The following is a 176136-nucleotide window of genomic DNA, read 5'->3' as shown; positions in this document are numbered from 1 at the left end:
ACCACCGTGGACCTGGGGGCCAGCGGCCTGGCGGATGGCAAGTTCACCGTCAAGGCGGACGTGACCGACCAGGCGGGCAACCCGGCGACCGACAGCGAGAATGCGATCCTGGACAGCGTAGCTTCCTCAGCACCGACCGTGACCATCGTTGATGACACCAATAATGACCAAATGCTGACCAAGGCCGAGATTGGCAATGATCAGATCCAGGTTCGGGCAGAGGTCAATCATGCTGACTTGGTTGCGGGTGGCAAGGTGACGCTGACTATCAACAATGGCGGGGTGAACAGCACTGTCCAATTGACGCTCAAGGCCGATGGCACCCTGCTGGCAAGCAATGGCAAGAGCTACGGCTATCAGAACGGCACCATCAGCTGGACGGAAACGACCCCGGCCAACGGCAAGTCGTTGACGGTGACGGCAACCCAGACTGACAAGGCGGGCAACGTCTCACTGCCGGGCAGCGACAACGCGCAGATCCTGAATGAAGCGCCGGAGACTGTGAATAAACAGGCAAACGGTCAGGAAGATGCCGCCAGCATCGCCATTCCGACCCTCAGTGGCAGCGACATTGATGGCAACGTGGTGAGTTTCACCATCAAGAGCCTGCCTGCCAACGGCATCCTCTATCTGAACGGGGTGGCGGTGACCGTGGATCAGAGCATTGCGGTGGCGGACGCCGGCAAGCTCACCTTCACTCCGAATGCGAACTGGAATGGCAACACCAGCTTCAACTATGCGGCGGTAGACAACGACGGCGCCGTGGATGCGAGTCCCGCAACCGTGACCATCAAGGTGGATGCGGTCAACGATCTGCCGACACTGAGCATCTCCAACGGGGTTGTCGTCTCTGAAGAGGGGTTGGCAAACGGCATTGCCGACACGGTCGGCAACCCGGATACCACCAATGCCATCAAGGCGTCGGGTACCCTCTCGGTGGGCGACATCGACAGCAGCACACTCAACATTTCCCTGAATGGACCGGCCGGGCTGACGTCCGGTGGGGCCAAGGTCCAGTGGAGCTGGGATGCGGGCAGCAAGACGCTGGTTGGCTACACAGGAGTGATTGGCGGCGCCGATTACAAGGCGGTGGTCGAGGTCAAGCTGACGGCACCCAATGCCAGCGGCAAGGGAGAGTGGACCTATGACGTGACCCTCAAAGGCCCCCTCGACCACGGGGATACGACCTCGGAAGACAAGCTGTCGTTCCAGCTGGATGTGGAGGTCTCCGATGGCAGCGGTGTCACCAAGGGCAAGCTGGATGTCAGCGTCGAGGACGACTCCCCCATTGCCGGCAACAGCGATGCCGTTTCCGTGGTGAAGACCGATATTCCGAACGTGCTGACCGGGCTCTTCGACCTGACCAAGTACAGTGGCAACCAGAGCATCCTGAACATGGCGGGCTTTACCATCAGCGCCCTGGGCTTCAAGTCGGCAACCGATTCCTCACTGGTAACGGCGGATGTCAATGGCTCCAGCTCGGGGCTGGGGGTGGCCAGCGGTGCTGCGCCTTACCACAACCTCGCCAACGAGATTGACTTCCGTCACTTTGCCGACGGGTCGTCCGCCTCCGAGCAGTTGATCGTCAGGCTGGATGCAGGCAAGGTTGCCTACGGCGCCAACATCAAGTTCAGCAAGATGTTTGGCGGCGAGCTCGAGAGCGGGGTCGTGGAGTTCTATCGCGGTGGTGTACTGATCAGTACCCTGGTATTCAACTCCAACGCATCGGGTGGGGAGTTCAACCAGAACTTCCAGGTGCAGCAGGGCGGCTTTGATACCATGGTGATCAAGGCGACCAACAACGGCAACACCAATACCTCCGACAACAGCGACTTCACCGTACAGAGCATCGAGTTCCTCGGTTCCAACACGGCGCAGGCAATCGCCTATGGTTCCGGCACCGTGACCCCGCAGTGGGGGGCGGACGGCAAGGGCTCCATCGGGCTGGTAATGGACCCGGCAACCTTCGAAAATGGTCTGCGAACGGCTTCCGGTTCTGCCATCGCCATCACCGCCAGCGGCGCCAATACCCTGGTCGGGAAGGATGCGGACGGCAACCTTGTCTTCAAGCTGGAGTTTACGCCGGCCACAGGCAAGTGGGAGTTCTTCCAGTATCAGCGTATGTCCAAACCTCTGGGTGATGGTGACATCGACTTCCAGATCCGGGTGGTGGATGGTGACGGCGACGCCAGCATTGGCTCCTTTGCAACCAAGCCTCTCTTCACGCCGCTGGTTCAGGGAGTCTCCAGCGAGAGCGTAACCGAAGGGGGCAATCTGCTGCACAAAGTCACCCTGTCAGATGCGACCCAGGAAGCGACTGAATACGATTTCGCCATTCGTGGTTCGGGCAACAACCCCGCCTCCAACCAGGATTGGGGCAATGCCCAGTTCAGCAATGGTGTGACCTATAACAGCACTACCGGCAAGATCACAGTACCAGCCGGCGTGTCGGACTTCACTGTGACCATCCCGACGGTGAACGATCGCTTGGTCGAAACGAACGAGACCCTCTCGGTGACCATCGGTGGGCAGAGCGGGACCGGCACCATAGTGGACAACGATCGGGCGCCGGTGACCACGGGTGGCTACAGTGCCGGCAAGGAGGACACGCCACTGGTGCTGAAGTGGGCCCAGTTTGGTGCCAGCGATGATCAGGCCGCTTCTGACCTGAGCGTGCAGATCAACACCCTGCCGCTGAGCGGCAAGCTGGAATACCTGAACGCTGCTGGCCAGTGGATTGCGGTGAAGGTGGGGGATCTTGTCTCCTACGCCGATATCGACAGCGGCCATCTGCGCTTTGTGCCTAGCCTCAATGAATCCAGCAGCAATGCCCTCAATGGTGGCGGTACGACGACGGGCAACCAGCAAGGGGACTACGCCACTCTGGGTTACCAGATCAGCGATGGTGCCAACCTGAGTAACTCAGGCAAGCTGGTGATCGATATCACAGCGGTCGCGGACAAGCCGGTGGTCGACATCAGCCTGACGGGCAACGGCGTCCCGCTTTATACCCAGTACCCGTCGTCCGGCATCTCCACCGGGGCGTTCCAGAGCGGCAACTTCAACAAGGGCAACTTTGGCATCACCAATAGTCTGACCGACAGCACCACCAGTCAGGATCAAGTGGTGGGTGGCAACGGCAATGACTACATCGTCAGCGTTAAGGGCGGCGGCGATTACTTCGTCGGCGGTGCTGGCAATGACGTGCTGGTCGGTGGTAACTCCACCTCAGGTGACACCCTCGACGGCGGTACCGGCAACGATATCCTGGTGGCCGGACTGGGTGGCGACACCCTGTTTGGCGGTGCCGGTACCGACCTGGCCGTACTGATGGGCTCGCGTGCCAACTATGTCATCGAGCGCAGAAGTGATGGCGGCTTCAACTTCCTGGTGAAGGAGAACGGCGTCACCATCAGCAAGTCGCTCTACGACATCGAGCTGGTGCAGTTTGATGACGGTATCTACCAGTTCAACCAGACCGACGGCACCCTGACGGCGGTACAGCCGAGCGTGGTGGATTACCCGCTCGAGATCACTGCTTCCCTGACCGACCGGGATGGTAGCGAGCAGTTCGACAGCCTGGTGCTGACCGGCATGCCGACGGGGTCGACCCTCTATCAGGGCTCCACCGCGCTCGGTACCGTGGGGGCCAATGGCACGCTGACGCTGAGCGGTCTGTGGAACCAGAGTGCACTGGACATCAAACTGACCGGTCTGACCCTGCGGGTGCCGGGCAGCAGTGCCGGCCAGTTCGACCTCAAGGTTGAAGCCATCGCCAAGGAAGTGGCGACCGATCAGACCAGCAGCGCATCGGATCAGGACTCGATCCGCATGAGCTACTTCCTTTCTACCGAAGGGGAGCCGGGCGATCAGAACCGCACCTATGGCAGCGAACACAATATCGTGGTCGGGGATCTGGATGGCAGCGTGGTGCTGCCGGGCCAGAACTACAACATCGCCTTTATGGTCGACAGCTCGGGCAGTATCGGCACCAGCGCCATGAACACCATAAAGAGCCAGTTGGCACAGATCTTCGCCAGCCTCAAGGCGAGCGCAGGTAGCGAAGGGGCTGGTACAGTCAACATCATGCTGGTTGACTTTGATGCTCTGTCGAATGCCAGTATTAGTGTGAACCTGAAAGACAGCAATGCCTTGAATCAGCTGCAGGCTGTAATCGATTCCATGAGTAGCGGAGGGGGTACCAACTATGAAGATGTGTTCAAGACGGTTGCCAACTGGTTCAGTAGTTCTACGGCTCAAAGTAACAGTAATGCCAAGAATCTGACCTATTTCATTACCGATGGTCAGCCGACTTATTACCTCGGTAACGAAGGTTCCAACCCGAGGGTATTGAATTTCTCAGGTAGCAGCTATGACGTCTATCTCAACAGTCTGCTTGGTGGCACCTATATTCCGGGTCGGGTATATAGCTCCAATGGCTACACCATCATCGATAGCGCTGGCCGAGTGTATGCCGATGGTAGATACAGCAACCCGATCGGTTTTATGCGTCCGGATGGTAGAGGGGGATATACCTACTCAACACTGGATGGTGATGGCGGCACTACCTCCAGCTCAACTATCAATAACTCGGTAGCAGGTTTTGGGCTGCTTACAGGGATGGGGGTTACGGTAGAAGCGATCGGACTGGGGGCCAACATCTCCTACAACGATCTCAAGTCCTACGACTCTGACGGCGTCATCATGACCGGCGTCAACGCCAGCGATTTGGCCAACGCTATTCTGGGCACGTCGGTGAACAACCTGCCGGGCAGTGACCGGATCGACGGCGGTGCTGGCGACGATATCCTGTTCGGGGATGCCATCCACTTCGCCGGTATCAATGGTGAAGGCTACGCGGCCATCAAGCAGTATGTGGCCGGCAAGCTGGGCGCAGGCTCGGTGACCGATGCCCAGGTCCATGACTACATCACGGACCATGCCAGCGAGTTCGATCAGTCCTCCAGCAATGACAAGGCGGACGTGCTAATTGGTGGGGATGGCAACGACATCCTGTTCGGTCAGGGTGGCGATGACTTCCTGTTCGGTGGTGCCGGCAACGACATCCTGTTCGGTGGTGCCGGCAACGACACCCTGTATGGCGAGAGCGGTAACGATACCCTGTACGGTGGCAGTGGCAACGATACCCTGTTTGGTGGAATCGGCGACGATAACCTGATCGGCGGTCTGGGCAATGACATCCTGGTCGGCGGGCTTGGCAATGACATCCTCAAGGGGGATGGCGGTGCCGATACCTTCACCTGGCTGCAGGGCGACACAGCCGCAGGCAGCGTTGCCAAGGATTACGTGGTCGACTTCTCCAAGGCGGAAGGTGACAAGCTGGATCTGAGCGACCTGCTGGATCACGATGGTTCTCGTAACCAGAACGATCTGAAGAGCCTGCTGTCGGTGTTCCAGGACAATGAGGGGGTACATCTACAGGTCAAGGAGAGCAGTACTGCGCCGGTGACTCAGGAGATTGTACTGATGAACCATACCTTCGATAGTCTGACGGGGGGGGCCGGTACCACTGCCAACCAGGTGATCGATTACATGTTGACTAACAACATGCTCGATATCGACAAGTAAGCCCAACTCGGGGCAATAAAAAAGCGGCAGAGTAATCTGCCGCTTTTTTTATCTTTGCAGGTAAGTGAAATCAGTTGCCGAGGGTGGCGAACAGGCTCTGCTCCAGAGAGCCGCGGGAGACACAGACCGGCTTGATGGACGGGGCTGGTACGCGCTCGCCTGAGGATTCAACAAAGAACAGCTCGGTGTTGCCCTTGACGTTGACAGTGGCCACGCTGCTGTTGCCGCTCTGGGTGATGATCAGGTTGATCTGCAGGTTCGGGTTGCCCAGTGCAACTTTTGAACCCATGGTACCGCAGTCCAGCCACTCCAGTCCGTCGGCTGATTGGTTGACATTGGCGGTCATCAGGCCGGCACCGCGCTGACTGTTTTCGATGGTGAGGCCGTGATCGGTGAACCATTTCTCGGCGCGAGCCCATACCAGATCCACCGGGATCGCCATCTCCTGGGTATTGTTGGTCGCTTTGGCGACCGGCGGATTGTAGCGATACTCCTCACCACCGTTATTGTCACCAGCACAACCCGCCAGCAACAGCGCCAATGCGCACCCCATCATCTTTTTCATCTTGCTTCTCTCGTCCATTTATCAGGCCATTGGCCAACCGGTGCCTATTATCACCTGAGCGACAACCTCTGTCAGCATGCGTGCTGCATCGGTGTAAACTGAGGGGTTACCGTGGGTGCTTTACAAAATTGGTTTGCTATCATAGATTTGCTCGAAATTCCTCCATAAGCGCCTCTGTGACCAACATGCTTACCCCGGATCTGCTGCAGCAGATCATCGACCAGTTGCCAATGAGTATCTTTTGTCGTGATAGGCATGGTCGCTACCTGTTTGCCAATCGTGAATTTGCCATTGAGGCCAGGCTGGGTTCACCCGCCGAGGTGGTCGGCAAGAGTGATGCCGAGATGCCATGGGGTGATGTATTTCGCACTGAGGATGCGCAGTTGCTGACGGGGGGCGTTCCCTTGCTTCATCAACAGTTGCACTGCAACCGGGGCGGTGAGACCTGCTGGATGGAGGTGCACAAGATCCCGCTTTACACGGCTCAGGGTGAGCCATACGCCGTATTCGGAATGGTCAACGAGATTGCCCAGCGCAAGCACCTGGAACAGACGGTCAAAAAACAGCAGTTGTTGCAGCGTTTTCTGCTCGATGCCATCCCTGACCTGATCCGTTTCGATGATCACAACGGGGTGTTGCTGGAGTGTAACCAGGCATTTCTCGACTTTATTGGTCAGGGGGCGGATGAGGTGCTGGGTCAGCAGATACCATATCGGTTGGCGGCCCCCCAAGGGATGGGCCACGGCGAATGTTGCCTGCTGGATGCCAGCGGGCAGGGGCGGCACATGGAGATCACCCGGGTCGATGTCCCCGATGGTGATGGTCACTCCCTCGGGATCCTGACGCTGGGACGCGATATCACCGGCTTGCGGACCACCCAGGCGCAGTTGCAGCAGGAGCAGCACTACGACAGCCTCACCGGGCTGCTCAAACTCTCCCGTTTCTTGCAGACCAGCCGCCATTTGGGGGGCCGCAGCGCCACGCTGGTGCTGGTCGATCTGCACCACTTTCGTGAGGTTAACGATCGTTTCGGAATCCGGATTGCCGATCGCCTGCTGAGCCAGGTGGCCAAGCGACTACAGCAGTTGGTTCCGCCGCGAACCCTGCTTTGCCGTGTGGCTGCCGATGACTTTTGTCTGCTACTTCCCGAGTTCAACGAGCCTTTGCTGGAGTGGAACCAGCATCTGCAGCAGCAGTTGATGGAGTTCTATCAGGTGGAAGAGCATCGTATCCAGATTCCGGTGTTTCTGGGGTTGGCTCAGGGGCGGGCAAACGATGCCGAGCGATTGCTTAGCCACGCCGAAGCAGCGTTGGCGCAGGGCAAGCGGCAGCAGCAGTACTGCACCCTGTTTGATCCTTATCTGCAGGCGAGACTTAAGCGGCGCCAGCTGATCGCCGCCCAGTTGCCGCTCGCCATCAAGTCATCCCAGCTGATTGCCGTCTATCAACCCATTATCAGCAGCACAACCCATCAGCTTTGTGGCGCAGAATTACTTTGCCGCTGGCCGCATCCTGAACTTGGCATGATCTCGCCGGAAGAGTTCATTCCACTGGCGGAAGAGATGGGGATCATCGGCCAACTTGGTCAGCTGATGCTGGAGTTGGGGTGTGCTCAGTTGGCCCAGTGGCAAACCGCTCGGTCGGATATGGTGCTCTCCATCAACCTTTCGCCGTTGCAGTTTCGTGATCCGGCGCTCTGCAAGCTGGTGCAGGGCTGCATTGCCCGTCATGGTCTGAATGCAGGCCAGCTGGAGCTGGAGATCACTGAAGGAGTCTTGATGGAGAATGCCGATGAGATTGAGACCAACCTGGATAACCTGATCGCCGCCGGTTTTCAACTGGCCATCGATGATTTCGGTACCGGGTATTGCTCGCTGGCCTATCTGCCAAGGCTCAAGGTCGCCACGCTCAAGCTGGATCGCAGCTTCACCCAGGGGTTGGTCAGCAACAGTGCCACCACCGCCATCGTGCGATCGGTCATCGGACTTGGCCATGAGCTGGGGATCCGCATTACTGCAGAAGGGGTGGAAACCGTCGAGCAGCAGTTGTGGCTGACCCAGGCGGGTTGTGATCGGCTACAGGGCTATCTGTTCAGCCCCCCGTTGCCGCCCGACCAGTTTGCCGCCAGTTATTTGTGACAGTCTGCAATAACAGAGAGGCCACCCACAGGTGGCCTCTCTGTTTTGTGGCAGGGATCAATCCTGAAAGTAGGTGCCCCAGCCATCGTAGTCCACCCCGTATTTTTCCAGGATGGGCAGCATCTTTTCGATATCGGCAACGATGGCTTCGACATCCAGTTTGCACTCGATGGTGGCATCGAAGCAGAAGATGGTGGCGCCGTCATCCAGCTCCATCTCTTCGGCATCGGTCACTTCAAATCCGGCCTTGAACAGGTCAACCGCTGCTTTTTCCAAACGGTCGAAATCCTGGCAGGCGAAGTGGTGCTCGATGTCGTAATCCGCATCGGGATTGCTGCCATCGGCCAGCAGTTCGTTGACGATCTCGGTGGTCTCATCACGCCACTCTTGCATATTCAGACTCATGTTGCCTCCAGGCGGTATCATTGCGGCAAAGCATACTCGCAGAGTGGATTCGGCTCAATGTGGCTGACCTGCTGACCCTCTAATTTCTATCATATTGACGCTGCCTGTAGGCATGCAGGGGCCAGCAAGTGTGGGAAAAGGGACTGAAATGGGTGATATATGGCCATGGCGTTCAGTTGTTGAGCGAACGCGCTTTTTATCGTGCCATCATGGTTGACACTCTGCGCAGGAAAGGGTTTAATGCGCGCCGTTGCCCAGATAGCTCAGTCGGTAGAGCAGGGGATTGAAAATCCCCGTGTCGGCGGTTCGATTCCGTCTCTGGGCACCACAATTCCTCCTTAGTTCAGTCGGTAGAACGGCGGACTGTTAATCCGTATGTCACTGGTTCAAGTCCAGTAGGAGGAGCCAAATTCGAAAAGCCCGCTCAATCGAGCGGGCTTTTTCATTTCTAGTTGCTGTTGCATGCCGCCAAAAAGAGCGTCGCACCACAGGTGGCACTGAACAACAGCATTCCGGTCTGCAGCATGCTGCCAGGGCAGGGCTTCTTCTCTCTTTTTCTGGCCCTGATCCACTTCGGTTTCATCACGTTTCCTTATCCATTTTGTCGCACTCCTGTGCAGGCTCGCCATCTTTGTTGAATGGCGCCATGGCGTCAATCTCCCTCGCAAAACAATTAATTCAGCACAGTTGAACCGTGTCTTCTCTGGAGATGTTTCGACCTTTAAGCCATTGTTAACATTTTGGAAAACCTGAGTGACCCTGTGGCCTGGCGGGGATATGATGGGATCAATGATGTTCCCATCCTGACGGAGAGATCCCAGATGAGCAGCCCCTTGAGCTATGTACTGGACGGCATTCATTGCGAGCCGCACTTTTTTACCGTTCCCCTCGATCATGATGAGCCGGATGGTGACAGCATTACCCTGTTTGCCCGTACCCTCTGCCGTAAAGACAAGCTCGATGAGAAGTTGCCCTGGCTGCTGTTTTTGCAAGGGGGGCCGGGATTCGGGGCGCCGCGCCCGACGGCTAACAGTGGTTGGCTCAAGCGGGCGTTGCAGGAGTTCAGAGTGCTGCTGCTGGATCAGCGTGGCACCGGGATGTCGAGCCCCATCCATGGGCATATTCTGGCCAAAATGACACCGACCGAGCAGGCGGAGTATCTCGGCCATTTTCGCGCCGACAGCATAGTGCAAGATGCCGAGTTCATCCGGCAGGAGCTCAGCCCCAAGCATCGCTGGAGCCTGCTGGGGCAAAGTTTTGGCGGCTTCTGCTGCCTGACCTATCTCTCGCTCTTCCCCGATAGCCTGCGGGAGGTCTATATCACCGGCGGCATCGCGCCGATTGGCCGCAGCGCCGAGGAGGTTTACCGCGCCACCTACCAGAGGGTGGCTGACAAGAACCGTGCCTTCTTCGCCCGTTTCCCCCACGTTCAGGGGATTGCCAACCGGTTGGCCAACCATCTGCACCAGCATGATGTGCGGCTGCCCAACGGTCAGCGCCTGACGGTGGAGCAGTTCCAGCAGCAAGGGCTGGATCTCGGTGCTACGGGGGCCTTCGAGGAACTCTATTACCTGCTGGAAGAGGCTTTTATCGGCGACAAGCTGAGTCCGGCCTTTCTCTATCAGGTACAGAGCATGCAGCCATTCAACACCAACCCGCTGTTTGCCATCCTGCACGAGGCTATCTACGCCGAGGGGGAGGCGACTCGCTGGGCGGCGGATCGGGTCAGAGGGGAATTCCCGGCGGTGAACTGGGCACCTGGAAAGGATTTCGCCTTCACCGGCGAGATGGTTTACCCCTGGATGTTCGAGCAGTTCCGCGAGTTGCTGCCCCTGAAAGAGGCGGCTCATCTGCTGGCCAACAAGGCGGACTGGGGCACGCTCTATGACCCGGCCAAGCTTGCCCGCAACAAGGTGCCGGTAGCCTGCGCCGTCTATGCCGAGGATATGTATGTGGAGTTTGACTACAGTCGCGAGACCCTGCGTGGCCTGGGTAGCAGCCGTGCCTGGATCACCAACGAGTATGAGCACAACGGTTTGCGCGCCGATGGTGAAGCTATTCTTGATCGTCTGATCGCGTTGAATCGAGACCGTTAATTGCCGTTATCTGCAACCCGCGCGGGAGTTTGGACTCCCGCGCGGGTTGTTATGAAAGCGTGACTCCCTGAACCTTGGCCCGCGTCACCTGACGATGAGAGGATAGCGGGCTGATTAATTTCCCCCTCTTTCACTGTTTCTGCCGATCCCTCACCATATACTTGCCAAACGACTCTGAATTGAGCGGCAGTCAAATCGATTGACCAGCCCTTGCTCGTTACCATTAGAAAGTCGCTCTACCGCTCTGTATCCCGCGTATCAGATATGCCATCTCTGCATGCCCCACTATCAGGGGGATGGGATGGTTGTGCTTTTCAATCAAGATAAGGATGTATGATGAGAAAGTCTCTGTTGGCCTGCTCCCTGTTGCTGTGCCCTGTCGTGTTTGCTGCCGCCCCCCATTGGGAATATAGCGGTGAGGCGGGGCCTGCCCACTGGGCCAAGCTGACCCCTGAGTTTGGTCAGTGTGCGGGCAGCAATCAGTCGCCGGTTGACCTGAGCGGATTGGTCGAGGCCAAACTGGCCCCGCTGGTACTCCACTATCAGGCGGGTGGCAACACAGTGGTCAACAACGGTCATACCGTGCAGGTCGGTTATGCCCCGGGCAGCACCTTGCAACTCGATGGCACCACGTTTGAACTAAAGCAGTTCCACTTCCACGCCCCGAGTGAGAACCTCATCGAGGGCAAATCCTATCCGCTGGAAGGGCATTTGGTACACGTCAGTGACAAGGGAGAGATCGCCGTGGTGGCGGTGATGTTCGAGGCTGGCAAGGCCAATCCGGCACTGGCGGCAGCCTGGGGTGAACTACCGGCCAAGGTGGGGGAGATCCACACCCTCAAGGCACCGCTCTCTGCTGAGCAACTACTGCCCGAGAATCGTGACTACTATCGCTTCAGCGGCTCCCTTACGACGCCTCCCTGCTCGGAAGGAGTGCGCTGGCTGGTGATGAAGCAGCCGGTTGAGGTTAGTCAGGCCCAGATCGACGCCTTCAAGTCGGTGATGCACCACCCCAACAACCGGCCGGTGCAACCGCTCAATGGGCGCGTGGTCCTGCAATAACACAGCGTTGCAATAGCACAGTAGATAGCAAAAACAACAAGAGGGCCGTCAGGCCCTCTTTTACATGGCGAGGTATCGGTGTGCGATTACAGGCTAGCAGCGATGCGGGCGCCGAGGGCCGCGTTGTTCAGTACCAGCTGGATGTTGGCTGCCAGCGAGTTGCCGCCGGTCAGTTCGCAGACGCGGGCCAGCAGGAAGGGGGTTGACGCCTTGCCCTTGATCCCCTGCTCGTCCGCTTCATGGAGCGCTCGGGCGATGGCCGCGTCGATATCGGCTTTCGGCATGGCGTGTGCGGTCGGGATGGGGTTGGCCACTACGGCGCCGCCCGCCAGTCCCAGCTCCCACTTGAGGCGCAGCGCCTCGGCGATGGCTGCCGGGGTATCGAGGCGATAGTCAACCTTGAAGCCGCTCTCGCGGGTGTAGAAGGCGGGCAGCTCGCCCGTTTGATAGCCGATCACCGGCACGCCCTGGGTCTCCAGATACTCCAGCGTCAGGCCGATATCGAGGATCGACTTGGCACCGGCGCAGACCACAGCCACCGGCGTTTGTGCCAGCTCCTGCAGGTCGGCTGAGATATCGAAGGTCTCCTGCGCACCGCGATGTACCCCGCCAATACCGCCGGTGGCAAAGACCCGGATCCCCGCCATGGCGGCGATGATCATGGTGGATGCGACGGTAGTAGCGCCCATTCCCTTGCGTGCCAGCACGAACGGAATATCCCGGCGGCTGCACTTGGTTACGTCGTGGCCTGCCCGGCCCAGCGCTTCCAGCGCCCCCGCATCGAGACCCACCTTGAGGCGGCCGTCGAGGATGGCGATAGTGGCTGGAATAGCGCCGTTATCGCGTACCACTTGCTCTACCTGACGGGCCGTCTCCACGTTCTGCGGATAGGGCATGCCGTGGGAGATAATGGTGGATTCGAGGGCGACGACCGGTTTGCCAGCGGCCAGCGCGGCAGCAACTTCCGGTTGGATATCGAGGTAAGTATTCAGCATGGGTACTCCTCCAGTATGCGGTCAACGGCGGTTTTGCAGAGACCGGAAAAAACGGTATCGGAACAATTGACGGTGAGGGCGGCACAGCCCAGGGCAAAACGGGTGGTCTGTGTGATATCGAGATCTTGCAGCCAGGCGTGGGCGAGGCCGGCCATAAAGGCATCCCCGCCACCGGTGACGTTGAGCACCGGGCTGCCCAGTATCGGCAGGTGGCCCTGCTGCTCGCCGTCGCTATAGAAGATCCCCTGCTCACCCAGACTGAGGAACAATCGCTTGACTCCGGCGCGGTGGAACCAGGCGGCTACCATGGGCCAAGAGTCTGGCCCGGCGATGGTCATGCCACACAACTGTTCGGCTTCGCTGCGATTGGGTTTGAGGGTGTGGATCTTGCCGAGCCAGGGGCGGATCTTCTCCACCTTGGCCACCGAGACGGTATCGACAAAGATGGCGTGATCCCCCTGTCGTTCGAACAGCCAGTCGAGGGTGTGGATGGCCAGATTGGTGTCGAGCACCCAGAGCTTGGCACCCCCGAGAAAGCCGCCAAGGGGGGTCAGGCGGGCAGGGGTGAGCTGCTCTATGATAGCCATGTCGTTAATGGCGCAGCTCATTTCACCGCTCCCATCGTGAATGCTGAGGTAGCAGGAGGTCGCGTGACCATCGAGCACCAGGGTCTGGCGTACATCGACGCCGGCTCGTTGACTCACCTCTAGCAGATGGTGACCATACTGGTCGTTGCCGACGGCAGTCAGCAACCGGGTATCGCTCCCTAATCGCGCCAGATTCTCGGCGATATTGCGGCCGACACCACCGGCTGAAGTGCGCACTTTGCCCGGGTTGGAGTCACCGAGCAGCAGGTTGTCGTGGCTGGTACCGCATATATCCATATTGGCACCGCCGATCACGACTACATAGGGCCCCTCTCGTAGTACATAGCCTCTGCCCTGCACATATCCCTGCCGGATCAGGCTGGAGATATGGCTGGCCAGCGCAGAGCGGCTAATGCCGAGGTTGTCGGCCAGATCCTGCTGGGCAATCATGGGATCCTGACGCAACAGGGCGAGGATCTCTTGTTCACGCTCGGTCATAGACAAATATCCATTTAAAAACGTTTGTCTATTATTGCTGATAAACGTTTTCTAGCTATCGGGTTATACAAAATTTGTCGGTTCGCGCACAAAAAAACGTCATGTGGGTTGGTTGGTGAACGGGTAAGCCGGCCGAAGTATTTTTCACCGGGCTGACGTTCCATTGCGGCTTATAATGGCCGCAGCAAGATGAGGAGAGATAATGGAAAAGAGTGCATTCTGCTGTGTGGGGCTGGTCAATCCCAAGTCCCCGGAAAATGTCGGCTCGGTGATGCGGGCTGCGGGTTGCTACGGAGTGGATGAGGTCTACTACACCGGCAACCGATTCGAGCTGGCACGCCGCTTTGCCACTGATACCAAGCAGATGGTGGAGAAGATCCCGCTGCTCGGGGTGGATGACCTGATGGCGTTTATCCCGCAAGGTTGTGTGCCCGTGGTGGTCGATCTGATCGACGGAGCCACGCCGCTCCCGGACTACGTTCATCCGGAGCGTGCCTTCTATATCTTCGGACCGGAGGATGGCACACTCGATCCCGCACTCTACGGGGCGGTGAAAGATGTGGTTTATGTGCCGACCCGGGGTTGCATGAATCTGGCTGCCTCGGTCAATGTGATCCTCTATGATCGGTTGGCCAAGGGAATGAGGGGAGAGTAATTAGCGCAACGCTATCACTCAGTTGCAGGGCTGGTCGCCACTTTCTGCTCCAGCTCTTTGATAAAACCCTGATAGTAGTCATAGAGCTGATAGTGCTTATAGATCTCTGCCAAAGCCCCGCTGCGGATCAACTGAACCATCTCCTTATCCCAGAGCTGCAACATCCGGTTGCCTTGCTGGGTATTGGCAAAGATGGGATAGGTCGGGATCCAGCGCAGGAAGACACGATGCAGCTCGGGAGGGATAGCCTCATCCACATAGAGCACGCCGGCAGTCAGGTAATAACGATAACGCTCTTTACCGAGCAGTTGCAGAGCCAGCTCATCGCTATCAATTTCATGCCACAGCATGTTGACCGTAATGTATTTGTCGAATGCCCAGCCTCGTTGCCATATCACGGTTTGCCCTTCCAGACTTTGCTCTCCCTGCCACTGGGGCTGCCATTTTTTGAGCATGAATACGGTCAGGTCATCGGCTGATGCCGCATAGCGAGGCTGTTGTACGCCGGAGACTTCATCGCGATATACCCCCATGGCGATATCTCCTCCTTTTTTAGCAATAATCGCGAGGGCACGCTTATAGGGCACAATATGGGGGATGACCTGGTAACCGTGAGGCTGGTAGATGGCTCGCACCAGATCAAGATAAAGGCCTTTGCCATCCTTTTGACAAAAACCGGGCCAATCATCGCAATAAACGTCAATAGACTCTGCCCGGCAATTAACCGCAGTACACAGACAACAGAGCAACAGACAGATGCGTAGCATGGTCAGAGCTGGCCTCATTGGGGTAGAGGAAAAACACTCATGACCTACTTTATACCATGGCATTGATGGTGACGGCGTACAGAAAAAATCCATGATGTTCATTTTGCGACAGGGTCGAGGGTTATTTTCAATCTGATGGTTATGATGGTCTCAAGATTCAATAGCACCCCAATCAGTAGAGGAGACTGCGTTATGCCATCGATCAAAACTCTGCTTTGTCCTGTCGATTTTTCCCAAATGTCCCGGACTGTACTCGACTATGCCGTATTCATGGCGCAGAGCCATCAGGCCCAGCTCAAGCTGATCCATGTCGTTGACCAACTACACGGCTTTGACAGTTACAAAATTCTTCATATGACCGCTGTTGAGATCACTCACGAAATGGAGCGTCAGGCCAGAACCCAACTCAAGGAACTGATTGCAACCCTCCCTATCCCGGCTACGTTTGACATTCGTTTTGGCCGAGCGGCGGATGAAATCATTATTCAGGCCAAGGAAGACGAGGTTGAACTTATCGTCATGGGCAGCCACGGTCGTTCCGGTATCAGTCATCTGCTGGTAGGCAGCGTTGCCGAGTCCGTGGTGCGTCATGCTCCGTGTCCGGTACTGGTGGTGCGCCAATGATTCACTGTATAGCAACACAATAAAAAACAAGGCCAGCAAGAGCTGGCCTTGTTTTTTATTGTGTTACTGCTAGCCGTGAGCGTAGATGACACTTCCCCCTTTTATGGTATCTATGATGGCCCTGGCCTGCTCCTTTGGCAGGGCTGGGCAGCCCCAGCTGCGGCCCAGTCTGTCATGTTTACGCAGATGGTTTGGGCTGGCATAGGCGGCGCCGTGTACTACGATTGCGCGTTTGCGGGCATTGCAATTTTTGCCTGGTGACAAGCCATCAAGTCGAAGTGAATAGCCATGTTTGCCTAGATAGGTCTCTGCTGTGCGGTATACTCCGAGAGAGCTTTGCCGGGAGTTGAGCTGATTGGAGAAGCGTTCCGCGGCCAGTTCGCCGGAGTTTCGGCCATGACTGACCCAGGTGTGATAAAGCAGTTTGTGGCGTTTCATGTCGATGACGAACAGCCTGCGTTGAGTCGAAGGCTTGCTGTAATCAATGATGGTCAGGATGGTTTTTTGCTTGCTGCGTACGCTTTGATAGCTGACAAGGGCTTTTTGAAAGGTTTGTCTGTCGAGTTTACCGGCAAGCCCAAGCTGCTGGTAGAGATGGCGCTCACTACTGGCGGCGCTATTCCCGCTCCAGCCAATGCTCACCAGCAACAGTAACACTGGCCATAGTGGCCTCCACCGTTTTCCGAGTAACTCTGTCATCCCTGATCCCCTCTTTGCGCATCCTTGCCTGTCAAACGGGCTGAAATTACAGCTATCCGCTCGATAGTTATATGCAAGACCATGAAAACGCGCAATAAAAAAACGGCCGCAGAGCGGCCGGAAGAAAATAAAATAGTAGACATAGATATTACAGGGTATAACTGACTTCCAATCACTTGGAAGCTGTAGTGCAGAGCAACAGCAGCAACAGTGTTATCGCTGTTATTGCTCAGATAGTTGGTGGCATAGCCACCAACTGAATCGAGCTGGTTCAGTTTTCAATCCGAACTTAAGCCGAATCATACAGCGGTAGATACGTACTCGGCGTAACCAGCATCGATATTCTTCTAGTTCCCACTTTCTGGTATGACCGATAGTTGTTCCGACATTTTTGGTGGAAACTTTTTCATTACTATATCAAAGAACAGAGGCACGAAAAAAATAGCCAGAATAGTTGCTGTGATCATGCCACCGATGACACCTGTACCAATAGCATGGCGACTGTTGGCTCCAGCACCTGAACTGATTGCTAATGGCAAAACACCCAGCAAGAAAGCCAAAGATGTCATGAGAATTGGCCGTAGACGCTGTCGAGCAGCTTCAATAACTGCTGATTGTAAATTAGCACCTTGTGCATAAAGGTCTTTTGCAAACTCAACTATTAAGATTGCGTTCTTAGCTGACAGGCCAATTGTCGTTAATAGACCAACTTGAAAATAGACATCATTTTCAAGCCCGCGCACATATGTTGCAACTAATGCTCCAATTACGCCTAATGGTACTACTAATATAACAGAAGTAGGAATTGTCCAACTTTCATAAAGTGCTGCAAGGCACAGAAAAACAAAGAGTATGGAAATAGCATAAAGATACGGTGCTTGTGATCCCGACTTTTGCTCTTCCAGTGATAATCCTGTCCAAGAGACGGTAATACCATTGGGCAATTTTTCGGCTATTTCTTCAACGGCCTTCATGGCGTCACCGGTACTATAGCCAGGGGCTGCCTCACCAACGATTTCGACTGCAGAGTAACCATCATAACGTTCTAACCTCGGCGATGCCACCTTCCAACGGGTGGACGCAAAGGAAGAGAAAGGCACCATATCTCCTTTACTGTTACGAATATACCATAGGTTAAGATCATCGGGAGTCATTCGATAATTTGGCTCCGCTTGCATGATTACTTGTTTTTGGCGGCCACGGTCAATGAAATCATCGATATAACTACTACCCCAACCTGTTGATAGAGTTTCATTAATATCATCAATACTGACACCTTGTGCGATTGCTTTTTCATAATCAATATCGATAATAAACTGAGGGCTATCTTTCATCCCATTAGCTCTTACATTTGCTAGTCGAGGATCCTTGTTGGCATTCTCCAGAAATGTTTTTTCTAGATTCATTAGTTCATTGTGCCCCAGATTTGAACGATCTTGCAAAAAGAAGTCAAAACCAGAAGATGTTCCCAAGCCACGAATAGCTGGTTGATTGAAAGCCATTACATTGGCTTCCTTTATTGAGGAGAAATATTTGTTGGCTCGTTTTATTATGCTATCAACCTGATCGTCTTCATTTTTACGAAGGTCCCATGGTTGTAGTTTTACAAATGCCATTCCCATATTTTGCCCGCGACCAGAGAAGTTAAATCCATGTACAGCTAGCATCATCTGCACATTATTTTTTTCTTCGCTGGAAAAATAATTGTTTACTTTTTCCAAGGTAGCCTGAGTCTGTTTTAGATTGGCTCCATCAGGAAGCTGAATAGATACAAAAAATGAACCCTGGTCTTCCGTAGGCAAGAACGATGATGGTAATACCTTAAATAAACCAAGCATTACGCATAGCAGTAAAACATAGATGAGAGTAAACGTTCCTCCTCTTTTAAGTATTTGTACCAGGCCAGTTTCGTAGTTGATTGTCATTCTCTCAAAATATATGTTGAAAGTCTCAAAAAATTTATTTCTTGTCGAGCTGTCATGTGTCGCTTTTAATAATGTTGCACAGAGGGCTGGCGTAAAAACCATAGATGTAATTACAGATAGCCCCATGGCTGCAACGATAGTAAGTGAAAATTGACGATATATAACACCAGTTGAACCACCAAAGAAAGCCATAGGAATAAAGACAGCGCTTAATACTAGTGAGATACCAACTAGTGCACCTGTGATTTGATCCATGGATTTGCGAGTCGCCTCAATAGGAGAAAGTGACTCCTCCGTCATTAAACGCTCGACATTTTCTACGACGACAATTGCATCATCGACCAGCAAACCGATAGCCAGTACTAATCCAAACATGCTAAGGGTGTTAATACTGAACCCCATAACCGACATAATCCCGAATGTACCTAATAGTACTACTGGAACTGTAAGGGTTGGAATCAAGGTTGCACGAAAATTTTGCAAAAACAGATACATGATAAGAAACACAAGGATGACAGCTTCAAATAGTGTTTCTACAACCTCTTCAATTGATAACTTTACAAATGGCGTCGTGTCGTTAGGATACTCCAATTTATAATCCATTGGGAATTGTTGAGACAATTCATCCAGTTTTTCACGTACCAGCTTTGATGTAAGCATCTCGTTCGCACCAGATGCCAGTTTTATACCTACTGCTGCCGTAGCTTGGCCGTTTAATAATGAAGATGTGTCAAAAGATTCGCTATTTAATTCTACTCTTGCAATATCTTTCAATTTTACATTTTTACCATCAGTTTTTGCCAAAACTACAATGTTCTCAAATTGCTCGCTGGTATTCAAACGACCGCGACCAACAATCGTTGCACTGAAGTCTTGAGCTGATGTGGCTGGTGCTCCACCGAGCTGACCAAAGGATACTTGAGAATTTTGGGATTTAATAGCTTTTTTAATATCAGCAACAGATAAGTTAAGCTGTGCCAATTTATTAGGATCAAGCCAGATACGCATGGCATATTGGCTACCGAATACTTGTAGCTCTCCAACACCGTTGACCCGGCCTAGTGGTTCATAAATATTATTTAATAAGTAGTCTGAAAGATCTGCCCGGCTGACTTTTGGATTGCTGGAGGTAATTGATGCAATCATTAGAAAAGAGTCGGATGTTTTTTTAACCATGACACCCTGTTGTCTTACTGCATCAGGTAAATGAGCCTCAACAGTTTTTAACTGATTTTGTACCTGCACCTGAGCGATATCAGGATCGGTTCCTGGTTCAAAGGTTAGTTGAGTGACACCATTACCATTCGAATCACTCGTTGACTTTATATACATCAGATTATCGATACCAAGCATTTTCCGCTCAATATTCTGAGTTACTGTATTCTCTACAGTTTCAGCCGACGCACCGGGGTAACTTGTAGTAATTCGAACTACTGGGGGGGCGATATCAGGGTATTGCTCTATAGGCATAAAGATAATGGATAATATGCCTGAGAGCATTATTATTATGGCTAAAACCCAAGCAAAAATAGGGCGATCTATAAAAAAACGAGCCATGTGATAGATACTCCGGCCTTAGTTATAAAGGTATGGTTTTACTAAATCACCAGGATTGATTTTTTGAATCCCTTCAACAATAACTTTATCAATGCTTGACAAACCAGATGTAACAGTCCAATTAGAACCAGTCATTTTACCTAGCGACACATTTTTTATTGCAACATGATTATCTTTGGTTAGTGTCATTACAAATGCTTCTCCGCGAGGAGTCCTCTGTATTGCTTTCTGGGGTATTAAAAAGCTGTCCTTTAATGAACCCTCTTTTATTGAAGCTTTGACAAACATGCCCGGTAGTAATTTGTGTTCCGGATTCGGCACTGTTACACGAACCAATACCATACCTGTATCTTGGTCAACACTAATGTCAGAAAATTTTATACTGCCAAGATGAGGGTAATCGGTATCATTCATTAGTGATATTTTTACATTATTTCCTGTTGAGCTAAGGTTAGTGATTTTTCCTTTGCTTACGGCGTTTTCTAGATTGATGAGGTCAGTAGATGACTGATTCACGTTAATATAGACATGATCAAGTTGTTGTATAGATGCAAGCGCTGCCGTTTGGTTGGCGGTGACCAGCGCGCCCTCAGTGATATTCGAGCGACCGATTTTTCCGCTGATAGGGGCTCGTACATTTGTATAACCAAGATTTATTTCAGCTTCATCTAGTGCTGCTTTAGCAGCCATGACGGCAGCTTTTGCCTGTTGCCAAGCTGAGTGATTCTTATCATAATCTTGTTTACTTATAAGATGTTTGCTTAAAATATATTTAAATCGTTCATCTTGCAGTCTCAGCATCTCTTCATTAGCCTGTTCTTTTGCTAATTCAGCTTTGAGTTTTTTGACTGTTGCCTCATATGGTGTTGGATCAATCTGATACAGTATTTGTCCTTTTTTTATATCAGCACCTTCTTCAAAGAAACGCTTTAAAATTATTCCATCAACTCTGGGCCTTACTTCAGAGACACGCTCTGCTTCAACTCTACCAACTAAACTTGTAATGACAGGGATGTTTTCATTAACTAAGTTAATATAACTAACCTCAGTAGGTAAGGTACTTATAGATGGCGTGTTAGTATTTCTATTGCATCCACTGAGTAGTGCTGAGCAGCTAAAAATAACAAAGGATAACAATAGAGTATGTTTTCTATACATGCATTTATTACCTGGCTGATAAAAATATGGGTGGCAAGAAGATATAACCTTATGACTGTAAGTGAACAGCAGAAATCATCCTTGGCGATATTTAATACTTGATAGATATATTCTGTATTAATTTACAAAATCAAGTATGCTCATTAATTATTAAAGTGTAACCAAGATATGTGTTATGAATGTGTTTATCTGTAGCAAATTGTGTCAGCAATTAATTGATGATTGTTTTTAAAGACAAAAAGAAAAAGCAAAAAAAAATGCCGGATGACCGGCATTTTTTATTTTAATGCTATCTGTAATTAGAAGTTATATTCCATGGAGATAGCTACGATATCATCTGTCGGCTGACCATATTTGCTATAGCCACTCATGGAACCATCATCCAGCAGATTCATTTTATAATCTACAAAGGTAGTGAAATTCTCGGTGAAGTAATATCTTACGGACAGGTCAACATATTCGTTAAGGCGGCCGCTAATATTGTTAGAGGTGTCTTTTACATCTTCTCTAATGTAAGCTGCGATGGGTTCAAAGTCGCCAGCACGATATTTTGCTACGGCTTCATAACCATTGCTCTCTGCAGCAAAACCATTGTTTACGATAGACTGATATTCACCATGAGAGTAGTTGACTGCCATGTAGAAACCGCTATTGGTATAGCTAATTGCGCCACCAACAAGTTTGGCATCATGGTCGCCACCAAACGATGAATAGTTTCTTTGATCGTTAGTTTTCTTGGCTTGGTTATAAGCAACACCCAAACCGAGACCATTATCAAAGTTGTAAGTAGCTGATGTGGCGAAACCGTTACCAGTCCCCATCAAATGATTACCAGAATTGGTAAAACGGTCATTATTTTGAGCTTTACCTTCACCGGTAAACTGAGCACCCAAGGAGAGGCCATCGTATGTATAGATGTACTGAAGCAGACCGTTGCTACGTCCAGTACCAAATAGATCGTTTACTTTACCAAGGCCATCACCACCAAATTCTGGCATGATATCAGTGGTGTTCTTTACTGCTTTATCGAACAAACCATCTTGACGACCATAGACTAACGTTCCGAAAGTATCATGCTTCATACCTGCATAGGCATAACGCAGTTCATCGTTGTCAGAGCCAGAGGTTGGCAAGTTATACTCAGCGAAACCAAAAGCATTTAGCTCATTATTGATAGCCGTTTCACCGTTAACATGCAGGCGAAAATAGCTTGAATCACCACGGAGATCTTTGTTACCGGAGGCATAATATTCACCGTTTACTCGGCCACCAATATCCAGCTTAGTACCATTTTGATTAATAACAGTGGCTGCTTGAGCGCCGCTGGCCAGTACTAAGCTGGTGATGGCCATAGTCAGTGCAGATTTTTTCATATCCATGTTTCCTCTGATGTAAACACTTCCGAACCTGTGATCGGCTCTATGGAAATCGGAAAGGGTCCGATAACCACACGGTAGGCGCCTGAACCTTGACTGGGCCTGAATCTGTCGCCGTTTAATTGAGCGGGGAAGGGGGCTGGAAATATCAGAAAAGACATTTTTGAAGTAGGTGAAAAGCAATTAAATTCAATGTGTTATTATCATTTTAATTTTTATGTATTTCGACATTCCTCATCAACCAAGCCGATAAAGCAAGTTGTGAGCTGTGTCACAGCTGATAGTGCCAACGCTTTTCTGGATAGCAGACGGCACACAACCTGTAGCACTTTGTGAACCTGGTTGTCTGCTATCTTGCATGAGCATGTATTGCGCCATAATGCTCAGGTTCTCCATCCGTTTTTTGCTGACAAATAGTTAGATTGGAGATCCGGAGTGCTGATGAGTTCACTAACATGACCTGCTCGTGCCACTCTTGAGCTGGTTGAAAGGGCGGTTGAAGTGGTGAGAATGGTGGTTGCCTATGTGATATGCCCAGCGCTGATGCTGTAGGTAGTCTGGCTTGCGATACCCAGTTTTGGATACAGCACATATACCCACCTAGTACTCCGCAGATTGCTTAAGGTACTTGCTGTCAAGGAGCTAGCAGGTCCATCCCGTGTTTCCTGCACGTAACCATATAAGAATGGGCTAGTTTACCCTGACAGCCATAACGCGTCGGCGTCTGCCAGCATATCAACTCACCAGTTTTGCTCTATCCGATAAAGGGCAGTTTAAAAATCGGTGAGTCTCACTCCTCGTCCCATCGGTGCTCCATGTATAAGGTCAGCCATATTCAGGCTGTAATACTGGAAACATTGCACGTTATCTGATGAACAATACCTTGTTTATATCTGCTGCAACAGTGAGGAATTGCGCCAAAATAAGCCAACGCCAGGGGGGCGTGACAGCGCCTCAGTTTGTTACACCTCCCTGTGTACCCGCACTGATGACGACGCTATCCTGGAAACCCAGCCCCTTTGAGTGTCTTGCCAGGTAGTCAACTTGCTTTTTGCCACAGGGTCAGCAGCAGATCCTGTTCCAGTTCATCCGGACCCTGTTGAGCGAAAGCGTGACGCTGCTCACCGGTTGCCCGCCAGCCGAGACGGCTGGTCTCCAGAATAAAGCTGCGCATGGCCTGATCCATGGTGAAGCTGAACTGGCAGCGCTGTTGAGCCATCAAATTGAGGCCGTCGAGGGTTGGCCAGCTGAGGGAGTGTTCCATGCTCACCGGATTGAGGCTGACCCGCAGTTGCCACTGATGGCGCGGGCCCGGCTGCAGATAGAGCAGATAGCCACCGGGGGCCAGCCAGCTAACAAGCTGTTCGGTCTTGACCTTGAGATCGTTGACCAGCAACACCTGAACCGAGCCTGGTTGCAGCGGCGCACGGGCGGGATCGGCAATGACAAATTGACCGTCCGGCTGCGCTTTTTTTGCAGCAAAGATGGTGTTTTTGGCGATATCAATCCCGGCAAACTGCCAGCCGGGCAGGCGCTCTGCCAGAGCACGGCAGTAGTAGCCTTCACCGCACCCGAGATGGATCAACTCTTGCGGGGCCAGCGGAGAGAGCAGGGAGGCCATTGCTTCAACCAGCGGCAGTTGGTGTCCGGCTTCCAGGAAATGGTGCTTGGCGCGCATCAGGGCGCGGCTGTCGCTGTCTTTGGGGTTTTTCTTGCCGGGAATGAGATCCAGATAACCTTCCGGTGCCGGATCGAAGTGATGTTTGTTGTCGCAATAGCGCCCCTGGGAGGCTTCATGAAGATGGAGCGGGCTGCGGCAACGGGGACATTGAAGGTGCATAGTAACTCTCTGGGCGAATGCCGGAACAGTGAAAGGCGTTCGGGATTATAGGGGAGAGGATCGAAAAAGGCTGCCGTAGCAGCCTTTTTTATCCCAAGGCCTCAGCCAGGCCTGCGGACGGGTCATCAGCGAGTGCCAAATACCACAATGGTCTTGCCGTGAGCAGAGATGAGCTCCTGCTCTTCCAGCATCTTCAGGATGCGGCCCACGGTTTCACGGGAGCAGCCGACGATCTGGCCGATCTCCTGACGGGTGATCTTGATCTGCATGCCATCCGGGTGGGTCATGGCATCCGGCTGTTTGGCCAGGTTGAGCAGGGTCTGGGCGATCCGGCCAGTCACATCCAGGAAGGCGAGGTTACCCACTTTCTGGCTGGTGTGTTGCAGGCGCTTGGCCATCTGGCCAGAGAGACGCATCAAAATGTCCGGGTTGACCTGGATCAGCTGGCGGAACTTCTTGTAGGAGATCTCTGCCACTTCGCAAGAGCCTTTGGCGCGAACCCAGGCGGAGCGCTCGGGATTCTCGTTCTCCTCGAACATCCCCATCTCGCCCAGGAAATCGCCCTGGTTCAGATAGGAGAGGATCATCTCTTTGCCCTCATCGTCCTTGATCAAGACGGCCACAGTGCCCTTGACGATGTAGTAGAGGGTCTCCGCTTTTTCACCCGCATGGATCAGGGTGCTCTTGGCGGGATACTTATGAATGTGGCAGTGCGACAAGAACCATTCCAGGGTGGGATCGCTTTGCGGTTTGCCAATGACCATGAGAATTCCTCTGTAGTGTCTTTTTATGGACTTGTGCGTCCGGGCAAGCTGCCAATCTTGCCATTCCTTGTATTGGTCGCAGTAGGATAAGAGCCTTTGCCTGTGCTGACAAGGCTTTGCGGGCTTTTGACAGAGCCCTTTGAGTAATGCCTGCTGCGCCGCTTCGGCCATTCTAGGGAAGATAGAGGTTGGAGATGTTGATTTTGATCTATTTCCATCCCAACTCCCCCTGTTCGGCAGAGATAAGCGACTGGGTTATGCTAGGGATCCATCATCATGATTAACAGGAGAGAGTGCGAGATGAAAGCCAAGGTCAGCTGGGTGGAAGGGATGAAGTTTGTGGGTGAGATTGAATCCGGTCACAAGGTGATCCTGGATGGTGCCAACCCCGGTGAGGGGGCCAGCCCGATGGAGATGATCCTGCTGGCGGTTGGTGGCTGCAGCTCCATTGATGTGGTCTCCATCCTCGAAAAAGCGCGCCAGTCGGTGACCGCATGTCATGTTGATGTCAGTGGCGAACGGGTCGATAGCGTGCCCCGGGTTTTCGAGAAGATTAATCTGCACTTCGTGGTGACAGGCAAGGGATTGGCAGAGAAACAGGTGGCCAGAGCGGTCGATCTGTCGATGGAAAAATACTGTTCTGTTTCCCTGATGTTGGAAAAAGCGGTACAAATTACCCATAGTTATCAAATTGTTGAAGCTTGATAACGATAGTTTCGTTGGTACCCTGGCATAAGGCCGTTACGTAAGGCCACTGCACAAGGCCATGACATAAAGCCATTACATAAGGAAAGTGCAATGAAAAAATTGATCGCTCTGCTTCCCCTTTTGGGCCTGGCGGCGTGCAGCAGCCCGCAACCTACCCAGTATCAATACAGCCAATACCAGTGTGGCGAAGAGATGCTGGCCGTTACCTATGATGCCCAGGCTGATATGGTGCAGTTCCCCTATGCCGGTGTTTACCACAAGCTGGCGCGTGTGGAGTCAGAGTCTGGCGCCAAATATTCTGACGGCCTGACCACCTTCTGGAATCAGGAAAAACAAGCTCTCCTTACCCAGAAAGGGGTGACGCTGCTGACCTGTACGCTGAAGTAATCCCGGTGTGTTCCCGCAAGAAGAGCGGCTTGTCATTCGACAAGCCGCTCTTCTTATTAAAAGCATTAACAAAAATGATGAGGACGTCAGTGGGTTGGTACTGGTGCCAGCAGTTTGGCCGCGAGCTGTTGGCTGAGAGCCTGGCGCTGGTTATCGGCAATGGCGACATCGCTGGCCAGCGAGATGGCGCTACTCCAGACGGCTTTCTGGGTTTTGCGGTCGAGTAGCACGATGGCCAGGGTGCCCTTGCGCTGATCTGGTGTGGCCTGCACCCCGGGCGTCATGCCAAGGCGGGAAAAAATCTGTCCATCGCTGATATCCTTGTTACCCGCTACACCGATAGCGACCCAGAGATCCGCTTCATCAAGAGGAACGCTCTGCCACCCCTTGCCATTGAGTTCTTTACTGACCGCATTCTGGATGGGTTCCAGCCATCCTTCGGCCTGATCGCCGGCAAACTGATATTGTTCAGCCAGTGCGTAGCGCGGAGTGGCGCCGAAGGTCCAGTCACCGAGCGAGCGAGCCACCATGGTTCCGGGCTCAAACGTTGGTGCTGACGGCCCGCTACTGCAGCCACCCAGCAGGGCAAGTAGCACCACAGAGAGAGAGGCAAAGCGCATCATAAGCTCCTTTGTATCAGGTGATTTTGCCCGTTTCGAGCAGTTGCTGGATCAGTGGCTTGAGGATCAGCTCCATGGCAAACCCCATCTTGCCGCCCGGCACGACGATGGTATTGATCCGCGACATGAATGATCCATCGATCATTGACAACAGGTAGGGAAAATCAACCTGTTTTATGCCACGAAACCGGATCACCAGCATACTCTCGTCCAGACTCGGGATCACCTTGGCGCTGAAGGGGTTGGAGGTATCCACCGTCGGTACTCGCTGAAAGTTTATATGGGTACGGGAGAACTGCGGGGTAATGAAGTTGATGTAATCATCCATGGAACGGACGATGGAGTCGGTCACTGCCTCACGGGAGTGGCCACGCTCCGAGGTATCGCGAATGAGCTTCTGGATCCATTCCAGGTTGACGATGGGCACCACGCCGATGAGAAAGTCAACGTGGCGGGCCACATTGTGATCCTCGGTGACCACACCGCCGTGTAACCCTTCGTAGAACAACAGGTCGGTATCGTTCGGCAAATGCTGCCAGGGGGTAAAGGTGCCGGGCATCTGGTTGAAGGGGACCGCCTCGTCAAAGCTGTGCAGATAGCGGCGATATTGACCGGTGCCATCCTGGCCATAGCCCTGGAAGAAGCTCTCCAGCAAGCCGAAGTCATTGGCCTCGGGGCCAAAATAGCTGATGTGGCGTCCCTGCTCGCGCGCCTTGCGGATTGCCACGTCCATCTCGGGGCGGGTATAGCGGTGAAAACTGTCACCTTCTACCACGGCCGCCTGATAACCCAGCTGGTGGAACATAGATCTAAAGGCAATGGTGGAGGTAGACGTACCGGCACCGGACGACCCGGTGACGGCGATAATGGGATGCTTGGCCGACATAGAATGCTCTCTTCCTTGGGAGTTTCGTTATACGGGCGTGAACCCGAGATGGTCAAGACGGCTCGTTGAAACGATCACGCGGCACAATATTGACCGATTCATGCAACTCGCTATAGACGATCACGGCGATGCCTTGCTGTAATTGAGTCCTTACCATAGCGACCTTAGCCTCAAGCGGCACATCATGCTCGCCATATTCGGTGCCTTCCTGCAGCACAAAGTGCTCGATCAGGTTGGTCAGGGTATCGGCATCCAATGCTTGCCAGGGGATTATCATGAAGGGATCTCGATGCAAAAGGGTATAACTGTCAGCTATTGTTGTGCGCAATAAAATGAGTGCAACCTCTTTTTACGCGTTTCGTGGAGTGTGAGACATGTTGTCTGAAGAGCAACGCCGGGCCCCCTCAACGATGTCGGCTCACATGGATCTTGCTCGCCGGCAGGCTATCAGTCGCGGCATGGTCTGGTTCTGGCTGTTGAACTGGCTGGTGGTGCTGTTTCTTGCGATACGCTACCAGGTCTACAGTCAGGCGGGCCTGGCCAGTGATGGTGCTCTACCATGGCGTTTTCAGAGTGAGTTGGGTTTTGTCATGGTAGTGCTACTGCTACTGCCGGTTGCAGCCCTGCTCTGCAACCATATGCAGGATCGAGTCTGGCTATGGTGCGCACTGGTCGTAATGTTGGTCTGGGGGGGCGTCTGGACGCTGCATATCTTCACCATTGGTGAAGTTGAGCTGCGGGGAGGTGCAAGCTATGCCAACGGGATCATGCGCCTCAATTTACTGGCCGCGCTGATCGCGTTCTATCCCGACCGACGCGTGCTATATGCCTATCTCAGTGTACCGTTGCTATTTGGCGTTGCGCGCTTGTGGTGGCTGGAGGTGGATTTTCCCCAGCTTTATCTGCTTGAAGTGGTATGTACCATCATGGCGCTGGAGGTTGGCCGCCGGATGCTGCATCGCTGGTTTGAGTTGGCCGTAATTCGCGAGCATGACAATCTGGCTCTGTTGCGGCGCCTCGATGCACTGGCCAAGCAGGATCCACTGACCGGTCTTGCCAACCGGCGCCACTTCAGTCAGGAACTCGAACGTTGCAGAGCCCATAGTCAGTCGAGCGGCACTCCGCTTGCCCTTATCCTCATTGATGTGGACTACTTCAAGCGCTTTAACGATCACTATGGCCATCAGGCGGGAGATGTCTGCCTGCGGGAAGTGGCGCAGTTGATGATGCGTGTGGTGCGCAGTGAGGCGGAGCTGGCTGCCCGTTACGGCGGTGAGGAGTTTGTGTTGCTGCTACCCGATGCCGATAGTCAGGGCGCAGCTAAGGTAGCGCAGCGGTTGCAGGATGGGCTGGCTGAAGTGCAGCTTGAGCATCTGGCATCCGACGTCGCCGATCGGGTGACCATCAGTCAGGGGATCGCAGCACTGGGAAACGGGGAGAGTGGCGAGCAGCTACTGGAGCGGGCCGATCAGGCGCTCTATCGGGCCAAGGAATTCGGACGCAATCAGTTCTGTGTTGCAGAGTGACTCTGTTCGGCAATCCAGCGGCTGATCCGCTCATCCAGCCAAAACCGTGGCCGCCAGGGCGTGCCGTGCAGAAAGCCGACATGGCCGCCGCGCTGGCTCAGCTCATAGCGCACCGTGGGCGAGAGTTGCTCCGGCCGTGGAATGACGGCGTGTGACATAAAAGGGTCGTCGGCGGCGTGGATGATCAGGGTCGGGATCGCGATCTGGCGCAGCAGGGGAAGGCCGGAGCAGCTCTGGTAGTAGTGGGTTGCACTGTGAAAGCCGTGCAGTGGCGCGGTGACCAGCTCGTCAAAATCACGCAGGGTGGCAATCTGCTCTACTTGCTGGGGTTGCCAGCGTTCACTCGCTTTCTGCTGCTGGCTGATTTTGTTGAGCAGATTGCGGCGCATGGTACGCAGCAGATAGTTCTGGTAGACCTTCGAGAAGCCCTGATTGACCCGCTCGGCGCAGCTCGCCAGTTGCAGCGGGGCCGAGACCACCACCGCCGCTTTCAATGCCGCAGGACAGGCTCGCGCCAGCAGATTGACCAGCATATTGCCACCCAGTGAAAAGCCGATGGCGATCAGCGGTTTGCCCGGGAAGCGCTGGCTCAGCTCGGCAATCAGCTCCTGCGCATCACCGATGGCGCCGGAGTGATAGGCTTGCAGGTGGCGATTGGGCTCGCCACTGCAACCGCGAAAGTGCATCAGCACAGCCTCTCTGCCTTCTTGCTGCAGGTGGGCGAACAATCCCTTGGCATAGTGGGAGTGAATGCTCCCCTCCAGCCCGTGAAACACCACTACCAGCGGCCGTTCATCAAGGCTGACTTCCCCGCTCCAGGCGAGGTCGACAAAGTCGCCATCCTGCAGTTCAAAACGCTCAGCCACAAAACGGGCAGGGGGGCGGCGCAGCCATTTGGGCAATATGGTCTGCAGATGAGGATTGCGGGCCCACCAGGGGGCGTGGAAGTGGCTCTCGGTCAGCATGGGGTCAGCCGGTCAGTGTCGAAGATAAGGAGGACGGGAGGAGTGACCTCCCGCCAGTCATTGGTTTATTTCAGCAGGCGATCGTGATGTTCGGCGCCGCGCAGCATGGCCTGGATCAGCTCGTTGGCCTCGAACTTGGTCAGCGCCTCATGGGCCCCCACCTGATGTGCACGCTCCACACTGATCTCGCTGGAGAGCGAGGTGTGGAGGATGATGTAGGCTCCCGCCAGTTTGCTGTCGCTCTGCACTTCGAAGGCCAGCTCGTAGCCATCAAGCCCCGGCATCTCGATATCGCTCACCAGAATGTCGATAGGGGTCTTCTGGCTGGCCCGTTGCTGCATCAGGGTCAGTGCATCCTTGCCATTGGTACAGACCTCATAAGGAATATTGATGTAGTCCAGCGCTGCCATCAGCTGACGGCGGGCAACCGAGGAGTCATCAACCAGCAGGATCCGCATCGGCTTGATCCGCTCCCGCTGCACATCGGTCAGTACCGGATAGAGGTGGCTCGGATCGTCCGGATAGACCCGGGAGAGGATCAGCTCCACGTCCAGCAACTGGATCAGCTGGTCATTGACCCGGGTTACACCGGTTACGAACACATTGTGGCCGAGGGCGGCGGGAGGTGATTCGATATCGCGCCAGTTGCACTCGGTGATCTTGTCGATACCCCGTACCAGAAAGCCCACCAGGGTGCGGCGGCAGTCGGTGATGATGATGAAGCAGTGCGGCATCTCCTCCTTGCTGATGGGGCGATAACCCACCGCCATTGCCATGTCGATCACCGGAATGGTGGAACCGCGCATGTTGGCGGCCCCCAACACGGTCGGATGCGAGTGTGGCATGGCGGTCAGCTGGGTGTAAGGGACTATCTCCTTCACCTTGAGAGTACCGATGGCAAAGGATTGCTGGGCCGAAAGGTGAAACAGCAACATGCCTTGGGATTGATTGGCTTTGCTCGTCATGGCAGATGTCCTGTTGGTCGAAACGTTGGCAGTCACTTCAGGTCTCTAGCATAAAGGATTACGGTGGGGATGGCCCTTCCTTGTTAACGATCATCTGGCAAAAAAACTGGACTCGTTCAGCCGATTTATTTGGCGCATTCACACCGGCGTCCGGTTATTGATCACCATCTTCGCCAAATCCCCACTGCTGGCAGGCAGCTTGCAATGAGGCCTCATCGGCATAACCCAGCTTGCTGGCCACCTGCGCGGGTTTGCTGCCGCCCTTGAGCAATCTGAGCGCCTGTAGAAGTTGCCACTGTTGTTGCAATTTACTCCCTTCCATCGGCGCATCGGCTTGTTGTGCCCACTGTTGCAGAGACTCCGGCTGGCCATTGGCCAGCGCTTGCCAGCAAGCTTGCAGCTCACCATAACCCTGCTGGCTGATGGCGCACTGTTGCAGCTCATCCAGGATCACCTGCAGTCGCTGACCGTAGGCCCCTTGCCACTCTTTCGGACGTTGCCACCGGGCTAGCGAGTCGAGCAGGGCATCGAGCAGCGGGGTCGTCTGCAGCCAGCCTGCCTGCTGCGGCTGAGCCACGCGCAAAGAGACATTCAGCTGATCGTACTCGCAACCGCTGAGGGGGCTGAAGGCGGCGAGGGCATCGGCGCAGAGCCAGAAGCTGCTGCCTGCCGGCAGCAATAGCTCATGTTGGCCCAGTCTCAGCAGCGCGGCGCCCCGGGTGATCCGCAACAGCTGCCCGACCGGAGTTCGTTTGCGGTTGCCGGCGTGCAGGCCCTGGCAGGAAAAATGGTGATACTCGATGGCGTGATGCATGTAAAAACCCTGATATGATGCTGCCTGGAGGTAACAAATATGGAAACCAGACGTAAAAAGCGCTTCATTGCCGGTGCAGTCTGCCCGGCGTGCGGCAAGTTGGACAACATGATGCTGTATCTGGAGCATGGAGTCGAGAAGGTGACCTGCGTCGCCTGTGGCGATACCCAGGTACAAACGCCTGCCGAGGTCGACAAGCAGACTCGCGAGGCGGAAGAGGTGATCGGGGTGTTTCGCCCCTGATAAGGGAACGGCGGGTGGAATGAGGGTCTCCTTGCTGACGCTGTTGCCGTTTTTTTCGTCACTCAGTGGCGCCGCACGGCATATGCGCGGCCCGCTTTTTAGGGTATTCTGAGCCCGTTTTTTTCTATCCGCAGGATCCTGACATGAAAGTAGCTCCTCTGAGCGTGGTTACGCTGGAATACACAGTCACCGACGAGCACGGTGAAGTCATCGACAGCACTGTCGGCAAAGAGCCGCTGGTCTATCTGCACGGCACCCGTTACCTGGTCTCAGGCCTGGAAGCCGAGCTGGAAGGTCGCGCGGTAGGTGAAGCCTTCGAAGTGACTCTGGCACCGAGCCAGGCCTACGGCGAATATGACGAGACACTGGTACAAGAAGTACCGGGCGAGCTGTTCGATGGCATGGAAGTCTCCGAAGGGGATACTTTTGTGGCTGAAACCGACGATGGCCACCGTCCGGTGACCGTGGTTGAAGTGTCCGAAGAGTTCGTCAAAGTGGATGGCAACCATCCGCTGGCTGGTGTGACTCTGGGCTTCAAGGTCGAGATCAAGGACGTGCGTGCTGCCACTGCCGAAGAGCTGGCTCACGGCCACGTTCACGGTGCCGGTGGTTGCGGTCACGATCACGGTCATGACCACGATCACGGCGGCTGCTGTGGTGGTCATGGTCACGACCATGATGAGGATCACGGCCAGGGCGGTTGCTGCGGCGGTGCTGGCCACGGTCACGATCATGGCCACGACCACGGTGATGACCATGGTCACGGCGGTTGCTGCGGTGGTGGCGGTTGTGGTGGCAAGGGTCATCACCACTAATCACGGCCAGGCCGATGATAAAAAACCCGCGATAATCGCGGGTTTTTTATTGGCTGACAGTGGTGCCAAGCCATGTCGCCAGACCAGAGATAGCGCCGGTTCAGTAGTGCGGCGGAGGGGTCTCTTCGGCCATGCTGGCAATCTGGCTGGGTTGTACGCTTTGCAGTTTGTCGATCAGCAGCTGGATCTGGTATTTGAGTCGATCGAGTTCACGGCCCTGGGTGGTTACCTCGTCGTTGAGCTGCTCTATGGTGTACTCCGCATAGGCGAGACGGGTTTCCAGGGTTTCGATGCGATCGTTAAGTTGCTGACTCATGGGCCTTCGGGTCCTTACTTGATTGTCCAGATTTCGGCCAGACCACTGGAGCTGGCACTGACAAGGTGGCTATTGTCGCGCAAAGCGACGCCGTAGACCACTGCGCTGGGCGGTTTCACCTTGGGTTGCGGCGAGACGCGCCAGCTCTGCAGCAGGGCACCATCGCTCACTTGCCACAGGGAGAGCTGACGGGAAGGGGCGCCGGTGATGAGCCACTTGCCATCGTTGGCAAAGCGGGCGCTGGTGTAGACCTCGAAGCGGTGATCATATTGCAGCTGACTCACCTCCTTGCCGGTTTTCAGATCCCAGATGCTGGCCCGGCTGCTGTCGGCGGTGAAGGCGTAGCGGCCGCTCGGCTCCAGTCTGGCCATGATCACCCGGCCACCATGGTTGAACCGCCAGATCACCTGCCCGCTACGGGTATCCCACAGATAGGCGCTGTAGTCGTTGCCGCCAGTCAGGGCGTAGCGACCGTTGGCGGAGAGATCCACCGTATTGACCTGTTCGGTGTGCCCCAGAAACTGCAGGCGACGACCGCTTCGGGTATCGAGCCACTCGGCCTTGCCATCTTCCCGACCTATCAGCACATAACGACCGTCGGCAGAGAGCGCGATGTCCCTCAGCCTGGATTCAGGAAGTGAGTAGTAGCCTTGTGATTGCCCGTCGTTCAGCCGCCAGGTAGCAAAGGTGTCTGGGGTGGCGGTGACGGCATGGCTGTTGCCTTCGGAAAAGCGGGTAATGAATACCAGATCATCCGCCGAGTCGGATTGCTTCCAGCGCCAGCGTTGACGGTTCTGTTCCAGATCCCAGACGATGATGCCCTGGCTGATGCTGGAGACGATGGCCTGCTTGCCATCACTGGAGAGATCTGCGGTCAGCAGACCCGTGCTGGCGAGGGTCATTTGCTGGTTGGGTTGGGAGCTCTGCTCGCAACCGGTGAGCATTAAACAGAGGCTCACCAGATAAATGGCACTTTTTATCATTTTTGCGGTCTCACGCTTTTGTTACCTGCGATCACGGCGTTAGTATAAGGCGCTTATCACGATAAACCTCTCATTTCACGATGGAACCGAGAGCGGTATTTGGAGTTTGGAGAAACTGATGAACAAATTTCTGAAGGTGTCCCTGTTGGCGGCGGCCGTTGCCGTCGGTCTGACTGCTTGCCAAAAAGACGAGAAGCCTGCTGCGGCCAATACCGCCGAAGTGAAGGCAGAAGCCAGCAAGCCGGCAGAGGCGACCAAGGCTGAAGCCAAGAGCTTTGAAGAGCAATCTGGCTACGCAATTGGCCTCTCCATGGGTCGTTACATCGCCAATACCCTGGAGCGTCAGCAGGAACTGGGCATCAAACTGGACAACACCGTGATCCTGAAAGGGGTGACTGACGGTCTGGGCAAAGAAGCCAAGATGACTGATGAAGAGATCCAGAAGGTACTGCAGGATTACGACGCCAAGATCAACGAGCTGACCAAGGCCAAGGCCGAGAAAGACGCCGTTGAGAATCTGAAGAAGGGCGAAGAGTTCCTGGCTGCCAACGCCAAGAAAGAGGGTGTGAAGAGCACTGAATCCGGCCTGCAGTACGTGGTCGAGAAGATGGGCACTGGCGCCAAGCCGAAATCTACCGACATCGTCAAGGTTCACTACACCGGTACCCTGACCGACGGCACCAAGTTCGACAGCTCCGTCGATCGCGGCGAGCCGGCTACCTTCCCGCTCAACCAGGTTATCCCGGGTTGGACCGAAGGTGTTCAGCTGATGCCGGTTGGCTCCAAGTTCAAGTTCTTCCTGCCGTCCAAGCTGGCCTATGGCGAGCACGGTGCAGGCTCCATCCCGGCGAATGCCGTGCTGGTGTTTGACGTTGAGCTGCTGGCTATCGAGAAGCCGACTGCTGACGACGCCAAGAAGTAATCCCTTCTTGTAGTTAAAAACGGCTCCTTAAGGAGCCGTTTTTACTTGTGTATTCCCTGCAATCGCGGGATAACAGAGCTGTCTTGGCGTTGGGTTTGCGCGCGAAAATAAGGCAAAATAGATCGCAGAATCAAAAACAAGGATGAGTCCAGTGGCTGAAAATAAATCGCGTGTCCTGCTGGTGGAAGATACCCGTAGTCTGGCGGTGGTCTATGAACAGTACCTGCGCCAGGAGGGGTATGAGGTGGTTCAGGCCGACTGTGGTCAGCAAGCGTTGGCGCAGTTGCTGGCAAGTCCTCCCCCCGTGGTGCTGCTGGATCTGGAGCTGCCGGATATGTCCGGTATGGATATTCTGCAAATGATCACCGAACAGCAGTTGCCTTGCTCGGTGGTGGTGATCACCGCCCACGGCTCGGTGGATGTGGCGGTGGAGGCGATGCGCCTCGGAGCCTTCGATTTTCTGACCAAGCCGTTTGACAGCAAGCGACTCTGCGCCACCGTTCGCAATGCCTTGAAACACCAGCAGTTGAGCTCGCTGGTTGCCCACTATCGGGAGAACTTCGAGCGCAGCTCCTTCTTCGGCTTTATCGGTGCCTCCATGTCGATGCAGGCGGTCTATCGCATCATCGAAAGTGCGGCGCCCAGCAAGGCGACCGTCTTTATCACGGGCGAGAGCGGCACCGGCAAAGAGGTGTGTGCCGAGGCGATTCACCAGTGCAGTCCCCGCAGCGAACAGCCCTTTATTGCCCTTAACTGCGCCGCCATTCCCCACGATTTGATGGAGAGCGAGATCTTCGGTCATGTGAAGGGCTCTTTTACCGGCGCCCAGGGGGATCGCAAGGGGGCGGCCAGTCTGGCCGATGGCGGAACCCTGTTTCTCGACGAGATCTGCGAGATGGATCTCGACCTGCAGAGCAAGCTGCTGCGCTTCATCCAGACCGGCACAGTGCAGCGAGTCGGCAGCGGCAAGCTCGAGACGGTGGATGTGCGTTTTATCTGCGCCACCAACCGGGATCCGCTGGTGGAGGTGAAAGCAGGCCGTTTTCGCGAGGATCTCTACTATCGGCTCCACGTCATTCCCCTCACCCTGCCGCCGCTGCGGGAGCGGGGTGAGGATATCCTGCTGCTGGCGCGTACCCTGTTGCAGAGCTACGCCAAGGAGGAGAACAAACGCTTCAAGGATTTTGATGTCGAGGCGGCGCGAGTGCTGCTCGACTACCCCTGGCCTGGCAACGTACGCGAGCTGCAGAACGTGGTGCGCAATATCGTGGTGCTCAATGACAAGGAGCTGGTGAGCCCGGATATTCTGCCGCCACCGCTCAATGGGGTTCGCCCCCAGCTGCCGGCTGCGATTGCGGCAGCGGTGGCATCGGCTCCGGCCGCCACCGGGGTTGCCAACGGGCCAATTCGTCCGCTCTGGCTGGTGGAAAAAGAGGTGATCGAACAGGCCATCGCCAGCTGTGACGGCAATATTCCCAAGGCGGCGGCCCTGCTCGAGATCAGCCCCTCTACCATTTACCGTAAAAAGCAGGGGTGGGAGGAGTCCAATCGGGCCTGAACCATCTTGCCAGCAGAAAGGGCGGCTAGTGTGCCGCCCTTGCTATTTTGGGGATCAGAGTTTGGCGAGGCGCTTGAGGCGGGCCAGTCGCTCCCCCTCGTTGGCGCTGAACCAGCGGTCTTGCGACAACAGAAACCAGGCACGGGAGAAGTATTCCGCGGCCAGCGGATCGTCGAGTACCAAGGCATTCTCCCCCAGCTCCTCGAACAGATAACCATCCTCAGGTTCGCCTGCCTCGGCCATATCGGCCTTGAGCTGGTGCAGCTCTGCCAGTGCCTGCTGGTGCTGACCCTGGGCCCGGGTCAGGCGAGCCAGACTCCAGCGAGCGATAAACGCCTTGGCCGGCTGGTTATGCTGCAGATGCCAGGCCAGGCACTTCTGTTGCTGGATTTTCGCCTCATCAAAGCGGCCCAATTCGAACAGGGTCCAGCCCTGATTGTTGTAAAGGGGGGCAAGCCAGCCACGCACCTTCTCGTCACTGCTGCGTTCCGCCAGCTCCATCGCCAGTTGATGCCAGCGGCTCTGCTCTTCCAGTGGTGCGGCGATGGCGATCATGTGAGCGGCGTCGATGGCGAGATAGGTTTCTTTCTCCTTGAGCCCCCATTGCCAGGCTTGTTCAAACAGCGGTTTGGCACTGGCTTTGTCGCCCGCCGAGTTAAAGGTGCGGCCTCGTTCCAGCAGGGCCCTGATCCGCGCTCTGGGGGTTTGATCGGTGAGGCGGGGCTCTATCTCGTCGAGCAGCTGATGGGCTTCGGCAAACTGGCGCTGCAGCGAGTGGGTGCGGGCAATTTGGGTCAGCAACTCCAGTTCGAGTTGCAGGTCGGCGGCGGCACGCGCTTCGGGAAGAAGGGTGTGAAAACGCAGGGCGCTGGCGGCGGGATCCTGATAATCCCACAGCGCCATGAAATCGGGCGGATTGTCCATCTGGCCTCCTTGCTGGTTATCCTGTTACCAAGATGCCTGCAGGCCATTGTTTGTACAAGGGGCGCCCGTCACAGAGCGCCCCTTGCATCATGCTAACTGCTGTGGCCGGTTGGTCAGTAGACCATGGCCAGGCTCATCAGCATCAGACCGAGGGCGGCAAAGGCCCCCTCTTTGATGGCGAGCCGTGGCACCAGCGCCTTGGGCAGGGCCGGAAACAGGCTCAGGGCAAAGCCAAGGCCCGGCATCAACCAGTGGAATGCCGGATCGCGCAGGGCGGGATTGGCGGCTCCATTGATGATGATCAGCAAAATAAACAGGGTGAAGGCGGGGAGGATAAACCAGCGTACCCCACCGGCGGCGACCGCCCGCAGCGGCGAAATGCGATAGAGCAGCATGGTCACAAGGAACAGTACAAAAGGGGCCAGCAGATAGAGCGGAGCGGGGTTCATAACATCTTTCCTGAAAACTGATCGTCAAAAAACAGGGAGTCCGGTGCAAGAGGCGCGGGATTTAATCACTCTTCGCAGGTAATCACCAGCAGCCCGGGCCCGGGCTGTGAAGAGGATCCCGGATAAAGGTTTGCTAGCGCATCTTAGTGCAACCAGAACCAGGCTGCTGCAAATCCCAGCCAGCTCACCACCAGCAAGATCCAGGGCAGGGGATGCTGATGGCTTACTTCAATCACTTCAAGCTGATCGTCTTGCTCTTCGGTTTGTGGCGCGCCCTGTGGCTGCCTGGCTTTGGCCTGCATTTTTTTCTGGCGGCTCGCTTCGCGGGCTCGCGCCTTCATCTGTTTCTTGTATTCGTCGATGCCTTTCTGGATCCCTTGCGCGATAAGCTGGGTCTGTTCCTTGGTCTGCCCCGGCTTCTGGTTGGCACGGGCAATTTTCATCGCCTCCTGCTGGGTCTCGGGGGAAATCTTGTCGTACTTGGCCATCAAATCATCTCCTCGGGCATGGCTGGCTGGGGAGTATGCCACAAAGGCGCGTCCGGGTGGCGCCTCCTTGGTGCGGGAGGGGAGCAAGTGAGTGACTGCTCAACAAAAAACCTGATAAATCAGCAGGAAGCCGGATGTTGGGCCGAAGATCACAATTAACGGAATTTGTGAGTCATCGATGAAAAACGGTCATCTGTTGTTTGTTATATTGGCGCCCGACCGGCTGGATAAGGTCATTAAATAACAAAACAATCAAGGTGATATGGATATGAATAATAACTTCATCAAAGGCGGCGTGGCACTGGCCGTGCTTGCTGCACTGACTGGCTGTAATACCTCGAGCAATGACACCGTTGCACCCTGCACCGAAAATGTCTGCAAACTGACCATCCTGCACACCAACGATACCCACGGCCGTTTCTGGCACAACGCCGAAAATGAGTATGGTATGGCTGCCCAGAAGACTCTGGTCGAGCAACTGCGTAGCGAGGCCAAGGCTGCTGGCAGCGAGGTGTTGGTGCTCTCCGGTGGTGATGTTAATACCGGGGTGCCGGAGTCCGATCTGCAGGATGCCGAGCCTGACTTCGTCGGCATGAACAGCATTCGCTACGATGCGATGGCGGTGGGCAACCATGAATTCGACAACCCCCTCAGCGTGCTGGAAAAGCAGCGCAAGTGGGCTCAGTTCCCCATGCTCTCGGCCAACATCTATGACAAGGCCAGCGGTAAACACTACTTTGACCCCTACAAGGTGTTCAAGCTGGAGAGCGGCCTCAAGGTCGCCGTGCTGGGGCTGACTACCGAGGATACCGCCCAGCTGGTGGATCCCAACAACGTGCAGACCCTGGAGTTCCGCGATCCGACCAGCGAGGCGGCCAAGCTGGGCAAACAGATCCGTGACAACAAGGAGGCCAATCTGGTCTTTGCCATCACCCACATGGGCCACTATGCCGATGGTCAGCACGGTAGCAACGCGCCGGGCGATGTAGAGATGGCTCGTGCGCTGCCGGCAGGGACTCTGGATGCCATCATTGGTGGTCACTCCCAGAATCCGGTCTGTATGGAACCGGGCACCACCAACAAGTACGCCAATTTCAAACCGGGTGATAACTGCCAGCCAGATCAGCAAAACGGTACCTGGATCATGCAGGCTCACGAGTGGGGCAAGTATGTGGGCCGTGCCCAGTTTGAGTACCAGAATGGCAAGCTGACCCTGACCAGCTATGACCTGATCCCGGTCAACCTGATCAAGCGCAATGCCAAGGGCGAGGCGATCGATGCCAACGGTGCCGTGACCAAGGACCCGGCCAACATGGTGTTGATCCAGGATGAGATCACCAAGGACCCCGAGCTGTATAACACCCTGCTGGGTTATCAGGAGAAAGGTCAGCAAGAGCTGAATGTCGTCATTGGCTCGGCAGATGGCTTGCTGGTTGGTGATCGCAACTCGGTTCGCAACAAACAGACCAACCTGGGTCGTCTCATCACCACGGCGACCAGCAGCAAGCTGGGGGTCGACTTTGGTATCGTCAATTCAGGCGGTGTGCGTGACAGCATCCCGGCCGGTGATATCACCTACCGCAGCGTGCTGCTGGTGCACCCGTTTGGCAACACGGTCAACAAGGCGGCCATGAAGGGGAGTGATCTGGCGACCTATCTGGGCCAGGTGGCAACCAAGACCCGCAATACCGGTGGTTATGCCCAGTTTGGCGGTATCAACATGGCGGTGGATTGCCAAGCCAAGAGCGTCAATATCACCAGTATCGGTGGCAAGGCGTTTGATCCGGCAGCAACCTACAGCTTCGCGATCCCGAGCTTCAGCGCCTCCGGTGGTGACGGCTATCCGAAGATCGATACCATCAATGCCGGGTTGGTCGATGCTGCCGTGCTGAAAGAGTTCATCGAAATCAAGAAGACCATCAACGTGGCCGATTATCAGCCAGGCAATGAGGTGAGCTATCTGAACTCAACGTCTACCGAAGGGTGTAACTGATTCGTCAGCGGGGCGCATAGCCCCAGATGTGATCCGAAAGGGCAGCCGGTGGCTGCCCTTTGTCGTTGTTTGGGTGGCGGTTACAACTCTTCAATCATCAATGACGATAGCCACCGCCTGTATGAGGTCAGGTGAGGGGATGAAATGAAAAGAGGCAGCCCGTGGGCCGCCTCTTGCGTAGTGACAATCTAAACCTTACAGCTGTTCGATACCGACGATATGCCAGGGGGCATTGTTCTTGGCCAGATCGCGCTCGAGGTGCCACACCTCTTTAATGTCTTCCTCGACCTGCTCCTGACGGTCCATGTAGCGGCCGCTGAAGCGCACGCTTACCTGAGCCCAGTCGCTGCCGTAGTCGGCGCGTACCAGCTGGGTATCGACGTACATCACTTCCGTATGCTGGTCGCCAGTCAGTTCGGTGCGCTCGGCTTTGAGCTGTTCAAACAGCTCGGGGCTGACGTACTCGCGCACCTTTTCCAGATCGTTCTTGTTCCACGCCTCTTGCAGGGTGCGATAGTGATCGCGGGCACCGGCCAGGAAGCTGTTCATGTCAAAGCCTGGCGGCAGGCGGAACGGCACATCGCTGTCGGCAAAGCCGGTGGCTTGCGGTGCGCTGTTGCTCTGCTCAAACTGCTGCGGGGCCGTGGATTGCGGTGGCTGATAGCCCGCATAGGCCGCCTGTTGTGGCTGTGGCGTCGCGACCTTGCCCTTGCGCAGGGTACGGATCAGGAAGACGGCACCCAGCGCCAGCAGGGCGATCAGCAGGAAGTCCATTCCTTGCAGACCTTCAAAGGCACCGCTGCCCAGCAGGTAGGCAAACAGGCCGCCAGCCAGCAGGCCGCCCAGCAGGCCACCCATCATGCCGCTCTTTTTCGGCGGCGTCTGGGCATTCAGTGTCGGATTCTTGTTGTCGACCGGTTTGGCCGCAGGCTGGGCCGGCGCAGTTTTGTAACTTTTACCAAAGGATTTGCCGCCGCCAAATTTCTTGGCTTCGGCGTGAGGTGCCCCCAGGCCAATGGCCAGGATCACGGCAAACAGGGTCAGCATCTTTTTCATTTTGACTCTTTTCACTCTCGTCTGTGGGTGGGGCATGCTCCGCTTTGGCAAGCTCAGCAAGGCGCATGGCAGGCTGCCTGTCCCTAATTGTGTCGCAGCTTGTATTCATCAATATCACCTCTGGCATGAATTATTCATGAACGAGGTAGCCGCGATGCGGCGTCAAACAAGAGGAGTAAACCGGATGAAAAGCAGAAGATTGAGTCGCAAGGAGCGCAAAATGCGAAGCAAAATCAAAATGGTCAAGGTAGAGCAGACTCTGGTTTGGCCCTTTATGATGGTATGAGCCGCCAGATAGGGCTCGCCGTAGTTGGCTTTCTTTTGTAAAATTCCCGTCCCCTTCCCGCTGCGGTTTTTATGTGTATGGCAGAGCAAGTGACGGCGAAAAAAGACGCCAAGACACAACAGCTGAAAGTTCCTCCCCACTCTTTTGAGGCCGAACAGTCCGTACTGGGCGGCCTGATGCTGGATAATGATGCCTGGGATCGGGTTGCCGAACGGGTGATCGATCAGGATTTCTACAGCCGTCCGCACCGGTTGATCTTCCAGGCCATGACCCGCCTCTCCAACGCGGGCAACCCCATTGACCTCATCACCCTGCAGGAGGAGCTGGAGCGCTCCGAACAGTTGGAAGAGGCGGGTGGCTTCGCCTATCTGGTGGAGATCGCCAAGAACACCCCGAGTGCCGCCAACATCAACGCCTACGCCGAAATCGTGCGCGAGCGGGCGGTGGTGCGGGAGATGATCTCGGTCGCCAACGAGATAGTCGAAGCGGGCTATGAGCCACAGGGCCGCACCTCCGGCGATCTGCTCGACCTGGCCGAGAGCAAGGTATTCAAAATTGCCGAGCAGCGCACCAGCGCCAACGAGGGGCCTCAGCCCCTGAAGCTGATCCTCGAGCAGACTGTCGACAAGATTGAAGAGCTGTTCAAGACCCCGCACAACGGGGTGACCGGGGTATCGAGCGGTTACAACGATCTCGACAAGATGACCGCCGGTTTGCAGCGTTCGGACTTGATCATCGTGGCGGCCCGTCCCTCCATGGGCAAGACCACCTTTGCCATGAATCTGTGCGAGCATGCGGCCCTCACTGCCGACAAGCCGGTGCTTATCTTCTCGCTGGAGATGCCCTCCGAGCAGATCATCATGCGTATGCTCGCCTCGGTCGGTCGCATCGATCAGACCAAGGTACGTACCGGTCAGCTCGATGACGAGGATTGGGCGCGCCTCTCCTCCACCATGGGATTGCTGCTGGAGAAGGGCAAGATGTATATCGATGACGCCTCCGGCCTGACCCCGACCGAAGTGCGCTCCCGTGCCCGTCGGGTGGCACGCGAGCACGGTGGCCTATCCATGATCATGGTGGATTACCTGCAGCTGATGCGGGTGCCGGCGCTCTCCGATAACCGTACCCTGGAGATCGGCGAGATCTCCCGCTCCCTTAAGGCCTTGGCGAAAGAGCTGCAGTGCCCTGTGGTGGCGCTCTCCCAGCTGAACCGAAGCCTGGAACAGCGGGCCGACAAGCGCCCGGTCAACTCGGATCTTCGTGAATCGGGCTCCATCGAGCAGGATGCGGACTTGATCATGTTTATCTATCGTGATGAGGTTTATCACGATGACAGCCCGGACAAGGGGATTGCCGAGATCATCATCGGCAAGCAGCGTAACGGCCCTATCGGAAGAGTGCGTCTCACCTTCCAGGGTCAGTTCTCCCGGTTCGACAACTATGCCGGTCCGGCGTTTGATGACGATTATTGATAAGTAACAATCATGGCAATCCTGTGGTCAGGATTGCCACCACCGCTCTGACCTGCTTGCCATTCACAGCAAAGCAGCCCGTCAGAGCCTGTTTTCCCGGTTCGACAATTATGCCGGTCCGGCCTTCGACGACGATAAGTGAGTGGCGGTCTTCGGCCTGATGAGGGGGAGACCATTTGTGCCCTCGTAAGGGAAAACCATGAAAGCGGCTACTGCCCAAATCAACACTGCGGCCTTGCGCCACAACCTCGCCGTGGTCAAGCGCCACGCTCCCGCTTGCAAGATCATCGCTGTGGTCAAGGCCAACGCCTATGGCCACGGACTGCTGCCGGTCGCCCGCACCCTGGTGGATGCGGATGCCTATGCGGTGGCCCGTATCGAAGAGGCGCTGATGCTGCGCTCCTGCGCCGTGGTCAAACCCATTGTGCTGCTGGAGGGCTTCTTCTCCGCCGACGATCTGCCGGTGCTGGCGGCCAACAATCTGCAGACGGCGGTTCACACCTGGGAGCAGCTCGAAGCGCTGGAGCAGGCCGAGCTGCCAGCCCCCGTGGTGGCCTGGCTCAAGCTCGACACCGGTATGCACCGGCTCGGGGTGCGGGCCGACGAGATGCCCGCCTTTATCGAGCGCCTCGGCAAGTGCAAGAACGTGGTGCAGCCGTTCAACATCATGACCCACTTCAGCCGCTCCGATGAGCTGGAGCAGCCCACTACCCGCGAGCAGATTGACCTCTTCAGCCGTCTCACGGCACCGCTGGCGGGTGAGCGTGCCATGGCCAACTCGGCGGGCATTCTGGCCTGGCCGGACTCCCACTGCGACTGGGTGCGCCCCGGCGTCATCCTCTATGGCGTGTCGCCCTTCCCCAACACGGTGGCGGCCGATTACGACCTGCAGCCGGTGATGACCTTGAAGACCCAGCTGATTGCGGTGCGGGATCACAAGGCGGGCGAGCCGGTGGGCTATGGCGCCAACTGGGTGTCAGATCGCGATACTCGCCTTGGCGTGATCGCCATCGGCTACGGTGACGGTTATCCGCGCATGGCGCCCAATGGCACATCCGTGCTGATCAACGGCCGCATCGTGCCGCTGGTGGGGCGTGTCTCCATGGATATGAGCACGGTCGATCTGGGGCCGGGCGCAACCGACAAGGCCGGTGACGAGGCGGTGCTATGGGGCGAGGGGCTGCCGGTAGAGCGGGTGGCCGACGAGATTGGCACCATCCCCTACGAGCTCATCACCAAACTCACCTCCCGCGTCTTTATGGAGTACGTCTGATGTGGCAGCAGTGCCTGCTGACTCTTAAGCCCCGTTCGCGGGGCTTTCATCTGGTGACGGACGAGCTGGTGGCCAAGCTGCCGATGCTGGCGGATTACCGGATTGGCATGGCGCACCTGCTGCTGCAACACACCTCCGCCTCGCTCACCCTCAACGAGAATTGCGATCCGAGTGTGCGCAGCGATATGGAGGCCCATCTGCATCGGCTGGCGCCGGAAGATGCCCCTTACTATCGCCACACCTATGAGGGGCCGGATGACATGCCCGCCCACATCAAATCCTCCCTGCTCGGGGTGAGCCTGCAACTGCCGATCCGCGATGGTCAGTTGGCGCTCGGCACCTGGCAGGGGATCTGGCTTGGCGAGCATCGCATCGATGGCGGTGCCCGCAAGGTGTTGGTGACCCTGCAGGGTGAGTAAGCAGGCTGCAACCAGCCGAAAGATGACGATAAAAAGAGGGATGGCATTGAGCCATCCCTCTTTTGTTTTAACGGTTTCGCGAGCTATCCGCCTGCCAGTGGCGCGGTGCTCTGCGTGGCTCAGCCGACCTTGAAGGGGGTCAGCTCGGCCAGCGGGGCGGCGTCCATAAAGGCTTGCGGCTCCTGACCCTGTTTGAAGATCTTGAAGTCCTGCTCACGGGCGCTCCAGTACTCCAGACGCTCGCTGCCGTTTTCTCCGGTGATTTGCAGCAGGCTCGCTTCGCGCAGAGCCACCACATATTCGCTCGGGTTGATGGCGCAGAATTCGGCCAGACGCTCGTCGCGGGTCTCGCCCATGTGGCCGCTGATGCTGGCGTCCAGATAGTGCGGGTTGATCTGCAGCGGGAACAGGCCCAGCGCGGGCAGCACGGCGGCGCTGCAAACCGGCATATCGTTGGTGGTGCGGATGCTCGGGGTCGCCACGTTGCAACCGGCGCTCCAGCCCACATAGGGGACACCCCGCTCGCGCACGGCACGCTGGATCGGCACGATCAGGCTGTTTTCATGCAGCATCTGGTTGAGGCGCCAGGTGTTGCCGCCGCTGATAAAGATGGCGTCCGCCTGATTGATGGCATCGACCGGGTCATCGAAGTGGTGGATGCTGATGGCATCGACTCCCAGACTCTCCTGCAGCTCGTTGGCGCGGGCATCCCAGTCGCTGCGGATCACCGCGTAGGGGATGAGCAGAATGCGCTTGACCTGTTTGCGAGCCAGCAGGCTCTGAACCCGATCGCGGGCCCAGCCGAGCAGACCCGGAAATTCGTTGGCTTTACCGTTGCTAAGCAGAAGCAGTTCCATCAAATCGTTCCTCAAAAAGTGAAAGCGGAGGAGGGAGGGCCACCGGATCCGCCGTGCGGCCGGATGGCAAGAGGAGGCATGCTACCACCATTGGCGCGGCGGTTCTGTGATCGCGAGGCCCATTCAACTGTTATGGATGGGGGATGCCATGCCAAGCGGTGGATTAATGAGCCGTGGTCAACGCGCCACCCCTCGCCAATAAAAGACCCCGCCGCAGCGGGGTCATGGCAGGGTTAGTCGAGTTTGAGATCGACCCACACCATGCGGTGATCCGAACTGACTCCCTTGGCGATGCCGAGTTTCGCATCATAGACCAGGTGATAACCGGCCTCGAAGCTGGCAGGCCAGTAGACACCGCTCTTGACCGCGTTGAGGTTGGCGGAGGGGATGACGTGATCCAGCTGCAGCACGCTGCTATTGGTGATCCGCTCCGGATTGGGGCGATTGAGGTTGCGTTTGCAGTCGGTCCCCTTGCTGACACACTCCGGGCCCCCTTCGCTGACCGGGATCAGGGTGCCATTGGTGATGGCCTGATTCATCAGCGGGTTGTTTAGCAGATCCTGAATGGCGGTCAGGTCACCGTCACCGGTGAGCGGATCGGCGTTGAGATCGCCGGCGATGACAAACTTGGCGTTTTTGGCCAGCCCACCCTTGGTGCCCTTGTCATCGGTCATGTAGTTGAGACCCTTGACGTAGTCGTTCCAGAAGGCGATCTCGGCGCGGTTGTGCTTGACGGTGTGACGCGCTGCGTTGGCAAAGATCGGTGGGGTCGGGTGGGAGATCAGGAAGTGGATCACCTCTTCACCCTTCTCGGTCTTGATGCGTACCGGCACATCGGCGTGGTTCTTGGAGGAGAGCGGGTACTGCTGCCAGGCCGCGTCTGAATACCAGGCATCACCACACTGGCGGCTGGCCGGGATCTTGACCTTGGGATTGTTGCAGTCATCGATGATGGGGTTCTGCTCGCCCGGCATATCCTTCCACTTGAAGTGCTGGAAGGTACGGATCTGCTTGGTGTCGATGGGGTATTTGGACATCACCGCAAAGGCGTACTGGCCGTGGTAGTTGCCAAAGCCCCAGGCATCGTCGGGGCCGCTGTTGACCTTGCCATCCAGATTGAGGTCATAACCGCTCATCAGGCCGGTGTTGGTGGCGAAGTTCTGCATCACTGGATAGCTGATGGCCGTCACCTCTGCGTGCTGGGCATGGGCCAGATAGTTGTCGTTGAAGGCTTTCAGATCGGCAGTGCTCTCGCCTTTGCCGTCGTTGTCGAACTCGTTGAGCAGGAACACATCCGGGCGGGTGCGCTGGATGATCTCCGCCACGTTGCGGATCTGCTGCACGTTCTTGGCTTTGGTTTCAGTGGCGCCGCTCAGGCTCCCTTCGGCGAGGCGGGCTAGCAGGGCATCCTGCTCGGTGCGGGTCAGCGCCAGCTCACCGGTCAGCATACCGGCGGCAGTGCGATCAAAAGAGAGGTTGAAGGTGGCAAAACGAACCATGGGATCAGCTGCCTTTGAGTCGTTGTCGCTGTTGCAGCCAGCCAGCATCCCGAGGGAAATAGCGGCGGCCAGTAGGGGCTTGTTGATATTCTTCATTGTAATTATTCCGTAGCATCAATGAGTTATGCCTTCTGTGAGGCGGCGTCATTATAAGTAGACGGTGATGCTGCGGGGGTTTTGCCTGAGCAAAGTGTGAGGATATTCACACCACATATCTGGCGATGATGAATGTTAGCAGGGCGATATGGGGTGTGAAAAACCGGTTTTTACGCTGCAGTTTCCGGGATGAATGGCGCGCTTCCAGCCGTTACCGCACTCTAAATTTGTCACACCACCATCGGCAGGCCGCTCTCGGGGTGATGGATCACCTGTGCCGGATAGTCATAGAGACGGGCGATGAGCTCAGGGGTCAGCACCTCGGCAGGCGTGCCATCGGCCATCAGCTTGCCCCGCTCCAGCATCACCAGCCGATCGGCATAGCGCGCCGCCAGATTGAGGTCGTGCAGCACCACCAGCACAGCTGTATTGCGGCTGGCCAGGGCGCGCGCCATGGTGAGCAACTGGTGCTGGTATTTCAGATCCAGCGCCGAGGTGGGCTCGTCGAGCAGCAGCAGGCGGGGTTGCTCGGCTTGCTCGGTCGGGGAGGGGGCCTGCCAAATCTGCGCCAGCACCCGGGCAAACTGCACCCGCTGCCGCTCGCCGCCGGAGAGACCGGGATAGAGCCGCTTGGCCAGATGCTCGACCCCGGCATGAGTCATGGCCGCCGCCACAATCTCGTCGCGCCGCGCCGCCGGTTCACTGTGGGGCAAGCGCCCCATGGCGACCACTTCTTCGCAGAGAAAGGGGAAGTTGAGGGAGGAGCTTTGCGGCAATACCCCGAGTCGGTGGGCCAGCTGGCTGCTGTCCCACTGTTGGCGATCTGCGCCAAACAGGGTGATGGAACCCTCATATTCCAGCTCGCCGGTCAGGCACTTGAGCAGCGAGCTCTTGCCCGCCCCGTTGGGGCCGAGCAGCGCGGTGAGGGTGCCGCTCTCGAGACTAAGATCGAGCCCATCCAGGATCTGGCGCTGGCCACGGCGCAGGCTGAGTCGGGTGCAGTTTAACAGGGGGGCGGAGAGTGAGGATGAGAGTGGTTGCATAACAGTCCGTATCACAGGGCGCGGCGGCCTTTTACCAGCAGCCAGATGAAGAAGGGGGCGCCGAGCAGGGCGGTGATGATGCCAACCGGCAGCTCGGCCGGGGCCAGCAGGGTGCGTGCCAGCATATCGGCTGCCAGCAGCAGGGCTGCGCCAAGCAGGGCCGAGAGCGGCAGCAACCTGACATGGTTGGGGCCTGCCAGCAGGCGCACCAGATGGGGCACCACCAGCCCGACGAAGCCGATCATCCCCGATACCGCTACCGCCACCCCGACGCCTGCCGCGGTGAGCAGAATCAGGCGACGCTTGAGGGATTGCACATTGACCCCAAGATGACGGGCCTCTCCTTCACCCAGCAGCAGGGCATTGAGGGGATTGGCATCGCGCATAAAGAGCCACAGCAGGGCCGCCAGGGTGAGCAGGGCCAGCGCCACATCGGCCGGTTTGCCTGCCGCCAGCGTTCCCATCTGCCACAGGCTCAGGTTGCGCAGCATCTGATCGTCCGCCAGATAGGTGAGCAGGCCGATCACCGCGCCGGAAAGCGCCGTAATGGCTACCCCGGCCAGCAGCATGACGGTGACCGAGGTGCCCCCCTCGCGGGTGCCGAGCAGATAGACCAGAGTGGTGGTGAGCGCGCCGCCGAGAAAGGCGAGCAGCGGCAGCAGACCAACCCCGATGGTGGCTTGCAGCTGCTGACCGAGGGGGGCCAGCAGCACGATGGCGAGCGCCGCGCCGAGCGCCGCACCGCCGGAGACACCTATGATGCCGGGGTCAGCCAGGGGGTTGCGAAACAGCCCCTGCATCACGGCGCCACAGAGCCCGAGAATCCCCCCCACTGCGATGCAGAGCAGGGTTCTCGGCAGGCGAATTTCCTGCACGATCAGCAGCTTGTGTGACTCTATCCCGCTCTCCTGCCCGGCAAACAGCGCCCGCAGACTCTCGCCCAGGGTGAGGGTCATGGGGCCGGTTGCCAGCGAACCGAGCAGCAACAGTGCCAGTGCGGCCGTGGTAAAGGCCAGCAGCCAGGAGAGGGGTAACCGCATCATGACCCCTGCTTGATCCACTGGGCGATCTGGTTCGCCTGTTGCAGGGAGTTGAGGCTCAGGCCCCCTTGCAGGGCGTGACCGTCGATGGCGTGAATGGCGTTGCGCTTGCCAGCCGGGGTGGCGGCCAGGGCGGGCACTTCTGCCAGCACCTTGGCCGGGTCGGCATATTGCTGCCAGTCACGACCGCTGACCAGCACCAGATCGGGCTGCATCTCGATGAGGGATTCGGCGGATACCGGCTTGTAGTTGCGCAACTCGGCGACCGGATTGATGCCGCCTGCCAGCGAAATCAGCGCGCTGGCGGTGGTGTCCCCCCCGGCGATGCTGGTGGGTTGCCCCTTGTGCAGCAGCAGGAAGGCGACCTTGAGCGGTTTGTTCTGTTTGGCTTGCGCCGCCAGCTGATCGGTCTGGGCCTGGATCTCTGCCTTCAGGCGATCGCCAGCTGCTTTATCGCCCAGCAGGTTGGCGAGGGTGTCGATACGCTGGTTAAGGTTGGCGAGGGTCGGCGCGGTATCCAGCACCTCCACCTTGACCCCGGCACGACGCAGCTGATCCAGGGTCGGGGCCGGGCCCATCTCGTCGCTGCCCACCAGTCGGGTGGGGGAGAGGCTCAGGATCCCTTCGGCGGCCAGCGCCCGGTGATAACCCACCTTGGGCAACCCTTTTGGCAAGGGGCTGCTGACATCGGTGGCGATCAGGCTCGATTCACCGCCAAGGGCCAGAATGAGTTCTGTGGTGGCGGGGCCGATACTGACGATACGCTCTTTCTGTCCGTCGGCGGCAACGGCAGAGAAGGGGGACAGTAAACTGCAGAGCAGGGTGATGGCGAGGGCAAGACGACGGCCCATGCTAACCTCCGAAGGGGTGAATAAAACGGGTGTGCCGCCGAGAATATCAAGGCTTTGGAAAAAATGCACTGATAATGATAGCAATTATCAATTGCATTGATTCCGGTGCTTTATTAGAGTAGCCGCCATGATAAACAGCGGGACAACATGGTCCCGCAAAGGGAGAAAACATGAGCATTGCACAACGCATTCACGCGCTGCTGGAGCAGGATCCCGGCGCTCATCCGTCCACCCTGGCGGCCCAGCTCGCCATCAGCGAATGGGAGGTGGTTCGCCATCTGCCCGCCGAGCTGGTGACCCTGCTGCCCGCCGATCGCGCCCAAGGTCTGCTGGAAGATCTGGCCGACTGGGGCCCGGTGACCACCATCGTCGAATCAGAAGGTTCCATCTTCGAGGTAAAAGCCTCCTTCCCGAAAGGCAAGGACGCACGCGGTTACTACAACCTGATGGGCCGCGACGGTGAGCTGCATGGTCACCTCAAGCTCGACAACGTGGCGGGGATTGCGCTGGTCAGCAAGCTGTTCATGGGCAAGGAGGGGCACTCCTTCCAGTTCTTCGGTCACTCCGGCCGCTGCATTTTCAAGGTCTATCTGGGTCGCGACGAGAAACGCCAGCTGCTGGCCGATCAGGTCACCCGTTTTATGGCGCTGCGCCACAACTCTCAAGAGGAAGTCAAAGCATGAGTGAACGTCAGGAGCGTCTGCAGAACCGCCTGCAACCGGAGATCCGCGAGTTTCGCGACAGCTGCCGTACCCTGCAGCTCGCCACCGTCGATGGCGAAGGCAATCCCAACGCCAGCTATGCCCCGTTCGTGCTGCAGGAAGATGGCTACTATGTGCTGATCTCCGAGATCGCTCGCCACGCCCGCAACTTGCAACAGGTGCCGCGGGTATCCCTGATGCTGATCGAGGATGAGAGCGGTGCCCGCGAGCTGTTTGCCCGCAAGCGCCTGACCTTCGATGCGGTGGCTGAAGTGGTAGCCCGTGACGACGCTCGCTGGAGCAAGGCGGTCGCGGCGCTGGAGGGGCGTTTTGGCGAGATCATCAAGGGTCTCTCCAACCTCAAGGATTTCAAACTGTTCCGCCTCAAGCCGGAGCAGGGGCTGTTCGTCAAGGGCTTCGGCCAGGCGTTCGCGGTCTCCGGTGACGAGCTGGTGGATTTTGTCCATCTGGTGGAGGGGCACAAGCGCATCGACAACGGTGCCGAGCTCACCAGCCCGGCCGATGCGCCGGTCTGAGGATCCCTGTCGACCACGACAGCCGTCATAACAAAACGGGCAGCCACTGGGCTGCCCGTTTTTATTGCGTTATCTCATCCGGCCTGTTCAATCCTGCCAGCTGGCCTTGTTGGGAAAAGCGCGACGATCGGCGTCGGTAGCCGTTTCGTTGCACTCTCCCCGCACCTTCCAGGAGGTCTGGCTCAGCACTATGTAGCCCTGGCGGCAATACTGCTTGGTCGCCAGGGTCTCGGTCAGCAGGTTCTCCTGTAACGCCTCCCGCTGCTCCAGCAGCCGCTGGCTCTGGGCTGCCGAGAGGCCGCGCGGCAAGGTGTCGTTGGGCGCGGCTTCAAAGGTGAACCGCTTGCTCCCCTCCTCGTTGATGTGGGTCAGAAACAGGGGGGCCGGCCCGTCATACTTCTGGCCGGGCAAGCTGGAGCAGGCCGACAGCAGGGGAACAATCAACAACAGGGTGGCAGACAACAGGCGCACGACAGACTCCAGTGAGAAACGAGGCGAGGCTCGCAGATTAGCACGGCTGCAGGGCGGGTGTTACTGCCAGCAGCTCGTCGGTGGTGAGCAGGGTCACACTGCGCCCCTCCGGCAGGCTGAGGTGGCGCCACATCCAGTGATGGTGCTCGGTGATCTGGGCCGCGCTCAGGTGGGGGCGATCGGCGGTGGTGTGACCATCGCTCAATACCAGCACCTCGTACCCATGGGAGGCGGCACTGCGCACCGTGGTATCGACGCAAAAATCGGTGGCACAGCCACAGAGAATGAGTCGATCGACCGGCTGCTCGGCCAGCAGGAAGGCAAGCTCGGTATCGAGAAAGCTGTCACATGCTGTCTTGCGCACCCGGCTATCTCCCTTGGCCGGTTGCAGCGCACTGTGCAACTGCCAACCCGGGGTGCCCGGTTCCAGTTCGGTACCGGGGGGCGAGTCATGCTGGATATAGATGACCCTTCCCTGTTGCTGCCTGACATGGGCCGCAGCCCGATTGATATTGGCCAGCACCTGCTCCTGGCGGTAACGGGGCTCGTTGAACAAGCCTTGCTGCACATCGATGATCAGTAACACATCCATATTTTACCCGCCGTTTCCTGGAAGATTAGGGTTGCAGCCACTGGCTGCAGTCACGACTGCGGGATTGATGCAGCGCGCCCATATCTTGCTTCATCTCGTCACTGTTTTGCCAGCGCTTAGGCAGCGGCATGATGGTTACCTGCACATCGGCTGCGGGATCTGCAACAGAGGTCTCATCTGTACGGGGCACGACCAGCGCCACCTTGAGGGCAGGATTGCGGCTGGCGATGCGACTGGCGAGTCCAAGCCCCCCCTCGACGTGGAAATTGCCGGCGATATGCATGATCTGCTGGCCCGGGTGCTTGGCGAGATAATCCACCATGCTCTCGGCCATGGTGTCATCCCAGCTGGTCTGGGCGGCGAAGCGGCGAGCGTTGCTGTCGGCATCGCCGTGGTGCATGGAGGCCATAAATTTCTGGCGATAGGGATCATCCCCCAGCGTCAGTTGGCGGGCCAGCTGGCTGCGGCGCGACGCGGGCAGTTTGTCGAGCCACTCAGCCCCCTCCTGACCGACACAGCTCACCAGCGGTTTGGGGGCGTTGGCGGCGATCACCTGCATCTGGTGCGCTTTGGCAAACTCCACCAATGGGCGATAGTCGCTCGGATAGTTGGGCCAGGCGTTGCCTTCGCGGATCAAGGCCGCTTCACCAATCTGGTTCGCCAGATAGGCATCCAGCGTCTTCTGATCGGCGCGACTGAACTGCTCCATGGAGAGGGCCAATGGCCGACCGTGCTGCTGACCTGCGGTGTAGAGCCCGCTCAGCAGGCGCGATTGCAACAGATGCACGGCGGGATGGCTGTGCAGCTCCCCCACCAGAATGATGTCGGCGTCGGCAATGCGCGCGATCGCCTGCTCCAGCGTCAGGTCTGCGGCTCCCTCGCTGCGCAGCCGGTAGTCATAGAGCGTCTGCAACTGTGATGACACGGTCGGCTGGGTGGGGATGGCACAGGCTGCCAACAGCAGCGGCAGGGCGAGCAGGGGAAGTCGTCTCATCATGGGATCTCACGGCTGATATGCCCGGATGCCGGTGCATCTCGGGGGCTAATAGAGAATAAGGGCAACACAGGGCGACAGTGTAAAACCAATTTGGTTCAAAGCAAATGAGAATGATTTAGTTTATTGTTGATCTTTGTCGAGAGCCGGGTAATATGCGGCCTGTTTGATAACAGTTCTCAATAAGGATTCGCTGTGACCCATCATAACGCACTCTCTCTGGTTGCCCTCGCCGTGGCGGCTGGTCTCTCCTCCCAGGTCTTTGCTGCCACCCAGAAGGCGGATGAAGTCGTGGTCGTCAGCGGCTCACGGATGGAGCAAAAACTGGAAGATGTCTCCGGCCCCATCTCGGTGATCACCGCCAAGCAGATTGAAGAGCAGGTCGTCACCAACGTCGCCGACCTGTTCCGCTACGAACCCGGAGTGACCGTGCTCGGCGGTCAGGGTGATGCGCAGACCTTCATCATCCGCGGCATGGGTGAAAACCGGGTCAAGGTGGTGCGCGACGGCGTGCGCCAGAACGATGCCTACAGCAAGGGCGGTGTCGGTCAGAGCTACTTTGATACCGACATGATCAAGCAGGTAGAAGTGGCCAAGGGGCCCGCTTCTGCCGCCTACGGCTCCGATGCGCTGGGTGGCGTGATTGCCATCACCACCAAGGATGCCAGCGACTTCCTCAAGGGCAAGGATAGTTATCTGGACGTGACCAGCGGTTACGCCTCCAGCAGCCACCAGAAGATGGCGGGCTTTACCGGCGCCTTGCGCACTGGTGAAGTGGAGAACCTGCTGCGCTACACCTGGCGCGATGGCGGTGTGACCCAGAATTTCGATTCCACCAAAAACGACTTCGATATCGGTACCCACGCCCTGCTGCTCAAGAGCAAATGGAACCTCTCCGATGAGCAGTTCCTCAAGCTGACCGTTGACTACCTGACCGATGGCGAGGAGCCGGATGCGGTCAAGCTCAACAAGGTCGGTACCGGCACCGCCCGTGTCTTTGATCAGCCCATCACCGACAAGCAGACCGACAACCTCTCTGTGGTGCTGGATCACGGCATCGCGCTGAATCAAGGCTGGGCAGATCGGATGGATAGCAAGGTTTACTTCGCCCGCACCAAGCAGACGCTGGATCAGTACGCCTCATCCAAGTATCCGGTCAGCCCCGGCAACCCCTATGTGACCAAAAACTCGCTGGATCACAACGTGTTCGATCAGAAGAACATCGGCGCCCAGCTGCAGTTCCATAAGGCGGTCGCCAACCATCGCCTGGCCTGGGGGGCTGAATACGAGCACACCGACAACGAACGTACCCGTTACAAGGGGCCGACGACTCCCGGTGATTTTGTCGGCTACAACGAGCTGAGCTTCCCGGCTACCACCAGCGAGCGTAGCGCCCTGTGGGCCTTTGACGAGATCAAGTTTGGCGAGCGCTGGGTGCTGACCCCGGGTGCCCGTTATGACTACTACCGGATGACCCCGGACAACGATCCGGCTTACACAGGCGACAAGCTGCACAAGTTCTCCGAAGGGGAGTTGTCACCCAAGCTGGGTCTGGTGTTCAAGGCCCACGAGGCGGCCAACCTGTTCGCCCAGTACAGCCATGGCTTCAAGGCCCCCATGTATGACAGCGCCTTCTCCACCCTGAACCATCAGGCTTACGGCTATCGCATCGAGCCCAACCCGAACCTCAATCCGGAGAGCAGCGACGGCATCGATCTCGGCGTGCGTGGCAACAGCCACGGCTTTAGCTATGAATTGGCCAGCTTCTACAACAAGTTCGACGATTTCATCGAGATGGTGGAAGTGGGTCAGCAGGGACGCACCGCCGTCTACCAGTACCAGAACCTGAGCAAGGCGACCACCAAAGGGGTCGAAGCCAAGGCGGATTACTGGCTCAACAATATCGTCAATGTCTGGGGCAACCTCGCCTACATCGAAGGCAAGGATGGGGATGGCAACTACATCAACAGCCTGAGCCCGCTGAACGGCTCGGTCGGTGTGCGTCTGGAACAGTCCCAATGGAACTTCAACACCGCGCTGCGCTTTGCGGACGACATGGACAAAGTCCGTAAAGACAGCAAAGGCAAGGATTACGTGAAGAGCGCCGGTTGGGGTGTTGTGGATATGTACGCCCAGTTCAACCCGATGACCGATCTGCAGCTCAACGTCGGGGTCTTCAACCTGTTTGACAAGGAGTACTCCAGCTACGAGCGCATCGCCGGTCGTGCCCAGGGCTCCGATAACAGCATGATGACCGAACCGGGCCGCAACCTGAGTGCACGGGTCAAATACGTATTCTAAAAAGACAACACACGCAGTGATCGAGGGCTGTTGCCCGCACCGGATCCCCGCCCTGACAGGCGGGGATTTTTTATACATGTAGCCAGGTGTGAGGTGACCCGCTCACACCATGTTATTCATTGGCTTCGCCTTTTTCTTTGTGTTGGCGAGATATTATGCTATTTGATTCATTGTTAATGACATTTAGTAATTCTTTACAATGGGTGTGCCTAGCTTTTGACTTCGACATCGAACTTTTTCCTCGACACCGCCGACGCTCTTGAGCTGATTACCCGCTTCAATGAGGCCTCTGACGAGCAGACCATAGTGGCCCTGCTGCGTACCCTTAGCCAGCAGATGGGTTTTGACCACTTCCGGCTGGGATTCATCTTTCCCAGTTCGATTCAGCGTCCTGATGTGAGGATTTTTAACGGATGCCCTGCCGAGTGGGTGCAGAGCTACGACAAACAACGTTTCTTTACGGTGGATCCCGTTGTGAGAAAAGGGATGAAGCAGAGCACCCCCATCCTCTGGGGCAGCCTGATCACCGAGTGTTGTGAGCGGCAAGATATGGTGGGGCTGGAGGTGATGCGGCAGGCATATGAGATGGGGCTGCGCGACGGGATCACAATTCCCTGGCATGGGGCTAATGGCCATGTTGGCTTGCTGTCATTGATCACTCGCGCCCCACGAACCGAGCATCAATGGTTGAGTGCCACTCCTTTTTTAAGCTGGCTGGCTGTGCATGTCTTTGAAGCGGTAGCCCGTGTTTGTCTCTGTGTGAGGCAGCCTCAGGAAGAGCTGACGTTACGGGAGCAGGAAGTGTGCCAGTGGGCTGCCGAAGGCAAGCAAGTGAGTGATATTGCCCAGATCCTGGGGATCAAGCCCAGAACCGTCACTTTCCATCTTGAACGGATAGCGGAGAAGCTGGGTGCGAGCTGCAAAAATCAGGCGATATCATGGGCGCTGATGCAGGGTATTGTCAGACTGAACATTGACACGGCACAGATTGAAAATGTGGATGATGACAGTGCATGATGCTGCCTAACGCAAAAAATTGCTCATTACGTAGATTAAATTACTAAAAATGTCAGTTTTGCCAGTGGGTGTGATGATATTGCGCAAGTTATTGCATCTATGCGCGTAGAGAGAGAACAGATGGAAGGTAATTGACTGATAAATAAAGAATAAAAAAGTGGCATGGTCGCTGCTAAAGGTTGGTCGAGTGCTATCTCGTTTAACCAACTTATTTAGGAGCATACACATGCCAACTCCATGTTATATCAGCATCGAAGGTAAAACCCAGGGCAATATCACCGCCGGGGCCTTCACCTCTGACTCAGTCGGCAACATCTTCGTGCAGGGCCACGAAGACGAGATGCTGGTACAAGAGTTCCAGCACGTTGTCACCGTCCCGACCGACCCGCAATCCGGTCAGCCTGCCGGTCAGCGTGTCCACAAGCCGTTCAAGTTCACCGTCGCCCTGAACAAAGCCGTGCCGCTGATGTACAACGCGCTGGCTTCCGGCGAAATGCTGCCGAAAGTGACCCTGAAGTGGTATCGCACCTCCGTTGAGGGCAAGCAGGAGCACTTCTTCTCTACCGTGCTGACCGATGCCACTATCGTTGACATCGACTGCCAGATGCCCCACTGCCAGGACCCGGCGAAGTCTGACTTTACCCAGCTTATCCAGGTCTCCATGGCTTACCGCAAGATTGACTGGGAGCACACCGTTGCCGGCACTTCCGGTGCGGACGACTGGCGCGCCCCCATCGAGGCGTAAGCCTTGCTTCGGTACTTTGGTATTCCTTGTAAGTAGTAATGTGTCTTTGAGCCGGTTGTTCAACCGGCTTCTTGTACTGTGCATTTTCTCCAGCCTGGCCAACGGGTTGGCTGGAGCTTTTCTGTTTTGCCATCCCCCAGCCGGGGTTTGATGCCCTGCGAGTGAGCGCGGAGGGATGGCAAAGCACTAAAGGGTGTCCTGTGATGCAGACCCAATCCGCCCGTAACCCGTGTTCGCCGTTATCTTGGTTGCCCGTTGTGGCACAGGAGAGGGCGGGAGCGTGGTTTGGCGGTTGGGGTCTTGAAGAGGGGCGCAGACATCGCGTGGCCGTGATAAGAGGGGAGAGCCATGGCTAATCAAACCGGATTGCAATTTACCGTCAAGGTGGGGGCGCTGCCCGAGAGCACCTTCGTGGTGGCGAGTTTCCAGCTGGACGAGGGACTGAATCGGCCGTTCAACCTGCGCCTTGAGCTGGCCAGCAGCCAGCCCGATGTCGACTTTGGCGCCGTGCTGGACCAACCCTGCGAGCTCATGGTGTGGTACAACGGCGAGCTGCAACGCCAGGTGTGCGGGGTAGTGAGCGAGTTTGCCCAAGGGGACAGCGGCTTTCGCCGCACCCGCTATAGCCTTGAGGTCAAACCCGCCCTGTGGCGGCTGGGGCTGCGCCAGAACTCCCGCATCTTCCAGGCGCAAAAGCCCGATGAAATCCTCAGTATCCTGCTGCAAGAACATGGCATCACCGATTACGCCTTTGCGCTCAAGAACGAGCACGCCCAGCGGGAATACTGTGTGCAGTATCGGGAGACCGACCTCGATTTCGTGAATCGCCTTGCTGCCGAAGAGGGGCTGTTCTACTTCCACGAGTTTGAAGCAGGCAAGCACCGCATTGTGTTTGCCGATGACGCGGCAGCACTGACTGCCGGCCCCGAGCTTTTCTTCAACCTCGGCAACCGTTCGCTGGAACAAGGCCCCTATGTGCGCCAGTTCCACTACCGCGAATCGGTGCGCCCCTCGGATGTGGAGCTGAAAGACTACAGCTTCAAGACCCCGGCCTCTGGCCTCTCCCATAAAAAGCAGGGCGCTGAGCTTGAGCATCAGCGCGATACCTACCAGCACTTCGACTACCCGGGCCGCTACAAGCAGGACCCGAGCGGCAAGGCGTTTGTCCAGCATCGGCTCGATGCCCTGCGCAATGACGCGGTGGCGGGCAGTGGCAAGTCCAACAGCGCCGCATTGCTACCTGGTCAACACTTCTCACTCACCGAACATCCGAACGGCAGCCTCAACACCGACTGGCAAATCGTTCATATCCGCCACACCGGTGAGCAGCCACAAGCCTTGGAAGAAGAAGGCGGCAGCGGCCCGACCGTCTACCACAACGAATTTGGCGTAGTGAAAGCGAGCACTACCTGGCGCGCCCGTATCGGCAGCCCCGAGGCACCCCACAAGCCGATGGTGGACGGCCCGCAAATCGCGATAGTGGTGGGCCCGGAAGGGGAGGAGATTTACTGCGACGAACATGGCCGGGTGAAGCTGCAATTCCCGTGGGACCGCTACGGCTCAAGTAACGACCAGAGCTCCTGCTGGGTGCGAGTATCGCAAGGCTGGGCCGGCGGTCAGTACGGCATGATGGCGATTCCGCGTATCGGCCACGAGGTCATCGTCTCGTTTCTGGAAGGTGACCCCGACCAGCCTATCGTGACCGGGCGCACCTATCACGCCACCAACCGGCCGCCGTATGAGCTGCCCGCCAACAAGACCCGCACCGTGCTGCGCACCGAGACTCACCAGGGCGAGGGTTTTAACGAGCTGCGTTTCGAAGACCAGGCGGGGCAGGAAGAGATTTATATCCACGGTCAGAAAGACCTGAACGTGCTGATTGAAAACGATGCGGCGTGGCATATCAAGCATGACGAGCATCGGGATATCGACTTTGATCGGGTGACACGTATCAGAAAGGTGCCGGGCAAGGATGGCGCTCCGCCCAGCCTCGGCAATGACCACCTGACAGTTGAAGGCGAGAAACGGGACCACATCAAGGCGGACTATTCGCTGACGGTGGATGCCTCCCTGCACCAGAAGCTGGGTCAATCCCTCTTGGTGGAAGCGGGTGAAGAGGTGCATATCAAGGTGGGTGACAAGCTGGTGCTAGAGGCGGGCTCCGAGATCACCCTCAAGGGGGGGGGCAGCTTTGTGAAAGTTGACCCGAGCGGCATCAAGCTGGTGGGCCCCGCCATCAAACTCAATGCCGGCGGCAGCCCAGGAGCAGGCTCTGGCTGGGCAGGTCAGGCTCCCGTTGCTCCCAAAGGGGTCGAGGTGGTCAAAGCTCCGGAACTGGTTGAACTGGTCAAGGCGATTGCCACCGAGAAGGCTATGGAGGCGTTGCTCAAGGTGCTGGAGCCCGATAGCGATTATCAGCCCTCTGCTTGATGTTCGACGAATAACTTAGGATTGAATGATAAAGATGAAAATCGTCTATCCCATGCAACTGGCGGGTGAAAATGGCTCCAGCGAGATTGCATCCCTCGATGAATTTATCAAGAAGATCAATGGTCTCAAGAGCGGTACCTTCCCGATAGGCCGTAACCGCATTTGGCACGGTGGTATCCATTTCAGTAAAAGCGGAGGCTGGCACCCGAGCGGAGCAGTGCGCGCGATTGCTGACGGGGAGATTGTGGCCTACCGACTGGCGACCAAACCGGCCAAGGCAACCCGTAGCACCGAAGAGGGCAAGCCAGAGGGAAAGATTGACTTGTATACCTCCCCTTCGTTTTGTCTGGTTCGTCATCGCTACGAAGGCGGAGAGCAGAACAAGAATCGCCTGACGTTCTACAGCCTCTACATGCACATCGCCTGTGAGAACAGCTACAACAGTCCCGAGGCGGCGCGAGTAATGGTCAAGGGGACAGGTGTGTCCACCTATGAACCGGTGGTCGAGGGACATCCTCCCAAGCTGACACGTCAGCTGTCTGGCGATAAACCTGTCTATGCGAAAAGGGGGGCTGAAGTGAAGTTGGTCGGCCAGGAAGTGAAGAGCCTGCTTAACCACAAAGATGAGCCCCACGATTACTATCTGGTGCACTACGTTGATGACCCGGACAGCCTGTTCCATATTGCGGCAAGCCAATTACAGCAGGAATTTCCACAAAAGCCGACGTGGATGACCCCACCAGAAGGCAAACCGGCCCGCCACAAGGTCCCGAGTAATACATGGTTACGTAAAACTGCTGACACCACAGTGGGTAGCATGGGGCTGCCTGCTGGCAGTGAGGTGGTGGTATCCACTGAGCCACCACAGATGGTGAACCTCAATGGCGGCACGACAGAGTTTCGTAAAGTACAGGTGTTCAAGACGGGCAGCGGCACAGTCAAAGACAGTGCCAATCAGGTGATGACCAATGCTGGCAAAGGTGCCGTTGGCTGGTTGGCAAAAAGCAAGATGGGGGCCGGACTGACCGCAGAACCGAGTACCCCAGTCGAATTCAAAGACGATGCGCCGGTTGTTAACCGCAGCGCAAATCCGATACCGGTGCAGGCCGGAGAGATCATCGGTCATTGGGGGGAGCATGAGCTAGCCACTGCCGGTGCCAGCGGTTTCGAGAAAGACGCCGACAGCAAAGCCGTGCACTTTGAGGTGTTTGTGTCAGAGAGCGACAAACAGGCGCTTGAAGATTGCATCAATAACAAGGCGCGAGTAACCGGTGGCCAAGGCTACCTGCTAGTAAAAAAAGAAGTGACCACCTATCGCCTCACCAACGATAGCCAGCATGGTTTTCACGAGGTTGCTAATTTTGGGCCGCAGGTCTTACCGTTGGCGGTGAAAGAGTCTGATATTGTCACTCATGGTGCCAACAATTTTGTGAAGGTGCGTGAGAGGACTGCTGCGGACGGGGAGTTGGCTGGCGAGTTCGTATTGCAGGGCGGTGATGTCGAAGTCATCAGCCAGCATGACTGGCACAAGCTGGGCGTCAAACTGGTCGATGGCAGCAGCGATGAAGATGGCTTTTTGGACAAGGCAGATACCGAGAGTGAAGATCAGCAGCAGAAAGAGGCGAGCAAATTTTTTAGTACCCTCTATGACAAGCTGGTGACAGATAGGGACAACGATGGCACCCTGAGCGGCAATGATATCAAGGCCGCGCTGGCCGATGAGGAGTTGGCGGGCAAGTTGCGGATGTTGTTTATCAAGCACAAAAGTGAATGGGTAAAGCCAGGCCAAGAGTGGCCGCGCTTAAAACAGGAGTTGGCTAAGCAGCCAAAGCTCTATGAATATGCCATGCAGGTACACAACAATATGGCGTGGATGGAAGATGCCAGTAAGATATTGGGTGATACCAATCCTTGGTTTATTCATCCGGCAGGGATGATAGAATTGGTTAGAAATCAGAATGGCTTTAATATTGATCGCCAGTACTTTTTTGAAAAATATAAAGATTTTTACCCTCTAAGTGAGAGCCAAAGAAGAAATATATCATTGATGTTTGATGCAATCGAACAGTATTATTCTGATAATGTCGACTCTTGCAATGAACGAAAAGTTGCATATATGTTAGCCACTGCAAAGTTAGAAACTGGTGATACTTTTGCTCCAATATCAGAGGTTGGGGGAAGGAATTATTTTGAAGGTATGTATGATTATTTCCTTGCTAAAAATGAAGATAGAAAAAAAGTGGCAGTCGCGCTTGGCAATATTCAGCCTGGCGATGGCGTCAAATTTCATGGCCGTGGTTTTGTTCAGCTAACAGGTCGCTCCAATTATGATAAAGCCGGTAACTATTTAGGTGTTGATTTGCTGAATTCTCCAGAATTGGCCAAAGACCAAGTTATTGCAGGTAAAATTATGTGTTGGGGTATGGAAAACGGAATTTTTACCGGTAGAAAGTTAGATCAATATTTTTCAGCTAGTAAAGCAGACTATTATAATGCTCGTAAAATAATAAATGGGTTAGATAGGGCGCAAGATATAGCGGATTATGCTAAGAATATATCCTCATGTATTTTAATTTCAAGGTAAACACATGTCTTATTCACGAATTATGTTATGTTTATGTGCATTTTGGGCCTCACTCTCAGTTTTTGCTTCACCTAGCTTTGATTGTGGTAAGGCAGAGTCATCAATAGAGAAGATGATATGCTCTGATAAGGTTTTGTCAGAATTAGACAGCTCTCTATCCACTCAATATAAATATGTGCTGAAGACCAACCCTAGCTCGGCGTCTTCAATAAAGGATGAACAAAGGACGTGGTTGCGTGAAAGGAAAAAATGCACCGATAACAGCTGCTTGATTTCAATGTATGAAAAACGAATTAAATTTTTTCATGACAAGGGAAATGCTAAGTTAAATGTTGTGTTGTCACCACCAAACGTTATTGTAACATTGAGTGGCCAACGTCTTGTTATTAAAGATGTAGCACCACAGGGAGGAACAACATTCTCAACTTTAATTGATGGTGAGAATAAATTTTCTGTATGCACAGAGTATCTTGCATCTGCAATAAAGAGAGTTGAGTGCAATGTTTTTAAAAGGATTGGTGAAAAAATATTTTGGGCTTTACATAGTGAAGCTAAAAGAGACTATGATTCATTTTCAGCTATTTTCATGAAATTGGACGACATGTCATACAATGAAGAAGAACAATATAACGTCGCAAAAAAAATAGATGGCTATCAATGTCTTTATAAAATTAGTAGTTCAACAACCAATGTGATTGAAATTGATCGAAATGGCGTGCTAGTAAAAAAATCCAAGTTGAGTCTTTCTAACGAAGATTTTTATAGCAATCTTGGACAGATTTCACTTGATTATTTATGATGCATCTTGTTAATTAAAATGCATTTCATTATTTGAACGTTACGGTGAGTTGTTAACTTTTCAGTGTGATTTGGATGATGTCGAAAAATAAAATAAAGTACATCACCTAATACCTTGATGATGTGGATAATTGTTAATTTCACGGTAAGTTAAAGAAGAGTCTCTGACAGAGGCTCCTCTTGCTTCATTATGGAAACTTAGTTCAAAAAAAGCAGTTTCTCTTATGTTTTATAGCAGTTCAGATTAAATTTCACAATCAAGCTCTGGAGCCTTGTTAGGTCGGGAAAATATCTGATTGTTTTTGTGGGTAGAGTTAATGTCATCTTTGCTTTTTATATTTTTGTTGTCGTTTTCTTGTGCTGCACAATCAGAGGATTCCATTCAGGGTCATGAGGGGAAACTATTTTTCGTAGACAGGGTTGATGATACCATCGGCGACGATGTTATCGCGGCATTTTTTGATGACAATAAGGGGGGAGGTATTTTGTTGATTACCTTCCTTATTTGTCTTCTAAGGGTAAAATACAGAATTCCTTCTACTTAAATACTGATAACTTAACGAGTAAATATTTTGTTGTTCAGGAGTCACAAATAGACTCAGACACAGGAATGAATTGGTCTAATTATTTTAATACCATTGTTTTTTCTTATCTCAATGGTAAGTTGATTAAAGATGAAAAGTTAACATCATATTTTGGCTCTGGTGGAGACATTGTAAACCCTAATGGCGCTAATAGCATAACATATTCCTTTCAATATTATAAAAAGGAAAGGATTTTACAAGCAGTGTCTAAGCCTGAATTTGATGCATGGATGAAAGGGAAAGATGTAAAATTAAAAATAAAAGGGAAGAGTTATTTTTTTCCTGAACCACTGCCAATTAACAGAGCTAAGTCTTATCTTGTCAAAGGTGATGTTGTCCTGAGGAAAAAACCTGAGTCAGGTTGGGATTATGTCGTCTATAAATCAACTAAAGGACGAGAATATTCTGGCTGGATGCCTTGTTCTTTAACTGGAAGCTGTTAGATGATATGAGAAGCAGGTTTGATTAATTGCAACTAATTAGGCTTGTGTATAACTTTCCAAGTGGAAATTATTTTTGACAAGGGAAGATAGGGGCATTTATTTTTTGGAATGTACAGGCATAGTTATCACCTGACACCGGCTTAACGCCGGTGTTTTTTTATCGCTACAAATAGTTTTGGTGCAGGATAGCTCGAAGATTTGTTGTATCCAGATGATTTTTCGTTGTGAGGATGGATTTAAATTTGAATCCGAGATGCAGATCCTGATGATGAAGCAAAGTGATTAGGGGACAAAAAAGAAACCCGCCATAGGCGGGTGGAAGAATTGCAACACTAACCAGGAGGAGGTGTTACCAAGTAGACCCTGTACCTTCGGTAATAGTTCAATTTTGTTGAAGTTTTTCCGTTTTCTTAGCGGGGTTTCCATCGGGATCTGTGGGGGCGGATGAGTTATCATTCTGCTCCCGTCATCTGGTTGCAGAGGATCTATGCCCGCGTTCTCCTGGTTAGCGCTCTTTTTCGGCGCCTTCTATTTTGTCTACGGCGCTTACTTGCCGTTCTGGTCGCTCTGGCTGGAGGGGGTGGGCGTCAGCGCCGAGATGATTGGTCTCCTGCTGGGGGCGGGGATGGCGATCCGCTTTGCCGGCAACCTGATGGTGATGGGGCAGATCAAGGGGGCGGGTCATCTGCTGCCGGTTACCCGATTGCTCTCCCTGCTCAGTCTGCTGGCGTTTCTCGGCTTCTACCTCAGTCATAACCTCTGGTGGCTGGTGAGCTTGACCCTGCTGGCGAACTTTATCTATCCGACTCTGATGCCGGTGGGTGAGGCGCTGGCGACCCGCATGGTGGTGCAGGCGCACCTCGATTACGGCAAGGTGCGGCTGTGCGGCTCCTTTGCCTTTATCGTTGCCTCGACTCTGGTGGGGGCGCTGGTGGGCAACTTCGGTAGTGACTGGATTTTGCACACCATGGTGGCGGGGCTGGTGCTGATGCTGCTGCTCAGCTGGCTGCCGCTCTATCCGGCGCCACAGGATAGTCAGGGCGAGCGCGCCAAGGCGTCCTTGCTGGCAACCCTGCGCAGCGCGCCGGTGCGTCGCTTCCTGCTGCTGACCGCTCTGCTGCAGGGGAGCCACGCCGCTTATTACGGTTTCAGCGCCATCTACTGGAAGGCGCAAGGATATAGCGGCACCATCATCGGCTATCTGTGGGCGCTCGGGGTGGTGGCGGAGATCTGTATGTTTGCCGCCGACAAGCGTTTCTTGCAGCGCTTTGGCGCCCAGAGCCTATTTATTGCAGGTGCCATCGGCTGTGTGGTGCGCTGGGTATTGCTGGGTGCCTCGACCGAGCTGTGGGTGTTGGTGCTGGGGCAACTGCTCCACTCGGTGACTTTCGGGGTGAGTCATCTCGGGGCGGTGCGCTTCATGACCCGCCAGCTACCGGCCGAACAGTTGATCCCGACCCAGGCGCTCTATGCGGCCCTTGGCCTCGGCATGACGGTGGCGGCCCTGATGGCACTCTGCGGCGTGCTGTTCGAGCCTCTCGGCGGCGGCATCTTCTTCCTGATGGTGCTGGTGGTCTTGCCGGTGTTCTTCCTGCGGCTGCGTCCCTTTGCGCCGTCTGCGCAGGAGAGTGCTCCAGCCTGATATTTGTCTATTTGAATCATCTCCTCACAAAAGGGAGAGCCACGGCTCTCCCTTTTTCGTTGTTGCAGTTTGCGGCGTTACTGCTGCTCGCCAAGATAGAGGCGGCTGAGACGGCGCCAGGTATCCGAGCCGATGGTGCCGGCAAGCAGCTCATTGGAGGCGGCATCAAAGCGTCCATCCGGCAGCCAGCCCAGTTGGGGCAGCAGTTGCGCCAGCGTCACGTCATTGTGTTGCAGTTCCCGCTCCAGCGCTTCCCAGAAGGCGCTCCCCTTGACGTAAAAGAGCGGGTAGTAGGAGCGATCGCCCGCCAGCACCTCGCGAGCTGCCCGATAGAGGCCGCTCTCGCGATGGGGCATCTGTTTGCCCCGCTCGGCCAGCTCGTTGACCGCCGTGACTTGATGCAGCCGAAAGCGGCGCAGCGCCTTGATGGCGAGGTACTCGGCGAGGCTCTCGTTGACCCAGGTGGGTTGTGGAGCAGAGTGGCGAGCGCTGAGGATATGCACCGCCTCGTGGGCCGAGGTGCGCAGCAGGCGCAAGGGGGCCTGTGGCGTCGGTTTGCCAGCCTCGGTGGGGTAGTTGGCGACAAACACCTGATCCCCGGCGGCGCCGCCAAGGGAGCGGGTCGCCACATCCCGCCCCAGCCACACCAGTTGCCATGGATGAGTGGGTGGCTCCACATCGAGCTGGAAGGCCAGATAGTCGATGATCTCATTCAGTTGCTGCTGCAAGGCTGGCAGATCGAGCTGGTTGGCGGTCTCGTCATGGCTCAGCACCAGCCGCGGATCCGGCTTGATGACGGGCACAGTGTCCAGACCAAATGGCAGGATCAGCGGCGGCTGGTTGACATCCGGCAGTGGTTGGCAGCTGCCATCCGGCAGACAAACCTTTCCTTGGCGACTCCCCATCTGGCGCACAAAGTTACCCCACTCGGTCAATAGCCACTGGTCAGGGGCAAACAGCAGCGACTGTTGGGCCGAGGCATCAGCACCCTCTGCCGGAGCCGGTGTGAGCGTGATCTGCCAGCCGATCTCCTTGCAGGAGAAGGGCTGGTTGAGGGCAACCGGCTGGTTGTCTGCAAGGCAGACCAGCGCGGGGGAAACCGGCGTGGCACTGCCCGGCAACTGACGAGCGGGGAGCAGGGTAAAGGGAGGTTTGCCCTGCATAGTGAGGTGCACTTGCAGCACATTGGCGCTGGCGCCCTGCTCGATAAGGTAGCGGGGGCCGTTCGCGTCATTGCCAGCGCAGGCCCACAGCGGCAGCAGCCACAGGGCAAACAGGGTGATATGACGACTCATAAGAGGGTTAGCGCTCCTGCTCGTAGCCCAGCAGATCGCCGGGCTGGCATTTGAGTTCACGGCAGATGGCCTCCAGGGTGGAGAAGCGCACCGCCTTGGCGTGGCCATTCTTGAGGATCGAGAGGTTGGCCTCGGTGATGTCGATGCGCTGGGCCAGTTCGCGGGCGGTCATTTTGCGCTCGGCCAGCAGGGCATCGAGCCGGATGATAATGGGCATGGGATCCTCACACCGTCAGTTGTTGTTCATCGGCCAGCTGCTTTGCTTCCCGCATCACCAGTGCCAGCGCCGAGACGATCAATCCACCCAGCAGCAGCTGAAAGTTTGAGGAGCTGATATTGATGGTGCAGTACAGTTCAGGGCCATGCAGAGTGAGCACTATATCCAGCAGTGGCGTGGTGATGATCTCGGCGATGAAACTGGCACACAGCAGCAGTCCGATCATCTTGTAACGACGGATCTGGCCGAAGGTGAACAGCATAGCGCGTCGATAGCCACGAAACAGCTGGAGCAGTTGCCACAGGATGAGCATGAAAACTACATCAGGCAGCAGCATGACCAGGGTCGCCAGCAGGCGGGTTCCCATACTGAGGGAGTAGTCGGCAATCGAGGGGGCCGGAGTGGTCACTACTGGCGAGGGCATGTTCAGTGGGACATTGCGGAGTGTGGAACCGTCATTCACTGCCAGGGCATCGACCAGCTCCTGATGCAGATAGTCGTTGCCACCCAACAGGTGTGACCAGGCTCCCATGACGGTCATAAGTGGTGTGGCCACCAGTGCAAATAGTAGAACCCACTCGATCAGGCCGCTCATTCGTTCGAGCTTGTTGTGTTTCATCGTTTATCTCCAGATGGAATGTGACAGAAAGATTAGGGCCATGAACGGTGCTGCCAGCAGGGTCAGCAGCAGGAACCATTCGATGAGGTCGCTGATGTGTCCGAGCGTGTGGTGTTTCATCGTTTCACCTCTTGCTTGAAAGAGAAAGATGGAGCGTGCGCGCATGAAATTATTGTTTATCAATAAACAGGCGCTAGTGTTTATCGTTTTACGATATAGTGTCAAGGCTGAATTTATTGAAAAACGATAAATTCAATCTGACTGCAGGGGGATGACTTTTGGCTGTCGCCTCTCTAGACTGGCGAGGTTGTATACAAAAACTCAACATCTACAAGGGGTTATCGATGCACCAGGGATGGCTGCTGATCGGATTGTCGCTCACCTATCTTGGGCTGCTGTTTCTGATCGCCTTCGTGGCAGACAAGCACAAACGGCACCGTCTCAAGGGGCAACCGCTGCTCTACAGCCTGTCGCTGGCGGTCTACTGCACTTCCTGGACCTTCTTCGGTACAGTGGGGCAGGCGAGTGAATCCCCCTGGTCACCGGTGCCCATCTACCTTGGCCCCATGCTGGTCTTTCTGTTTGGCTGGCGGCTACTGGCCCGCCTTATTCTGGTGGCCAAGCGCGAGCACATCACCTCCATAGCCGACTTTATCGCCGCCCGTTACGGCAAATCCCAGCGGCTTGCCATGGTGATCGCCCTCATCGCCATCATGGGGATCCTCCCCTATCTGGTGTTGCAGCTCAAAGCCATCGTTACCGGGCTGGATCTGCTGATGGTCAACAGCGGCGGCATCAGCCCGACCAGCAACACCAGCGAATTGGCGCTCGGGGTCACTCTGCTGCTGGCGCTGTTCAGCATCCTGTTCGGCACCCGCCATCTCGATGCCACCGAGCACCACAGGGGGATGGTGGTAGCCATCGCCTTCGAGTCGGTGGTCAAATTGCTGGCCTTTATCGCGGTGGGGGGCTTCGCCCTCTGGCTGATCCTGAGCAAACCGGGCGAGGCTCACGAGGTGGTGACTCGCGACTTCTTTGCACAGGTGGTGGCGGTGAGCCCTGGCAACCTGCTGGAGCTTGCCATCTATACGGTGCTGGCGATGTGCGCCGTCATCTGCCTGCCGCGCCAGTTTCATGTGACTGTGGTGGAGAACAATCAGGGACAGGATCTGCATTGGGCGCGCTGGATCTTCCCGCTCTACCTGTTCGTGATGGGGCTCTTTATCTGGCCGCTGGCGCTGGCGGGCAAGCAGTGGGTGGGGGCCGACATGGCCTCCGACACCTATGTGATCAGCCTGCCGATGGCCCTCGGGTTCGATGGCATGGCAATGCTGGCGTTTCTCGGCGGCACCTCGGCGGCCACCGGCATGGTGATCGTCTGCACCATCGCGTTGGCGATCATGGTGAGCAACGATCTGGTGCTGCCGGTGCTGCTGCGCCGCTTCTGGCGGCAGGGGCGTGACGAGCGGCTGGTACGGCTGCTGTTGCAGGTGCGCCGTGGCGCCATCTTGCTGATCTTGCTGGCGGCCTGGGGGCTCTACCTTTGGCTCGGCGATCTCACCAGCTTGTCGCGCATCGGCTATCTCTCTTTTGGCGCGGTGGCCCAGTTTGCGCCAGCCCTGCTGCTCGGTCTTTACTGGCGTCACGGCAATCGCAAGGGGGTCTATCTTGGGTTGAGCCTCGGGGTGAGCCTCTGGTTCGTCACCCTGCTGGTGGAGAGCGGGCTGCTGGCCGGTTCACCGCTGGCCGAACTGCTGGCACCGCCGGACTGGCCCGCATTTCGCGAGCTGAGTCTCGGAGCCTGGTGCATCTTCCTGAGCCTGCTATTCAACCTGCTCGGTTATGTGGCGGGCTCGCTGCTGTCGCGCCCTGCGGTGAGCGAGCGGCTGCAGGCGGCCAACTTTGTCGGCAAGCCGAGTCGCGATACCGCCGCCCTCTATCAGGCGCGGGTCTCGGTCAAGGAGCTGGAGATGCTGGCGGCCCGCTTTGTCGGCTCAAGCCGGGTCAAACGCGCCTTTGGTCGTTTCGCCGGTGAGCGGGGCGGCACCCTGGCGCCCCAGATGCAGGCTTCGGCCGAGCTTATCGCTCACACCGAGCGGCTGCTGGCGGGGGTGTTTGGTACCTCATCGGCACGGCTGGTGCTCGCCTCTGCCCTGCAGGGGCGCAACATGCAGCTCGAGGAGATCGCCACCATCGTCGATGAAGCCTCCGACGTTTTTCGCTTCAACCGCGGCCTGCTGCAGGGTGCGATCGAGCATATCGGGCAGGGGATCTCGGTGGTGGACAGGGAGCTTCGGCTGGTGGCCTGGAACCGCCGTTACATCGAGCTGTTCCACTATCCGCCCGGGCTTATTCAGGCAGGGCGCCCCATTGAAGAGATCATCCGCTACAACGCGCAGCAGGGGCTCTGTGGCCCCGGCGATATCGAGGATCATGTGGCGCGGCGGGTCGCCTTTATGAAGCGGGGCAGCGCCCATATCTCGGCGCGGGAGCGCCCGGATGGGCGAGTAATCGAGATGCAGGGCAACCCCATGCCCGCCGGTGGTTTTGTCATGACCTTTACTGACATCACCCCGTTTCGCGATGCCGAACGGGTGCTGCGCGAAGCGAACGAACATCTGGAGGCACGGGTGGCCGAGCGCACCCGTGAGCTCTCCGAGCTCAACCGTCAACTATTGCTGGTGAACCAGCAGGTGGAGCGGGCCAACCACTCCAAGAGTCGCTTTCTGGCGGCGGTCAGCCACGATCTGACCCAGCCCCTCAATGCGGCCAAGCTGTTTACCTCCTCCCTGCTGGAGATGTTGCCCGCCGAGGGGGAACCGGCACGTATCGCCCACCATATCGACGATGCGCTGGGGGCGACCGAGGATCTTATTAGCGATCTGCTCGATATCTCGCGGCTTGAAGCGGGCAAATTCAAAGCCAGGAAACTCGACTTCGCCCTGCATGACTTGTTCGACAACCTCAAGGCGGAATTTGGGGTATTGGCGCAGGCGGGGGGGATCCACTTCTCGGTGGTGGAGAGCAAGCATGCGGTGCATAGCGATGTGCGGCTGCTGCGCCGGGTGTTGCAGAATTTCCTGACCAATGCGTTTCGCTACAATCCGGGGGGGCGGGTGCTGCTCGGTTGTCGCAGGTCAGGAAGCAAGATCCGCATCGAGGTGTGGGACAACGGCCCCGGTATCCCGCAGGACAAGCAGGAGGCTATTTTTGACGAGTTCTCCCGTCTCGATCACTCCCGTACCGCCAAGGAGCAGGGGCTGGGTCTGGGGCTCGCCATCGCCCGCGGCATCTCGCAGGTGCTTGGCCATCAGCTCACCCTGCAAAGCTGGCCGGGCAAGGGATCGGTCTTTGCGGTGACCCTCAATCTGGCGACCCGGCCGGTCACGGCCCATCAGCTGGCGGCGCCGGTGGTGCGTGACAGCCAGCTGGAAGGCGTAGCTGTGCTCTGCATCGACAATGAGCGGGATATTCTGACCGCCATGAGCACTTTGCTCAGCCGTTGGGGCTGCGAGGTGCGTTGCGCCGTCGATCTGGCCGAAGCCGAAGCGCTGGTGGCAGACGGGTTTGTGCCGAGACTGGTGCTCTCCGACTATCACCTCGACGATGGCAAGACCGGGCTGGAGGCGCTGGCTGCGCTGCAACAGGTGTGTGGTGACGAGTTGGGGGGCATCGTCATCAGCGCCGATCGCAAGAGCGAGTTGCAGGTGCAGATCCGTGAGCGAGGGTATGGCTACATCAGCAAGCCGGTCAAACCGCTCAAACTGCGGGCCCTGATGAACAGCCTGCTGCTGAGGTAAACAGGGGGATGTTGCTTATGGCTCCATAAGGGGCTCAATAAAAGCGGCTACCTTGTCGCGGATTTTGGGCTGGGCCGCCGGGGTGGGATGAATACCATCGTTCATCATAAGTTCAGGGCGCAGCGCAATATCATCCATGAAGAAGGGCAGCAGGGGCAGATCGTTAGCCTGGGCCAACTCGGGAAAGATCTGTTCAAACTGGCGCAGATAGCGGGCACCGTAGTTGCGGGGAAGCTGGATTTGGGTCAACACCACACGGGTCTGCTGTTCCTTGGCGAGCGCGATCATACTGGCCAGATTCTGGCGGGTAATGGTCGGTGCGAAGCCGCGCAGGCCATCGTTGCCCCCCAGTTCGATCAGCAGCCAGTCCGGCTTGTGCTCCTTCAGCAGGGCGGGCAGACGGGCCAGAGCCCCTTGTGTCGTTTCACCGCTGATGCTTGCATTGAGCAGGGTGTGTTTGCCCCCCTCTGCCTGCCATTTCTGGTTGAGCAGGGCGGGCCAGCTCTGCTCAACCTGCATCTGATAGCCGGCGCTCAGGCTGTCTCCCAGTACCAGCAGGGTCTGGGCCTGAGCCGACGAGAGCAGGCTGCCGAGGCCAACGAACAAGGCAAACAGAATACGCACCATCAATTCAACTCCCGCTATGGATTGTCATCAAGGGATTGGAACAAAGGATACAGAGCATGAGTTCAACCCCCATTATTGTCGTCAAGGGCCTCGGCAAATCGGTTCGCCTCGGCCAGGAAAGCCTCACCATCCTTGAAGGGATCGATCTGCAAGTCAATAGCGGCGAGACGGTGGCCCTGGTTGGCGCCTCCGGCTCCGGCAAGTCCACCCTGCTGGGGCTGCTGGCCGGGCTCGATCTGCCGAGTCAGGGGGAGATCGAGATCCTCGGCAAATCTCTCGGTGAGCTGGATGAGGAGGGGCGGGCCCGATTGCGCGCCGAGCAGATCGGGTTTGTGTTCCAGTCGTTTCTGCTGCTCCCGACCATGACGGCGCTGGAGAATGTGATGCTGCCTGCCGAGCTGCGTGGCGAACGCCACTGCGAGCCGAGGGCCCGCGAGCTGTTGGCGGCAGTCGGGCTTGGCGAGCGGTTGCACCATCTGCCGCCACGGCTCTCCGGCGGCGAGCAGCAGCGGGTGGCCATCGCTCGCGCCTTTATGACCCGTCCAAGCCTGCTGCTGGCGGATGAGCCGACCGGCAACCTCGACAGCAAGACCGGCGAGAAGGTGATCGAGCTGCTGTTTGAACTCAATCGCAAGCACGGCACCACCCTGGTGGTAGTGACCCATGATCATCAGCTGGCCGAGCGTTGCCAGCGGCAACTGGTCATGACGGCGGGCAGACTGGATCGCGAGGTGGCCCATGATGTGGTGTAACGGGGTGAGCTGCGGATCAGGCGGGAGATACAAGGGATGATGCAGTGGCGATTGGGATGGCGGCTGCTTCGCCGGGAAGGTTTCAGCGGCGAGCTGCGCTGGTTTGTGCTGGCGCTGGCCCTGAGCGTGGCGTGCGTCTTGAGTGTGGCGCTGGTAGCGGATCGGCTCGATGCCGGACTCAAGGCGTCGGGCCGCGACTTTATCGGGGCGGATCGGGTGCTGCGCACCGCCGCCGCCCTGCCGGATGGCTGGCTGGCCCGAGCGAAACTGGATGGCTTGGCGGTGCAGACCACCGTCAGCTTCAACAGCATGCTGTTTCACGGCGATGCGTTGCAGCTCGCCTCCATTCGGGCGGTGCCCGATGGTTTTCCCTTCTATGGCAAGCTCACTCTGGAACCGGCCCGCGCCCCGGCCCCCGGCGAGATCTGGCTCTCCGCTCGGGTGATGCAGCTGCTCAAGGTCAAAACGGGGGATGAGCTGGAGGTGGGCAATACGGTGCTCAAGGTGGCTGGTCTGCTTGGCGAGGAGCCGGATCAGGGCTTCAGCCCCTTCTTGCTGGCGCCGCGTGCACTGATCCATAGCGCTGATATCGAGGCGACCGGCGCTCTGCTCCCCGGCAGCCGCCAGCAGTGGCGCTATCTGTTCAAGGGGCCGCGGGAGTCGCTTGCTCGTTACGAACAGTGGCTATTGCCGCAGTTGCAGGCCGGACAGAAGTGGATCAAACCGGATGACAGCGAATCCCGTGTCGGCCGATCGCTGGCCAATGCCGAGCGTTTCTTCCGGCTTGCTTCCCTAAGCGGGGTATTGCTGGGGGCGTTGGCGATGGGGATCGCGGTGCGCCACTTTGCCGAGCGCCAGACCAATATGGTGGCGCTGCTCAAAACCCTGGGGGCATCCCGTCGCTCGCTCTGGCAACTAATGGGAACCCTGCTGCTGTCGTTGACGCTGATCGGCGCGTTGCTGGGTCTGGTCGCGGGTACGGCCATGCAGTGGATCACCTTGCAACTGCTGGGGGACCTGCTGCCGCCGGATCTGCCGCCTCCCTCCTGGCGCCCCTTTGCCCTGGGAGTAGCGGTGGCGCTCTTTATCACCCTGCTGCTCGCTTTTGTGCCCTTCTTGCGGCTGCTGAAAGTGCCGCCGCTGCGGGTATTGCGTCGGGAGCTGGAGGCGGGCATTCCCCCCTGGCTGGCCCTGCCGGTCGGGTTGCTCGGGCTGTTTGCGCTGGTTTGGGGCTTTACCGCCGATGTGCGGCTGGCGCTGGGTCTGGTGGGTGGCATGGGCTTGCTGATGGGGCTGCTGGCCCTGCTGGCGGCGCTGATGTTGCGGCTGGGAGCAAACGTGAACGGGCCTCATGCCTTGCGGTTGGCGCTGGCCCACCTGTCGCGCGAGCGCAGCAGCGGCCTGTTCCAGCTGGCGGGCTTTGCGCTGGCATTGATGCTGTTTGGCTTGCTCTGGGCGGCAAGGGTCGATCTGCTGGATGAGTTTTCGGCTCGTCTTCCCGTCGATGCACCCAACCGTTTTCTGGTCAATGTGGCCGAGAATGAGCGGGAGGGGATCCTGAGCGAGCTGGCGGCAGCCGGGGCCACCACCTCCGACTTCTACCCCATGGTGCGCGGCAGGCTGACCCATATCGCCGGTGAGGCGGTGGGCGAGGGGGCCAGCAGTGGCCGCGAGGGGGTCGATCGGGAGCTCAACTTCACTACCACCGCCACCCTGCCAATCGACAACAAGCTGGTGGCCGGGAAATGGCTCGCCGGGCCCGGCGAGGTGTCGGTGGATAGCGAGTTGGCCAAGCGACTCGATATCAAGCTGGGGGACATGCTCGCCTTTACCATCGAGGGTCGCAGTTTCGGCGCCAGGGTTACCAGTCTGCGCAGCATCAAGTGGGACAATATGCGCCCCAACTTCTACATGATCTTCTCCGGGGATCTGCTGGCACCCTTCTCCCGCACCTGGCTTGGCAGCTACCGGTTGCCCGAGGTTGGGCGCACTGCCGAGGTGGAGCTTATTCGCCGCCACCCCACGGTGAGCCTTATCGATGTGGATGACCTGATTGCGCGGCTTACGCAGGTATCGGAGCAGGTGAGCCGGGCACTGGCGTTGATGCTGGGGCTGGTGACGGTGGCGGCTCTGCTGGTGCTGCTGACCCAGACACAGGCCAGCATGGCTCAGCGTCGGCGCGAGCTGTTGCTGATGCGCACTCTGGGTGCCAGCAGCGATCTGCTCAGGAAGATGCTGCGCTGGGAGCTGGTGGCCAGTGGTGCGCTGGCGGGGCTCTGTGCCGCCATGGTGGTGGAGCTCTGCTCCTTTGGCCTGCAGTGGTGGTGGTTCGAGGGGCAGTGGCAGTTCCACTGGGCCATCTGGCTTGGTCTGCCGACGCTGGGGGCGCTGCTGGTGACGCTGGCGGGGCAGGGAATGCAGCGCCAGCTGCTGGCTGGCACCCTGAGCGATCGGCTGCGGGGTCTGGGTCAGGGATTGTTGTAATCCCGCCAGCGTGAGCCGATGCACACAAGGTGCAAACAATAAGCAAGCAGCCCGGCCATTGGTCGGGCTGCTTGCTATGCGAGGTATTGATGAACAGGATCAGAGAGCTGGCATCGGTTAACGGGGCTCGCGCAGCAGATTGGCGAGGGCACTAGGCAGTTCGGGATAGCTGAAGTGAAAACCGGCCTGTTGCAGCCTTGTTGGTATCACCTTTTGTCCGGTCAGCAGCAGATCTGCCGCTTCCCCCATCACCAGTTGCAACAGGGGGGCGGGAACGAAGAAGAAGTGCGGTCGGTGCAGGGTAGCGGCCAGCGTCTCGCTGAACTCCCGATTGCTGACCGGATGGGGCGCCGTTCCGTTGAAGATGCCGCCGCACTCTTCGTGCTCCAGCAAGAACAGCATGGCGCGTACCAGATCCTGCACATGGATCCAGCTCATTATCTGTTTGCCCGAGCCCATGGGGCCGCCGAGGCCGAGTCGGTAGGGGGGGAGCATTTTGGGTAGCGCGCCTCCCTCCATGCCGAGTACCAGTCCGATTCGTACGATACAGACTCGGGTCTGGCTGCTCTGGGCCTCCTGCGCCAGGGTTTCCCATTGCTGGCAGAGCTGGTGGGTAAACTCGTCGTGGGGAGAGCTGCACTGCTCGTCGAGGGTTTCGGTACCCTGTTTGCCATACCAGCCGATGGCGGAGGCGTTGATCAGCACCTTGGGCGGTGTGCTGGAGAGTTTGATGAGATCCACCAGCTGTTCGGTCAGCAGCCAGCGGCTATCGCAGAGCAGTTGTTTGCGCGACTCGCTCCAGCGCCCGGCGGCAATGGGTTCACCCGCCAGATTGATCACGGCGTCCACGTCATTGAGGTCATCGAGTCGGTCTAGGTTATCCAATACCTTGATATCGTGACCCAGCAGGGAGTATGCGCGGCTCCCCTGCCTGCTCAATACCACGACCTCGTGATTGACCTTGAGATGGGCAACCAGCTTGCGGCCGATAAAGCCTGTTCCGCCGGTAATCAGAATTTTCATGCTGCACACTCCTGCTCCCTTTTGCTCTACTCTAATTGGCTGATTCTGGATCAACAAGCAGGGTCGCAGAGTATGTGATGAGCAACTCAACTGTGTTAACCGTGCCGCTGATTTGCCGCCAGGTGTGGAATAATAGCGTTAACTGATTGATTTCTGTCGGGTGGTTATTTTGCTCCATCGAAGTCATTGCGATCCTTGTCGCCTTCCATCCGGGCTGTCCCCCGACTTGCACAATAAAGAGGCCGCATGCCATTTCGTCGATTGAAACTTCGTCAGCTCTACAAGCGGCTTCTGGTGTCGCTGTTGATTGGGGTGGGGATCCTGCTGCTGGGGGGGGCTGCCATCATCTGGCAAACTGTTTCGGAGATAGAGCGGGATGCGGAGTCTCGTTTGCAGCGGGCTATGGAGATGTTCGACAGGACCTTCAATCATGCTCGGCAAGCAGCCATCAATTTGGAGGGGATGCTGGGTCACCCCTGCCAGGAGGCGGCACAGCGGTTGCGCGAGCAGGTGACTACGGTACCCGATGTGCGTTCCGCCAATCTGGCTATTGGTAGCCACATCTACTGCACCTCGCTCTATGGTGACTACGATGGTCTCTTCAATCCGGACATCTATGTGGAAGGCAGGCTACAACTGCTACCGGGTAATGAGGTCACACCGGATCGCCCCTTGATCGTGCTGCGTCACCAGACAGACAAGGGGAGTGTATTGATCGTGGTAGATGGGTACTACCTGCGCAATACCCTGGATATCTCCAGCAAGAATTCACGGATTGCCCTGGTGGTGGGAAATACGGCGCTGTTTGGTTCGGGCCAGATGGGGCCCGCCCCTTCTGCTACGGAAGAGGGGTATCTATCCTATCGGTCAGCCAGTTTCCCTTACCAGGTAGCCACTCAGGTCACTAACCATGATTATCTGATCCACGCTTGGCGCCACTCCGCAGGCAGTATCGTGCTCTATCCTCTGCTGGCCTTGCTGGTCGGGATCGGTTCCTTCAGGCTGATGGGGCGTAGCCGCTCACCATCAGAGGAGCTCAAGCGGGCGTTGATCGAGGAGGAGTTTATCCCCTACCTGCAGCCGGTGGTTTCCGGTGAGGATGAGCGATGGCATGGCTGTGAGGTGCTGATGCGCTGGCAACATCCCAAGCAGGGGATGATCTCGCCGGATCGCTTTATTCCGCTGGCGGAAGATAGCGGGTTGATCGTGCCCATGACCAGCCTGCTGATGACTCAGGTGCGCGACTATTTCTCCCCTGATGCCCGCAAGTTGCCAGCCGGATTTCATTTCGGTTTCAACATTTGTGCCAGTCACTGCAAGGATTTGAGCTTGGTGACCGACTGCAGGGATTTTATCAACGCCTTCAAGGATAACCCCGTCAAGTTGGTGCTGGAGCTGACCGAACGGGAGCTGATTGTTGCGGACGAGACGACCGACAAGCTGTTTGCTGAATTGCGTCAGTTGGGAGTCATGATCGCCATCGATGACTTTGGTACCGGCCACTCCAGCCTGACTTATCTGCAGCAGTTCCAGGTAGATGCGCTCAAGATCGATCAGAGCTTTGTCGGAATGATCGGGTCTGATGCCCTTTCCAGCCATATCGTCGAGAATGTGATCGATCTTGCAACCCGGCTGGGTTTGAAGCTGGTTGCGGAAGGGGTGGAGACTGAGGTGCAGTCGGACTACCTGCGGACTCGCCATGTTGATTATTTGCAAGGGTATCTCTATGGCCGTCCCATCCCGATGAAGCAGTTTTGCAAGACCCTGTTTGGCTGATGGGTTGCGTTGAGGACATAAAAAAACCAGCGATGCTCGCTGGTTTTTTGTTGATACGGTTTGGCTTGGGCGATCAGAGCATGCGCTGGAGGGCGCGGGCCAAGCGTTTGACCCCCTCCTCGATGGTCGCTTCATCGACGCAGGAGAAGCTCAGACGCAAGGTGTTCTTGATCTCTGGGCGCACGTAGAAGGGGGCGCCGGGTACGAAGGCCACCTTCTCCTTGATCGCCTCGTCAAACAGCGCCATGGCACTGATGTGGTCAGGCAGGGTCAGCCAGAGGAACATGCCCCCTTCGGGTCTGGTGTAGCTGACGCCGGGCGGGCAGTGACGGGCAAGCGCGGCTTCCATGGCGGCACGCTGGCGACCATAGATCTCCTTGATCTTCTCCAGATGGGCATCCAGTGAATTGTCGGTCAGGAAGCGGTGCAGCACCTGCTGGCTGAAGGCGTTGCTGTGCAGGTCGGTGGCCTGTTTGGCGATAGTCACCTTCTTGCGCAGCCACTCCGGCACCAGCATCCAGCCCAGACGGAAGGCGGGCACCACGGTTTTCGAGAAGGAGCCGAGCAGCACGGTATTGTTTGGCGCCAGCTTGGCAATCGGGGGCAGATGTTCCCCTTCGAAACGCAGCTCGCCGTAGGGGTCATCTTCCACCATCAACAGCTCGTGGTTGACCAGTCGTTCGGCTAGCGCCTCGCGATTGGCACGGCTGTAGGAGACGCCGCTCGGGTTCTGGAAATTGGGCACGCCGTAGAGCAGCTTGGCATTTGAGCCGTTTGCCAGCAACGCATCCAGCGCCGCCAGATCCAGTCCAGCTTCGCCGAGGGTAATTGGCTTGAAGGTGGGTTGGTAGACAGAGAAGGCCTGGATGGCGCCAAGGTAACCTGGCTCTTCAATAATGAGATCCTGTCCCTCGTCGATCAGTACCTTGCCCAGCAGATCCAGCGCCTGCTGGGAGCCGCTGGTAATGAGGATGTTGTCCGGATTGACCTGCATGCCGTGGCGGGCCAGATAGCGGTCGGCAATATACTGGCGCAGTGGAGCGAAGCCCTCTGTCGCCGCATATTGCAGGGCGGCAGCCCCTTGCTCGCGCAGTACATCCTGACAGGCCTGATCGATCGCCTTGACCGGAAACAGATGGGGGTTGGGCAGGCCACCGGCGAAGGAGATGATCTCCGGATTGGCGGCAACTTTGAGGATTTCACGGATAAAGGAAGGTTCGACTTTCTCGAAGCGCTGGGCAAAAAACGGCTGCATAGACAATTCTCTCGGCATGTGGGCGGTCGCTCCATTCGACCGCCAGGTTATCCGTTTGTATCAGATTTCAGAAATGAGGCAATGATTGTCACAAAAATCGCCCAAAAAGGGCAGGTTTGGCACCTGCCCGAATTTTACCTGTCTGTGTGGCGACAATGCATTGAGTTGGGGCGATCTTGTTTTGTTGAAAAGCAACTGACCTTACAAACCCGGTTCCTTGAGGAAGCGGATCATCAGGTCGGTGTTGGCGCCAAGTTGGCTTTCTACTCTGCCTGGGAATAGTTCCGCCATCTTGTCGAGGCGGTCATACTGGGTGTGCCAGATTTTTCCCCACTGGGTTTCGCTGTCACGATCGCAGGCGCTCTTGGTGGCATCGTCGTAGCAATCCCATAGTGCGGGATTGGTACTTTGGGAGTAGCCGTCGTAGCCATCTGCACCGTTGATGGTGAAGTTGGTCGCTTCAACGTAGGCGATCGGCACCCCCAGGCAGGCAAAGGGGGCGTGATCTGACCAGCTGCCGGTCTCCCCTTCCGGATAACCGCTGTAGCTGGGATGAATGGCAAATGGGGTCGCTGTCTGTTTGGAGAGGGTGAGGAGGCGATCCCGCACCTTGGGATCGAAGCTGTAGCGGCTCGGATCGGCGCAGTTGTATTCGGCGACGTCCGAGTGGGCTGAGTGGACGTAGACGATGTCGCCCCCGGCGATGGTGTCGTAGTTCACCATCGCCAGCAGCTTGGCGACGGCGGTGCTGTCGAGGCTGGCGGCATAGGCTTTGGAACCGTTGAGACCGTTCTCCTCCGCGCCGAAGAATGCAAAGCGAACCGTGTAGGGCAAGGTTTGTCCTTTAAGCTCCTCCGCCACTGCCAGCAGGGCCGCGACGCCAGCGCCGTTGTCGGTGGCCCCTTCAGAGCCTTTCTTGTCACCTGTGCTGTCGTAGTGGGCGCCGATCAGGATCACCTTGTCACTCTTACCCTTGAGCTCTGCGATCAGGTTTTGGGAGTTTTTACTGGCGCCATTTTTGGTGTAGGTGAAGGGCTGGCGTTGCACATCGTAGCCCCAACCGGTCAGATGGTCCTGGATCCAGGCCGCGGCACGAGTTTCTGCCTCTGTCCCCGTGGGGCGTGCGCCAATCCCTTCTGCGGTTGAACTCAACTGCACCAGATACTCATAGGCTTGCTCGGCGGCGGCAGGAGCTTGCGAGTCATTTGTTGATGTGTTGCACCCCGCAAGCAAAGCGGTGATGGCAAACGCCAATGCTGTGTATTTCATACTGCAATCCTTTGTTGTGTATGGTTTTATTTGCGCAGGCAGCATGCACTCGACGCGTGACCGATTCTGTGAACGGGTCGGCATTTGTCAACCGTTATAGATGAATTGGTGAGAGATGAGGGATTTGTTTCGTGAAACACTTGCGCCTTGGGCCTATCTTGGGATAATTCGCTCCCCTGTTTTCGCGGGTCGATGAAATGCCGAGCCGCGAGCGGTCCCGCTCGGGATCGGACACAAGATGTATTACCCGGATTGATGAAATAACGAGACCATTATGCCTGTGACCCAAGATGTATTTAACGAAGACGGCAAGTTCATGCGCAAGATCCGCAGCTTTGTCCGTCGCGAAGGCCGCCTGACCAAAGGGCAGGAGAAGGCCCTGGAAGAGCTCTGGCCGGTCATGGGCATCGATTTCGAGCCAAAGCAGCTCGATCTGGTCGCGCTGTTTGGCCGTGAAGCTCCTGTGGTGCTGGAGATCGGTTTTGGCATGGGCGCCTCTTTGGTCGAGATGGCCAGGAATGCCCCCGAGAAGAACTTCATCGGTATTGAAGTGCACACCCCGGGCGTGGGGGCCTGTCTGGGCAGCGCGCAGGAAGCGGGCGTCACCAATCTCAAGGTCATTTGTCACGACGCAGTCGAAGTGCTGGAGCACATGATCCCGAACGGTTCACTCTCCTGCCTGCAGCTCTTCTTCCCGGATCCCTGGCACAAGAGCCGTCACCACAAGCGTCGCATCGTACAGCCTGCGTTTGCTCAGGATATTCGCCAGAAGCTGGCCATCGGTGGCGTGTTCCACATGGCGACCGACTGGGAAAACTATGCAGAGCACATGCTGGAAGTGATGAGCGCCGCCGAGGGTTACGAGAACACCTCTGCTTCCGGTAACTGGGTGCCGCGCCCTGACTGGCGTCCGCTGACCAAATTTGAACAACGTGGCCACCGTCTCGGCCACGGGGTTTGGGATCTGATTTTCAAGCGTGTCAGCTAAGCTGGCACGTCAACACACCTAGCGTATCAACTAACTTGAGGAGCTATCATGGCCAATCGTAGCCGCCGCCTGCGCAAGAAACTGCGCGTCGATGAATTCCAGGAAATGGGTTTCGACATCAGTTTCAACTTCCCGGTCGGCACTGCCGAAGAGACCATCGATGCGGTAGTCGATGCGATGATCGATGAGGTTGTTGAACCCCGCAAACTGGCTTTTGCCGGCTCCGGTCACCTGGCCTGGGAAGGGATGATCTGCACCCAGCAACTGGGCAAGTGTACCGAAGAAGACCGCGCTGCCGTCAAATCCTGGCTGGAAGGCAAGGGGATGGAAGCCGTGGTCGTTACCGAGCTGTTCGACCTCTGGTACGGTGAACCGGCCTGATACAAGGCTGCCGCATCTGGCGCCTTGTTGTGGGTAACTGAAAAATCCCGCCGCTGGCGGGATTTTTGTCAGTGGGGATGGGATCTCCAACGCTGTTTTAGTCATGGAATCGCTTATTGCTTATGGTGTTGTCATCCGAATTACTGGCCAGCATCCTTGAAGAGGTGCGCCCGTTGCTGGGACAAGGCAAGGTGGCCGACTACATTCCGGCACTGGCTCAGGTACCGGCCGATCGGCTCGGTATCGCAGTCTGTACCGTCGAGGGGGAGCTGTTCACCGCCGGTGACGCTTTTGAACCCTTCTCCATCCAGAGTATCTCCAAGGCCCTGAGCCTGACCCTGGCACTCACCCTCTATCAGGAGGAGGAGATCTGGGCCCGGGTTGGCAAGGAGCCCTCCGGCCAGCCCTTCAACTCGTTGGTGCAGCTCGAGTTCGAGCAGGGGATCCCCCGCAACCCCTTTATCAATGCCGGGGCGCTGGTGGTGAGCGATCTGCTGGAGACCCGCCTCACTGCGCCGCGTCAGCGTACCCTCGAGCTGGTGCGCCGTCTTTCCGGCAATCCGGCCATCATGGCGGATCAGGTGGTCGCCCGCTCCGAATATCAGCACTCTGCCCGCAACGCCGCCATCGCCTATCTGATGAAGGCCTATGGCAACTTCGAAAACGAAGTGGACAAGGTGCTGCAAAGCTACTTCAATGCCTGTGCCATTCGCATGAGCTGCGTCGATCTGGCGCGGGCATTCATCTATCTGGCCAACCGTGGTGTGCCACTGGGTGAGAGCGTGCCGCTGCTGCCCGCCCGCACCACCAAACAGGTCAACGCCTTGCTCGCCACCTGCGGTCTCTATGATGAGGCGGGCGATTTTGCCTATCGTGTCGGCATGCCGGGCAAATCGGGTGTCGGCGGCGGTATCATCGCCCTGATCCCGGGCGAGCTCTGCGTCTGTGTCTGGTCGCCGGAGCTTAACAAAGCCGGTAACTCGCTGGCGGGCACGGCGGCGCTGGAGCTGCTGGCCGAGCGGCTGGGTCGCTCCATTTTTTAACCTTGTTCACTATGAATCGAGAAATCACCATGAAACGACATCTTCGCTTCCTGCAGGCCGCGCTGGCGACCTTACTGCTCTGGTGTGCCCTGCCCGCCGTGGCAGGGGAGTTGCCACCGCTCTCGCTGGCCGATGCCAAGGCCAAACAGGCTGTCATCCTGGATACCCGCGCCAGCTACTTCTATCAGGGGTGGCCGATGGAAGGGGAGAAGCAGGGCGGCCATGTGGCGGGCGCCGAGAACCTCTCTGCCGAGTGGAAATACAGCGATGAAGAGTGGCCAAAGGCGCTCGAGATCAAGGGGCTGAAGGCCGATCGTCCGGTTGCCCTCTACGGCGCGTCCCGCGAAGTGGCCGAGGTGGCCCGTCTGCTGCGCAAGCAGGGGATCAAGCAGCTGTTCGAGCTGCAAGGGTGGCAAGCCGCACCGCGCGAGTCGCTGGCACGCTGGCAGCAGCTGGTCTATCCGCGCTGGTTGGCGGATCTGCAAGAGGGCAAGCCGGTTGCCGCTGCGCCCAAGGGTGACTGGAAGCTGTTTGAAGTGGATTGGGGTTCACCCAAGGCCTACCTCATCAGCCACATCCCGGGGGCCGGATATATCGATACCAACAGCCTCGAAGAGGAGCCGCTGTGGAACAAGGTCTCTGACGAAGCGCTCAAGAAGCTGCTGCTGGATAACGGCATCCGTCACGACACCACCGTCATCCTCTATGGTCGCAACACCATGGCGGCTGCCCGTGCCGCGCACCTGATGATGTATGCGGGGGTGAAAGATGTACGCCTGCTGGACGGTGGTCTGGATGCCTGGTTTATCCAGCACCTGCGTACCGAAACGGGTCTGCCCAACAAATATGAGCCGGTGAAGGAGTTTGGCGTGGCCATTCCCGCTCACCCTGAGTACTACACCACGTTAAGTCAGGCGAAAGAGTTGCTCAAGCAGCCCGATAGCGCACTGGTCAGCGTGCGTACCTGGGACGAGTTTGTCGGCAACACCTCAGGTTACAGCTACATCAAGCCAAAGGGCGATATCCCGGGGGCCAAGTGGGGTCACGGCGGGGTGGATGCCAACAGCATGAGCGATTTCCACAACCCGGACGGCACCATGAAGCCGGCCCGCGAGATCCTCGCCATGTGGGAGCAGTGGAATATCGAGCCAACTCAGCAGGCTGCGTTCTACTGCGGTACCGGCTGGCGCGCCTCCGAGGCCTTCTTCTACGCGTGGCTGATGGACTGGAAACAGATCAGCGTCTACGACGGCGGTTGGTACGAGTGGAGTTCCGATCCCAAGAACCCGACCGTGACCGGTGAGCGTCAGCCTGCCAAGTCATGATTGCGCTCTTGCGCTGAAAAGAAGAGGCCGGACAGAGATGTCCGGCCTTTTTCATTGCGCTCGCCACCCGGCCAGATAACTAGGCTAAGTCGCTGATTATTGACGGCGATCCCGCTTTGCTCATCCCGCCATCCCGTGCCGTGCGATTGAACTAGGCTTCAAGAAACATCCTCGTGGTGAGGATGATCGCAGAAGAGGCCGCAATGAAAAAACTGATGATGATCCTGGTGTGCGCCCTGGGGCTGGTGGCATGCAGCTCCCAATACATCATGAGCACCAAGGATGGCAAGATGATCACCACAGAGAGCAAACCCAAGCTGGATGAGAGTACCGGCATGTATCGCTATTACGATCATGAAGGGCGCGAGGTGATGATCAAGAAAGATGACGTGACCCAAATCATGGAGCGCTAAGCGCTCTCTTGCCGCAAGGGCCGCTATCTGCGGCTCTTCTCATTTTCGCCGAAAATTCGCGCTGTTCCTCTGTTTATCCCCGCACATTCGCAGCAAATTCAGTCGTGATACAGCTTCCGTTATGGTTTAACCCTTATCATCACACTCCATTTTTTATTGGAGGTGTTATGTCCTTGATGTCTATCTGGAATTCCCGTTTTTCTGCACGCAGCTTGCTGGGTGGTGTCTTGCTGGTGGTGGCGTCAGCCAGCCATGCCGGTGACGATCAGTTCACGCTGGGGCGGACTATTTTACTGGGAGCCGGTGATCATGGTGCGACAATTCCTTTGGTGATTTGCCGTCAGACCAAATATATCAAGGTGAAGGCGGAGCGTGATTTGACCCTGGATCGGGTGGTGGTGACCTATGGCGGTGATCGTACCAAGACCATTCGTTTCGATCGGGAAATGAGCAGTGATAAAGAGACCGAGTGGAAATCACTGGGCTCGCGCCGTTGTGTGAAAAAAATCGAAGTGTACGGTAATTCAGAGCGCAGCAAAGCGGGTGTAAAAGTATTCGGCCGCAAATAAGTGATGCGGTTTTTCTGCGCAGACAGATGAGTTAAAAATAATGGCGAGCCGTGGCTCGCCACTATTTTTTATGGTCGGGTTTGCTATTTTTTCGGCCGAAATGGCTTGATGACGCTTTCATCGCACTCAAGATACGGCCCTTCCATCAAATCGATGCAGTAGGGGATGGCGGGGAATACTGCATCCAGACACTCGCGGATCGATTTGGGCTTGCCCGGCAGATTGACGATCAGGGTATCGTCGCGCAGTCCGGCAGTCTGGCGTGACAGAATGGCGGTCGGCACAAACTTGAGGGATTCGGCCCGCATCAGCTCGCCAAAGCCCGGCATCATGCGATCACATACCGCTTCGGTCGCTTCCGGCGTGACATCCCGCTTGGCCGGGCCGGTGCCGCCTGTGGTGACGATGAGGCAACACTGTTCCTCATCCGCCAGCCGGATCAGGGTCGCTTCAATCTGCTCCTGCTCATCGGGGATCACCTGATAGACAGGTTCCCACTCCGAGGTCAGATAGGCGTTCAGGGTGTCGATGATGGCCTTGCCGGAGAGGTCTTCATAGATGCCCGCGCTGGCGCGATCGCTGACGGTGACGATACCGATTTTTGCCTTGCTCATGGTCTGCTCTTGAATGTCCGATAAAAGTGGCAATTAAAATAACATAATCAGTGAGATATGTTAAACCGTCAGGAGATGACGCGGGTCGGTGAGGAAAGAATAAAGTGTCGAATGAAGCAAAAATAAGGCCACCTAGATTTTTATTTGCAATAAAAAACAGAAAATCACAACCTAAAATGTATAAGTGTTTTATCTCGCATGAATTAAAAACAATCGCTTGTTTCCAAACACAATTAAAATAGATAGACACCCTCGTAGTGACCATTGTCCGGTTTAGTCGCCAGTGGATGGATTGAACCCTTTTTAGCCGCGTCGTATATACAGATTTATATGGCTGGGACGTGATGGTGTGGTACCGCAGTGTGTTGCCAGCAATAGTCGCCAAGGAGGGCATATGGAGTTGCCTGATTTTGACACCCTGAAGGAGTTGGCTGCGAGTGAGCCCTCCCGGCTGGATGCGATTCTGGAGCAGCAGATCGACCAGTTGATGGCCCGTGCGAGCCCCGATCAGCAGCGCCGTCTGCGCGGGTTGCAGTTCAAGATTGATGGTCAGCGCCGGCTGGCGAAAAACAATCTTGATAGCTGTATCCGGATTACCAACATGATGCGGGAATCTTTTTATTTGATGCGCAGCGAAATGAGCCAGTTCAGGGAAGAGGGGGACCCTCCGCCTGAAAGCGATGGCAGTGGTAAAATAATCCATCTGGCGGACTATCGACGTCGCAAATAATCTGCAATAACCCCCCTTGGTTGATATTTCAGCCAAATCGGTGAAGCCATGATAAAGGGAATTGCTGGCGACCTGATTGTTATGGTTTTTAATGTTAGTCGTAATGTGTTTGTGATGTAATTTCTTTTCTCTTTCTTGTAATAACTAATTAGTCAGGTTGTGATAGGGGTGGATGAATAACGGTAAAAGTTAGGCTAATATGGCCGAAATTTTTATTGCTACGACTCGAAGGGATTATGAGAAGTATCACACCAAGACGGGTGTTGTCGCGGGAGCAACAGACAGAGATCACCCGCATTATCGTCAAGGTGGGTCAGATGTTGGCCCAGTTCGGGGCGGAGAGCCGGATCATCGAGCAGACCACGGTGCGGCTGGGGATGGCGCTGGGGCTGGAGAGCGTCGAAATGGCCATCTCTTCCAGTGCCATCGTGCTCACCAGTCTCTATCAGGGGGGCTGTGTTACTACTACCCGGCGGGTGCGCGAACATGGCATCAATATGCAGGTGGTGTGCGAGATCCAGCGGATCTGCATCATGGCGGAGAAAGAGCTGATCGGTGCCCGTGAAGTGCGCCAGCGCCTCGAGGCCATCGTCCCCTTTCACTATCACCCTTGGCTGGTGGTCCCCATGGTGGGGCTCTCCTGTGGTGCCTTTAGCCTGCTGTTTGGCGGTGACTGGCCCATTTTCCTGGTGACCTGTTTCTCGTCTGCCGTGGCGATGCGGGTGCGCCAACTGATGGCCCGCCATCACCATAGCCCGCTCATCAACTTTGCCGCCACCGGCTTTATTGCCACCTTGCTCTCCTCCAGCGCCACCTTTTTTAACTGGGGTGACCAGCCCTATCTCGCCATGGCGGCCAGCGTGCTGCTGCTGGTGCCGGGCTTTCCGCTGATCAATGCGGTCTCCGACATGGTGAAGGGCTACTTCAACATGGGCTTGGCCCGCTGGGGGACTGCGACCCTGCTGACCATCAGCGCCGCCATAGGTATCATTTTGGCCATGTCGGTCACGGGGATCTGGGGGTGGAAAGTATGATGGATTTGCTCTGGCTACTGGCCAAGGATGCCTTCTGGTCCTCCATTCCGGCGGTGGGGTTTGCCATGCTGTTCAACGTGCCACCGCGGATGTTGAAGTACTGTGCCATGGGGGGGGCGCTGGCTCACAGCTTGCGTACCTTGCTCATACACTATGGCATGCCCATTGAGTGGGCGACGCTGGCGGCGGCGACCACGGTCGGCTTTGTCTGCGTCTACTGGTCTCGCCGTCTGCTGGCGCCGCGTCCGGTGTTCAGCGTTGCCTCGATTATTCCGATGATCCCGGGCAGTTATGCGTTCAAAACCATGATTGCGGTGGTAGAGCTCAACATCAACGGCGTGACCATGGAGTTAATCCAGAGTGCGGTGGAGAACGGCCTCAAGGCGCTCTTTATCGTCGGTGCCCTCAGTTTCGGTTTGGCGATCCCCTCTCTGGTCGTGTACCGTAACCGCCCCATAATCTGACAGACGGTGAGAGGCCCAATGAAGATTTCCATGATTGCCGCCATGGCCCACGACAGGGTGATCGGCAAGGACAACCAGATGCCCTGGCATCTGCCTGCCGATCTGGCTCACTTCAAGCGTGTCACCCTCGGTAAACCGGTATTGATGGGGCGCAAAACCTTCGAGTCCATTGGTCGGCCGCTGCCCGGACGGCGCAATCTGGTGATCAGCCGCAATCCCGGTTATCAGGCCGAGGGCATTGAGGTGGTGGGCTCCGTCGAGGCGGCGCTAGCGCTGTTGGCAGGCAGCTCGGTGGAGGAGTTGATGGTGATTGGTGGCGGTCATCTCTATGCCGAGATGTTGCCGAGCGCGGATTGCCTCTATCTGACGCAAATCGATCTGGCGGTGGAGGGGGATACCCGCTTCCCTGCTTTTGACGATGGTCAGTGGCAACGCGTTGATTGTGAGAGCCACCCTGCCGATGAAAAGAACCCGCACCCCTACCGATTCGAGACCTGGCAGCGCCGCTGAATCATGGCATGTGCTAACCGATAGCCACGAAAAAGCCCCTTGTGTTGCACAAGGGGCTTTTTTCGCACGGGCTATTTGCCAGAAGTTCCGTGCCAGCAGGCCGATAGTCCAGAGGTGGCTGCGGCGATCTCATCGTGGCGGGTGAATACTCCTTTAGCCTCCCTCCTCAGCTCCTTTTCTTGTCCCCCAATCTGTCCTCATTGCGACCAATAAATAGTTAGATATGTAATTATTTGGTCGTTGTCGATTATCTGGATGGCGCGTTACACAGTTACCGTCATTAACCTGCATTTTATTGCGCTTTTTTGATTGTTTTTGAATGACTTTTCCCAGTGCATCTTCGTTTTATATGGAAAATTTTATGGATAAAGCCAGGCTTTGTTCGGTTTTTATTGATAAAAATAACTTTTTAAAATCAATGGTTTATTTTGTAGTTTGTTTTTGGGGACTCTATTGGTTCTTTTGTTTTGGTTGTTAATTGCTTAGTGTAAAAAACAATTGGTTCGCGTTCGGCAGGTTAATCACCAAGATGTCGACCATGAAAAAAGGACAGTATGACAGTCAAACTCGAGGTTAAATCACTCTACAAAATCTTCGGCGATCAGCCGGAAAAAGCGTTCAAATTGCTGGCGAAAGGGCATGACCGCGCCAGCATCCTGCAAAAAACCGGGCAGACCCTGGGGGTCCAGGATGTCAATCTGGCCATCGACGAAGGGGAGATCTTCGTGGTGATGGGCCTCTCCGGCTCTGGCAAATCCACCCTGGTGCGTCTCTTCAACCGGCTGATCGAGCCAACCCGCGGCCAGGTGCTGATCGATGGCGAGGATATTGCCGCCATCTCCGACAGTGAACTGCGTCAGGTGCGCCGCAAGAAGATCAGCATGGTATTCCAGTCCTTCGCCCTGATGCCGCACCTGAGCGTGCTGGAAAACACCGCCTTTGGGCTGGAGCTGGCCGGTGTGCCGCTGGCGGAGCGCCAGCAGAGCGCCTGTCAGGCGCTCCATCAGGTGGGGCTGGGTCAGTGGATCGATGCCTTCCCCGATGCCCTCTCCGGCGGCATGAAGCAGCGGGTCGGCCTGGCCCGCGCGCTGGCCAACGACCCCGACATCTTGCTGATGGACGAGGCTTTCTCCGCGCTGGATCCGCTGATCCGCACCGAGATGCAGGACGAGCTGCTCAAGCTGCAGGCCAGCCAGCAGCGCACCATCGTCTTCATCTCTCACGATCTGGACGAGGCGATGCGCATCGGCGATCGCATCGCCATCATGCAGGACGGCCAGCTGGTGCAGGTCGGCACCCCGGACGAGATCCTCAACCAGCCCGCCAACGACTATGTGCGCGCCTTCTTTCGCGGGGTGGATCTGGCCAACGTGTTCAGCGCCCGCGACGTGGCCAGCCGCAAGCAGATGCCGCTCATCAAGAAACACACCACCGACGGGCCGGGCAACGCCTTGCGCCAGCTCAAGGAGCAGGAGCGGGAGTTCGGTTACGTGGTGGATCGCCGGCGCCGCTTCATCGGGGTCGTCTCGGTGGAGTCGCTCGGTCAGGCGGTCAGGGCCAAAGGCAGCCTGGAGCAGGCGCTGCTGGCGGACATCCAGCCCATTCTGGCGGACACCGCTCTCAACGAACTGATCAGCCAGGTGGCGGCCGCCCCCTGTCAGGTGCCCGTGGTCGAGGAGGATGGCACTTACTTGGGCCTCATCTCCAAGGCCAACCTGCTGAACACCCTGGACAGGAGTACCCCGGCATGAAGCGGATGAATCCCCATTTTTTACTGAGCGGGCTGCTGGCCCTGGTGCTGCTGGCGAGCCCCTCCCTGCGTGCCGATGAGGCTGCGGTCGACCCCTGGGGGGCCAGTGCGGCCGCCACCGAGGTTGCCGATCCCTGGGGCAGTACCGACACTGAGGCGACCGACTGGCAGAACCAGATCGAGGCGGTCGACACTACCGCCGCCGTCGACTGGCTGGATCCCTTCCAGCAGGCGCTGGTGCCGCTGGATAGCTGGGTCGAGGGCGGCATCGGCTGGCTGGTCGACAACCTGCGTCCCGTGTTTCAGCTGATCCGAGCACCGGTGGAGCTGGCGCTGGGCGGCATTACCCATCTGTTGCAGACGGTGCCCTCCACCCTGATGATCGGCCTGCTGACCCTGATCGCCTGGCAACTGGTGAATGGTCGCATGGCGCTGGGAACCCTGTTCTCACTGGTGGTGGTGGGGCTGATCGGCGCCTGGTCCGATGCCATGGTGACCCTGTCGCTGGTGCTGACCTCGCTGTTCTTCTGCGTGCTGATCGGGCTGCCGGTCGGCATCCTGCTGGCGAGGAGCGAGCGGCTGTCGCGCTGGACCCGGCCGCTGCTGGATGCGATGCAGACCACTCCGGCCTTCGTCTACCTCATTCCCATCGTCATGCTGTTCGGCATCGGCAACGTGCCCGGGGTGGTGGTGACCGTCATCTTCGCGCTGCCGCCGATGATCCGGCTCACCATGCTGGGCATTCGTCAGGTGCCCGCCGATCTGGTGGAGGCGGCCCACTCGTTCGGTGCCAGCCCCTCTCAGCTGCTGTTCAAGGTACAGCTGCCGCTTGCCATGCCCACCATCATGGCCGGGGTCAACCAGACCCTGATGCTGGCGCTCTCCATGGTGGTGATCGCCTCCATGATCGCGGTGGGTGGCCTCGGCCAGATGGTGCTGCGCGGCATCGGCCGGCTCGACATGGGGCTCGCCTCCATCGGCGGCCTCGGCATCGTGCTGCTGGCCATCGTGCTCGACCGCCTGACCCAGGCGATGGGACAGCCGGATCGCAGCCGTAGCGGCCGCTGGTATCAACGCGGCCCCGCCGCCCTGCTGCTGCGCCTGCTCGGCCGCGACAAGTCAATCGATTACAAAGGAGTAAATGCATGAGGCTTATCACCAAGACGCTGACCCTGGGTTCCCTGCTGTTGAGCTCCCAACTGCTCGGTCCGCTCGCCATGGCCAGCACCGAGCTGCCGGGGGAGGGCGTGCGCGTCCAGCCCCTGCAGAGCTCGTTGCCGGAGGAGAGCTTTCAGACCCTGCTGGTGAGCAAGCTGATGGCGCGCCTCGGCTATGACGTCCAGCCGGCTCAGGAGGTGGATTACAACGTGGCCTACGCCTCGGTGGCGCAGGGGGATGGCACCTTCCTCGCCTTCAACTGGATACCGCTGCAAAACAACAAGTATGAGCAGGCGGGAGGTGACAAGGTGTTCTTCCGTGAGGGCACCTATGTGGCCGGGGCCGCCCAGGGCTATCTCATCGACAAGCAGACCGCGACCCAGTACGGCATCACCAACCTGGGTCAGCTCAAGGATCCCAAGCTGGCGGCGCTGTTTGACGGCGATGGCGACGGCAAGGCCGATCTGGTGGGCTGCAACCCGGGCTGGGGCTGCGAAGAGGCGATCAACCGTCATCTGGCCGGCTTTGGCCTGACCCCGACCGTCACCCACAAGCAGGGCAATTACGCGGCGCTGATCGCCGATACCCGTGCCCGTTACCAGGCCGGCAAGCCGGTGCTCTACTACACCTGGACCCCCTACTGGCTCAGCAGCGAGCTGGTGCCGGGCAAGGACGTGGTGTGGCTGGAGGTGCCCGCCGATGGCCCTGATGCGGCCAAGACCCGGCTGCCGAACGGCAAGAACTATGGCTTCCCGGTCAACACCATGCACATCGTCGCCAACAAGCAGTTCGCCGAGGCCAACCCGGCAGCCGCTAGGCTGTTCTCCATCGTCAAGCTGCCGCTTAATGACATCAACGTGCAGAACGGCCTGATGAACAAGGGGCAGAACAAGCCGGCGGACGTGGAGCGTCACGCCGACGCCTGGCTCAAGGGCCACGAGGCGCTGGTGAACGACTGGCTGACCCAGGCACGCGCCGTCGCCAAGTAATGAGGGGCGGTAGCTCGCTCTTTGCGCAAATAAAAACGCCCGGCAGTTGCTTGCCGGGCGTTTTTTATGGAGGCCGTGCGGGCGGGCCCTCTGCCTCAGATGCCGGAGCCGTCGTTCTCGCCGTTCTCCTCGTGCAGGCCGCATTCGCGCTTGAGGCCGAAGAAGCGGGTCTGCTCCTCGCTCATACCGGGCTCCCACTTGGTGGTGGTGTGCACGTCGCCCACCGACAGGTAGCCCTGCTCCCACAGCGGGTGGTAGGGCAGGTCGAACTCCTTGAAGTAGTAGAAGACGTCCTTGTTGCTCCAGTCGATCACCGGCAGGAACTTGAAGCGGCCGCGCTGGATGGCCAGCACCGGCAGCTTGCCCCGGCTGCCGGACTGCTCCCGGCGCAGGCCGGAGAACCAGGTGCGGGCACCCAGCTCGTTCAGGGCGCGGTCCATCGGCTCTACCTTGTTGAGCTGGTTGTAGCGGGTGATCCCCTCTACTCCCTGTTCCCACAGAAGGCCGAAGCGGGCCTCCTGCCAGGCCGGACTGAGCTCGGCCCGGTAGATTTTGAGGTTGAGGGCGAGCCGCTCGGTCAGCTCGTCGATGAAGCGGTAGGTCTCGGGGAAGAGATAACCGGTATCGGTCAGCACCACCGGCACATCGGCCTGCTCGCCGCTTACCAGATGGAGCATCAGCGCCGCCTGAATGCCGAAACTGGATGAGAGCACATGCTCCCCCGGCAGATTGGCCAGGGCCCAGCGCACCCGTTCTGGGGCGCTCATGGTATCCAGCTCGCGGTTGAGGGGCGCCAGCGCCTCGGTCTGCTCTTCACGGCCGAGGGCCAGCAGTGCCTGCAGGTTAAGGCGGCCATCTTCGGTGACATTAAGCGGCAGATTAAGCGGCATAGAAGTCCCTCGCAGAGTCGATAACGGGGGCAATCACCCCAACCCGGATCACGAAGTCGCCGAAGCACTCACCCTGATTTCGCTCGGTGGCCCAGCGGCCGATCAACGCGTCGAGTTCGGCCAAAATCTGCGGTTCGGTGATGTTCTCCTGATAGAGGCGCGGAATGCGGGTGCCTTCCAGGTTGCCCCCCAGATGCAGGTTGTAGCGGCCCGGCGCCTTGCCCACCAGACCCACTTCCGCCAGCATGGCGCGGCCGCAGCCGTTGGGGCAACCGGTGACCCGGAAGATGATGGCGTCATCCGTCAGCCCATGTTTGGTGAGCAAGCCCTCGATGTCGGTGACAAACGCTGGCAGCATGCGCTCCGCCTCGGCCATCGCTAGCGGGCAGGTAGGCAGTGCCACACAAGCCATGGACTGCTTGCGCTGCTCGCTCACGCCGTCATCCAGCAGGCCGTACTGGCGCGCCAGCCCTTCGATGCGGGCTTTCTCGCTGGCAGGCACCCCTGCGATGATCAGGTTCTGGTTGGCGGTCAGGCGAAAATCCCCCTGATGCACCTTGGCGATCTCCAGCATGCCGGTTTTGAGCGGCTTGCCCGGGAAGTCCAGCAGGCGGCCATTCTCGATAAACAGGGTGAGGTGATGCTTGCCGTCGATCCCCTCGACCCAACCGAAGCGATCGCCACGGCTGGTGAACTCATAGGGGCGAACTGGCCCGAACTGGATGCCAGCGCGGCTCTCCACCTCGGCCTTGAAGGCTTCGACGCCGACGCGCTCAAGGGTGTACTTAGTCTTGGCGTTCTTGCGGTTGACCCGGTTGCCCCAGTCGCGCTGGGTGCTGACCACGGCGGCCGCCACCTCCAGCACGTGAGAGAGCGGAATAAAGCCAAAGTCGCTCGCCTTGCGCGGGTAGGTGCTGGTGTCGCCGTGGGTCATGGCGAGGCCACCGCCCACCAGCACGTTGAAGCCCACCAGCTTGCCATGCTCGGCGATCGCCACGAAGTTGAGATCGTTGGCGTGGATATCCACGTCGTTGTGGGGCGGGATCACCACAGTGGTCTTGAATTTGCGCGGCAGGTAGTTGGAACCCAGGATCGGCTCTTCGTCACCCCCCAGCTTCTCGCCGTCCAGCCAGATCTCCACGTAGGCGCGTGTCTTTGGCAGCAGATGTTCGGAGATCTTCTTGGCCCACTCGTAGGCCTCCTGATGCAGTTCGGACTCCACCGGGTTGCTGGTGCAGAGCACGTTGCGGTTCACGTCGCCGGCGGTGGCGATGGAATCGATGCCGGTGCTGTTGAGGGTCTGGTGCATCAGCTTGATGTCGCGCTTCAATACCCCGTGGAACTGGAAGGTCTGTCGGGTGGTAAGGCGGATGCTGCCGTAGAGGCTGTGCTCTTCGGCGAACTTGTCGATGATCTGCCACTGGGCCGGGGTGATGATCCCACCCGGCAGGCGGGCACGCAGCATGACGTTGTGCAGCGGCTCCAGCTTCTGGGCGGCGCGCTCCGGGCGGATGTCGCGGTCATCCTGCTGGTACATGCCGTGAAAGCGGATCAGCTGGAAGTTGTCGCCGTTGAAGCCGCCGGTGAGCGGGTCCTGCAGATCTTGCTCTATGGTGCCGCGCAGAAAGTTGCTCTCGCGCTTGAGGCGCTCGTTGTCGGCCAGCGGCCCTTCGACCGGTCCCGCTTTTGGGTGAGAAAGAGGTTGTTTGCTCATCAATAGACATCCCTTTGATAACGTTTGGCACGACGCAATTCGCTCAAATACTCTTCTGCTTCCTCACGGCTCTTGTGACCGTGTTCGGCAATTACATCCAGCAGGGTCTCCTGTACATCCTTGGCCATCTTGTTGGCGTCGCCACACACATAGAAGTGAGCGCCTGCTTCCAGCCACTGGTAGAGCTCAAGCCCTGCCTCGCGCAGACGGTCCTGCACATAGATCTTGTTGGCCTGATCCCGGCTGAAGGCCAGGGAGATCTGCGACAGCAACCCCGATTTCACATAACGCTGCCACTCCACCTGATAGAGGAAATCCTGGGTAAAGTGGGGGTTGCCGAAGAAGAGCCAGTTCTTGCCTTCCGCGCCCTGAGCTTCCCGCTCCTGCATAAAGGCGCGGAACGGGGCGATGCCGGTGCCCGGGCCCACCATGATGACGGGTGTGTCGGGATTGGCGGGCAGGCGGAAGTTGTCGTTGTGCTCGATGAATACCCGCACCTCGCCATCCTCAATCAGCCGATCCGCCAGATAGGAGGAGGCGGCGCCAGAGCGCACTGTGCCATCTTCCTGCGGGTAGCGCACCACGCCGACGGTCAGGTGCACCTCCTCTTCGACTTCGCTCTGTGCGGAGGCGATTGAGTAGAGGCGCGGGGTGAGGGGTCGCAGCAGGCCAACCAGCTGCTCGGCCGTGAGCGCGGTCGGGAAGCGTTTCAGCACATCCACCACCTGAGCGGAGGCGACCAGTGTATTTACCTGGGCCTTGTCACCGGCCAAGTCTTTCAGCGCCGCGTTGTCCGATATATCAGCGAGCCCTGTGATAAAGCCGCCGTGCAGCCGGGTCAGTTCGAAGTGACCGGTCAGGGCGGCGCGCAAGGTGCCGTGGGCCGTGGCTTCATCGCCAGAGAGGCCGGTCAGGGCCAGCACTTCCCCCACCAGGTCGGCGTCGTTGTCGAACCAGACGCCGAGGGCATCACCCGGTTGATAGGTGATGCCGGAGTCGGCCAGATTGATCTCGATATGGCGGATATCCTTGGTGGAATCCCGGCCGGTGATCTTCTGATTGACCGACAGGCGGGCAGGGAAGGGGTTCTCCTTGCTGTACTGGCTGTGGCCAACCGCCTGCTGCACCGCGCTGGCTACGCTGCTGCTGGCCGCTCCGGTAGAGAGGGTCGCGGCAATGGCGTTGAGTGCCTGTTCGCCCCACGCCTTGGCGGCATCCTGATAATCCACATCGAGGCTGGCGAGTTCATAAATGCGCTCGGCCCCTGCGCTGGCGAGGAAGTTGTCAAAATCTTTGCCGGTCTGGCAGAAAAATTCGTAGGAGCTGTCACCCAGCCCCAGCACCGCGAACTTGAGGCCGTCCAGCTTGCCGATCTTGCCTTTTTTAAGCTGCTCGAACAGATCGACGGCGCTCTCCGGCGGTTCACCCTCCCCGTAAGTGCTCACTACCACCAGCAGATGGCTCTCTTTCTTGAGCTGCTTGGGTTTGTAGTCGGCCATCGACGCGAGGGTGGCCGGTAGACCACGGGCTTCGGCCTGCGCCTTGATGGCAGTAGCGACACCTTTGGCGTTGCCGGTCTGGGAGCCGTAGAGAATAGTTAGGCTACCGCTGGGAGCCACGACTTCTGCGCCTGCGGTCGCAACGGGCTGGATGCCCACCTGGGAGAGGCCGTAGAGATATCCGCTCACCCAGGCCAGTTGCTGGGTATTGAGGGTCGAGAGTACCTGACCCAGCTGACGTTGCTGCTCGTCAGAGAGGGGGGAGAGGTTGAATGGGGAATCCTTCAATTGCATCACACGCGTCTTCCATGGTCTGATTTTTGGCCAGATTAAAGGGCGTGTTGGCTAACAACAAAGAATAAAAATATCTTCTTTATTCCATTATTGAATTTTGAAAGTGATTTTGCGGTAAAGGAGATAGAAAAACGCCCCGCTGTTGCGGGGCGTTTTCAAGCTATCGCGCTCGGGATGGATCCCGGCGGGCATGAACCTTACTTCTGCGGACGCAGGGCCGGGAACAGAATGACGTCACGGATGGTGTGGCTGTTGGTAAACAGCATGACCAGACGGTCGATACCGATACCCTGACCGGCAGTCGGCGGCAGGCCGTGTTCCAGCGCGGTGACGAAGTCGGCGTCGTAGAACATGGCTTCGTCGTCGCCAGCTTCTTTCTGATCAACCTGATCCTGAAAGCGCTTGGCCTGATCTTCAGCATCGTTCAGCTCGGAGAAGCCGTTGGCCAGCTCGCGGCCACCGATGAAGAATTCGAAGCGGTCGGTTACATCCGGGTTCACGTCGTTGCGGCGAGCCAGCGGAGAAACGGCTGCCGGGTACTCGGTGATGAAGGTCGGTTGCAGCAGCATGTGCTCCACGGTCTCTTCGAAGATCGCGGTGATCACGTGGCCCAGCTCCCAGCCCTTCATCAGCTCGATGTGCAGACGCTTGGCAACGGCCTTGGCGCTCTCGAGGGTCGCCAGATCGTCCAGAGTTACATCCGGGTTGAACTTCAGGATGGACTCGACCATGGTGAGACGCTGGAACGGCTGACCGAAATCGATGGTCAGACCCTCTTCGCCCTCTTTGGCGTAACGGATCTTGGTGTCGCCCAGAATGTCCTGCGCCAGAGTGCGCAGCAGCTCTTCGGTCAGGTCCATCAGATCGATGTAGTCGGCGTAGGCCATGTAGAACTCGATCATGGTGAACTCGGGGTTGTGACGAACCGAGATACCTTCGTTACGGAAGTTGCGGTTGATCTCGTAGACACGCTCGAAGCCACCAACCACCAGACGCTTCAGGTAGAGCTCCGGAGCGATACGCAGGTACATGTCGATGTCCAGCGCATTGTGGTGAGTGACGAACGGACGCGCGGAAGCACCACCCGGGATGACTTGCATCATCGGGGTTTCCACTTCCATGAAGCGCTTTTCGTTGAAGAACTTGCGGATACCGGCAACCACCTGGGTGCGGATCATGAAGGTCTTGCGGGACTCTTCGTTGGCGATCAGATCCAGGTAGCGCTGGCGGCAGCGAGCTTCCTGGTCGGTCAGGCCTTTGTGCTTCTCGGGCAGCGGACGCAGTGCCTTGGTCAGCAGGCGGATATCGGAAACGTGAACGGAGAGCTCACCGGTCTGGGTCTTGAACAGGGTACCTTCGACACCCACGATGTCGCCCAGATCCCACTTCTTGAACTGCTCGTTGTAGAAACCTTCCGGCAGGTCGTCACGGGTGACGTAGACCTGGATCTTGCCGGCCATGTCCTGCAGGGTGGCGAAAGAAGCCTTGCCCATGATCCGGCGGGTCATGATGCGACCGGCAATCTTCACCCGTTTACCCAGGCTCGTCAGCTCCTCGGCGCTTTTGTCGTCGAACTCTGCGTGCAGATCGCCAGAGAGGCTGTCGCGACGGAAGTCGTTGGGGAAAGGATTACCCTGGGCGCGCAGGGCGGCCAGCTTGGAACGACGCTCGGTCATCTCGTTGTTGAGTTCGAGAGTGTGGTCGACTTCCGGAGTGATGGTTTGTTCAGACATGGTGATTCCTGCTTGTTTACAGACCTGATTTCAGGCTGGCTTCGATAAACTTGTCCAAGTCACCGTCGAGCACCGATTGGGTATTACGGGTTTCGACGCCGGTGCGCAGATCCTTGATACGGGAGTCATCCAGCACATAGGAACGGATCTGGCTGCCCCAACCGATATCAGACTTGGTCTCTTCCAGGGCTTGTTTCTCAGCGTTCTGCTTCTGAATTTCCAGCTCGTAGAGCTTGGCTTTCAGCTGCTTCATACACTGGTCTTTGTTTTTGTGCTGGGAACGGTCGTTCTGGCACTGTACCACGACACCGGTCGGAACGTGGGTAATACGCACCGCGGATTCGGTTCGGTTAACGTGCTGACCACCGGCACCGGAGGCGCGGTAGACGTCGATCCGCAGATCCGCCGGGTTGATCTCGATATCGATATCGTCGTCGATCTCGGGGTAGACGAACACAGAACAGAAGGAGGTGTGACGGCGGCCACCGGAATCGAACGGGGACTTGCGAACCAGACGGTGAACGCCGGTTTCGGTACGCAGCCAGCCGAACGCATATTCGCCGGTGAACTTGATGGTGGCGGATTTGATACCGGCCACGTCGCCTTCGGAGCATTCAATCAGCTCGGGCTTGTAGCCGTGGGCGTCGCCCCAGCGCAGGTACATGCGCAGTACCATGTTGGCCCAATCCTGTGCTTCGGTACCACCGGAGCCGGATTGAATATCGATATAGCAGTCAGAGCCGTCGTGCTGACCGGAGAACATGCGGCGGAACTCGAGATCCACCAGCTTGGCTTCCAGCTGTTCGGATTCGGCGATGGCTTCGTTGAAGGTCTCTTCGTCTTCCCCTTCCACGGCCAGGCTCACCAGCATCTCGACGTCATCCACGCCCTGGGTCAGGGTGTCGATGGTGCCGACCACGTTTTCCAGCGCTACGCGCTCTTTGCCCAGCGCCTGTGCGCGCTCGGGTTCATTCCATACGTCCGGCTGTTCCAGCTCGGCGTTGACCTCTTCTAGACGCTCTTTCTTGGCGTCATAGTCAAAGGTACCCCCTAAGAAGCTCGGTCCGCTCAGACAGCTCCTTAAGTTTATTTAATACGGGATTAACTTCGAACATCGTGAAAACTCTCAGGGTCGATGTGATTTAAAAATGGGATATTCTAGCCAATTGTGGAAGGAATAAACAGGGTTGCCTTGGCTTGTGCGGCTCATGCCGTCAATTTCTGGTGTACTTTTCTCCACCTCGGCAGAAAATATCGCCTGCCGACCCATTTTCGGCTTCAGTTTTGGCCATTCGGGCCGCTAATGACTACGTAGTGTTGTGCACTTTTAGGGAAAAACCCGCTCCTCACCTCAATAAGAAGAACGCATGATGAAAAACCTGTCACTCAAGCAGAAGATACTGTTGTCAGTGGTGATCGCCCTTTCGCTGGTGATCTCGTTGCTCTCCTGGCAGAGCTATAGCAGCCAGAAGAGTCTGTTGCTGCAAGGCAGTCAGGAGCAGTTGCAGCGGTTAGGCACCCAGCAGGCCGAGCGTGTCAGCGACTGGCTCGCAGCCCGTCGCGACGTCATTCAGGCGCTCGGCAACAAGGCAGGTGCCGACCCCCTCAATGCCTTGCAACAGGCACAAGTTTCCGGCCGTTTCCAGCTTACCTATTTCGGTGAGAGCAGCGGCAAGATGAATGACTCCGATCCCTCCATCAACCGCGATGGCTACGACCCGCGCTCCCGTGGCTGGTATCAGGAAGCGATGGGCAAGGGCGGCCTGATTGTCACCAAGCCCTATCTCGATGTGGCCTACAACATCATGGTGGTCACTCTGGCCCAGCCGGTATCCGGCGGGGTAGTAGGTGGTGACCTCTCCATCGCCTCGCTGGTGGAAGACGTGACCAAGATGCAACTGCCTGCCGACGGTTTTGCCATCATGATGCACAAGGATGGCACCATCATCGCCTACAAGGATGCGGCCAAGGCGATGAAACCGGCGATCGAGATCGACAACGATCTGACCAACACGCTGATCGAGCAGAGCAAGTCGAGCAGGGAGCTGGTTCCGGCCTACTTCGACAGCGAAGGGCGTGACAAGCTGCTGTGGGCGGTCGATATCCCCGACACGGATTGGGAACTGGTGCTGGTGCTGGACAAGGCCGCACTGGAAGCGCCGCTCTCCTCCTTGCTGATGACCCAGCTGGGGATGGCGCTGCTGGTGCTGGTGGGCAGTATTCTCGCCATCTCCTGGTTGGTCAGCATGCTGCTTGGCCCGCTCAGCAAGGTCTCCCAGGCCCTGGCCCGCATAGCCGATGGTAACGGCGATCTGACCCAGCGCATCAAGATCGATGCCAACGATGAAGTGGGCCAGCTGGCCAACAGCTTCAACCGCTTCGTCGGCAGCCAGCACCAGCTGATCGCCAATATCCGCCAGCTGGCCAACGAGTTGAACGCCGATGCCGAGCGCAGTCTGGTGACCAACCAGGCCGCCGTGGACGAGCTGCAGCGTCAGCAGCAGGAGGTGACCATGGTCGCCACTGCGGTCACCGAGATGGCGAGCGCCACCATGGAGATCGCTGGCAATGCCGAGAATACCGCCGCCGCTGCCCAGCAATCTGCCCAGAGCAGTGAACAGGGCAAGATGCTGGTCAACAAGACCCGCCAGTCCATCAATGGTCTGGCTGAAGAAGTGGGACAGGCGACCGAAGTGATCGGCGAGCTGAGCCGCCACGCGCAGGCCATCACCAGCATCCTCTCCACCATTCAGGGGATTGCCGAGCAGACCAACCTGCTGGCACTGAACGCGGCCATCGAAGCGGCTCGTGCCGGTGAGCAGGGCCGTGGTTTTGCGGTGGTGGCTGACGAGGTGCGGGTGCTGTCGCGCCGTACCCAGGACTCCACCCAGCAGATCCAGTCCACCATCGAGACCCTGCAGCAGACCACCGCCCGTGCGGTGAGCCTGATGCAGACTAGTCAGAGTTTGGCAGATAACAGTGTGCAGGATGCCGATGCCGCCGCTGCCGCGCTGGAGGAGATCACCCAGGCAGTGTCGCTCATCTCCGACATGGCAGGCCAGATCGCTACGGCGGCTGAGGAGCAGACCCAGGTGACCGGAGAGATCACCCAGAACACCACCGCCATCAAGGATGTGAGTGACGAGATCACCGCCGCCGCCATGCGTGATCTGGATCAGGCCCAGAGCCTCAAGGGGCGAGCTACTGACCTGAACCAGCAGGTGTCGACCTTTATTCTGTAAAGTCCGGTTTTAGGCAGTCATCAACAAGCCCCGCACTCGGCCGAGTGCGGGGCTTGTTGTTACCCGGAATATGATGGAGCCTGTCTGTATGGTTGGTTTGGTTGGTACCTTCATGCCTGTGTGGTGCCATTGCCCAGCAAAGAGGCCACAGACGGAAGACTTAGCCAGTAAACAAGATGACGAGTCCAGTAAACAAAAAGCGCCCACCGATTGGTGGGCGCATTTGTATTTACGTCTGACTACAGGGAATTACAAGAAGGGCAGTGCCAGGAATAGCTTGATCACCATGGCGTTAATGATGTCGATAAAGAAGGCGCCCACCATGGGCACCACCAGAAACGCCAGATGGGAGGGACCAAAGCGCTGGGTGATGGCCTGCATATTGGCAATGGCTGTCGGGGTTGCTCCCAGACCGAAGCCGCAGTGGCCCGCTGCCAGTACGGCCGCATCATAGTTGCTGCCCATCACCCTGAACGTAACGAAGATGGCGTAGAGTGCCATCGCTACGGTCTGGGCGGCCAGCAGGATAAAGATGGGGAGCGCCAGGTTGGCCAGATCCCACAATCGCAGACTCATCAAGGCCATGGCGAGGAATAGTGACAGGCTGACGTTGCCGAGCAGGGAGACCTCGCGGTCGCTCACCTCGTGCCAGTTCAGCAGGGTCAGCACATTGCGCAGCAGTACGCCGACGAACAGCACGCAGACGAACACTGGTAGTTCGAAAGCGCCACCTTTCAGGTAGGCGGAGAGTATCTCGCCTCCCTTGAGACTGATGGCAATCAGCGCCAGCGTCTCGATGACGCTGAAGGTGGTGAGGGGCCGCTCCATGTCCGGCATCTCGAAGCCTTGAGGTGCGCCATCCCGGTTGTGCTCCTCACCGGGCACCTGCACCTTTTTCACCAGATAGCGGGCCACCGGGCCGCCGATCAACCCCCCCAGTACCAGGCCGAAGGTGGCACAGGCGATGGCCAGTTCGGCGGCGGATTGCACACCGTACTTCTCGGTGAAGGTGGCGCCCCAGGCAGCCCCGGTACCGTGACCGCCGGAGAGGGTGATGGAACCGGCCAGCAGCCCCATGTGGGGATCCAGGCCAAGCAGAGTCGCCAGACCCACGCCCAGGCTGTTCTGTACCAGCAGCAGACCGGTAACTACCAGCAGAAAGGTGAGTACCGCTTTGCCGCCGCGCTTGAGGCTGGCGAGATCGGCAGAGAGACCAATGGAGGCAAAAAACGCCAGCATCAGCGGTGTCTGCAGGCTGGTATCGAATTGCAGCTCCATCTGCAGGGTGGAGCGTAGCAGCAGTAGCACCAGCGCGACCACCAGACCACCGGCAACCGGTTTAGGGATGTTGAAGGTTCGAAGCAGCCCGACACGAGTGACTAGCACTCGGCCAAGCAGTAATACCAGAGTGGCAGCGACCAGTGTTGCGTAGGAATCAAGTTGTATCATTCAGTACTCCCATGTTGATTGGCTGTGCCTTCTGTTGGTGAAGACTCACAGATTCAGCCGGGATAAAAACAGTGTGGCTTATAGGCCAACTTTAAGAAGGGGAGAGTGCTCCCCGCCCCATGAAAATAGGGCCAGTGCGGGCCTGAAATATTCAGGCATCCAGATGATATTTACGAAAAATCGGGCGAATAGTAGCAAAAAACGTCGCTTGGTGCCAACTTTGTCGTATTAATGTTCGCCTGGGTGCCTTATTGTGAAATTTAATACCATGGTGGTGGTGAGTGAAAAAGCCAAAAAGAGGGTAGGGAACGGCTGTCATTTAGGGTGTCAGTCTCTATAATTCGCCGGTTTCCGCTGCGCGCAGAGGAGCTGGCGGGTGTTGACATTGTGGTTCACCCCGATATGGCTCCTGTGCCGGCGGTGTTCACTTCATCAAGAGGAGAGGGTGTGAAGAAGAAGTCCATCTATATCGCCTACACAGGCGGCACCATTGGGATGCAGCGTTCCGAGCACGGCTACGTGCCGATGGCTGGCTTTATGGAAGACTGTCTGGCGCGGATGCCCGAGTTCCACCGCCCCGAGATGCCGGATTACCATATCCACGAATATGCGCCCCTCATTGACTCTTCCGACATGACCCCGGTGGACTGGCAGCGTATCGCTGAAGATATTCGCGACAACTACGACAAGTACGATGGCTTTGTGATCCTGCACGGCACCGACACCATGTCGTTCACCGCCTCGGCGCTCTCCTTCATGCTCGAAGATCTGCACAAACCGGTCATCATTACCGGCTCCCAGATCCCGCTCGCCGAGCTGCGATCCGACGGTCAGCAGAACCTGCTCAACGCCCTCTATATTGCGGCCAACTACCCGATCCACGAGGTGACGCTGTTCTTTAACAATCAGCTCTATCGCGGCAACCGCAGCAAGAAGGTGCACGCCGACGGCTTCCACGCCTTCGACTCCCCCAACTATCCGCCGCTGCTCAATGCCGGGATCGCCATCTCGCTGGAGGCGGGCGAACTGGGCGTGCCGTCCGAGCGGCCGCTGGTACTGCACGACATCACCCCTCAGCCCATTGGCGTGGTGACCCTCTATCCGGGGATCTCCAGCGAGGTGATCGCCAATATCCTGCAACAGCCGGTGAAGGCGCTGATCCTGCTGTCGTTCGGAGTGGGCAATGCGCCGCAGAATCCGGCCATGCTGGCACTGCTCTCCGAGGCATCGGCCCGCGGCGTTATCATCGTCAACCTGAGCCAGTGCCTGCACGGCAAGGTCAATATGGGTGGCTACGCCACTGGCAATGCCCTGTCGCGGGCCGGGGTCATTTCGGGCTTTGACATGACCGCCGAGGCTGCACTCACCAAGCTCCATTTCCTGCTGAGCCAGAACTTGCCTTCCCACCGCATTCGCGAGTTGATGCAGCAGTCCCTGCGTGGGGAGCTGACTCCCTGAGAAACTGTCCACGATCTTACTGCGAAGCCGCGATCAAGGCTCATGTGCTGCTCGCGTGTTTGTGAACCAGAGGCTCACGTATATCTATACGCTCCGCTTCCTGCGCTGCTCTTCACCTTGCTGACGTCTTCTCGCTACAGGTCGTGAACAGCTTCTGACCTCCCCACCATGGGGAGAGTGGAAAAAGAGGGGAGCCATTATGGCTCCCCTCTCTGTTGTGGCCGCTGCGAGCGGCCTACCGGGTCAGGTTCAATGGTTAAGGTCGACCCGCACTATCTCTTCCTCATCGCGATACTGACGCTTGAGCTCGCTCTTGCTCTTCATCACGATCTCGCCATCACGACCGATATTCATGTGCTCCGGATTGTCGAGATGCATCGCCTGCCAGGCCATCACGGCTTGCAGGGAGGTGGCCTTCTGCTCGTCGGTGAGGGGCTTGCCATCGGGCCACTTGCCCAGCTCGACTGCGGTTTTGAGCCGCTCGTACACCTCTTGTGGCATCTGCCTGATTGCTTGCAAAAACTCACCCTGTTGAAACGACATCCGGCCTCTCCTTGAACTATTGAGCTATAAGCTGCGGGATCTGACGGGCAGATCCTGACGGGCTATGCAGGCAGATCCTGGCGGACTACGCCAGCCATCTGTTCCATCACCCGCACTACCTGACAACTGTACCCGAACTCGTTGTCATACCATACGTAGAGCACGCAGTGATCCCCCTCGGCGATGGTCGCCTGGGAGTCGACGATGCCCGCATAACGGGAACCCACCATGTCGGAGGAGACCAGCTCGGTGCTGGCACTGAAGTCGATCTGGCGATGGAGGGCTGAGCTTAGCGCCATCTGCTGCAGATAAGCGTTGAGGCTCTCCCGAGCGGTGGCCTGCTCCAGCGACAGATTGATGATGGCCAGCGACACGTTGGGAGTCGGTACCCGGATGGCGTTGCCGGTCAGCTTGCCCTTGAGTTCGGGCAGCGCCTTGGCCACCGCCTTGGCGGCGCCGGTGCTGGTCATCACCATATTGAGGGCCGCGCTGCGACCGCGGCGCTCGCCTTTGTGGTAGTTGTCGATGAGGTTCTGATCGTTGGTGTAGGAGTGGACCGTCTCCACGTGGCCGTGGCGGATGCCGTACTTGTCCTGCATCACCTTGAGCACCGGGGTGATAGCGTTGGTGGTGCAGGAGGCGGAGGAGATGATCCTGTCACCCGGGCCTATCACCTCATGGTTGACCCCGAACACCACGTTTTTCATCTCCCCCTTGCCGGGAGCTGTCAGCAGCACCTTGCCGGCACCGCGCGCTTTCAGGTGCTCGGAGAGGCCTGCTTCGTCACGCCAGACGCCGGTGTTGTCGACGATCAGCGCATCGTGAATGCCGTAGGCGGTGTAGTCGATGTCGGCCGGGCTATTGGCGTAGATCACCTGAATGAAGGTGCCGTTGGCGATGATGGCGCTGCGCTCCACATCCACCTCGATGGAGCCGTTGAAGGGACCGTGCACCGAGTCGCGGCGCAGCAGGCTGGCACGTTTCTCCAGATCCCCGTCGCGACCGCCACGCACCACGATGGCGCGCAGGCGCAGCGGATTGGCGGCGCCGGTACGCTCGAGCAGCAGGCGGGCCAGCAGGCGACCGATACGGCCAAAGCCGTAGAGCACCACGTCGGTCGGCTGCGGCATCTGGCTGCGGCCAAGGGCAGGTGCCAGTCGCGCTTGCAGATAGTCCTCGATCCCCGCTTCATCCTGATGATCCTGCCAGTAGCCGACTGCCAGCTTGCCAAGGTCAACCTCGGCGGCGGTGGGTTTGAGGGCAACGATGGCCTGGAGCAGGGGGAAGCTTTGCTGGATGGGGAGTGGAGCGCCCTGGTGGCGGCGGACGACCCGGTGGGCCTTGAGGATATCGATGGTGGAGGCGTTTTGCAGCGGGCGGCCGTAGAGGGTGATCTCGACCCCTTGTTGTCGGTAGAGGCGACCAATCAAGGGCTGCATGGCTTCGGCGAGCTCCTGGCTCTCCTGCCACGCTTGCAAGTAGTGCTCGTGGGTCATTGACCAGATCCTTTATTTCACGTTGTTGGTGTAAATAGAAAATTCGTCGAATGCAGATCAGTGTAGGGGTCTATATTTCGTTATATTATTCTGCAGTCGCGGCCTTATATGGCGCGCGCATTGTAATGGATATGTAACCGGTTTGCTAGCCGGAGGTGGCCTGTGAAGGCGCCAGTTGTTACCAACCCGTGTTACCAACAAGATGTGAACCATGGCCAATTTCCCTCTGCGACAGACCTTCATCATGCTTTCAGTCGGCCTTGCCGTGGCTGGCTGCAATGACGATCGGATCCACAACATCTGTGGCAATCATCCCGAGCTCTGCCAGGATCTGGTGGACGATGGCTGGTGTCGCTACGAGCGTACCGATGTGATCCGCAGTCGCTTCTATCTCAAGGAGGAGGGGACGGATCGACGCAAGTACGAGCTGATGCGCAACCTTGAGCGCTATCTCAAGTGTGCCGAGCGCTCTACCAACATCGAGTATAAGAATGCCCGTGAGCAGAAGAGCCCACGGGTGGAGGGGATGCTGGCGGCTGGCGAACAGCTGGCCCAGCTCGATGTGGCCACCCGCAACTCGCAGGATCCCTACTTGCTGCTCTGGCACTGGACCAACAACACCAACGAGCTGGCCCGTCAGCAGTTCATGGCACTGGAAGGCAACAAGGTGCTCGACGAACCGGAACTGCAGCTGGCCCTTGGCGGAGCCTACGCCAAGAGCGACCCCGAGAAAGCTATTTCCATCATGCATCACGGCCTCTCCCTCTATCGGGAAGGTGACAAGATAAACAGCCGCCTGCTCACCTCCCTCAGCACCCTCTATATGGGCCAGAAGCAGTACGGGCTGGCCTATCTGTGGGGCAAGGTGAGCGAGTCGTTTCAGGATAGCCCCGAGGTCTCAGCCAAGCGTTTTGGCATCTACCACACCCTGAGCAAGACAGAGCAGGATGGCTACGATGTGCGGGCTGCCGAAATTGTCGAGCAGCTCAAGCATGGCAACTACCGGCCCTGAGGCAGTGATGACGATGTTCTCCCCGGCCAGCTGCTGGCCCAATCTGTTCGATCTCTCTTTCGTTCATGGCGAGGTGCGTACCGATGGCCGTACTCTTGAGCGCCTCACGGTACGTGCCGTGGTGCCCCGTGGCGGCGAGCTGCTGCTGGTGCATTCCCGGGTCAACGGCGATCTGATGTTCCCTGGCGGCGGCATTGAAGCGGGGGAGAGCCACCATGTGGCGCTGGCCCGCGAGTTGCTGGAGGAGTGCGGCGCCGAGCTGCGGGAAGTGGGGGGCCTGCTTGGCGAGACCCGTGAATATCGCGCCGCCCGCGAGCCGGGGTTCGATGCCTACTGCATCCGCTCGCTCTACTACTTGTGCCGGATTGGTGATCAACTGGTGGAGCCACAGCCACAGCCCTACGAGATCCGGCTTGGCTTTGTGCCGGGCTGGTTTGCCCTCGACGAGGCGCTGCAGACCAACAAGACCCAGCTGGCGGGGCCTTGCCCACAGTGGACGGCGCGGGAGACCCGGGTGTTAGCCCAGCTGCAACGCTGGCATCAGCAGGGGATCTTCGACCACGACTACTGAAGTAGCTCAAGCCGCAACGGTCAGTGACACCAACAAAAAGAGCGCCAATGGGCGCTCTTTTTCATTGTGAGGGTGGCGGTTACTTGGCCACTCTGTCGTGCGAGGTTATTTGACCTCTTCTCCCTTGGCTTGCAGATCAGCATGGTAGGAAGAGCGAACGAAAGGACCACAGGCGGCGTGGGTAAAGCCCAGCTCCATGGCGATATCTTTCAGCTCGTCAAACTCTGCTGGCGGCACGTAGCGCTTGACCGGCAGGTGGTGGCGGCTTGGCTGCAGATACTGACCCAGGGTCAGCATGTTGACGCCGTGAGCGCGTAGATCCTTGAGCACCTCGACGATCTCTTCGTTGGTCTCGCCAAGGCCCATCATCAGACCGGACTTGGTCGGTACATGGGGGTGCATCTCCTTGATACGGCGCAGCAGCTCCAGCGACCACTTGTAGTCGGCACCCGGGCGAGCGACGCGATACATGCGCGGCGCAGTTTCCAGGTTGTGGTTGAAGACGTCCGGCGGCGTTTCGCGGAACACCTCAAGGGCCTGCTCCATCCGGCCACGGAAGTCCGGGGTCAGGATCTCGATGCGGGTCTGCGGGCTGTGCTCGCGGATCTCGCGGATGCAGTCGGCGAAGTGCTGGGCACCGCCGTCGCGCAGATCGTCGCGGTCCACCGAGGTGATCACCACATACTTGAGGTTCATCTCCTTGATGGTGAGCGCCAGCTTCTTCGGTTCTTCCGGATCGAGTGCCAGCGGGCGGCCGTGGGCCACGTCGCAGAAGGGGCAGCGACGGGTGCAGATCGCGCCCATGATCATGAAGGTGGCCGTGCCGTGGTTGAAACACTCCGCCAGGTTGGGGCAGGAAGCCTCTTCACAGACCGAGTGCAGCTTGTTCTTGCGCAAGGTGCTCTTGATGTGTTCGATCTTCTGGCTGGAAGGGGGGAGTTTGATCCGCATCCAGTCCGGCTTGCGAAGGATTTCTTCGTTGGGATCCGGCATGAATTTCACCGGGATCAGGGCCATCTTGTCGCCATCGCGCAGCTTGACGCCCGGCTCCATACGAACGGGTTTGCTCATGATTCACTCTCGGTGTTTGTTATTGTCTGATAGCCAATCAGGCTGGCCAGTTCGGCCACCAGAATGGATTGCGCCTCGGCCACGCTCTGCGGGCCGCCCAGGGCGCTGGTCTGGGTCATGGCCATGCCCGCATAGCCGCACGGATTGATGTGCAGGAAGGGGGTCATGTCCATGTTGATGTTGAGGGCCAGCCCGTGGAACGAGCAACCCTTGCGGATGCGCAGTCCCAGTGAGGCCAGTTTGGCCTCCATGCCAAGGTCATTTTTCACATAGACCCCGGGGGCATCTGCCTTGGCATAGGCCTGGATATTGCTTTTGGCCAGGGTGTTGATGATGGCTGTTTCCAGCGCGGTCACCAGCTCGCGCACCGAGAATTTGCAGCGGCGGACATCCACCAGGACGTAGAGTACCAGCTGGCCCGGGCCGTGATAGGTCACCTGACCGCCGCGATCGCTCTGCACCACCGGGATATTGCCCGGATTGAGCAGGTGTTCGGCCTTGCCGGCCTGGCCCTGGGTGTAGACGGGGTCATGTTCGACCACCCAGAACTCGTCCGGGGTGTCGCTGGTGCGGTTGTCGGTGAAGGCTTTCATGGCGTCCCATACCGGCTGGTAGGGGCGGAGACCCAGTTGCCTGACTATCAGGCTGTGCTGAGCGGGGATCTGGGATGACATGGTGTCCTCGTGGCGTGCTGCGGCCAAAAACAGTCGCCCCGCAGAACGGGGCGAGAGAGAAATTACAGTACGTATTTCACCAGCTCGATCTTGCCAAGCGCAGTGTACATCGCTTCGATGTGCTCTTTGCTCTGGGCAGTCACGGTCACGCGAACCGAGTGATAGTTGCCCTTGGAGCTGGGCTGGACGGTCGGGCTGTAGGTGCCCGGAGCATGCTGCTGCAGCACTTCAACCACCATATCCGGCAACGCAGGATCCGCGATGCCGAGTACCTTGAACGGGAATTTGCAGGGAAACTCCAGCAGTTCATCAAACTTGGTATTCATTTACTCACCTTTTTCGTCATCAGCATGATGACTTCATCTTGGATGGCTAGTGGCCGATGGCCCGTGGAGGCCGCCATTTCAAGTCTGTATGGGTGCGGCTAAACCCTATATGGGCGCCGCACACTCCGGGATCAAGGCCGGGAGCGGTCAGACAAGGATGGAAGTGCTGCTTTTTACCACAAATCAGGGTAAGGCGGAACCTGCAGTTTACAGGGTTATTCACTGCCATTGTCCGGCGCAGACAGCAGCGGCGCCTGTTGGCGCCGCTGTTTGGTGAGGATTGTGCGTCGGATTACTTGAACCAGCTGGTGACCAGCAGTACCAGGTAGTCCCACAGACGGCTCATCAAGCCACCTTCCTGCACCTCTTCCAGAGCGACCAGCGGTACCTGCTTGATCTCTTTGTCACCCTGCTTCAGGAACACGGTACCAACGCGTTGACCCTTGGCCAACGGGGCTTTCAGCTCGCTGTCGAGCTGGAAGTCTGCCTTGAGGTTGTTGCCCTGACCGCGAGTGACCAGCACGGAGACATCTTTGTCGACGCCCAGTTTCACTTCAGACTTGTCGCCCATCCAGATCTTCTGGGTGACCAGCTCGGTGCCTGCCTTGTATGGAGTCAGGCTCTGGAAGAAGCGGAAGCCGTAGGTGAGCAGTTTCTTGCTCTCGGCGGCGCGGGAGGCTTCACTGCTGGCGCCCAGTACCACGGCGATCAGGCGCATGCCTTCGTTGTTGGTGGCAGAGGAGACCAGGTTATAGCCGACCTGGCTGACGTGGCCGGTCTTGATGCCATCCACTTGCAGGGATTGATCCCACAGCAGGCGGTTGCGGTTGTGCTGGGTGATACCGTTGAAGACGAAGGATTTCTGGGAGTAGATCTTGTACTCCTCCGGCTGATCATGGATCAGTGCCTGACCCAGGCGGGCCATATCACGGGCTGTACTGTAGTGACCCTCTTCATCCAGACCGTGGGGGTTCTTGAACTGGGTGTCCTTCATGCCGAGCTTGGCGGCCCAGGCATTCATCAGGCTGGCGAAGGAGTCGGTACTGCCGGCCAGATGTTCGGCCATGGCGACGCAGGCATCGTTGCCGGACTGGATGATGATGCCCTTGTTCAGGTCATCGACAGAGACCTGCTTGCCCACCTCGATAAACATCTTGGAGGAGTCTGAGTAGTTCTTGGACCAGGCGTTCTGGCTGATGGTCACCATGTCGGTGCCCTTGATGTTCCCCTTGTGCAGCTCGTCGCCAACGATGTAGGAGGTCATCATCTTGGTCAGGCTGGCAGGGGGCAGACGCTCGTCGGCGTTCTGCTCGGCCAGCACCTGACCGGAGTAGTAGTCGATCAGGATATGGGCCTTGGCGGAGATCTCCGGCGCGGCGGGAACCACCACTGGGTTGGCGTTCGGCGTGGGTGTCGGCACCGGCGTATTGGCCTGAGCGGTTACGCTGATCAGTGAGGCCAGAAGAACTGAACGGGCAAATTTGGACATCTTGAAATTCCTGCGAGCCAGATGGGGATAAAATGCGGGCCTAACTATACCAGATGCGCCCGCAGGTTATAGTCCGACATGGCGATCATGACTGGTTTTTTATCCATCAATCCCTGCCATCACGCCATAAAGCGACGTGATGGCGGGGCCGGGAGATTGGTCACCGCCGCTGTCAGAGGAGGGATCAGGGCACGATAAAGGCCTGTTCCAGTCCCCCTTGCCGTACTTTTTCCAGCAGTGCGGCTTGTTTATCCGCCTCCACCGGGCCGATCAAGACCCGGAAGATGGCGCCATGGGCTTCAATCCGGTAGGGCACACCATGGCGCTGGGTCATCACCTTGCCCATCGCCTCGGCCCGATCCCGGGAGCCGCTGGCCAGTACTTGGATCATCTTGCCATCACCGCTGCTGGCGGGCGCTGCAGCCTTGGCCGGAGCCTGCTTGACAGGTGCCGCTTTGGCAGGCTTGGCCGCTGGCGCCTTGACGGGAGCAGGGGCAGCAGCGGGAGTGGCCATCGCCAGTGCGGTCGGTTCACCCAGGAAGCCATCTTGCGCCACTGTGTTGGATGCCGTTGCTGGCGGGGTGGTCGGGGTCATCTCGATGGGCTTCATCGGTTCCATGATCACCATCTGGTCCGGGGTGTCGTTGATCAGCTCCAGTCGAACGCGAGCTGTGCCGCTATCGACCATCTCCAGCTGCTTGGCCGCCGCATAGGAGAGGTCGATCAGGTGAGGGCTGTTGAAAGGGCCGCGATCGTTGACTCGTACTATGGTCTCCAGCCCGTTGTCCAGATTGGTGACCCGCACATAGCTCGGGATGGGCAGGTTGCGATGGGCGGCGCTGAACAGCTTGCTGTCCAGCACATCGCCGTTGGCGGTCTTCTGGCCATCCAGATCCGGTGACAGCCAGCTGGCTGTGCCCTCTTCGCTATAGTGCTTGATATCGCGCCACACCTCGTTTTTCTGTTTGCCAATCCAGTAGTCCCGGTTGCCGCTCGCGCTCAGGGGCTCCGGGCGTGGGATGGCGCCGGTGGCTTGCGGGATCTCGATAACGGGTGGCTTGCTGACCGGTGCTTGCGGCTCTACGGGGGCGCTCTGTTCCGGCTGGCTGCTACAGGCGGCCAGCAACAAGCTCAGGCTGAGCGGGAGGAGTTTGTGACGAAGATGCATACGCTTCCTGAATGGCTTGGCTAAGTTGATACACCGCCATCGCATAGAGTGGGCTGCGATTGTAACGGGTGATCACATAAAAGTTATGCCGTGCGACCCAGTATTCCGGTCCATCGGCTTGGGCAAGCGCCAGCAACTTGACCGGCGTCTGCGGGGCCAGCGGCGTGGCGAGCTCAATCCCTGCCGCCGCCAGTTCTGACCACTGTTGTGTTAACTCGGGCTCAGGCCTGAGTAGAGGTTCGACTGCCATCAACCCGATCTGGGCCGGTTCCACCACGGATTCGCCCCAGCGCCACTGGTGGCTGGCAAAATAGTTGGCCACGCTGCCGATGGCATCGACCGGGTTGGCAAACAGATCCCGCTTGCCATCCCCGTCAAAGTCGACGGCGTAGTGGCGGTAGCTGGAGGGCATGAACTGCCCCATCCCCATGGCGCCGGCATAGGAGCCCTTGAGGGCATCGAGTTGCCACCCTTCCTCTTTGGCCAGCACCACCAGCTGGGCAAACTCCTTGGCAAAGAAGTCGCTGCGCTCCGGGTAGTGAAATCCCAGGGTGTAGAGGCTATCGAGCACCGGATGACGGCCCATCTGGCGACCGTAGAAGGTCTCGATCCCTATGATGGCCACGATGAGCGAGGCCGGCACCCGATAGAGCTTTTCCGCGCGGGCCAGCGTATCGGCATGTTGCTGCCAGAACTGCTGGCCGTCACGGATGCGATCCGGGGTAACAAACAGCGGCCGGTAGCGATGCCAGGGTTTGGCCTCCCACGGCTTGCTGATGGTGTCGAGCACCTCCTGCCGTAACTGAGCGCGGGCGACGGCAGCCTGCAGCTCCGCCAGCGGCACTTGCTGCTGTTCGGCGAGCAGGGCCAAGCGATCCGGCGCCACGGCAGCGGTTGCCATCGAGGCGGCGAGAGAGAGCAACAATCCAACCCGTTTCATCAGGCAAGCAGCCCTCTATGAGTCTGAATTGACATCAGGATACCGAATCCGGCCATCAAGGTCACCATGGAGGTGCTGCCATCGATCTCCAGCAGCAGGGGAACACCCACCACCGGCAAATAGATCCATCTCATCATGCCAGCAGCCTTCTATGAGTCTGGATGGACATCAGTATGCCAAAGCCGGCCATCAGGGTCACCATGGAGGTGCCGCCATAGCTCACCAGCGGCAGGGGAACCCCCACCACCGGCAGGATGCCACTCACCATGCCCATGTTGACGAACACATAGACGAAGAAGGTGAGAGTGATGGCGCCGCCCAGCAGTCGCTCGAAGCTGTTCTGGGCCTGCATCGAGATAAACAGACAGCGGCTGATGACATAGAGATAGAGCACTAACAGCAGGGCAACCCCCACCAGACCGAACTCCTCGCTAAATACCGCGAAGATGAAGTCGGTGTGGCGCTCGGGCAAGAACTCCAGCTGGGACTGGGTTCCTTGCAGCCACCCCTTGCCGAAGACGCCACCGGAGCCGATGGCAATCTTGGACTGGATGATGTGGTAGCCGCGGCCGAGCGGGTCTTTCTCCGGGTCGAGCAGCATCAGCACCCGCTGGCGCTGGTAGTCGTGCATCAGGAAGAACCAGAGCACCGGCATAAAGGCCAGCATCAGTAGAACCGCCAAGCCGATCAGCCACCAGCTGAGCCCCGCCAGAAAGATCACGAAGAAGCCGGAGGCGGCCACCAGAATGGAGGTGCCAAGGTCGGGCTGGGCGGCGATCAGCAGGGTGGGCAGCAGCACCATGATGAGGGCGATCACCACATGGCTGAACTTGGGGGGAAGCGAGTGGCGGCTGAGCCAGGCCGCCACCATGATGGGCATGGAGAGCTTCATCACTTCGGAGGGCTGGAACTTCATAAAGCCGAGATCGAGCCAGCGCTGGGCCCCCTTGCCGATATGGCCGAATACGTCTACCGCAATCAGCATCAGCACCACCACGGCGAACAGCGGCACCGACCAGCGGGCGTAGAGGGAGGGAGGGAGCTGGGCCATGCCGATCATCAGGGCAAAGGCGAGGCCGCCGCGCACCAGTTGGCGCACGATGGAGTCCATATCCTGGCCTGACGCTGAGTAGAGCACCACCATGGAGAGGGCGACAACGGCCAGCAGACCCAACAGCAGGGGCAGGTCGATATGCAGCTTGTACCAGATACTCTGCTGGCGGGCTGAATTACTCATGGGGGGCGACCTCACTCGGTTGGGACGGCTTTTCCGGTGCCGGTGGCAGTTGCGGATCTGGGGGCAGCAGATAGGCATCCAGCATCTGGCGTGCAATGGGCGATGCAGCCCGGCCACCACCACCACCAATGGAGTTTTCCAGCACCAGAGCTACCACCGCTTTGGGCGCCTCAAAGGGGGCATAGGCAACGAATAGGGCGTTATCGCGATGCTCCGCTTTGACGGTCTTGATGTTGTAGACCTGATTTTCCTTCAAACCGACTACCTGCGCAGTGCCTGATTTGCCACCTGACGAGTAGGGGGCCTTTGCAAATGCATGACGGCCACTGCCTTCACTGCCATGGTTGACGCGCCACATGCCGTCCTGGGCTACTTTCCAGTAGCTGTCGCTCTTGAGCTTGAGGGCGATGTTGGGGTTGACCGGGGCATCGACCACCCCCGCCTGCGAAGCGGTGCTCTTGAGCAGGTGCGGCGTCACGTCGTGGCCGTTTTGGGTCAGGATGCTGATCGCCTTGGCCAGCTGGAGTGGTGTCGCGCTCCAGTAGCCCTGACCGATACCGACCGAGATGGTGTCACCCTGATACCAGGGCTGGCGCCAGCGGGCCATCTTCCAGTCGCGAGACGGCATGACGCCCTTGGTCTCTTCATAGAGATCGACGCCAGTGTACTGACCGAAACCGAACTTGGTCATATAGCTGTGGATCTTGTCGATACCGACCCGATAGGCGAGATCGTAGAAGTAGGTATCGGCCGAGACCTCGATGGCGCGATAGACATCGAGCCAGCCGTGGCCCCAGCGGCGCCAGTCACGGAACTTCTTGGTGGTGCCGGGAATGGAGAAGCTCGGGCCGCCGAAATAGCGGTAGCCCGGGGTAATGGCCCCCTCGTTGAGGCCCATGATGGACATCATGGGTTTGACGGTGGAGGCGGGGGCATAGATCCCCTGAGTGGTACGGTTCACCAGCGGCCGTGCCGGATCGTTGAGCAGTGCCGAGTAGTTGGCGCTGGATATGCCTGTCACGAACAGGTTGGGGTCATAGCTCGGGCTCGACTCCAGCGCCAGGATGGCACCGGTTTTCGGGTTCATCATCACGATGGCACCACGCTGGCCGGCCAGCAGTTGCTGGGCCTTGAGCTGCATCCGGACGTCGATATTGAGGTAGATATCCTTGCCCGGAACCGGAGGCTGGAACTTGAGGGTGCGGACAATCCGGCCGCGGTTGTTGACCTCGACCTCCTGATAACCCGCCACCCCGTGCAGCTCATCCTCGTAATACTTCTCCACCCCCTGCTTGCCGATATCCTTGGTGGCGGCATAGTTGGCGAGTTTGTCCTCTTTTTCGAGACGTTCCACGTCGCGGGTATTGATCTTGGCCACATAACCCAGCGCATGGGTCAGGGTGTCGCCAAACGGGTAGTAGCGCTTGAGGTAGGCCTCGATGCTTGCACCCGGATAGTTGTGCTGGTTGACCGAGAAGAGCGCCACCTGATATTCGGTCAGCTTCTCGTAGAGAGGGACCGGCTTGAAGCGACGCTGGCGTTTTACTTCGGTCAGAAACTTCTCTTTGGTGCCTTCCGGCAGCCCCAGCAGGGCGATCAGCTGGTCGGCAGTTTTTTCAAGATCCCTGGTCTCTTCCGGGACGATTTCCAGACTGTAGACAGGGCGATTCTCCGCCAGCAGCACGCCGTTGGTGTCGTAGATGAGCCCCCGTGGTGGCGCCACCGGCACCACCCGGATACGGTTGGAGTTGGAACGGGTCTGGTAGGTGTCGTAGGACTCCACCTGCAGATAATAGAGATTGCCCAGCAGCACCAGCATCAGCACCACGATGCCGATGTAGGCTACCAGGGTGCGCCGGAAGAACAGATTGCCCTCGGCACTGTGATCGCGCATCTCGATGCGTTGTTTCAACATGCCTTTACCTCGGATTTGTGGGGGGCAATAACGGCAGGAACGGCATGGTTCACTCTCTGTGATAAGGGTGATTGGTCGTTATGCTCCAGGCACGGTAGAGGCTCTCGGCCACCAGTACCCGTACCAGCGGATGGGGCAGGGTGAGCGGCGACAGCGACCAGCTCTGCTCGGCGGCAGCCTTGCACTCGGGGGACAAGCCTTCCGGCCCACCCACCAGCAGGGCCACATCGCGGCCATCGAGCTTCCACGCTTCCAGTTGCACGGCGAGTTGCTCCGTGGTCCAGGGTTTGCCCGGAATATCGAGAGTGACGATGCGCGAGCGCCCCGCTGCCGTCAGCATGGCCTCCCCCTCTTTTTGCAGAATGCGGGGAATATCGGCATTTTTGCCCCGTTTGCCGGCGCCAATCTCCACCAGCTCGAACGGCATATCTTTTGGGAAGCGACGGCGATACTCTTCGAAGCCATGCTCCACCCAGGCGGGCATCTTGGTGCCCACCGCAATCAACTGAATCTTCATCTTGCTACGTTGCTGCTCTCGTTATTGCGTGTTCATCTGAGCGGCACCGCTCCACAGTTTTTCCAGTTGGTAGAAGTCACGATATTCATCCTGCATCACATGCACGATCACCGAGCCCATATCTACCAGCACCCACTCGCTGCCAGATTCACCTTCCACGCTCAGTAGATCAAGCCCGGCATGGCGGGCCTCACTGGCCAGATGGTTGGCGATGGCGCTGACGTGACGACTGGAGTTGCCGGAGCAGACGATCATGGTGTCAGTGATGCTGGATTTGCCGCGTACATCGAGGGTGATGATGTCGCGGCCTTTCATGTCATCGATCTTGTCGATGATAAAGGCGTGCAGTTCTTGGCCTTGCAATGAGTCTCTCCTGTATTCCGGCGCCTGACAGCGTGAGGGCGGCGGATTATATCATGGTCACTCCCGTTTCCTATCGGAACGGAGCCGCCGGGAAGTCTTACCGGCAAATGGCGCGGTAGAGCCCCTGTTGATCAATATAGTGCGCAACCGGCTCGGGCAAGAGGTAGCGGGGATCTTCTCCCGCCGCCAGCAGTTGGCGCAGCCAGGTGGCAGACAATTCAATGGGCTGGTTGCTGGCCAGCCAGATATAGCCAGCCCGTTGCCGACGCAGGGCTTCGACCTCTTTGACCTGATGACTGGCTAGCAGCTGCGCCACCTCGGCCGGATAATCGGGTTGCCAGCCGGGGCGGGTGCTCACCACCAGATGGGCATAGTCGAGCAGCTCCTGCCAGCGGTGCCAGCCTGGCAGGCTCAGCAGGGAATCCATCCCCATCAGAAAACATAGCGGCGTATCGGGCAGCTCCTGACGCAGCTCGATCAGGGTATCGATGGTGTAAGAGGGCTTGTCCCGTCGCAGCTCCCGCTCATCCACCACAAAGTGGTGGTTCTCCGCCGCCGCCAGTTTGACCATGGCGAGGCGCTGTTCGCTGGAGCAGAACGGGTTGGCGCGGTGGGGCGGGATATGGTTCGGGATCAGCCGCACTTCGGCCAGACCAATGGCATCGCGGGCCTCGATGGCGGGGCGCAGATGGCCGATATGAACGGGGTCGAAGGTACCGCCAAGCAAGCCGACAGGTGCCTGCAGCGAGCTGCCAGAACGCTTCAGCATGGGCTGCTCTCCATGACCAGCGGCAGTGGGGTGCCATCACGAAAGCCAAGGGCGATGGTCTGCAGCATCAGCCAGGCTTGCTCGGTATCAAAGCGGCGCTGGGCGTCATCCAGCTGGGCCATCAGCAGCCACAGTTGCTGCAGCTTGGCGAAGGGGAGGCGAGTCAGCGCCTGTTGAATGAGTTGCTGGCGGCTTTGCCAGATGCGCAAGCGGCTGAAGTGCTCCCCCAGCGGCTGGCCGTTGCGCATCGCCAGCGACAGTTCTGTCAGCTGCTCCAGCTCGCGGCAGAGGGTCCATGCCAGCATCCCCGGCTCGGTGCCTTCTGCCCGCAGGGCGGCCAGGATCCGCTGGGCCCGGTTCACCTTCCCCTCCAGCAGGGTATCGACCAGCTGGAACGGGGTGAAGTGGGCGTGACGGATGATGGTTTCCTGCAGATAGGTAACGCTGATGGGTTGGGGCGGCGAGAGCAGGGTCAGCTTCTCGATCTCCTGACTCGCCGCCAGCAGGTTGCCCTCGTAGGAGTGGCACATGAAGTTGATGGCATCCGGCAGCGCCTTGAGGCCAAAACGCGCAAAACGGGCGCTCATCCAGCGCGGGAAGAATTTGGGTTCCGGATGGTTGACCGGCACATAGGTGCCAATCTGGTAGAGCTTATCGAACCAGGCTGCCTTCATCTGGGTCTGGTTGAGGCGACCGCCGCTCAGCACCAGCAGCAGGTCTGGATGGAGCTGCTTGCCGATTTCGCTGATACGGGCGGCCAGATCCTTGTCGACCTTGGCGGGCAGCTCCAGCTCGATGATCTGGCGGGCTGAGAAGAGGCTCATGGCCTGACAGGCGTCATAGACCTGATTCCAGTCCAGACCGGCTTCGACCACAAAGGTGTGGCGCTCATCGAATCCCTGTTTGCGGGCGATCTGACGGATGGCGTCGATGGCTTCCAGCCGTAACAGAGGCTCGTCGCCAAAAACGAGATAGCAGGGCCGAAGCCCTGCTTTGAGGTGGTCACCAAATTGTTCCGGGTAGACTCTCATCAAAATACTCGCATCAGAAGCTGACCTGGCTCAACTGCCGGATCACCTGATTGGCCGCCTGCTCCTGCATCTCGCGATTGAGCTGCTCCTGTTCACGAGAGGAGGCGAGAGCTGCATCCGGCTTGTTGAGGAAGCTGCGGTTGAAGTTGATGGGGAAGACCTGGGTCGGCTTGCCCGGGGCCGAGATGGTGAACTGGGTCGTGAAGCCCAGCACATATTCGGTGTCCGTCCCCAGCGCGTTGACCGAGGCGACCTGGCTGGAGCTGCGAATGATGCCCAGAGTGAGCACGGGAATGCCCTCCTTGTCAGCCAGGGTTACGCCAGAGGCCTTCAGGCGGGTGGTCACCAGCCGGTAGAAGTCGCTCTTGTTGTCGCCCACGACCTTCATGGTCATCAGCTCGGCCGGGATGCCGGTGCCGCGCATGTGAAAGCCGCAGCCTTGCATCAGCAGACCCGCCAGCACGATGGCCATCCAGCGGGTGAAGATGGTGCCCATAGAAAATCCTCTTTGCATTAAGGGAAAGCGGCGGGCGCAGGGCCCGCCGTTATCATCCGTTTGCTGTCACAGATTGACAATGATCAGCTGGCAGCCAATTAGTTAGCGACAATGTTGAGCAGCTTGCCAGGTACATAGATCACCTTGCGCACGGTCAGCCCGTCGGTGAACTTCTGTACGGAGGCATCGGCCATTGCCAGCTTCTCGACGTCGGCCTGGCTGATCTCGGCCGGCACGGTCAGCTTGCCGCGCATCTTGCCGTTGATCTGTACCACCACCAGCTTCTCGGTCTCGACCATGGCCGCTTCATCGGCCACCGGCCAGGCTGCGTGATCGATGTCGTCGCCCTTGCCCAGCATCTTCCACAGCTCGAAGCCGATGTGCGGAGTGATGGGGTAGAGCATGACTACCACAGCTTCCAGCGCTTCCTGCATCAGGGCGCGGTCCTGCTCGTCGTTGCCGAGTTTGGAGAGATTGTTCATCAGCTCCATGATGGCGGCAATGGCGGTGTTGAAGGTCTGACGGCGACCCACGTCGTCGCTCACCTTGGCGATGGTCTTGTGCAGTTCGCGGCGTACCGCTTTCTGCTCGTTGGAGAGGGCTGCCAGATCCAGCGAGGCAACGGCGCCACCGGAGACGTGCTCGAAGGTAGTGCGCCACAGGCGACGCAGGAAGCGCTGGGCACCCTCTACGCCAGAGTCGGACCACTCCAGGGTCATCTCGGCCGGAGAGGCGAACATCATGAACAGACGGACGGTATCAGCGCCGTAACGCTCGACCATCAGCTGCGGGTCGATGCCGTTGTTCTTGGACTTGGACATCTTGGTCATGCCGGAGTGGATCACTTCGCGACCCTCAAGGTCGATGGCCTTGGTGATGCGACCCTTCTCGTCACGCTCTACCTTGACGTCGGTCGGGCTGACCCAGACGTTGCCGCCCTTCTCGTCTTTGTAGTAGAAGGCGTCGGCCAGCACCATGCCCTGGCAGAGCAGGCGCTTGAACGGCTCGTCGCTGTTGACCAGACCCGCGTCACGCAGCAGCTTGTGGAAGAAGCGGGCATAGAGCAGGTGCATACAGGCGTGTTCGATACCGCCGATGTACTGATCCACCGGCAGCCAGTGGTTGGCAGCCGCCGGATCCAGCATGCCCTTGTCGTAGTCCGGGGAGCAGTAGCGCGCGTAGTACCAGGAGGACTCCATAAAGGTGTCGAAGGTATCGGTCTCGCGGAACGCTTCCTGACCGTTGTAGGTGGTCTTGGCCCACTCGGCGTCGGCCTTGATCGGGCTCTGGATACCATCCATCACCACATCTTCCGGCAGCAGCACCGGCAGTTGGTCTTCCGGCGTCGGCACCACGGAGCCGTCAGCCAGGGTCAGCATCGGGATGGGGGCACCCCAGTAACGCTGACGGGAGACACCCCAGTCACGCAGACGGTAGTTGACGGTGCGCTTGCCCTTGCCCAGTGTTTCCAGCTTGTTGGCGATGGCATCAAAGGCGCCCTGGAAGTCGAGACCGTCAAACTCGCCGGAGTTGAACAGCACGCCCTTCTCGGTGTAAGCGGCTTCGCTCACGTCGACGTCGCCATCAACCGGCTTGATGACCGCCTTGATGTCGAGGCCATATTTGGTGGCGAATTCGAAGTCACGTTGATCGTGGGCCGGAACCGCCATCACGGCGCCGGTGCCGTAGTTCATCAGCACGAAGTTGGCGACCCAGACCGGTACCTTGCGGCCATCCAGCGGGTGAATGGCGTAGAGGCCGGTGGCCATGCCCTTCTTCTCCATGGTGGCCAGTTCGGCTTCGGCTACCTTGGTGTTCTTGCACTCTTCGATAAAGGCTGCCAGTTCCGGATTGTTTTCGGCGGCCTGCAGGGCCAGCGGGTGGCCAGCGGCGATACCGACATAAGTCACGCCCATGAAGGTGTCCGGACGGGTGGTGTAGACCTCCAGCTGATCAGCCTGACCCTCGATGGCGAAGCTGATGTTGACCCCTTCGGAGCGGCCAATCCAGTTGCGCTGCATGGTCTTGACCATCTCCGGCCAGCCTTCGAGGTTGTCGATATCGTTGAGCAGCTCTTCGGCGTAGTCGGTGATCTTGATGAACCACTGGGGGATCTCTTTCTGCTCCACCGGGGTGTCACAGCGCCAGCAGCAGTTGTCGACCACCTGCTCGTTGGCCAGGACGGTCATGTCGTTCGGGCACCAGTTGACGGAGGAGGTCTTCTTGTAGACCAGACCCTTCTCGTAGAGCTTGGTGAAGAACCACTGCTCCCAGCGGTAGTAATCCGGCTTGCAGGTGGCGACTTCACGATCCCAGTCATAACCCAGACCCAGCATCTTCAGCTGGTTCTTCATGTATTCGATGTTTTCGTAGGTCCAGGGGGCCGGCGCTGTGTTGTTCTTGATGGCGGCGTTTTCCGCCGGCAGACCGAAGGCATCCCAACCGATGGGTTGCAGCACGTTCTTGCCATTGAGGCGTTGATAACGGGAGATCACATCACCTATGGTGTAGTTGCGAACGTGCCCCATGTGTAGACGACCAGACGGATAGGGGAACATGGAGAGGCAGTAGAACTTCTCTTTGTCTACTTTCTCCACGGCCTTGAAGGTTTTCTTGGCATCCCAGTGCTTCTGCACTGCTGGTTCGATTGATTGGGGAACGTATTGCTCTTGCATTGGTGACATCCGGATCTGTGAAATGAATAGATAAATCAGCTGGGAAATCGCAATAGAATACCCATATCCTGCGGCGGCAACAACCGCCAGCATCCGTCAAGCCTGAAGCCGGGCCAGAAAGGGATTTAGCAGAGGAGTAACAGCCATGGACAAACGTCAAAAAGGGTATGAAACCTTCATTGCCGAACTGCAAAAGCAGTGGCAAGAGACAGAGCAGTTCCAGGGGGAGCGCCTCAACCGGATGATTGCCAAGGTGCAGGCCTATCTGGAGGCGGCCAGTGACCTCACTCAGGACGAGCTGGCGCTGATCGCCGAGTATGTGAAGCGGGATCTGGGCAACTATGACGAGGGGCGCAAGGATGAGCAGGTGGAGGAGTCTGCCTTTATGCTGGCGCTCAAAGATACCGCCTGGTCCTGGCTGTCGGATGTGACTGACCGCGCCCAGGTGGAGTGGCGCGAGCTGGCCGACGAGCTGGAGCACAAGGGCGTCTATGAGGCGGGCGACTGGGTGGGGCTGGGGGTCATGGTGTGCGACCAGTGTGGTTGGCGCCATACCGTGCTCCATCCCGAGCAGCTCGATACCTGCCCCGAATGCGGCTGCGCCGAGTATCATCGCGAGCCGCTTTCGCCCTGAATCGACGTATTATCATTTTCATGTACCGACCTGTAGGGACGATTAGCGAAGCGTAATCGTCCATTTGGCCAGAGGTATTCATACCCAGCTTGCCAATAAGAGAGGCGCCCTCAGGCGCCTCTCTCTATTGATGGGCTTGATTACTTGCCCGCGACGGAGAGTCCACCAAAACGGATCAGCGGAGCGTAGAAGCCCTTGCCATCGTTGTGGTGCAAGATATCGCCGACCGCCTCCAGCTCACCCAGCAGGCGGTAGAAGTTGCCCGCCACCGTGATGCCGCGTACCGGCTGCAGGCGAACCCCGTCGCGGCAGAGAAATCCTGATGCGCCAAAGGAGAAGTCGCCGCTCACCGCATCGGCACCCGAATGCAGGCCATCCAGCTTGACCAGCTCCAGATAGTCGCCGCTCTGCACCTCCGCTTCGCTATGGGGGCCCGCGCCAAACACCAGATGGCGAGCGGTCACATCAAGGGCACTGCGTGCTCCACGAGCGGCCGAGCCGTTGCTGGCGACGCCAAAGTGGCGGGCGGTGGCGCTGTTGTGGAGCAGGGTTTTCAGCTCCCCTTCGCCAATCAGCAGCAGATCCGAAGTGGCCGCCCCCTCGCCATCAAACGCCTTGATGTTCATGCCGCCAGGCATATAGACCCGGCTTTCCAGAGTGAGCCAGCGTGACGCCACGCTCTGGCCGACCTTGCTGCGCCAGGGGTTGATCCCCTGCTGGGCCCACTTGCCCGACAGCACCCCCTGAAAGCAGCCAAACAGGCTGGCGAAGCAGTTGGTACTGAAGATGACGCTGTAGCGACCACTCGGCACCGCTTCACCGGGCAGCAGGCCATCGGCGATGGCGTAGATCTGCTCGATGAGCCGTTGGCTATCCAGCTCGTCGAAGCGACGGCCATACTGCCCCTGCGAGTGCATCGACTGGCGGCCATCCCGCTCCACCAGCGCCGAGGTGTAGCAGCCGACGCTGAACTCGCCGTGCTGGCAGAGAGTGCCCTGACTGTTGGCGAGCCAGAGCTGGCTCTCCCCTTCAAAGAAGCTGTTGTAGGGGGCGCCGCTCACATCGGGCATGGCCAGCATGTCAGATTCGAGGCGCAGGGCCAGAGCGATCTTCTCCTCAACCGGCGTGGTATCGGGCTGGTTGATCTCGGCGCAATCTGTGGTGATCCGGCTATTGGCCACCGAGATGCGCTGATCCGCATCCACCTTGGCAAAGCGACTGGCATCGAGGGCATCTTGCAGCATAGCATCCAGCGCCAGCTCATCGAGGGATTCCGAGTAGGCGATGCCGACCCGACCCTCTTTGATCAGGCGAATGCCGAGCTGCTGGCTGCTGGTGACCTTGTATTCACCCAGCTCGCCCTTGTCTGCCTTGAGGGAGAAGGCCTTCTCCTGATTGGCGATGATGTCTGCCTCGGCGTTGAGGGCGGCCACCTTGTCGAGCAGGCGGGTGAGCAGTTGGTTCATGTCGAGTTGGCTCATCAGGCGTTCCCTCCCACCAGGATATTGTCCACTTTCAGCGCCGGCTGGCCCACCGAGGTGGGCACCGAGCCCGAGACCGAGCCGCACATGCCGGCGGCCAGTGCCAGATTGCTGCCCACCATGGAGATCTCTTTCAGCACCTGCGGGCCGGTGCCGATAAGGGTGGCCGACTTGAGCGGCTTGGTGATTTTGCCGTGCTCGATGAGGTATGCCTCCTGCACATTGAAGTTGAACTCGCCGGTGCCGGGCTGTACCGAGCCGCCCCCCATCTTCTTGGCGTAGATGCCGTGTTCCACCGTGGCCAGCATATCGTCGAGGCTGTGGTTGCCCGGTTCGATATAGGTGTTGCGCATACGCGAGGTGGGGGCGTACTTGTACGATTCGCGCCGACCCGAGCCGGTGCGGGCGTAGCCCGTCTTGAGGGCGCCCATTCTGTCCACCAGAAAACCGGTCAGTACGCCGTCCTTGATGAGCTGGGTGTGCTGGGTCGCCATCCCCTCGTCATCGACGTTGATGGAGCCCCAGGCGTTGCTCTGCAAGCCTTCATCCACAGCGCTGACTGCCGGATTGGCGATGAGCTGGCCCATCTTGTCATGGAATACAGAGGCCTTCTTGGCTACCGAGGTGGTCTCCAGCAGGTGGCCGCACGCCTCGTGGAAGATGACGCCGCCAAAGCCGTTCTCCATGATGACCGGCAGGGTGCCGCTCGGGCAGGGAGCCGCGCCCAGTTTCACCAGTGCCTGACGGGTGGCGGTGAGGGCCAGCTCGCGCGGATCGATGCGATCGGCATGCTCCCAGCCCATCAGGGCGCCGGGGGCCTCGTAACCGACGCTCTGCTCGCTCCCTTCCATGGCGATGGTCTGGGCCATGATGCGGTTGTAGTGGCGGCGATCGGCCACTTGCACTCCTTCGCTGTTGAAGATCTCCACCTCCTGCTCCCAGCCCAGCACGTTGCCGGAGAACTGGCTCACCTTGCTGCTCTCGGCACGGACCACCGCATCCATGGCGTGCAGATAGGCGATCTTCTGCTCCAGCAGCTTGTCTGCCGACAGCGGCAGGGCCACCGGGTTGCGATCGCTCAGGCGGGTGAAATCGAAGGCGGTGGCGGTCACCACCGGGTCGCGGCGGTCTTTGGCCGCCAGCAGGGTGACGATGCGCAGCAGTTCGTCGCGGCTGGCCAGATTGGTGTAGCCGTAGAGCACCTTGTGGCCGTAACAGAGGCGCACGCCGATACCGAAATCGAGGCCGCCGCTGATGTTCTCTATCTGGCTGGAGAGCAGGCTGAGCTGGCTGCGGCGCTTTCGCTCGACAAACAGCTCGGCAAAATCGGCACCCAGCGCCAGCGCGTGATCGAGCACGTCACGGGCAATGGCGGGGGCCAACAGGGAGAATGGAGTCATAGAATATCCTTTTCTGGTCTGTCCGTTTGCTTCCGACATCCGGTTCTGATTGTTATGGGATGTCGAGTCCATTGTTGCAGACCAGCACAAAAAAGTCGCTATAGCGTCATGCGATGATACCGATTGAGAAAATCGGTGCGATAACTGCGCCCGGCGGCCAGGGCCAGGCGCTCAGGGTCGTTTTGCCAAAACGTAGGAAAGATCAGAGCAGGGCGTGGATTTCGCTCAGGATCTGTTCGACCCACTGCTCGATGCGCGGATCGGTCTGGTCATATTGGTTGGCATCATCGAGGGCCAGCCCGACGAAGTGACGACCATCGTCGATCAGCGCCTTGGAGGCATCGAATTCGTACCCTTCGTTGGGCCAGTAGCCCACCAGCTTGACCCCTTTTGGCACCAGCTGATCGTGCAGCATACCGAGGGCGTCCTGGAACCATTCGCCATAACCGAGCTGATCGCCGAGGCCAAACAGGGCAACGATGCGTCCCTCCAGGTGGAGATCGGAGATATCTTCCCAGCGGGACTCCCAGTCCTCCTGCAGTTCGCCAAAATCCCAAGTGGAGATGCCGAGGATCAGGATCTCGTAATCCTCCATCCGGCGCAGGGAGACATCCTTGATATTGTGAATATCCACCAGCTCGGGGCCGATGAGGGCGCGGATCTTCTCGGCAGCCATCTCGGTGTAGCAGGTGGTGGAACCGTAAAACAGACCAATCTTCATCGCTCTTCTCTCTGTTGGCGCTTTCTCGCTTGCTTTTGGCGCGTTCTCGCATGCTCGTGTGGGCTGCGCCATGTTGGCAACACGATGGGTAACGTAAGGGGAGGGCGCCAGTCTAGCAGATTGCCATTCGACCTTCACCGCCCGGCAAGGGCGTGGCAAACGAGCCTTATCTTTCCAATGAAAGTGCCTTGTCTTTCCAAGGAGTTGGCGCGTTACAATGGGCCATCGATCCCCTGATTGCAGCGCACCATGAGCAAACCCGACCCCCACCCCCTGATTGAACCCTTTCTGGACGCCCTCTGGCTGGAGCGGGGATTGTCTGACAACACGGTCAGCTCCTATCGCAGCGATCTGGAGAAGTTCTCCCTCTGGCTCGACGAGCAGGGGAGCTCGCTGCTGCTGGCGGGGATGGACGAGATCCAGCACTACCTCGCCTGGCGGGTTGATCACCAGTTTGCGGCCAGCAGCACCGCCCGCTTTCTGTCGGCCCTGCGTCGCTTTTATCAGTATCTCAACCGCGAGAAGCTGCGCAGCGATGATCCGACCGTGCTGCTGGAGGGGCCCAAGCTGCCGAAAAAACTCCCCTCCGATTTAAGCGAAACGGAGGTGGATGCGTTGCTGAGTGCGCCGCTGGTGGATGACCCGCTGGAGTTGCGGGACAAGGCGATGCTGGAGCTGCTCTACGCCACCGGGCTGCGGGTTTCCGAGCTGGTGGGGCTCACCGCCGAGCATGTCAGCCTGCGTCAGGGCTTGGTGCGGGTGGTGGGCAAGGGCAACAAGGAGCGGTTGGTGCCAATGGGCGAGGAGGCGATGCACTGGCTGGAGCGTTACTACCGCGAGGCCCGCATCCTGCTGCTGGGGGGCACCAGCTCGGACGTGGTCTTTCCCTCCAAGCAGGCGCGCATGATGACCCGCCAGACCTTCTGGCATCGCATCAAGCTCTATGCCCAGCGTGCCGGCATTCAGGGCGAGCTCTCCCCCCATACCTTGCGCCACGCTTTTGCCACCCATCTGCTCAACCACGGCGCCGATCTGCGGGTGGTGCAGATGCTGCTGGGCCACGCGGATCTCTCCACTACCCAGATCTACACCCATGTGGCCAACGAGCGGCTCAAGGCGCTGCACGGTGAGCACCACCCCAGAGCCTGAGTGCTGTCCTCCCAAAAACAAAAAACCGCCAGCAGGCGGTTTTTTTATCTCTACACGACAGGAGATGGCGCTTATTTCCCTTGCCGGGATTTCAGCAGATCACGGATCTCGGTCAGCAGCTCCTGATCCTTGGTCGGGCCTGCCGGGGCGGCGGCTTCCTCTTCTTGTTTCTTCTTGAGGGTGTTGATGGCCTTCAGTCCCATGAAGATGGCAAAAGAGATGATCAGAAAGTCGATGATGGTCTGGATGAACTTGCCATAGGCGATGACCACGGCGGGTGTTGTCCCTTCTGCGGCCTTCAGGGTGACCGCCAGGTCGCTGAAGTCCACGCCGCCCAGGATCAGGCCTATGGGCGGCATGATCACGTCACCGACGAAGGAGGAGACAATTTTGCCGAAGGCGGCACCGATGATGATACCGACGGCCATGTCGATGACGTTGCCGCGGGCGGCAAAGGCTTTGAACTCTTGAATCAGACTCATTATTTCCTCCGAAATTAAACAAGATAGCGCGTTGATAACCCTTGCCAAAGGGCGAACTCTTGTCAGGAAAAACAGAGGCTAAGCCGCGTTATTCCTGTCGTCCTGACTAGCTTGCTGGGGTTATGCCCCCTTGGCAATCGGGGGAGACATTTTTTCTCCTCCTCTTCACTGATATTGATTTTGTTGTAAATAGCGAGTTGAGTAATGAACTTGGCTGCTGTACCTTCTTGAATCCATTCATTCATGCCGCATGAGCAATAAAATGAAGTATTTACTACTGGTTGTGATGCTTGCATGCACATTTTCTGCCAGAGCAGGGATGGATCCCAAAGTCTTAAAACAGACCATTACCGCCCGTCTTGGGGTCTCTGTTTATCTGGTGGAACAGACCCCCATTCCCGGGCTCTATATGTTGGGCACTTCGCAAGGAGTGCTCTACAGCGATGCCAAGGGGAACTATGTTGTGCAGGGGGTCATGCTGGATATGACTCATAACATGAAGAACCTTACCGTCTCGGGTATGCGCGAGCAGCGTCGGTTGGGCTTGTCCCAGGTGACCCATCCACCTGTCGTGCTCAAGGCCAGGAATGAGCGCCATCGGGTTGCGCTCTTTTTCGGTGAACAGGATGCCGCTCGTCGTCAACTGTCTGGCACGTTGCAACATCTGCAAACATCCGGTGTGAGCGTCGAGCTCTACCCTGTGATTGAACATGCCGGACAGGCTTCCCACTGGTGCAAGGATCCCCTGCTGCAGAATGATCCCTTCAAAGCCTATTTGCCTCAAAAGGAATGTAGTGAGACCCTTATCGAGAATATTGGCCTGAGCCAGTGGTTGGGGGTCAAGGTACTGCCGGCCTGGGTCTCCTCCGACGGGGATCTGGTGCGTGGGTATCAGAGCCCCGAACAGCTGCTCAAGATACTGGATCATATTGATGTCCCTGCAAATCCGTCGTCGTCCGCGAGTTGATGATTCCCATCTGCCTGCCACTTTGCATCCCCTGCTTCGTCAAATCTTCGCCAGCCGTGGCGTAGAGGATCCCGCCCTGCTTGAGCGCAGCGCCAGCCAGCTGTTGCCGCCCCAGCGCCTCTATGGCATGGAGCAGGCGGTGCCGCTGCTGGCGGATGCCCTGACCGCCCAGAAACGGATTCTGATTGTCGGCGACTTCGACTGCGATGGTGCCACCAGTTCGGCGCTGTGTGTGCTGGCCCTGCGCGCCATGGGCGGTCGCCACATCGATTTTCTGGTGCCCAACCGCTTCGAGTTTGGCTACGGCCTTACCCCTGAAATTGTCGAGCTGGCGGTGGCCCGTGGCGCCGAGTTCCTCATCACGGTGGATAACGGCATCTCCAGCATCGCCGGGGTGGCGGCAGCCAAGGCGGCCGGCATGCAGGTACTGGTTACCGATCACCATTTACCGGGTCAGGAGCTGCCTGATGCCGATGCCATCGTCAACCCTAACCAGCGCGGTTGCGACTTCCCCTCCAAGTCCCTGGCCGGGGTGGGGGTAGCCTTCTACCTGATGGCGGCCCTCAACACCCATCTGCGCCAGCTCGGCTGGTTCGAACGGCAAGGGTTGCGAGCCCCCAATGTGGCGGATTACCTCGATCTGGTGGCCCTCGGCACGGTCGCCGATGTGGTGGCGCTCGATGGCAACAACCGCATTCTGGTCCATCAGGGGTTGCAGCGGATCCGGGCTGGCCGTTGTCGCCCCGGCATTCAGGCGCTGGTGGATGTGTCGGGCCGCGATGGTCGTCGCCTCACCGCCGCCGACCTCGGTTTTGCACTGGGGCCACGCCTCAATGCGGTAGGGCGCCTCGATGACATGTCCCTCGGGGTCGCCTGTCTGCTCTGCGATGATCTCAATCTGGCGCGCCAGCTTGCCTCCGAGATGGATAGCCTCAATCAGGAGCGCAAGGAGATCGAGCAGGGGATGCAGCAGGAAGCGCTTGCCACCCTGGAGCAGATCCGGTTTCGCGATGGCGAGGTGCCCTCTGGCATAGTGCTGCACCGGGACGAGTGGCATCAGGGGGTGGTGGGGCTGGTGGCCTCCAAGGTGAAGGAGAAGTACTACCGCCCGGTCATCGCCTTTGCCGAGAGCAGCGAGACCGAACTGAAGGGCTCCGGCCGCTCCATTCCCGGGGTGCACCTGCGCGATGCGCTGGAACTGCTCGATACCCGCCATCCGGGCCTGATGGGCAAGTTTGGCGGCCACGCCATGGCGGCGGGGCTGACCCTGCCCAAGGCCAATATCGAGGCTTTTAGCCGCGCCTTTGAGGCGGTCATCGGCGAGCTGGTTACCCCCGAGCTCTTGACCGGGGTGCTGCTCACCGACGGCGAGCTGCTGCCGGACGAGCTAAACCTCGAGCTGGCGGAGTTGATTCGTGCCTCCGGTCCCTGGGGGCAGGCCTTCCCCGAACCACTGTTTGACGGCGAATTCGTGCTGGTGCAGCAGCGGCTGGTGGGGGAGAAGCACCTCAAGATGATGCTGACTACCGATTCTGGCCATGCGGTGGATGCCATCGCCTTTGGCGTCGATCTCAAGCGCTGGCCCGATGCCTCGGTCAAGCGGGTGCGGCTGGTCTACCGGCTCGATGTCAACGAGTGGCGCGGCAACCGCAGCGTGCAGCTGCTGGTGGAGCATCTGGAGGCGGTCGGCCTCTGAGCCGGTAGCATCACTGCTTTATCACAGATAGCGCTGACAACGGCCACCCTCGGGTGGCCGTTTTACTGTGGGCCAGGGGGACTCTACCGCTTTGTTATGTTGGTATTTAATTGCTGGCTTTCTGAGTGAGATGATTTTTTGTATCGCTTTTACGTCATTCAATGCGGTTAAAAATTCAAGAAAAAGAGGTGTTGTGATACATTCATCCCTGCATCATTTTGTTGTTTGAACGGGACTGACTCTTTGCTGCCTTCTGGTCGACTGTCGACCTGGACGATTGCCCTCGCTATCGCCAGCCTGCTTTGGTTTGCCGCTTTCGCTGCGGTAGGGGTCACTGCAACACCTCATCAGGCGTCGGTCAGGCAGAAGGTCTCGATGCAGTTGCATGAGCAATCCGATCCGGGATTGGTCAACAGTGTCGGCCTCCCCCCAACCTCCCAATGGCGACTCGGCTTCGAGCTGGGGCGGCGGCTCGAAGGGGCCACTCATCCCGAGCGCTATCAGATGGTGCTGGCCTGGTTCCAGCACGATATCCTCGGCCTGCTCTGCGGTCTGCTACTGGTTCTCCCTCTTCTCTATGTCAGGCAGCTCCCCGGCTACTTCGGTTATCTGCACCGACGGCTGCTGCGCTGTCGCCACCTGCAATATCGTTTCTGTCACGGCGACTAGCTCACCCTGCTGGCGGGCGCCCATCCACCTTTTCACTCGGTTTGTAACGCTCCTGATTGACTGACGGGCAGGCTTGCACCTGTTGCCTGCGCTATATCGTACGGTGTTGCGTCCGCGCTTTCTGTTGTTTCGTCCATGCTGCTGGCCATCGGCCAGAGGCAGACTTTCTCTTTGCGCAAACACCTGGTGAGCACACCTATGGACTACTACTTCAACCTGTTTATTCACTCGATCTTTGTCGAGAACCTCGCCCTGGCCTTCTTTCTGGGGATGTGTACCTTTCTGGCCGTCTCGAAGAACATCAACACCGCTTTCGGCCTCGGCATGACGATCCTGGTGGTGATGGTGATCGCCATTCCTCTCAACAACCTGATCTACCGCCATATCTTGCGGGCAGGCAGTACCTTTTTCGGTGAATTCGATCTGGGCTTTCTCGATTACATCATTTACATCGGGGTGCTGGCGGCGCTGGTGCAGGTGATGGAAATGGTGCTCGACAAGTACGTTCCGGCGCTCTATCACGCTCTTGGCGTCTATCTGCCGCTGTTGACGGTGCACTGTGCCATCTTTGGAGGGGTGATGTTTATGGCGCAGCGGGATTATGATTTCATCGAGTCGCTAGTCTACAGCGCAGGCTCCGGACTTGGCTGGCTGCTGGCCATTGTCGCCATGGCCGGGCTGCGCCAGAAGCTGAAGTACGCCGATGTGCCCGAGGGGCTGCGGGGCATTGGTATCACTTTTATCGTGGCGGGGCTGATGTCCCTTGGCTTTATGTCCTTCTCCGGCATATCGATCTGATGAGGAGATGAAAAAACGAGGCGCCTGTGGGCGCCTCGCTGTTTATCGGAGATTGCGGGTGGTCGTTACAGCTCGCGGGCCCAGGGGTGTGCCTTGGGGCGCAGCGCCAGCGCCAGACCCAGCAGCAGCACGGTCAGGCCGTAGAGGGGCCAGGTGCCAAAGCGCATGTAGGGAGTCTCGCCGTGGGCGGGACGCACCTCGCTGCGCAGCACACCCGCTTCAAACTGCGGGATCTGGCCGATGATGCTGCCGTCAATCTCGGTAACAATAGTGATGCCGGTGTTGGTGTCGCGCAGCAGCGGACGAGCCAGCTCCAGCGCGCGCATCCGGGCGATCTCCATATGTTGCCAGGGGCCGATGCTGGTGCCGAACCAGGCATCGTTGGAGACGGTCAGCAGGAAGTCAGTATCGGCATTGACGTTGCGGCGCACCTCCTCCGGGAAGATGATCTCGTAGCAGATGGCGGCGGCGAACTTGAGCCCTCTGGCGATCAGATTCGGCTGCACTTCATCGCCCCGGCTGAAAGAGGACATCGGCAGATTGAAGAAGGGGGCGATGGGACGCAGCAGATCTTCAAATGGCACGAACTCGCCGATGGGCAGCAGGTGGTACTTGTTGTAACGGTTGGGGTGCCCGTAGAAGTAGGACTCCTTGCCATCCGCATCCTGCACCCCCATGCCGAGCACGGTATTGAAGAAGCGTCGTTGCTCGAAATCATAGTGAATGATCCCCGCCAGCAGACCGGTGTTGTTCACCTTCATCGCCTTGTCGAGGCTCTCCAGATAGGGCCCCATCTCCTTCTCGATGGCCGGGATGGCCGACTCCGGCCAGACGATGATATCGGCATCCTGATTCTCGCGGCTGAGATCCTGATATTTGCGCACCGTCGGCACCAGCGCCTCCGGATCCCACTTGAGGGACTGGGCGATATTGCCTTGCACCAGTGCTACCTTGACCGGCTCGCCACGGGTGACCCAGCTGAGCTGCATCAGACCGTGGGCACCGGCTACCAGCAGAGCGGGCACTGCCAGCCAGAGCGGGGAGCGGGATTTCCACACCAGCCAGATGGCGGAGGCAGAGAGCAACAGGGCGAGGGTGATGCCCTGCACCCCGAAAATGGGAGCAAAGCCCCTGAGCGGGCCGTCGATCTGGCTGTAGCCAAACCAGAGCCAGGGGAAGCCTGTCATCACCCAGCCACGCAGCCAGTCCGCCAGCAGCCAGAGTGCCGGAAAGGCGAGCAGCCAGCGGCTCCAGTGACGGCTGCCAAAGAAGCGGGCGAAAACCCAGCAGGCGAGCGTCGGGTAGAGCGCCAGATAGGCGGATAGACCGGCCAGCAGTATAAAAGCGACCGGCAGCGGGATGCCGCCAAATTCGGTCATGCTGACGTGGATCCACCACAGGCCTGGTAAAAAGAGCCCCATGGCGTAGCCAAAACCGCGCCAGGCGGCCTGCTTTGGCGTGGCTTTGTCCAGCAGGGCATAGAGGCCAAGCAGGGAGGGGAGCACCAGCGGCCAGTAGCCGAAGGGGGAGAAGGCCAGCACGGCGATGGCGCCAGAGGCCAATGCACTGAGGCTTAACAGAATTTTGGAAGTAACAGGGGATAATCTCACGGGCGATGGTGCTCGTCTTGGTGTGCAACTGGGGTCGAATGGCCGGTATCTTACCCCGTACGGCGGTTAACGGCGAGCCTCGCGCCATCCGGATAGCACAACGCCCCGCAGGCGGGGCGTTGTCAAAAGATCGCTGGCAGTTTACTGGGGTTCAGATTGTGCCACGACATGGTTCTCCGGGATCTTCACCTGCAACTGCTGCAGACGACGCCGGTCGGCATGCATCACCTTGAACAGGTAGCCGTCCAGCTCGATCTCCTCGCCCTTCTTGGGCAGATGACTGAAGGCGTGCATCACTAGACCACCCACAGTATCCACCTCTTCATCGCTGAACTGGGTGCCGAAGAAGTCGTTGAAATCCTCGATCTCGGTAAGGGCACTAACCGAGAAGACCCGTTTGCTGATGCGGCGGATCTCGTCCGGCTCATCCTCGATGTCATCGAATTCGTCATCTATCTCGCCGACGATAAGCTCGAGAATGTCTTCAATGGTCACCAGACCGGAGACGCCACCAAATTCGTCGACCACGATGGCCATGTGGTAGCGCTCTTCGCGGAACTCCTTGAGCAGACGGTCAACCCGTTTGCTTTCAGGGACGATCACCGTGGGGCGCAAGATTTTCTCGAGCTGCAGCGGCTCGCTGGCGTGATGGCCGCCAAAGCCGAAGGGGAGCAGATCCTTGGCGAGCAGAATGCCCTCCACATGATCCTTGTCCTCGTTGATCACCGGGAAGCGGGAGTGACCGGACTCGATGATCACCGGCAGGATTGCATCTACCGGTTGGGACTTCTCGATGGTCACCATCTGGGAGCGGGGGATCATGATATCGCGCACGCGAAGATCGGCGATCTCCAGCACCCCCTCGATCATGTCCTTGGTGTCCTGATCGATGAGGTCGCGCTCTTCGGCATCGGCTATCACGTCTACCAAATCATTGCGGTCTTTTGGCTCGCCCTGGAAGAGTTGGCTGAGTTTGTCGAGCCAGGTTTTCTTCGGCGAGCCGGTACTAGGGTGATCGTCGGTCATTTTCTCTCTTGGTTACTCGTATGAACACACTTGAAATAGTTCGGGTTATATAAGGATGGCCATCTGCTGTTTCAAGACGATGACCATCCGGTTCTTTACTCTTCGTCGTTCAGATAAGGATCGGCAAAACCTAGCTCCTGCATGATGTCGCGCTCAAGCGCTTCCATCTCTTCGGCTTCCTCATCCTCGATATGGTCATAACCTAGCAGATGCAGACTGCCGTGCACAACCATGTGGGCCCAGTGGGCCATCAGGGGCTTGTTCTGCTCCTCGGCCTCGCGCTCTACCACCTGACGGCAGATCACCAGATCGCCGAGCAGCGGCAGCTCCAGACCGGGTGGCGCCTCGAACGGGAAGGAGAGCACGTTGGTGGGCTTGTCCTTGCCGCGATAGGTGAGATTGAGCTCGTTGCTCTCCGCCTCATCGACGATACGCACCGTCACTTCTGCCTCCTGCTGGAAGCCGAGAATGGTGCCGTCAAGCCAGCCTTGCAGCTGGGCTTCGGTGGGCAGGCCGTCAGTGCTGGCACTGGCCAGCTGCAGATCCAGGGTTACGCTCATTGCTCACTCTCTTTGCCGGAATAGGGTGCTGCTTTTTCGGCTGCCTGTTTGGCATCGAACGCCTCATAGGCCTGCACGATGCGGGCCACCACCGGGTGGCGAACCACGTCTTTGGACTCGAAGAAGTTGAACGACAGACCATCGACCCCTGGCAGCACTTCCAGCGCGTGGCGCAGGCCGGATTTGGCGTTGCGCGGCAGGTCTACCTGGGTGATGTCGCCGGTGACCACGGCCTTGGAGTTGAAGCCGATGCGGGTGAGGAACATCTTCATCTGCTCGGTGGTGGTGTTCTGGGCCTCATCGAGAATGATAAAGGCGTCATTGAGGGTTCTTCCGCGCATATAGGCAAGCGGCGCCACCTCGATGATGTTGCGCTCCATCAGCTTCTCCACCCGCTCAAAACCCAGCATCTCGAACAGGGCGTCGTAGAGCGGGCGCAGGTAAGGATCCACCTTCTGGGAGAGATCGCCGGGCAGGAAGCCGAGCTTCTCCCCCGCTTCCACCGCCGGACGGGTCAGCAAAATGCGGCGAATTTCCTGACGCTCCAGCGCATCCACCGCCGCTGCGACCGCCAGATAGGTCTTGCCGGTACCGGCCGGGCCTATGCCGAAGCAGATGTCGTGGCGCACGATATTGGCAATGTACTGGGCCTGATTTGGGCTGCGTGGTTTGATGAGACCGCGCTTGGTCTTGACCGTCACCTCCTTGCCATATGGGATGCTCGGCGCCGGTTCGTCATCCTGCTCCAGCACCCGCGACTCCTGAATGGCCAGATGGACCATGTCGGGGGTGATGTCGGTCACCTTGCCACCCTTGAGGGGCTGGGTTTCCACATAGAGGTGCTTGAGGATGACGGCGGCGGCATCCAGCTGGGCCGGTTTGCCCACCAGCTGGAAGTGGCTGTCACGGTAGCTGATCTCGACGCCGAGGCGGCGCTCCAGCTGCTTGATATTGTCATCGAAGGGGCCGCACAGGCTGGCAAGGCGCTGGTTGTCGGCGGGCTCCAGATGCAGATTCAGGGTCGAGATGTGTCGGCTCAAAATATCCTCGTCTCAAGGCGCTCCCCATCCGCTGGGCGAATGGGGAGGAGGGGATTAATGGGGAGTGAAGGCGGCAACGCCCAGCTCGTCCGGTACGTTATCCGGGCGACGGGCCAGGATTTCGCTCGGGGCGGTGGCGATCCGCAGGTTCATCTCGTTCTCGCCGCGGATGAACTTGCCGCGCAGGGAGTTGGGACGCACCTCGGTGATCTCCACGTCGGCAAAGCCGCCGATCAAGGTGTGCTGGCCTTCGAAGTTGACCACCCGGTTGTTCTCGGTGCGGCCACACAGCTGCATCGGGTCGAGCTTGGAGGGCCCTTCCACCAGGATGCGCTGGGTGGTGCCCAGCATGGCGCGGCCAATCTGCATCGCTTGGTTGTTGATGACGTGCTGCAGGCGGGCCAGACGGGCTTTCTTCACTTCCATGTCGACATCGTCGGGCATGTCGGCGGCCGGGGTGCCCGGGCGCGGGCTGAAGATGAAGCTGAAGCTCATGTCGAAACCCACATCCTCGATCAGCTTCATGGTCGCTTCAAAGTCTTCGTCCGTCTCGTTCGGGAAGCCAACGATGAAGTCGGAGCTGATGGTGATGTCGGGACGGGCGGCACGCAGGCGACGGATCTTGGATTTGTACTCCAGGATGGTGTGCGGGCGTTTCATCATGGTCAGAATACGGTCGGAGCCGCTCTGCACCGGTAGGTGCAGGAAGCTGACCACTTCCGGGGTGTCTTTGTAGACTTCGATGATGTCGTCGGTGAACTCGATCGGGTGGCTGGTGGTGTAGCGAATGCGATCGATACCGTCGATGGCGGCTACCAGACGCAGCAGCTCGGCGAAGGTGCAAATGCCGCCATCAAAGGTCGGACCGCGGTAGGCGTTGACGTTCTGGCCGAGCAGGTTCACTTCGCGCACGCCCTGCTGGGCGAGCTGGGCGATTTCGTAGAGCACGTCGTCCAGCGGACGGCTCACTTCTTCACCGCGGGTGTAGGGCACCACGCAGTAAGTACAGTATTTGGAGCAGCCTTCCATGATGGAGACGAACGCGGTGGCCCCTTCGGCGCGCGGTTCGGGCAGGCTGTCGAATTTTTCGATCTCGGGGAAGGCGATATCAACCTGGGCACCACGGCCCTCTTGCACTTCCTTGATCATGGCGGGCAGGCGATGCAGGGTCTGCGGGCCGAACACGATATCCACATAGGGAGCGCGTTGGCGAATCGCATCGCCCTCCTGAGAGGCAACGCAGCCACCCACGCCGATCACCAGACCGGGCTTGTTGGCCTTGAGCTTTTTCCAGCGTCCCAGCTGGTGGAACACCTTCTCCTGCGCTTTTTCGCGGATGGAGCAGGTATTGAGCAGCAAGACATCTGCCTCTTCGGGCTCTTCGGTAAGGGTGTAGCCATTGCTGGCATCCAACAGGTCGGCCATTTTGGACGAGTCATACTCGTTCATCTGGCAACCCCAGGTTTTAATGTGAAGTTTCTTGCTCATTGCTTCTCTTGACTTGTTTTGAAATCGGCATGGTCAAAGGACCGCGCATTTTACTCCGCAATCTGGATACTGCCTAGCTAATATCCAGCTGGCAATGGTGCTCACCCGATACCTGTTGCCAGTAAGCTCAATAAGCTTTCTCCTTGATTTGACGCAGCAATTCCCCGTTTGTCTCACTGTTTATCAGTCGCCCTTGCGCTATCATGCTGCCATCCGGTTCACGTCCGGGCGCTGTCGCCGGACGCACCCTTTCAGGAATAAATGTATGGAACAGTGTGATATCGCCATCGTCGGCGCCGGCATGGTGGGCGCCGCCACCGCCTGTCTGCTGGCGGCTCAGGGCCTCTCGGTTCGGGTCATCGAGACCCAACTGCCGGAGCATTACGCGCCGGAGCAGCCGCTGGATCTGCGGGTCTCTGCCATCAGTCAGGCCTCGGTGGCGCTGCTGGAGCAGGCCGGTGCCTGGCACCATCTGCAGCAGATGCGACTCTGCCCCTACCGCCGACTGGAGACCTGGGAGCTGGACGGTTTTGCCACCCGCTTCAATTCCGCCGATCTCGGTCTGCCCCAGCTCGGCTACATCATCGAAAACCGGCTGGTGCAGCTCGCCCTGCTCAAACGGATGGAGGATTTCCCCACCATCCAGACCCACACCCCGGCGGTGGTGACCAGCCTGCGCCAGAGTGCGGATGAAGCTGTGCTGACTCTGGATGATGGCACCGAGCTGGCGGCCCGCTGGGTGCTGGCCTGTGACGGTGCCGAATCCCACACCCGCAAGCTGGCGGGTATCGGTGTATCGCGCTTCGAGTACCGCCAGCACTGCATGCTGATCAATATCGACACCGACTTTGCGCAGGAAGATATCACCTGGCAGCAGTTCACCCCGAGCGGCCCGCGCGCCTTCCTGCCGCTGCCCGGCCAGCACGGCTCCCTGGTGTGGTATGACAACCCGGCCCGGATCCGCGCGCTGGCGGCTATGAGCAACGAAGGGCTTGCCGCCGAAGTGCGCCGCCACTTCCCGAGTCGGCTCGGCGGATTTACCGTCACTGGCAAGGGGAGTTTCCCGCTGGTGCGTCGCCACGCCAACAACTATCACGTCGGTCGGGTGGTGCTGCTTGGCGATGCTGCCCACACCATCAACCCGCTGGCGGGGCAGGGGGTCAACCTCGGCTTCAAGGATGTGGCCTGCTGGGCTGATCTGCTGCAAGGAGCTGGCGCCGACTGGCATCAGCTGGCGTTGGCCGAGCGTTACGAGCGACGCCGTCGTCCCGACAACCTGCTGATGCAGTCGGGGATGGATCTCTTCTACGGGGTGTTCAGCAACGAGATTGGCCCGCTCAAGCTGGCCCGCAATCTTGCTCTCAATCTGGCGGATAAAGCTGGCCCGCTCAAGGAGATGGCGCTGCGCTATGCACTGGGGCTGGTTGACAGGTAGAAACCAGATAGCACGGGCTGAATGCGCGAAGGAGCAAAGGTGATGAACAAGGCACTGCTGGTGATCGATTTTATCAACGATATTGCCCATCCCGACGGGCGCATCGCCGCCTCCGCAGCCCATGTGCTGGAGCAGGATGCCATCGCGCATGCCAATCAGGCGCTGGCCCATGCCCGCGCCCACGGCTGGCTGGTGGTGCTACTCAAGGTGGGCTTTGACGGCGGCTATCAGCTGCAACCCAAGGGGTCTCCCATGTTTGGTCGCGCTCACCAGTTGGGGGCGCTCTCTTTGGTTGACAGCGGCACCGACTTTCATCCTGATCTGGATGTGCAGCCCGGCGATCTGGTGCTGACCAAGCCCAGAGTGAGCCCCTTCTATGGCACGGCGCTGGAGCCTGCGCTGCGGGCCAACCACATCGACCACCTCTATCTGTGCGGGGTGAGCACCAGCTGGGCCATTCAGGCGGCAGCGCGGGATGGTCACGATCGCGACTACGCCATCACCATTCTGGAGGATGCCTGCGCCGCCGCAGATGCCACCGAGCATCACACCTCGCTGCGGATGCTGGGTCGCATCGCCGAGATCATCAAGGTGTCCCGGTTGGCTTGATCCTTAACGCAGGCTGCGCCCGAGCACCGTGTTGAGATTGACTCTGCGGCCCCCTGTCGGGCCGCAGCGCTTTTGGGCAACATGATTGTCTGGCAAGATAGTGCTCACATGGATAACAACAAGGATGGACAGATGCGTTATCAGGGACGGATCGCGAGCTGGAACGAGGCGCGCGGCTTTGGATTTATTACGCCGGAGCAAAATGGCGCCGAGCAGGCAATCAATGGAGCACGCAGTGCAGGGCTGTTTGTGCACGTTACGGCGCTGCAATCAGATGGCCGCGTGCCCGAGCCGGGGGAGCGTGTCACCTATCTGATCGGCAGTGGCCAGGATGGCAAACCAAGGGCGTTACAGGTCTTTTTCCCCGATCGTCCGCTCACGTTGGCGGATGCCGGGCCAGCAGCCGCGTCATTTTCTGCATCATCAGCAGCAAGGTCAGCAACACCATCGGCAACTCCATCATGGCGGGCGGCAAGTCAGCCGCCACGATCCACTGCGACCAGAGAGCGACGTAAGCCCTATCGGCGCAGCAAGAGCAGTTGGCGCGGCAAACTTATTCCCCTGCTGGTGCTCGCTGGCCTTTTTTCTATCTACTCACGCTTCTCGGCCGAGTCGATTGCGCCCTTGCCGGTCTCCTCTTTCAATCAGGAGGAGGTCAGCACCACGGTCAGCAGGCCACAGGCAACGACCTTTATTCGCCAGTGTGATGGTCGGCAGCATTGTTCCCAGATGACTTCCTGCGAGGAGGCAATCTGGTTTTTGCAACATTGCCCGAACACCAAAATGGACGGAGAGGGCGATGGCATCCCCTGCGAAAATCAGTGGTGTGGTCATTAAATGTGACTTATCAGATACATATGCTCATGATGTGCTCTTGTTATCCGGAACAGGGAAACTGGCCTGAAACCTTGCCGGATAGTGTTCGATGGTGAAATTTGGTCTCAGTTGGCCAAGTGGAAATTGGGTGCTTTACTCTATCTGCTGACTTAATAGTTAATAGATGGCGATACGCCACTTTTGCCACAGGATGGCCATCATGGTGGATGATATACAGAGGCCGCGAAGTCACTTCGCCGAGCGAGCTCATTATCTGGCTGCGCTGCTGGATTCGCTGGAAGACCAGATATCGGTGATAGACCGGGATGGCGTGATTCATTACACCAATCTCGCTTGGGATCTGTTTGCCGAGCAAAACGGCATGCCCCAAGGGTATGACTGGCTCGGGGTTAACTACATCGGGGTGTGTGACAGCTCTGACGAGCCGCTGGCGCGCAGCGCAGTGGAGGGGATCCGCCTGGTGCTGCGTCGTGTTCAGGAGAAGTTCTATCTGGAGTACCCTTGCCACAGCCCCGATACCCAGCGCTGGTTTATGATGAGGGTGGCGCCAGTGATCGGCGTCGATGACGAATTTTATGCCATTGCTCATATCAATATCACTGAGCGCAAACGGCTTGAACTGGAAGTCGCCAACCTCTCCCAGCATGATCCCCTGACCGGACTGGCCAACCGGCGGTTGTTCAACAGCTTCCTGCACAACGAGTGGCGCCGCAGCGTGCGCGAACATACCCCGCTCTCCCTCATCATGCTGGATCTGGATAACTTCAAGGCGTGCAATGACCATCTTGGTCATCAGATGGGGGATGGCTCCCTCCAGCTGGTGGGCCATCTTCTGCAATCCTTCTGCCAGCGCCCGGCGGATTTGCCCTGTCGCTTTGGCGGGGACGAGTTTGCCCTGATCCTCGGCAATACTGACAGGGAGGCTGCGCTGACACTGGGGGAGATGATCCGCGAGGCCATCAATGAGCTCGGCATAGTGGTGAAGGAGGAGATCCGCCTTAGCGCCAGCATTGGCATTGCCACACGCAACAGCGATCTGCCGCTCGCCAGTGAAGGGGATCTGCTGGCCGCTGCCGATGCCGCGCTCTATATCGCCAAGGGGGCGGGCAAAAACCGCAGCCATAGCGTCAGCTGCTAGCAATTCACCGGCATCATGTTGTCAGGCCCCCGTTGCGGGGGCTTTTGTTTTTACAGGGGTTAGCGTTCCGGGCGTGGCCGAGATAGGCGTGGGGTGAGTGGCGACCACCAGCTTGACGAAGTTGTCGCGAATGGGGTCGGCAAACAGGGGATTCCATACCAGGCTGACCTCCCACTCGGAATTGGGGCCAGAGAGGGGATAGAGGGTCACGTCGGGACCGGCAATAAAGCTGACGCTGCGCGGCAGGATGGCGTTGCCGATACCGGCGGCCACCAGCGCTACCAGAGTCTGGATATCCTCGGCCTCCTGGATCATCCCGGTCAACCGGTTGGCGCCGAGAAAACCGGCGATCTGCTGGCTGAGGCCGGGGCAGCGGTGGCCCACCATCTGCAGCAGCGGCTGGCTGGTCAAGGCTTGCTGGAGATCAAACGCAGCCGGATCTGGCTGGGTCATCCGGGTTGGTACCGCAAGTACCAACCGATCAATCAGCAACCTGTGCTCGCGTAGCTGCGGCAACTGCGGGCGGCGCATAAAGCCAAGCTGGAGCTGGCCGGAGAGCAGCTGCTCCTGCTGGATGGCAGAGGGCATGTCCTGCAGATGCACCATCACATCGGGCTCCTGCTGCTTGAAGCGGGCGACCAGCGAGGGTGCCAGTGCAAAGCTCGACAAACCAAAGCCAATCTTGAGCCGACCGGCAATCCCGCTCGCCACCGCCAGGGCATGGCTCTCGAACTCCCGCCCGTGCTCGACCAGCGCACTTGCCTGGGTCAACAGCTGGGCGCCGACAGCGGTCAGTTCGGCACCGTGACGACCGCGATTGAACAGGGTGCTGCCGAGGGTCTGCTCCAATCCCTGGATCTGCTTGGTGAGGGCGGGCTGGGTAATGAAGAGGCGATTGGCCGCTTCCCGGTAGTTGGCGGTCTCGGCCAGCATCACGAACGCCTGCAGTTGTTTGAGGTCGAATTTCATTCCGTTTGATTATCGAAGGTGGCTATTTGCTCATTATAAATTATCTAAACGCCCTGTTCTAATGGCGCTGAAGGGGAGTCGAGTCCCCTCCGGTCTGGAACAAGGAGTCATATCATGTCTACCCAACGCTATCTCTTTTTGATGAAAGGCACCTTGGTGCTGGCCCAACCGCTGGCCGCGCCTGAAACGGGGGAGCTGCTTGCCAGCCTGCTGCAACAGGGTTTTGTGGTCGGCCCGCTGCAGGTCTGGGCAGGCAGCGCCGAACAGGCGCTCGCCTGTTATGAACGTGCCGCCCAGCAGCAGGCTTTTGCCGATGCGCTGCAGGGAGCTGAACCTGAGCTGGCGGGAGTATCGGCATGATTACCGGCATGAGTTGCGAACCGGGCGTTTGTATGAGCGGCACAAAAACCGTGGCGGTCGCCGCCCTGCTGCTCGATATGGATGGCACCTTGGTCTGCTCGACCGACGATGTGGAGCAGGTATGGCGGATCTGGTGTCGTGAGCATCAGCTCGACCCCGAGCCGGTGCAGGCGATGTGCCACGGCATGCGCTCGCGGGAGGTGATCCGGGCGCTGGCCCCGCAACTGGATGTGGAGCGGGAGGCGGCGCGCCTCGACGAGCTGGAGATGCTGCACACTGGCGGCGATGCCATCGCCGGATGTGGCGAGTTGCTGCGCCGCTTGCCACCACTGCGCTGGGCCATCGTGACCTCCGCCAGTGAGCGGGTTGCCCGTCACCGCCTGCATTGTGCCGGTTTGCCGCTGCCCAACCTGCTGGTGGGGGCCGAAGCTGTGGTCCATGGCAAACCCGATCCCGAGCCCTATCTGCTGGGGGCTGAACGGCTTGGCGTCTCGCCCGCTGGTTGTCTGGTGTTCGAGGATGCCCCGGCCGGTATCGAGAGCGCCCTGCACGCAGGCTGTGCCGTGGTGCAGGTGGGGGGCGATGCGCCGCTCAATCCGGTAGTGGTGGCGGTGATCCGCGACTGGCGCGAGGTGAAAGTGGAACTTGGAGAGACGTCCCTGCTGGTGACGCTGCCCGCCTGAGCGGTGGAGATAAGGGGTTGCGGCCGCATATTGCGGTATGAACCATCGTCATCCGCACCCGATGTCGCAATAAAAACGCCCCCGAACTGCGGGGGCGTTTTGCTATCTGACCGTTATTTGAAGACGCGAAAACGGGTAGCGTCGTCGATAAAGGTCTTGTCGCCAGCCGCTTGCTTGATGCTGCCAAAGGGCATCTGGGCGCGCAGTAGCCAGCTGGCGGGCAGGTTCCACTCCTTGCGAACAGCCTCGTCGATGAGCGGGTTGTAGTGCTGCAGGGATGCGCCGACTTGCTCCTGCGCCAGCGTCGTCCAGACCGCAAACTGGGCGATGCCGGTGGCATGTTCCGACCAGATGGGGAAGTTGTCGGCATAGAGGGCGAATTTTTGCTGCAGATCCTTGATGACGTCGGTGTCTTCAAAGAACAGCACAGTGCCAAAACCTGCGCGGAAGCTGCCATCCACCTTGGCCTCACTCTGGGCATAGGCTTCCGGCGGCACAATCTTTTTCAGCTCGGCTTTGACGATATCCCACAGCTTGTGGTGCTGGGCGCCAAACAGGATGACGGCGCGGGAGCTCTGGGAGTTGAAGGAGGAGGGGCTGTGCTTGATGGCATCCTGGATCAGGGCCGTCAGCTGCTCCGGCGTATGGGACACCTGGTCACCCAGGGCATAGATGGTACGACGTGCTTTGATCTGCTCGATAAACGGACTGCTCATAACATCTCCTTTGCTTGATAGTCACCGGGCGCCAGCCTTGTGGCCAGCCATCCCCTGTTGTTCAAGCTATAGACTATACCACCCGATTATCTTCTGGGCGTTTACATGCAGTGGGTTCACTTTCAACCGAGGGTAAAAAACCGTCTACAGGCGACCGGATTGATCGCCTGTAGACGGAGTAGGTTTAGTTGAACAGCAGGTAGGAGAGGGTCATGCAGCAGATGATGCCCGAGATGATGGGCACCGAGGTGCGCTTGATGATCTCGATGGGGTTGCTGCCGGTGATCGAGGCGATGACGATGATCACCGCGGCGACCGGCGACATGGAGCGGATCAGGTTGGCGGTGAGCTGCATCGGCAGGGCCACTGACACACTGTTGACCCCGACTTTCTCGGTAATCTCGGGAATGATGTTGATAAAGGAGTAGAAGACCGCCAGCCCGCTGCCGCTGATAAAGCCGATCAGCGCCGCCGTGCCGGAGAAGAAGAACATCAGGATCGAGCCGACCCCGTCGATGTGCTTCACGCTCTCCACCAGGGTATCTATGATGCCAATAGCTTTCAGACCCTCCACCAGCATGCTGGCTGCCACGATAAGCGAGACTACCTGAGCCAGACCTGTCCCCATACCGGTAAAGAAGATGGCGAACTCCTTGCTGGTCTCCTTGATATTGCCTTTGCGCAGCAGCTCCACCCCGATAGTGAGCAGCAGGCAGACGAAGGTAATCTCCACCAGCCCGAGGGAGATGTGGGTGAAGCAGACGCCAAACAGCAGTACCAGCACCAGCGGCAGCACAGGGAAGAGGCCGTAGTAGGCGGGGGGCAACCCGGTGGGCACGGCGAGCGATTCATCTTTCTCTTCCAGTCCACCGCGTGCCTGTTGGCGCTTGTCCATCGCCTTCTGCCAGAAGTAGTGCACCACCGCCATCAACGCCAGCGTGGGCAGCGAGATGGGGGCGTGGTAGGAGACGATATACTCCACCAGCGGGATCCCCAGTTTCTCAGCGGCCAGCACGTTATCGGCCCCCAGCGGGCTGGGCATGATGGTGGCAGTGGTGGCGATGACGGCCCCGGCAGTGAGGGAGGACATGTTCGACGCCTTGAGCACCGGATAGAGGGTGGCCATCAGTAACACTGCCAAGCTGGCGGCACTGGGCACCACCAGCGAGAGCAGGTTGCCCAGCAGGAAGATCACCGGCACCAGCAGGTAGGGGGAGCGGATGTGGCTCAAGGGGCGGGTGAGCAGCATGACGGTGACGTCGTTGGCGCCGATGTGGCTCATGTAACTGGAGAAGCCGAACAGCACCATGATGGTGAGACCGACATTGCCCATCTGGCTGATGAAGATCTGCTTGATCTGGACGAAGGGATCGAGCCAGCTGAGGCCACTGCTATCTGCGGCGGGCAGCAGGGTGTGGCCCAGTCCGACGGCGGCAAACATCAGTAGTAACCCGGCGCCAAACAGCACTATCTTGGCATCGTAGTTTTTGGCGATGAGATAGCCGCAGATGATCAGGAGCAGGGTGCTGACAATTATTTCCAGCATGTTTCAAACACTCTCTTCTTGATGTGAATTGACCAGCAAGCTGGCGGTTCGGGATCAGATGGCGCGGGCAAGGGTCTCCATGCACCAGGCTCTGAATCCGGGCACGTCGATATCGAGGCACACCTCGGCATTGGGTGGCCGCTTGAGCCGGTTGTTGATATCCACCGAGGTAGTGCCCAGAGTGTGTTCACCTCGGGTTTCGATGGCCACATGGCAGGGTCGGGTGATAAAGAGGTCAGGGCGCACCAGATAGGCGATGGCGCAGAGATCGTGCATCTTGAGCCCAGTCTGCATGCTGCCACCGCGATAGTGGCCAAACAGGGCGTGAAGCATGGCACCGGTGCGGTTGAGGGCGGGCAGCTCTGCTATCATCTCGCCAGTCAGGGTGGCCCGGCTGGTGACGTCTAGCCCGCACATCACGATAGGCAGGCCGCTGCTGAAGACGATGTGAGCGGCCTCTGGATCTATGTAGATGTTGAACTCGGCGTTGGGGGTGTGGTTGCCTCGACTGGCCGAGCCTCCCATCAGCACGATCCGCGCGATCTTCTCCCAGCACTCTGGGTGCAGGGTGAGCAGCAGGGCGATATTGGTCAACGGCCCGATAGGCACCAGGGTCATGGCCTGTTCGCTGGCGAGCAGGGTGGCCTTCATGGCTTCTACGGCATGCATTGGCAGCGGTTGTTGCCCGGGCTCGACAAACTCGTAACCATCGAGGCCGGAGTGACCGTGGATATGGCTGGCATTGTCGAGGGGGCGCACGAGGGGCTGACTGGCCCCTTGTGCCACCGGCACCTGTTTGTTGAAAAAGTGCAGCAGGCGCAGGGCGTTGCGTGTGGTCTTGCTGACCTCTACGTTACCGGCGACCGTGGTGACAAGTGTCAGCGCGATCCCGGGGTGAAAGAGAGCGGCGGCGATGGCAACGGCATCGTCGATGCCGGGGTCGGTATCCAGAATAATCGCGACAGGGTTCACGCTGTTCTCCTCGGTGTTAATCGGCTTGGCTGGCATCGTGGGGCCAGCAGCAGATGAAGGGGTCGACAATCTCGCGGGTCAGGCCATCGGTGAGACCAAGGTCGGTCAGGTGGGGCCCCGCATTGCAGGCGAGACAGGTTCCCTCGATGGCCTTGAAGACCCGGTAGGGGGGCTCCCACTCCGCCACCTTGCCGCTCACTTCGCGCAGGGCGTGGAAACTGGCGGCCAGCTCGCTGGCCGCCAGGTCGGAGAGCATGCCGGCGATGGGCATGGCAACGTGGGCCAGCACCTCACCTTGCTGAACGACCGCCATGCCGCCCCCGCTGGCGATCAGGGTGTTGGCGGCCAGCATCATCTCTTGCGGGTCGCGCCCCAGCACCACCAGATTGTGGGAGTCGTGGGAGTAGCTGGTGGCGATGGCCCCTTGCAGCTCGCCCCACCCTTCCAGCAGCGCCAGCCGGGTGCCCGCCTGATGGCGGCCATGGCGGTGTTGCACCGAGATGAGGCTAAATCCTGCCGGCACAATCACCTGACCATCCCGAACCTCAACCTCGGTTTCACTCCACTGGGTGAAGCGAGCCCCCTTGATGGTCTTGAAGCGGGCACGCCCCGCAGTCAGCCCGGGTACCCGAATGACAAAGTCCTCCGGCGTGCGCAGGGGGATCTGCATGGTATCGCGCGGCACCTGACAACCTGCGACAGGCTCGGAGGGCGTGAGAATGGCGCCATGGCGGGCGACCCGCTGGCCGCTGCTATAAACGAAGATCGGATTCAAGTCGGTGAGGTTGTCGAACACCACCAGATCGGCGTTGCGGCCAGCGGCAACCAGCCCCAGATCGTTGCGCTGCAGGCGGATGGCGGCGTTGAGGGTGGCCATCCGCAGCACGTCGGGCGCCGCCAGCCCCAGCTCAACCAGCAGTTTGACCAGCGCAATCATGCCTCCCTTCTCCAGCAGCATGTCGGGCGGCACATCGTCGGTACAGAGAGTGATTTGGGAGGAGAGGTGGGGCAGCTGTTTCAGCGCCGCGACGATCTCCGGCAGCAGATAGGGGTGGGAGCCGCGCAGCTGCAGGGTAAGCCCGGCCCGCAGCTTCTCCAGCGCATCGGCAGCCGAGGTGAGTTCGTGATCCGAGCTGACCCCGGCGGCCAGATAGGCTTGCAGCCGGTTGCCACTGAGGCCCCTGGCGTGCCCCTCAATCAGGGCATTGCGCTGCAAACCGGCGTGCAGGATGCCGGTCATCCGTTCGCTGCCGCCCAGCACCCCCTGCATGTCCATCACCTCGGCGATCCCCGCCACCTCCGGCCACTCCAGCATGGTAGCCATCTCGGGGCCGTGGAAGTCGGCGCCAGACATCTCGAGACCCGGCGTCGAGGGGACGCTGGAGGGGGCGGCGCAGATGACCCGCAGTGGCAGATTGCGGCTGGCGTCGATGGCGTAGCGCACCCCCGCCAGTCCCAGCACATTGGCCAGCTCGTGGGGATCCCAGAAGATGGTGGTGGTGCCCTGGGCGACCACCACATCGGCGTAGCGCTCCGGTGTCAGGTGGGAGCTCTCCACATGGACATGGCTGTCGATCAGACCGGGCGAGAGATAGGCGCCAGCCAGGTCGTGGGTCTCGTGTGCCTGCTGGAAGGTGCCGACCGGATGAACGCTGGCGATCAGCGGGCCGACCAGCCCCACGTCGACGGGGCGGATCTCGCCAGTCACCATGTCGACCAAGTTGGCGTTGGTCAGCAGCAGATCGAAGGGGGCTTCGCCGAGGGCCGCCTGCACGGCGCGGCGGCGCAAATTGAGGGATGCATCTTGTTCACACATGAAGGAGATGGCCTGACAAGGGGAATAATGGGCCCACTTTAGGGAGGGGATTGGCCCGTGCATAGCGCAAAGAATTTATAACTGGATAAGAAAGGGTTATGCTGCTGCAAACGTTTTTTTTTCGGTTGTCGATTTCATGTCCGAACCCTGGCGCCGTCTGCCTGCGCTCTCTCTGAAGCAGATCCAGTATTTTGTCACGCTGGCCCAGCTGCGCCACTTTACCGAAACGGCCAATCAGATGGCCATCAGCCAGCCGGCCCTGAGCAGTGCCCTGCGCCAGATCGAATCTGTGCTCGGCGGCAAACTGTTTCACCGCACCGCGCAGGCGGTCACTCTGACCGAACAGGGAGAGGCGATCCTGCCCCACGCCAAGGGGCTGCTCAATGTGGCCCACGCCGCTTTTGCCGATATGCAGCAGGTGATGGTCGAAGGGGGCGATGGCACCCTGCGCATTGGCTTGATCCCCTCGGCCTGTGCCCTGATGTTCCCGCTGGCGGCCGCCCGTCTGCAGCAGCAGTTCCCGGGCTTGCGGGTCGAGTTTCAGGATCACACCAACGACGGTCTGCTGCAGGCGCTGGCCGAGGGGTCTCTGGATGCGGGGATAGGCGTGCTGGATGGCGAGTTGCCCGATTCGCTGGAGGTGACGCCGCTGCTGGACGATGCGCTGGTGGCGGTGATCAACCGGCAGGATCCGCTGGCAGGGGAAGAGGCCATCAGCTGGCAGGCGCTGACCCGCCGCGACATCGCCCTCTTTGCCAGAGGCAACGTCAGCCGGCAGGTCAACGGACTGGCCCAGAGCCAGTTGCCCGGGCTCAAGCCCAGATACACCACAGATTATGTCGAGACGCTTTACGGCTTGGTGCGCTCAGGGTTGGCAGTTGCTATCCTGCCCGGACTCTATGCCGCGAACCTGCGCGATCCCCAGCTGAAAGTCGTGGCGCTGCACGAGCCAGTGCTGAGTCGAACCCTGGCGCTGATGTGGGCGAAAGGACTCTCCCGATCAACTCGCATCGACGAAGGGCGAGCCCTGCTGCGCGCCACCATTATCGAACAGCTAAGTAGTCAGCACGGCTGAGGCTGGCACGAGGTGAAGGTGGAACCTGGAGAGACATCCCTGCTGGTGACGCTGCCCGCCTGAGCTGTGGTGCGAGTGCGTGACGACCGCAGATTGCGGTATGAACCATCGCTATCCGAACTCTTGATGTCGCAATAAAAACGCCCCCGAGATGCGGGGGCGTTTTGCTATCTGGCCGTTATTTGAAAACGCGGAAACGGGTGGCATCGTCGATGAAGGTCTTGTCGCCGGCCGGTTGCTGGATGCTGCCAAAGGGCATCTGGGCACGCAGCAGCCAGCTGGCTGGCAGGTTCCACTCCTTGCGTACCGCCTCGTCGATGAGGGGGTTGTAGTGTTGCAGGGAGGCGCCGATCTTCTCCTGGGCCAGGGTGGTCCAGACCGCAAACTGGGCGATGCCGGTGGCATGTTCCGACCAGATGGGGAAGTTGTCTGCATAGAGGGCAAACTTTTGCTGCAGATCCTTGATGACGTCGGTGTCTTCGAAGAACAGCACAGTGCCGAAACCTGCGCGGAAGCTGCCATCCACCTTGGCCTCACTCTGGGCGTAGGCCTCCGGCGGCACGATCTTTTTCAGCTCGGCTTTGACGATATCCCACAGCTTATGGTGCTGGGCGCCAAACAGGATGACGGCGCGGGAGCTCTGGGAATTGAAGGAGGAGGGGCTGTGCCTGATGGCATCCTGGATCAGGGCCGTCAGTTGTTCCGGTGTATGGGACACCTGGCTGCCCAGGGCATAGATGGTACGACGTGCTTTGATCTGTTCGATAAACGGACTGCTCATAACATCTCCTTGTTCTGCTTGGCGTTGCAGCCGGTGATGGACGGTTTGTCCAGCGCCGGCCGCGTCAGGTATAGACTATAACACCCGCAATGCAGAGCGGGGTTAACCCGGGGTAACTAGCGTTTTTCCTGTCAGTTGATATTCGTTTGCGAACCTTGATGTTTTGTTAGTATTGGAAATGTCATTAAAGGGGCGTTGAAGTGATATTAATCAATGATTCACTCTCCTTTCTCTCGCACAATCCCGCTATGTTTTCCCCTGTTCGGATGTCATGTGAGCCGCTCGTATCTCAACAAGCGTTACTATGTGCTGGCCCCCCTCTCCGCACTGCTTGGCTTGTTGATCCTGATCGTGACTATCATCATGGCCATTGCCAGCTATCTGCGGGATATCGACATGACGGTATCCGGCTTCGGTCACATGGCTTCCTCCGTTGAGGCGTCCTTGATCCACGAGATGGTGAAGGTCAATGAGCGGCAACTGGCAGTGCTGGAGGGCTCCCTAGACAAGGAGAAGATAGCCCGCGGCGAGCCGGCCGACTCTCCCATCTGGGCTATTGCCCATCAGATCAAGCCCGGCAACCACTATATCTACTTTTACAACCTGAAAGCGGATCGCATCGACAGTTACCCGGAGTGGCTCGCGCCCCCAGGTTATAAGGCAGCGCTGCGCCCCTGGTATCAGGTGACCGCCATGCCGGGCGACGAGCCCGTCTGGTTTGGCCCCTACCCTGAATACAATACTCAGGAGCTGATTCTCAGCCTGATCAAACGGGTGAGGGACGAGCAGGGGCAGTTGCTGGGTCTGCTGATGGTTGACATGTCATTCGACTCGCTGCAGCAGGCGCTGCAGCGCACGGTCGGTAGTAATCAGGCGGCACTCTATCTGACCTTGCGTGACACTGATCAGCTGGTAGTGGGCAGCAATATGGATCTGCTGGCGACCAACACCATCAAGCAGCATCAGAGTCAGCAGTGGCTCGGCCTGGATGTGCTGTGGCATGGGACTTATATCAAGCGTGAGCTGGCGGATATTGGTTGGGATCTCAACATCTATCTGCCGCCAGTACTGTTTCGTGACAGCCTCTACGATGCGTTGCAGATGGTGGTTTTTCCACTGCTCTCTCTGTTTGCCATCTGGTGTTGCAGCCTGAGTCTGCTGGTGCGGATCTTCCGCCAGGAGCAGGAGCTGGTGTCGGGCTCATTGACCGGCATCGTGCGCGATCTGGAGCGTTCAGCGCCTGTCAGTGAGCCCAAGACCTGGTTCGTGCGGCGTAGCCTGAACGAGATCGATCAGGTCAGGGCCAGTTTTCTCAAGGGGCAGGATGCGCTGTTGCGGGATCCCCTGACCGGTATCATGAACCGACGAGCCTTCGAGCAGCACAAGGCGGCACTGGAGCAGAGGGGGGCGTGCTTCTGGCTGCTGCTGTTTGATGTCGATCACTTCAAGGGGATCAACGACAGCCAGGGCCATGCCTTCGGCGATCAGGTGCTGTGTCGGGTGGCCAACTGTCTTGCTGATGTGCTGGGGGTGAGTACGGTTTACCGGATAGGTGGGGATGAATTTGCCGCTCTGCTGCAACAGCCACAGGATGAGTTGGCGGAGAAACTCGGTTGTCTGCTTGAACTGGTGCGTCAGCAACAGTGGCGTGAACACCATGGGCCGATCACCCTGAGTGCCGGCGGCGCCTGCCATTCTCCTGCCGCCGGCCCTATCTTCGAGCGGGCTGATGCTGCCCTCTACCGCAGCAAGGAGGCTGGCCGGAACTGCTGGCATCTGGCTGAAGGGGTGGCAGGGGCCCTTGACTGACAGCTTTTGTCCCAGCGCGCTGACTATTCGACAGGACGCGGCTGCCAGGTTATCGGTCACTTTGTCGTGACTGTCTGGTTCAATGTTAATTTTCACGTTTTAATTCAATAGGTTGATTCTACTCTTCCTGTGTTGGCTGTGACTGTACTGCCATTGACTGTCGCATCCCTGTTTTCTGCTGGCTGGCGAACCTGATAGCTCTTTGTATAGTGCTGCTGATTATTAATCAGGTTTGACAGGAGTATCCATGGATATGAGTACGCGTGGCATCGGTGCTCTGGCTCTGTTGGGGGCGTCATTGCTGGGCAGCACTGCGGCCCACGGTTCGGAAACTCTCAACACCATTCTCGGTGGTGGCGCAGGCGGGGTGGCGGGCACCATGATCGGCAAGGAGTTGGGGGGAGATACCGGTGCGCTGGTGGGGGCTGCATTGGGCGGCGCAGCCGGTGGTGCGGCGACGGCCAACAAGGGCAACAAGAATGAAGCGGCCCTTGGCGGCGCGGTGGGGGCGCTGGGCGGTGCCGCTATCGGCAAGAGTGTCGGTGGCGATACCGGTCAGCTGATCGGCGCCGGGGTTGGCGGGGCGAGCGGTTCGGCCATCGGTGCCAAGACCGGCGATGGCCACAAGAGCCAGGATCGCTATTACGATGATGACGACGATCATCACCATCACAAGCACCACAAGAAGTACAAAAAGCATAAGAAGCACAGATGGCATGACGACGATTGATGCGTGTGCAGTGAGTGCGGAAGATGCAAAACGGGGCCTGTTGGTCCCGTTTTGCATGGTGTGGTCACTCGATTTTGCGGTGACTCGCTCGTGCGGTTACACCAGCCGGTGCTGGCGGCGACCGGCGGCAAAGGCGTTGATGTTGTCGATCAGCTGGTCGGCCAGTCGCTGCATCGACTCCTCGCTGGCCCAGGCCACATGAGGGGTCAGAATGAAGTGGGGGTATTGCAGCGCCTTCATCAAGGGATGGTCGGGAGGCGGCGGTTCGACGCTCGCCACATCGAAACCGGCACCACCGAGGCGACCGTTGGCCAGCGCTTGCAGCAGCGCCTCCTCATCCACCAACCCACCGCGGCCGACGTTGATCAGCAGGGCGCCCGGTTTCATCAGATCCAGCTCCCGCTCGCCAATGAGGTTGCGGGTGTAGGGGGTGAGCGGGCAGTGCAGGCTGATGACGTCCGAACTTTGCAGCAACTCGTCGAGGGGCAAGCGGTCCTCGTCGTGACTGGCGCCGATCTGGCTCTGGGCGTAACGCACTGTCATCCCCATCCCTTTGGCCCGCTCGCCGAGCGCCTGTCCGAGCGTCCCTTTGCCGATGATGCCAAGCTGCTTGCCGTGCAGATCCATGATGTTGTGGTCGAAAAAGCAGAATTGGCCGCTCTGTTGCCAGCGCCCCTCCAGCAGCGACTGGCGCCAGCAGAAGAGGTTGCGCGACAGGGCCAGCATCAGCGCCATGGCGTGCTCCGGCACCGAGGGGCCCGAGTAGTTGCGGATATTGCACACCCCGACGTTGGCGGCGCGGCACGCATCCAGATCCACGTTGTCGCTGCCGGTTGCGGCCAGGGCGATGAGTTTGAGCTCAGGCAACTGGGCCAGTTCGGCGGCGCCGATCCGTACTTTGTTGATGATAGCGATGCTGGCATCTTTGAGCCGTTCCACCACCTGTTCCGGGGTAGTACTTGGATAGCTCTGCCAGTGGTGGGGGAAGTCGGGGTGATGCAGGGTGATGCCCGCATCCAGGGTATCGCTGTCGAGAAACACAATCTGCTGCATGGACCTTCCTGCCATTGTTCAGGTTCGAGAGGCCATGATGCCAAAGAGGATGCGGTCAGGGCCAGATCGTCGCCGTGGTAGGGTTGGGCTTTATCCGGCAGATGTGAGCTGGCGCGCGCTTTATTGCGCCACGGTGGCGGCTGGTTTAGAGCCAGCCCAGATGGTTGAGCCAGCCCTGAATGCGGGTGGGGGTCTCCTCCAGCTCCATCAGGGCGTAGGGGCGATAGTTGAGCTTGTTGCTGCGCCGGCTCTCGCTTTTGCGGGCCTCGGCGGCCAGCAGTGGCCAGCGACCGCCATCCTCCTGATAGAGGTCCAGGGTGGGGATGGCCGCCTGAGCCACCTGTTTGGCCAGGGTCTGGTTGCTCTGCTGATTGGGGAAGAAGCCATCGAGCAGCACCAGCGCGTCGGGGGCGGGCAACTGTTCGCTGGCGATGAGATTGGCAGTCCAGGCGGCGCCGGTACCTTGCGCCAGGATCAGCTTGAAGCCCCCCTCCTGCAGCTTGGCATCGGCCAGCTTGCTGATCCGCTCGGCAAACTGCTTGCGAAACTCATCGCTGTTTTTCGCTTTTTTCTCGGCGGCTGGGTCCAGTTCGGTCTGCTGGGGGGAGGGCAGCAGCAGCAGGGTATCAAAGCCCAGTCGGCTGAGGGCGCGAGTCAGTTGCCAGAGTTGGCCGCTGCGCTGCCAGTCGGGCAGTAAAATGGCGAGCCCCAGATAGTTTTCACTGTCATGTTTGGCGAACAGCACCGTCTGCTTGTCGATCTGGGTAGCATCGGGCAACCCTTTCCAGTCGCTCGCTTGCCAGTGGTCGAGGGGCATAGGTTCGGCAACGGGGGGGGCGACCTCGCTCGCCTCTGCCCCATGGCCAGCCAGCAAGGTCAATAACAGCAGTGATAAGGATAATCTGGCCATAGTGTGCTCCCCCGGTTATCTGGGTTAGCGGCGGCGGCGGGATTTTCTGAAGGCGGGCGGTGTGATGGCAACTCGGAGGCAATAAAAAAGCGAGCCGGTGGCTCGCTTTTTTGTAATCAATTCAAAGCGGTCAATTAGTTGACGCGACGCTTGAATTCGCCGGTGCGGGTATCGATTTCGATCTTGTCACCGATCTCTACGAAAGCGGCAACAGCCAGCTCGTAGGTAGTGCCTTTCAGACGGGCAGGCTTGGTCACTTTACCGGAGGTGTCGCCACGGGCAGCCGGCTCGGTGTACTCAACTTCACGCACGATGGTGGTCGGCAGTTCTACGGAGATGGCTTTCTCGTTGTAGAAAGTCACTTCACACAGATCTTCCATGCCGTCTACCAGGTAGTTCAGCACGTCACCCAGGTTGTCTTTCTCTACGTCGTACTGGTTGTACTCGGTGTCCATAAAGACATACAGGGGGTCGGAGAAGTAGGAGTAGGTGCACTCTTTACGCTCCAGCTGAACAACGTCCAGCTTGTCGTCGGCCTTGAAGACAGTCTCGGTGGCGCTGCCGTTCAGCAGGCCTTTCAGCTTCATTTTGACCACGGCGGAGTTACGGCCGGATTTGTTGAATTCAGCCTTCTGGACCACCATCGGCTCGGTGCCGATCATGACTACGTTACCAGCGCGGATTTCCTGAGCGGTTTTCATGTAAAAAATTCCTGTTCGTGAAACGGACGGATAAAAACTGCCAGATTATATACGGCTTTCCAGAAATTTCACCAACCTCGTGACGAGATCCCCATCCCGGAGCAGCTTCTGTGACCAGAGTCGCCCATGTTGCTGCCAAATCGCGCTGTATTGCGGCCATTGGGCCCAGAGTGCGCGGCAATCTTCACCACGGTTGAGAGCCAGATTGAAGCGGCGCAGCCATTGGGCGCAATCGGCAGGCAGATCAGCAAGATAGTGGTCGAGGAACTGCTCCAGCTTGACCAGATGGGCCTCCTCCTCCTGTTGGTAGATATGCCAGAGGAAAGGACGAACTGCCCACTGGGCCCGCACGAAGGAGTCCTCCCCGCGCACCAGATTGAGATCGCAGCTCCACAGCAGTCGATCGTAACCGGCCTGATCTGTCATCGGCAGCAGCTTGATGGTGAGGCTGCCCGAGTGGAGCAGATCCCCCGCTTTGGCTGCAGGGATGGCATCAGTCAGACCTGCGCCGGTGAGCACATCGTTGAGAGAGCGCCCCAGCGGCAGCAGCAGGGTGACGGGCGTGGCGCTCTGGCACCAGCTCTCGACCAGACTTTGCAGCGCATCGCTCTCGTAGGTAAAGAGGCTGACCCGCAGCTCGTTCTCTTGTCTGGGCGGCAAACCGAGGCTGGCCCAGTAGGCTGCCAGTCCCGCATCATCATGCTGCCACTGCTCCCGTTCGGTGAGGAGGTCGTGCTCGCACAAAAGGCCGCCGGTTTTAGCGGTAAAGCCCGGGAAGAAGAAGTATTTGTTGAGGCTCTTGTTGCCCACCCGCTGGGGCGAGGCGAGGCCGTGGCAATCCTCGACCCAGCTCTCCGCCGAGAGGTACTCCAGATTGATCCAGCAGGGGGGCTTGGGTTGGCTCGCCATCAGCTCGGCCATTCGTTCAATGAAGGGGGCGGGCAGTTCGCAGGCAAAGGCCTCGATCACCACTCTGGCCGGTGTCATTTCGGTCGGCAGGGTCTCATGCCAGTGCTGGATATAGATCCCATCGACCCACTGGCCATCCTGCGCCGGGTCGAGCCCGGGGCAGATGCGGGCGAAACTTGCCAGATCGTCCACCCAGAGCCGCACCTGAACCTCATCGCCATGTGCCGCAATATTCCCCTCCCGTTTTAGCTGGCGGGCGAGTCGCCAGGTGACGCCGATGTCGCCGAAGTTGTCGACGACGCAGCAGAAGATGTCCCAGTCAAACGGGGGCAGGGGAGTGGTCATGGCTCGGGATCCCAGATGCAAAAAAACCGGTGCGCAGGGTAGCACACCGGTTGACTGGCTTCTAACCGTCAGCGCGTGACGGTTGCTGTGGCAAGTTACTCCTTGCCGTAGACGTTGTTCTCTTGTTCGCGAACCCGGATAAAGGTGGTGCGCTTGGTGAGTTCTTTCAGCTGGCTGGCACCGACGTAGGTACAGGTGGAGCGCACGCCGCCCAGAATGTCGCGCACTGCGTTCTCGACCGGGCCGCGGTAGGGCAGCAGTACGGTTTTTCCCTCGGAGGCGCGGTACTCGGCGACGCCGCCTGCGTGTTTGTCCATGGCGCTGGAGGAGCTCATGCCGTAGAACTTCATGAAAGGCTCACCGTCTACATCGACGATCTCGCCACCGCACTCCTCGTGGGCTGCCAGCATGCCGCCCAGCATCACGAAGTCGGCGCCGCCGCCGAACGCTTTGGCGACATCGCCCGGGCAGGTGCAGCCACCGTCACCGACGATCTGGCCGCCGAGGCCGTGGGCCGCATCGGCACACTCGATGATGGCGGAGAGTTGCGGATAGCCGACACCGGTCTTGACGCGAGTGGTACAGACGGAGCCCGGGCCGATGCCGACCTTGACGATGTCGGCGCCGGAAAGGATCAGCTCTTCGACCATCTCGCCGGTCACCACGTTGCCCGCCAGGATGACGTGGTTGGGGCAGGCTTCACGAATCTTGCGCACGAACTCGACGAAGTGTTCGGAGTAGCCGTTGGCCACATCGACACAGATGAAGCGCAGCGCTTCGGACATGGCGAGGATTTGGCGGGTCTTGGCGAAATCTTCAGCCGAGGTGCCGGTGGAGACCATCACGTGGCCCAGCAGCGCCGGGTCAGTCTCGTTGACGAAAGCTTGCCACTGCTCAAGGCTGTAGTGCTTGTGTACCGCGGTCATCATCTCGAAACCGGCCAGCGTACGCGCCATGGCAAAGCTGCCGACGGTATCCATGTTGGCGGCGATAACGGGTACGCCTTGCCATTGGGTCTGAGTGTGTTTGAAGGTGAACTGACGGGTCAGGCTTACTTGGGAACGGCTCTTGAGAGTAGAGCGCTTGGGGCGGAACAGGACATCCTTGAAACCGAGCTTCAAGTCTTCTTCGATACGCATTACAAATTCCTTATTGAGCCTTGTTGAAAGTCACTTTTGCAGTGGCAAATTTTCGGCAGGCGCAAAAAAACCGGTGGTTTTCAGGCCCTCCGGTTTACAACAGTGTAGGCAAAAATCCCTTCAGAACAAGACTGATAATTCGCTCATTGTTGTGGTAGCCTTTGGCGTCACAACCTGAGGTTAACCACCAGTTTCATCCAGCACCTTTCGGTGCATTGCTCTCCTGCGATATTTCCGCCCGCTTGGGCCGCCGTTCGGCCACTCTTTGTCGTCTCTCTCCTGACCCGCCAGATATTATCCAACTAACTGAAATAAATCGGATTGACCCACAATGGGACTGTGGTAGATCTGGGCGCAGGATTGACAAGGCAGGGCAGTAAAATGGGCAAGATGATGGTGGGGATCACCCTGATGCTGGCACTGTGTGGCAGTGCGCTGGCTGAGACCCCGACCACCTATGGCTGGATCGAGAAGGGGCTTATTTTGCCTACCGGCGTGGCGGTGAAGATGAAGCTCGACACCGGGGCGCTCACCTCTTCCCTCGATGCACGCTCCATCACCGGATTCAAACGGGATGGCAAGCCCTGGGTGCGCTTCATGCTGGTGGTGACCGATGCCGACAGCGGCAAACTGGTCAAGCAGCAGTTCGAGAGGCGGGTCGAGCGCAGCGTGACGGTACGTGGGGCGGGCGGCATGGAGCAGCGGCCAACGGTGACCATGTCCATCTGTCTGGGGGACAAGGTGTATGAGGAGTGGTTTACCCTGCGGGATCGCAGCAAGATGATCTATCCGGTGCTGCTGGGCCGCCGCTTGCTGGCGGAGCTGGGCCCGGTGGATGCCAGTCGAACCTTTACCGTGCAGCCAGATTGTCATTGAAAAAAACAGCCCGCATCGCGGGCTGTTTGCTTATCGCTTATCTTGCCGGAGGTTGCGGGAGCAGCACACTCACCTCCAGTCCTCCTTCCGGTCGGTTGTGGACATCGAGGTCGGCGCCGTGCAACTGGGCGATACGTGAAACGATGGCCATGCCGAGACCCACGCCATCCCCCTGCTGGGGATTGACTCGAAAGAAGCGTTCACACAGCCGGCTCAAGGCGTTGGTGGGGATGCCGGGGCCGTTGTCGCTCACATCCACCCTCACCCGGTTACCCTCTCGCTGAACTCGCACCCTGATCTCGCCCTCCGGCTGGGTATAGCGCAGCGCATTGTCGATCAGGTTGCTGAACAGCAGCTCGAGCAGGGTGGCCTGCCCCATCACCAGCTGCGGCACTTCACACTCCAGCGACAGCTGCTGATCCTTCTTGAGAGCGATGGGTGCCAGGGTCGCGAGGGTGCCTTGCAGCAGGTGTCCCACCTCCAGTTCGGTCAGTACCAGTCCCTGCTGGTTGTCGATACGGGCCTGGGTCAGCAGTTGGCGGATCAGCCGATCGCTGCGGTCGAGTGCCTGCAGCATTTTGTGCAAGGATTGCTGGCGGCTCTCTTCATCTTCGGCAGCCAGGGCATTTTCACTGTGGATCCGCAGCACCGCCAGCGGGGTGCGTAGCTCGTGTGCCGCCTCGTTGGTGAACTGCTTCTCCCGCTCTATGGTCTCTGCCAGCGCCTGCATCAGGCGGTTGATCTCGTTGGTGAGGGGGGTCAACTCCTGAGCGCTTATCTTGAGGCTGAGTGGGCTCAGGTTGGCGGGGTGGCGTTCGCTAATGGCCTGTGCCAGTTGGCGCAGTGGTGCCAGCCCGCGGGTGATGAGCCACCAGAGCAGGGCCAGCAGGAACGGCAGGGTGATCAGCAGCGGCAGCATGGTAAGGGTGGCCATCTTGCTGGCCAGTTCGCTGCGCTCGTCGTCCCGCTCGGCCACCACCAGCCAGGTCTGCTTCTGCTCGTTGTAGAGGGTGAAGGTGCGCCACTGATGTCCATCCTTCTCTACCGTGTTGAACCCGAGAGCCAGCTCAACCAGTGGCTGGGCCGGAGCGCTGGGGGCACGCAGCAGCAGGCCGCCCTTTCCATCGAGGAGCTGGAAGTAGAGGTTACGTTCGAACTCGTGGCCGTAGGGAGTGAGTTCCCGATCTTCGCCGGTCAGGTTGAGGCCGGGATCTTTTTGCCACTCGTCGGGATTTTGCGCCTCCCACTCCTGATAGACGGTGCCGTTGGCGGGCAGTTGCCCCTGCTGTGCCAGGTAGCGGACCAGCAGCTGGTTGGTGATACGGGCTGACTGGGCGAGGCGGGCATCAAACAGCTCCTCCATCTCGTGGCTCGCCTCCATGTAGCCGATAAAGGCACTGATGGTGAGACTCAGGCTCACCAGCGTCAGGATGCCGGTGAGCAGAAAGCGGCGAATGGAGCGGGGACGTTTCATCGTGCTGATGTCCGGCTTGGTTGTTCGAGCTGGGGAATGATGTAGCCGACTCCACGAATATTGCGGATGAGGTCGCTGTAGAACTTCTTGCGCAGATGGTGGATATGCACCTCCACCGCGTTGCTCTCGGCACCTTCATCCCAGCCATAGAGGCTCTGTTGCAGCTGATCTCGACTAAGTACCCGGCCGCTCTGGCTGATCAGCTCCTGCAGCAGCTTGTATTCGTGGGGGGTGAGTTTGACCGCCTCCCCCTGATAGGTGACCTGCTGGGATTCGGGATAGATGAGAATATCGCCATACTCCAGTACTGCCTGAGCCTGCCCCTTGCTTCGGCGTACCAGGGCGCGCAGACGGGCGTTGAGTTCCTGCAGGGCGAAGGGTTTGACCATGTAGTCGTCGGAGCCGGCATCAAGGCCGATCACCCTATCATCCAGCGCATCGCGGGCGGTGAGGATCAGCACCGGCAGCTGGTGGCCTTCCCGGCGCAGTTTGCGCAGCAGGCTGAGGCCGTCGATGTCGGGCAGGTTGAGATCGAGGATCAGGGCGGCAAACTCGTCACTTTTGAGGGCAGCCAGAGCGGGCAAGCCCTGTTGCAGCCAATCCACCGTGTAGCCGCTATGGCGCAGGGCATCCTGCATACCGTCACCCAGCATCACATCATCTTCTACCAGCAGGATCCGCATTCTTTTCTCCCTTTTTTGTCGGCTGTGGCGATGTGGTTCAGTCGCCAAGGTTGACCGTGGCATAAAGAACGCTGCCCACCAGTATGCAAGCTGGTGGGCAGAGTTTAAATAGATCTTTGATCCATCAGGGGTTTATAGCTTTGCCAGCCGTTCGCGGATCTCCATTCTGCGCCCTTCGTCGGCCACTTCCCGGCCCGGGCGGGCCGGGGCGGCCAGCGCCTTGTCGAGGTAGGTTTTGGCCTCGGCCTTGCGCCCCTGATCCAGCAGGAAGTCGCCATAGAAGAAGTTGGGGTCGATGCCATCCGGATTGATGGCCAGCGCCTGCTTGAGCAGTTGCTCCGCCTTCTCGTCATCACCGAAGCCGACCGGCCAGCCGGGTACCTGATAGTAGAGAGAGCCCAGACTGGTGTAGGCAGAGCCGTCCAGCGCCTTGGGGTCTTGCTTGAGCGCCAGCTCCAGCTTGGCTTTGGCCTCTTTCACCAGTCCCAGTGCCCCCAGCCCCCCTTTGGCCCCCGCCCAGGTGCTCTTGACGATGGCAGACCAGATCAGCAGATCGGCGCGAAAAGGCTCCTTGGCGCTGGCCGCTTCGGCCTGGGTGCTCAGGGTTTCGAGGCAGCTCTCTTTCGCCTTGCCGCTCTGTTGATACTGGCAAACTGCCCACTGCTGCTGGATGGGCGCGAGAGCATCATCCGCGGCCATGACCGAGGTGGAGCCCAGCAGGATGGCGATGGCACAAGCGGTCACTGATTGACGGACAAAGTTCATATTAATGCTCCTTCTTGGTCGGGATCGGGCGAGAAAAGTCTGGTTGCGGCGCACTGTTGGCGCATACATCAGTCGTCCCTGGCTGAAGATGTCGGGCATAACGCTTGATGATCGGCAGCTGTCTGGCCAACGCCTTGTCGACGATGCCGGGCAGCAGGGCATTGAGTCGTACGAACAGTTTTTCCGGCCAGCCGAGCCAGCTGCGGCGGGTCTCGTTGCACAGGGCGATGATGGCCTCTTCGGCTACCTCTTGCGGGCTGTCAGTCTGGGTGCCGAGTGCTGCATTCATCTCGTAGGCGGCCTCGGAATTGAGCTTGGTGCGGGTGGCGCGCGGAGCAAAGTGCAGCACCTTGACGCCGCTCCCCTCCAGCTCCCGTCCCAGCGCCTCGCTAAAGCCGCGCAGGGCAAATTTGCTGGCGCAGTAGACGCTGTAACCGGGGTAGCCAATGCTGCCCAGGCTCGACCCCATGTTCATGATGATCCCCGGCTTGCGCAATCTGGGCAGCAGGGCGCGGGTGAGCTGGATTGGCGCCTCGATATTGAGCAGCAGCTGGCGCTCCACCTGCTCAAAGCTCTGATCTTCCAGCCAGGCAAACTGGTTGCAGCCAGCGTTGTTGATCAGGATGTCGAGTCCATTCTCCAGCGCCGGGTGTTGCAGCAGCTTGGCTCGCTCCTGTGCAGAGCCGAGGTCGGCGAGCACCACCTGATGGCGCTCGGGATGCGGCAGTGACTTGCACAGCCGTTCCAGCACAGGAGCACGGCGACCATGCAGCAGCAGGTGGGCCCCCTGGGCCGCCAACTCCTGCGCGAGCTCTTCACCTATGCCACCGCTGGCGCCGGTGAGCAGCACGAGTTTCCCTTCAAGGTTCATGGTGTGGGTTCCCTTTTTGCTGTCTGCTGCCAACTTATACAGTGGCGGTGAGGTTGTAGAGCATCTCGCCATAGAGACGATAAACCACCTTGGCCCCGTGAATGATGGCTGCTTGATCCGCCGGGCTCTCGACCCGATCCATCAGGGATTCAAAGAACTTGAGGTGCTCCTGATCCAGGGCGCCGTGGGAGCTCAGGTAGCTCATCGCCTGGGGTGGCAGGCCGAGGCCCTTTTTCAGCTGGTCGGCGACGGTGAGGGCGATGGCCACGCTGGTGCCTTCCAGCACCTGTACCATGCCGAAGAAACCCATGGGGTTGCCGCGCTGGATCTGGTCGTAGAGAAAGGCCACCATCAGCTCGATGGGCAGCCCCGGTTGGCCGTGGCGCACTGCCTCGGCATCACCGCCACAGGCGCGGATGTCATTGAGGATCCACTCCTGATGGCCATACTCCTCGTCGATGTATTCGGCAATGGCGCCGCGCACCCACTCGTACTCCTGACCCAGCTTGCCGCCGGTTGCCATCAGCAGCGGGACCGTGTGGCGCACGTGGTAGTAGGCCTGCGCCAGAAAGGCGAGATAGGTGTCACGGCTGATGTCGCCACGGCGGCAGGCTTCGATAATGGGGGCGTTGAACAGATGCTCACGCTCACTTGCAGTTGCTTGTTGCAGAGTCTGATAGAAGCTCATGACGATTCTCCTGTAAGGCATTGGCTGATTTGCCGGGAAAAGTGTTGGTAAATCTCGTTGCGACGTGGGCGCCCGTTGGCGGTCAGCAGGCCGGGATGCTGGTCGAGTGCCACCGGCAACCAGTGGTGCAGCCGGGCATAATCGGGCAGCCGCTGGTTCAGACCTGCGATCTGGCGTGGCAGATCCGCCTCTTTGCCCGGCAGGGGTTGGATCAGCGCCACGTTGGCGGGTTGACCATCGCCAAACACCACGATGCGGGCGATGGCGGGGCAAAGCTGTGCTTCGGCCTCCACCCACTCGGGTGAGAAGTTGCGGCCAAAGGCGGTGATCTGGACATTCTTCTTGCGCCCGGTGATATGGAGGTAGCCCTCATCGTCCAGATGACCCAGATCGCCAGTGGCAATCTGTTCGGGAGTCAGTTCGTTGCTGCCGAGATAGCCCAGCATGGCGCTGCCGCTCACCATAATTTCGCCATCGGTGGCAATGGAGACCTGACAGTGGGGCAGTGGACGCCCCACGCTGCCGGGCTTGTCAGCATCCGGACTGTTGAGTGCCACCACGGAGCCGCACTCCGAGAGGCCATATCCCTCATACACCGGCAGGCCGAGCTGGCGGGCGTGTTTGATCTGGTCGGGAGCCACCTTGCCGCCACCGACGGCAATAAAGCGCAGACTCTTGAGCTGCTGGGCCAGCACTGGGGTGCTGGTGCAGAGCGCCAGCAGCAAGCGCAGCAGTTCGGGCACCAGCACCAGACTGTGGGTCGGCCAGCGCAGCAGGGCCTCCCCCAGCATGGCTGGATTGAGCGAGCTGGAGCCGGTGAAGCCGAGTTCGCCGAGGGACGGAATGCGACTGCAAGCGCCGGTCAGCAGCGGCACATAGAGGCCGGTGATGTTCTCAAGCAGGGTCGCCAGCGGCAGCAGGGTCAGGTGTTTTTCCACCTTGGCTAGCGCGACCCGCTCAGCCAGCGCATGGCTCACCGCCATCATCTGGCTCAGTGACAGGCAGACGCCCTTGGGCTGGCCCGTAGTGCCGGAGGTGTAGGTGATCTTGGCGGTGCCTTTGGGCAGCGCCGGTCGATTGGCTGGTGTGTGGCGCCAGAGCGGCAGCTCTCCGGTGATCAGCGAGAGCGGCTCGGCGGCATGCCACCCCTGATGATGTGGGCCCACCAGCGCATCGGCGCCGCTGCTCTCCAGCAACCAGGCCTGCTGGGCCTGACTGAAGAAGTGGGGCACCGGGATGACCACGATACCGGCACGGGTGCAGGCGAGATCCAGCAGCGCCCAGGGCAGGCCGTTGTCCAGCTGCAGAGCCAGACGATTGATGTCGAGCTGTTGCAGTTGGCTGGCCAGACGCTGGATCTGTTGCCACAGGGTCTGATAATCGAGACGCTGCTGGCTGCTCACTAGTGCAGGCGACTGAGGATCCTCGTGGGCATGTTTGGCGATGGCGTCGAACAGGCTCATTGGGCGCACCTTTTTTGATTGGTCAGGTTGTCATTACTCTTGCTGGTATCGTCAAACAGGGTCGGCATGGGGGCCAGCAGATTGAGCAGCAGGCTGCTCTGGGCCAGCACCTCGCGCCCCTGATTGATGTCGCCCACCATCACCTTGGGTTGGCAACGGTAGTACTCACCCCAGGCATCGGCGTCGGCCCCCACCTGATGGGCCTGGGCGGGGGCCAGCTCCACCGGGTTGAGTTGCAGGCGGGCAAAGCTGTTGCGCAGCTTGGCGGTGCCGGTAAAGACCACGTAGTCGAGGGCGTTTTCACACAGCAGACGACACAGGGCCGCAAACATCAGGCGGGCATTGCCCGGTTCGCTGCAGGCCAGATTGCCCACTTCGATAATGCGGTGGCGTGCCGGATAGACCCCGAGGCGGGTGTTGATGGCCGCCTCGATGGGTTGCTCCAGATACTGTTCCAGATAGAGAGTCCCCTCACTGGCATGATTGAGACCACAGGCACCGACCAGCGTCCCGTCTGCCCGATAGAGACCCAGCAGGCAGGGGAGAAAATGGGGAATACGGGCATTGAACTCACGGGTGTAGGCGGCCTGGATATAGGTTTGCAGCGCCATGACCTGCTGCGGGGACTCGGCCAGGATCAACCGGTAGGGTGCTTGGATCTCAATGGTCATGGGTGACTCCTTCTCTTGCGATGGTTTGAGAGTAAAAGGGCAAACTTAAGAAACCCTTAAGGAGCAAAAAAAGTTGTCAGCGAGGCAGCGGGCAGGCAATCTGCGCCGCTGTTATCCAACAGGAAGCACCCAAGAGGAACCGTCATGTCATCCAACGTCTGCTGCCCCCTGTGTGCCAGTCATCGCAGTTATCCCCTGCCGGTGGCAGGCAAGCGCTATCATCGCTGCCTCGCGTGCGAGCTGGTCTGGCTGGATGAGGCGGATCATCTGGATGAGACTGCCGAGAAGGCGGTTTATGACAGTCACGACAACCGGGTGGATGATCCCCGTTATCGCACCTTTCTGATGCGGGCATTTGGCGAGGTGTTGAGCCGGGTGCCGACTCCTGCCTGCGGCCTCGATTTTGGCTGTGGCCCAGGCCCAGCGCTGGTGGCGATGGGGCGCGAGGCGGGTTACCAGATGGCGGGGTATGACAAGTTCTACGCCGATTTTCCCGAGTTGCTGACGCGCCAGTACGACTTCATCACCAGTACCGAGGTGATCGAGCATATCGCCGAGCCGCGTGCCGTGCTGAACAAACTGTGGGATTGCCTCAAGCCGGGCGGTGTGCTGGTGCTGCAGACCCAGCGGGTACTCGGTGACGAGCGGTTTAAAAACTGGCGCTATCGCCACGACCCGACCCACATCGTCTTCTTTTCCGAGGCATCATTTCAGGTGCAGGCCGCCAGCTGGCAGGCCGAGCTCAGCTTCCCCCACACCGATGTGGCGGTTATCACCAAACCTTGAACTGGGTGTATTCATTTGATCATGGATTGGGCATGCTGATCGCCTGACTTCTGGAACGGATGCCCTGTTTTCATGTCCATACCCCACATCTCACTGCAAGATGCCCGTCATCTGCAGCTGGCGGCGCAGGGGCTGCTCGTCCCCCGTCGCAGCAAGGCGACCCCGGCCAATCTGCTGGCCACCATTCGCCGAATGGCGTTGCTGCAGATTGATACCATCTCGGTGGTTGCCCGCAGCCCCTATCTGGTGCTCTTTAGCCGGCTTGGCCAGTACGAACCGAACTGGCTGGAGCAGTTGCTGGCCGACGGCGAGATCTTCGAATATTGGGCTCACGAGGCCTGTTTTGTACCCCGCGAGGATTACCGGCTGTTGCGCCACCGGATGCTCGACCCCGCGGCCATGGGCTGGAAGTTTTCGGCCAACTGGCTTGCAACCCATCAGCAGGAGATTGACCAGCTTATCGAGCGCATTCGTGACCATGGTCCGGTGCGGGCGATCGACTTTGAGCGCACAACAGGCAAGGGGAGCGGCTGGTGGGACTGGAAGCCGGAGAAACGCCATCTGGAGGTGTTGTTTACCACCGGTCAGTTGATGGTGCGGGAGCGGCGCAATTTTCAGCGGGTCTATGACTTGGCCGAGCGGGTCATTCCCGAATGGAGCGACCAGCTGCATCTGCCGAGTGTTGCAGAGGCGCAGCGGGATATGGTACGTGCCAGTTGCCGTGCGCTGGGGCTGGTCAAAACCGGCTGGGTTGCGGACTACTATCGGCTGCGGCGCGGCAAATATGATGTCCTGCTCCATCTGCTGGCGGACGAAGGTGAGCTGCTGCCGGTTCGGGTGGAGGGGTGGCAGCACGATGCCTTTGTGCACGTATCTCTGGCCGATGAGCTGATGCAGGTCAAGGAGGGCCGTCTCAAGGCAACCCATACCACGGCCTTGTCGCCGTTCGACCCGCTGGTGTGGGATCGCAAACGGGCCAGTGAACTGTTCAACTTCGACTATCGCATCGAGTGCTATACCCCGGCCACCAAGCGCCAGTATGGCTACTTTGTGTTGCCCTTGCTCCATCGCGGCAAGCTGGTGGGCAGAATGGATGCCAAGGCCCATCGCCAGCAGGGGATCTTCGAGATCAAGAGTCTCTATCTGGAAGTCGGGGTGAGAGTGACTCGCACGCTTGCACAGGATCTGGTGAAAGCCCTGCACAAGCTGGCTGATTGGCACCAGACCCCGCAGCTTCGTTATGGTGCCATTCCGGCCAATTTGCTGGCGTTATGGCATGAAAGTGTTATTGACGAATGAGCGCTATCCCTTCTGGACTAAGCTGCAAGAGGAGAAAACAGTTCGGGAGCGGGAGATGAAACGAGCGGTGACATGGTTGACTGGGCTTGTGCTGGCTAGCCTCTCACCCGTGCTATGGGCACAAGGACCTGTGGTACGGATCTGTTTGGGGGAGGGCAACGAGTGGGCTCCCTTTACCTACTGGGAGCGCAAGGACGGGATGCCCGATACCAGCCGTCTGACCGGTTCGGCGACCACACTCGTGCTCGATGCATTGGAAAAGAGCGGATTGTCATATCAGATCCGCTATCTTCCCTGGGCGCGGGTCCAGCAGGAGCTGGCAGACTATCGCCAGAATGGTCTGTGCGAGTTGACCTGGGATGCCAGTTACAAACCGGAGCGGGCCGAGTTTGCTTTCTACAGCGTTCCTCTCTATTACACCCGCCTCGGCTTTTTCTATCTCAAGCGTCGCTTCCCCGACGCACCAGATTTACAGATGGTCAATCGCTCACGTGTGTGCGGGGTGATTGGCTATAACTACACCCCCTACGGTTTGGCACAGGAGCCACGCAGGGTGAGGCAGTTACAGCAGGCGCTCGATATGCTGGAGCGGGATCGCTGCGATTTTCTGCCAAGCGAAATTGAACCACTGGTGAGTGGCATCAGTCTCGGGATTTACCAGAGCGAGAGTGGATTGCTCAACCTCGTCTTGCCCAGCCGAAAGCAGTTTTACCTGCTGGTCAGCAAGGGCTCCCCCCGCGCTCACGAGCTGGTGAACAACCTCAATCAGGCTCTGGTGGCGTTTCAGGAAGGAGGGCATGCCGACGAGGTGATGCGCCGTTTCTTGCCGCCGATGGAGTAGGTGCTCATCAGGAAATGCAGCTGAAAAGGGCCAGCCTGAGCAATCTTGCTGGCCCTTTTCAGCTGTTCAGGAGGATAAAAAAACCGGGCAGAGTGCCCGGTTTGGTCTATCAGTCAGATGTGATTACTGGAGTACCAGTACCATCAGCAGGCCGACGGTAATGGCAGATACCAGGAAGGCAAAGCCATAGAACACATAGTGGTGCAGCTTGGTGGTGTGGATCCCGAGATCATGCAAACCGTGGTAGATACGGTGCATGCCGTGCCAGATCGGCAGAGCGATGATCACCAGCAGGATGCAGGCACCCCACCAGGAGCTGGCGAATTCGAGCACGCGCTCGTAGCTCATGGTCTCTACGTCCATGATACCCATGGGTACCAGCAGACCGGTGATGAGGACAATGACCGGCAGCAGCATGGCAACGACCATGCCACCCGCACCAAACAGACCCCAGTAAATTGGCTCGTCAGAACGTCTCATTGTTTTCTCCTCAGGCCACGATGATCAGGACAAGCAGGGATACCACAGCCAGCGCCACATACTGGGCGATGACGATCGGTTTCTCCGGCACCAGGTCTTCACCACGGAAGATACGCATGGCTTTCGGCGCCAGTGCGAACCAGGTCTTGGCGTGGAACAGGCAGGCTGCCAGCGCAATCACATGGAACAGGATGGCGATCGGGCTTTGCAGGGATTCCAGCCAGCCGTTGAACGCTTCCTGACCCTGTACCAGACGCATCAGACCCCACATCAGCACAACAGCGTAGATGGAGACGAAGATACTGGTGCCTTCGCGGATCATGTAACCGGTGTAGAAGGCGTTCTTTAGCCACCAGTCTTTCTTCATTTCACGGACGTAAGGTTTACGTTTGCTTTCAGTGTTGTTCATGGTCTCAATCCTGCTCTCAATCTGGCTTGAACATGGCGATCATGTAGTCCTTGGCACTCTCTACCTTGCCAAGCTGGATGGCCGCTGCCGGATCGACGCCCTTCGGGCACACTTCGGAGCAGTAGCCCACGAAGGTACAGCCCCAGACGCCTTCGTCCTGGCTGATGATGCGCATACGCTCTTTGGCGCCGGCATCACGGTTGTCGACGTTGTAGCGATAGGCCAGAGCCAGTGCCGCCGGACCGGTGAACTTCTTGTTGATGCCGTACTGCGGGCAGGCCGCGTAGCAGAGACCACAGTTGATGCACTGGGAGAACTGCTTGTACTTCGCCATCTCCGCCGGAGTCTGGATGTACTCGCCATCGCACAGGTTGCGCGGCTCGCTCGGGATGATGTACGGCTTGATGCTCTCCAGCTTCTCGATGAAATCGGACATGTCGACCACCAAGTCGCGCTCGATCGGGAAGTTGTTGAGCGGCTCGATGGTCATCTTGCCCGGCAGATAGTCGCGCAGGAACGCTTTGCAACCCAGCTTGGGAACACCGTTGACCATCATGCCGCAGGAGCCGCAGATCGCCATCCGGCAGGACCAGCGGAAGCTCAGGGTAGAGTCCAGGTGATCCTTGATGTACTGCAGTGCATCCAGCAGAGACATCTCTCTCTGATAGGGCACCTGGAAGGTCTGCATCCAGGGCTCGTTATCCTGCTCCGGACGATAGCGCAGGATTTCAATTTCAATCATCTCAGCCATTCTTCTTAGCCTCGTCTTGTTTCTCACCCTCGGAGCCGTACACGCGTTTTGCCGGCTGGGACTTAGTGATCTTCACATCGGAGTAATCGATGGAGGGCGTTTCGCCATTTTGGTAGAACGAGAGCGTGTGCTTGAGGAAGTTCACGTCATCACGCTCTTCGTAACCATCCAGACGCTGGTGGGAACCGCGGGACTCTTTACGATTGATGGCGGAGTGCGCCATGGCTTCTGCCACGTCCAGCATGTAGCCCAGTTCGATGGCGTACAGCAGGTCGGTGTTGAAGACAGAGGACTTGTCGTTGATCTTGACCTTCTTGTAACGGGCTTTCAGCTCGTTGATCTTGTCGATGGTGCCCTGCATCAGCTCTTCGGTACGGTAGATACCGACACCGGCTTCCATGGACATGCCCAGCTCGTTGCGGATATCGGCCGGGTTTTCAGTGCCATCAATGTCGAGCAGGGAGAGGTGCTGCTTGATGAGCGCCTCGGCCTTGGCTGCCAGTGCTTCGGTGTTGCCGTGTTTCTGGGTCTTGGCGAATTCACCGGCCTGTTCACCAGCCAGCTTGCCGAATACCACGATCTCGGACAGGGAGTTGGAACCCAGACGGTTGGCGCCGTGCAGACCAACGGAGGCACATTCGCCAGCGGCGTAGAGGCCGGCCAGACGGGTGGCACACTTGTTGTCGGTCTCGATACCACCCATGGTGTAGTGGGCAGTCGGACGTACCGGGATGGGCTCTTTGGCCGGATCCACGTTGACGTAGGCTTTGGCCAGTTCGCAGATGAACGGAAGACGCTCTTTCAAGTACTTCTCGCCGAGGTGACGCAGGTCGAGGTGAACCACATCGCCCATCGGGCCCTGAATGACGCGGCCTTTCTGCTGCTCTTGCCAGAATGCCTGGGAAACGCGGTCGCGCGGACCCAGTTCCATGTATTTGCTCTTCGGCTGGCCGATCGGAGTTTCCGGGCCCAAGCCGTAGTCTTGCAGGTAGCGGTAGCCATCCTTGTTGAGCAGGACGCCACCCTCACCACGACAACCTTCGGTCATCAGGATGCCGGTACCCGGCAGACCGGTCGGGTGATACTGAACGAATTCCATGTCACGCAGCGGTACGCCGTGACGATAGGCCAGCGCCATGCCGTCACCGGTCACGATGCCGCCGTTGGTGTTGTAACGGTACACACGACCAGCACCACCAGTTGCCAGAATCACGGATTTAGCCTGGATGAAGCGGGTGATGCCGTTCTGGATGTCAAAGGTCAGAACGCCCTGAACACGACCATCTTCCACGATCAGATCGAGGCAGAAGTGCTCGTCGAAGCGCTTGATGCTCGGGTATTTGACGGAGGTCTGGAACAGGGTGTGCAGAATGTGGAAACCGGATTTGTCAGCAGCGAACCAGGTACGGGGTACCTTCATGCCACCAAAAGGACGCACGTTGGCTTTGCCATCCGGCTTGCGGCTCCAGGGGCAACCCCAGTGCTCCAGCTGGATCATCTCTTTGGTCGCATTGTTGACGAAGTAATCGACAACGTCCTGCTCACACAGCCAGTCACCACCGGAGACGGTGTCGTTGAAGTGGTTTTCGAGGGAGTCGTCATCACGGACGACTCCGGCAGCGCCGCCTTCGGCAGCTACCGTGTGGCTGCGCATCGGGTAAACCTTGGAAATCAGGGCGATGTCCAGGTCTGGCTGTGATTCGGCTATAGCGATAGCGGCGCGTAAGCCGGTACCGCCAGCACCGATGATGGCCACATCGGTCTTGATAATATCCACATCTGCCTCCTTAGGGATAGATTTGCTGGGCACGATTTTGCTCTATGAAAAAAATTCAGGCTTGATGCAAGTCAAACTGCCAGGTTTTATTCCCTTTTTATTAGTGATTTTTTTGTAAAACACCCAATTCCCTGGACGAAAATGTCGTAATTATCGCCATTTTTCGGTGTTACTGAGCAGTCAAACACCATGCTACAGATACTTTAACATCCAGATTGTACGTAGTTTTCTTTCACCAAAATGCGAATCACCTCTCTTTTTAGGTACTTCAGAAAAAAATTTTAAGTTTTTTATTAAAAATTTTTAATGATAATTATTGGCATTTAAATGCATGCATAAAAATTACTAATCCTTTTATCGACTGAAAAAGTGTAGTGTATCCGATGGGAGCTACTGCATGGCGGGGGGCAACAGGAAGGTGAGGAGGCGACGCTGGTGTTAGATTACTCACTGATAATTAAGCGATATTTAAAAAAGTAAAGGGGCCTGTACGGCCCCTTTCTTATCATCGTCAAATGCGGAACATACCGACCTGGTTACTCAATTCACCCGAAATATTTTTAAGTTGTTCAGAGAGATGGCGTGAGCTGTCAGCATCTACCGCCAGTTCATCCGAGACATCTTTCACCGCCTGAATGTTGCGGCTGACCTCGTCGGTCACCGCTCGTTGCTCTTCCGCCGCGCTGGAGATCTGGGTCGCCATGTCGGAGATCTGATTGATGGAGGAGGTAATCTGTTCCAGCGCCTGGGTGGCGTTGTTGGCGTCATCCACGCTGTTCTGGGCAAGCAGCTGGCCTTCATGCATGGTGCTGACTGCACCCTGGGTATTGCGCTGCAGGGTCTCGATCATATTGCGGATCTCGACGGTAGAGCTATGGGTACGCTGTGACAGCACCCGCACTTCGTCAGCCACCACAGCGAAACCCCGGCCCTGTTCGCCAGCGCGGGCTGCTTCGATAGCTGCGTTGAGTGCCAGCAGGTTGGTCTGTTCAGCGATGCCCTGAATGGTGGAGAGAATGGTGTTGATCTCCTGAGCATTCTTCTCGAGCTCCTGAATAATGTCCGATGCCTGGGCAACCTGGGTTGCCAGATCGGTAATGGAGCGCTGGTTGCGGGCAATCACCTGTTTGCCATGCTCGCAGCTGCTGCTAGAGGAGCGGGCAGCTTCGGCGGTCTGTTCGGCGTTGCTGGCCACTTCAACGGCAGTGGCGGACATCTCATGGACAGCCGTGGCGATCTGGGAGATCTCGTTTTGCTGGCGTGCCAGCCCCTGATTCGCCTTCTCCGCCATGCTGTGGGAGGACTTGGCTTGCTGGTTGAGTTGGCCGGAAGAGTTGGAGATATCCTGCACCATTACATGGATCCGATCGATGAAGGTGTTGACGTGTTTGGCAACCGCGCCTACCTCATCCTCACGCTCAATCTTGATGCGACGGGTCAAGTCGCCGTTACCGCGTGAGAGATCGGCAATCGCTTCGCCCAGCGTTTTCAGGGGCGCCAGCGAGCCGTTGATGGCGACATAGGAGAAACCAGCCACGATCAGTATGGTGATAAGCCCCTGGATAAGGGAAGAGGTGACCATGCTGCGGACTGACTGGTAGGCGGTTTCCTCATCCACCATCATGCCGTAATACCAGTTGGTATTGGGGATGGCGTTAAAGTCAAAGACCTCTTTCTTGCCGCTGATCACCAGCTCGTTGATCGTACCGTCATGAGCTATCTGGTTGATGTAAGATGCGGTCAACTCAGGGGCTAACGCAGTGGCGGGTTTCAGGCTCAGGGAGGCATCTGGGTGCGCG

At 58.3% G+C, this 176136-nt stretch carries 162 protein-coding genes and 2 tRNA genes (1 of these 164 running past the window's edge); 69 read left to right on the top strand and 95 right to left on the bottom strand.

All coding sequences use genetic code 11. From position 1 onward, the window contains the following. The coding region (locus G5154_RS08415) for a type I secretion C-terminal target domain-containing protein (RefSeq protein WP_421263920.1) at positions 1 to 5589 on the top strand (5589 nt) is incomplete at its 5' end. Positions 5590 to 5659: 70 nt separating this feature from the next. On the opposite strand, the gene G5154_RS08410 is transcribed toward G5154_RS08415, so the two are convergent. Continuing rightward, positions 5660 to 6154 (bottom strand): hypothetical protein, encoded by a 495-nt coding sequence (locus tag G5154_RS08410; RefSeq protein ID WP_216980216.1) that lies wholly within the window; start codon positions 6152 to 6154, stop codon positions 5660 to 5662. Between the two features lie 185 nt (positions 6155 to 6339). Here G5154_RS08410 and G5154_RS08405 point away from each other — a divergent pair, with 185 nt between their 5' ends. After that, on the top strand, positions 6340 to 8292 hold the full coding sequence (locus tag G5154_RS08405; RefSeq protein WP_005348383.1) for a sensor domain-containing protein: 1953 nt from the start codon (positions 6340 to 6342) through the stop codon (positions 8290 to 8292). Between the two features lie 57 nt (positions 8293 to 8349). Here G5154_RS08405 and rraB read toward each other — a convergent pair whose 3' ends face one another. Further along, positions 8350 to 8685 (bottom strand): ribonuclease E inhibitor RraB, encoded by a 336-nt coding sequence (gene rraB, locus G5154_RS08400; protein ID WP_041234500.1) that lies wholly within the window; start codon positions 8683 to 8685, stop codon positions 8350 to 8352. 264 nt (positions 8686 to 8949) lie between these two features. Between rraB and G5154_RS08395 the strand changes: the two genes are divergently transcribed. Both G5154_RS08395 and G5154_RS08390 read left to right on the top strand, forming a co-directional pair. Further along, positions 8950 to 9025 (top strand) — tRNA-Phe (locus tag G5154_RS08395). A 4-nt stretch (positions 9026 to 9029) separates the two neighbouring features. After that, a tRNA-Asn gene (locus tag G5154_RS08390) sits at positions 9030 to 9105 on the top strand. On the opposite strand, the gene G5154_RS08385 is transcribed toward G5154_RS08390, so the two are convergent. Continuing rightward, positions 9084 to 9326 (bottom strand): hypothetical protein, encoded by a 243-nt coding sequence (locus G5154_RS08385; RefSeq protein ID WP_337072498.1) that lies wholly within the window; start codon positions 9324 to 9326, stop codon positions 9084 to 9086. The two genes, G5154_RS08390 and G5154_RS08385, sit on opposite strands and share 22 nt — an antisense overlap. Before the next feature lie 192 nt (positions 9327 to 9518). Between G5154_RS08385 and G5154_RS08380 the strand changes: the two genes are divergently transcribed. Beyond that, on the top strand, positions 9519 to 10793 hold the full coding sequence (locus G5154_RS08380; protein WP_421250713.1) for an alpha/beta fold hydrolase: 1275 nt from the start codon (positions 9519 to 9521) through the stop codon (positions 10791 to 10793). Between the two features lie 336 nt (positions 10794 to 11129). Next, positions 11130 to 11855 carry a carbonic anhydrase gene (locus G5154_RS08375; protein WP_421250719.1) on the top strand — a complete coding sequence of 242 codons (726 nt, stop codon included), beginning with the start codon at positions 11130 to 11132 and terminating at the stop codon, positions 11853 to 11855. Positions 11856 to 11941: 86 nt separating this feature from the next. Here the strand turns inward: G5154_RS08375 and G5154_RS08370 are convergent, their stop codons facing one another. Beyond that, positions 11942 to 12850: a pseudouridine-5'-phosphate glycosidase gene (locus G5154_RS08370; RefSeq protein WP_005348314.1), complete on the bottom strand. Its 909-nt coding sequence runs from the start codon at positions 12848 to 12850 to the stop codon at positions 11942 to 11944. Next, positions 12844 to 13935, bottom strand: coding sequence for a PfkB family carbohydrate kinase (locus tag G5154_RS08365; protein ID WP_236348681.1), 1092 nt, complete (start codon positions 13933 to 13935; stop codon positions 12844 to 12846). The genes G5154_RS08370 and G5154_RS08365 overlap by 7 nt, the downstream gene beginning before the upstream one ends. 202 nt (positions 13936 to 14137) lie before the next feature. Between G5154_RS08365 and G5154_RS08360 the strand changes: the two genes are divergently transcribed. After that, entirely contained in the window at positions 14138 to 14590 is a 453-nt protein-coding gene (locus G5154_RS08360; protein ID WP_005348310.1) for an RNA methyltransferase, read from the top strand. Between the two features lie 14 nt (positions 14591 to 14604). Here the strand turns inward: G5154_RS08360 and G5154_RS08355 are convergent, their stop codons facing one another. Then, positions 14605 to 15357 (bottom strand): hypothetical protein, encoded by a 753-nt coding sequence (locus G5154_RS08355; protein WP_337072506.1) that lies wholly within the window; start codon positions 15355 to 15357, stop codon positions 14605 to 14607. Positions 15358 to 15549: 192 nt separating this feature from the next. On the opposite strand from G5154_RS08355, the gene G5154_RS08350 reads away from it, so the two are divergent. After that, the gene (locus tag G5154_RS08350) at positions 15550 to 15981 is read left to right on the top strand and encodes a universal stress protein (RefSeq protein ID WP_005348306.1); all 432 of its coding nucleotides are present in this window, start codon (positions 15550 to 15552) and stop codon (positions 15979 to 15981) included. Positions 15982 to 16050: 69 nt separating this feature from the next. Here G5154_RS08350 and G5154_RS08345 read toward each other — a convergent pair whose 3' ends face one another. The 6 genes from G5154_RS08345 to crp form a co-directional block, all read right to left on the bottom strand. After that, positions 16051 to 16680, bottom strand: coding sequence for a murein L,D-transpeptidase catalytic domain family protein (locus G5154_RS08345; protein WP_005348303.1), 630 nt, complete (start codon positions 16678 to 16680; stop codon positions 16051 to 16053). A gap of 347 nt (positions 16681 to 17027) precedes the next feature. Next, positions 17028 to 20162 carry an efflux RND transporter permease subunit gene (locus G5154_RS08340; RefSeq protein ID WP_216980220.1) on the bottom strand — a complete coding sequence of 1045 codons (3135 nt, stop codon included), beginning with the start codon at positions 20160 to 20162 and terminating at the stop codon, positions 17028 to 17030. Between the two features lie 18 nt (positions 20163 to 20180). Next, positions 20181 to 21320: an efflux RND transporter periplasmic adaptor subunit gene (locus G5154_RS08335; RefSeq protein ID WP_216980221.1), complete on the bottom strand. Its 1140-nt coding sequence runs from the start codon at positions 21318 to 21320 to the stop codon at positions 20181 to 20183. Positions 21321 to 21619: 299 nt separating this feature from the next. Further along, positions 21620 to 22693, bottom strand: a complete 1074-nt coding sequence (locus G5154_RS08330) for a porin (protein ID WP_216980222.1) — start codon at positions 22691 to 22693, stop codon at positions 21620 to 21622. Between the two features lie 1042 nt (positions 22694 to 23735). Beyond that, positions 23736 to 24536: a putative RNA methyltransferase gene (locus G5154_RS08325; protein ID WP_421250712.1), complete on the bottom strand. Its 801-nt coding sequence runs from the start codon at positions 24534 to 24536 to the stop codon at positions 23736 to 23738. A 125-nt stretch (positions 24537 to 24661) separates the two neighbouring features. Further along, entirely contained in the window at positions 24662 to 25300 is a 639-nt protein-coding gene (gene crp / locus G5154_RS08320; protein ID WP_005335304.1) for a cAMP-activated global transcriptional regulator CRP, read from the bottom strand. A gap of 300 nt (positions 25301 to 25600) precedes the next feature. Here crp and G5154_RS08315 point away from each other — a divergent pair, with 300 nt between their 5' ends. Continuing rightward, positions 25601 to 26005, top strand: a complete 405-nt coding sequence (locus G5154_RS08315; RefSeq protein WP_421250718.1) for an OsmC family protein — start codon at positions 25601 to 25603, stop codon at positions 26003 to 26005. Between the two features lie 93 nt (positions 26006 to 26098). Beyond that, positions 26099 to 26395: an MliC family protein gene (locus tag G5154_RS08310; protein WP_005348285.1), complete on the top strand. Its 297-nt coding sequence runs from the start codon at positions 26099 to 26101 to the stop codon at positions 26393 to 26395. Between the two features lie 86 nt (positions 26396 to 26481). Here G5154_RS08310 and G5154_RS08305 read toward each other — a convergent pair whose 3' ends face one another. The 3 genes from G5154_RS08305 to G5154_RS08295 are packed head-to-tail and all read right to left on the bottom strand — an operon-like array spanning position 26482 to position 28178. Next, positions 26482 to 27015, bottom strand: coding sequence for a DUF4136 domain-containing protein (locus tag G5154_RS08305; protein ID WP_005348282.1), 534 nt, complete (start codon positions 27013 to 27015; stop codon positions 26482 to 26484). 16 nt (positions 27016 to 27031) lie between these two features. Then, on the bottom strand, positions 27032 to 27901 hold the full coding sequence (locus G5154_RS08300; RefSeq protein ID WP_421213090.1) for a phosphoribulokinase: 870 nt from the start codon (positions 27899 to 27901) through the stop codon (positions 27032 to 27034). Between the two features lie 52 nt (positions 27902 to 27953). Continuing rightward, positions 27954 to 28178, bottom strand: a complete 225-nt coding sequence (locus tag G5154_RS08295; protein WP_005348275.1) for a YheU family protein — start codon at positions 28176 to 28178, stop codon at positions 27954 to 27956. 145 nt (positions 28179 to 28323) lie between these two features. Between G5154_RS08295 and G5154_RS08290 the strand changes: the two genes are divergently transcribed. Continuing rightward, a complete protein-coding gene (locus tag G5154_RS08290; RefSeq protein ID WP_421250711.1) occupies positions 28324 to 29427 on the top strand; it encodes a membrane-associated sensor domain-containing protein in 1104 nt (367 codons plus the stop codon). Here G5154_RS08290 and G5154_RS08285 read toward each other — a convergent pair. The 3 genes from G5154_RS08285 to G5154_RS08275 form a co-directional block, all read right to left on the bottom strand. After that, positions 29406 to 30392 (bottom strand): hydrolase, encoded by a 987-nt coding sequence (locus G5154_RS08285; RefSeq protein WP_421250710.1) that lies wholly within the window; start codon positions 30390 to 30392, stop codon positions 29406 to 29408. The two genes, G5154_RS08290 and G5154_RS08285, sit on opposite strands and share 22 nt — an antisense overlap. Positions 30393 to 30457: 65 nt before the next feature. Beyond that, positions 30458 to 31357, bottom strand: a complete 900-nt coding sequence (locus tag G5154_RS08280) for a chemotaxis protein (protein ID WP_371178290.1) — start codon at positions 31355 to 31357, stop codon at positions 30458 to 30460. 154 nt (positions 31358 to 31511) lie between these two features. Next, complete coding sequence (locus tag G5154_RS08275; protein ID WP_421250709.1) at positions 31512 to 32171, bottom strand: hypothetical protein; 660 nt, start codon at positions 32169 to 32171, stop codon at positions 31512 to 31514. 39 nt (positions 32172 to 32210) lie between these two features. On the opposite strand from G5154_RS08275, the gene G5154_RS08270 reads away from it, so the two are divergent. Continuing rightward, the gene (locus tag G5154_RS08270; RefSeq protein WP_005335287.1) at positions 32211 to 32414 is read left to right on the top strand and encodes a YheV family putative zinc ribbon protein; all 204 of its coding nucleotides are present in this window, start codon (positions 32211 to 32213) and stop codon (positions 32412 to 32414) included. Positions 32415 to 32557: 143 nt separating this feature from the next. Continuing rightward, positions 32558 to 33229, top strand: a complete 672-nt coding sequence (gene slyD / locus G5154_RS08265) for a peptidylprolyl isomerase (RefSeq protein ID WP_005348264.1) — start codon at positions 32558 to 32560, stop codon at positions 33227 to 33229. A gap of 100 nt (positions 33230 to 33329) precedes the next feature. On the opposite strand, the gene G5154_RS08260 is transcribed toward slyD, so the two are convergent. Then, on the bottom strand, positions 33330 to 33545 hold the full coding sequence (locus G5154_RS08260) for a SlyX family protein (RefSeq protein ID WP_005335285.1): 216 nt from the start codon (positions 33543 to 33545) through the stop codon (positions 33330 to 33332). A gap of 14 nt (positions 33546 to 33559) precedes the next feature. Further along, positions 33560 to 34528 carry a hypothetical protein gene (locus G5154_RS08255; protein WP_021230804.1) on the bottom strand — a complete coding sequence of 323 codons (969 nt, stop codon included), beginning with the start codon at positions 34526 to 34528 and terminating at the stop codon, positions 33560 to 33562. A 118-nt stretch (positions 34529 to 34646) separates the two neighbouring features. Here G5154_RS08255 and fkpA point away from each other — a divergent pair, with 118 nt between their 5' ends. Together fkpA and G5154_RS08245 are read left to right on the top strand one after the other, a co-directional pair. Continuing rightward, positions 34647 to 35450: an FKBP-type peptidyl-prolyl cis-trans isomerase gene (gene fkpA / locus G5154_RS08250; protein WP_421250708.1), complete on the top strand. Its 804-nt coding sequence runs from the start codon at positions 34647 to 34649 to the stop codon at positions 35448 to 35450. Between the two features lie 151 nt (positions 35451 to 35601). After that, positions 35602 to 37008: a sigma-54-dependent transcriptional regulator gene (locus G5154_RS08245; protein WP_164537592.1), complete on the top strand. Its 1407-nt coding sequence runs from the start codon at positions 35602 to 35604 to the stop codon at positions 37006 to 37008. Positions 37009 to 37062: 54 nt separating this feature from the next. Here the strand turns inward: G5154_RS08245 and G5154_RS08240 are convergent, their stop codons facing one another. From G5154_RS08240 to G5154_RS08230, 3 genes are all read right to left on the bottom strand, one after another. Next, on the bottom strand, positions 37063 to 37932 hold the full coding sequence (locus G5154_RS08240) for a hypothetical protein (RefSeq protein ID WP_421250707.1): 870 nt from the start codon (positions 37930 to 37932) through the stop codon (positions 37063 to 37065). A gap of 113 nt (positions 37933 to 38045) precedes the next feature. Next, positions 38046 to 38381 carry a hypothetical protein gene (locus tag G5154_RS08235; RefSeq protein WP_107684268.1) on the bottom strand — a complete coding sequence of 112 codons (336 nt, stop codon included), beginning with the start codon at positions 38379 to 38381 and terminating at the stop codon, positions 38046 to 38048. A 143-nt stretch (positions 38382 to 38524) separates the two neighbouring features. After that, positions 38525 to 38869, bottom strand: coding sequence for a DUF2956 domain-containing protein (locus G5154_RS08230; RefSeq protein WP_193859634.1), 345 nt, complete (start codon positions 38867 to 38869; stop codon positions 38525 to 38527). A 268-nt stretch (positions 38870 to 39137) separates the two neighbouring features. On the opposite strand from G5154_RS08230, the gene ushA reads away from it, so the two are divergent. After that, positions 39138 to 40862, top strand: coding sequence for a bifunctional UDP-sugar hydrolase/5'-nucleotidase UshA (gene ushA / locus G5154_RS08225; protein WP_421250706.1), 1725 nt, complete (start codon positions 39138 to 39140; stop codon positions 40860 to 40862). A gap of 195 nt (positions 40863 to 41057) precedes the next feature. On the opposite strand, the gene G5154_RS08220 is transcribed toward ushA, so the two are convergent. Continuing rightward, entirely contained in the window at positions 41058 to 41918 is an 861-nt protein-coding gene (locus tag G5154_RS08220; RefSeq protein WP_421250705.1) for a Tim44 domain-containing protein, read from the bottom strand. A 363-nt stretch (positions 41919 to 42281) separates the two neighbouring features. Between G5154_RS08220 and dnaB the strand changes: the two genes are divergently transcribed. The 3 genes from dnaB (at position 42282) to G5154_RS08205 (ending at position 45368) form a co-directional block, all read left to right on the top strand. Further along, a complete protein-coding gene (gene dnaB, locus G5154_RS08215) occupies positions 42282 to 43676 on the top strand; it encodes a replicative DNA helicase (protein ID WP_181223496.1) in 1395 nt (464 codons plus the stop codon). Between the two features lie 199 nt (positions 43677 to 43875). Beyond that, on the top strand, positions 43876 to 44949 hold the full coding sequence (alr, locus tag G5154_RS08210; RefSeq protein WP_088868602.1) for an alanine racemase: 1074 nt from the start codon (positions 43876 to 43878) through the stop codon (positions 44947 to 44949). Then, a complete protein-coding gene (locus G5154_RS08205) occupies positions 44949 to 45368 on the top strand; it encodes a secondary thiamine-phosphate synthase enzyme YjbQ (protein ID WP_042052785.1) in 420 nt (139 codons plus the stop codon). The genes alr and G5154_RS08205 overlap by 1 nt, the downstream gene beginning before the upstream one ends. Before the next feature lie 119 nt (positions 45369 to 45487). Here G5154_RS08205 and pepE read toward each other — a convergent pair whose 3' ends face one another. From pepE to G5154_RS08180, 5 genes are all read right to left on the bottom strand, one after another. Then, the gene (gene pepE, locus G5154_RS08200) at positions 45488 to 46225 is read right to left on the bottom strand and encodes a dipeptidase PepE (RefSeq protein ID WP_158114144.1); all 738 of its coding nucleotides are present in this window, start codon (positions 46223 to 46225) and stop codon (positions 45488 to 45490) included. Between the two features lie 233 nt (positions 46226 to 46458). After that, a complete protein-coding gene (locus tag G5154_RS08195; protein ID WP_421250704.1) occupies positions 46459 to 47820 on the bottom strand; it encodes an endonuclease/exonuclease/phosphatase family protein in 1362 nt (453 codons plus the stop codon). 230 nt (positions 47821 to 48050) lie between these two features. Then, the gene (locus G5154_RS08190) at positions 48051 to 48863 is read right to left on the bottom strand and encodes a heme ABC transporter ATP-binding protein (RefSeq protein ID WP_043820885.1); all 813 of its coding nucleotides are present in this window, start codon (positions 48861 to 48863) and stop codon (positions 48051 to 48053) included. Positions 48864 to 48874: 11 nt separating this feature from the next. Continuing rightward, positions 48875 to 49906: a FecCD family ABC transporter permease gene (locus G5154_RS08185; protein ID WP_005335261.1), complete on the bottom strand. Its 1032-nt coding sequence runs from the start codon at positions 49904 to 49906 to the stop codon at positions 48875 to 48877. Next, positions 49903 to 50754 (bottom strand): heme/hemin ABC transporter substrate-binding protein, encoded by an 852-nt coding sequence (locus G5154_RS08180; protein ID WP_421245000.1) that lies wholly within the window; start codon positions 50752 to 50754, stop codon positions 49903 to 49905. Before G5154_RS08180 ends, G5154_RS08185 begins: the two co-directional genes overlap by 4 nt. A gap of 170 nt (positions 50755 to 50924) precedes the next feature. Here G5154_RS08180 and hutX point away from each other — a divergent pair, with 170 nt between their 5' ends. After that, positions 50925 to 51437, top strand: coding sequence for a heme utilization cystosolic carrier protein HutX (gene hutX / locus G5154_RS08175; protein ID WP_421245001.1), 513 nt, complete (start codon positions 50925 to 50927; stop codon positions 51435 to 51437). Next, the gene (gene hutZ / locus G5154_RS08170; protein WP_005335257.1) at positions 51434 to 51991 is read left to right on the top strand and encodes a heme utilization protein HutZ; all 558 of its coding nucleotides are present in this window, start codon (positions 51434 to 51436) and stop codon (positions 51989 to 51991) included. The genes hutX and hutZ overlap by 4 nt, the downstream gene beginning before the upstream one ends. A gap of 87 nt (positions 51992 to 52078) precedes the next feature. Here hutZ and G5154_RS08165 read toward each other — a convergent pair whose 3' ends face one another. The 3 genes from G5154_RS08165 to G5154_RS08155 are packed head-to-tail and all read right to left on the bottom strand — an operon-like array spanning position 52079 to position 54051. Continuing rightward, positions 52079 to 52462 carry a hypothetical protein gene (locus G5154_RS08165; protein WP_216978135.1) on the bottom strand — a complete coding sequence of 128 codons (384 nt, stop codon included), beginning with the start codon at positions 52460 to 52462 and terminating at the stop codon, positions 52079 to 52081. A gap of 37 nt (positions 52463 to 52499) precedes the next feature. Then, the gene (locus tag G5154_RS08160; protein WP_005335255.1) at positions 52500 to 53054 is read right to left on the bottom strand and encodes a cysteine hydrolase family protein; all 555 of its coding nucleotides are present in this window, start codon (positions 53052 to 53054) and stop codon (positions 52500 to 52502) included. A gap of 25 nt (positions 53055 to 53079) precedes the next feature. Next, a complete protein-coding gene (locus tag G5154_RS08155; protein ID WP_421250703.1) occupies positions 53080 to 54051 on the bottom strand; it encodes a ChaN family lipoprotein in 972 nt (323 codons plus the stop codon). 192 nt (positions 54052 to 54243) lie between these two features. On the opposite strand from G5154_RS08155, the gene G5154_RS08150 reads away from it, so the two are divergent. The 8 genes from G5154_RS08150 (at position 54244) to G5154_RS08115 (ending at position 66592) form a co-directional block, all read left to right on the top strand. After that, complete coding sequence (locus tag G5154_RS08150) at positions 54244 to 56349, top strand: TonB-dependent hemoglobin/transferrin/lactoferrin family receptor (RefSeq protein ID WP_421250702.1); 2106 nt, start codon at positions 54244 to 54246, stop codon at positions 56347 to 56349. A gap of 306 nt (positions 56350 to 56655) precedes the next feature. Next, on the top strand, positions 56656 to 57366 hold the full coding sequence (locus G5154_RS08145) for a LuxR family transcriptional regulator (RefSeq protein WP_337072483.1): 711 nt from the start codon (positions 56656 to 56658) through the stop codon (positions 57364 to 57366). Between the two features lie 226 nt (positions 57367 to 57592). Beyond that, positions 57593 to 58111 carry a type VI secretion system effector Hcp1 gene (hcp1, locus tag G5154_RS08140; RefSeq protein WP_010634242.1) on the top strand — a complete coding sequence of 173 codons (519 nt, stop codon included), beginning with the start codon at positions 57593 to 57595 and terminating at the stop codon, positions 58109 to 58111. A 348-nt stretch (positions 58112 to 58459) separates the two neighbouring features. Beyond that, positions 58460 to 60541 (top strand): type VI secretion system tip protein TssI/VgrG, encoded by a 2082-nt coding sequence (gene tssI / locus G5154_RS08135; protein WP_421250701.1) that lies wholly within the window; start codon positions 58460 to 58462, stop codon positions 60539 to 60541. 34 nt (positions 60542 to 60575) lie between these two features. Beyond that, positions 60576 to 63125 carry a glycoside hydrolase family 19 protein gene (locus G5154_RS08130; RefSeq protein WP_421250700.1) on the top strand — a complete coding sequence of 850 codons (2550 nt, stop codon included), beginning with the start codon at positions 60576 to 60578 and terminating at the stop codon, positions 63123 to 63125. Positions 63126 to 63129: 4 nt separating this feature from the next. After that, on the top strand, positions 63130 to 63924 hold the full coding sequence (locus tag G5154_RS08125; RefSeq protein ID WP_421250699.1) for a lysozyme inhibitor LprI family protein: 795 nt from the start codon (positions 63130 to 63132) through the stop codon (positions 63922 to 63924). Positions 63925 to 64533: 609 nt separating this feature from the next. Beyond that, a complete protein-coding gene (locus tag G5154_RS08120; RefSeq protein WP_421250698.1) occupies positions 64534 to 64950 on the top strand; it encodes a hypothetical protein in 417 nt (138 codons plus the stop codon). Between the two features lie 487 nt (positions 64951 to 65437). Beyond that, a complete protein-coding gene (locus tag G5154_RS08115) occupies positions 65438 to 66592 on the top strand; it encodes a 3-phenylpropionate MFS transporter (RefSeq protein WP_421250697.1) in 1155 nt (384 codons plus the stop codon). Positions 66593 to 66669: 77 nt separating this feature from the next. Here G5154_RS08115 and G5154_RS08110 read toward each other — a convergent pair whose 3' ends face one another. From G5154_RS08110 to G5154_RS08100, 3 genes are read right to left on the bottom strand one after another with little or no spacing between them, the layout of a single operon-like run. Beyond that, positions 66670 to 67887 (bottom strand): hypothetical protein, encoded by a 1218-nt coding sequence (locus G5154_RS08110; RefSeq protein ID WP_421250696.1) that lies wholly within the window; start codon positions 67885 to 67887, stop codon positions 66670 to 66672. Positions 67888 to 67894: 7 nt separating this feature from the next. Next, complete coding sequence (locus G5154_RS08105) at positions 67895 to 68104, bottom strand: helix-turn-helix domain-containing protein (RefSeq protein WP_005335250.1); 210 nt, start codon at positions 68102 to 68104, stop codon at positions 67895 to 67897. Positions 68105 to 68111: 7 nt separating this feature from the next. Beyond that, entirely contained in the window at positions 68112 to 68723 is a 612-nt protein-coding gene (locus G5154_RS08100; protein WP_337072479.1) for a DUF2975 domain-containing protein, read from the bottom strand. Between the two features lie 344 nt (positions 68724 to 69067). Here G5154_RS08100 and G5154_RS08095 point away from each other — a divergent pair, with 344 nt between their 5' ends. Then, positions 69068 to 72523, top strand: a complete 3456-nt coding sequence (locus G5154_RS08095) for a NahK/ErcS family hybrid sensor histidine kinase/response regulator (RefSeq protein ID WP_421250695.1) — start codon at positions 69068 to 69070, stop codon at positions 72521 to 72523. Positions 72524 to 72538: 15 nt separating this feature from the next. On the opposite strand, the gene G5154_RS08090 is transcribed toward G5154_RS08095, so the two are convergent. Further along, the gene (locus tag G5154_RS08090) at positions 72539 to 73150 is read right to left on the bottom strand and encodes an arylesterase (RefSeq protein WP_421213121.1); all 612 of its coding nucleotides are present in this window, start codon (positions 73148 to 73150) and stop codon (positions 72539 to 72541) included. Positions 73151 to 73206: 56 nt separating this feature from the next. Here G5154_RS08090 and G5154_RS08085 point away from each other — a divergent pair, with 56 nt between their 5' ends. Both G5154_RS08085 and G5154_RS08080 read left to right on the top strand, forming a co-directional pair. Continuing rightward, the gene (locus tag G5154_RS08085; RefSeq protein ID WP_421250694.1) at positions 73207 to 73902 is read left to right on the top strand and encodes an ABC transporter ATP-binding protein; all 696 of its coding nucleotides are present in this window, start codon (positions 73207 to 73209) and stop codon (positions 73900 to 73902) included. Between the two features lie 36 nt (positions 73903 to 73938). Further along, a complete protein-coding gene (locus tag G5154_RS08080; protein WP_421250693.1) occupies positions 73939 to 76386 on the top strand; it encodes an ABC transporter permease in 2448 nt (815 codons plus the stop codon). A 117-nt stretch (positions 76387 to 76503) separates the two neighbouring features. Here G5154_RS08080 and G5154_RS08075 read toward each other — a convergent pair whose 3' ends face one another. Next, complete coding sequence (locus G5154_RS08075) at positions 76504 to 77409, bottom strand: TIGR01777 family oxidoreductase (RefSeq protein WP_421250692.1); 906 nt, start codon at positions 77407 to 77409, stop codon at positions 76504 to 76506. Positions 77410 to 77655: 246 nt separating this feature from the next. Between G5154_RS08075 and G5154_RS08070 the strand changes: the two genes are divergently transcribed. Then, positions 77656 to 79185: an EAL domain-containing protein gene (locus tag G5154_RS08070; protein WP_216978150.1), complete on the top strand. Its 1530-nt coding sequence runs from the start codon at positions 77656 to 77658 to the stop codon at positions 79183 to 79185. A 73-nt stretch (positions 79186 to 79258) separates the two neighbouring features. On the opposite strand, the gene G5154_RS08065 is transcribed toward G5154_RS08070, so the two are convergent. Both G5154_RS08065 and G5154_RS08060 read right to left on the bottom strand, forming a co-directional pair. Then, a complete protein-coding gene (locus G5154_RS08065) occupies positions 79259 to 80440 on the bottom strand; it encodes a PLP-dependent aminotransferase family protein (RefSeq protein WP_337072474.1) in 1182 nt (393 codons plus the stop codon). 201 nt (positions 80441 to 80641) lie between these two features. Then, the gene (locus G5154_RS08060) at positions 80642 to 81709 is read right to left on the bottom strand and encodes a M28 family metallopeptidase (protein WP_216978152.1); all 1068 of its coding nucleotides are present in this window, start codon (positions 81707 to 81709) and stop codon (positions 80642 to 80644) included. A gap of 274 nt (positions 81710 to 81983) precedes the next feature. Between G5154_RS08060 and trmB the strand changes: the two genes are divergently transcribed. The 6 genes from trmB to G5154_RS08030 all read left to right on the top strand — a co-directional run bounded on the left by trmB (position 81984) and on the right by G5154_RS08030 (position 86428). Then, positions 81984 to 82697, top strand: coding sequence for a tRNA (guanosine(46)-N7)-methyltransferase TrmB (gene trmB / locus G5154_RS08055; protein WP_421213130.1), 714 nt, complete (start codon positions 81984 to 81986; stop codon positions 82695 to 82697). A gap of 48 nt (positions 82698 to 82745) precedes the next feature. Next, a complete protein-coding gene (locus tag G5154_RS08050; protein ID WP_005348158.1) occupies positions 82746 to 83078 on the top strand; it encodes a YggL family protein in 333 nt (110 codons plus the stop codon). Positions 83079 to 83200: 122 nt separating this feature from the next. Continuing rightward, complete coding sequence (gene glsB / locus G5154_RS08045; protein WP_005348151.1) at positions 83201 to 84121, top strand: glutaminase B; 921 nt, start codon at positions 83201 to 83203, stop codon at positions 84119 to 84121. A gap of 29 nt (positions 84122 to 84150) precedes the next feature. Next, positions 84151 to 85446 (top strand): sulfurtransferase, encoded by a 1296-nt coding sequence (locus tag G5154_RS08040; RefSeq protein WP_005362453.1) that lies wholly within the window; start codon positions 84151 to 84153, stop codon positions 85444 to 85446. Between the two features lie 203 nt (positions 85447 to 85649). Then, positions 85650 to 85859 (top strand): YgdI/YgdR family lipoprotein, encoded by a 210-nt coding sequence (locus G5154_RS08035; protein WP_005335219.1) that lies wholly within the window; start codon positions 85650 to 85652, stop codon positions 85857 to 85859. A gap of 167 nt (positions 85860 to 86026) precedes the next feature. Then, positions 86027 to 86428: a DUF2541 family protein gene (locus G5154_RS08030; RefSeq protein WP_005348146.1), complete on the top strand. Its 402-nt coding sequence runs from the start codon at positions 86027 to 86029 to the stop codon at positions 86426 to 86428. A gap of 83 nt (positions 86429 to 86511) precedes the next feature. Here G5154_RS08030 and mog read toward each other — a convergent pair whose 3' ends face one another. Beyond that, positions 86512 to 87042 carry a molybdopterin adenylyltransferase gene (mog, locus tag G5154_RS08025; protein ID WP_042054758.1) on the bottom strand — a complete coding sequence of 177 codons (531 nt, stop codon included), beginning with the start codon at positions 87040 to 87042 and terminating at the stop codon, positions 86512 to 86514. 394 nt (positions 87043 to 87436) lie between these two features. Here mog and G5154_RS08020 point away from each other — a divergent pair, with 394 nt between their 5' ends. The 7 genes from G5154_RS08020 (at position 87437) to proX (ending at position 93677) form a co-directional block, all read left to right on the top strand. Next, positions 87437 to 87772, top strand: coding sequence for a DUF3135 domain-containing protein (locus G5154_RS08020; protein ID WP_021229719.1), 336 nt, complete (start codon positions 87437 to 87439; stop codon positions 87770 to 87772). Positions 87773 to 88008: 236 nt separating this feature from the next. Further along, positions 88009 to 88806, top strand: a complete 798-nt coding sequence (locus tag G5154_RS08015; RefSeq protein WP_005348133.1) for a threonine/serine exporter family protein — start codon at positions 88009 to 88011, stop codon at positions 88804 to 88806. Beyond that, positions 88803 to 89270: a threonine/serine exporter family protein gene (locus G5154_RS08010; RefSeq protein ID WP_026035076.1), complete on the top strand. Its 468-nt coding sequence runs from the start codon at positions 88803 to 88805 to the stop codon at positions 89268 to 89270. Before G5154_RS08015 ends, G5154_RS08010 begins: the two co-directional genes overlap by 4 nt. Positions 89271 to 89288: 18 nt before the next feature. After that, positions 89289 to 89780 (top strand): type 3 dihydrofolate reductase, encoded by a 492-nt coding sequence (gene folA, locus G5154_RS08005; protein WP_337072472.1) that lies wholly within the window; start codon positions 89289 to 89291, stop codon positions 89778 to 89780. 554 nt (positions 89781 to 90334) lie between these two features. After that, positions 90335 to 91531: a glycine betaine/L-proline ABC transporter ATP-binding protein ProV gene (proV, locus tag G5154_RS08000; RefSeq protein ID WP_421250690.1), complete on the top strand. Its 1197-nt coding sequence runs from the start codon at positions 90335 to 90337 to the stop codon at positions 91529 to 91531. Next, positions 91528 to 92679, top strand: coding sequence for a glycine betaine/L-proline ABC transporter permease ProW (gene proW / locus G5154_RS07995; protein WP_421250689.1), 1152 nt, complete (start codon positions 91528 to 91530; stop codon positions 92677 to 92679). The genes proV and proW overlap by 4 nt, the downstream gene beginning before the upstream one ends. Further along, the gene (gene proX, locus G5154_RS07990) at positions 92676 to 93677 is read left to right on the top strand and encodes a glycine betaine/L-proline ABC transporter substrate-binding protein ProX (protein ID WP_421250688.1); all 1002 of its coding nucleotides are present in this window, start codon (positions 92676 to 92678) and stop codon (positions 93675 to 93677) included. The genes proW and proX overlap by 4 nt, the downstream gene beginning before the upstream one ends. Positions 93678 to 93772: 95 nt before the next feature. On the opposite strand, the gene G5154_RS07985 is transcribed toward proX, so the two are convergent. The 5 genes from G5154_RS07985 to prfB all read right to left on the bottom strand — a co-directional run bounded on the left by G5154_RS07985 (position 93773) and on the right by prfB (position 100922). After that, positions 93773 to 94567 (bottom strand): phosphoadenylyl-sulfate reductase, encoded by a 795-nt coding sequence (locus tag G5154_RS07985; RefSeq protein WP_421250687.1) that lies wholly within the window; start codon positions 94565 to 94567, stop codon positions 93773 to 93775. After that, positions 94557 to 96281, bottom strand: coding sequence for an assimilatory sulfite reductase (NADPH) hemoprotein subunit (cysI, locus tag G5154_RS07980; RefSeq protein ID WP_201987386.1), 1725 nt, complete (start codon positions 96279 to 96281; stop codon positions 94557 to 94559). Before cysI ends, G5154_RS07985 begins: the two co-directional genes overlap by 11 nt. Then, complete coding sequence (locus G5154_RS07975) at positions 96281 to 98074, bottom strand: assimilatory sulfite reductase (NADPH) flavoprotein subunit (RefSeq protein ID WP_421250686.1); 1794 nt, start codon at positions 98072 to 98074, stop codon at positions 96281 to 96283. The genes cysI and G5154_RS07975 overlap by 1 nt, the downstream gene beginning before the upstream one ends. A 197-nt stretch (positions 98075 to 98271) precedes the next feature. Next, positions 98272 to 99807: a lysine--tRNA ligase gene (gene lysS / locus G5154_RS07970; protein ID WP_216975654.1), complete on the bottom strand. Its 1536-nt coding sequence runs from the start codon at positions 99805 to 99807 to the stop codon at positions 98272 to 98274. Between the two features lie 16 nt (positions 99808 to 99823). After that, positions 99824 to 100922, bottom strand: a protein-coding gene (gene prfB / locus G5154_RS07965) for a peptide chain release factor 2 (RefSeq protein ID WP_100645262.1) whose coding sequence is annotated in 2 segments (ribosomal slippage) — positions 99824 to 100846 and positions 100848 to 100922 — 1098 coding nt in all. Because the reading frame shifts where the segments join, the coding sequence is not laid out codon by codon here. 255 nt (positions 100923 to 101177) lie between these two features. Here prfB and G5154_RS07960 point away from each other — a divergent pair. Further along, positions 101178 to 103049 carry a methyl-accepting chemotaxis protein gene (locus tag G5154_RS07960; RefSeq protein WP_421259937.1) on the top strand — a complete coding sequence of 624 codons (1872 nt, stop codon included), beginning with the start codon at positions 101178 to 101180 and terminating at the stop codon, positions 103047 to 103049. A 249-nt stretch (positions 103050 to 103298) separates the two neighbouring features. Here G5154_RS07960 and gltS read toward each other — a convergent pair whose 3' ends face one another. Beyond that, a complete protein-coding gene (gltS, locus tag G5154_RS07955) occupies positions 103299 to 104498 on the bottom strand; it encodes a sodium/glutamate symporter (RefSeq protein ID WP_216978165.1) in 1200 nt (399 codons plus the stop codon). 402 nt (positions 104499 to 104900) lie between these two features. On the opposite strand from gltS, the gene ansA reads away from it, so the two are divergent. Then, positions 104901 to 105956, top strand: coding sequence for an asparaginase (ansA, locus tag G5154_RS07950; RefSeq protein ID WP_421263919.1), 1056 nt, complete (start codon positions 104901 to 104903; stop codon positions 105954 to 105956). A gap of 249 nt (positions 105957 to 106205) precedes the next feature. Here the strand turns inward: ansA and G5154_RS07945 are convergent, their stop codons facing one another. Further along, on the bottom strand, positions 106206 to 106499 hold the full coding sequence (locus G5154_RS07945; RefSeq protein ID WP_042061025.1) for a YeaC family protein: 294 nt from the start codon (positions 106497 to 106499) through the stop codon (positions 106206 to 106208). A 62-nt stretch (positions 106500 to 106561) separates the two neighbouring features. After that, complete coding sequence (locus tag G5154_RS07940) at positions 106562 to 107995, bottom strand: glyceraldehyde-3-phosphate dehydrogenase (RefSeq protein WP_421263918.1); 1434 nt, start codon at positions 107993 to 107995, stop codon at positions 106562 to 106564. Between the two features lie 211 nt (positions 107996 to 108206). Here G5154_RS07940 and G5154_RS07935 point away from each other — a divergent pair, with 211 nt between their 5' ends. Beyond that, positions 108207 to 109007, top strand: a complete 801-nt coding sequence (locus G5154_RS07935; protein WP_005348110.1) for a DUF2989 domain-containing protein — start codon at positions 108207 to 108209, stop codon at positions 109005 to 109007. A 7-nt stretch (positions 109008 to 109014) separates the two neighbouring features. Beyond that, a complete protein-coding gene (locus G5154_RS07930) occupies positions 109015 to 109578 on the top strand; it encodes an NUDIX domain-containing protein (RefSeq protein ID WP_421263917.1) in 564 nt (187 codons plus the stop codon). A gap of 105 nt (positions 109579 to 109683) precedes the next feature. On the opposite strand, the gene lipA is transcribed toward G5154_RS07930, so the two are convergent. From lipA to leuS, 15 genes are all read right to left on the bottom strand, one after another. After that, a complete protein-coding gene (lipA, locus tag G5154_RS07925) occupies positions 109684 to 110649 on the bottom strand; it encodes a lipoyl synthase (RefSeq protein ID WP_421263916.1) in 966 nt (321 codons plus the stop codon). Beyond that, positions 110646 to 111323 (bottom strand): lipoyl(octanoyl) transferase LipB, encoded by a 678-nt coding sequence (lipB, locus tag G5154_RS07920; protein ID WP_421250685.1) that lies wholly within the window; start codon positions 111321 to 111323, stop codon positions 110646 to 110648. The genes lipA and lipB overlap by 4 nt, the downstream gene beginning before the upstream one ends. Before the next feature lie 62 nt (positions 111324 to 111385). After that, on the bottom strand, positions 111386 to 111649 hold the full coding sequence (ybeD, locus tag G5154_RS07915) for a DUF493 family protein YbeD (protein ID WP_005348100.1): 264 nt from the start codon (positions 111647 to 111649) through the stop codon (positions 111386 to 111388). A gap of 292 nt (positions 111650 to 111941) precedes the next feature. Next, positions 111942 to 113138, bottom strand: a complete 1197-nt coding sequence (locus tag G5154_RS07910) for a D-alanyl-D-alanine carboxypeptidase family protein (RefSeq protein ID WP_216953014.1) — start codon at positions 113136 to 113138, stop codon at positions 111942 to 111944. Between the two features lie 184 nt (positions 113139 to 113322). Then, positions 113323 to 114306: a septal ring lytic transglycosylase RlpA family protein gene (locus G5154_RS07905; RefSeq protein ID WP_421250684.1), complete on the bottom strand. Its 984-nt coding sequence runs from the start codon at positions 114304 to 114306 to the stop codon at positions 113323 to 113325. Then, complete coding sequence (gene mltB / locus G5154_RS07900; RefSeq protein WP_421250683.1) at positions 114248 to 115246, bottom strand: lytic murein transglycosylase B; 999 nt, start codon at positions 115244 to 115246, stop codon at positions 114248 to 114250. Before mltB ends, G5154_RS07905 begins: the two co-directional genes overlap by 59 nt. After that, a complete protein-coding gene (locus G5154_RS07895) occupies positions 115246 to 115383 on the bottom strand; it encodes a hypothetical protein (RefSeq protein WP_421250682.1) in 138 nt (45 codons plus the stop codon). Before G5154_RS07895 ends, mltB begins: the two co-directional genes overlap by 1 nt. After that, entirely contained in the window at positions 115380 to 116483 is a 1104-nt protein-coding gene (rodA, locus tag G5154_RS07890; RefSeq protein WP_216978172.1) for a rod shape-determining protein RodA, read from the bottom strand. The genes G5154_RS07895 and rodA overlap by 4 nt, the downstream gene beginning before the upstream one ends. Then, positions 116476 to 118398 (bottom strand): penicillin-binding protein 2, encoded by a 1923-nt coding sequence (gene mrdA, locus G5154_RS07885; RefSeq protein ID WP_216953017.1) that lies wholly within the window; start codon positions 118396 to 118398, stop codon positions 116476 to 116478. The genes rodA and mrdA overlap by 8 nt, the downstream gene beginning before the upstream one ends. 49 nt (positions 118399 to 118447) lie before the next feature. After that, positions 118448 to 118915 (bottom strand): 23S rRNA (pseudouridine(1915)-N(3))-methyltransferase RlmH, encoded by a 468-nt coding sequence (gene rlmH / locus G5154_RS07880; RefSeq protein WP_005348087.1) that lies wholly within the window; start codon positions 118913 to 118915, stop codon positions 118448 to 118450. A gap of 21 nt (positions 118916 to 118936) precedes the next feature. Continuing rightward, positions 118937 to 119278: a ribosome silencing factor gene (gene rsfS / locus G5154_RS07875; RefSeq protein WP_421250681.1), complete on the bottom strand. Its 342-nt coding sequence runs from the start codon at positions 119276 to 119278 to the stop codon at positions 118937 to 118939. 97 nt (positions 119279 to 119375) lie between these two features. Then, complete coding sequence (gene nadD / locus G5154_RS07870; RefSeq protein ID WP_421244184.1) at positions 119376 to 120047, bottom strand: nicotinate-nucleotide adenylyltransferase; 672 nt, start codon at positions 120045 to 120047, stop codon at positions 119376 to 119378. Continuing rightward, positions 120041 to 121078, bottom strand: a complete 1038-nt coding sequence (gene holA, locus G5154_RS07865; protein ID WP_216978175.1) for a DNA polymerase III subunit delta — start codon at positions 121076 to 121078, stop codon at positions 120041 to 120043. Before holA ends, nadD begins: the two co-directional genes overlap by 7 nt. A 13-nt stretch (positions 121079 to 121091) precedes the next feature. Then, the gene (gene lptE / locus G5154_RS07860) at positions 121092 to 121574 is read right to left on the bottom strand and encodes an LPS assembly lipoprotein LptE (protein ID WP_005348079.1); all 483 of its coding nucleotides are present in this window, start codon (positions 121572 to 121574) and stop codon (positions 121092 to 121094) included. A 98-nt stretch (positions 121575 to 121672) separates the two neighbouring features. Then, the gene (leuS, locus tag G5154_RS07855; RefSeq protein WP_421250680.1) at positions 121673 to 124249 is read right to left on the bottom strand and encodes a leucine--tRNA ligase; all 2577 of its coding nucleotides are present in this window, start codon (positions 124247 to 124249) and stop codon (positions 121673 to 121675) included. A gap of 145 nt (positions 124250 to 124394) precedes the next feature. Here leuS and G5154_RS07850 point away from each other — a divergent pair, with 145 nt between their 5' ends. Beyond that, on the top strand, positions 124395 to 124883 hold the full coding sequence (locus G5154_RS07850) for a zinc ribbon-containing protein (RefSeq protein ID WP_421250679.1): 489 nt from the start codon (positions 124395 to 124397) through the stop codon (positions 124881 to 124883). Between the two features lie 140 nt (positions 124884 to 125023). On the opposite strand, the gene G5154_RS07845 is transcribed toward G5154_RS07850, so the two are convergent. From G5154_RS07845 to fldB, 3 genes are all read right to left on the bottom strand, one after another. After that, entirely contained in the window at positions 125024 to 126364 is a 1341-nt protein-coding gene (locus tag G5154_RS07845) for a TldD/PmbA family protein (protein ID WP_421250678.1), read from the bottom strand. After that, the gene (locus G5154_RS07840) at positions 126364 to 127764 is read right to left on the bottom strand and encodes a TldD/PmbA family protein (RefSeq protein WP_421250677.1); all 1401 of its coding nucleotides are present in this window, start codon (positions 127762 to 127764) and stop codon (positions 126364 to 126366) included. Before G5154_RS07840 ends, G5154_RS07845 begins: the two co-directional genes overlap by 1 nt. 202 nt (positions 127765 to 127966) lie before the next feature. Then, positions 127967 to 128485, bottom strand: coding sequence for a flavodoxin FldB (gene fldB / locus G5154_RS07835; protein WP_139710032.1), 519 nt, complete (start codon positions 128483 to 128485; stop codon positions 127967 to 127969). A 249-nt stretch (positions 128486 to 128734) separates the two neighbouring features. On the opposite strand from fldB, the gene xerD reads away from it, so the two are divergent. Further along, the gene (gene xerD, locus G5154_RS07830) at positions 128735 to 129634 is read left to right on the top strand and encodes a site-specific tyrosine recombinase XerD (RefSeq protein ID WP_421250676.1); all 900 of its coding nucleotides are present in this window, start codon (positions 128735 to 128737) and stop codon (positions 129632 to 129634) included. Between the two features lie 71 nt (positions 129635 to 129705). Here xerD and mscL read toward each other — a convergent pair whose 3' ends face one another. After that, on the bottom strand, positions 129706 to 130116 hold the full coding sequence (gene mscL, locus G5154_RS07825; RefSeq protein WP_005348065.1) for a large-conductance mechanosensitive channel protein MscL: 411 nt from the start codon (positions 130114 to 130116) through the stop codon (positions 129706 to 129708). 319 nt (positions 130117 to 130435) lie between these two features. On the opposite strand from mscL, the gene G5154_RS07820 reads away from it, so the two are divergent. The 4 genes from G5154_RS07820 to nqrE all read left to right on the top strand — a co-directional run bounded on the left by G5154_RS07820 (position 130436) and on the right by nqrE (position 134246). Continuing rightward, the gene (locus G5154_RS07820; RefSeq protein WP_421244189.1) at positions 130436 to 131083 is read left to right on the top strand and encodes a disulfide isomerase DsbC N-terminal domain-containing protein; all 648 of its coding nucleotides are present in this window, start codon (positions 130436 to 130438) and stop codon (positions 131081 to 131083) included. Beyond that, positions 131049 to 132779, top strand: a complete 1731-nt coding sequence (gene recJ / locus G5154_RS07815) for a single-stranded-DNA-specific exonuclease RecJ (protein WP_421250675.1) — start codon at positions 131049 to 131051, stop codon at positions 132777 to 132779. Before G5154_RS07820 ends, recJ begins: the two co-directional genes overlap by 35 nt. Before the next feature lie 243 nt (positions 132780 to 133022). Next, the gene (locus G5154_RS07810) at positions 133023 to 133448 is read left to right on the top strand and encodes a hypothetical protein (protein WP_236348389.1); all 426 of its coding nucleotides are present in this window, start codon (positions 133023 to 133025) and stop codon (positions 133446 to 133448) included. A 198-nt stretch (positions 133449 to 133646) separates the two neighbouring features. Then, positions 133647 to 134246 carry an NADH:ubiquinone reductase (Na(+)-transporting) subunit E gene (gene nqrE / locus G5154_RS07805; protein ID WP_421250716.1) on the top strand — a complete coding sequence of 200 codons (600 nt, stop codon included), beginning with the start codon at positions 133647 to 133649 and terminating at the stop codon, positions 134244 to 134246. A gap of 65 nt (positions 134247 to 134311) precedes the next feature. On the opposite strand, the gene lnt is transcribed toward nqrE, so the two are convergent. The 5 genes from lnt to miaB all read right to left on the bottom strand — a co-directional run bounded on the left by lnt (position 134312) and on the right by miaB (position 139970). Next, the gene (gene lnt / locus G5154_RS07800; RefSeq protein ID WP_236348385.1) at positions 134312 to 135856 is read right to left on the bottom strand and encodes an apolipoprotein N-acyltransferase; all 1545 of its coding nucleotides are present in this window, start codon (positions 135854 to 135856) and stop codon (positions 134312 to 134314) included. A gap of 141 nt (positions 135857 to 135997) precedes the next feature. Continuing rightward, positions 135998 to 136882, bottom strand: coding sequence for a CNNM family magnesium/cobalt transport protein CorC (gene corC, locus G5154_RS07795; protein ID WP_421212316.1), 885 nt, complete (start codon positions 136880 to 136882; stop codon positions 135998 to 136000). Positions 136883 to 136977: 95 nt separating this feature from the next. After that, positions 136978 to 137442, bottom strand: coding sequence for an rRNA maturation RNase YbeY (ybeY, locus tag G5154_RS07790; protein WP_101529543.1), 465 nt, complete (start codon positions 137440 to 137442; stop codon positions 136978 to 136980). Further along, positions 137439 to 138482: a PhoH family protein gene (locus tag G5154_RS07785; protein ID WP_158112964.1), complete on the bottom strand. Its 1044-nt coding sequence runs from the start codon at positions 138480 to 138482 to the stop codon at positions 137439 to 137441. The genes ybeY and G5154_RS07785 overlap by 4 nt, the downstream gene beginning before the upstream one ends. Before the next feature lie 54 nt (positions 138483 to 138536). Next, the gene (gene miaB / locus G5154_RS07780; RefSeq protein ID WP_421250674.1) at positions 138537 to 139970 is read right to left on the bottom strand and encodes a tRNA (N6-isopentenyl adenosine(37)-C2)-methylthiotransferase MiaB; all 1434 of its coding nucleotides are present in this window, start codon (positions 139968 to 139970) and stop codon (positions 138537 to 138539) included. 265 nt (positions 139971 to 140235) lie between these two features. Between miaB and G5154_RS07775 the strand changes: the two genes are divergently transcribed. From G5154_RS07775 to G5154_RS07760, 4 genes are all read left to right on the top strand, one after another. After that, the gene (locus G5154_RS07775; RefSeq protein WP_421250673.1) at positions 140236 to 141405 is read left to right on the top strand and encodes an FAD-dependent oxidoreductase; all 1170 of its coding nucleotides are present in this window, start codon (positions 140236 to 140238) and stop codon (positions 141403 to 141405) included. A gap of 42 nt (positions 141406 to 141447) precedes the next feature. Further along, complete coding sequence (locus tag G5154_RS07770) at positions 141448 to 142014, top strand: cysteine hydrolase family protein (RefSeq protein ID WP_407956936.1); 567 nt, start codon at positions 141448 to 141450, stop codon at positions 142012 to 142014. A 132-nt stretch (positions 142015 to 142146) separates the two neighbouring features. Continuing rightward, the gene (locus G5154_RS07765; protein ID WP_421250715.1) at positions 142147 to 142851 is read left to right on the top strand and encodes a cold shock domain-containing protein; all 705 of its coding nucleotides are present in this window, start codon (positions 142147 to 142149) and stop codon (positions 142849 to 142851) included. Between the two features lie 199 nt (positions 142852 to 143050). After that, a complete protein-coding gene (locus tag G5154_RS07760; protein WP_421250672.1) occupies positions 143051 to 143989 on the top strand; it encodes a diguanylate cyclase in 939 nt (312 codons plus the stop codon). Positions 143990 to 144010: 21 nt separating this feature from the next. Here the strand turns inward: G5154_RS07760 and G5154_RS07755 are convergent, their stop codons facing one another. Further along, a complete protein-coding gene (locus tag G5154_RS07755; protein WP_421212312.1) occupies positions 144011 to 144958 on the bottom strand; it encodes a LysR substrate-binding domain-containing protein in 948 nt (315 codons plus the stop codon). Between the two features lie 114 nt (positions 144959 to 145072). Here G5154_RS07755 and G5154_RS07750 point away from each other — a divergent pair, with 114 nt between their 5' ends. Further along, entirely contained in the window at positions 145073 to 145318 is a 246-nt protein-coding gene (locus G5154_RS07750; protein WP_005348031.1) for a hypothetical protein, read from the top strand. Between the two features lie 32 nt (positions 145319 to 145350). Beyond that, the gene (locus G5154_RS07745) at positions 145351 to 146001 is read left to right on the top strand and encodes an HAD-IA family hydrolase (protein WP_421212311.1); all 651 of its coding nucleotides are present in this window, start codon (positions 145351 to 145353) and stop codon (positions 145999 to 146001) included. Between the two features lie 113 nt (positions 146002 to 146114). Here G5154_RS07745 and G5154_RS07740 read toward each other — a convergent pair whose 3' ends face one another. The 4 genes from G5154_RS07740 to G5154_RS07725 form a co-directional block, all read right to left on the bottom strand. Beyond that, positions 146115 to 146717, bottom strand: a complete 603-nt coding sequence (locus G5154_RS07740) for a nitroreductase family protein (RefSeq protein ID WP_421212310.1) — start codon at positions 146715 to 146717, stop codon at positions 146115 to 146117. A gap of 184 nt (positions 146718 to 146901) precedes the next feature. Next, complete coding sequence (gene dcuC, locus G5154_RS07735; protein ID WP_421212309.1) at positions 146902 to 148263, bottom strand: C4-dicarboxylate transporter DcuC; 1362 nt, start codon at positions 148261 to 148263, stop codon at positions 146902 to 146904. Positions 148264 to 148317: 54 nt separating this feature from the next. After that, entirely contained in the window at positions 148318 to 149235 is a 918-nt protein-coding gene (rihC, locus tag G5154_RS07730; protein ID WP_421250671.1) for a ribonucleoside hydrolase RihC, read from the bottom strand. Between the two features lie 16 nt (positions 149236 to 149251). Continuing rightward, positions 149252 to 151051 (bottom strand): adenine deaminase, encoded by a 1800-nt coding sequence (locus G5154_RS07725; protein WP_421250670.1) that lies wholly within the window; start codon positions 151049 to 151051, stop codon positions 149252 to 149254. A gap of 136 nt (positions 151052 to 151187) precedes the next feature. Between G5154_RS07725 and G5154_RS07720 the strand changes: the two genes are divergently transcribed. Further along, a complete protein-coding gene (locus G5154_RS07720; RefSeq protein ID WP_421250669.1) occupies positions 151188 to 152126 on the top strand; it encodes a LysR family transcriptional regulator in 939 nt (312 codons plus the stop codon). A 178-nt stretch (positions 152127 to 152304) separates the two neighbouring features. Here G5154_RS07720 and G5154_RS07715 read toward each other — a convergent pair whose 3' ends face one another. Further along, entirely contained in the window at positions 152305 to 152907 is a 603-nt protein-coding gene (locus tag G5154_RS07715) for a nitroreductase family protein (RefSeq protein ID WP_216953036.1), read from the bottom strand. Between the two features lie 273 nt (positions 152908 to 153180). Here G5154_RS07715 and G5154_RS07710 point away from each other — a divergent pair, with 273 nt between their 5' ends. Together G5154_RS07710 and G5154_RS07705 are read left to right on the top strand one after the other, a co-directional pair. Then, positions 153181 to 154716: a sensor domain-containing diguanylate cyclase gene (locus tag G5154_RS07710; protein ID WP_164536238.1), complete on the top strand. Its 1536-nt coding sequence runs from the start codon at positions 153181 to 153183 to the stop codon at positions 154714 to 154716. Positions 154717 to 154963: 247 nt separating this feature from the next. Then, a complete protein-coding gene (locus tag G5154_RS07705; RefSeq protein WP_421221898.1) occupies positions 154964 to 155446 on the top strand; it encodes a YMGG-like glycine zipper-containing protein in 483 nt (160 codons plus the stop codon). 96 nt (positions 155447 to 155542) lie between these two features. Here G5154_RS07705 and G5154_RS07700 read toward each other — a convergent pair whose 3' ends face one another. The 5 genes from G5154_RS07700 to G5154_RS07680 form a co-directional block, all read right to left on the bottom strand. Then, positions 155543 to 156499 (bottom strand): D-2-hydroxyacid dehydrogenase, encoded by a 957-nt coding sequence (locus G5154_RS07700; protein WP_421221899.1) that lies wholly within the window; start codon positions 156497 to 156499, stop codon positions 155543 to 155545. Between the two features lie 145 nt (positions 156500 to 156644). Continuing rightward, on the bottom strand, positions 156645 to 157409 hold the full coding sequence (locus tag G5154_RS07695) for a DUF3530 family protein (protein WP_164536241.1): 765 nt from the start codon (positions 157407 to 157409) through the stop codon (positions 156645 to 156647). Between the two features lie 134 nt (positions 157410 to 157543). Then, on the bottom strand, positions 157544 to 158110 hold the full coding sequence (gene efp, locus G5154_RS07690; RefSeq protein WP_005335100.1) for an elongation factor P: 567 nt from the start codon (positions 158108 to 158110) through the stop codon (positions 157544 to 157546). A gap of 45 nt (positions 158111 to 158155) precedes the next feature. Further along, positions 158156 to 159364 carry an elongation factor P maturation arginine rhamnosyltransferase EarP gene (gene earP / locus G5154_RS07685; RefSeq protein WP_421250668.1) on the bottom strand — a complete coding sequence of 403 codons (1209 nt, stop codon included), beginning with the start codon at positions 159362 to 159364 and terminating at the stop codon, positions 158156 to 158158. Between the two features lie 95 nt (positions 159365 to 159459). After that, positions 159460 to 160503, bottom strand: a complete 1044-nt coding sequence (locus G5154_RS07680) for a GMP reductase (protein ID WP_005348017.1) — start codon at positions 160501 to 160503, stop codon at positions 159460 to 159462. A gap of 381 nt (positions 160504 to 160884) precedes the next feature. On the opposite strand from G5154_RS07680, the gene G5154_RS07675 reads away from it, so the two are divergent. Next, positions 160885 to 161379 (top strand): ATP-dependent zinc protease, encoded by a 495-nt coding sequence (locus G5154_RS07675; protein WP_421250667.1) that lies wholly within the window; start codon positions 160885 to 160887, stop codon positions 161377 to 161379. A gap of 37 nt (positions 161380 to 161416) precedes the next feature. Here the strand turns inward: G5154_RS07675 and G5154_RS07670 are convergent, their stop codons facing one another. From G5154_RS07670 to G5154_RS07640, 7 genes are all read right to left on the bottom strand, one after another. Continuing rightward, a complete protein-coding gene (locus G5154_RS07670; RefSeq protein ID WP_421212301.1) occupies positions 161417 to 162853 on the bottom strand; it encodes an ATP-binding protein in 1437 nt (478 codons plus the stop codon). Continuing rightward, a complete protein-coding gene (locus G5154_RS07665; RefSeq protein WP_005348007.1) occupies positions 162850 to 163536 on the bottom strand; it encodes a response regulator in 687 nt (228 codons plus the stop codon). Before G5154_RS07665 ends, G5154_RS07670 begins: the two co-directional genes overlap by 4 nt. A gap of 132 nt (positions 163537 to 163668) precedes the next feature. Then, on the bottom strand, positions 163669 to 164301 hold the full coding sequence (locus G5154_RS07660; RefSeq protein WP_421250666.1) for a tetratricopeptide repeat protein: 633 nt from the start codon (positions 164299 to 164301) through the stop codon (positions 163669 to 163671). A gap of 1 nt (position 164302) precedes the next feature. Continuing rightward, a complete protein-coding gene (locus G5154_RS07655) occupies positions 164303 to 165172 on the bottom strand; it encodes an SDR family oxidoreductase (protein ID WP_216978197.1) in 870 nt (289 codons plus the stop codon). 34 nt (positions 165173 to 165206) lie between these two features. Continuing rightward, positions 165207 to 165860 (bottom strand): TenA family transcriptional regulator, encoded by a 654-nt coding sequence (locus G5154_RS07650; protein WP_202001792.1) that lies wholly within the window; start codon positions 165858 to 165860, stop codon positions 165207 to 165209. Further along, on the bottom strand, positions 165857 to 167323 hold the full coding sequence (locus G5154_RS07645) for an AMP-dependent synthetase/ligase (protein WP_421212299.1): 1467 nt from the start codon (positions 167321 to 167323) through the stop codon (positions 165857 to 165859). The genes G5154_RS07650 and G5154_RS07645 overlap by 4 nt, the downstream gene beginning before the upstream one ends. Further along, positions 167320 to 167994, bottom strand: coding sequence for a thermostable hemolysin (locus G5154_RS07640; RefSeq protein WP_421212298.1), 675 nt, complete (start codon positions 167992 to 167994; stop codon positions 167320 to 167322). Before G5154_RS07640 ends, G5154_RS07645 begins: the two co-directional genes overlap by 4 nt. A gap of 144 nt (positions 167995 to 168138) precedes the next feature. On the opposite strand from G5154_RS07640, the gene G5154_RS07635 reads away from it, so the two are divergent. From G5154_RS07635 to G5154_RS07625, 3 genes are all read left to right on the top strand, one after another. After that, on the top strand, positions 168139 to 168780 hold the full coding sequence (locus G5154_RS07635; protein ID WP_201946281.1) for a class I SAM-dependent methyltransferase: 642 nt from the start codon (positions 168139 to 168141) through the stop codon (positions 168778 to 168780). A gap of 72 nt (positions 168781 to 168852) precedes the next feature. Then, complete coding sequence (locus G5154_RS07630) at positions 168853 to 170079, top strand: winged helix-turn-helix domain-containing protein (protein ID WP_421250665.1); 1227 nt, start codon at positions 168853 to 168855, stop codon at positions 170077 to 170079. 55 nt (positions 170080 to 170134) lie between these two features. Next, positions 170135 to 170920: a substrate-binding periplasmic protein gene (locus G5154_RS07625; RefSeq protein ID WP_421250664.1), complete on the top strand. Its 786-nt coding sequence runs from the start codon at positions 170135 to 170137 to the stop codon at positions 170918 to 170920. A gap of 123 nt (positions 170921 to 171043) precedes the next feature. Here the strand turns inward: G5154_RS07625 and frdD are convergent, their stop codons facing one another. From frdD to G5154_RS07600, 5 genes are all read right to left on the bottom strand, one after another. Continuing rightward, the gene (frdD, locus tag G5154_RS07620) at positions 171044 to 171400 is read right to left on the bottom strand and encodes a fumarate reductase subunit FrdD (RefSeq protein ID WP_005347976.1); all 357 of its coding nucleotides are present in this window, start codon (positions 171398 to 171400) and stop codon (positions 171044 to 171046) included. 10 nt (positions 171401 to 171410) lie between these two features. Further along, on the bottom strand, positions 171411 to 171809 hold the full coding sequence (locus tag G5154_RS07615; protein WP_033112664.1) for a fumarate reductase: 399 nt from the start codon (positions 171807 to 171809) through the stop codon (positions 171411 to 171413). Between the two features lie 16 nt (positions 171810 to 171825). Continuing rightward, complete coding sequence (locus G5154_RS07610; protein ID WP_005347973.1) at positions 171826 to 172560, bottom strand: succinate dehydrogenase/fumarate reductase iron-sulfur subunit; 735 nt, start codon at positions 172558 to 172560, stop codon at positions 171826 to 171828. Then, a complete protein-coding gene (gene frdA, locus G5154_RS07605) occupies positions 172553 to 174337 on the bottom strand; it encodes a fumarate reductase (quinol) flavoprotein subunit (RefSeq protein WP_005347964.1) in 1785 nt (594 codons plus the stop codon). Before frdA ends, G5154_RS07610 begins: the two co-directional genes overlap by 8 nt. A gap of 511 nt (positions 174338 to 174848) precedes the next feature. Further along, on the bottom strand, positions 174849 to 176136 hold the 3' portion of the coding sequence (locus tag G5154_RS07600) for a methyl-accepting chemotaxis protein (protein WP_421250663.1). Its footprint extends 590 nt past the window's final position; 1288 of the gene's 1878 nt are visible here — the last part of the coding sequence; its start codon lies beyond the right edge, outside the window; its stop codon occupies positions 174849 to 174851.

Origin of the sequence: Aeromonas sp. 600527, assembly GCF_049175415.1 — a bacterium.
GTDB classification, from domain to species: domain Bacteria; phylum Pseudomonadota; class Gammaproteobacteria; order Enterobacterales; family Aeromonadaceae; genus Aeromonas; species Aeromonas veronii_A.
This window is presented reverse-complemented; position numbering and strand designations above follow the sequence as displayed.

What these genes read in the sequence shown, in the direction of transcription:
- G5154_RS08410 (WP_216980216.1), bottom strand. Translation starts at nt 6,154, where the DNA reads ATGAAAAAGATGATGGGGTGCGCATTGGCGCTGTTGCTGGCGGGTTGT.
- G5154_RS08405 (WP_005348383.1), top strand. Translation starts at nt 6,340, where the DNA reads ATGCTTACCCCGGATCTGCTGCAGCAGATCATCGACCAGTTGCCAATG.
- rraB (WP_041234500.1), bottom strand. Translation starts at nt 8,685, where the DNA reads ATGCAAGAGTGGCGTGATGAGACCACCGAGATCGTCAACGAACTGCTG.
- G5154_RS08385 (WP_337072498.1), bottom strand. Translation starts at nt 9,326, where the DNA reads ATGGCGAGCCTGCACAGGAGTGCGACAAAATGGATAAGGAAACGTGAT.
- G5154_RS08380 (WP_421250713.1), top strand. Translation starts at nt 9,519, where the DNA reads ATGAGCAGCCCCTTGAGCTATGTACTGGACGGCATTCATTGCGAGCCG.
- G5154_RS08375 (WP_421250719.1), top strand. Translation starts at nt 11,130, where the DNA reads ATGAGAAAGTCTCTGTTGGCCTGCTCCCTGTTGCTGTGCCCTGTCGTG.
- G5154_RS08370 (WP_005348314.1), bottom strand. Translation starts at nt 12,850, where the DNA reads ATGCTGAATACTTACCTCGATATCCAACCGGAAGTTGCTGCCGCGCTG.
- G5154_RS08365 (WP_236348681.1), bottom strand. Translation starts at nt 13,935, where the DNA reads ATGACCGAGCGTGAACAAGAGATCCTCGCCCTGTTGCGTCAGGATCCC.
- G5154_RS08360 (WP_005348310.1), top strand. Translation starts at nt 14,138, where the DNA reads ATGGAAAAGAGTGCATTCTGCTGTGTGGGGCTGGTCAATCCCAAGTCC.
- G5154_RS08355 (WP_337072506.1), bottom strand. Translation starts at nt 15,357, where the DNA reads ATGCTACGCATCTGTCTGTTGCTCTGTTGTCTGTGTACTGCGGTTAAT.
- G5154_RS08350 (WP_005348306.1), top strand. Translation starts at nt 15,550, where the DNA reads ATGCCATCGATCAAAACTCTGCTTTGTCCTGTCGATTTTTCCCAAATG.
- G5154_RS08345 (WP_005348303.1), bottom strand. Translation starts at nt 16,680, where the DNA reads ATGACAGAGTTACTCGGAAAACGGTGGAGGCCACTATGGCCAGTGTTA.
- G5154_RS08340 (WP_216980220.1), bottom strand. Translation starts at nt 20,162, where the DNA reads ATGGCTCGTTTTTTTATAGATCGCCCTATTTTTGCTTGGGTTTTAGCC.
- G5154_RS08335 (WP_216980221.1), bottom strand. Translation starts at nt 21,320, where the DNA reads ATGTATAGAAAACATACTCTATTGTTATCCTTTGTTATTTTTAGCTGC.
- G5154_RS08330 (WP_216980222.1), bottom strand. Translation starts at nt 22,693, where the DNA reads ATGAAAAAATCTGCACTGACTATGGCCATCACCAGCTTAGTACTGGCC.
- G5154_RS08325 (WP_421250712.1), bottom strand. Translation starts at nt 24,536, where the DNA reads ATGCACCTTCAATGTCCCCGTTGCCGCAGCCCGCTCCATCTTCATGAA.
- crp (WP_005335304.1), bottom strand. Translation starts at nt 25,300, where the DNA reads ATGGTCATTGGCAAACCGCAAAGCGATCCCACCCTGGAATGGTTCTTG.
- G5154_RS08315 (WP_421250718.1), top strand. Translation starts at nt 25,601, where the DNA reads ATGAAAGCCAAGGTCAGCTGGGTGGAAGGGATGAAGTTTGTGGGTGAG.
- G5154_RS08310 (WP_005348285.1), top strand. Translation starts at nt 26,099, where the DNA reads ATGAAAAAATTGATCGCTCTGCTTCCCCTTTTGGGCCTGGCGGCGTGC.
- G5154_RS08305 (WP_005348282.1), bottom strand. Translation starts at nt 27,015, where the DNA reads ATGCGCTTTGCCTCTCTCTCTGTGGTGCTACTTGCCCTGCTGGGTGGC.
- G5154_RS08300 (WP_421213090.1), bottom strand. Translation starts at nt 27,901, where the DNA reads ATGTCGGCCAAGCATCCCATTATCGCCGTCACCGGGTCGTCCGGTGCC.
- G5154_RS08295 (WP_005348275.1), bottom strand. Translation starts at nt 28,178, where the DNA reads ATGATAATCCCCTGGCAAGCATTGGATGCCGATACCCTGACCAACCTG.
- G5154_RS08290 (WP_421250711.1), top strand. Translation starts at nt 28,324, where the DNA reads ATGGATCTTGCTCGCCGGCAGGCTATCAGTCGCGGCATGGTCTGGTTC.
- G5154_RS08285 (WP_421250710.1), bottom strand. Translation starts at nt 30,392, where the DNA reads ATGCTGACCGAGAGCCACTTCCACGCCCCCTGGTGGGCCCGCAATCCT.
- G5154_RS08280 (WP_371178290.1), bottom strand. Translation starts at nt 31,357, where the DNA reads ATGACGAGCAAAGCCAATCAATCCCAAGGCATGTTGCTGTTTCACCTT.
- G5154_RS08275 (WP_421250709.1), bottom strand. Translation starts at nt 32,171, where the DNA reads ATGCATCACGCCATCGAGTATCACCATTTTTCCTGCCAGGGCCTGCAC.
- G5154_RS08270 (WP_005335287.1), top strand. Translation starts at nt 32,211, where the DNA reads ATGGAAACCAGACGTAAAAAGCGCTTCATTGCCGGTGCAGTCTGCCCG.
- slyD (WP_005348264.1), top strand. Translation starts at nt 32,558, where the DNA reads ATGAAAGTAGCTCCTCTGAGCGTGGTTACGCTGGAATACACAGTCACC.
- G5154_RS08260 (WP_005335285.1), bottom strand. Translation starts at nt 33,545, where the DNA reads ATGAGTCAGCAACTTAACGATCGCATCGAAACCCTGGAAACCCGTCTC.
- G5154_RS08255 (WP_021230804.1), bottom strand. Translation starts at nt 34,528, where the DNA reads ATGATAAAAAGTGCCATTTATCTGGTGAGCCTCTGTTTAATGCTCACC.
- fkpA (WP_421250708.1), top strand. Translation starts at nt 34,647, where the DNA reads ATGAACAAATTTCTGAAGGTGTCCCTGTTGGCGGCGGCCGTTGCCGTC.
- G5154_RS08240 (WP_421250707.1), bottom strand. Translation starts at nt 37,932, where the DNA reads ATGGACAATCCGCCCGATTTCATGGCGCTGTGGGATTATCAGGATCCC.
- G5154_RS08235 (WP_107684268.1), bottom strand. Translation starts at nt 38,381, where the DNA reads ATGAACCCCGCTCCGCTCTATCTGCTGGCCCCTTTTGTACTGTTCCTT.
- G5154_RS08230 (WP_193859634.1), bottom strand. Translation starts at nt 38,869, where the DNA reads ATGGCCAAGTACGACAAGATTTCCCCCGAGACCCAGCAGGAGGCGATG.
- ushA (WP_421250706.1), top strand. Translation starts at nt 39,138, where the DNA reads ATGAATAATAACTTCATCAAAGGCGGCGTGGCACTGGCCGTGCTTGCT.
- G5154_RS08220 (WP_421250705.1), bottom strand. Translation starts at nt 41,918, where the DNA reads ATGAAAAAGATGCTGACCCTGTTTGCCGTGATCCTGGCCATTGGCCTG.
- dnaB (WP_181223496.1), top strand. Translation starts at nt 42,282, where the DNA reads ATGGCAGAGCAAGTGACGGCGAAAAAAGACGCCAAGACACAACAGCTG.
- alr (WP_088868602.1), top strand. Translation starts at nt 43,876, where the DNA reads ATGAAAGCGGCTACTGCCCAAATCAACACTGCGGCCTTGCGCCACAAC.
- G5154_RS08205 (WP_042052785.1), top strand. Translation starts at nt 44,949, where the DNA reads ATGTGGCAGCAGTGCCTGCTGACTCTTAAGCCCCGTTCGCGGGGCTTT.
- pepE (WP_158114144.1), bottom strand. Translation starts at nt 46,225, where the DNA reads ATGGAACTGCTTCTGCTTAGCAACGGTAAAGCCAACGAATTTCCGGGT.
- G5154_RS08195 (WP_421250704.1), bottom strand. Translation starts at nt 47,820, where the DNA reads ATGAAGAATATCAACAAGCCCCTACTGGCCGCCGCTATTTCCCTCGGG.
- G5154_RS08190 (WP_043820885.1), bottom strand. Translation starts at nt 48,863, where the DNA reads ATGCAACCACTCTCATCCTCACTCTCCGCCCCCCTGTTAAACTGCACC.
- G5154_RS08185 (WP_005335261.1), bottom strand. Translation starts at nt 49,906, where the DNA reads ATGATGCGGTTACCCCTCTCCTGGCTGCTGGCCTTTACCACGGCCGCA.
- G5154_RS08180 (WP_421245000.1), bottom strand. Translation starts at nt 50,754, where the DNA reads ATGGGCCGTCGTCTTGCCCTCGCCATCACCCTGCTCTGCAGTTTACTG.
- hutX (WP_421245001.1), top strand. Translation starts at nt 50,925, where the DNA reads ATGAGCATTGCACAACGCATTCACGCGCTGCTGGAGCAGGATCCCGGC.
- hutZ (WP_005335257.1), top strand. Translation starts at nt 51,434, where the DNA reads ATGAGTGAACGTCAGGAGCGTCTGCAGAACCGCCTGCAACCGGAGATC.
- G5154_RS08160 (WP_005335255.1), bottom strand. Translation starts at nt 53,054, where the DNA reads ATGGATGTGTTACTGATCATCGATGTGCAGCAAGGCTTGTTCAACGAG.
- G5154_RS08155 (WP_421250703.1), bottom strand. Translation starts at nt 54,051, where the DNA reads ATGATGAGACGACTTCCCCTGCTCGCCCTGCCGCTGCTGTTGGCAGCC.
- hcp1 (WP_010634242.1), top strand. Translation starts at nt 57,593, where the DNA reads ATGCCAACTCCATGTTATATCAGCATCGAAGGTAAAACCCAGGGCAAT.
- tssI (WP_421250701.1), top strand. Translation starts at nt 58,460, where the DNA reads ATGGCTAATCAAACCGGATTGCAATTTACCGTCAAGGTGGGGGCGCTG.
- G5154_RS08130 (WP_421250700.1), top strand. Translation starts at nt 60,576, where the DNA reads ATGAAAATCGTCTATCCCATGCAACTGGCGGGTGAAAATGGCTCCAGC.
- G5154_RS08125 (WP_421250699.1), top strand. Translation starts at nt 63,130, where the DNA reads ATGTCTTATTCACGAATTATGTTATGTTTATGTGCATTTTGGGCCTCA.
- G5154_RS08120 (WP_421250698.1), top strand. Translation starts at nt 64,534, where the DNA reads ATGAATTGGTCTAATTATTTTAATACCATTGTTTTTTCTTATCTCAAT.
- G5154_RS08115 (WP_421250697.1), top strand. Translation starts at nt 65,438, where the DNA reads ATGCCCGCGTTCTCCTGGTTAGCGCTCTTTTTCGGCGCCTTCTATTTT.
- G5154_RS08110 (WP_421250696.1), bottom strand. Translation starts at nt 67,887, where the DNA reads ATGAGTCGTCATATCACCCTGTTTGCCCTGTGGCTGCTGCCGCTGTGG.
- G5154_RS08105 (WP_005335250.1), bottom strand. Translation starts at nt 68,104, where the DNA reads ATGCCCATTATCATCCGGCTCGATGCCCTGCTGGCCGAGCGCAAAATG.
- G5154_RS08100 (WP_337072479.1), bottom strand. Translation starts at nt 68,723, where the DNA reads ATGAAACACAACAAGCTCGAACGAATGAGCGGCCTGATCGAGTGGGTT.
- G5154_RS08095 (WP_421250695.1), top strand. Translation starts at nt 69,068, where the DNA reads ATGCACCAGGGATGGCTGCTGATCGGATTGTCGCTCACCTATCTTGGG.
- G5154_RS08090 (WP_421213121.1), bottom strand. Translation starts at nt 73,150, where the DNA reads ATGGTGCGTATTCTGTTTGCCTTGTTCGTTGGCCTCGGCAGCCTGCTC.
- G5154_RS08085 (WP_421250694.1), top strand. Translation starts at nt 73,207, where the DNA reads ATGAGTTCAACCCCCATTATTGTCGTCAAGGGCCTCGGCAAATCGGTT.
- G5154_RS08080 (WP_421250693.1), top strand. Translation starts at nt 73,939, where the DNA reads ATGATGCAGTGGCGATTGGGATGGCGGCTGCTTCGCCGGGAAGGTTTC.
- G5154_RS08075 (WP_421250692.1), bottom strand. Translation starts at nt 77,409, where the DNA reads ATGAAAATTCTGATTACCGGCGGAACAGGCTTTATCGGCCGCAAGCTG.
- G5154_RS08070 (WP_216978150.1), top strand. Translation starts at nt 77,656, where the DNA reads ATGCCATTTCGTCGATTGAAACTTCGTCAGCTCTACAAGCGGCTTCTG.
- G5154_RS08065 (WP_337072474.1), bottom strand. Translation starts at nt 80,440, where the DNA reads ATGCAGCCGTTTTTTGCCCAGCGCTTCGAGAAAGTCGAACCTTCCTTT.
- G5154_RS08060 (WP_216978152.1), bottom strand. Translation starts at nt 81,709, where the DNA reads ATGAAATACACAGCATTGGCGTTTGCCATCACCGCTTTGCTTGCGGGG.
- trmB (WP_421213130.1), top strand. Translation starts at nt 81,984, where the DNA reads ATGCCTGTGACCCAAGATGTATTTAACGAAGACGGCAAGTTCATGCGC.
- G5154_RS08050 (WP_005348158.1), top strand. Translation starts at nt 82,746, where the DNA reads ATGGCCAATCGTAGCCGCCGCCTGCGCAAGAAACTGCGCGTCGATGAA.
- glsB (WP_005348151.1), top strand. Translation starts at nt 83,201, where the DNA reads ATGGTGTTGTCATCCGAATTACTGGCCAGCATCCTTGAAGAGGTGCGC.
- G5154_RS08040 (WP_005362453.1), top strand. Translation starts at nt 84,151, where the DNA reads ATGAAACGACATCTTCGCTTCCTGCAGGCCGCGCTGGCGACCTTACTG.
- G5154_RS08035 (WP_005335219.1), top strand. Translation starts at nt 85,650, where the DNA reads ATGAAAAAACTGATGATGATCCTGGTGTGCGCCCTGGGGCTGGTGGCA.
- G5154_RS08030 (WP_005348146.1), top strand. Translation starts at nt 86,027, where the DNA reads ATGTCCTTGATGTCTATCTGGAATTCCCGTTTTTCTGCACGCAGCTTG.
- mog (WP_042054758.1), bottom strand. Translation starts at nt 87,042, where the DNA reads ATGAGCAAGGCAAAAATCGGTATCGTCACCGTCAGCGATCGCGCCAGC.
- G5154_RS08020 (WP_021229719.1), top strand. Translation starts at nt 87,437, where the DNA reads ATGGAGTTGCCTGATTTTGACACCCTGAAGGAGTTGGCTGCGAGTGAG.
- G5154_RS08015 (WP_005348133.1), top strand. Translation starts at nt 88,009, where the DNA reads ATGAGAAGTATCACACCAAGACGGGTGTTGTCGCGGGAGCAACAGACA.
- G5154_RS08010 (WP_026035076.1), top strand. Translation starts at nt 88,803, where the DNA reads ATGATGGATTTGCTCTGGCTACTGGCCAAGGATGCCTTCTGGTCCTCC.
- folA (WP_337072472.1), top strand. Translation starts at nt 89,289, where the DNA reads ATGAAGATTTCCATGATTGCCGCCATGGCCCACGACAGGGTGATCGGC.
- proV (WP_421250690.1), top strand. Translation starts at nt 90,335, where the DNA reads ATGACAGTCAAACTCGAGGTTAAATCACTCTACAAAATCTTCGGCGAT.
- proW (WP_421250689.1), top strand. Translation starts at nt 91,528, where the DNA reads ATGAAGCGGATGAATCCCCATTTTTTACTGAGCGGGCTGCTGGCCCTG.
- proX (WP_421250688.1), top strand. Translation starts at nt 92,676, where the DNA reads ATGAGGCTTATCACCAAGACGCTGACCCTGGGTTCCCTGCTGTTGAGC.
- G5154_RS07985 (WP_421250687.1), bottom strand. Translation starts at nt 94,567, where the DNA reads ATGCCGCTTAATCTGCCGCTTAATGTCACCGAAGATGGCCGCCTTAAC.
- cysI (WP_201987386.1), bottom strand. Translation starts at nt 96,281, where the DNA reads ATGAGCAAACAACCTCTTTCTCACCCAAAAGCGGGACCGGTCGAAGGG.
- G5154_RS07975 (WP_421250686.1), bottom strand. Translation starts at nt 98,074, where the DNA reads ATGCAATTGAAGGATTCCCCATTCAACCTCTCCCCCCTCTCTGACGAG.
- lysS (WP_216975654.1), bottom strand. Translation starts at nt 99,807, where the DNA reads ATGTCTGAACAAACCATCACTCCGGAAGTCGACCACACTCTCGAACTC.
- G5154_RS07960 (WP_421259937.1), top strand. Translation starts at nt 101,178, where the DNA reads ATGAAAAACCTGTCACTCAAGCAGAAGATACTGTTGTCAGTGGTGATC.
- gltS (WP_216978165.1), bottom strand. Translation starts at nt 104,498, where the DNA reads ATGATACAACTTGATTCCTACGCAACACTGGTCGCTGCCACTCTGGTA.
- ansA (WP_421263919.1), top strand. Translation starts at nt 104,901, where the DNA reads ATGGCTCCTGTGCCGGCGGTGTTCACTTCATCAAGAGGAGAGGGTGTG.
- G5154_RS07945 (WP_042061025.1), bottom strand. Translation starts at nt 106,499, where the DNA reads ATGTCGTTTCAACAGGGTGAGTTTTTGCAAGCAATCAGGCAGATGCCA.
- G5154_RS07940 (WP_421263918.1), bottom strand. Translation starts at nt 107,995, where the DNA reads ATGACCCACGAGCACTACTTGCAAGCGTGGCAGGAGAGCCAGGAGCTC.
- G5154_RS07935 (WP_005348110.1), top strand. Translation starts at nt 108,207, where the DNA reads ATGGCCAATTTCCCTCTGCGACAGACCTTCATCATGCTTTCAGTCGGC.
- G5154_RS07930 (WP_421263917.1), top strand. Translation starts at nt 109,015, where the DNA reads ATGACGATGTTCTCCCCGGCCAGCTGCTGGCCCAATCTGTTCGATCTC.
- lipA (WP_421263916.1), bottom strand. Translation starts at nt 110,649, where the DNA reads ATGAGCAAACCCGTTCGTATGGAGCCGGGCGTCAAGCTGCGCGATGGC.
- lipB (WP_421250685.1), bottom strand. Translation starts at nt 111,323, where the DNA reads ATGTCATCCCAGATCCCCGCTCAGCACAGCCTGATAGTCAGGCAACTG.
- ybeD (WP_005348100.1), bottom strand. Translation starts at nt 111,649, where the DNA reads ATGAATACCAAGTTTGATGAACTGCTGGAGTTTCCCTGCAAATTCCCG.
- G5154_RS07910 (WP_216953014.1), bottom strand. Translation starts at nt 113,138, where the DNA reads ATGTCCAAATTTGCCCGTTCAGTTCTTCTGGCCTCACTGATCAGCGTA.
- G5154_RS07905 (WP_421250684.1), bottom strand. Translation starts at nt 114,306, where the DNA reads ATGCATCTTCGTCACAAACTCCTCCCGCTCAGCCTGAGCTTGTTGCTG.
- mltB (WP_421250683.1), bottom strand. Translation starts at nt 115,246, where the DNA reads ATGAAACGGGTTGGATTGTTGCTCTCTCTCGCCGCCTCGATGGCAACC.
- G5154_RS07895 (WP_421250682.1), bottom strand. Translation starts at nt 115,383, where the DNA reads ATGATGAGATGGATCTATTTGCCGGTGGTGGGTGTTCCCCTGCTGCTG.
- rodA (WP_216978172.1), bottom strand. Translation starts at nt 116,483, where the DNA reads ATGAGTAATTCAGCCCGCCAGCAGAGTATCTGGTACAAGCTGCATATC.
- mrdA (WP_216953017.1), bottom strand. Translation starts at nt 118,398, where the DNA reads ATGTTGAAACAACGCATCGAGATGCGCGATCACAGTGCCGAGGGCAAT.
- rlmH (WP_005348087.1), bottom strand. Translation starts at nt 118,915, where the DNA reads ATGAAGATTCAGTTGATTGCGGTGGGCACCAAGATGCCCGCCTGGGTG.
- nadD (WP_421244184.1), bottom strand. Translation starts at nt 120,047, where the DNA reads ATGCTGAAGCGTTCTGGCAGCTCGCTGCAGGCACCTGTCGGCTTGCTT.
- holA (WP_216978175.1), bottom strand. Translation starts at nt 121,078, where the DNA reads ATGAGAGTCTACCCGGAACAATTTGGTGACCACCTCAAAGCAGGGCTT.
- lptE (WP_005348079.1), bottom strand. Translation starts at nt 121,574, where the DNA reads ATGGGCACCATCTTCACCCGCTGGATGGCCATCGTGCTGGCGGGTCTG.
- leuS (WP_421250680.1), bottom strand. Translation starts at nt 124,249, where the DNA reads ATGCAAGAGCAATACGTTCCCCAATCAATCGAACCAGCAGTGCAGAAG.
- G5154_RS07850 (WP_421250679.1), top strand. Translation starts at nt 124,395, where the DNA reads ATGGACAAACGTCAAAAAGGGTATGAAACCTTCATTGCCGAACTGCAA.
- G5154_RS07845 (WP_421250678.1), bottom strand. Translation starts at nt 126,364, where the DNA reads ATGAGCCAACTCGACATGAACCAACTGCTCACCCGCCTGCTCGACAAG.
- G5154_RS07840 (WP_421250677.1), bottom strand. Translation starts at nt 127,764, where the DNA reads ATGACTCCATTCTCCCTGTTGGCCCCCGCCATTGCCCGTGACGTGCTC.
- fldB (WP_139710032.1), bottom strand. Translation starts at nt 128,485, where the DNA reads ATGAAGATTGGTCTGTTTTACGGTTCCACCACCTGCTACACCGAGATG.
- xerD (WP_421250676.1), top strand. Translation starts at nt 128,735, where the DNA reads ATGAGCAAACCCGACCCCCACCCCCTGATTGAACCCTTTCTGGACGCC.
- mscL (WP_005348065.1), bottom strand. Translation starts at nt 130,116, where the DNA reads ATGAGTCTGATTCAAGAGTTCAAAGCCTTTGCCGCCCGCGGCAACGTC.
- G5154_RS07820 (WP_421244189.1), top strand. Translation starts at nt 130,436, where the DNA reads ATGGATCCCAAAGTCTTAAAACAGACCATTACCGCCCGTCTTGGGGTC.
- recJ (WP_421250675.1), top strand. Translation starts at nt 131,049, where the DNA reads ATGTCCCTGCAAATCCGTCGTCGTCCGCGAGTTGATGATTCCCATCTG.
- nqrE (WP_421250716.1), top strand. Translation starts at nt 133,647, where the DNA reads ATGGACTACTACTTCAACCTGTTTATTCACTCGATCTTTGTCGAGAAC.
- corC (WP_421212316.1), bottom strand. Translation starts at nt 136,882, where the DNA reads ATGACCGACGATCACCCTAGTACCGGCTCGCCGAAGAAAACCTGGCTC.
- ybeY (WP_101529543.1), bottom strand. Translation starts at nt 137,442, where the DNA reads ATGAGCGTAACCCTGGATCTGCAGCTGGCCAGTGCCAGCACTGACGGC.
- miaB (WP_421250674.1), bottom strand. Translation starts at nt 139,970, where the DNA reads ATGAGCAAGAAACTTCACATTAAAACCTGGGGTTGCCAGATGAACGAG.
- G5154_RS07775 (WP_421250673.1), top strand. Translation starts at nt 140,236, where the DNA reads ATGGAACAGTGTGATATCGCCATCGTCGGCGCCGGCATGGTGGGCGCC.
- G5154_RS07770 (WP_407956936.1), top strand. Translation starts at nt 141,448, where the DNA reads ATGAACAAGGCACTGCTGGTGATCGATTTTATCAACGATATTGCCCAT.
- G5154_RS07765 (WP_421250715.1), top strand. Translation starts at nt 142,147, where the DNA reads ATGCGTTATCAGGGACGGATCGCGAGCTGGAACGAGGCGCGCGGCTTT.
- G5154_RS07760 (WP_421250672.1), top strand. Translation starts at nt 143,051, where the DNA reads ATGGTGGATGATATACAGAGGCCGCGAAGTCACTTCGCCGAGCGAGCT.
- G5154_RS07755 (WP_421212312.1), bottom strand. Translation starts at nt 144,958, where the DNA reads ATGAAATTCGACCTCAAACAACTGCAGGCGTTCGTGATGCTGGCCGAG.
- G5154_RS07750 (WP_005348031.1), top strand. Translation starts at nt 145,073, where the DNA reads ATGTCTACCCAACGCTATCTCTTTTTGATGAAAGGCACCTTGGTGCTG.
- G5154_RS07745 (WP_421212311.1), top strand. Translation starts at nt 145,351, where the DNA reads ATGAGCGGCACAAAAACCGTGGCGGTCGCCGCCCTGCTGCTCGATATG.
- G5154_RS07740 (WP_421212310.1), bottom strand. Translation starts at nt 146,717, where the DNA reads ATGAGCAGTCCGTTTATCGAGCAGATCAAAGCACGTCGTACCATCTAT.
- dcuC (WP_421212309.1), bottom strand. Translation starts at nt 148,263, where the DNA reads ATGCTGGAAATAATTGTCAGCACCCTGCTCCTGATCATCTGCGGCTAT.
- G5154_RS07725 (WP_421250670.1), bottom strand. Translation starts at nt 151,051, where the DNA reads ATGTGTGAACAAGATGCATCCCTCAATTTGCGCCGCCGCGCCGTGCAG.
- G5154_RS07720 (WP_421250669.1), top strand. Translation starts at nt 151,188, where the DNA reads ATGTCCGAACCCTGGCGCCGTCTGCCTGCGCTCTCTCTGAAGCAGATC.
- G5154_RS07715 (WP_216953036.1), bottom strand. Translation starts at nt 152,907, where the DNA reads ATGAGCAGTCCGTTTATCGAACAGATCAAAGCACGTCGTACCATCTAT.
- G5154_RS07705 (WP_421221898.1), top strand. Translation starts at nt 154,964, where the DNA reads ATGGATATGAGTACGCGTGGCATCGGTGCTCTGGCTCTGTTGGGGGCG.
- G5154_RS07700 (WP_421221899.1), bottom strand. Translation starts at nt 156,499, where the DNA reads ATGCAGCAGATTGTGTTTCTCGACAGCGATACCCTGGATGCGGGCATC.
- G5154_RS07695 (WP_164536241.1), bottom strand. Translation starts at nt 157,409, where the DNA reads ATGGCCAGATTATCCTTATCACTGCTGTTATTGACCTTGCTGGCTGGC.
- efp (WP_005335100.1), bottom strand. Translation starts at nt 158,110, where the DNA reads ATGAAAACCGCTCAGGAAATCCGCGCTGGTAACGTAGTCATGATCGGC.
- earP (WP_421250668.1), bottom strand. Translation starts at nt 159,364, where the DNA reads ATGACCACTCCCCTGCCCCCGTTTGACTGGGACATCTTCTGCTGCGTC.
- G5154_RS07680 (WP_005348017.1), bottom strand. Translation starts at nt 160,503, where the DNA reads ATGCGTATCGAAGAAGACTTGAAGCTCGGTTTCAAGGATGTCCTGTTC.
- G5154_RS07675 (WP_421250667.1), top strand. Translation starts at nt 160,885, where the DNA reads ATGGGCAAGATGATGGTGGGGATCACCCTGATGCTGGCACTGTGTGGC.
- G5154_RS07670 (WP_421212301.1), bottom strand. Translation starts at nt 162,853, where the DNA reads ATGAAACGTCCCCGCTCCATTCGCCGCTTTCTGCTCACCGGCATCCTG.
- G5154_RS07665 (WP_005348007.1), bottom strand. Translation starts at nt 163,536, where the DNA reads ATGCGGATCCTGCTGGTAGAAGATGATGTGATGCTGGGTGACGGTATG.
- G5154_RS07660 (WP_421250666.1), bottom strand. Translation starts at nt 164,301, where the DNA reads ATGAACTTTGTCCGTCAATCAGTGACCGCTTGTGCCATCGCCATCCTG.
- G5154_RS07655 (WP_216978197.1), bottom strand. Translation starts at nt 165,172, where the DNA reads ATGAACCTTGAAGGGAAACTCGTGCTGCTCACCGGCGCCAGCGGTGGC.
- G5154_RS07650 (WP_202001792.1), bottom strand. Translation starts at nt 165,860, where the DNA reads ATGAGCTTCTATCAGACTCTGCAACAAGCAACTGCAAGTGAGCGTGAG.
- G5154_RS07645 (WP_421212299.1), bottom strand. Translation starts at nt 167,323, where the DNA reads ATGAGCCTGTTCGACGCCATCGCCAAACATGCCCACGAGGATCCTCAG.
- G5154_RS07640 (WP_421212298.1), bottom strand. Translation starts at nt 167,994, where the DNA reads ATGACCATTGAGATCCAAGCACCCTACCGGTTGATCCTGGCCGAGTCC.
- G5154_RS07635 (WP_201946281.1), top strand. Translation starts at nt 168,139, where the DNA reads ATGTCATCCAACGTCTGCTGCCCCCTGTGTGCCAGTCATCGCAGTTAT.
- G5154_RS07630 (WP_421250665.1), top strand. Translation starts at nt 168,853, where the DNA reads ATGTCCATACCCCACATCTCACTGCAAGATGCCCGTCATCTGCAGCTG.
- G5154_RS07625 (WP_421250664.1), top strand. Translation starts at nt 170,135, where the DNA reads ATGAAACGAGCGGTGACATGGTTGACTGGGCTTGTGCTGGCTAGCCTC.
- frdD (WP_005347976.1), bottom strand. Translation starts at nt 171,400, where the DNA reads ATGAGACGTTCTGACGAGCCAATTTACTGGGGTCTGTTTGGTGCGGGT.
- G5154_RS07615 (WP_033112664.1), bottom strand. Translation starts at nt 171,809, where the DNA reads ATGAACAACACTGAAAGCAAACGTAAACCTTACGTCCGTGAAATGAAG.
- G5154_RS07610 (WP_005347973.1), bottom strand. Translation starts at nt 172,560, where the DNA reads ATGGCTGAGATGATTGAAATTGAAATCCTGCGCTATCGTCCGGAGCAG.